This window comes from Robinsoniella peoriensis (assembly GCF_000797495.1).
GTDB classification, from domain to species: Bacteria; Bacillota; Clostridia; order Lachnospirales; family Lachnospiraceae; genus Robinsoniella; species Robinsoniella peoriensis.
In genome coordinates this window covers 288,357-505,957 of the sequence record NZ_JTGN01000006.1, presented here as the reverse complement: position 1 = coordinate 505,957, position 217,601 = coordinate 288,357, and the positions used below count along the sequence as shown (strand labels likewise).

151 protein-coding genes, 2 pseudogenes and 1 riboswitch (1 of these 154 only partly in view) are annotated in these 217,601 nt (G+C 41.0%); of the genes and pseudogenes, 127 read left to right on the top strand and 26 right to left on the bottom strand.

Going from position 1 to position 217,601, the window contains the following annotated elements; all coding sequences use genetic code 11:
- Positions 1-131 precede the first annotated feature (131 nt).
- Together QR40_RS14925 and QR40_RS14920 are read right to left on the bottom strand one after the other, a co-directional pair.
- Positions 132-551, bottom strand: a complete 420-nt coding sequence (locus QR40_RS14925) for an HTH domain-containing protein (RefSeq protein WP_027293389.1) — start codon at positions 549-551, stop codon at positions 132-134.
- Between the two features lie 902 nt (positions 552-1,453).
- Positions 1,454-2,296, bottom strand: coding sequence for an AraC family transcriptional regulator (locus QR40_RS14920; protein ID WP_044295784.1), 843 nt, complete (start codon positions 2,294-2,296; stop codon positions 1,454-1,456).
- A gap of 127 nt (positions 2,297-2,423) precedes the next feature.
- Here QR40_RS14920 and melA point away from each other — a divergent pair, with 127 nt between their 5' ends.
- The 3 genes from melA (at position 2,424) to QR40_RS14905 (ending at position 6,851) form a co-directional block, all read left to right on the top strand.
- Positions 2,424-3,908, top strand: a complete 1,485-nt coding sequence (gene melA, locus QR40_RS14915; protein ID WP_044295783.1) for an alpha-glucosidase/alpha-galactosidase — start codon at positions 2,424-2,426, stop codon at positions 3,906-3,908.
- Between the two features lie 499 nt (positions 3,909-4,407).
- Entirely contained in the window at positions 4,408-5,163 is a 756-nt protein-coding gene (locus tag QR40_RS14910) for an N-acetylmuramoyl-L-alanine amidase (protein ID WP_027294840.1), read from the top strand.
- A 260-nt stretch (positions 5,164-5,423) separates the two neighbouring features.
- On the top strand, positions 5,424-6,851 hold the full coding sequence (locus QR40_RS14905; RefSeq protein WP_044289479.1) for a L,D-transpeptidase family protein: 1,428 nt from the start codon (positions 5,424-5,426) through the stop codon (positions 6,849-6,851).
- Positions 6,852-7,070: 219 nt separating this feature from the next.
- On the opposite strand, the gene QR40_RS33750 is transcribed toward QR40_RS14905, so the two are convergent.
- Positions 7,071-7,196 (bottom strand): DUF6783 domain-containing protein, encoded by a 126-nt coding sequence (locus QR40_RS33750; protein WP_377147116.1) that lies wholly within the window; start codon positions 7,194-7,196, stop codon positions 7,071-7,073.
- Here QR40_RS33750 and QR40_RS33240 point away from each other — a divergent pair.
- The 5 genes from QR40_RS33240 to QR40_RS14885 are packed head-to-tail and all read left to right on the top strand — an operon-like array spanning position 7,137 to position 12,148.
- On the top strand, positions 7,137-7,313 hold the full coding sequence (locus tag QR40_RS33240) for a DUF6783 domain-containing protein (protein WP_334291788.1): 177 nt from the start codon (positions 7,137-7,139) through the stop codon (positions 7,311-7,313). The genes QR40_RS33750 and QR40_RS33240 overlap by 60 nt on opposite strands.
- Positions 7,314-7,315: 2 nt before the next feature.
- A complete protein-coding gene (locus QR40_RS14900) occupies positions 7,316-9,328 on the top strand; it encodes a L,D-transpeptidase family protein (RefSeq protein ID WP_052430873.1) in 2,013 nt (670 codons plus the stop codon).
- A 19-nt stretch (positions 9,329-9,347) separates the two neighbouring features.
- Positions 9,348-10,028, top strand: a complete 681-nt coding sequence (sfsA, locus tag QR40_RS14895) for a DNA/RNA nuclease SfsA (protein WP_044295782.1) — start codon at positions 9,348-9,350, stop codon at positions 10,026-10,028.
- Between the two features lie 18 nt (positions 10,029-10,046).
- Entirely contained in the window at positions 10,047-11,120 is a 1,074-nt protein-coding gene (mutY, locus tag QR40_RS14890) for an A/G-specific adenine glycosylase (protein ID WP_081998924.1), read from the top strand.
- Positions 11,121-11,131: 11 nt separating this feature from the next.
- On the top strand, positions 11,132-12,148 hold the full coding sequence (locus tag QR40_RS14885; protein WP_027294835.1) for a glycosyltransferase family 2 protein: 1,017 nt from the start codon (positions 11,132-11,134) through the stop codon (positions 12,146-12,148).
- A 42-nt stretch (positions 12,149-12,190) separates the two neighbouring features.
- On the opposite strand, the gene QR40_RS14880 is transcribed toward QR40_RS14885, so the two are convergent.
- The gene (locus tag QR40_RS14880; protein WP_044289476.1) at positions 12,191-13,108 is read right to left on the bottom strand and encodes a diacylglycerol/lipid kinase family protein; all 918 of its coding nucleotides are present in this window, start codon (positions 13,106-13,108) and stop codon (positions 12,191-12,193) included.
- 238 nt (positions 13,109-13,346) lie between these two features.
- On the opposite strand from QR40_RS14880, the gene QR40_RS14875 reads away from it, so the two are divergent.
- Both QR40_RS14875 and pdxR read left to right on the top strand, forming a co-directional pair.
- Positions 13,347-15,011 carry a glutamine--tRNA ligase/YqeY domain fusion protein gene (locus QR40_RS14875; protein ID WP_027294833.1) on the top strand — a complete coding sequence of 555 codons (1,665 nt, stop codon included), beginning with the start codon at positions 13,347-13,349 and terminating at the stop codon, positions 15,009-15,011.
- Between the two features lie 22 nt (positions 15,012-15,033).
- A complete protein-coding gene (gene pdxR, locus QR40_RS14870; protein WP_044295779.1) occupies positions 15,034-16,437 on the top strand; it encodes a MocR-like pyridoxine biosynthesis transcription factor PdxR in 1,404 nt (467 codons plus the stop codon).
- Between the two features lie 73 nt (positions 16,438-16,510).
- On the opposite strand, the gene QR40_RS29915 is transcribed toward pdxR, so the two are convergent.
- The 3 genes from QR40_RS29915 to QR40_RS14855 all read right to left on the bottom strand — a co-directional run bounded on the left by QR40_RS29915 (position 16,511) and on the right by QR40_RS14855 (position 19,884).
- Positions 16,511-16,816, bottom strand: coding sequence for a hypothetical protein (locus QR40_RS29915; RefSeq protein WP_052377859.1), 306 nt, complete (start codon positions 16,814-16,816; stop codon positions 16,511-16,513).
- Positions 16,817-16,903: 87 nt separating this feature from the next.
- Positions 16,904-17,260 carry an ArsR/SmtB family transcription factor gene (locus tag QR40_RS14860; protein WP_027294831.1) on the bottom strand — a complete coding sequence of 119 codons (357 nt, stop codon included), beginning with the start codon at positions 17,258-17,260 and terminating at the stop codon, positions 16,904-16,906.
- A gap of 242 nt (positions 17,261-17,502) precedes the next feature.
- Positions 17,503-19,884 (bottom strand): heavy metal translocating P-type ATPase, encoded by a 2,382-nt coding sequence (locus QR40_RS14855; RefSeq protein ID WP_044295875.1) that lies wholly within the window; start codon positions 19,882-19,884, stop codon positions 17,503-17,505.
- A gap of 839 nt (positions 19,885-20,723) precedes the next feature.
- On the opposite strand from QR40_RS14855, the gene QR40_RS29910 reads away from it, so the two are divergent.
- Positions 20,724-21,773 carry a LiaF transmembrane domain-containing protein gene (locus QR40_RS29910; protein ID WP_052430872.1) on the top strand — a complete coding sequence of 350 codons (1,050 nt, stop codon included), beginning with the start codon at positions 20,724-20,726 and terminating at the stop codon, positions 21,771-21,773.
- Between the two features lie 64 nt (positions 21,774-21,837).
- On the opposite strand, the gene QR40_RS14840 is transcribed toward QR40_RS29910, so the two are convergent.
- Together QR40_RS14840 and QR40_RS14835 are read right to left on the bottom strand one after the other, a co-directional pair.
- On the bottom strand, positions 21,838-22,173 hold the full coding sequence (locus QR40_RS14840) for a branched-chain amino acid transporter permease (protein WP_027294828.1): 336 nt from the start codon (positions 22,171-22,173) through the stop codon (positions 21,838-21,840).
- Complete coding sequence (locus QR40_RS14835; RefSeq protein ID WP_052430871.1) at positions 22,160-22,867, bottom strand: AzlC family ABC transporter permease; 708 nt, start codon at positions 22,865-22,867, stop codon at positions 22,160-22,162. Before QR40_RS14835 ends, QR40_RS14840 begins: the two co-directional genes overlap by 14 nt.
- A 488-nt stretch (positions 22,868-23,355) precedes the next feature.
- On the opposite strand from QR40_RS14835, the gene QR40_RS14830 reads away from it, so the two are divergent.
- Positions 23,356-23,955 (top strand): YdcF family protein, encoded by a 600-nt coding sequence (locus QR40_RS14830; RefSeq protein WP_044295773.1) that lies wholly within the window; start codon positions 23,356-23,358, stop codon positions 23,953-23,955.
- A 1,101-nt stretch (positions 23,956-25,056) separates the two neighbouring features.
- On the opposite strand, the gene QR40_RS14820 is transcribed toward QR40_RS14830, so the two are convergent.
- The gene (locus tag QR40_RS14820; protein WP_044294260.1) at positions 25,057-26,070 is read right to left on the bottom strand and encodes an IS3 family transposase; all 1,014 of its coding nucleotides are present in this window, start codon (positions 26,068-26,070) and stop codon (positions 25,057-25,059) included.
- An 11-nt stretch (positions 26,071-26,081) separates the two neighbouring features.
- Positions 26,082-26,501: an HTH domain-containing protein gene (locus QR40_RS14815; protein ID WP_027293389.1), complete on the bottom strand. Its 420-nt coding sequence runs from the start codon at positions 26,499-26,501 to the stop codon at positions 26,082-26,084.
- 296 nt (positions 26,502-26,797) lie between these two features.
- On the opposite strand from QR40_RS14815, the gene QR40_RS32615 reads away from it, so the two are divergent.
- The 7 genes from QR40_RS32615 (at position 26,798) to QR40_RS14790 (ending at position 32,581) form a co-directional block, all read left to right on the top strand.
- Positions 26,798-26,920 carry a hypothetical protein gene (locus tag QR40_RS32615; RefSeq protein WP_255348057.1) on the top strand — a complete coding sequence of 41 codons (123 nt, stop codon included), beginning with the start codon at positions 26,798-26,800 and terminating at the stop codon, positions 26,918-26,920.
- Positions 26,921-26,953: 33 nt separating this feature from the next.
- Positions 26,954-27,439: a hypothetical protein gene (locus tag QR40_RS14810; protein ID WP_044295769.1), complete on the top strand. Its 486-nt coding sequence runs from the start codon at positions 26,954-26,956 to the stop codon at positions 27,437-27,439.
- A 326-nt stretch (positions 27,440-27,765) separates the two neighbouring features.
- Entirely contained in the window at positions 27,766-27,921 is a 156-nt protein-coding gene (locus QR40_RS32085) for a hypothetical protein (RefSeq protein WP_176731056.1), read from the top strand.
- Positions 27,918-28,763, top strand: coding sequence for an ABC transporter ATP-binding protein (locus tag QR40_RS14805; RefSeq protein ID WP_027292383.1), 846 nt, complete (start codon positions 27,918-27,920; stop codon positions 28,761-28,763). Before QR40_RS32085 ends, QR40_RS14805 begins: the two co-directional genes overlap by 4 nt.
- A complete protein-coding gene (locus tag QR40_RS14800) occupies positions 28,763-29,755 on the top strand; it encodes an ABC transporter permease (protein ID WP_044295767.1) in 993 nt (330 codons plus the stop codon). Before QR40_RS14805 ends, QR40_RS14800 begins: the two co-directional genes overlap by 1 nt.
- Before the next feature lies 1 nt (position 29,756).
- The gene (locus QR40_RS14795; protein WP_044295765.1) at positions 29,757-30,788 is read left to right on the top strand and encodes an ABC transporter permease; all 1,032 of its coding nucleotides are present in this window, start codon (positions 29,757-29,759) and stop codon (positions 30,786-30,788) included.
- A gap of 125 nt (positions 30,789-30,913) precedes the next feature.
- Positions 30,914-32,581: a GGDEF domain-containing protein gene (locus tag QR40_RS14790; protein ID WP_027292386.1), complete on the top strand. Its 1,668-nt coding sequence runs from the start codon at positions 30,914-30,916 to the stop codon at positions 32,579-32,581.
- 16 nt (positions 32,582-32,597) lie between these two features.
- Here the strand turns inward: QR40_RS14790 and QR40_RS14785 are convergent, their stop codons facing one another.
- Positions 32,598-33,431, bottom strand: coding sequence for an AraC family transcriptional regulator (locus tag QR40_RS14785; protein WP_027292387.1), 834 nt, complete (start codon positions 33,429-33,431; stop codon positions 32,598-32,600).
- 318 nt (positions 33,432-33,749) lie between these two features.
- On the opposite strand from QR40_RS14785, the gene QR40_RS14780 reads away from it, so the two are divergent.
- From QR40_RS14780 to QR40_RS14760, 5 genes are all read left to right on the top strand, one after another.
- Complete coding sequence (locus tag QR40_RS14780; RefSeq protein ID WP_027292388.1) at positions 33,750-35,090, top strand: ABC transporter substrate-binding protein; 1,341 nt, start codon at positions 33,750-33,752, stop codon at positions 35,088-35,090.
- 144 nt (positions 35,091-35,234) lie between these two features.
- Positions 35,235-36,131 (top strand): carbohydrate ABC transporter permease, encoded by an 897-nt coding sequence (locus QR40_RS14775; RefSeq protein ID WP_027292389.1) that lies wholly within the window; start codon positions 35,235-35,237, stop codon positions 36,129-36,131.
- A 14-nt stretch (positions 36,132-36,145) separates the two neighbouring features.
- Positions 36,146-36,976: a carbohydrate ABC transporter permease gene (locus QR40_RS14770; RefSeq protein ID WP_027292390.1), complete on the top strand. Its 831-nt coding sequence runs from the start codon at positions 36,146-36,148 to the stop codon at positions 36,974-36,976.
- 33 nt (positions 36,977-37,009) lie between these two features.
- On the top strand, positions 37,010-39,202 hold the full coding sequence (locus QR40_RS14765; protein ID WP_027292391.1) for an alpha-galactosidase: 2,193 nt from the start codon (positions 37,010-37,012) through the stop codon (positions 39,200-39,202).
- A gap of 383 nt (positions 39,203-39,585) precedes the next feature.
- Positions 39,586-40,524, top strand: coding sequence for an Rpn family recombination-promoting nuclease/putative transposase (locus tag QR40_RS14760; RefSeq protein WP_052430870.1), 939 nt, complete (start codon positions 39,586-39,588; stop codon positions 40,522-40,524).
- 106 nt (positions 40,525-40,630) lie between these two features.
- On the opposite strand, the gene QR40_RS14755 is transcribed toward QR40_RS14760, so the two are convergent.
- Together QR40_RS14755 and QR40_RS14750 are read right to left on the bottom strand one after the other, a co-directional pair.
- A complete protein-coding gene (locus QR40_RS14755) occupies positions 40,631-41,368 on the bottom strand; it encodes a DeoR/GlpR family DNA-binding transcription regulator (RefSeq protein ID WP_027292392.1) in 738 nt (245 codons plus the stop codon).
- Between the two features lie 149 nt (positions 41,369-41,517).
- Positions 41,518-42,264 carry a DeoR/GlpR family DNA-binding transcription regulator gene (locus QR40_RS14750; protein WP_027292393.1) on the bottom strand — a complete coding sequence of 249 codons (747 nt, stop codon included), beginning with the start codon at positions 42,262-42,264 and terminating at the stop codon, positions 41,518-41,520.
- 372 nt (positions 42,265-42,636) lie between these two features.
- Between QR40_RS14750 and QR40_RS14745 the strand changes: the two genes are divergently transcribed.
- The 17 genes from QR40_RS14745 to QR40_RS14665 all read left to right on the top strand — a co-directional run bounded on the left by QR40_RS14745 (position 42,637) and on the right by QR40_RS14665 (position 67,498).
- Entirely contained in the window at positions 42,637-44,001 is a 1,365-nt protein-coding gene (locus QR40_RS14745; protein ID WP_242849027.1) for an ABC transporter substrate-binding protein, read from the top strand.
- Between the two features lie 80 nt (positions 44,002-44,081).
- The gene (locus QR40_RS14740; RefSeq protein ID WP_044295763.1) at positions 44,082-45,014 is read left to right on the top strand and encodes a carbohydrate ABC transporter permease; all 933 of its coding nucleotides are present in this window, start codon (positions 44,082-44,084) and stop codon (positions 45,012-45,014) included.
- Positions 45,004-45,879, top strand: coding sequence for a carbohydrate ABC transporter permease (locus QR40_RS14735; RefSeq protein ID WP_242849028.1), 876 nt, complete (start codon positions 45,004-45,006; stop codon positions 45,877-45,879). The genes QR40_RS14740 and QR40_RS14735 overlap by 11 nt, the downstream gene beginning before the upstream one ends.
- A 38-nt stretch (positions 45,880-45,917) precedes the next feature.
- Positions 45,918-46,613, top strand: a complete 696-nt coding sequence (locus QR40_RS14730; RefSeq protein ID WP_044295868.1) for an aspartate/glutamate racemase family protein — start codon at positions 45,918-45,920, stop codon at positions 46,611-46,613.
- Positions 46,610-48,118 (top strand): FGGY-family carbohydrate kinase, encoded by a 1,509-nt coding sequence (locus QR40_RS14725; protein WP_027292397.1) that lies wholly within the window; start codon positions 46,610-46,612, stop codon positions 48,116-48,118. Before QR40_RS14730 ends, QR40_RS14725 begins: the two co-directional genes overlap by 4 nt.
- Before the next feature lie 219 nt (positions 48,119-48,337).
- Positions 48,338-49,231, top strand: coding sequence for a class II fructose-bisphosphate aldolase (locus QR40_RS14720; protein WP_152614219.1), 894 nt, complete (start codon positions 48,338-48,340; stop codon positions 49,229-49,231).
- A gap of 137 nt (positions 49,232-49,368) precedes the next feature.
- Positions 49,369-51,801 (top strand): alpha-mannosidase, encoded by a 2,433-nt coding sequence (locus QR40_RS14715; RefSeq protein WP_044295761.1) that lies wholly within the window; start codon positions 49,369-49,371, stop codon positions 51,799-51,801.
- Between the two features lie 229 nt (positions 51,802-52,030).
- Positions 52,031-53,311: a four-carbon acid sugar kinase family protein gene (locus QR40_RS14710; RefSeq protein ID WP_044295759.1), complete on the top strand. Its 1,281-nt coding sequence runs from the start codon at positions 52,031-52,033 to the stop codon at positions 53,309-53,311.
- A gap of 170 nt (positions 53,312-53,481) precedes the next feature.
- Complete coding sequence (locus tag QR40_RS14705) at positions 53,482-54,120, top strand: D-sedoheptulose-7-phosphate isomerase (RefSeq protein ID WP_027292401.1); 639 nt, start codon at positions 53,482-53,484, stop codon at positions 54,118-54,120.
- On the top strand, positions 54,117-55,103 hold the full coding sequence (locus tag QR40_RS14700; RefSeq protein ID WP_044295758.1) for an ROK family protein: 987 nt from the start codon (positions 54,117-54,119) through the stop codon (positions 55,101-55,103). Before QR40_RS14705 ends, QR40_RS14700 begins: the two co-directional genes overlap by 4 nt.
- A 34-nt stretch (positions 55,104-55,137) precedes the next feature.
- Positions 55,138-58,431, top strand: coding sequence for an alpha-mannosidase (locus QR40_RS32305; protein ID WP_044295753.1), 3,294 nt, complete (start codon positions 55,138-55,140; stop codon positions 58,429-58,431).
- 30 nt (positions 58,432-58,461) lie between these two features.
- On the top strand, positions 58,462-59,604 hold the full coding sequence (locus QR40_RS14690; protein ID WP_044295752.1) for a uroporphyrinogen decarboxylase family protein: 1,143 nt from the start codon (positions 58,462-58,464) through the stop codon (positions 59,602-59,604).
- A 13-nt stretch (positions 59,605-59,617) separates the two neighbouring features.
- Positions 59,618-62,320, top strand: a complete 2,703-nt coding sequence (locus QR40_RS14685; protein ID WP_044295751.1) for a glycoside hydrolase family 2 protein — start codon at positions 59,618-59,620, stop codon at positions 62,318-62,320.
- Entirely contained in the window at positions 62,317-64,395 is a 2,079-nt protein-coding gene (locus QR40_RS14680) for a Sip1-related alpha-galactosidase (RefSeq protein ID WP_044295747.1), read from the top strand. The genes QR40_RS14685 and QR40_RS14680 overlap by 4 nt, the downstream gene beginning before the upstream one ends.
- Before the next feature lie 67 nt (positions 64,396-64,462).
- Positions 64,463-65,053, top strand: a complete 591-nt coding sequence (locus QR40_RS14675) for a class II aldolase/adducin family protein (protein WP_052430868.1) — start codon at positions 64,463-64,465, stop codon at positions 65,051-65,053.
- Positions 65,054-65,170: 117 nt separating this feature from the next.
- Complete coding sequence (gtfA, locus tag QR40_RS14670; RefSeq protein ID WP_200889756.1) at positions 65,171-66,604, top strand: sucrose phosphorylase; 1,434 nt, start codon at positions 65,171-65,173, stop codon at positions 66,602-66,604.
- Between the two features lie 171 nt (positions 66,605-66,775).
- Complete coding sequence (locus tag QR40_RS14665; RefSeq protein ID WP_044295745.1) at positions 66,776-67,498, top strand: MBL fold metallo-hydrolase; 723 nt, start codon at positions 66,776-66,778, stop codon at positions 67,496-67,498.
- A gap of 52 nt (positions 67,499-67,550) precedes the next feature.
- Here QR40_RS14665 and QR40_RS33745 read toward each other — a convergent pair.
- A pseudogene (locus QR40_RS33745) lies at positions 67,551-67,607 on the bottom strand (hypothetical protein); the annotation flags it as partial.
- A 243-nt stretch (positions 67,608-67,850) separates the two neighbouring features.
- On the opposite strand from QR40_RS33745, the gene QR40_RS14660 reads away from it, so the two are divergent.
- The 10 genes from QR40_RS14660 to QR40_RS14620 all read left to right on the top strand — a co-directional run bounded on the left by QR40_RS14660 (position 67,851) and on the right by QR40_RS14620 (position 78,795).
- On the top strand, positions 67,851-69,191 hold the full coding sequence (locus QR40_RS14660) for an MATE family efflux transporter (protein ID WP_044295744.1): 1,341 nt from the start codon (positions 67,851-67,853) through the stop codon (positions 69,189-69,191).
- Between the two features lie 507 nt (positions 69,192-69,698).
- Positions 69,699-69,854: a YezD family protein gene (locus QR40_RS30930; RefSeq protein WP_081820097.1), complete on the top strand. Its 156-nt coding sequence runs from the start codon at positions 69,699-69,701 to the stop codon at positions 69,852-69,854.
- Between the two features lie 102 nt (positions 69,855-69,956).
- Positions 69,957-71,045 (top strand): sulfate ABC transporter substrate-binding protein, encoded by a 1,089-nt coding sequence (locus QR40_RS14655; protein ID WP_081998921.1) that lies wholly within the window; start codon positions 69,957-69,959, stop codon positions 71,043-71,045.
- Between the two features lie 81 nt (positions 71,046-71,126).
- Positions 71,127-71,960 carry a sulfate ABC transporter permease subunit CysT gene (gene cysT / locus QR40_RS14650; RefSeq protein ID WP_044295742.1) on the top strand — a complete coding sequence of 278 codons (834 nt, stop codon included), beginning with the start codon at positions 71,127-71,129 and terminating at the stop codon, positions 71,958-71,960.
- Positions 71,961-71,973: 13 nt separating this feature from the next.
- A complete protein-coding gene (cysW, locus tag QR40_RS14645) occupies positions 71,974-72,798 on the top strand; it encodes a sulfate ABC transporter permease subunit CysW (protein WP_027292419.1) in 825 nt (274 codons plus the stop codon).
- Positions 72,798-73,859 (top strand): sulfate/molybdate ABC transporter ATP-binding protein, encoded by a 1,062-nt coding sequence (locus QR40_RS14640; RefSeq protein WP_027292420.1) that lies wholly within the window; start codon positions 72,798-72,800, stop codon positions 73,857-73,859. The genes cysW and QR40_RS14640 overlap by 1 nt, the downstream gene beginning before the upstream one ends.
- A 130-nt stretch (positions 73,860-73,989) precedes the next feature.
- Entirely contained in the window at positions 73,990-75,696 is a 1,707-nt protein-coding gene (locus tag QR40_RS14635) for an adenylyl-sulfate reductase subunit alpha (RefSeq protein WP_044295741.1), read from the top strand.
- Complete coding sequence (locus QR40_RS14630) at positions 75,680-75,994, top strand: 4Fe-4S dicluster domain-containing protein (RefSeq protein WP_044295740.1); 315 nt, start codon at positions 75,680-75,682, stop codon at positions 75,992-75,994. The genes QR40_RS14635 and QR40_RS14630 overlap by 17 nt, the downstream gene beginning before the upstream one ends.
- Positions 75,995-76,174: 180 nt before the next feature.
- Positions 76,175-77,086, top strand: coding sequence for a sulfate adenylyltransferase subunit CysD (cysD, locus tag QR40_RS14625; RefSeq protein ID WP_027292423.1), 912 nt, complete (start codon positions 76,175-76,177; stop codon positions 77,084-77,086).
- Positions 77,086-78,795, top strand: a complete 1,710-nt coding sequence (locus QR40_RS14620) for a sulfate adenylyltransferase subunit 1 (RefSeq protein WP_052430867.1) — start codon at positions 77,086-77,088, stop codon at positions 78,793-78,795. Before cysD ends, QR40_RS14620 begins: the two co-directional genes overlap by 1 nt.
- 207 nt (positions 78,796-79,002) lie before the next feature.
- Here the strand turns inward: QR40_RS14620 and QR40_RS14615 are convergent, their stop codons facing one another.
- A complete protein-coding gene (locus QR40_RS14615) occupies positions 79,003-79,461 on the bottom strand; it encodes a hypothetical protein (RefSeq protein WP_044295739.1) in 459 nt (152 codons plus the stop codon).
- Positions 79,462-79,685: 224 nt separating this feature from the next.
- Complete coding sequence (locus tag QR40_RS14610; protein ID WP_044295738.1) at positions 79,686-80,240, bottom strand: hypothetical protein; 555 nt, start codon at positions 80,238-80,240, stop codon at positions 79,686-79,688.
- 423 nt (positions 80,241-80,663) lie between these two features.
- Between QR40_RS14610 and QR40_RS33740 the strand changes: the two are divergent.
- Positions 80,664-80,729 (top strand): annotated as a pseudogene (locus tag QR40_RS33740) (hypothetical protein); the annotation flags it as partial.
- A 221-nt stretch (positions 80,730-80,950) separates the two neighbouring features.
- Here the strand turns inward: QR40_RS33740 and QR40_RS14605 are convergent.
- Both QR40_RS14605 and QR40_RS14600 read right to left on the bottom strand, forming a co-directional pair.
- Positions 80,951-81,808, bottom strand: coding sequence for a DUF6612 family protein (locus QR40_RS14605; RefSeq protein ID WP_027292426.1), 858 nt, complete (start codon positions 81,806-81,808; stop codon positions 80,951-80,953).
- Between the two features lie 198 nt (positions 81,809-82,006).
- Positions 82,007-82,897 carry a DUF6612 family protein gene (locus tag QR40_RS14600; RefSeq protein WP_044295737.1) on the bottom strand — a complete coding sequence of 297 codons (891 nt, stop codon included), beginning with the start codon at positions 82,895-82,897 and terminating at the stop codon, positions 82,007-82,009.
- Between the two features lie 430 nt (positions 82,898-83,327).
- Between QR40_RS14600 and QR40_RS14595 the strand changes: the two genes are divergently transcribed.
- From QR40_RS14595 to QR40_RS14585, 3 genes are all read left to right on the top strand, one after another.
- A complete protein-coding gene (locus QR40_RS14595) occupies positions 83,328-85,463 on the top strand; it encodes a penicillin-binding transpeptidase domain-containing protein (RefSeq protein WP_052430866.1) in 2,136 nt (711 codons plus the stop codon).
- Positions 85,464-85,502: 39 nt separating this feature from the next.
- Entirely contained in the window at positions 85,503-86,702 is a 1,200-nt protein-coding gene (locus tag QR40_RS14590) for a DUF6070 family protein (protein ID WP_044295735.1), read from the top strand.
- Between the two features lie 173 nt (positions 86,703-86,875).
- On the top strand, positions 86,876-88,903 hold the full coding sequence (locus tag QR40_RS14585) for a beta-galactosidase (protein WP_044295734.1): 2,028 nt from the start codon (positions 86,876-86,878) through the stop codon (positions 88,901-88,903).
- Between the two features lie 108 nt (positions 88,904-89,011).
- Here the strand turns inward: QR40_RS14585 and QR40_RS14580 are convergent, their stop codons facing one another.
- Positions 89,012-90,799, bottom strand: a complete 1,788-nt coding sequence (locus tag QR40_RS14580; RefSeq protein WP_044295732.1) for a cache domain-containing sensor histidine kinase — start codon at positions 90,797-90,799, stop codon at positions 89,012-89,014.
- A 37-nt stretch (positions 90,800-90,836) separates the two neighbouring features.
- Positions 90,837-91,907, bottom strand: a complete 1,071-nt coding sequence (locus QR40_RS14575) for a response regulator transcription factor (RefSeq protein ID WP_044295730.1) — start codon at positions 91,905-91,907, stop codon at positions 90,837-90,839.
- Between the two features lie 322 nt (positions 91,908-92,229).
- On the opposite strand from QR40_RS14575, the gene QR40_RS14570 reads away from it, so the two are divergent.
- From QR40_RS14570 to QR40_RS14430, 29 genes are all read left to right on the top strand, one after another.
- Entirely contained in the window at positions 92,230-93,630 is a 1,401-nt protein-coding gene (locus tag QR40_RS14570) for an ABC transporter substrate-binding protein (RefSeq protein WP_160295821.1), read from the top strand.
- Between the two features lie 91 nt (positions 93,631-93,721).
- Complete coding sequence (locus QR40_RS14565) at positions 93,722-94,609, top strand: carbohydrate ABC transporter permease (protein ID WP_044295726.1); 888 nt, start codon at positions 93,722-93,724, stop codon at positions 94,607-94,609.
- Positions 94,610-94,622: 13 nt separating this feature from the next.
- Positions 94,623-95,495: a carbohydrate ABC transporter permease gene (locus QR40_RS14560; protein WP_044295724.1), complete on the top strand. Its 873-nt coding sequence runs from the start codon at positions 94,623-94,625 to the stop codon at positions 95,493-95,495.
- Positions 95,492-98,362, top strand: coding sequence for a hypothetical protein (locus tag QR40_RS14555; RefSeq protein WP_044295723.1), 2,871 nt, complete (start codon positions 95,492-95,494; stop codon positions 98,360-98,362). The genes QR40_RS14560 and QR40_RS14555 overlap by 4 nt, the downstream gene beginning before the upstream one ends.
- 355 nt (positions 98,363-98,717) lie before the next feature.
- Entirely contained in the window at positions 98,718-99,932 is a 1,215-nt protein-coding gene (chvE, locus tag QR40_RS14550; RefSeq protein WP_052430865.1) for a multiple monosaccharide ABC transporter substrate-binding protein, read from the top strand.
- Between the two features lie 28 nt (positions 99,933-99,960).
- Positions 99,961-101,508, top strand: coding sequence for a multiple monosaccharide ABC transporter ATP-binding protein (mmsA, locus tag QR40_RS14545; RefSeq protein WP_044295722.1), 1,548 nt, complete (start codon positions 99,961-99,963; stop codon positions 101,506-101,508).
- Positions 101,501-102,664, top strand: coding sequence for a multiple monosaccharide ABC transporter permease (mmsB, locus tag QR40_RS14540; RefSeq protein ID WP_044295720.1), 1,164 nt, complete (start codon positions 101,501-101,503; stop codon positions 102,662-102,664). The genes mmsA and mmsB overlap by 8 nt, the downstream gene beginning before the upstream one ends.
- Positions 102,665-102,677: 13 nt before the next feature.
- Positions 102,678-103,934 (top strand): uroporphyrinogen decarboxylase family protein, encoded by a 1,257-nt coding sequence (locus QR40_RS14535; protein WP_044295718.1) that lies wholly within the window; start codon positions 102,678-102,680, stop codon positions 103,932-103,934.
- Between the two features lie 22 nt (positions 103,935-103,956).
- A complete protein-coding gene (locus QR40_RS14530; RefSeq protein ID WP_044295715.1) occupies positions 103,957-105,021 on the top strand; it encodes an aldose 1-epimerase family protein in 1,065 nt (354 codons plus the stop codon).
- A 59-nt stretch (positions 105,022-105,080) separates the two neighbouring features.
- Positions 105,081-107,294, top strand: coding sequence for an extracellular solute-binding protein (locus QR40_RS14525; RefSeq protein ID WP_044295713.1), 2,214 nt, complete (start codon positions 105,081-105,083; stop codon positions 107,292-107,294).
- A 190-nt stretch (positions 107,295-107,484) separates the two neighbouring features.
- Positions 107,485-109,263, top strand: a complete 1,779-nt coding sequence (locus QR40_RS14520) for an MATE family efflux transporter (protein ID WP_044295712.1) — start codon at positions 107,485-107,487, stop codon at positions 109,261-109,263.
- 66 nt (positions 109,264-109,329) lie between these two features.
- Complete coding sequence (locus QR40_RS14515; protein WP_044295710.1) at positions 109,330-110,436, top strand: hypothetical protein; 1,107 nt, start codon at positions 109,330-109,332, stop codon at positions 110,434-110,436.
- Complete coding sequence (locus tag QR40_RS32300) at positions 110,423-112,591, top strand: SpoIIE family protein phosphatase (RefSeq protein WP_242858536.1); 2,169 nt, start codon at positions 110,423-110,425, stop codon at positions 112,589-112,591. Before QR40_RS14515 ends, QR40_RS32300 begins: the two co-directional genes overlap by 14 nt.
- Before the next feature lies 1 nt (position 112,592).
- Positions 112,593-113,000 (top strand): ATP-binding protein, encoded by a 408-nt coding sequence (locus QR40_RS14505; protein ID WP_044295708.1) that lies wholly within the window; start codon positions 112,593-112,595, stop codon positions 112,998-113,000.
- 23 nt (positions 113,001-113,023) lie between these two features.
- Positions 113,024-113,524, top strand: coding sequence for an RNA polymerase sigma factor (locus QR40_RS14500; protein WP_044295706.1), 501 nt, complete (start codon positions 113,024-113,026; stop codon positions 113,522-113,524).
- A 98-nt stretch (positions 113,525-113,622) separates the two neighbouring features.
- Complete coding sequence (locus QR40_RS29900; protein ID WP_052430863.1) at positions 113,623-114,468, top strand: DUF7005 family protein; 846 nt, start codon at positions 113,623-113,625, stop codon at positions 114,466-114,468.
- Positions 114,469-114,527: 59 nt separating this feature from the next.
- Positions 114,528-114,821: a Nif11-like leader peptide family RiPP precursor gene (locus QR40_RS14490; protein ID WP_044295704.1), complete on the top strand. Its 294-nt coding sequence runs from the start codon at positions 114,528-114,530 to the stop codon at positions 114,819-114,821.
- A gap of 52 nt (positions 114,822-114,873) precedes the next feature.
- Positions 114,874-115,200 carry a hypothetical protein gene (locus QR40_RS14485; protein WP_044295702.1) on the top strand — a complete coding sequence of 109 codons (327 nt, stop codon included), beginning with the start codon at positions 114,874-114,876 and terminating at the stop codon, positions 115,198-115,200.
- Between the two features lie 47 nt (positions 115,201-115,247).
- Complete coding sequence (locus QR40_RS14480; protein ID WP_044295701.1) at positions 115,248-115,544, top strand: hypothetical protein; 297 nt, start codon at positions 115,248-115,250, stop codon at positions 115,542-115,544.
- Between the two features lie 26 nt (positions 115,545-115,570).
- A complete protein-coding gene (locus QR40_RS14475; protein ID WP_044295699.1) occupies positions 115,571-115,897 on the top strand; it encodes a Nif11-like leader peptide family natural product precursor in 327 nt (108 codons plus the stop codon).
- A gap of 20 nt (positions 115,898-115,917) precedes the next feature.
- Positions 115,918-116,211, top strand: coding sequence for a hypothetical protein (locus tag QR40_RS14470; RefSeq protein ID WP_044295698.1), 294 nt, complete (start codon positions 115,918-115,920; stop codon positions 116,209-116,211).
- Positions 116,212-116,382: 171 nt separating this feature from the next.
- Entirely contained in the window at positions 116,383-117,297 is a 915-nt protein-coding gene (locus tag QR40_RS29895; protein WP_052430862.1) for a class I SAM-dependent methyltransferase, read from the top strand.
- A 6-nt stretch (positions 117,298-117,303) separates the two neighbouring features.
- The gene (locus tag QR40_RS14460) at positions 117,304-119,145 is read left to right on the top strand and encodes a YcaO-like family protein (protein ID WP_044295696.1); all 1,842 of its coding nucleotides are present in this window, start codon (positions 117,304-117,306) and stop codon (positions 119,143-119,145) included.
- 16 nt (positions 119,146-119,161) lie between these two features.
- Positions 119,162-120,958 (top strand): YcaO-like family protein, encoded by a 1,797-nt coding sequence (locus QR40_RS14455; RefSeq protein WP_044295694.1) that lies wholly within the window; start codon positions 119,162-119,164, stop codon positions 120,956-120,958.
- Entirely contained in the window at positions 120,930-121,949 is a 1,020-nt protein-coding gene (locus QR40_RS14450) for a radical SAM/SPASM domain-containing protein (protein ID WP_044295692.1), read from the top strand. Before QR40_RS14455 ends, QR40_RS14450 begins: the two co-directional genes overlap by 29 nt.
- A 21-nt stretch (positions 121,950-121,970) precedes the next feature.
- Entirely contained in the window at positions 121,971-122,168 is a 198-nt protein-coding gene (locus tag QR40_RS14445) for a hypothetical protein (protein ID WP_044295690.1), read from the top strand.
- Positions 122,169-122,226: 58 nt separating this feature from the next.
- Positions 122,227-122,736 (top strand): hypothetical protein, encoded by a 510-nt coding sequence (locus QR40_RS14440; RefSeq protein ID WP_044295687.1) that lies wholly within the window; start codon positions 122,227-122,229, stop codon positions 122,734-122,736.
- An 11-nt stretch (positions 122,737-122,747) separates the two neighbouring features.
- A complete protein-coding gene (locus tag QR40_RS14435) occupies positions 122,748-124,907 on the top strand; it encodes an NHLP family bacteriocin export ABC transporter peptidase/permease/ATPase subunit (RefSeq protein WP_276325438.1) in 2,160 nt (719 codons plus the stop codon).
- A gap of 10 nt (positions 124,908-124,917) precedes the next feature.
- The gene (locus tag QR40_RS14430) at positions 124,918-127,107 is read left to right on the top strand and encodes an NHLP bacteriocin export ABC transporter permease/ATPase subunit (RefSeq protein WP_044295685.1); all 2,190 of its coding nucleotides are present in this window, start codon (positions 124,918-124,920) and stop codon (positions 127,105-127,107) included.
- Between the two features lie 6 nt (positions 127,108-127,113).
- On the opposite strand, the gene QR40_RS14425 is transcribed toward QR40_RS14430, so the two are convergent.
- A complete protein-coding gene (locus QR40_RS14425; protein ID WP_152614216.1) occupies positions 127,114-127,320 on the bottom strand; it encodes a hypothetical protein in 207 nt (68 codons plus the stop codon).
- A gap of 54 nt (positions 127,321-127,374) precedes the next feature.
- Here QR40_RS14425 and QR40_RS14420 point away from each other — a divergent pair, with 54 nt between their 5' ends.
- Positions 127,375-127,671, top strand: coding sequence for an STAS domain-containing protein (locus QR40_RS14420; protein WP_200889753.1), 297 nt, complete (start codon positions 127,375-127,377; stop codon positions 127,669-127,671).
- A 47-nt stretch (positions 127,672-127,718) separates the two neighbouring features.
- Here QR40_RS14420 and QR40_RS14415 read toward each other — a convergent pair whose 3' ends face one another.
- From QR40_RS14415 to QR40_RS14405, 3 genes are read right to left on the bottom strand one after another with little or no spacing between them, the layout of a single operon-like run.
- Entirely contained in the window at positions 127,719-129,641 is a 1,923-nt protein-coding gene (locus QR40_RS14415; RefSeq protein WP_044295681.1) for a sensor histidine kinase, read from the bottom strand.
- Between the two features lie 39 nt (positions 129,642-129,680).
- The gene (locus QR40_RS14410) at positions 129,681-131,672 is read right to left on the bottom strand and encodes a hypothetical protein (RefSeq protein WP_044295680.1); all 1,992 of its coding nucleotides are present in this window, start codon (positions 131,670-131,672) and stop codon (positions 129,681-129,683) included.
- Positions 131,673-132,395 (bottom strand): LytR/AlgR family response regulator transcription factor, encoded by a 723-nt coding sequence (locus QR40_RS14405; protein WP_044295679.1) that lies wholly within the window; start codon positions 132,393-132,395, stop codon positions 131,673-131,675.
- A 206-nt stretch (positions 132,396-132,601) separates the two neighbouring features.
- Here QR40_RS14405 and QR40_RS14400 point away from each other — a divergent pair, with 206 nt between their 5' ends.
- The 20 genes from QR40_RS14400 to QR40_RS14310 all read left to right on the top strand — a co-directional run bounded on the left by QR40_RS14400 (position 132,602) and on the right by QR40_RS14310 (position 156,664).
- Positions 132,602-133,297, top strand: coding sequence for a LytR/AlgR family response regulator transcription factor (locus QR40_RS14400; RefSeq protein WP_044295677.1), 696 nt, complete (start codon positions 132,602-132,604; stop codon positions 133,295-133,297).
- A 329-nt stretch (positions 133,298-133,626) separates the two neighbouring features.
- Positions 133,627-134,478, top strand: coding sequence for a MurR/RpiR family transcriptional regulator (locus QR40_RS14395; protein ID WP_044295675.1), 852 nt, complete (start codon positions 133,627-133,629; stop codon positions 134,476-134,478).
- A gap of 26 nt (positions 134,479-134,504) precedes the next feature.
- Complete coding sequence (murQ, locus tag QR40_RS14390; protein WP_044295846.1) at positions 134,505-135,443, top strand: N-acetylmuramic acid 6-phosphate etherase; 939 nt, start codon at positions 134,505-134,507, stop codon at positions 135,441-135,443.
- A 13-nt stretch (positions 135,444-135,456) separates the two neighbouring features.
- Positions 135,457-136,965 carry an ABC transporter substrate-binding protein gene (locus QR40_RS14385; RefSeq protein ID WP_044295673.1) on the top strand — a complete coding sequence of 503 codons (1,509 nt, stop codon included), beginning with the start codon at positions 135,457-135,459 and terminating at the stop codon, positions 136,963-136,965.
- A gap of 76 nt (positions 136,966-137,041) precedes the next feature.
- Positions 137,042-137,929, top strand: coding sequence for a carbohydrate ABC transporter permease (locus QR40_RS14380; RefSeq protein WP_044295672.1), 888 nt, complete (start codon positions 137,042-137,044; stop codon positions 137,927-137,929).
- A 67-nt stretch (positions 137,930-137,996) separates the two neighbouring features.
- Positions 137,997-138,905 (top strand): carbohydrate ABC transporter permease, encoded by a 909-nt coding sequence (locus QR40_RS14375; RefSeq protein ID WP_242858535.1) that lies wholly within the window; start codon positions 137,997-137,999, stop codon positions 138,903-138,905.
- A gap of 20 nt (positions 138,906-138,925) precedes the next feature.
- Entirely contained in the window at positions 138,926-139,870 is a 945-nt protein-coding gene (locus QR40_RS14370; RefSeq protein WP_052430861.1) for an N-acetylglucosamine kinase, read from the top strand.
- Positions 139,867-140,790 carry an ROK family protein gene (locus QR40_RS14365; RefSeq protein WP_044295670.1) on the top strand — a complete coding sequence of 308 codons (924 nt, stop codon included), beginning with the start codon at positions 139,867-139,869 and terminating at the stop codon, positions 140,788-140,790. Before QR40_RS14370 ends, QR40_RS14365 begins: the two co-directional genes overlap by 4 nt.
- Positions 140,774-142,192: a 6-phospho-beta-glucosidase gene (locus QR40_RS14360; protein ID WP_330373755.1), complete on the top strand. Its 1,419-nt coding sequence runs from the start codon at positions 140,774-140,776 to the stop codon at positions 142,190-142,192. The genes QR40_RS14365 and QR40_RS14360 overlap by 17 nt, the downstream gene beginning before the upstream one ends.
- Positions 142,189-143,211 carry a GNAT family N-acetyltransferase gene (locus tag QR40_RS14355; RefSeq protein ID WP_044295669.1) on the top strand — a complete coding sequence of 341 codons (1,023 nt, stop codon included), beginning with the start codon at positions 142,189-142,191 and terminating at the stop codon, positions 143,209-143,211. The genes QR40_RS14360 and QR40_RS14355 overlap by 4 nt, the downstream gene beginning before the upstream one ends.
- 86 nt (positions 143,212-143,297) lie before the next feature.
- Positions 143,298-144,008, top strand: coding sequence for a PIG-L deacetylase family protein (locus QR40_RS14350; RefSeq protein ID WP_044295667.1), 711 nt, complete (start codon positions 143,298-143,300; stop codon positions 144,006-144,008).
- 34 nt (positions 144,009-144,042) lie between these two features.
- A complete protein-coding gene (locus QR40_RS14345) occupies positions 144,043-145,182 on the top strand; it encodes a DUF1343 domain-containing protein (protein ID WP_044295666.1) in 1,140 nt (379 codons plus the stop codon).
- Between the two features lie 132 nt (positions 145,183-145,314).
- Positions 145,315-145,437, top strand: a complete 123-nt coding sequence (locus QR40_RS32610; RefSeq protein WP_255348111.1) for a hypothetical protein — start codon at positions 145,315-145,317, stop codon at positions 145,435-145,437.
- 998 nt (positions 145,438-146,435) lie between these two features.
- A complete protein-coding gene (locus tag QR40_RS29890; RefSeq protein ID WP_052430860.1) occupies positions 146,436-148,202 on the top strand; it encodes a glycoside hydrolase family 3 protein in 1,767 nt (588 codons plus the stop codon).
- 328 nt (positions 148,203-148,530) lie between these two features.
- Positions 148,531-149,235, top strand: coding sequence for an aspartate/glutamate racemase family protein (locus QR40_RS14330; protein ID WP_044295663.1), 705 nt, complete (start codon positions 148,531-148,533; stop codon positions 149,233-149,235).
- Between the two features lie 359 nt (positions 149,236-149,594).
- The gene (locus QR40_RS31805) at positions 149,595-149,765 is read left to right on the top strand and encodes a hypothetical protein (RefSeq protein WP_160295820.1); all 171 of its coding nucleotides are present in this window, start codon (positions 149,595-149,597) and stop codon (positions 149,763-149,765) included.
- Positions 149,766-149,953: 188 nt separating this feature from the next.
- A complete protein-coding gene (locus QR40_RS14325) occupies positions 149,954-152,140 on the top strand; it encodes a peptidase domain-containing ABC transporter (protein ID WP_044295661.1) in 2,187 nt (728 codons plus the stop codon).
- Between the two features lie 217 nt (positions 152,141-152,357).
- Entirely contained in the window at positions 152,358-153,284 is a 927-nt protein-coding gene (locus QR40_RS14320) for an AAA family ATPase (RefSeq protein WP_044295659.1), read from the top strand.
- 13 nt (positions 153,285-153,297) lie between these two features.
- Complete coding sequence (locus QR40_RS14315; RefSeq protein ID WP_044295657.1) at positions 153,298-154,491, top strand: DUF58 domain-containing protein; 1,194 nt, start codon at positions 153,298-153,300, stop codon at positions 154,489-154,491.
- 34 nt (positions 154,492-154,525) lie between these two features.
- Positions 154,526-156,664 (top strand): transglutaminase-like domain-containing protein, encoded by a 2,139-nt coding sequence (locus QR40_RS14310; protein WP_160295819.1) that lies wholly within the window; start codon positions 154,526-154,528, stop codon positions 156,662-156,664.
- A 201-nt stretch (positions 156,665-156,865) separates the two neighbouring features.
- Here the strand turns inward: QR40_RS14310 and QR40_RS14305 are convergent, their stop codons facing one another.
- Positions 156,866-157,981, bottom strand: coding sequence for a flotillin family protein (locus tag QR40_RS14305; protein ID WP_044295652.1), 1,116 nt, complete (start codon positions 157,979-157,981; stop codon positions 156,866-156,868).
- 377 nt (positions 157,982-158,358) lie between these two features.
- Here QR40_RS14305 and QR40_RS14300 point away from each other — a divergent pair, with 377 nt between their 5' ends.
- From QR40_RS14300 to QR40_RS29880, 22 genes are all read left to right on the top strand, one after another.
- Positions 158,359-159,129, top strand: a complete 771-nt coding sequence (locus QR40_RS14300) for a LytR/AlgR family response regulator transcription factor (protein WP_044295651.1) — start codon at positions 158,359-158,361, stop codon at positions 159,127-159,129.
- Positions 159,130-159,155: 26 nt separating this feature from the next.
- On the top strand, positions 159,156-159,788 hold the full coding sequence (locus tag QR40_RS14295; RefSeq protein WP_044295650.1) for a hypothetical protein: 633 nt from the start codon (positions 159,156-159,158) through the stop codon (positions 159,786-159,788).
- Positions 159,789-159,807: 19 nt separating this feature from the next.
- The gene (locus QR40_RS14290; RefSeq protein ID WP_044295648.1) at positions 159,808-160,266 is read left to right on the top strand and encodes a hypothetical protein; all 459 of its coding nucleotides are present in this window, start codon (positions 159,808-159,810) and stop codon (positions 160,264-160,266) included.
- Positions 160,267-160,310: 44 nt separating this feature from the next.
- Positions 160,311-160,988 carry a PilW family protein gene (locus QR40_RS14285; protein ID WP_160295818.1) on the top strand — a complete coding sequence of 226 codons (678 nt, stop codon included), beginning with the start codon at positions 160,311-160,313 and terminating at the stop codon, positions 160,986-160,988.
- A gap of 52 nt (positions 160,989-161,040) precedes the next feature.
- Positions 161,041-161,349: a hypothetical protein gene (locus QR40_RS14280; protein WP_044295645.1), complete on the top strand. Its 309-nt coding sequence runs from the start codon at positions 161,041-161,043 to the stop codon at positions 161,347-161,349.
- Positions 161,336-164,029: a polymer-forming cytoskeletal protein gene (locus QR40_RS14275; RefSeq protein WP_044295644.1), complete on the top strand. Its 2,694-nt coding sequence runs from the start codon at positions 161,336-161,338 to the stop codon at positions 164,027-164,029. Before QR40_RS14280 ends, QR40_RS14275 begins: the two co-directional genes overlap by 14 nt.
- Before the next feature lie 3 nt (positions 164,030-164,032).
- Positions 164,033-165,259 (top strand): type II secretion system F family protein, encoded by a 1,227-nt coding sequence (locus QR40_RS14270; RefSeq protein WP_044295642.1) that lies wholly within the window; start codon positions 164,033-164,035, stop codon positions 165,257-165,259.
- 11 nt (positions 165,260-165,270) lie between these two features.
- Positions 165,271-166,338 (top strand): type IV pilus biogenesis protein PilM, encoded by a 1,068-nt coding sequence (locus QR40_RS14265; protein ID WP_044295641.1) that lies wholly within the window; start codon positions 165,271-165,273, stop codon positions 166,336-166,338.
- 4 nt (positions 166,339-166,342) lie between these two features.
- Positions 166,343-167,032: a hypothetical protein gene (locus QR40_RS14260; protein ID WP_044295640.1), complete on the top strand. Its 690-nt coding sequence runs from the start codon at positions 166,343-166,345 to the stop codon at positions 167,030-167,032.
- An 18-nt stretch (positions 167,033-167,050) separates the two neighbouring features.
- On the top strand, positions 167,051-167,722 hold the full coding sequence (locus tag QR40_RS14255; RefSeq protein WP_044295639.1) for a hypothetical protein: 672 nt from the start codon (positions 167,051-167,053) through the stop codon (positions 167,720-167,722).
- Positions 167,719-168,477: a prepilin peptidase gene (locus QR40_RS32605; RefSeq protein WP_052430859.1), complete on the top strand. Its 759-nt coding sequence runs from the start codon at positions 167,719-167,721 to the stop codon at positions 168,475-168,477. The genes QR40_RS14255 and QR40_RS32605 overlap by 4 nt, the downstream gene beginning before the upstream one ends.
- Positions 168,478-168,490: 13 nt before the next feature.
- Positions 168,491-170,188, top strand: coding sequence for a GspE/PulE family protein (locus QR40_RS14245; protein WP_044295638.1), 1,698 nt, complete (start codon positions 168,491-168,493; stop codon positions 170,186-170,188).
- Between the two features lie 14 nt (positions 170,189-170,202).
- On the top strand, positions 170,203-171,285 hold the full coding sequence (locus tag QR40_RS14240) for a type IV pilus twitching motility protein PilT (protein WP_044295636.1): 1,083 nt from the start codon (positions 170,203-170,205) through the stop codon (positions 171,283-171,285).
- Positions 171,286-171,558: 273 nt separating this feature from the next.
- Positions 171,559-172,155 (top strand): competence type IV pilus major pilin ComGC, encoded by a 597-nt coding sequence (locus QR40_RS29885; protein WP_052430858.1) that lies wholly within the window; start codon positions 171,559-171,561, stop codon positions 172,153-172,155.
- A gap of 237 nt (positions 172,156-172,392) precedes the next feature.
- Entirely contained in the window at positions 172,393-195,381 is a 22,989-nt protein-coding gene (locus QR40_RS14230) for an NlpC/P60 family protein (RefSeq protein ID WP_044295635.1), read from the top strand.
- Positions 195,382-195,477: 96 nt separating this feature from the next.
- Positions 195,478-195,852 (top strand): hypothetical protein, encoded by a 375-nt coding sequence (locus QR40_RS14225; RefSeq protein WP_044295633.1) that lies wholly within the window; start codon positions 195,478-195,480, stop codon positions 195,850-195,852.
- Positions 195,853-196,124: 272 nt separating this feature from the next.
- Positions 196,125-203,816: a leucine-rich repeat domain-containing protein gene (locus tag QR40_RS14220; protein WP_044295631.1), complete on the top strand. Its 7,692-nt coding sequence runs from the start codon at positions 196,125-196,127 to the stop codon at positions 203,814-203,816.
- Positions 203,817-204,075: 259 nt separating this feature from the next.
- On the top strand, positions 204,076-205,308 hold the full coding sequence (locus tag QR40_RS14215) for a fibronectin type III domain-containing protein (protein ID WP_044295629.1): 1,233 nt from the start codon (positions 204,076-204,078) through the stop codon (positions 205,306-205,308).
- A gap of 29 nt (positions 205,309-205,337) precedes the next feature.
- Positions 205,338-205,481: a hypothetical protein gene (locus QR40_RS31800; protein WP_160295817.1), complete on the top strand. Its 144-nt coding sequence runs from the start codon at positions 205,338-205,340 to the stop codon at positions 205,479-205,481.
- A 146-nt stretch (positions 205,482-205,627) separates the two neighbouring features.
- A complete protein-coding gene (locus QR40_RS14210; RefSeq protein ID WP_044295627.1) occupies positions 205,628-206,245 on the top strand; it encodes a recombinase family protein in 618 nt (205 codons plus the stop codon).
- Between the two features lie 120 nt (positions 206,246-206,365).
- Positions 206,366-206,442: riboswitch (cyclic di-GMP riboswitch) on the bottom strand.
- Positions 206,443-206,602: 160 nt separating this feature from the next.
- The gene (locus tag QR40_RS14205) at positions 206,603-217,492 is read left to right on the top strand and encodes a hypothetical protein (RefSeq protein ID WP_044295625.1); all 10,890 of its coding nucleotides are present in this window, start codon (positions 206,603-206,605) and stop codon (positions 217,490-217,492) included.
- 17 nt (positions 217,493-217,509) lie between these two features.
- Positions 217,510-217,601, top strand: the 5' end (the start) of a protein-coding gene (locus tag QR40_RS29880; protein WP_052377646.1) for a hypothetical protein. 433 nt of this gene lie beyond the right edge of the window; the window shows 92 of its 525 coding nt (coding positions 1-92); it begins with the start codon at positions 217,510-217,512; its stop codon lies beyond the right edge, outside the window.

Here is a 217,601-nt window from a genome sequence, read left to right as displayed (position 1 = left end):
GGTATGGAGCATTGCCAGACACATTCGGGAACAGTACGATAAATATGGCGGGTTTCACCAAGGACATTCCCCTCACAGGATGCAAAGGATAATCTCAAATATACAGGAAGAGTCGTTCATAAGCAGAGCACCTACTTCCTTGTAGTCCTGAGTGAGGAAATTTTTTTTAAGAACTCAACTTCCTGTTTCAGATAATCAACCTCATGCCGAAGCTGTTTTAATTCATCCTTTTCGGATGGCGGCAGATCAGCAGCCGGGGAGACGGAGCTTTGCATCCTGTGAGGGGAATGTCCTTGGTGAAACCCGCCATATTTATCGTACTGTTCCCGAATGTGTCTGGCAATGCTCCATACCCTGCGGTCCCCAAGGACGGCAGGATCATAGCCATGATCTGCGAGGATCTGCCGCGGAATCTCCCCTAACTGGTATTCCGAGTAAAAGATCTCCTTGAACTCCCTGGTAAAGGTTAATTGGAATTTGGACACCTTGTAGGTGTAAGGATTTTGACGAAGCAGCAGCATTTGTTCATTGGTAAAAGGGTTTTTGGTCATGGTATTCCTCCTGTTCTTAGATAAGAATACCATAAGCCAAGAGAGGTGTCTAAGCCAAAAGAGGCCTCAGCAATCATCCAAGCCAGTTGTCCCAGAAACAGGGTATACCAGCAAGGCATGTCCACAATTGGGGTTCTGAAAGGTGAGGGGGTGTCCATTTATATGGAACTAATGGGAAGGGATGTCTAAAAAAATGGGAGCCCCGCTAAATGATGTGTCCACACTTATGGGTACATTATAAAATACTCAGCTCTGCTCTACGCTTCCTCCGCCCATACCAGTTTCCCACACCCATCTTTCCGAGATAGCATTCGTTGACACAAAGCTGGTTTTCTCAGCCTGGTGGAGACCCCTGGGTTGTGACGGTCTGTTCGTTTTTGGATGCAGCAGAGTGTGTTACGGCAGTTCAGAGTGATAAAATCCAGCTGGTTTATTGGTTTTTAAGTGTTCTATGCCAATAGCGTACAGCATGCCACAACCCCGGGGCCCAACCATGCTGAGAAAACCAGCTTTGTATCAACGAATGCTATCTCGGAAAGAGAAGGGGGCGAGCCAGGACATTGATTTGGAAGGCGTATAGCAGAGCTGAGTATTTACTTACCTTCCCAGAGTGCTTTTTGGCGGATACAATTCGACTAGTACTGCATTGCAAAATGCAGTACTTCTCCCATCGGATTGTAAGCGGGCAGTGAGCTGCGAAATGCATCAGGATTTCGGAGCGAATGCCCGCGTGCCGCCAAAAAGTGCTCTGGGAAGGTTAGAAAATGCCAGTTCTGCGGTACGCCTTCCAAACCAATGTCCTGGTCCGACCCCTTCTCTTTCCGTACACTACCTACATCTACAAAGCGTCTTTACTCACCTAAACCCCAATTTAAGCTGAAATTGTTCGCTCTAGTACAGCATTACTTCCACTCACGGCGGTATTCCTGAGGTGTAACATTCATATGCTTGTGGAAAATTTTCGTAAAATAATTTCCACAGGAAAATCCACAGGATACGGCGATCTGATGAATCGGAAGCGCGGTTTCAAGAAGAAGGGCTGCAGCCTGCTGTAAACGGATGTTTGTCAGGTATTTTATTGGAGGAACTCCGGTTTCTCTGGTAAATTCCCGAGTCAGATGATTTGGTGAAATATCAAGAAGTCCGGCAATTCTCTCTATGCCCTGAATAGAAGCATATTGTGTTTCCATAATTTTAATAGCTGCCTGGGTTCTGCTGGAGTAATCTGCCTCGTTGTGGATTACACTCTGACAGAGCCTGCACAAAAAGCGGTAGGCGAGTTCACTTGCTAAAAACGGATGAAACATTCTGCCGCTTTGGGTTTGGTTATATAAGTCGAAAAGAGTTTGGACTGCGCTGTTATGCAGCGGCAGTTCCAGAATCTTTCCGGCTTTTTTTGAAATTAGTTCATAGTATTTTGAAACGGCTTCTCCGCTTAACAGCAGAAAAATAAATTCCCAGGGCTGATCTTCATTGTCATCCGGCATGTAGTATTTTTCATCGTCCGGTATATGTATAAAAAATCCCTGTCCAGGCTTAATGGAGAAACGTTTTCCATGGGACTCATAGACACCTTCTCCTTTTAATGTGTATTGGAAAAGGTAGTTGTCGATATTCCGGTCCCGGTTATCGTAGTAATAGCTGGTATTGGATCTCTGTTCGATCCCCATGCAGTTCAGGGAAATGTAGGGATCCTGGAGTTCATCGGGAAATAAAAAGTTATAAAATCCAAATTGATATGCCATCAAAAAATTACCCCTTTTATCATATTAGTCAGATTGATTGTTTACTGAAAACCATATATTATAGAATTATGATAACACAGGGTATACGTAAAGTATATAGCAAAAAATTACCATATGGAGGGATATTATGAGCTTTAAAGTAGCATTTATCGGGGCAGGAAGTTTAGGTTTTACAAGAGGACTGTTAAAAGATATTTTATCAGTGAAAGAGTTTTCTAATATTGAAGTAGCATTCACCGATATGAATGAAGAAAATTTAAGAATGGTGACACAGCTCTGTCAGCGGGATATTGATGAAAATGGACTTAACATAAAGATTCATTCCACCCCGGACCGTAGAGAAGCATTTAGAGATGCGAAATATGTGATCAACTGCGTAAGAGTCGGAATGTTGGAAGCATTTGAAACGGATGTGGAAATTCCTTTAAAATACGGTGTGGACCAGTGTGTCGGCGATACGCTGTGCATTGGAGGAATTATGTACGGGCAGAGAGGGATTGCAACTCTTCTGGACTTCTGCAGGGATATCCGCGAGGTGGCAAAACCGGGATGTATCCTGTTAAATTATTCCAATCCAAACGCCATGCTGACCTGGGCATGTAATAAATATGGCAAAGTAAAGACTTATGGATTGTGCCATGGGGTTCAGCATGGACATGCGCAGATTGCGAAGGCATTCGGAGTGGAAGTTAAAGATGTAGATATTATCTGTGCAGGACTAAATCATCAGACCTGGTACATAAGTGCAAAGATAAAGGGTGAAGAAAGAGTACAGGAACTCTATGAATTGATGTTAAATCAGCAGGAAATGCTGGACAATGAAAATATCCGTCTGGATGTGATGAAAAATTTTGGCTATTATTCTACAGAATCCAATGGTCACCTGTCAGAATACCTTTCCTGGTACCGGAAACGGCCGGAAGATATGGAAAAATGGATTAATTACAGCAGTTGGATTCAAGGCGAGACAGCCGGATATCTGAGAGTCTGCAAAGAAGGCAGGAACTGGTTTGAAACGGATTTTCCAAATTGGCTGCAGGAACCGGCAAAGGAGTACAAATATGAAGACAGAAGCGCGGAACACGGAAGCTATATCATAGAAAGTCTGGAAACAGGCCGCCCGTACCGGGGACATTTTAATATTATGAACGAAGGGTGTATCTCCAATCTTCCGGATGATTGTGTGGTGGAAGTTCCGTGTTATGTAGACTTCAATGGAGTTTCGGTACCGAAAGTAGGGGATCTTCCTCTTGGATGTGCAGCGATTTGTTCTCAGAGCGTGTGGGTACAAAAGCTCTCTGTGGAAGCAGCGGTACAAGGGGATATCAGACTTTTGTATCAGGCGGCAATGATGGATCCGCTCACAGGCGCAGTATGTACCCCTGCTGAGATCAGGCAGATGGTGGATGAGATGTTAATCGCCGGGGAACAATGGCTCCCCCAGTATGCAGGTGAGATTGAACAGGCTAAAGAGCGTATGCAGGGTGAACTGCTTCCGTATCGCCCCGCAAAAGGATTCACCATGAAAGAAAAGACAGTGGAAGAAATGTCCAGGGATAAAGAAAAGGCAAGAGCTATGGCTGGAGCCGCAGCTAAAGAAAATGTAAAGTAATTTATAAAAGTGGGGTTTAGGTGAGCAAGGGGACGCTTTGTAGATATAGTAGTGTTCGGAAAGATGAGGGGGCGGACCATGGCAGGCGTTTGGAAGGCTTACCGCAGAACTGGCATTTTCTAACCTTCCCGGAGTGTTTTTTGGCGGCACGCGGGCATTCGCTGTGAAATCCTGATGCATTTCGCAGCTCACTGCCCGCTTAGTATCCGATGGGAGCCAGTCGAATACTATCCGCCAAAAAACACTCCAGCAAGGTAAGTAAATGCTCAGATCTGCTATACGCCTTCCAAACGCCTGCCATGGTCCGCCCCCTTCTCTTTCCGTACACTACCTACATCTACAAAGCGTCCTTCCTCAGCTAAACCCAAATTTAAGCTGAAATTGTACGCTCTGGAATCGGGCAAAAGAAAGAATGATGTATTAGTAATGAATTATATAAAGTAGCAAACCGACGCCTACGACATATCTTAATTATAAAGGTATGTCAGAGGAGATTTTTATGGCTAAAATTATTTTAGATGCCGGACATGGTGGTACGGACACCGGTGTGATTTACAATGGCCGTCAGGAAAAAGACGATGCATTAAAGCTTGCAAATGCAGTGGGAGCACTATTGGAAGAAAAGGGAATAGAGGTGGTATATACTCGTTCTGAAGATGTATACAGAACACCGATAGAAAGGGCATCTATTGCAAACGATGAACAGGCGGATTACTATATTTCCCTGCACCGAAACTCCAGTCCGGTGGAAAATCAGTACTCTGGTGTGGAATCCTTAATTTATGATGATTCCGGCACAAAAGCGGATATGGCAGATGATATCAATGGAGAACTGGAAGAGGTCGGATTCAAAAATCAGGGAGTAAAAGTCCGTCCGGGGCTGGTTGTGTTAAAAAGGACAAAGATGCCTGCTGTCTGGGTAGAAGTAGGTTTTATGAATAGTGACGAGGACAATCTGATATTTGACAGCCGGTTTGATGATATCGCTCAGGCGATCGTAAATGGAATTATGGAGTCTCTGGACGAAGCTTCGTCGCAGCCTACTTATTATCGTGTGCAGACCGGAACTTTTAGAAGAAAAGATAATGCGGAAAGACTGTTGGAACAGTTGCAAAGCCAGGGCTTCCCAGCATTTATTATTAATGAAGACGGTTATTATAAAGTTCAGGTTGGTGCATTTGAGTTACTGGATAATGCAATTCGCATGGAGGCTACACTTCGCAGGTATGGTTATCCGACTTTTTTAACTACGTAAGGAAATATGAATGGCAGCCGGGACTGATGAGAGGCATAAAATCATACAAATTAGAATAATTATGTTGAGGGGTATTTTCTCCGCTATGGTATTTACGGAACCATGGCGGAGATTTTTTCTGTAAAAAAAGATCATTTATAGTACATGATTTTCATTAGGAATCATATGTATTAACAATATAAGTTTCGAATTCTGCAAAAATGTATGTCTGATGGTTGTTGACGGCTGCAGAACTTAGAAATATAAGAAGGGGTGTATGCATGTATTTTTCACGGGATGCATTATACCAATTTATAGTTGAAAAGTCGAAAAACAAAGTAATGGCAGCCGGTATTCTGTCTGCCAGCGTCTGTATTGTAACTGGTATTTATCTGGGGATTGGTGCTTACTTTTCTTCTCACTTTATTTTCTGTTCATCGATTAATGGAATCGAATGCGGTAAAATGACGGTTGAAGAAGCAGAAAATGAAATGGCAGAAAATCTGCTGGATTATCGGCTGGAGTTGATTGAGCGGGGTGGAGTTATTGAGGTGATTACAGGAAGACAGCTTGGGCTTACATATATTCAGTCGGGGCAGGTTGGACAGATTTTAGAAAATCAAAATGCATTTTCCTGGGGAATATCTCTGGGGAAAAATAAAAATTACAGCGTTGTTCTTCCGGTTGAATATGAAGAAGGTGTGTTAAATGACCTTATAGATGGACTGGATTGTTTCGCACCGGGCAAAATCATAGAGCCCCGGGATGCAGTCATTGTTGAAAAAGATTACGGATTTGAGATACAGCAGGAAATCCTTGGAACTACTTTAAACCGGGAACGTTTTAGAAAAGCGGTTGAAAATGCAATAGCTACCGGAAAATCATCCATTGATCTGGATAAATCCGGGATATACGAATCACCTTCCGTACTTCACACAGACAGGAGTCTTCAGTCAGAAGTAGCACAGTTGAATGAACTGACCACTGCGGATATAACCTTTGATTTTACTGACCAGAAAAAAGAGGTGAACCGCAGTGTTATCCGTGAAATGCTTACTAAAGATACGGATGGCAACTATTTTCTAGATGAAAATAAGGTGGGGGAATGGGTTTGCCAGTTAGCATATGAAACGGATACCTTCGGGCTTTCCCGTCAGTTTAAAAAACACGATGGAAAAACTATAACACTTCCCAGAGGAGGGGATTATGGCTGGTGTATTGACCGGCCCGCAACAACCAAAAAATTATATGAGGCAGTTAAAAATGGTATTTCGGGAAATATGGAACCTGCCTATTTGTATACCGCAAAAGACAGATCCAAAAATGATATCGGGAATACCTATGTTGAAATCTGTATTTCTCAGCAAAGAATGTGGTTTTATAAGGACGGAAAAGAATTGGTCGATACGCCGGTTGTCACCGGTAACCCGAATAAAGGAAATGCAACCCCTTCAAATCATGTATGGGCAATTGACGGAGTCATTCACGGACAGATATTAAGAGGCGAAGACTATGCCCAACCTGTGACATACTGGATGCCTTTTAACGGAAATGTAGGGATTCATGATGCAGGTTCTTTTCGTTCGGCATTTGGGTATGATATCTATCTATGGAACGGATCTCACGGTTGTATAAATACACCGGATAAAGCGGCGGCTGTTATATTTAATAATGTAGAGCGGGGAACACCGGTAGTTGTGTATGATTAAGGAAATTGGGAATCATATTTCATATGGCACAATTGGAGACTATGCTGTAGTATCAGTCAACCTGGAAACAAAGAATAGTAATATGAATATCGTATATTTCAATCCAGATTGAGAAACCTATAGGAAGCGATAAAATTTAAAATTGTTTCTTAATATTATGCATGGGAATCGTTTTTGCAATAATTCAAAATATACCTAAAATTCTTATATTTCTTAAAATTATCGAAAAGTACTTTCTCTAATATGCATAAAATGATATGATAGTAGAAAGCATACTACTAGAGCGTGTATGAAATTCATTCCAGCCATCTGCACGCCCCGCTTTGCGGCATATTTGCCCCGAATTCAGGTTACGTAGTCCGCTACGCGCCTTTCATTCGGGACAAATCTCCAACAAACTGTGACGCGCAGCTGTCAGAAAGCAATTTTCAGACACGCTCTAGAGTGATTAATGAGGGATGAAAATGAAAGAAGAAAAAAGGGAAGAGCTTGAAAATGAGAAAGTCACTGGGGTTGGGAAAGATGCTGAAAACCATATAAATAAAGTGTCCCAGGATAAAACCCCGGATGTTCAGGAGAATAGTGCTGACATAAGTGACAAAGAAAAGCAAGAAGAGAATGCAGAAGAAAAGGCTAAAGAAAAGCAGGAAGAAAATGTTAATGGGCAGGTTAAAGAAAAGCAGGATATAAATGTTGAAGAAAAGCAAGAAATAAAGCAAAATGAAGAGGTAGTACAAGAAGTTAAATATGAAGTTGAACATGAAGAAAAAGGAGATACAGAAAATAAAGCAAAAGATGAGGCAAAAGTTGAAGAAAAAGATGAAGCAAAAGATGAAGCAAAAGATGAGGCAAAAGATGAAGTAAATCAAGAAGTAAAACAAGAGCAGAAGGATCAGTTAAATGGAGAACTAAAAGAAGAGCAAAAGGATCAGCCAAATGGAGAATCTTTAGAAAAACTTAATGAGACACAAGATCCAGAGCGAAATGAAGAGACAGGAAATGCCGAAGCACATAGTACCATTGAAAGTAATGAACATGATCCAATAGAAGAAAGTGAAGATGTATTCCGACAGGGAAAAAAAGGCCGGCTATGGAAAAAATTGCTGATTGGTTTCGGATGTTTTCTGCTATTGTGTGTCTTAGGTGTATATATCGGCGGTGCTGTTTACTTCCAGGATAAATTCTTTTTCAATACCAAAGTAAATGGTATTGATGTATCTAAACAGACTGTTGAAATGGTTGATAATTCTATTGCAAATAAAATCCATAAATATACCATTACACTTTCCGAAAGAGGGAAGGTAAAAGAGAAGATAACTGCAGATCAGATAGGATATCACTATGTGTCTAAAGGAGAAGTACAAGGTTTTAAAGACCAGCAAAACCCGTATACCTGGCCAAGAGCGTTATGGGAGAATTACCGCTATAAATTCGATTCCAGTACCACTTATGATGAAAAAAAACTTGCAAAAACTCTGAAATCACTGGAATGTATGAATGAAAAAAATATAGTGGCACCTAAAGATGCATTTATGAAATTTGGCGAAACCACTTATGAAATTGAACCGGAAGTAGAAGGCAACAAGGTTGATTACGATAAAATGGTTTCACTGGTGAAAAATTTGATTGAGCATGGAGAAAAGAAGGCGTCACTGGAAAAGAATGACTGTTATGTGCAGCCGGCAGTCCGATCTGATAATGAGCATTTGAATATGCTGATGAATAATCTTAATCAATACTGCAGAACAAGTATTACGTTTGCATTTGGTGAGAAGAGAGAAGTTCTGGATGGCAAAACCATCAAAGACTGGGTATCACATGATGAGGCGGGTACGGTCACCTTTGATGAAGAACAGGTACGTAATTATGTTGCTATGCTGGCTGATAAATACGACACCTATGACAGACCAAGGGAATTTAAAACCAATGACGGCTCAATGGTTACGGTTAAAGGCGGAAGCTATGGGTGGATGATTGATCAGGAGCAGGAGATCGTAGACTTAACCAAGTTAATCCAGCTTGGAGCCGTTCAGGAAAGAACACCTGCTTTTGCACGGACAGCGGTCAGTTTTGATAACAGTGATCTGGGGCAGGACTATGTGGAAATTGATTTGACAAGGCAGCATCTGTGGATGTATATTGGTGGTCAGGTGGCAGTTTCCAGTGACTTTGTATCAGGAAGCATGGTAAAGGCAGGATGTGCCACGCCTGGCGGTACCTATACGCTGTATTATAAGAAATCCCCGGATGTATTAAGAAGCGATAAACCCGGAGACAGCTATGCTACACCGGTGACTTATTGGATGCCATTTAACGGCGGTATCGGGCTTCATGATGCCAACTGGCGTGGAAGCTTCGGGGGAAATATCTATCAATACAATGGATCCCACGGCTGTATTAATCTGCCAACCGATGCTGCAAGACAGATTTATGAACAGATTTATAAGGGTTTTCCAATTATCTGTTACTATCGATAAAGAATAGGATGTAAAGAATATGCAATATGAAAATATGGAAAAGGGAATCTTTTTAGACAGACCGAACCGTTTTATTGCGAATGTAGAAATCAGGGGCGTTAAAGAAGTCTGCCATGTGAAGAACACAGGTCGGTGCAGGGAGCTTTTAACGCCCCATGCCAGTGTGTACGTTCAAAAAAGCAATAATCCGAACCGAAAAACGAAATATGATTTGATTGGAGTAATAAAAGGCGATATAATGATCAATATGGATTCTCAGGCGCCGAATAAAGTAGTTCAGGAATGGATACAGGAAAGTAATTATTTCAAGAATGTTACTTATATCAAACCGGAAATGAAATATGGTAAATCCAGATTTGACTTTTATGTGGAGGCAGATGGAAAGAAGATTTATATGGAAGTAAAAGGTGTCACGTTAGAAGAAAATGGCACAGCGAGATTTCCGGATGCACCTACTCAGCGTGGAGTGAAGCACATCATGGAGCTGATAGGCTGTTTAGAAGAAGGTTATGAGGCATATATCTTTTTTGTTATTCAGATGAAACAGATAAATGAATTCCGGCCTAACGATCTTACTCACCCGGAATTTGGTGATGCACTTCGGCTGGCGAAAAAAGCAGGTGTACATATACTGGCATACGACAGTATTGTAACAGAGGACAGCATAAAAATTGATAAAGAGATTACCGTTATTTTATAATAAATATTAGGAGAATATATGTTAAATGAAATCGTGGAGCCGCTGCTTATGTGGTTCCGGGCAAATGCCAGGGTACTTCCCTGGCGGGAAGATAAGGCAGCATATCGGATCTGGGTTTCAGAGATTATGCTGCAGCAAACCAGAGTTGAGGCCGTGAAGCCGTTTTTTGAACGATTTACAAAGGCATTGCCGGATGTACATGCATTAGCGGTTTGTGAGGAAGATAAACTGCTAAAATTATGGGAAGGCCTGGGGTATTATAACCGGGTAAGGAATATGCAGATTGCTGCAAAAACCATAGTAGAAGAGTTTGACGGACAGCTTCCGGCGGATTATGAAGCATTACTGTCCTTAAAAGGAATTGGAAACTATACAGCTGGTGCAGTTGCGTCCATTGCTTATAATATTCCGGTTCCGGCAGTAGACGGGAATGTATTGCGGGTGATCTCCCGGGTGTTGGCAAGTGAAGAAGATATTATGAAACAATCTGTGCGTAAGAAGATGGAAGAGGATATAAAAGCCATCATGCCAAAAGACTGCCCCGGTGATTTTAACCAGGCATTAATGGAACTTGGGGCCACTGTCTGTGTACCGAACGGTATGGCAAAATGCGATATCTGCCCCCTGGCATCAATTTGCAAAGCAAAAGCATTGGATATCGTCATGGAATTGCCGAAGAAAACAAAACAAAAGCCAAGGCGTATCGAAGAAAAAACGGTGCTGGTAATAAAAGACGGGGATAAAGCCGCGATTAGAAAAAGGCCTAAAAAGGGACTTTTGGCAGGCCTGTATGAATTGCCTAACCTGGAAGGGCATTTGACAGCAGATGAAGTGCTGGAGTATATTAAAGAGCGTCAGCTTGCACCTATACGGATCAGGCAGCTCAGAGAGTCTAAGCATATATTCAGTCATGTGGAATGGAGAATGACAGGATATGTAATTCAGGTTGAAGAACTGGAAAATGCTAAAGATACGGGAATGCTGTTTGTAGAGCCCTGGAAAACCCAGGAAGAATATCCAATACCGGCAGCTTTTGGCGCATATGCGGATTATCTGCAAATTAAACTAGGACAGGAAAAATACGAAGTATAGGGGAAAATAACATGAAATTATTATCAATTGCAATTCCATGCTACAATGCGCAGGAGTATATGAGAAAATGTATCGAATCTCTGCTGGTGGGTGGAGAAGATGTGGAAATTCTGGTAGTGGATGATGGTTCCAAAGATAATACTGCAGAGATTGCAGATGAATACGAAAGAGAATACCCTACCATAGTGAAAGCAATCCATCAGGAAAACGGCGGTCATGGAGAAGCTGTAAATGCCGGACTTAGAAATGCCACCGGTATCTATTTTAAAGTAGTAGACAGCGATGACTGGGTAGATCCCGATGCATATCTGACCATTCTTGGTAAAATAGCAGATATGATAGGTGGTCCCAATACCGTGGATATGTTTATCAGTAACTTTATTTACGATAAAGTCGGGGTACGCAGAAAAAAAGTAATGCAGTATCGTTCTGCATTTCCGCAAAATGAAATTTTTACCTGGGATGAAGTACACAAGCTCCGAAAGGGCCATTATATCCTGATGCATTCTGTAATCTACAGAACCCAGCTTCTGAAAGCCTGTGGACTGGAATTGCCGAAGCATACTTTTTACGTAGACAACCTGTTTGTATTTCAGCCTCTGCCTTATGTAAAAAATATGTATTATCTGGATGTAAATTTCTACCATTATTTTATTGGAAGAGATGATCAGTCTGTAAATGAAGAAGTTATGATCCGCAGGATTGACCAGCAGATCCGGGTAAATAAAATTATGATTGATACAATGGCTTCGGCTAAAGTTTCAAATAAGAAGCTTCGTAAATATATGCTGAATTATCTTGATATTATTATGACAGTGTCTTCGATTATGCTGATACGTTCAGAAACAGATGAAAACTTTGAAAAGAAGAAAGAACTTTGGTCATATTTAAAGAAAGTAGACCGGGGACTTTATATAAAGATACGTACAGGTCTGCTTGGACGTACGGTTAATCTACCGGGCAAAAGCGGAAGGAATGTATCTGTAGCCGCATATAAATTAACCAGAAAGTTTTTTGGATTTAATTAAAGAGAAAGCTCTCCCTTATCCCAAAATAGAGAAAGCTCCCCCTTATCCTCGGATAAAGGAGAGCTTTTTTGATTCAAAAGAGATTTCAAGATCAGATCGGAAATCAAAAGATTCTCCGTCAGCATGGACGGCGAGAGGTACTTCCGTCTGTATACGCGCCTGGTGGCAGTGGAAAATATGTACACCTTTTGCTCCGGTATGTTTTCCCAAAAACGCTGTAGGGAGCAGTAATAATACCTTTAGCTTGGACATTTTTTCTATAACGCAGATATCCAGGATATCATCCGATGCATCCGCTTTTGGACAGAACTTAAATCCGCCCCCTTCATACGGAGTGTTCATAGCTGTAATAAAATATGCATTTTTATAGAAATGTTTCCTTTTATCATCCATTGTCAGTGTCATGGAAGCCGGTTTTAAGAGGAACAGCTGCTTTAATGCAATCCCAACATAGGTCAGTTTACCAAGTTTAACTTTATTCAAAGCTTTTTTTAAGGTGGAGTGCAGGGCTTCGTGGCAGACTGCTGCATCGAAGCCAATACCGGTACTGACGATAAAGTTCCTGCATTCCTGTTTGCTTTGATTGACACCAATGCTGACCTTTTGAATTCTGGTTGGATGCAGAACTGCATTCAAGGCATCCAGGGGATTCGAAGGAAGACGCAGGCCTCTTGCAAGGTCGTTACTGGAACCGGTTGGAATATAACCAAACACGATGGAGTCCAGATTTTTAAGCCCGTTGATTACTTCATTTGCGGTTCCGTCTCCGCCCACAGCAGTAATCGTACAAGGATTTTTCGTAGTAGATATTAGTTCAGCCAGACGAAGGGCATGGTTTTTCTTTTTGGTAAAATAGACGGTGTATTTAATTTTACGCTCTCTCAATTCCTTCTCCAGCATATTCCAGATCTTTCGGCCTTTACCGGAACTGGATTTTGGATTTACAATAAAATAATACATAATAGTTCCCCCAAAGTTGATATGATAACATCATAATATAAGAGAAGGGAAAAGTAAATATTTTTATTCAGGAGGGCCTTACCCAGCGAACCCCCAATTTAATAATTTCCAACTTCAAAGTCTACCCTGTTCAGAAGATACCAGATGCATAATTAGTACTTTTCTAACGTTTACAGCGTTGTAATTTTGAGAAAATTATGGTATTATGAAAAACAGACTATATCCTAGGAGGAAAGACATGGAAAAAGAGACAGTTTCCAAAAATTTTATTGAGCAGATTATTGAAAAAGATTTAGCAGAAGGACATTGCGAGACAGTATGTACCAGATTCCCGCCAGAGCCAAACGGCTATCTTCATATAGGACATGCAAAGTCAATCTTGTTGAATTACGGATTGGCACAGGAGTATCATGGCAAGTTTAATATGCGATTTGATGATACCAATCCTACAAAAGAGAAAGTGGAATTTGTTGAGTCTATCAAAGAAGACATTAAATGGCTTGGTGCTGACTGGGAAGACCGCCTGTTTTTTGCATCCAATTATTTCGAGCAGATGTATGAGTGTGCAGTGAAGCTGATAAAAAAAGGAAAAGCCTATGTCTGTGATTTGAATGCGGAACAGATCAGAGAATATCGCGGAACCCTCAAGGAGCCGGGAAAGAACAGCCCATTCCGGGACAGAAGCGTTGAAGAAAACCTGGAATTATTTGAAAACATGAAAAATGGCAAATATGAAGACGGTGAACGGGTGTTAAGAGCAAAAATTGATATGGCATCTCCGAATATCAACATGCGTGATCCGATTATTTACCGTGTTGCACGTATGACACATCATAATACCGGGGACCAGTGGTGCATTTACCCGATGTATGATTTTGCCCATCCGATTGAGGATGCAATTGAAGGTATTACACATTCCATCTGTACTTTGGAATTTGAAGATCACAGACCGCTTTACGACTGGGTGGTTCGTGAACTGGAATATCCCCATCCGCCAAAACAGATTGAATTTGCAAAGTTATATCTGACCAATGTGGTTACCGGAAAGCGCTACATCCGTAAGCTGGTGGAAGATGGCATTGTGGATGGCTGGGATGATCCGAGACTGGTTTCCATTGCTGCCTTAAAACGCCGCGGATTTACACCAGAGTCTATTAAAATGTTTATGGATCTTTGCGGAGTGAGCAAAAGCCAGAGCTCTGTAGATTATGCCATGCTGGAATACTGTATCCGCGAGGACTTAAAACTGAAGAAACCACGTATGATGGCCGTTTTAGATCCGATTAAATTAGTGATAGACAATTATCCGGAAGGACAGATTGAGTATCTGGATGTTGATAATAATCTGGAAAATGAAAGCCTTGGCAAACGTAAAGTTCCATTCTGCAGGGAATTATATATTGACAGGGAAGATTTTATGGAAGAGCCTCCAAGGAAATATTTCCGCTTGTTCCCGGGTAATGAAGTACGTTTAATGAATGCGTATTTTGTGAAATGTGAAAGCTTCATAAAGGATGAAGATGGTAACGTAACAGAAATTCACTGTACCTATGATCCCGAGACAAAGTGCGGCACGGGCTTTACAGGACGTAAGGTAAAAGGTACCATTCACTGGGTAGCGGCACCGACAGCGTTAAAAGCAGAAGTACGTCTCTATGAAAATATTATCGATGAAGAAAAAGGTGTCTACAACGAAGACGGAAGCTTAAACCTGAACCCTAATTCGCTGGTTATTTTAAAAGAATGTTTTGTGGAGCCAAACCTTGCAGATGCGAAAGCATATGACAGCTTCCAGTTTGTGCGCCAGGGCTTTTTCTGTGTGGATGCAAAAGATTCCAAACCGGATGCACTGGTGTTTAACCGAATTGTATCTCTGAAGAGTTCTTTTAAACTGCCAAAATAGATTATGGCAGCGGGGGGAATATATGAACGAATTAACAATCAGCCTGGATGTTCAATCTTCCAGGCCCCTGTATGAGCAAATATATGATTATATCAAAAATGATATCCAAAATGGAGGGCTGCCTTGTAAAAAGAGGCTGCCCTCTACCCGCAATCTGGCAAAACATCTCCAGGTAAGCAGAAGTACGGTTGAATTGGCTTACGAACAGCTATTGTCAGAGGGATATATAGAGGCTGTTCCCTGTAAAGGCTATTTTGTAAGTGATCTGGATGGCTTGTACCATCTTTCTACGGCAGCTCAGGCGCCGAAAAAGGCAGTACAGGAAATAAAAGAGTATTTTGCTTATGACTTTTCACCCAGTGGTGTAGATTTAAACAGTTTTCCCCATAATGCCTGGAGAAAAATTTCAAAAAATATTCTGCTTGAAGATAATAAAGATTTTTTTCAGCTTGGTGAACCCAAAGGAGAGAGCGAACTTCGTGAGACGATTGCAGCATATCTGCACCAGGCACGAGGTGTAAACTGCAGTATGGAGCAGATTATTATTGGGGCAGGTAATGATTATCTGCTTATGCTTTTATGTAATCTTCTTGGAAGAGGCCATATCATAGCAATGGAAAACCCAACTTATAAAAAGGCTTATGATATTCTGAACGTACTTTCTAATGAGATGCTGGTAATTAATATGGATAAGAACGGAATGGATGTGGCAGAGCTTGAGAATTCCAGGGCGGATATCGCCTATGTTATGCCGTCCCATCAATTTCCCCTGGGGACCATTATGCCAATCAAACGGAGAATGCAGCTTTTAAAGTGGGCGTCAGAAGACGAGAAGCGCTATATTATCGAAGATGACTATGATAGTGAATTTAGGTACAAAGGGAAACCAATACCGGCGTTACAGGGCTATGACAGCCATGACAAGGTGATTTATATCGGAACGTTTTCCAAGTCAATTGCACCTGCGATCCGTGTGAGTTATCTGGTTCTGCCAAAAAGGCTGTTGGCGGTATATGATGTAATCGGTAAAATATTTTCTTCTACGGTGTCCAGAGTAGATCAGATGATTATTTCCAGATTTCTGAATGAGGGTTACTATGAGAGACATTTAAATAAAATGCGTGCAGTTTACAAAAGCAGGCATGATGTATTGCTGGAAAAGCTCAAAGGACTGGAAAGTATCTGTACCATATCGGGAGAAAATGCAGGTGTTCATATATTATTGAGCTTTGTAAATGGAATGTCGGAAGATGATGCCATAGAGAAGGCGCGCCTGAAAGGCGTTAAAGTCTATGGGCTGTCTGCTTACTATGTGGCAGCGCCCAGGAAGACTACGATGCCTACAGTAATTCTGGGATATGCAAATCTTTGTGAAGCAGATATCGCCGAGGCGGTGCACCGTCTGATTCATGCGTGGATAGTATAGAAATCTTGTATATATTATAAAAACACCAACGAATTCCGCTGGTGTTTTTTGAATGTTATTTTAACACAATTATTTATTCCGCTGTTTTGCTTACTTCGCCTTCATCATCAGTCTGTCCATCTGTTTCATCAGCAGAAGCGTCTTCCGGAGTTTTTTCAGGCGTATGAGATTCTTTTGGAATTGTGACGTATTCTCTTGCTACCGGAGTAACATCATCTTCTTCATCCAGATCATCCTCAAAGTCGTCTTCGAAGTCTTCGAAATCATCCTCCCATGTATCATCTTGTTGTTTGCATTTATTTAAGTAATAGATACCTCCTGCGATAGCAACACCTATTACAGCAGCACCAAGTAAGAATTTTCTATTTTTTTTAGCCATAATCCTGACTCCTTTCATAATTTATGACAACATAATTACGTTTATTGTAATACTTTTTTCTGAAAAAGGAAAGGGGTAATTACAAATTTATTCTTCCACATGTTCCAGCCCCTGATTCAGAATCGTAGATACATGGGTATCTGCCAGAGAATAATAGATCGTTTTTCCATCTCTGCGGAATTTTACCAGATGGCTTTGCTTTAGAACCCGCAATTGATGGGAGATGGCACTCTGGCTCATTCCAAGCAGGTCTGCAATGTCACAAACGCACAGTTCAGAAGCAGACAGTGCATAGAGAATCCGGATTCTGGTAGGATCCCCAAAGATTTTAAACAGGTCAGCAAGCCGGTAAAGATCTTCTTCTCCGGGAATAACCGTATTTTGAATTTCATGATGGATGTGGTTGCCATCACAACAGTTTTCTATCATATCCTCGTTGTTCATAATTTCCTCCATTCGTACGTCTGGATACGCACACACAGACAGATAGAAAAGATATTCTCTTCTTAATATGCCCGTATTACTTATTTTATTTCATGCAATTAAAGATTACATGACGTTATCTGAAACTGAAAATATAAAAACAGAATTTCCTCTAATACATAGTTTAAAGAAAATCCTGTTTTTTGTCAATGTAATTCTTTGTCGAGACATGCTGCCGGTGAATGCATTATTATTCCGTGATGCTATTTCTTCTTATAAAGAATTCTTACAGAGTTCAGAACACACAGCATAGCTACACCGCTGTCTGCGAATACAGCCATCCACATAGAAGCAAATCCCATGAGCCCAAGGATCATAACAAGTATTTTAATTACCAGGGCAAAAATAACGTTTTGTCTGGAAATCAGACCGGTGGAACGTGCAATTGCAATAGCATCCGGGATAGCAGTAACGCTGGAATTCATAAATACAACATCCGCTGCTTCAATAGCAGCGTCAGCGCCGCTTCCCATAGCCGCTCCAACATCAGCACCAGCCAGTACCGGTGCATCGTTAATGCCATCACCGACAAACATGACACGTCCGTGTGCATCTCTGATTTTCTGCAGCTCTGTTAGTTTTTCCTGAGGTAGAAGTTTTGCATGGACTTCATCGATACCGGTTTCTTTTGCAACAGCATTAGCGCTGTCTAAAGCATCACCTGTTAACATGGCTGTTGTGATACCCAGAGATTTTAATCTCTTAATTGCAGGTGCGGCATCTGCTTTTACCGTATCAGAAATTACAATATGGCCTGCATAGGTTCCGTTCACGGCAATGAGTACTTCTGTACCAAAGCTGTCTTTTTGGAAATTTTTCAGGGAAACCTTATAAGCGTCCATCAATTTCTGATTGCCGCAGAGGATATCTCTGCCATTGATTACGGCGTGGATTCCTTTACCGGCTAACTCTTCTACAGATGCGGGGCGGTTCAGTTCCATTTTTTTATTTCTGGCTTCGCTTACAATACTTGTTCCGATTGGATGTGTGGAATCCAGTTCACATATGGCAGCAAGTTTCAGGATTTCCTGTGAAGTAAATCCATTGGCAGGAACGGCATGCTGTACCTGGAAGTTTCCTTCTGTTATGGTTCCAGTTTTATCCATAATAACGGTAGTAACATCTTTTAATGCTTCCAGTGAAACGCCGCCTTTGAATAGGATACCTCGTTTGGAACCTGCGCCAATACCGGAGAAAAATGCCAATGGTACGCTGAGCACAAGAGCACAGGGGCAGCTGATTACCAGGAAGGTAAGTGCTGTGTAGATCCAGTGATTCCAGTCACCTGTAATCAGGGATGGAATAATAGCAGTGCAGACAGCAAGAGCCACAACAAATGGTGTATAAATTCGGGCAAAACGCGTGATAAAGCGATCGATCTTAGGCTTGCTTGCAGCGGCATTTTCTACGGAATCCAGAATTCTGGTTACCATGGAATCCTCCAGTACTTTTTCAACACGGATTTTTATCAGTCCTGAGGTATTCATACATCCGGATGTTACTTCATCTCCATAGCCTGCTTTTACAGGTACCGGTTCTCCGGTTACCGGTGAAGTATCAATACGGCTTTCCCCTTCTATAATAACCCCGTCCAATGGAATACGGTCACCGGGACGTACAACCAGAATGTCGCCAACCTGAGCATCACCGGCAGGAATAACCTGCACTTCATCTCCGATAGCAAGATTTACTACTTCCGGTCTCATATCTACGGCATCCATGATCTGACTGCGGCTTTTTTCTACGGCCCGGTCTTCAAAATATTCGCCTACCCGGTAGAAGAGCATAACGCCAATCGCTTCCGCATAGTCACTGATAACAAATGCGCCAATTGTTGCAATACTCATCAGGAAGTTTTCATCAAATACATGGCCTTTGGCAATGTTTTTTATCGCAGTCCACACAATTTTCCAGCCCAGAACGAGATAAGAAATGGCATAGACGATAAAAACGGGTGTTGGTCCAATATTTTTGGACTCCATTACTTTAGCAGCAATTAAGAGAAGTGCGCCAACAATAATTTCGATTATGGAGCGGTGCTCATGAAAGAAAACAGTTCTTTTAGGCAGATCAGTTACTTTCTTGGAAAGAATATCTCTGCCTTTCGGTGAGGTATCTCTTGCCTTAATTACAACGTCCGGCTCAATGGATTTTGCTATTTTTTGTATTTCCGGAATTAATTTATCCGGATCCTTTGCAGTTATACGAAGCTGCTTTGTCGCATAAGTAACGGTAGCGCTGGTTACCTCCGGAAGATTGTTGATCATACGTTCAATTTTGGCTGCACAGTTGGCACAGTCCAATTCTTCGATGGTATAAGTATTTGTCACCTGGATACCTGGAGTTTTGCCGCCTCTTGGGACGATTTTTACGTCCGGTTCGATAGAAGCACAGATTTCCTGCATCCTGGGAAGGAGAGCATCGGGGTTTGGTGCAGATACCCTTAATTGTTTTGTTGCAAAAGCAATTGCTGCATAAGACACATCCGGGAGATCTTTGATTTTACGTTCCATCTTTGCGGCACAATTAGCACAGCCCAGATTTTCCAGCAGATAAACCTTTTTAATATTATTTTCGTCCGGCATTCTGCAAGTACATTTAGAAAGGCTTTCTCCGCAGACATCACAATATTCTACATGTGGATTGCACAACTCACATGTACAGTCTTCAGGATGACCGGGAGTCTGAATATGCAGGCATTCAAAATGCGTATGGGACCCGGAAAATGATTCTGCATTTACTGTATCATCTTCATGACTATGGTCGCAGCCGCAGGCACATTCTGGGTGAGAACGATGATGTTCCTCATGATCCTGGTTGTCATGCACGTGATCGTCACATTCTGAGTGAGAATGATGTTTTTCCTCATGATTCTGGTCATTATGCTCGTGACCGTCATGCTCATGATCACAGCCGCAGGTACATTCTTCGTGAGAATGATGATGTTCCTCGTGGTTCTGGTTGTCATGCTCATGACCGCATCCACAGGAACATTCCTTGTGAATATGTGAGTGATCTTCGTGCTGTTGCGCATGATCCGCATGGGAATGACCGCATCCGCAATGCTCATCATGATGATGTTCCTGCACAGCACTGGAGTTTAAAGATTTATTGCTTCTTTGTTCTGTTTTATGATCTTTCATAACAGGTACCTCCTGATTTGATTTTTACTTGAAACACATGAACAACTATTCATATGTTAATATAATCATATCTTTAGGAAAATGTCAATACAAAATTATTATTATCATAAAAATTTATAAATGTGACAAAAGTCACTGGTGTTTTTTAGGAGAAACGTTTATACTATAAGGTAAGAAATAAAGTAGTCGTATTCATATAAGTAAAATGAAGTATAATGAAGTATGTTTCATTTTTATGATAAGCCGGATTAAAAGGCAGAGGGGAATTAAGGTGATGTATAATGCGTAAACGTATATCGAGTATATTGTGGGGAATTTTCTGGTTGGTTCTGGGGTTAGGGATTGCAGGAAATATGTTGGGAATTTTGAATTTTTCTCTGTTTTTTAACGGATGGTGGACAATGTTTATTATTATTCCTTCTTTTTTGAGTTTGATTGAACATAAACCCAGGTCATCAAATGTGATAGGGCTGTGTATTGGCATCTTCTTTTTGCTAAGTTCATGGAATCTGCTTAGCTGGGGCATGGCCGGGCGTCTAATCTGGCCAACGATTCTTGTGGTAGCCGGTGCAGGATATCTGGTAAAGCATCAGAGAATCGGTTATCAGGAACATAAGCGGGTAGGCAGCGGTTGTGATGGAGCAGCCTGGTACGGCGGTCATAACAGCGGCAATTATCGTAAATTTGAAAATGATGGAAGAAATTCGGGATTTGGAAATAGCAGTGGACAAGGATATCAGAACAATCAAAATGAGAACTGGCGTCAGGCGCCCGGCGGACAGAATGGATACCGGGAAAGAAATGACCAGAGAAATGAATATCAGGGACAGCAGGAATACCGTGGGCAGCAGACATATCAGAGTTATAACCAACAGAATTACCAAGAGGCTCCAAATCATCAGAGGAATCAGAATTATGCCGGTGGATTTCAGGGACAGCAGTCATATCAGGGACAAAGACAGGATCCATCAGAGATACACAGCGTAGAGAAGAGCGGTGCAGTTCAGAATATGCCAAGCTTCACAGCTTTATTTTCTTCTAGAAATATAAACTATAATGGTGATATATTCGATGGCGCTTTAGTGAATGCGGTTTTTGGAGGCGTGGAACTGGATTTGAGATATGCCATTTTTGAAACGGATGTCAGAATTGATGTAATGTCTCTGTTTGGGGGTATTGAAATTAAGGTGCCAGAGTATGTCAATGTAAAGGTTGATGATACGCCTATTCTTGGCGGGGTGTCTAACAAGGCCAGATTGATGCCAGTGCCAGGAGCACCTACCATTTATATCAGGGCAACTTGTATTTTAGGAGGATTAGAAATAAAATAAAAATAACTGTCGGCGGTTGAGGCTCAACTGTCCGGCAGTTTTCTATTTACTGGAGCAATTTGGTTTACTGGAAGAGTACCTGTACAAGAAACATATAAAGCAGCGTACCGCCTCCAATGCTGATCAGAGTATTCCTTTTCCAAACATGTAAGAAGACGATGACAACCAGTGCAATCAATTCCGGTATACCAAAAGGAGCTGATATAACGGAGACATTTTTAAAACAATATACAACCAGCATACCGATAATTGCAAAAGGAAGAACTTTACCTAAATACATGATATATGCAGGGGTCTTCTTATTTCCGGGAAATAGAAGGAAAGGAAGCCCACGGATGAAAAAGGTAACACCAGCCATAATCAGAATCATTATAAAAGCCTGTGAATCAGGAATTCTCATTGCTTAGGTCACCTCGCTTTTCCAATTGTTTACGAAATACAGTCAAAAGAACAGATATGGATATCATGGATGGAATGATAAAATTACCGCTTCCAAACAGGATCAGGCAAATGACAGAGCATACCAGACCAATCAGTGCCGGAATATGATCTTTGCTTGTGAGCCATTGTTCCGTAAAAATAACGATAAACAGTGCAGTCATGACAAAGTCTATGCCCTTTGTATTAAAATCAATCATAGAGCCCAAAACCGCGCCCAGAGTACAGCCGATAATCCAATAGCAGTGATCTAATACAGAGATGAATAAATAAAACCATTCTGCATTGACTCCTTTGGGGGGAACGGCGGAACAGATCAGAGAATAGGTTTCATCTGTAAGTTCATGGATCAATAACGGTTTTTTACGTCCGACAAAACGATACTTATCAATCAGTGACAGTCCATAAAACAGATGGCGTATCTGAATCATTACCGTCATAAATGCCGTATAAAGAAAAGTAACACCACCAGCAAGCAATTCAATAGCAACATATTGCATAGAACCGGCATAGATAATGATACTCATAAAAAAAGCCCAGATAAAGGAAAAACCTTTGCTTTCCAAAAGGATTCCAAATCCCAGACCTAGAAACAGGTAGCCAGCCATAATAGGCAATGTTAGTGGAAAGGCTGCCTTCAGCGCTTTGCGTCTCATTTGTATATCTCCTTCCAGCTTTTTATCTGGGATAGTATAGCACGTTAATGTGCGAATGTCAAAATAATGTTTATATTGTCAAAATAAGATTACTAATCGATATTCAAGAGTGCACAGGTTAGAAAGGGTTTACTATTAAGAAGGAGACACTTTGCAGCTGAGATAGTGTAAGGAAAGAGAAGGTGGTGGGCAATGACAGGAGCGTGGAAGACTTACCGCAGAACTGGCATTTTCTAACCTTCTCCAGCGCTTTTTAGCGTCCGGCAGTCATTCGCTGTGAAATACGGATGGCTTTTGCAGCGCTACATCTTATCGTACACAACCTTTATATAGAAAGCGTCTTTAATCTGCTAAACTCAAAACTTAAATGTTTCCCATCCGGAGAACTTAGTGCTACAATATTGGAAGAAAAGAAAGAAAATTAAGATAAGAAAGATAAGTAAGATAAGTAAGATAAGAAAGATAAGAAAGATAAGGAGGATTATGGCTTGAAGCATTTTTATGATGATATTACAGAGTTCATTTTTGTAGAAAACGATCCTGCTCCGTCTGATATGATTTTTATTCCCGGCGGGAGTTATGGACAAATTGCGTTACATGCAGCTGATTTATATAAAGGGGGTTATGCAGACCGCATTATGGTTTCCGGGAAATTCAGTGTTTTAAAGGGAAAGTTTGCAGGAGTTGATTCACCTCTAGACTACTGTGGAATGGATTTTCAAACGGAAAGCCAGTTTCTAAGCAAAGTTTTGCAGGATGCAGGCGTGCCGGCAGTGTCAATTTATATGGAAGAAGAGGCAACCTTTACTTATGAGAATGCAATCTACTGTAGAAAGCTGGCAGAGAAGCTGGGGCTTCAGATAAACAAAGCAATCATTTCCTGCCAGGCATATCATGCAAGAAGGTGTCTGATGTATTATCAGCTTCTGTTTCCGGAAACGGTATTTTATGTATGCCCTGCTGAAACCCGGGGAATTAACAGGAATAACTGGTTTATGGAAGAAAAAAAGATTGATCAGGTGTTGGAAGAAGTAGAGCGCTGTGGCAGGCAGTTCCATAAAATTATGCATGATTTGATTGACAAATAATTTTATTTTATCCCTCCGAATTTAGGGAAGGGCCAGGGGACCTGCAATTTACAGACTAACACAAACATAGAAGGACAGGAATATCGAATTAACAGTTTCGGTGTTCCTGTTTTTTGTGTAAGGCTGTACTAATACTACAGCAAACAGTTTGTAAGGGGCTTATGGCTCACTATTCCAAATAATCGTATGAGTCATTACTTGGAATAGAGACTTCCTGCAGGATTATTATATTGGGGTTTCGCTGAGGAAGGGGACGCTTTGTAGATGGAAGTAGTGCGCGAAAAGAGAAGGGGGCGGACCATGGCAGGCGTTTGGAAGGCTTACCGCAGAACTGGCATTTTCTAACTTTCCCAGAGCGCTTTTTGGCGGCACGCGGGCATTCGCTCCGAAATCCTGATGCATTTCGCAGCTCACTGCCCGCTTAGTATCCGATGGGAGCCAGTCGAATACTATCCGCCAAAAAACACTCCGGCAAGGTAAGTAAATGCTCAGATCTGCTATACGCCTTCCAAACGCCTGCCATGGTCCGCCCCCTTCTCTTTCCGGGATGAAGTTTATTGATACAAAGCTGGTTTTCTCAGCATGGTTGGGCCCCGGGGGTGTGGCATGCTGTACGCTATTGGCATAAAGCTACTGATGTAAAGCAACTGATCTTGAGAACGGAATTTGTTTTTCATTCCGCGATTAGAAAAAGAAGTAGACGTTATCTTCTTTTATGCATAAACAGCCAAAAATATACTGCAATCCATCCAATAAAGAACAACCAGCTTCAGCCCCAGGCGTTTATCATGCTGAAAACGAATAGCATAAAGCAACTGAACTTATCACCGTAATTTGTATCTTTATTCCAGAAAAGGTGTAAACTTTCATCTTCTTTTACGCATAAACAGCCGAAACATACTGCGCTACATACAATAAAGAACAGCCAGCCACCCCCCAGGGTTCCAACCTGCTGAGAAAACCAGCTTTGTATCAACGAATGAACTGTACCCTTTGTCAAGGACATTTTAAAAAGTGGGGCACTTTTTTCGCACCTTTACTTCCAAAGTATCCTGCATACAGGTACACCTCTTTAAATGTCATGGTATTCTATGAAATTTTTTAACTATCCGTATTTTTCTGATATAATTGGCATCCAAGTTCTTCCGGTTTTTTGGCTATGACCGGATGCGCAGGTATTTTGGGAACATCCAGTGGATATTCTCCAGTGATGACAAATTTATAAAACTCATTGGGTGCAAGCTTCGCCAGATGCCATTGGTACCGCTGATTATTATAATAAGCCATGTAGTCATCAATGACAGACTGTACCTCTGCAAAGCTTACGCATTCAGCCAGTTTTGCCTTGATATGGTCCTTCATATGCCCAAAGAAACTCTCCTGGGGCGCATTGTCCCAGCAGTTGCCACGCCGGGACATGGACTGGCGCAGCTTCTTGTTATAAAGTATATGAAGAAAACTTTGGCTGGTGTAATGGCACCCCTGATCACTGTGGATGATTGTTTCTGCTTGAAGTGAGATCCCATGATCGGCCACCAGTTTATTGACCGTTTCAAGAACAAAATCCACTTCCAGGGAGTCACTGAGCACATAAGAAAGTATCTGCCTGGTAAAGGCATCCAGGATGGTTGACAGGTAGGCAAAGGATCCGCTATAGGACAGATAAGTGATATCCGTCAACAAGACTATTCTTGGTCCATAACATTCGAACTCACGGTTTAGCAGGTTGTCCGCTACATTGCTGGTCCTTAGTGCCTTTGCCATTCTTTTATATGGATTTGGGCCTCGGTATGGACAGGAGAGGTGGAACTTTTCCATCAGCCTGCGGATTTTTTTCAGGTTCATGATCACCGGCGGGGTCATATGGAGCAGTTCCATATAGATGCCCCTGGCCCCTTTGGCATAACCATGCAGCCTGTAAGCGGCCAGAACCAGATCAAAATCCTCACGGTCCTTCTGTTCCTGAAGCGAACGGACAGGAGCTGCCTTTATCCAGGCGTAATAACCGCTTCTGGAAACACCGGCTATGGAACAGAGTTCTTTGGCAGAAAGGGAATTCTCGCTTTGCCGGATCGTTTGCTGGATAATCTCAAATATACAGGAAGAGTCGTTCATAAGCAGAGCACCTACTTCCTTGTAGTCCTGAGTGAGGAAATTTTTTTTAAGAACTCAACTTCCTGTTTCAGATAATCAACCTCATGCCGAAGCTGTTTTAATTCATCCTTTTCGGATGGCGGCAGATCAGCAGCCGGGGAGACGGAGCTTTGCATCCTGTGAGGGGAATGTCCTTGGTGAAACCCGCCATATTTATCGTACTGTTCCCGAATGTGTCTGGCAATGCTCCATACCCTGCGGTCCCCAAGGACGGCAGGATCATAGCCATGATCTGCGAGGATCTGCCGCGGAATCTCCCCTAACTGGTATTCCGAGTAAAAGATCTCCTTGAACTCCCTGGTAAAGGTTAATTGGAATTTGGACACCTTGTAGGTGTAAGGATTTTGACGAAGCAGCAGCATTTGTTCATTGGTAAAAGGGTTTTTGGTCATGGTATTCCTCCTGTTCTTAGATAAGAATACCATAAGCCAAGAGAGGTGTCTAAGCCAAAAGAGGCCTCAGCAATCATCCAAGCCAGTTGTCCCAGAAACAGGGTATACCAGCAAGGCATGTCCACAATTGGGGTTCTGAAAGGTGAGGGGGTGTCCATTTATATGGAACTAATGGGAAGGGATGTCTAAAAAAATGGGAGCCCCGCTAAATGATGTGTCCACACTTATGGGTACATTATATTTTTCTTGATAGTTTAGTATAATGCTTTTGTAGACAGTGTTTTGGGGGTGGGGCTATGGAAAAGGTAATTACTATTCATGATTATTGGGATGGGCCAATTGCAGATAATTGGGGAACTTACGAGGTTCCCTTAAAAGATATTGACGGAAACGAGATCGTGATAGCAGAGTTTGCGTAATTGTCAGATTGGAATTTGTGGAGGAAAAAGATAATGGCAAAAGAAAAGGCTTCGTTTAAGGAGTTTCTAATGGCAGTTACGCCAGAACATCAAGCGTTTGTAGAGAAACTTAATAATAAACTTATTGAACAAGGGTGTGACCTTGTCATCAAGGAAGTAAAGAGCGGTTATACTGCTTCATACCAGTTAAAAAAGAAAACAGTAATGAATTGGGTTTTTAGAAAGTCGGGTATTTTGGCGCGGATTTACGGTGACAACGCCGGCAAGTATGAGGACATACTTGCTTCTCTGCCTGCTGATATGCAAAAGGAAATGACTACTTCTCGTGATTGTAAGAGACTGATTGACCCCAATGCTTGTAGTGATACCTGCGTGAAGGGTTTTGTTTATGCCTTGAATGGCGAAACACATAAAAAGTGCCGTAATGACGGAATGTTCTTTTGGTTGACAAATGAAACGGCGGAGCATATAGCGGGGCTGGTCTGTGCAGAGGTCAATGTGCGTAAATCGGCTTTATAGTCGCAGAGTAGTTAAACCCGATGAATCCCAATTTTGAGGAACAAATTTAATTTACCTTATCAATATTTAACTCGTGGTAAGTGCGTCCTAAAGTAAGGTCACGGCAGCATTATCAACAGTTCCTGTTTGTCTCTACAAACATATGGGGATTAACAGGACTAATCCTGGCACAGCTTGCGGCCGGCCTTTGTGCCACCTTTGTTACAAAATAAGAATAGTCATTAAAATTATTTCACACCGATTTCACAGCAGCCACACTTCAACTTCAACCTCGTTTTCTAAAATGTGTTTGAGAATTGTCCCGCTTTAGAAAAGGAGGTTTTATAATGAAGTTTTTAGATATGGAATGGTACTGGTGGCTGTTAATTCTTGCAGGCGCAGCGGTGATTATCCCCGCCAAGGTGAAATTTATGAAGTGGTGGAGCAGAAAGCAAAAGGAACACAAGGACAGCAGAAGAAATCGGTGGGGGGATGAAGAATGATTGCGGTAAAAGAGCTGACGTTTTCTTACAGTAAAAATAAACAGGCACTCCACGGGCTTGATTTTAAGGTGAAAACAGGAGAAATATTTGGATTTCTGGGTCCAAACGGGTCAGGTAAATCTACGACACAAAAAATACTGACCGGGATTTTAAAAGGATATGGAGGGGAGATATCTCTATTTGGAAAGGATCCGTCACTGGATCCTACTGAATTTCATCAAAAGATTGGCGTGCTTTTTGAGTTCCCATACTTATATGCCAATTTAAGTGCATTGGATAATCTGAATTACTTTGCATCATTTTATCCCAGAGAGCAGCGGCGCGATATAGGTGAACTTCTGGAAAAACTGGAATTTAAGCCGGATTATCTGAAAAAGCAGGTGTCTACTTATTCCAAAGGTATGCGTCAGCGGGTGAGTATGGCGCGTGCCTTGCTTAGTAATCCCAGGCTTTTGTTCCTGGATGAGCCTACCAGTGGACTGGATCCGGCGGGAGCTGTTTTATTTCGTAATATTATAGAAGAGGAACGCAGGAAGGGAACGACGGTATTTCTCACCACCCACAATATGCACGATGCAGATCTGCTTTGTGACAGAGTCGCATTTATTTCCAATGGAACTATCGCAGCACTTGATACGCCTAAGAAATTAAAGGAGCGTAACAGCAGTAAGGAAATTGTTGTAGAGTATCTGTATCTTGGAAAACGGGAAAGCAAGATGATTCTGCCGCCGGAGTTAGAAACCGGAATTCCGTTTCCCCATGATGAGATCATCAGCATCCACTCCAAAGAACCCACATTGGAGGATATGTTTATCCAATATACGGGAAGGGGGCTGACCTGATGGTAAACAGTTTTCTGTCTTTGCTTAAAAAAGATTTCCGAATGATGTTTTCCAGCAGGTTTTTTCTGTTGGCACTGGGATCACTGATCCTGTATACCTGTTATATCAACTTCGTCTATGTGAAGACCGACCAGGATATTTATCCGGTTTACTTATTTGAACCTATGGGAAACCAGTTCAATGCATCAGCGGATGTAACCGTGGTAAATTCAAAAGAAGAGCTGCAGAAGGTCTGCTTGGATGGGTACTCTGTGGGGATTGATGCCAGTGGAGATTCACCGGAAATCATAATGGTCAGCTCCGGAAGCAGTAAGGCAGACCATTATCGGGCTGCTTATGCCCGGTCACTGATTTCAAATACCAGTGGTAATCGTGCCGTGGTAATCGGAACCAATAATAAAGAAATGAAAAACCGCCGTGAGATCACCAGTGAGTTCTTATTTTTCGAACTGGCTGCGGTAGGTTTCCTGGGTGTTGCATCAACCTTGTTTAAAGAAAAGCAGATGGGGGTGATCCGTGTTCATAGCATTCTGCCTATAAGTAAAGCTGCATTTATAGGTTCTAAGCTGTTATTATTTTTCCTGTCCGACCTGCTATTTGCAGTATTACTGACGATTTTCAATTTAGGGATTCCTTCTGCGCTGGCTGTAATGCCGGATGTGCTGCTTCAGGTGGGGATACTTTCTACCATTATGGCTTTGGCCGGTTTCCTCTGTGCCGTATGGATTCCTGATTTTAAGCAGTTTTCATTACTCTATCTGGTGTTAGCTATATTTGTTACTACCCCGGTTTTTCTTGCAGGGCAGACAAATGTATCCTGGGGATGGATAGACTTTCATCCAATGTACCATTTGTTTATGGCTATGAAGAATGCTTATTTTAATACTCCTAACGCAAATAGCATTTATTATCTTGTATGTATCGCTGCCATTGGATTGCTGTTTTATTTTGCCCGGAGAGTTTTAAGCCGGGAAATGACAAAGGAGGGATAGAATGAACGGATTAAAATATCAGCTGAAAAATATCAGTAAAGATAAAATGTGTATCCTCTCATTTTTACTGCCGATCATTGTTGGAATTGCCATTCATTTTATATCTGCAGCAAGTTTTACGGCTGTAAATGAAATATCTTTTGGTATCATCGGAAATGATTTGCCGAAAGAAACGGTAGACTGGCTTAAAGATAGCGGAATTGTAACACCGTTTGGAAGTATTCAGGAACTAAAAGCACAGATTCTGGAGCCCTCGTCTCAAATGATTGGGGTGATGCAGAATGGAGATGGCATTCAGACGATGCTGGCAGGAGATGAACTGAGTGTCAGTGTTAAAATCGCGGATTTCCTTCCGAATCTCTATGAAAACCGCGGTTCATTTCAAGACGGGAATGTGAAAATTCTTCCAAATGCCAGTGACAGCAATGTGTTAAAATCTTTGTTGATTGTCATTACAATGGTGACGGCTATGTTTATGGGATGTACTTTTAATGCCATGAGTATCATTGGGGAAAAAGAGGATGGGGTGGCATTGATTAATGAAATACTGCCTATGACACCGACGAATTATCTGCTGCAGAAAATCCTGCTGGGGTTTGCCGGAGGCGTGGTTTCCACAATTCTGACGGCATGGGTTTGCATGCGGCCGGAGTTATCCGGGATTCCCGGGATACTGCTTCTGATCATCTTTTCTGCCTTTATTTCAGCATTGGCGGGGGTATTTATCGGGCGGATAGCAGATGGACTTATGGTAGGCATTGTGTACTTGAAAATTGTTATGATAATATTTATCGCACCGCCGATCGTCTGCTATTTGGTGGCCCCGGAAGAGAGCATAGTACGGGGGTTATCGTATCTGCTGCCGTCCAGCGCAACATTTTACGGTCTTATGGATTTGCTTCACGGCAGGATGGAAGAGGCAGGCATGAATATTGTAATTCTGCTGGTTCACAGTGTGGTATGGATTCTGATTTATCTTATTATACAGAAGGGTAAAAGTCCAAAGTTTCGGTATGTGAAATTGGGGGACTAAATGATATAGTGTTTTGTTGTTGAGTGTGATAAAATATCTTAAAGAAGATACGTTCACAAAGTTGAGTCTTTACATTTGAATGAAGTATTGTTCAATGAGATTCAGGAATAACGGAGCAGGTATATATGAACAAAAAAAATAAAAATACATTTAGAAGAATATTAACATGTCTGTCCGGTATACTGTTGATTACTATGTTATTAAATGTAATTCATACATCAGCTCTGCCGGATGTCCGTCCGAAGGTGGAGAAATGCAGGCTATTTCAGGATGGCTGGCAGCTGGAAGGAAAAGAGGGAGAAGCGGTTCATTTTCCATTTAAACTGAAAAATGAATCAGGGTACATAAAGCTTAAAAATCAGCTTCCCCAGGTGAAAGATGGAGAAAAAATAATATTTAATAATGGATATCAAACGGTAAGGGTGAATATCGGACAGGATTGTGTCTATGAATATGGTTTTGATACAAAGCCTCCTGTGGGGAATATGCTGGGGTACATTTCCTGCCAGATACCGGTATCTGCAAAGGACAGCGGTAAGGATATTACCATAGAATTAGAGCGTCCCTATAAAAATTTATCGGGAGGAGTTGGTTCGGTTAAAATAGGAACGACAGGGGCATATGTTACAGAAGTATTATACAGCAATGTAGGAAAGATTGGCTGTATCTTATTTCTTTTGTTATTTGGTATTGTGCTGCTGGTCGTTTATTCCGGGCTGTATATCAAAAAGTTTAATTATAATTTTGATTCATTTTTATATCTGGGATTATTCATGGTGATATCTTCGGTGTGGATTTGGTCCGATTCGGAATTGTCACAGCTTATGATCGGGAACAGCGTGGCCTTATGTATCCTCTCTTTTATCAGTTTTATGGCAATGCCTGTCTATATTTTATCTTTTGTAAAGAATATATGTGAAAAAAAAGGTAAATATATTGAGCAGATACAAACTGTATTATGGGTAAATATGATTGTCCAGAGTCTTCTTTACATGGGTAATATAGCTGATTTCCCGCAGATGCTGATTATTACGCATACGATGATGTTTTTGGTGATTATCATTTTGGTGGCATTTTTAATATATGAAGCGGTGAAGATGAATTCCAGGAAAGCAAAAGGGATGTTATATGCAATTCTGTGTCTGACTGTTTTTTCAATTATTGCACTGATCCGTTTCTATACGAATCCAATGGAGGATAACAGCAAGTTTTTCATATATGGACTGATCGTCTTTCTTGTTATTCTGATTTATTTAAATTATGAAGAACTGTTTCTCTATCTGAAGGAGAAGACGCAGTTTGAACTCTATGAGAAAATGGCGTATTCGGATATGATGACACAGACTTTGAACCGCATTTCCTTTGATGAATTTATGGAAGAGGAAAAAGAGAAGGATAAAAACCAGGAGCACAAAGCCCCGCTTGCATTTGTTATGCTGGATTTAAATAACCTAAAGCAGACAAATGACTTATATGGGCATAAGTCCGGTGATGATGTAATTAAAGGGGCGGCAGAATGTATTAAGCTGGAATACGGCGGTGTAGGAGATGTCTATAGAATCGGAGGTGATGAATTCCTGGTTGCGATACAGAAAGAGGATGCTGACCTGGCTGAATTGGATAGAGCACTGAAGGAACGGATTAGAATTTATAATAAAGTGCACTGCCATGACATCTCTATTGCCAGTGGATCTGCAGTCAGAGGTACCAGCAATAAAGATGCGGAAACATTGTTCAGGGAAGCAGACGAACGAATGTATTCCGACAAGCAGCAATACAAAATAAAATTATAATATGTTCTAAACTTTGTTAATAACGGTTGCGTTTTCTCCATTCATTTGGAGATATATTCATTATATTTTTAAATGCACGTGTAAAATGAAATTGATTGGCATAGCCTACCAGAGGAGAGATCTGGGCTATGGTCATATCAGTGGAACGCAGAAACTCACAGGATTTATGAATGCGGTATGTGATTAAAAATTCCTGTGGGCTTTTTTGTGTCATTTTTTTGAAAAGCTTGCTGAAATAGCTGCGGTTCAGGCTCAGATTAGCTGCCATATCCTCCACGGAAATATCTTTCATGTAATAATTCTCAATAAAATCTACCGTAGACTGTATATAAAATTTCTTGATATCATTTTTGGGAAGTGCCCTTGCGGTTTTAGAACTTTCGATCAATGCGCTAAAAAACAGATAGGTATAGCCCATAATCTCAGGGGCAGGGGAATCCGGATGGTCAATGATATAACTTAAATATGCATATACTTTCTTTTTTCCTTCTTCATTTATGGAATTGTAAACCGGTGATTCATGTGACAGACCTGCATGATTTACATATTCTTTTGCTTTTAATCCGTCAAATTCAATCCACATATATTCCCAGGGATCTTTTTCATCAGCAGTATAATGAATGACTCTGTTTGGCTCGATCAAGAATGCCTGGCCTGCATGGAGATGGTATTCTGCTTCCGATTTTTCTGTGCCGGCACGGTAAACGCCCGTACCTGAAATGATATAGTGTATCAGGTAATGGTTTCTCATCGCTGGTCCAAAGGTATGAAATGGTTCACATTGCTGGTAGCCATATTGATAAATGGTAATATCGAAAAAATCATTGCTTAAAAAAAGATAGTCGCGCATCTTTTGGCTCCTTATTTTCAGATTTTATTCTTTGTATTATATACCATTATGTGTCCTAGCGTCAACGACAGAGTATAAATGACACATAAAGGTATAAATGAAATAATACCACCGCATGTACAAGGTTTGTGTAAAGTGTTAATATAAGTCACATAGAAAAAGGCGTATTAGTCAAATTGCTGGAAATATAAGGCTGCAGACTCTATAATTCCCATAATAAGTTTGATGATATGCTGAAAGACTTGATAATAGAAACAAAAACAGTATATTGAAATAAAAACATACAAAGTTATATTAAGGTAAAAGGAGATATAGAAAATGATAAAATGGAAAAAAACATGCGCACTTGTTATGGCAGGTATGATGGGATTATCCCTTACAGCCTGCGGCAGTACAGGAAATACAGGGGACGGAAATGCTGCAGACAACACCACGAAGGAATCTGCAGCAGGAGATAATGCATCAACCAATGAAAATGCTTCGGGAGATGCGCTTTCGGTTATGATCTGGGATACTTATCAGGAGCCGGGCTTAAAGAAGATTATGGATGATTTTACAAAGGAGACAGGAATTCCCACACAGATTCAGGTTGTTACCTGGAATGAATACTGGACACTGCTGGAAGCAGGAGCACAGGGCGGCTCTATGCCGGATGTTTTCTGGATGCATTCCAACGAAGCACAGAGATATATGGAAAATGATATGCTCCTTGATCTTACAGATAAAATCAAGGATAGTGATAAACTGGATATGAGTAAGTTCCCGGAAGATATTAAAGAACTTTATTCTTATAATGACCATGTTTATGCGGTACCAAAAGACATCGATACGATAGCACTGTGGTATAACAAAACTATGTTTGACGAAGCCGGTGTGGCATATCCGGATGATACATGGACATGGGATACCCTTGCTGAAGCAGCGAAGAAACTGACAAAAGCAGACGGATCACAGTATGGTCTGGGAATGAAGAGTGATACAAACCACGAAGGTTACTACAATATCATTTATGATATGGGCGGAAAAGTAATATCGGATGACAAGAAGACTTCAGGATATGATGATCCGAATACCATTAAGGCTATGCAGTATGTTGAGCAGCTGATCAAAGACGGTTCTATGCCAAGCAGCCAGACACTTTCTGAGAACGGACCGGATGTATTGCTGAGATCCGGACAGCTGGCGATGGCATTCCAGGGTTCCTGGATGATTTCCAGTTTCAAAGATGATGATTATGCCAAAGAGAATCTGGATGTGGCTATTATGCCAAAGGATGCGGAATCAGGAAGAAGATGTTCCGTATACAACGGACTTGGATGGGCAGCATCTGCAAATGGCAAAAATACCGACAATGCATGGAAGCTGATTGAATACCTTGGAACAGAAGCTGCTCAGAAGAAACAGGCTGAATTAGGTGTTACTATGTCTGCTTATGAAGGAACATCCGAAGATTGGGTTAAATCAGCGCCTGAGTTTAATTTACAGGCATATTTAGATGTACGAGATGACATGGTAATCCGGCCTTATTCCAGATCCACAGTAATCTGGGAAAACAAAACTAATGAGCTTTTAAAAGAAGTATGGGCAGGCAACGCAGACATGGCAGAAACCTGTAAGAAGATCGCAGAGGAAATGAATGCATCTTTAGCAGAGGAGTAAAGTGTGATCTAGAGCATGTTTGTAAACTGCTTGTTTGGGACTATCGTAAGCCAGTTTGGATATTTATAAAAATATGTGTGATTATGGCGGTATGGCAGGTCTGCTGTACCGCCATAGAATTAAAGACGAAAGGAGTTGGGACATATGTCTAAGAAAAAAGTAAAAGGCACTTCCCGCGCCCGCAACGAGTTCCTTTGGGGATGGGCGTTTATATTGCCTACGATGATCGGGCTAATTGTATTGAATATTATTCCAATCGTACAGACTATTTACCAGAGCTTTTTTAAAACCGGAGATTTTGGTAAGGGAAATATATTTGTTGGTGCAGATAACTATATGAAACTTTTTGGTGACGGACAGGTGTGGCAGGCGTTATTAAATACTTTTAAATACGCAATTGTGGAAGTTCCGTTTTCCATTGCCATTGCACTTGTACTGGCTGTTCTGCTCAATCGTAAGATGAAAGGGCGCAGTGTCTACAGAACAATTTTCTTCCTGCCGATGGTTGCCGCACCTGCTGCGATTGCTATGGTATGGAGATGGTTGTATAATTCCGACTTTGGATTGATTAATAATCTGACCGGAACAGATACTAATTGGATCTCTAACCCGAAGATTGCGGTGTTTGCCATCGCAGTTGTGGGTGTATGGTCCATTATCGGTTATAATATGGTGTTGTTTTTGTCCGGTCTGCAGGAAGTACCTCATGATTATTATGAGGCGGCAGAAATTGACGGAGCAACGGGAATCAAACAGTTTTTCCACATTACCATCCCGCTGATTTCGCCTACCATCTTCTTTGTATTGGTGACCAGGGTAATCGGGGCATTACAGGTATTTGATTTGATATTCATGGTGATGGATAAGTCTAATCCCGCATTGGAAAAAACACAGTCACTGGTTTATCTGTTCTACCGGTATTCATTTACGGAGAAAAATCTCGGCTATGGTTCCACTATCGTTGTGCTGCTCTTAGTAGTGATTATGATCATAACTGTTTTCCAGATGATCGCACAGAAAAAATGGGTTCATTATAATTAGAAGGAGGGAAAGTAATGGAATCGAAGAAAAAAGTAGTATCTGTATTGATTCATGTGATTTTAATTTTAATTTCTATAACCATGCTGGTACCTTTCCTCTGGATGATTTTAACCGCTTTTAAGTCGGTAACGGAAGCTACTCAGGTAGACCCTTTTGTTATATTTCCAAAGGTTTGGAGAACAGACGCTTTTAAAGCGGTGTGGAACAATATGAATTTCCTGCTGCTTTATAAAAATACATTATTGTTAATCATAGGAAGGGTATTATGTGCTGTGATTACAGCCACAATGGCAGGTTACGCATTTGGGCGGCTTCATTTTAAAGGCAAGAACCTGATGTTCTCTCTGGTTTTATTCCAGATGATGATTCCGGCACAGATCTTTATTATCCCTCAGTATCTGATGATCAGTAAAATGGGAATGATGAATACTATTTTTGCACTGGTCTTCCCGGGACTTGTAACGGCATTCGGTACTTTTCTCTTAAGACAGGGTTACATGGGACTTCCAAATGATCTGGAAGAGGCAGCCAGACTGGACGGGTGTAATATCGGACAGACATTTTTATTTATCATGGCACCGTTAACCAGATCTGCGATGGTAGCGCTGGGTATCTTTACTGCGGTATTTGCATTCAAAGATCTGATGTGGCCAATGATTGTAAACACAGATAAAAACATGCTGACACTGTCTGCGGCACTTGCCAAAATGCAGGGACAGTATGTAACGAAATTTCCGGAACTGATGGCAGCTTCTCTGATCGCCTGCCTTCCGATGATCGTTATTTATGTGATATTTCAAAAACAGTTTATTGAAGGAATTGCAACTTCAGGCGGTAAGCTGTAGAAAACACGAATTAAAAAGAAGGAGGCCAATGGAATGGCAGTTACATTTGACCAGGAAAAGAAAGTCTTTACTTTACAGACAAAAAATGCCACCTATCAGATGCTGGTGAGCAGCTATCAGCATTTAATACATGTGTATTACGGGGCTAAAATAGGAAGCATGGAATTATCCTACCTGATCCGCGGCATTAACAGAGGATTTTCCGGAAATCCATACGAAGGTGGAAATGACAGGGGGTATTCCCTGGACACCTATCCCCAGGAGTATTCTACTTTCGGAATGGGAGATTACCGTTCCAGCTGTCTTCAGGCAGAGAATCCGGACGGAAGCCAGGTAACGGAACTTCTATATGTATCCCACAAAATTTACGATGGCAAATATGCCCTGGAGGGACTGCCGGCAGTATGGGCAGAGGAATCCGAAGCCCAGACCCTGGAAATCGTTTTAAAGGACCAGGCAACCGATCTGGAAGTAACGCTGTTATACGGTGTCCTGGAAGACTACGATGTGATTACCAGGGCTTGCCGGATTAAAAATGGAAATCAGGATGCGGTGTACCTGAACAGAGCGCTGACGGCATGCCTTGATTTTACAACCGATCACTTTGATGTGATCTCTTTCTATGGAAAACATAACATGGAACGGATTATGCAGAGAAGAAATGTCTGCCATGGAAAAGTATTGATTGACAGTACCAGGGGTACCTCCAGTCATCATGAGAATCCATTTATGATTATCTGCGGCCGGGATGCAGGGGAAGAATATGGCGAATGTTACGGTGCTTCCTTTGTATACAGCGGTAATTTTATGGCGCAGGTGGAAGTAGACCAGGTAAATCAGACGCGGTTTACTATGGGAATCAATGCAGATGGGTTCCGGTATAAGCTGGAGCCGGGAGATGTGTTCACAACGCCGGAAGTAATCTTGTCGTTCAGTACAAATGGACTGGGCACATTGTCCGGAAATTTTCACAAACTATATATGGATCATCTGATCCGAAGCAAATTCAAAAAGCAGCGCAGACCGGTTCTGATCAATAACTGGGAAGCAACGGAATTTGAATTTGAGGAAGATACGCTGGTTTCTATTGCGGATAGTGCCAAGGATCTGGGTATTGAATTGTTTGTTATGGATGATGGCTGGTTCGGTACCAGAAACCATGATCTGAGCGGACTTGGTGACTGGTTTGTAAATAAAACAAAACTGCCTTCCGGTGTTACCGGACTTGCAAAAAAGATAAATAACCTGGGCATGAAATTTGGTATCTGGATTGAGCCGGAGATGGTAAATGAAGACAGTGACCTGTTTCGGAACCATCCGGAATGGTGTATGCGCATCCCGGGCAGAAAGCCCAATCTGGAGAGGTTCCAGCTGGTTCTGGATATATCCAGACAGGATGTCAGGGATTATCTGTTTGAAACCATTGGTAAGATTCTGGATGAAGCAAATGTAGAATATGTAAAATGGGATATGAACCGTAATTTTGCAGATGTCTGGTCCGCACTGCTGCCAAAGGACAGGCAGGGAGAAGTATGTCACCGATATGTTCTGGGGCTCTATGACATGATGGAGAAATTTGTTACAAAGTACCCGGATATCCTCTTTGAAGGGTGTTCTGGCGGCGGCGGAAGATTTGATGCGGGCATGCTCTATTATATGCCTCAGATCTGGTGCAGTGATGACACAGATGCTATCGAACGGATACGGATTCAGTATGGAACTTCTTTTGGATATCCGATCAGCACCGTTGGAGCGCATGTATCAGTCAGCCCCAATCAGCAGACAGGACGGAGCACACCGCTCGAGACAAGAGGTACTGTGGCGATGGCCGGGACCTTCGGCTATGAACTGGACGTAAGAACGTTGGATGAGGAAGAGCGGGAAGCGGTGCGGCAGCAGATTCAGTTCTTTAAAGAAAATTATGACCTTATTCAATACGGTACGTATTACCGGCTGAGCAATCCGGAGGAAAATCGCGATTATGCCGCATGGCAGTTTGTAAATGAAGATGGCAGCAAATCCCTGTTTAGTATTGTAGTGCTTCATTCGTATGCGAATCCTGCATTATTCAGAGTCAGAGTGAAAGGTTTAAAACCGGACAGCTTCTACAAAGTGAATGATGAAGACCGTATCTATGAGGGAAGTGCACTGATGAATGCGGGAATTAATATTCCTTTAGTAAATGGAGATTATCAGAGTTTTAATTTTGCGATAAAAGAAATTTAGAAATTTAGTCCGTTTTAGAAAAATTATTTTCTCAGAAAGTAATTTTAACAAAAATTGATATTGTGCTGATTATGATTAAACCCGTTTGTTTTCTATATGACAAACGGGTTTATTTTTGCAGGTAGCGGACCTTATGATAGTATACTTAATAACTAATAAGTAACTATGTGAAAAAATATGTTGCAATAAACAATTTATTGTGATAGTATAGTTGTATTAAAACATTCTAAGAACTGGCTGTTCTGCCAGGTGATTTCCAATTGACATTTAATTAAATATAAGGCATTGCTATGCTTGCCGTAAGTCGCTATAATATATCTGGAATCGAACGAACCCTTCTTACGCTGCAAAGGTTACTGCCTTTTAGTATGAGGAGGACTAACATGATAAATTCGCCCAAAACAAGTAATATTCAGACTGAAAAAGAGAAAACAGAACCATTTATTATGCTGCCTACGGTTGATTTTTGTTTTAAAGAACTGATGTGCAGTGAGAAAGCAAGGAAAGGATTAATTGCCGCATTTTTGAACATGGATCCAAAGGACATTCAGGAAACGGTACTGCTGAATACAAGCCTGCGAAAGGAAAAAGAAAATGAAAAGCTTGGAATTCTGGACGTAAGGGTACGAATGCATGACAACACCCAGATCGATCTGGAAATGCAGGTACTGCCTTTCCAATGCTGGGAAGAACGCACCCTGTTTTATGCCTGCAAGATGTACACAGACCAGATTGTAAGCGGGGATAATTATGATGTACTGGTGAAATGTATCCAAATCAGTATACTGGATTTTGCATTTTTACAGGATACAGATCAATGGTATTCCTGTTTTCATCTCCGGGAAGATCAGAGGGGGAGCTTATACTCCGATAAACTGGAATTGCATGTACTGGAGCTGCCCAAGCTGGGTAATTGGGAAGAACCGGAAAATGAATTATTACAATGGGCGAAATTCCTGAACGGAAAACGGGAGGAGGATTTCAAAGAAATGGCAGAGAAAAACGAATACATAAACGAAGCGTATCAGATCTTAAAAAACATCAGTGCAGATGACCAAAAAAGATACGAATACGAATCAAGGGAGAAAGCAATCAGGGATCATAACCATATCATATACATGGCGAAAAAAGAAGGCCGGGAAGAAGGCTGGAAAGTGGGCCGTGAAGAAGGGCGCGAACAAGGCCGTGAAGAAGGCATTAAAGTTTTTATACGGGATAATCTGGACGAGGGTATCATCCCCGAACGAATTGTTGCAAAGCTGCAGAAATGTTTCAACCTGGATTTTAATTCTGCTGAAAAATACTATGAGAAATATAAGTAACGCAGCTTATATGTTCGAAATAAGAATGAGATGTCGTTAACCGGATCGGTTATCTATCAGCGGCAGTTGCTGCAAAATTTGCAGCAACTGCTTTTCTGATTCAGTATTAATAAGCCAGTATTATATTTTTATAGTCTTTTAACTCTTCCGAAACTGACTCCGTAATTATCGGATAGGTATCAAGATCAGCTATTTTCACCATAGTAATACAACCGTATTTACTGGAATCTATGAGAAAGTAGGGGGTGGCCGAGTTCTGAAGTGCCAGAGTTTTGATTACTTTTTCATTAATATCATGATTGGTAATTCCGGCCTGGATTGTAAAGCCGTTGGCACCCAGGAAGCATTTATTAAAGTTAAGATCCTTCAGAGTTGATTCTGCGATGGGACCAATACATGAATTGGTGGTGGATTTAATATTTCCGCCCACCATGATGGATGGTACACCATAATGTATGAGCTGGTTGATATGTGATATGCTGTTGGTAATTACAGTTATATTTTTATCCGTTAGTAACGGGATCATATGATAGGTAGTGCTGGAGGGGTCTACGAAAATCACATCACCATCCTGAATCAGGGAAACGGCTTTTTTGGCAATCAGGTATTTCGCATCTCTGTTTAAATCCAGTTTTGTTGTAATGCTGAGTTCTGTTGGTTTTTGAGCAAGTTTTACACCACCGCCGTGCAGCAGAACTATTTTGCTTTCTTTTTCTAATTTAGATAAGTCGCGGCGGATGGTGGAGATGGAAATATTCAATACATCCATTAAATCTTCTACGGATACAATCTCATCATTCGAGAGAATATTCAGTATTTTTTCTTGGCGCATTGCAGGAATCATAAATCGTGAGCCTCCTTGATTAAATCTTTTTTCCATTATATCACATTTTGCAGTTATATGAATGAACTTTTTTAGAAACTTATTCGAAAAAATGTTTGATTTCGGTCAAATATTGATGTGTAGTTGATTATTTAATGCACAATTTTGAATTATAGATCAACATTTGTATAGATTATGTTATTATAGTTGCTCAGTTCCGGTATGAATTTTTCCGTTATGATTGGATATTCATTGATATTCGCCAGTTTGACCATAGCAATTACATTAAATTTGCTGGAATCCATTAAAAAATAAGGATGACAGCTTTGCCGGACTGCCAGAGTTTTGATCACATTTTCATTAATGTCATGATTGGTAATGCCGGAAGTGATGCTAAACCCATTGGCTCCAATGAAACATTTGTTAAAGTTAAAATCTCTTAGTATATTTTCCGCAATCAATCCGATACAGGAATTAGTGGATATCTTAATGGTACCGCCTACCATAATACAGGGTATCTTATGGTGAATTAATTCATCGATATGGGAAACGCTGTTTGTAATAACTGTTACCCTGCATTCCTTTAAATATGGAATCATCTGGTAGGTTGTACTGGATGGGTCCAGATAAATGACATCTCCATCTGCAATCAGGGAAGCCGCTTTTTTAGCAATTTGATCCTTTGCTTCTTTATGAAGCCCCATTTTAGCGTACATGCTCATTTCAGTATTTTTAGGCAGGATCCGTATGCCCCCTCCATGCATAAGCATAATTTTTTCTTGTTTTGAGAGTTTTATTAAATCTCTTCTGAGTGTAGAAGGAGAAATATCTAAAAGCTTTGTTAATTTTTCAGTTGATATAATATCGGATTCAGAAATTATATCAATAATTTTTTTCTGGCGCAATTCTGGAATCATATTGCTACGCCTCCTTTTGTTATTCTGACAAGTGTTTGGTTAAGACTTGTCTATCATATCATAATATGGAAAGAAAGTGAATATTTTTATTGTAAAAAGTGAAAATAAATGAAATAATATGATTATATTATGAAAAATAGCGGAAGAAACAGGATTGTTTATCATTGCACAGAAAAAAACATTGGTACTATCCGATGAAATTGAGCGCTGTAATAGGTGTTGTTCGTCAAATAGTCCACATATAATCACAAAAATATCATAAATATTCAAAATATGTTCAAATAGTTCTTGCAAATATGATATATATATGATAATATAATGAATGAAAAGAGATATAACTAATAAATAATAAAAATCAGGAGGAAGGTTCTTATGGCAATGAAAAAATTAATTGCAGCAGCATTAGCAGTAACACTTTTGGGGTCAACACTTGCAGGATGCAGTTCGGGGGACAAAAATACAGGAGGAACAGATAGTACCGGTGCAAAAACGGAGGCCGGAAGTGAAAATAAAGAAAGTGATGATAAAACAGCAGACAGCGGTGACAGGGAGAAATTAGAGTTTTGGGGCTGGTGGGGATCAGAAGCAAGAAAACCGGTTCTGGAAGAAGCCGTGAAAATGTTTAATGAATCACAGGAAAAATATGAAGTTACATATGTGAATCTTCCATGGGGAGATGTTTTTACGAAGAATATAGCACAGATTGCAGCTGGCAATCCTACCGATATTATGGCAAATACTTTGGAGGAAGTTCGATTCCGTGCAGAGCAGGGACAGGTTGAGAGCCTGGATGATTTTCTGAAAAAAGATGAGGGGACAGGAGCTGACAGTTTTATTGAACAAGACTTAGATGCCTGTACCGGAGAAGATGGAAGTGTTTATGCATTACCCTTCTCTGTTGATACCAGAGTGATCTATTATAATAAAGATCATTTTACGGAGGCGGGATTAGATCCTGAAAATCCACCTAAGACTTGGGACGAATTAAAAGAAGCTGCTTACAAACTGGAAAAGAAGAATGGAGATGCTTATGACAGGATAGGATTTCTTCCATTGCTTGGAAACGGCGGTTTGGATACCTGGGTATGTAATGCCAATAAGGGACAGATCTGGTATGACGAAAGTGGTAATCCGTCTGTAGACACCGATATTAATAAGGATGTTTTCAAATGGGTTGACGAGTTTACTCAGCATTATGGAAGTAGTACATATAATGAAATGAGCGCAGCATTTAAGTCTGGTATGCAGGATCCGTTTTCTTCCGGAAAACTTTCTATGCTGTTACAGACAAGCGCATATGTGTCCTCTCTAAAGCAGACAAATCCGGATTTGAATTACGGGGTTATGCAGATGCCGGAATACAAAGAAGGAAATGGGCACACGGTAAATGGCAGTGGATTTGTGCTGGAAATACCAAAAGGAGCAAAAAATCCGGAAGGCTCCTATGAATTTATTAAATTTATGACGAGTAAAGATATGCAGGAATTCTTATGTGAAAGACTGGGAGATTTTTCTGCCAGGACAGATTTTGATAAAGACAGTGCTTTTTTAAGTGATCCGATTACTGCAAAAATTTCTGAAGCATTATCAGATACAAAGGCAGCAGTTACACCAAACAATATGAAAGGTTATACAGATATCATCAATCCACTGATTGAAGAAGGAACCCTGGGAGTAAAGAGTACCGATGATGCTCTGGCAAATGCACAAAAGGCATTCCAGGATTTCCTGAAGTAATGATTGGAATATAGTGGATTGTTAAAATGGCTCTTTGATTTTTGAAGAGTCATTTTTAGAAAAAGAAAGAAGGTAGCTTTATGTTTGGTAAATTACTGAGTAGGCTGGGTATTAAGAATATGAAGGCAAGGGAGAGCGTTTATGGATATATTTTTATACTTCCCTGGCTGATTGGAATCCTTTGTTTTGTTATGGGACCGCTGATCTTTTCTTTTATCACCAGTTTTACCGATTATAATATGATGAAGATGGACTTTACCGGGTTGACGAATTATAAAAAAATGTTCTTCGAAGATCAGCTTTTTTGGAAAAGTCTGCAAAATACCGTAGTTTATGCGCTGATTAATATTCCCCTTGTCACAATCGGAGGGGTAGTGGTTGCATGTATATTAAACCGGTCTATATTCGGTCTTCGGACGTTTCGAACCATATATTATCTGCCATCTATTATGGTAGGGGTTGGTACATATTTTCTCTGGATGTTATTACTGGACCCGGCGAACGGTCTTGTAAATACAATATTAAAGTTTGTGGGAATTACCGGTCCGGGCTGGCTTACAGATCCTAATTGGACAAAACCGGCAATCATTCTGATGCACCTTTGGGGATTGGGTGGACAGATGCTTTTATATCTGGCAAGGCTGCAAAGTATCCCCACAGAGTATTACGAGGCAGCAAGTATTGATGGTGCCAGCGGTTTTAAGCGGTTTACAAAAATTACTGTACCCCTGTTATCCCCGATTATTTTTTACAATCTGACCATCGGTATTATCGGAGCATTTCAGATATTCCAGGAAGGTTATATCTTCTCCGGAGACGGAACCGGGAATCCCGCAGGTTCTCTTTTGTTTTATAATGTGCATCTGTGGAATCAGGCATTTAAGAATTTCAAAACAGGTTATGCCAATGCCATGTGCTGGTTCCTATTTGCGATTATCATGGTATTGACCATATTTAATCAGAAGGGTTCTAAAAAATGGGTTTATTACGAGGAAGGTGATAATGATGACTAGACAGAAAGAAAAAAATGGCAGTAGTTCAAAACAAAAATTTAAAAGAGACCGGGTAACCGATTTGTTTATGTTTTTTATTTTATGTCTGGGTGCAGTCATCATATTATTTCCTATCATCTGGATGGTCTGTACAGCGTTGAAATCCCCTCAGGAAGTGGCACAGTATCCGCCAACACTGATTCCCCAGGTACCAATGTTTGAAAACTTCGCCATAGCATGGACGAAGGCACCATTTACAAGGTATACATTAAATACGCTGGTAATTGTACTGTTTACCATCATCGGAAATGTATTAGTGAACTCCTTTGTTGCCTATGGATTTGCCAAAATTGAATTTAAGGGAAGAAAACCGCTATTTAAAATTGTATTGGCAACTATGATGATTCCGGGCTTTGTTACCCTGGTTCCTACCTATGTTATTTTTTCGAAGATTGGCTGGGTTGGCACGTATCTGCCACTGATCATTCCTGCTTTTACAGGTAATGCTTTTCACATTTTTATGATGCGGCAGTTTTACCGTACTATTCCAAATGAGCTGATGGAAGCTGCAAAAGTAGATGGGGCAGGACACTTCTATATCTGGGGGAAGCTCATGATGCCATTGATTAAACCTATACTGGCAACAATTGCACTGGTTTCTTTCAAAGGAGCATGGAGTGATTTCCAGGGACCTCTGCTGTATATAAATGACCAGAAACTGTATACTTTGCAGTTGGGGCTTCAGGTATTCAAGGGGCAGGGATACACAGAGTGGAATTATCTGATGGCAGTTTCTTTCCTTTCGATGATACCAATCTTAATTCTATTTTTCTGTTTCCAGAATTATTTTATTGAAGGTATGAATGTGGGCGGTGCAGTTAAATAGCCTTGCCATAAGAAAGTGAGGCAGAAATGGAGTTTACAATGAAAAAAATTGGTGTAATACATACAACAAAAGCTACCGTAGACAGTCTGACAGCACAGATCAAAAGTAAAATGGAAGATGCTGAAGTTTATAATATACTGGACGATTCTATTCTTAGGGATATGGCTGACGAAAGAGATACGGAGCTGGTACGCTGGCGCTGGCTGGAATATGCAAAGGTTCTTGAGAAAATGGATATGGATATTATTCTAAGCGCCTGCTCTACAGTTGGAGAATTTGCAGAGGAGGCAGATCGGGTTCTTGGAGTGCCGGTGCTTCGGATTGATGAGGCGATGGCAGAGAAAGCAGTATCAGAAGGTGAAAAAATAGGTGTATTTGCCACGCTAAATACCACGCTAAATCCTACCGTTAATTTAATTGAACGTAAAGCAAGAGAAGCGGGAAAGGCAGTCTGCGTCCGGTCGGTTCTGGTAGAAGGGGCATATGATGCACTGATGTCTCAAAATAAAGCGCTTCACGATAGAAAAATTGCTGATGCGGTGGAAGAGTATCTTGGTGAAGTGGATGTAATTGTGTTGGCGCAGGCATCTATGGCATCAGCAGTTACCGCAAAAGAAGACATGGATCAGAATCGGATTCTGACAAGTCCTGCACTTGGAGTTGATAAATTAAAAAGTATGATTTGCGATATACAAACAGTTAAAACGAACAGAAGCAAAAATAAAACAGAATGAAAGATAATGCTATGATAATAGGGATAGATATGGGAACGACCCATATTAAATCAGTGTTGTTTGACCACGCAGGCAGAATCATTGGAATAGAAAAAGAAGTGACACCTATGTCTAAAGACCAGTGGGGCGATGTATACAGGCCGGATGTGATCTGGGGAATAGTAAAGGAGCAGATGACGAGACTTTGTGCACCTGCAAAAGGGCAGGTGAAAGGGATCAGTATTACCGGTATGGCAGAAGCAGGACTGATCGTGAATCGCCGGACAGGTATAGAAGAAACAGATATATTACCCTGGTTTGATAAGCGGACCGTGGGACTTGCAAAACAGCCGGTCGATGAAGAAGAGCGTAATTTTACTTCCACTGGTTTGCGGGGGAGTTTTAAATATGGTATTTATAAATTCATATGGTTATTGCAGAGCAGGCATATCGATCAGAAGACGGCGGTCTGGCTGTCCATGTGTGATTTTATTGCATGGAAAATGACCGGCGAATTCGTTACCGATCCCAGCTTTGCAGCCAGAACTTATGTTTATGATATTAGAAATGGATGCTGGGATGAAGAACGGATACAGGGATATAAGCTAGAACTTTTTAATTTTCCGGAAGTATTACCAAGCGGAAATGCAATTCCTATACGCAGTCAGGAGATAAAGCGATTGCTTGGATGCAGGAAGCAGGACGAGATCCTGGCAGCGGTTGCAGGCCATGACCATGTGTGCGCGGCATTTGCGCTTTTGCAGAACCGGGAAGAGGACATATGCAACAGTTTGGGAACGGCTGAGACTTATATTGGTTTATTGAAACAGAAACCCAAGGATAATTACGGCTCACAGGCGGCGGCAGATGACGATTTCAAGCAGGGAAGTGGATTTATATATGGTCCTTTTGTAGACGGCGGGTATTTCTGGATGGGAAATATTCCTTCGGCAGGCCAGTCGGTAGAATGGTTTCGGAAAACAGCCCAGAAAGAAGAGATTAGCTATAAGGAAATGAATGATATGCTGGAATCTCTGCCCATGAACCCTACGCAGATATTATATTTTCCATATCTGACAGGGATGGGGACACCTGTTTTCAAACCGGATACGGGGGCAAATTTCATCGGGCTGAAGATGGAACATACATACGCACATATTTTAAAGGGTATCATGGAAGGTATTCAATATCAGGCCGCGTGGATTTTGGACCTTCTGTACCGGTGGCACGGAATAAGCCCCGGAATCGTCCGTTGTGCAGGCGGTGCGGTTAACAGCCGGGTCTGGATGCAGATCAAGGCAGATGTTTTGGGGAAGATTATACAAGTCCCTTCCGTTTCGGAGGCAACCGCACTGGGAGCTGCTGCTTTATATATAAAAAAGAATGAAGGAGCCGATGCCTGCCGTCTGTTTCTGGATGCTCCGCTGCAGACAAGAGACTGGTATTATCCGGATTTGGACAGGGGTATGGAATACGGCAGGATATGGAGTGAGAAATATATGCCTTTGGCACAAGAGCCTGTTTGAAAGTTCATTCCTGCTATCTGCACACCCTGCTTCGCGGTATATTAGCTCCAGATTTAGGTTATATAGCCCGCTATGCGCTTTTAATTGGAACGAATCGCCAACAAAGTGTGACGCACAGCTGTCAGAAAGCATTTTCAAACACGCTCCAGTAATTTTCAAACACGCTCCAGAAGGAGAGAAAGGGTATTGCAGATAATTCTGCAATATGCAATAGGTATAATGATGATAAAAAGAGTAGAGAATTTGACAGATATTTTAAAAGATGCAACAGAGAACCAGTATGCGGTGGGATCCTTTTCTGCACGTTATACGAAGCTGATCAGGCCGATTATTGAGGCAGCTATAAATCGGAAATCTCCTGTAATTGTACAGCTTTCGGAAAAGGAAATTATACGTCATAAGGTGGGAATTCCTGAATTTACAGAGGAATTTTACCGTGTTATGGAAGAATTGAAGCCGACAGTTCCGGTGGCACTGCATTTAGATCATACGAAGACCATAGCAGTGATTCAGGAAGCAATTGACTATGGATTTTCTTCGGTAATGATCGATGCTTCAGAACTGGAATTTGATGAGAATGTGGCTGTTACAAAGAAAGTTGCAGGGATTGCGCATCCGGTGGGTGTTACGGTAGAGGCGGAGCTTGGGAAAATAGGTACGACGGATTTTGTGGAAACAGATACCGATGAAGAGATGTTTACAGACCCAAAAGAAGCACAGGAATTCTGCAGACAGACCAAGACAGACTGCCTGGCAGTATCGGTTGGAACGGCACATGGTGTATATACCGTAAAACAGCCCAGTGTTGATTACATGAGAATCACAAGAATAAATAAACTTACGGATACTCCGCTGGTACTGCATGGAGGTTCAGGTGTGCCAAGTGATATGGTAGCAAAAGCAGCTCAGATGCCAACCGGTGGAGTCAGCAAGGTGAATATTGCAACAGATCTGGAGCTTGAGATGCTGGCAGTAGTGGGCCGGGAAGGCCATATGACCGAAGAGGAACTGAATAGTTACCCCGAAGATGTGATTGAAAAATCCAGAGAAGCGGTACGCCTGCTGGTGGAAGAAAAAATGGATCATTATCTTTTCAGCAGTGGGAAGGCATAAATTTTTATATAGAAGAGAGGCAGTATCGCAGACAAGCCTGCGATATGCAGAAGGGATAAGTGTGAAAGAAAAGCACTTTCAAACTACTTATTAAGGCAGTATCGCAGACAGGCCTGCGATATGCAGAAGGGATAACTATGGGAATAAAGGATAAAAAATTACATATGATTGGGAATGCTCATCTGGATCCGGTTTGGCTCTGGAAGTGGCAGGAAGGGTTTCAGGAGGTTAAAGCGACTTTTAAATCGGCGCTTGATCGTATGAAGGAAGATGAGAATTTTATTTTTACATGCAGTTCAGCAGCTTTTTATGAATGGGTAGAAAAGAATAATCCGGGGATGTTTGCGGAAATTAAAAAAAGGATAGAAGAAGGGCGCTGGGAAATTGTTGGCGGATGGTATATTCAGCCGGACTGTAATATTCCTTCCGGTGAATCATTTGTAAGACAGGGATTGTATGCACAAAGATATTTTAAAGAAAAATTTGGAAAGACAGCGGTCACTGGATATAATGTGGACAGTTTTGGACATAATGGAAATTTGCCTCAGATCCTTAAGAAAAGCGGTATGGACAATTATGTATTTATGAGGCCGATGCCTCTGGAAAAAGGGCTTCCGGGGCGCACTTTCTGGTGGGGGTCTGAGGATGGTTCTCAGGTACTGGCTTACCGGATTCCGTATGAGTACTGCACCTGGGGAAAAAATCTGGAGAAATATACAGAACGTTTAAAATGTGAGCTGGAAGATGGGGAAGATAACCTGATGATGTTCTATGGTGTAGGCAATCATGGAGGGGGACCCACGAAGGAAAATATAAAGAGTATCTATGAACTGAATGCCAGAGAAGATATGCCGGTTATGGAAATGGGGACAACGTCTGGGTTTTTTGAAACTATCCGCAGCAATGGGAAAAAATATCATCAGGTAACCGGTGATCTTCAGCATCATGCAAGTGGGTGTTACAGTGTGATGTCCAGAATCAAACGTGAAAACCGCAGGGCTGAAAATCTGCTGCTGGCGGCAGAGGCATGGAGTACGATTGCAAATAAGGTAGAAGGCCAGGCTTATCCGGATGATTTTGAGACGGCATGGAAAGGGGTTCTATTTAATCAGTTCCATGATATTCTGGCTGGAACCAGTATTCCGTCTGCCTATGAGGATGCGTCTTATCTCTATGGACAGGCAATGGCGATTGGGCAGAGGAATCTCAATTATGCAATTCAGGCGATATCATGGGATATTAATATTGAAGAAGATGTGACAATGAAGCCCATTGTAGTATTTAATACACATCCTTTCCAGGGGAGAATGGTGATTGACCTGGAGGTACGGGGACTTAATAATGACCAGTTTAAGCTTACGGACAGTGAGGGAAATGTAATTCGTGCACAGCGAATACAGTCAGAGGCTGCAGTTAATGGGCAGTCAAGACTTTTATTCACCGCAGAACTGAAAAGTATGGGCTATGAAGTATTTAAATTGTACCTGAATATAGAGGAAGCGCCGGCATTTGATCATGTGAAAGTAACGGAATATACCCTTGAAAATGACCGGTATTTTCTGGAATTCAATCCGGTAAGCGGATGTATGAAGCAGCTGTTTGATAAAAAATCTGACCTTGAGGTACTTAGACGAGAAGGTGGAAGGCTTGCTGTGATTGAGGATAAATCCGATACCTGGTCTCATAATAAGTTCAAATTTGACAAGGAAATCGGGGATATGAAGGCCGTATATCTCCATGTGCTGGAGGATGGACCTGTTCGTTCAGCACTGCGTATTAAGTATAAATACAATCAGTCCTATGTGATTTGTGATTTTCGGCTGTACAAAGACCTGGACTATGTGGAAGTAAAGACAGTGGCAGACTGGAGAGAGCCTCAGACGATGCTGAAAGTGAAGTATCCGGTAAGATTTAATTTCCGTAAGCCTACTTATGAGATTCCATATGGTTATATTGAAAAGAGTGCCAACGGAGAAGAAGAGCCGGGACAGACCTGGTTTGATTTTACGGGAGAGCATTTTGAAAAAGGTAAAATGTATGGGCTGGCAATTGCAAATGATGCGAAATACAGCTATTCTTTTGATGTTGATGAGATGTGTCTGACAATATTGAAAAATTCGGTATTTGCGCATCATGATCCCAAACAGCTGGAAGAAGGCATGGAGTATAAATTTGTAGATGAAGGTATTCAGGAATTTACTTATCTGCTGCTGCCTCATGAGGGCACCTGGAAAGATTCAAAGATTGTAGAGCATGCAGCAGCTCTGAACCAGAAACCGTTTACCGTTATAGAAACTTTTCATCAGGGCAGCCAGCCTCAGAAACAGTCGTTCATGGAACTTAAGAGTGACCATGTGGCAGCCGTAGTTATGAAGGAAGCTGAAGATCAGGACGGAATTATTATCCGGGCTTTTGAAACAAAGAAACAAAAAGGAATGGCCACGCTTATGGTTCCTTTTATGAACAGGGAAGTGGAACTGAATTTTACTCCATGTGAGATTAAAACGGTTAAGATCCCATACGATATTTCCGCGGAAATTACAGAAGTTAATATGCTGGAATATGAGTAGACAGGTGTTATAGTATGCCGTGATAGGAATAAATAGGTTTTATAATATGCCGTAATAGGAATAAATAGATTTTATAATGTGCCGTAATAGGAATAAATAGGTTTTATAATATGCCAGAACAGGAATAAATAGTGTTATAATAACCCGGGGTGTGGAAAAGGCTGTGTACAAGTTAGACCTGTCTGAAATACACCATGATAAATTATAACGAATGTCAGGAGATAAAAAAATGCCATATACAGTAGTAATTGCAGATGATGTTACAGGAGCAAATGATATTGGTATTATGTACGGGAAATCAGATCTGGAAACGATCGTGTACAGCTATGGAGATGGGAAGAAGTCCGGTTATGATGAGGGTGAAGTGGTCATCATTGATACCGATTCCAGATTTGATACTTATCAGGATGCTTACAAAAAGGTATATGATGCGGTCAGCCATGTAAAGAATCCCCAGGTAAAGCAGTATATTGACAAGCAGTGTTCCGTGTTTCGCGGAAATATAGGGGCAGAATTTGATGCTATGCTGGACGCTCTTGGGGAAGAATTCGCAGTAGTGGTTCTGGGATTCCCGGATAACGGAAGAACCACCATTCACAGTGAGCATTATGTGCATGGGGTACTCCTTGCCGATTCGCAGTTTAAGCAGGATCCGGTACATCCGATGACCAAATCAAGCCTGGTTGAAATTCTGCAGGAACAAACGAAAAGGAAAGTGGGCGCGGTTACTTATGAAGTGACAGAGCAGGGAAGTGAGGCTGTAAAAAAGGCAGTAGATGAATGCCGGAACCTTTATAATTATGTGATTATGGATGTGCGGAATAATGAAGATCTTGGGATTCTGGCTGAGGCACTTTTTGATGAGAAAATTATTTGTGGAAGTTCCGCTTTATCAAAATATCTTGCAAGAATATATGTCAAAGGACAGTCAAGAGTGCCTGTCTCAGAAACGAAAATAGAAGAGGTGGATAAAAGGATCTTGTGTATTGCAGGTAGTCTGACACCTCAGACCACGGCTCAGACTTTATATATGAAAAAACATGGATATCCGGTAATTGAATTAAACACAAAGCTTTTATTTGATGACAGGACAAAGCAGCAGGAATGTAACCGGGTATCAGAGGCGGTAAAAAAGGCATATGAAACAGAAACTTTTGTTATGCTTCATTCCATGAACTCTGTGGAAGACGTAGAGGAGACGAAGCGGATTGCGGCAGTGCAGGGGATAGATAACACGGCTGTTTCTACCCTGGTATCCGGTACGCTGGCGATGATATCGGAGCAGGTAATACAGAATTATGAAATTCGAAGGATTATCGTGTGCGGTGGAGATACCAGTGCGTCCTTATGCTCCAGTCTGAGTATCCGTGGAATGCGGATTTTAAAAGAAATTGAGCCAGGACTTCCTACATGCCAGAGCATAGATCGCCCATATTATAAAATGGTATTGAAATCAGGGAGCTTTGGTACGGAAGAATTTGTGGAAAAAGCAATGAATATGCTGATATAGCATAGTAACTTGGGCATATCGCAAGCAGGCTTGCGATATGCATATTTGAAAGGATGAAAGCAGTATACCAGGACTGCCTGCTGTACTGTAGTGGGTAAAATGCGAACTTGGTTCGCATTGCTTATTTGGGAATAGCACAAGCCTGCCTGCGCTATTCATGGGGGAAAAGGATGAATATTTATAATCATATTGCACAATTAATAAAACGTTATCCTGTATTACAGGCGTGTGAATCCGAAATATGGTCGGCATTTACTAATATACGGGATTCCTTTCGGACAGGCGGAATGCTTCTTGTCTGCGGCAACGGAGGAAGCGGGGCAGATTCAGAGCATATCGTGGGAGAGCTGATGAAAGAATTTGCAATCAAACGGCCATTGTCAGATGAAATGAAAGAAAAGTTAAAAAATGCATCCCTGGAAAATGGAGAATTATTGGCGGAGCATTTACAGGGGGGACTACCTGCAGTGACTCTTACCAGTAACATCGCCTTATCTACGGCGTTTGCCAATGATGCAGTACCAGAGTTGGTATTTGCACAACAGGTTTGCGGGTATGGGGATGATAAAAGTGTTCTGATGGGCATCAGCACCTCCGGAAATTCTAAAAATGTCATTTATGCAGTGGAAACTGCAAAGGCACTGGGAATGAAAACAGTTGGCATGACTGGGGAAAAAGGCGGCGGGCTGAAGGAATTGTGCGATGTATGTATCTGTGTCCCGGCGGTGGCAACACCAAATATTCAGGAACTTCATCTTCCTGTATACCATACAATCTGCATGATGCTGGAGGAGGAATTTTTTGGATGAGTTATTTGGCAGGAATTGATATTGGCGGTACTAAGTGTGCGGTTAGTATTGGAAAAACCACGGAAAAAGACGGGATAGAGATCTGTTATAAAGAAAAATTCCCTACTCCTGATACTCCTGAGTCGGCAGTACAGAAAATGGCAGATACCCTTGCTTTTATGATAGATGCCCAGAAAGAGATAGATCTAAAAGCCATTGGGATCAGCTGTGGAAGCCCACTGGATTCTAAAAAAGGAATTATTATGTGCCCTCCGAATCTGCCCAATTGGGATCATATAGACGTTGTTACTCCGTTTGCCAAACGTTTTGGCGTTCCGGTTCAGGTACAAAACGATGCAAATGCATGCGGGCTGGCGGAATGGCTGTGGGGAGCGGGAAGAGGCACAAGGAATATGATATTTCTGACATTTGGTACCGGTCTTGGAGCAGGGCTGATACTGGATGGAAAGTTATACTGCGGAACCTGTGATATGGCAGGCGAGGTTGGACATGTGCGCCTGTCAGAGGACGGACCGGAAGGATACGGCAAGAAGGGGTCCTTTGAGGGTTTTTGCAGCGGAGGCGGAATTGCAAGGTTTGCAGTACCCTATATTGAGGAGTGGATCAGGAACGGCAGACAGACGCAGATTTTACCCCCGGGTAAAATACCGCAGGAGATTACCACAGCGGACATCGGTACGGCAGCCGGCAAAGGAGATGAACTGGCACTTGATATTTTGAAAAAGGCGGGAGAAAATCTGGGAAAAGGTCTTTCTGTTCTAATTGATATTCTGAATCCGGAAAGAATTGTAATCGGAAGTATTTATCTGCGCCAGGAAGATATCCTCAGAGAACCCATGATGGAGGTAATCCGCAGGGAAACATTATTACAGAACCGGCAGGTATGTCAGGTAGTACCGGCAGGGCTGGGAGAACAACTGGGGGATTACGCCGCGTTATCTGTAGCAGGTAATCTTCTGAGGCTTGACAATTCATTCATTTAATTATGAACAGCGCAATAAGACAGGAGGTATTCGATTGAAAGTAAAAGATCCGCATTTTATATTAGAGAAGATCCGCAAATACATTGATGAAGATATCTGGCCCACCAGATACCGTGATGTTGTGGAACTGGACGAGTGGAAATATATAGAGCATCATATGGATAACCGTATCAATGATGCCTGTGATATTAATTATGATGACAGCGGCTGGCAGGATTTCCGTTTATGGGATACCTGGGGCGGATATGACAAGGTTGCCTGGTTCCGTACCAGTGTGAAAGTTCCGGAATCCTTTATGGACAGCCAGCTGTGTCTTAAGCTGTCGGTTGGCCCCCGGGATGGGGGAGAATCTACAGCGGAGGTTTTGCTGTATATCAATGGCAGGCCTGTTCAGGGAATTGATATCTGGCATGAGGAAGCCTTTCTGGATAAAGAAGTGTTTCAGGGCAGTGATACCCTGCATATTGCATTGAAAGCATGGAGCGGCGTTCTAGTACCTCCCAGGATGCGCACCTTTAAGATTGCGCAGCTGGTAAGGATGGACATGCATACAGACCGTTTTTACTATGTAATAGATACGCTGCTGCGATGTGTGAAGCTTTTAGATGAGGATGATTTGCGAAGAATAAAGTTGACCCAAGTATTAAATGATACATTTTCCAGAGTGAATTTTCTGGAATATAAATCAGAAGGGTACTATAAGTCCATTGGAGAAGCACTGGCATTTGTACTTGAACAGCTGGAAAGGTATGCAAAGGTGGAAGAAATAAAACCTACGGTATATGGAGTGGGACATTCCCATATTGACATGGCTTGGTTATGGAGGCTTTGCGCCACCAGGGAAAAAGCATCCAGGACATTTTCTACTGTACTAAATCTCATGAAACAATATCCTGAGTACCGGTTTATGCATACGTCTCCGCAGCTGTACAAGTTCCTGAAGGAAGACTATCCTGAAATTTATGCGATGGTAAAAGAAAAAATTGCAGAAGGTCAGTGGGAAATCACTGGGGGAATGTGGGTTGAACCAGACACCAATATTCCTTCCGGAGAATCACTGGTTCGGCAGTTTGTCTATGGAAAGCGTTTTATAAAAGAAGAGTTTGGACAGGATACGAATCTGGTATGGCTGCCGGATGTCTTTGGATACTCCGGTGCGCTGCCCCAGATTATGAAAAAAGCAGGAATGAAGTATTTCATGACGACTAAGATCAGCTGGAACCAGTACAATCATTTTCCGTATGATACTTTTAACTGGAAAGGAATTGACGGAACCAGTATCTTTACGCATTTTATTACAACACCGGAAGACGGCTCCTGGTTCTATACATATAACGGGCATATGGATCCGGAGGAAGTGACCGGGGTATGGAAGAACTATAAAGATAAGGATAAAAATGATGAGCTTTTAATTGCCTTTGGATGGGGGGATGGCGGCGGCGGACCAACAAGAGAAATGCTGGAGCAAAGCCGTGTTATGAAAAATATTCCCGGAATTCCAAGAGTAGAGATGGATTCGGCAGAGCACTATTTCCAACGCATTTACAGCCACGTGGATCATAACGGGCTGGGAACCTGGGATGGGGAACTATACTTTGAACTGCATCGGGGTACCTATACCTCGCAGGCTGCCAATAAAAAGTTCAACCGGCAGTCCGAGGTGCTGCTCCATAATATTGAATTCCTGTATAGTATGTCAGATATTCTCAGCGGAGGAGACTGCTATCCCCGGAAAGCGCTGGATGTGATCTGGGAGCGGGTTATGTTAAACCAGTTCCATGATATACTTCCCGGATCATCGATTCGCCAGGTGTATGAGGATACCACCAGGGATTATCTGGAAATAGCGCAAAAAGGCAGGGAGCTTAGCAGGCAGGTACAGACAGCGCTTATGGCGGAGATCAAGGTGAGCCCCGATTCCATCGTAGTGTATAATACTACCGGTTTTTCAAGAGATGATTTATTGTTCCTGCCCTATGAGGAACCAGAAACTGGCAGCAGAGTCCGCTACGCCGTCGATTCGGCGCTTTGCACTGATGCAAATATCAGGCACTCTATTCACCCAAACTTACGCAACGATGTATCAGGTAGTCAGGCAACAGAATTTTCATATGAATCTGAAAAGCTTGTAAGCCAGCAAACAGAAGAAGGTCTGCTGATATATATAAAGGATATTCCTGCTTATGGATATAAAATAATTAAATATTCTGCAAATCCAAAGATGGAGGCTCCTGCTTTACCATGTGTCAGGGTCACGGAAACATCTATGGAAAATGCCTTTTACCAGATAGAATTAAATGAAAATGGTGAAATTTCGTATTTGTATGATAAGGAAAACGGACGCAAGGTCAGCTGCGAAACTCCGATGAATCTGCTGCAGGCATACGAGGACAAGCCTCAGCGTTTTGATGCATGGGATATCGATGTATATTACAAAGAAAAACCATATGAACCATTTCAACTGGTAAAGACGGAAGTGGTGGATCAGGGTGAGATAAGAGGTGTCTTACGGCATGTTTGGATTTTCAACCGTTCGGTGATAACCCAGGATATGATTTTATATCACAACAGCAGAAGAATTGATTTTAAGACAACAGCAGACTGGAAAGAAGAACAGGTGCTCCTGAAGGTTTATTTTCCTGTGGATGTGCATTGCGAAGAAGCGGTGTATGAGATACAGTTTGGAAATATTAAGCGTCCAACCCATACGAATAATGAATGGGATTTTGCAAAATTTGAGGTATGCGGACACCGGTGGGCTGATTTGTCGGAAAGTAACTATGGTGTATCCATTCTGAATGACTGTAAATATGGTTATGATATCCACCAGAACACCCTGGGACTTTCCCTGATCAAATCTGCTGTGCGTCCGGATGAAACAGCAGACAGGAAAATTCATGAGTTTACCTATTCCCTGTATCCTCATGCCGGCTATGTAACTGAATGTGAGGTACAAAAGGAAGCAATGATGCTTAATATGCCGCTGTTATATTCTGCTGCAGCAAAAAATGAAGAAAAAGCAGGTGAATCTGTATCTGAGAAAGGAACTAACGTGACTTCTTTCTCATTGCTAGAGACAGACTGCGGTCATATTGTGATTGATACGGTTAAAAAGGCAGAAGCAGAAGAGGCTTATATAATCCGGCTTTATGAATTTAAAAATGCAAAAGAAACAGGTGTCCGGCTGAAATTCAATATTCCAGTGAAACGGGTGGTGGAAACTAATCTCTGCGAGGAAGAGATGCAGGAACTTAAAGTGAGAGGCAATGAGATCGAATTTGAGATTGGGTGTTTTGAAATTAAAACATTTAAGATTTATATTTTGTGATACTCAGAAGAAAGAAGAGGAATCGATAAAATGAAGAAAGAATATATGAGCAGCCGCCAAAGAGTGACAAATGCAATTGAACACAAACCGGTTGACCGGATGCCAATCGATCTGGGGGTACATTTTTCTACCGGAATTTCAGCGTATGCTTACTATGAACTTCGGAAATATCTTGGACTGTCTGCTGATAAGATCGAGATGATTGACTGCGGGCAAGGGCTTGCCAGGGTTGATCAGGATATTTTGGACAGATTTCACATAGATACCATGCTTCTAAATCCCCCCTGGGAGAAGACACGCAAATGGAATCCCCGGGGAGCGTATGAGTTTCTGGTGCCTGATAATTTCAATCCGGTTAAGCAGACAGACGGGGGATATCGCATGAATTCCCCGCAGGGAAAGATGTATATGCCTGCGGGTGGATATTTCTTTGATGGGATTTGTCCGGATTTTTATGGATTTTCAAGTGAAGAAGATAAATGGGAGTTGTTTGGCAGGAGAGCAGAGGAAATTTATAAAGAAACAGATAAGTTTACTATGGTCATGGGATATGGTGCTTTTTTCCATGGTTTGGAGTTTGCCTGCGAGATGTTATTAGACCCGGAGTCTTGTAAGTACCAGAATAAAACTCAATTGGGTAAAAATATAGCGAAATTTGACCGTATGAATCAGAGGTTTGGAAAATATATTCAGGCGATTGAGGTAAACAGTGATTTGGGAATGCAGAATGCACCTATGTGCTCACCGGATAGTTATGAGGAATGCTGCCTGCCGTATCTGAAAGCTTTTTGCAGACATGTACATGAAAACAGCGATATTAAGATTTTCCTTCATTCCTGCGGATCTATTGACGCACTGCTGCCGGATATTATTGAAGCTGGTGTTGATATCGTCAATCCGGTTCAGATCTCTGCGGATCATATGGAGCCCGGTCATTTAAAAGAGGCGTATGGAGATTCCATTTGTTTCTGGGGCGGAGGATGTGACACACAAAGTGTGCTGTGGCAGGGAACACCGGAGGAAGTATCTGCTCATGTGAAAAAGAATATAGAGATCTTTGCCAGAGGAAGCGGATTCGTATTTAATCAGGTACATAATATTATGGGAAATGTTCCGCCTGCAAATATAGCTGCCATGCTGGATACTGCATATTTGTGCGCGATAGAGGATTAAGAGGAGGAGTCAGATGGAGATTTCATTATCAAATCTTAACTGGCAGGTAAAAGGGTATTGGCCATATGTGCCGATCAAAGAAAAAAGCATGGAAACTGGTCAGACGCTGCATGGTGTTACACCATGGATAGATGCAAAAGTTCCGGGAGGTGTACATTATGACTTGTGGAAAGCAGGATATATTCAGAACCCTTACTATGCGAGAAACAGCCTGAATTGTGAGTGGGTGGAGAACCGCTGGTGGATGTACCGCACGGATTTTGACGGACAGTCTGGCTGTGAAGACCTTACTTCAGAACGGGTATTCCTGGTGTTTAAAGGTATGGATTATGAAGCAATGATCTATTTCAATGATGAACTGCTGGGTACCCACAAAGGAATGTATGAACACAAGCGCATTGATCTTACGGGCAAAATAAAGGAACATAATAAACTGGTAGTAATATTCAAAGGAATACCTTCTGAGATGGGCCAGATCGGATATACCTCAGCCACATCCACCCAGAAAAGCCGGTTTAATTATAAATGGGATTTTTCCACACATCTGGTTAATATCGGTTTCTGGCAGGATGTGGTTCTGGATATTGTGGAAGAAGCGCAAATAGAGGATTTGTTTATCCGTACCGATATGGAAGATGATCTGGGAATGATCCGGGTATCGGGAAAAGTCTGTACCAGTAGGAATAGAGAAGAAGCACAGAGGCTCTCTGTGAAAGTCTGTATAGGATCGCCAGGAGATAAAAGCAGCAGTGATGTAAGATGGATACGGGAACATGAAATGCTGGATGAGGATAGTGTGTCCGCAGATGTTTTGACGGAAGTGATGGAGGAAGATCCGCCGTTAAGAATAGAAGAAGTCAGTCTGAATGCAGATGGAAGTTTTGATAAGCCAATTGTAGTTATAAACCCTCAGTTATGGTATCCTAACGGTGAGGGAGAACAGCCCCTTTATCCGGTTACATGCAGTGTCCATGAGGGTGAAAACCAATTATATACCTGTACAAAACACGTGGGAATCCGCTCCTTTACATATGCACATAATGAAAGAGAACATGCCGGTGCATTGCCCTATACATTTGTTGTGAACGGTAAGAAAACATTTGTGAAAGGCGTCAATATTACCCCCCTGGATCATATTTACGGCAATGTAACCAGAGAGCAATACGCGTATTTGATTACAGCCATGGTAAATGCGGGAATAAATATGGTTCGTGTGTGGGGAGGAGGTCTGATAGAAAAGGAAATATTCTACGATCTCTGTGACGAAAACGGCATTCTGATCTGGCAGGAATTTATCCAGTCCAGTTCCGGGATTGACAATAAGCCCTGCGAGGAAGCAGCTTTTTTGCAGCTGTTGGAAGCAAATGCAAAAGCTGCGGTACTGGAGAAACGCAATCATACCGCACTTATGGTATACAGCGGCGGAAATGAGCTGATGGAAGAGGCAGACAGACCAGTTTCTGCTGCTAATAAAAATATAGCGCTGTTAAAATCCATTGTAGATACTTATGACGGTACCCGTCTGTTTCTGCCCACGTCTGCGTCCGGACCCCGGGAATTTATAACCAGAGAAAAAGGCGTCAGCCATGACGTACATGGAAACTGGAGATATGAAGGAAATCCGGAACACTATGAGTTATACGGACAGTCTGATAATTTGTTTCACAGTGAATTCGGCATGGATGGTACCAGCAGCGTGAAAAGCCTGGAAAAGTTCCTGCCCGAAGAGTCTGGGAAACCCACGCTTATGTCCGGGGATCTGAACTGGCAGCACCACGGTGAGTGGTGGGGAACTTATCTGCGTGATGTGGAGATGTTCGGAGAGATAGCAAAAACAAAGGAGAACCTGATGCTGTTTACGAAATGCAGCCAGTTTATGCAGTCTGAAGGACTTCGCTTTATGATTGAAGCGGACAGAAGGCGTGCGTTTCAAAACAGCGGTACGATTATCTGGCAGTTAAATGAGCCTTGGCCCAATGCCTCATGCACAAATCTGATTGACTATTACGGGGAAACGAAATCGGCGTATTATCAGGTTAAACGGGCATATGAAAGACAACATATTACTATGACGTATCGGAAATTAAACTATGCTCCTAACGAAGAAATCAAAGAAGATATCGTGGTGTCCAATTCCGGCGAAGGATTTCTGGCCGAGGCAGAAGTGCTGGTACGGGTAATCTCCGGTGAATTGATTTCAAGGTTCGCTTTGACCGGAAATATTCTGAAAAACGGTTCTTCTGTCTTAGGGAAAGCAGTTTTTCATGCACCGAAAGAGCAGGGTATCTTCTTTGTAACCGTCAGGCTGAGAAACGGCAGCAGGTTCTTATCAGAAAACACTTATATATTTAGCAGCCTGGAGAAAGAGATATTAAAGCCTCTTCGGGGAGGTGCGGGAAAAGTGGAAGTCCGGCATTCTGAAACGAAAAAGCTTCGAAATGGCAGATTGGAAAAAACACTCGTATTAAAAAATACCGGAAAAGAAGCAGCAGCAGAGGTTGGAATTGAATTGGTAAGAGATGACTATTACCTTTTAGGAACAGATAATTATGTTCTGCTGTTTCCGGGGGAAGAAATAAAAATGCAGTATTTATTGATTCCCAAATTTGCCGGAACCTTTTTGGAGGTGGAAAACCTGAAGGATACGGATGGTGGAAAGAACTGGGATATAAGAGTGACGGTGCTGCAGAGCGTGTTGGAAAGGTGTGGAAAATGAAACAGGACATAATAAAGATACTTTTAAAAATCAGATGTCAGAAATCCGGGGAACATGTGTGGGAGTGTTCCGGTAAGAGCGAGCGGGATGGAGAACAGATCTATTTATTTGAAGAAGATAAGGGAAGGGCAGAAATAACTATCAGAAAACACGGAGAAATCTTAGCGGGTTTTCTGAGCCTGAAATTAGGGAATCAGCCGTTTCGGGAAAATGATAATCTGGAGCTTATAGAGCCTGTTACATTGGAAATAGAATTAGCACAAAAACCCAGGGCGGTTACAGCCATGTATCTGCATCGTGATTGGTGGACCAGACCGGAATTTACAGATGATCTTGGAAAAATCCCGGACAGAACACAATCCGTTTTTATGGAATATGATGACGGAGCAGGTTATCTTCTCCCTTTATCCGGAAATCAATTCAAAGCTTACGCAAAGGGAGAAAAGAAGGGCATTCTTTCACTGACGATGACCTCCTATATGGCCGGAATGAATCAGCTGTGTGAACCCGTATTTTTAATGACAACGGGAAAAGAGCTGTATTCTGCGGTAAATAGCGCATTTGATGAAGCAGTTAAATTAAAAGGAATACCAGGAAAAGAAAAAAAGAATTATCCGGATATGTTCCAGTATCTAGGGTGGTGCAGCTGGGATGCTTTTTACACCGATATTACAGAAGAAAAAGTGCAGGAAAAGGCAAAAGAGTTAAAAGAAAAAAATGTTCCGGTAAGATGGATGCTTATGGATGACGGATGGTTGTCGGTGCATGACCAGCGGCTCTACAGTATGGCTCCGGAGACAGAAAAATTCCCCCGGGGATTTTTAGAAATGACGGCTGAGATTAAACGTAATACTGATATTAAATGGTTTGGGGTCTGGCATGCTTTTGGCGGTTACTGGGGCGGCATTGAGCCGGGCAGCCCTCTGGCTGAGGAAGAAAAGGATAATCTGTTTTCTACCACCAATGGAAAGCTGCTGCCTTATCCGGAAGCGGAGCGGGGATATGGCTTTTTCAGGGACTGGTATGAACAGCTTCGCAGGGACGGGATAGATTTTGTAAAAGTAGACGGCCAAAGTGCTGTGAAAAATTATTATGAGAATGACCGGCCTGTTCCATTGGCTGCAGCACAAACTCATATGGCACTGGAAGGTGCTGCCGCTGCTTATATGGGAGGCAGACTTATTAATTGTATGGGTATGGCTATGGAGAATATCTTAGGACGCCAGGGATCTGCGATTTCACGAAACAGCGATGATTTTGTCCCGGATCATGAGGATGGATTCAAAGAACATCTTCTGCAAAATGCATACAATGCTCTGTACCATGATGAATTATATTATCTGGATTGGGATATGTTCTGGACTTCACATAAAGATGCCGGGAAGCATGGTTTATTAAGAGCGATCAGCGGAGGCCCTGTATATTTCAGCGACCGGATTGGGGAAACGGATGGCGAAGCAGTGCGGCCACTTGTTTATCGGGATGGAAGAATATTGAAAATGGACCGGGGAGCCAAGCCATCTCCGGATTGTATTTTTACAGACCCGCAAAAAGAGGGGTTGTGTAAACTTACCAATGTCGGAGGATGCGGAGAAAATCGTAAGGCGGGGGTGATTGCTGCATTTAATATCAGCCCGGGATGCCAGAAAAGCACCATTTCTCCGGCAGATATTTATGATCTGAAAGGAGATCAGTTCCTGGTATATGATTACTTCAGACAAGAAACGATGGTTATCGACAGAGAAGAGAAGTTAGAAATAACTGTGGAGTCAGAAGGGACTGCATTTTTTTTGATTCTGCCTTATCAGGAGGATATCATCTTCTTTGGCCTGCTTGATAAATATATTAGTTTTCATTCCATAATGGAGGTAAAACACGACACCCATATGACAATGGCAGTTTTGAGACAGGGCGGAAAGGCAGCATTTTATTCCGAAAAGAATATATGCAGGGTATTAGTCAATGGAAAAGATCAAACAAACCAGCTGGATCACCAGGGATATATGTATCAGATTGATTGTATGCAGGAAGTGGGAACCGTGATTTTGATGATTGAAACAAAAGATGCGCTATAACGTGTCAGCTGGGAAATCCAGATCAGACCATAAGCATTATAGGTTCTATTGAAAGAGGAGGGATTTTGTGTATATAGATGAAAAACAAGCATTGGTGAATATCTGCCGTATGCTTTATGAGCGGCAATTAGTAACTGCATGTGATGGCAATATCAGTATGAAGGTGTCTAAAGATCATATTTTACTGACACCTTCGGGAATGAATAAAGGTCTGTTACTGCCGGAATATATCATGGTGCTGGATCTTTTGGGCAATACCCTGGAAGGAAACGGGCGAGCCTCAAAAGAATATCCGATGCATCAATTGATCTATCAGATGAGACCGGATGTAAATGCTGTGATTCATACTCATCCGGTCTGCGCAACAGCATTTGCACTGGCAGGAATAAATATTCCGGACAATTATCTGATTGAAACCAGAATGATGCTGCCGGATATTGCGCTTGCAGAGTATGCAACGCCAGGGACACGTGCGCTGGCAGATGCGATAGAACCCCATGTATCTGTTTCCAATGCAATTTTGCTTAAAAATCATGGTGCGTTAACGTATGGGAAAGATCTGATAGAGGCCTACAATAAAATGGAGGTTTTGGAAAGCATATCCAAAACAATCATTATGTCTAAGATTCTGGGGGAACCCCAGAGCATTCCGGAGTGAAGGGAAATAAGGTTGAAAAAATTATGAATGGAAAGGAAGCCACGGTATTGATTCTTTCAAACACGCTATATTGTGGAAGTATTGCAGGCAAGCCAGCAATATGCAACGGGTATAAAAATGAATAATAAAATAATGCTGATTACCTATGCTGACAGCTTTGGTAAGAACTTAAAAGAGTTAAAAGAAATGCTGGATTTGTATTTTTCGCAGGAAATAGGCGCGATTCATATTCTTCCGTTTTTCCCATCTACCGGAGACAGAGGATTCGCGCCTACTACCTATGAAGAAGTGGAACCGGCATTTGGCAATTGGGACGATATTCATGCGTTGTCTGAAAATTATGAGTTAATGTTTGATTTTATGATTAATCATCTTTCCAGACAATCTGCCCAGTTTCAGGATTTTATAGAAAAACATGATAAGTCAGAATATAAAGATATGTTTATCCGCTTTAAAGAATTTTGGCCGGAAGGAGAGCCTTCTACGGCAGACGTAGCAATGCTTAATAAGAGGAAAAACCATGCACCCTGTGAGGATATCACTTTTCGGGATGGTACGCATGAAAATATCTGGTGTACTTTCAGCGAAGAACAGATGGATTTAAATATGGAATCATCAATTACCTGGGAGTTTATAGAGCGTTCCCTCCGGTTTTTAATGGATAACGGTGGTGCGTTGATTCGTTTGGATGCATTTGCCTTTGCTACAAAGAAATATCAGACTTCCTGCTTTTTTATAGAGCCTGAGATGTGGGAACTTATGGAACGGGTACAAAAGATTCTGGATGAAAAGCATATTCCGATGCTTCCTGAAATTCACGACCATTATAAAGTACAGATGAAAATCGCGGATAAAGGATATGCGGTATATGATTTTGCCCTGCCGGTGCTGGTGCTGCATACACTATATACAGGCAGTGTCAAAAGGTTAAAACATTGGTTTGAAATCTGCCCGCGTAATCAATACACTACGCTGGATACTCATGATGGAATCGGAACAGTGGATGTGGAAGATTTACTGAGCAGTGAAGAGCTGGAACATGTAATAAAGGTAACAGAAAAGTGCGGTGCAAATTTTAAAATGGATTTTTCTGCAAAAGCAAATGAGAAACCGGTGGTATATCAGATCAACTGTACTTACTATTCGGCACTGGAATGTAAAGATAATGCTTATCTTCTGGCTAGAGCCATCCAGTTTTTCGCGCCTGGTATCCCGCAAGTATATTATATGGGGCTTCTGGCGGGAGAAAATGATTATGAATTAATGAAAAAGACAGACTTCCCAAGAGATATCAGCAGACATAACTATACAGTTGCGGAAGTCAAGCAGGAGGTGCAAAAGCCGGTGGTAAAAGAACTGTGCAGGCTTATGCGGATCCGGAATGAATACAGGGCATTTGATGATATTTTTTGTGCTGAAGAAACGGCAGATGATAAACTTAGGATAATAAGGGAAAGTAATGGATGCAGAGCGGTGCTGGATGCAGATTTGAAGACAATGAAATTTTGTATTATTTGCGATGATAGCAATTATAATTATGTGAGTCAGTAAGGAAATACGCCGAAGTTACGGCGCAATAATAAATCAGCGGCATACATGGCAATTTCTGAAAAATCCTGAACCATGAAAATGGAAGTAATCGTAGGATCAAAAGCTTGGAAAATCTGATCATCATCAAAAGAAGCGGCATATTTGTTACATTTATGCAAAAGAAGGGGAACTATGAAACTAATGAATCATCTTTACATGGTGGCAGGTGTATCTCTGTCCCATTCCTTTGATGCCACAGCATATCTGATCGAGGGGGATGCGGGACTTTACCTGTTGGACTGTGGCACGCCGGATGGCTTTTTCAGGATTACAGAGAATATCAGATTACTGGGATTTGCGCCTGATGATATCCGGTATATTTATGGAACCCACGGGCATTACGATCATGTTGGAGCGGCAGCGTTATTTCAGCAAAAATATAAATGCAGGGTGATGATTCATGAAGCAGATGCCTGGCAGGTGGAAACGGGCGATCCGATCCTGACCACAGGTGAATTGCTTTATGGCAATCCATTTCCTCCCTGTATAGTAAATGGGTACCTAAAGGATGGTCAGCAGATAAACTTTGGAAACCAGATAACAATGACAGTGGTACATACACCAGGGCATACAAGAGGAAGCGTCTGCTTTGCCTTGGATTGCGCCGGTTATCAATTTTTAGTTGCAGGGGATACGATCTGGGGCGGCTTTAGTGAACAGATTGGGTCTGATGCAAAGCTTTGGATGGAGAGCCTGGATAAGCTCACTGCAATGCATTTTGACGGATTTAGTTTCGGGCATGTTGGGGCAAATGTCATTACAGATGCCGATAGAAGGATTATGGATGCAAAGCGGCAGTTTGGTGTATATTATAATCCCTGGTTTAAGCCAATGAAGGAAGAGTTTCGGTACTAGAGCGTGTTTTAAAATTGCTTTCTGGCAGCTGTGCGTCACAGTTTGTGGGAGATTTGTCCCGGATGAAGGGCGCGTAGCGGGCTACGTAACCTGAATTCGGGGCAAATATGCCGCAAAGTGGGGCGTGCAGATGGCAGGAATGAATTTTCAAACACGCTCTAGTGTAAATATGCCACTATATAGCACCTGCTATCCGCGCCAGTTGACGGAGCCCAAACCAGTTTCCCGCACCCATTTTTCTGTACACTACCTATCATTTACAAAGCGTCTTAATCAGCTTAACCCAAATGCAGTTCACAGACATAATCATCAACAACGAATAAAGAATTCGTTAGAAAGACAGAGATTGAAAATGGGAAATAAAAAAGAAATATTTTCAAACAGGCAGTTGAAAGCATTGATTATTCCTTTGATTCTGGAACAGATACTTGGAGTCACGGTAGGAATGGCGGATACCGTTATGGTGTCCGGTGTGGGAGAAGCAGCGGTATCCGGAGTTTCGCTGGTAGATTCCATCAATATATTATTGATTAATATTTTTGTATGCCTGTCAACCGGTGGTGCAGTTGTGGCTGCGCACCGGCTGGGCGAGAAAAATACGCAAAGAGCCTGTAAGACTGCAGATCAGCTGCTGTTAGCCATAACGGGTATGGCATCTTTGATCATGGTGATATCACTGATTGGAAATCGATTCATTCTTGCATCCATTTTTGGAAATGTAGAAAAGGCGGTAATGGAAAATGCAGTAGTTTATTTTTACCTGACTGCATTGTCATTTCCTTTTTTGGGGATATACAGTGCAAGCACGGCATTGCTGCGGTCTATGGGGAATTCAAAAACAGCAATGTATACCTCTATATTGATGAATATCATGAATGTAACCGGAAATGCAATACTGATTTTTGTATTTCATATGGGTGTATTTGGGGTTGCATTTTCCACTTTATTGTCCAGGGCGGCAGGAGCTGTGATTATGCTGGTGATTCTTCATGACCAGAAGAAAGACATACATTATGAAAGGCATTTCCGACTGGGGTTTCAACCTGGAATTATTAAGGATATTTTGCGGATAGGGGTTCCTACCGGGCTTGATAACTGCATCTTTCAGATTGGAAAGATTCTGGTACAAAGCCTGATTGCCGGATTTGGCACCGCGGCGATTGCTGCCAATGCTATTGTAGGTGTAGTAGCCGGCTGTGCAGTTATTCCGGCATCTGCAGTAGGAACTGCGCTGATTACCGTGGTGGGACAGTCTGTGGGAGCAGGGGCCTATGACGAATCCAGGCGTTATACAGTTAAACTGATAAAGTATGCTTATCTATTCATGGCATTGCTGAATATAGGCATTATTCTCATGGCAGGTCCCATTGTGGGAATCTATCATGTGTCCTCGGAAGCTTCTGTGATGGCAAAACAAATCGTTATATTTCACAGCGTTTGTGCAGCACTTCTCTGGCCCCTGGCATTTTCCCTCCCCAATGTACTAAGGGCATCTTTTGACGCTCCTTATACAATGGTGGTATCCATTGGTTCTATGTGGATATTTCGGGTAGGGTTTAGTTATCTGCTGGGACTGCATTTTGAAATGGGGCTCCTGGGAGTATGGGCAGCTATGGCTATCGACTGGCTTTTCCGGTCAATATGCTTTGTGTATAGGGTGAGAACTGGGAAGTACTTGAAAAATGTGAAATAGATGTTTAGTTGAGTCGGGCATTCGCTGAAAATCCGGAAGGCTTTCGCAGCTCAATGCCCGTTTAGCAACCCATGGGAGCCAGTCGGATGCTGCTCTAAAGCGTCTTCAATCAGCAACCCCTAATCAGCAAAATGCCTATCAAAATTATAGAACTGATTAGTAAAATTGTGAATATATTTTCCAGAACCGATCATATGCTTATTGAGTATTATGTATTTCCTAATTTAAATTCCCGATTTGAAATCCAAATTTGAAATCAGATCTGATTTCCAGATTTAATTTCAAAAAACCACTTGACAAATGTAAAATTAAGGATATAATAGCTAATATCATACTAACTTGATATACTTAATAGGTTATATGGGATTAGAAAAGTATGAAAGGAGAATTCACATGAATATTCGAAGAAACCAAAATCAAATATACATAGAGGAGGCACGAATGTGCCGATGTTGTTCCTGTCAGGTGCACTGCTGTATTTGCATATGAAAGTTAAGAGGTGGATGAATGGAAAAAAAGAAAGTGGATTCTTACGGACAGAGAGATGATATAACAAAAGTTATACAGGCAATTGAGTCGGTGCAGTATGGTGCCGTTTCGGTTATCATCCAGGATGGACGAATCGTTCAGATTGAAAAAAATGTAAAAGAAAGATTAAGATAAACTGACCAGTCAACTGGAGGTTTCGGAAAAAATTATTTTCGAAATCTCCAGTTTTTTTGTACAGTACTGCAGTTTTCAATATAGAAAGAGAGGGGATAAATTATGAAAAATGAAAAGAAGAGTGACTTAGCAATAAAAGGAAGAAAGATCAGATTGACGATGCTATTAACAACTATTTTATTATCGGCAGCAGCACTAACGGGCTGCCAAAAAGAAGCTTCCAGTGCAGAGGCGAAAGAGGGATCGAATACGGAGAAGATAGAACTCACGAATGTTTCCTATGATCCAACCAGGGAATTGTATGAACGTTATAATGAGGCTTTTGCAAAATATTGGAAAGAAAAAACGGGTCAGGAGATCGAGATTACACAGTCGCATGGGGGTTCCGGAAAGCAGGCGAGGTCCGTTATTGAAGGTAATGAGGCAGATGTGGTTACACTTGCACTGGCAGCAGATATTACAGCAATTCAGGATGCAGGACTGATTAAGGAAGGCTGGCAGAGTAAGCTGCAGGATAACAGTGCTCCTTATACATCCACCATTGTTTTTCTCGTAAGAAAGGGAAATCCGGCACAGATCAGCGGATGGCAGGATCTGATCAAGCCAGATGTAAAGGTCATTACACCAAATCCCAAGACGTCAGGCGGAGCCAGGTGGAATTATCTTGCAGCATGGGCTTATGCAGAGAAAACTTATCAGGGAGATGAGGAAAATGTGAAATCGTTTATCAAAAAGTTATATGATAATGTGCTGGTTTTAGATTCGGGAGCCAGAGGCGCAACGACAACATTTGTGGAAAACGGGCAGGGGGATGTTCTTCTCGCCTGGGAGAATGAAGCATATCTGGCGATGAAGGAACATCCTGATGAATATGAATTAATTACACCGGATATCAGTATCAAAGCGGAGCCCCCTGTGGCAGTAGTGGATCAGACGGTAGATGAGAGAGGAACCAGAAAGGCAGCTCAGGCCTACCTGGAGTACCTCTATTCAGAGGAGGGACAGCGGATTGCCGCCGAAAATTACTATCGCCCTTCAGATGGGAAAGTTGCTTCTCAGTATGGGAAACAGTTTAATCTGAAAATGAATCTGGTTACCATAGATGATAAGATCTTTGGCGGTTGGGAAGAAGTACAGAAGAAACATTTTGATGACGGTGGTATCTTTGACCAGATCTATGAAGCAAATTAAAATGGGGATCTGAAACGGCAGAAGACCAGAGTGTGACTGAAATTTATGATATCAGGATTTGCGCCCTGAGAAAGGAAATATATGAAAAGAAAACAAAGATCAAAAAGAGTGATTCCGGGATTCGGTCTCACAATGGGTATTACACTGGCATTGCTTGGGCTGATCGTTATCATTCCCCTGGCGTCTATTGTGATCAGCGCATCAGGGCTGGGATTTGCCGAATTCGTAGGGATTGTTACGGACAGGAGAATTATGGACGGCTATAAGGTGAGTTTTCTATGTGCATTGATTGCGGCGCTGATCAACAGTTTTTTTGGGGTCATCTTAGCCTGGGTTCTGGTAAGGTATGATTTTCCATTGAAACGAATTGCAGATGGTTTGATTGAACTGCCATTTGCGATTCCCACAGCAGTAGCAGGTATTGCGCTAACGACGCTGTATTCCGATAATGGGTGGATTGGCGGACTGTTTGCAAAGGCAGGAATTAAAATTGCCTATACCCGTGTTGGAATTACCATAGCCATGATATTTATCGGGATACCATTTATCGTAAGGTCAGTTCAACCTGTTCTTGAAAAGTTAGACAGACAATATGAGGAGGCAGCAGCGATGCTTGGTGCCGGAAGAGTGGTTTCTTTTTTCTGCATTATACTGCCGGAGATTACACCGGCGCTGCTGACCGGATTTGGTTTGGCATTTGCCAGAGCCCTTGGGGAGTATGGCAGTGTGGTATTTATTGCAGGAAATATTCCATATAAAACAGAGATCGCCCCGTTGCTGATTATGGGAAAACTGGAACAATTCGATTATGAAGGAGCCACAGCAATTGCGTTGGTAATGCTTCTGATCTCATTTTTAATATTATTATTGATTAACTCGGTACAGATCTATGCGGGAAAGTTTGCAGGAGAATAGGAGGAAGGCGGATATGAAAGAAAAACAGGAAAACCGGGTTACAAAAATAGTACTGATCGGAATCAGTCTTATTTTTTTAACGGTACTGCTGATTCTGCCGTTACTTGTAATCGTAAGAGAGGCAATGCGGGGCGGCTGGGAAGCTTATACAAAGGCAATCACAGATGAATATACGCTGAAAGCCTTTTTTCTCACATTAAAAGCGACGGGGGCTGCGGTAGCGGTAAATACCCTGTTCGGAGTTTTTGCAGCCTGGGCAGTGACCAAGTACCATTTCCGGGGAAAGAAGTTTGTAACAACACTGATTGACATTCCATTTGCCATTTCCCCGGTTATAGCCGGTCTGGTGCTTTCTATGACCTTTGGCAGAATCGGGTGGGCATATCCTCTGCTGCAGACGGCGGATATTAAAATTGTATTTGCTATTCCCGGCATTATACTGGCAACGATTTTTGTTACATTTCCCTTTATTTCCAGGGAGCTGATACCGGTACTGAATGCCCAGGGAACCGATGAGGAAGAGGCGGCAGCACTTATGGGAGCGGGAGGCTTTACGATCTTTCGTAAGATTACATTTCCTCATATAAAGTGGGCTTTGCTATATGGAATTATTTTATGTACAGCCAGAGCAGTAGGAGAGTTTGGAGCAGTGTCCGTTATTTCCGGACATCTGAGAGGGAAAACCAACACATTGCCGCTTCATGTGGAGATTTTATACAATGAATTTAAGTTTTCACAGGCATTTGCAGTGTCTACGATTCTGGTGCTGCTGGCAGTTGTTATTCTTATTTTAAGAAATCTGGTTGAATATAAAGGGAAAAAAGGAGGTGGCCGCTAATGTATGTGGAGTTAAAAAATATTCGGAAAACCTTTGGCGATTATACGGCATCTGATCAGGTGAGCTTTGGTATCGAAAAGGGCAGAATGGCGGGGCTCCTTGGACCCAGCGGCAGCGGAAAGACAACGATTCTTCGTATGATAGCAGGGCTTGAGACGCCTGATGACGGGGATATATTCATTGACGGCATCAGGGTCAATGATCAGGAACCAAGTAAGCGGGGAATCGGATTTGTATTTCAAAGCTACGCGTTGTTCCGGTATATGACTGTATTTGAAAATATTGCATTTGGGCTTCGGATAAAAAAACAGAGTAAAGAAAAGATACATAGCCGGGTTATGGAGCTGGTGCATCTGATCGGCCTGGATGGACTGGAAAAGCGGTATCCCCATCAATTGTCGGGAGGCCAGAGGCAGCGTGTGGCATTTGCCAGGGCACTTGCACCGAATCCCCAGCTGCTGCTCCTGGATGAACCTTTTGCTGCTATTGATGCAAAGGTGCGAAAGGAACTGCGAAGCTGGTTAAAAGAAATGATTAATACAGTGGGAATAACCAGTATCTTTGTAACCCATGACCAGGATGAGGCGGTAGAGGTTGCAGATGATATTATAATTACCAACCGGGGAAGAGTAGAACAGATGGGGACTCCGGATAATATTTACAGACACCCTGCAACGCCATTTGTGGCACAATTTGTAGGAGAGTCTGCGGTTCTGGACAATTATGGACGATTAAAAGGATTTGATGCAGGAAAAGAATCCAGAAAAGCAGTAATCCGGCCTGAATTTATCAAAATTGCAAAGCGTGGCAAGATGAAACAGTTTGTTCATGCCTGTGAAGACGGGGTTGTGTGTGAAAGTTCATTTCGCGGCAGCTATCAGGAGGTCCGGGTTCTGGTAGGAGATCTTACTCTCACGGCAAACTGGCCTCTGGAGAAGGAATTGCTAAAGTCCGGTGATGAGGTGAGTGTATTGATCTATAAGCTGTATGAATTCGATGAACGCAGCGCAAGGCTGGTAGAAAATCAGAATCTTCAGGAAACTAATCTGATTTATCTTTAGATTCTGTTTGAAAATATGCAATGGATGAACGACAAACGTCCATTGGACGTTCAGCAACCCTCTCGGCAGCCGTCAAGGCCAGGCAAGCTTGACTTTGGCTCGTTGCCGGCGGGAATAAAAGGAGCCGATTATGAAAAAGTTACAGGTAAAAAGACTTAAAAGCGACATTTTGATTATTGGCGGCGGAACTGCCGGATGTTACGCTGCATTGACCATTCGCCGGGAAGGTGATGCATCTGTCTTAATTGCCGAAAAGGCAAATATTAAGAGAAGCGGGTGCCTTGCAGCAGGAGTGAATGCACTCAATGCTTATGTTACAAAAGGGATGATACCCGATGACTACGTTGATTATGCAAAGAAAGATGCAAATGAAATCGTAAGGGAAGACCTGCTGCTGACCATGTCTGAAAGGCTGAATGGTGTAACCGAACAGCTGGAAGCCCTGGGACTTGTGATTCTTAAAGATGAAAATGGGGAGTACGTCACCCGGGGAAAAAGGAATATTAAAATTAACGGAGAAAATATAAAACCGCTTCTGGCAGATGCGGTGCAGGGATTAAAGGATGTTCAGGTGATGAACCAGGTTCATATCATTGACTATATCATGAAAGATAATAAAATTCTGGGAGCCGTAGGAATTGGAGTGGAAGATCCGGTGATCTATGTGATAGAAGCAAAAGCCGTGCTTTGTGCTACAGGAGGCGCTGCAGGGCTGTACCGACCGAACAATCCCGGATTTTCAAGACATAAAATGTGGTATCCGCCCTTTAATACAGGCGGTGGATATGCTATGGGAATTCGTGCCGGGGCAGAGATGACGACTTTTGAGATGCGGTTTATTGCACTTCGCTGCAAAGATACAATCGCACCGACTGGTACCATAGCCCAGGGCGCGGGAGCAAAACAGATGAATGCCCGAGGAGAATTTTATGAGGAAAAGTACGGGATTTCTACCTCTCAGCGGGTTTATGGAACCGTAAAAGAAAATCTTGCCGGCCGGGGGCCCTGTTATCTTAAGACAACTGGAGTTTCCAAAGAACGGGATCTGGATCTAATGAAAGCTTATCTGAATATGGCGCCGTCCCAAACGCTGAAATGGATAGAGGAAGGCAAGCCGCCAAGTGCAGCAGATGTGGAGATTGAAGGAACGGAACCATATATTGTCGGGGGACACACAGCAAGTGGATATTGGGTCGATACCAAACGAAGAACTACCATAACAGGACTGTATGCAGCCGGAGATGTGGCTGGTGGATGTCCCCAGAAATATGTAACCGGAGCACTGGCGGAAGGCGAGATTGCGGCACAGGCAATACTGGAAGATTTAGAAAGGTGCAATGCTGCTGCTTTGACGGAAAATAATGATGGTTTATTTGAACAGGTGAGTATTGAAAAAGCGAAAGAAATTCAAGAAATACTGGAGAATAGACCAGGACTGTTTTCAACGGAACAGCTGGAAGAAGCGATGCAGAAGGTTATGGATACTTATGCAGGAGGGATTTCGAACCATTATCAGTACAATGGGATACAACTGAATCTGGCTGAAAGAAAGATAAAGGAACTAATGGCATTGGCGGAAAATCTGTCTGCAGCAGATATGCATGAAGTGATGTTTGTATATGAACTGAAAGAACGTCTGGTGGTCTGTCTGACTCTGATTGCGCACCTCAGGGCACGCAGGGAGACCCGGTGGAACAGCTTTAATGAAAATCTGGATTATCCGCGGAAAGATCCTGAATGGATGAAGTATGTTAATTCCCGCATGGAGGATGGCGAAATTAAAATCTTATACCGGAAACTGACGGGAAGGAGGGAGCAGTATGAGCATAACAATTAAAAGGGATGTATGCATCGGATGCGGAAAATGCCGTATGGTATGTCCGGGCAGTTTATTGAAGGCAGATCAGGATCGAAAAGCGTATATTGCTTATCCCAGAGACTGCTGGGGCTGTGCATCCTGCGTAAAAGAGTGTCCCGTAAATGCGATTTCCCTTTACCTGGGTTCGGATATGGGAGGAAAAGGAAGCCTGCTGTCTGTGGAGGAAAAAGGGGATCTGCTTTACTGGAAAGTAGAGAAAACAGATGGCACGACGGTAACAATCGAAGTTAATAAAAAGGATGCAAATCAATATTGAGGAGTGCAGATGGAGGGAATGAATTTAAGACACGCTCCAGACAGTGACCATACAGCAATTAGGAGGAATAAAGGTTGAAAGAAAATTATGATTTAGAAAGGAAGCCACAGTGTGATTCTTTCAACCTGTTTTATTGTGGCAGTATTGCAGGCAATCCTGCAATATGTAATGGGTATAAATATGAAGAAAATATCAAATGAATTATCTCATTTAGACGAATTGGAAGCGGAGGCAATTTATATAATACGGGAAGTGGCGGCAGAATGTGAGAAACCGGTTATGCTGTACTCCATTGGAAAGGATAGTTCCGTTATGCTGCATCTGGCATTAAAGGCATTCTATCCGCAGAAACCGCCATTCCCGTTTTTACATATAGATACCACATGGAAGTTTCATGAAATGATAGAGTTCCGAGACAGAAAAGCGGAGGAATTGGGGATTGAGATGCTGGTATACAGCAATGAAGAGGGAATACGCCAGGGAATCAACCCCTTTGACCATGGAGCTGCATATACGGATATTATGAAGACTCAGGCATTAAAACAGGCACTTACAAAGTATGGTTTTACGGCTGCATTTGGAGGCGGACGCCGTGATGAAGAAAAAGCAAGGGCAAAAGAGAGAATCTTTTCTTTTCGAAATGAAGCCCATGCCTGGGATCCCAAGAACCAGCGTCCGGAAATGTGGAAATTATATAATACGAAAATCCATAAGGGAGAAAGTATGCGGGTATTTCCAATTTCAAACTGGACCGAAAAAGATATCTGGCAGTATATTAAAAGAGAAAATATTGACATTGTACCGTTATATTTTGCTGCAGAACGTCCGGTTATTGAAAGGGATGGCAATCTGATTATGGTAGATGATGACAGATTAGAATTGCTGCCGGAGGAAAAAATTCAGCATAAAAGTGTAAGATTCCGTACCCTGGGATGTTACCCCCTCACAGGCGGATGTGAATCCAGGGCAGCAACGCTGGATGAAATTATCGAAGAAACGTTAAGTGCAGTTTCCTCTGAACGTACCACCCGGGTGATTGATAAAGAAGAGGCGGGCAGCATGGAGCGAAGAAAAAGGGAGGGATATTTCTAATGAAAGGATTATTAAAATTTATAACCTGCGGAAGCGTGGATGATGGAAAATCAACCCTGATCGGGCATATTTTATACGATGCGAAACTGCTTTATGCAGATCAGGAAAAAGCACTGGAGCTGGACAGCAAGGTTGGCAGCCGCGGAGGTGAGATTGATTATTCCCTACTTCTGGATGGTTTAATGGCTGAGCGGGAACAGGGAATTACGATAGATGCAGCATATCGCTACTTTACAACAGATCATAGAAGCTTTATTGTGGCAGATACTCCGGGACATGAGGAGTATACCAGAAATATGGCAGTGGGTGCATCATTTGCAGATCTGGCAGTAATACTTGTGGACGCAAAACAAGGTGTACTGGTGCAGACCAGGCGCCATGCCAGAATATGTTCGTTAATGGGTATCCGTTCTTTTATATTTGCAGTAAATAAAATGGATCTCATGGGATACGACCAGAATCGTTTTCTGGAAATTGAACGTGAATTGCAGGAATTGAAAGAAGAACTGTTGCTTGAAAATATCATTTGTATCCCGGTATCTGCTACGGAAGGAGATAATGTAACAAAAAAATCAGCAAACACACCCTGGTATGAAGGCCAGGATTTGCTTACCTGCCTGGAAAATATCGACGTTGCCGTAACTTCGGAACAGGGATTTGTACTTCCGGTACAAAGAGTGTGCCGACCGGATCATACTTTCCGGGGATTTCAGGGTCAGATTGAATCCGGTGTGATAGAGACAGGAGAAGAACTAATTACTTTGCCAAGTGCACAGCGGGCGGTTGTAAAGAGTATTTATGCGGGAGACCGGGAAACCTCCAAAGCATACGCAGGTCAGGCTGTGACCATTCAGCTGGACCGGGAAGTAGATGTTTCCAGAGGATGTGTGCTGACTAAAGATACCGATTTAAAACCAGTCAAACAATTTGTGACAAGTCTGTTGTGGATGGATGACTCCAGACTGGTTCCCGGAAAAGAATTTCTGGTTAAGACGGGAACAAAATTAATACCGGGAGTGGTAAAAGCGATCCGGTATAAAGTAGATGTGAATACAGGGGAACATTTAGCAGCAGAGAACCTGGTGAAGAATGAAATTGCACGTTGTGAAATTGCTTTGACAGAACCGGCTGTAATCGATCTGTTCCATAAGCATAAAACGCTGGGAGAATTGATTCTGATCGACAGGATAACAAATATGACTTCTGCCTGCGGTGTTATTGAAGAACTGTGTGGGTTAGACGAAGCAGGGGAGAAAGAGGGGAGAGACAGTACTTTTATCCATGGTGACCTCAGGGCAAGAGGCGATATTTTTGAAGAATATTATTACAATCTGGAAAGCCTGTCTGTTATGAAAAGCAGAGAAGTACAGCAGGTGTATACTATTGGAGATCAAATCCCGTTAGATGGGGAGAGTTTTTCATATCCCGAAGATTTTGATGTTTGTGTACTTCGCGATAAGACAGCGGTACGCATACGCAAAGGACAGATAGCGGAAATACAGTCATTAAAGGAATATCATTATAGTGGTGTACCGGTTTTAAATGGCAGAGGATTTGGAATTCAGGTAAATAGCGATGATGAAGTATCAGAACTTTTTAAAGAATGGGAGCTAAAAAAAGATAATCGGCAGGCAGAATTTTTAAACCGGTGGATGGATTTTGGGGCTTACCGCAGAATTATCTTTCATGATAATTTCTGGGTGATTTAATTTGAGAAAATAAATGATTCTGAAAATATAGCTGAAATACCCCGGAGGTTGGCTGGCTCCGGGGTATTTGAAAAGAGAGTTCTCTGTAAACAGAGTTAAAATGATAAAGAAGTTTATTACTCAATTATTATATATAATTACATCGGCTTTTTGTTCACGAATGTATTGAAATGCAGTTTTTGTGTTACCAGTTTCTTTGATGAACTATCAGTAGATAATAAAAGAAAGGCGGCTTTCGGTTTTTGATTTCTCCATCATGTCTACATATATTTGAAAGAATTCCGGGATCGATTCGGTTACGTCAGAAACCATTCTTTCTAACACTTTATCAAAGGGTGCAATACCGATAGCGTTTTGGGGTTCACCGGAAAGAAGTATGGGTAATTCTTTTATCTCCCACCACTTATATTTTCCGCCGAAAGAGCGTCTGGCTGTTTCCAGAATATAGCAGCCAAATAAAACCCTGGTATTTTGCCGGAACGCCGGATTAAATTTGGCATATGGCGGCATTGTTTTCAGGATATGATCCAGCTGGGAAAGGCTTTGGACCGAGTAGTCAAAATTTTCTTTAAAGGAATAATGTTTTATAAATGCGGAAGCAAAATATTCGATTTTATGATTGGAACAGTTTTCTTTTGTCAGTAGTCTGGGGGGATTAAATTTCACGGAAACCTCCTGGAGATTATAAACGGGTTTTGATCTTTACGATACACCGGCTCCTGATATAACCCCGGAGCCAGGCAAAATGGAGTTACTCCGCAGCGTTGGAGGAAGCTGCGGAGCTGACATTGTGAATAACGAAATTCAAGATTTATTATATACGATTGTCAGAGCGTTGTGGTAATGTTTGTATTAAAAGGTAAGTTTTCTGGCATAGAATGTTTTTGGAATTAAAATACTTTATTTATAGCGCTTATCAGCTGGGCAACATAAATAAATGTACAGACTAATCCGATTCCAGTTATAATTGCAAAGAATATCAGTATATTTTTTATGGTTCTTACATTATTATACTGGTCTTCCAGTTTTTTTTCTATATTAGCTAATTCGCGATGAAATGCTTTATATTCCAGACTGCAATCATGGGAATTATGTAATTCAGATTCCGGATTCCGATGGGAAGATTTTCGTGATACATTTTCTTCTTTGCAAGTACTTTCGTAACAAGTATCCAAAGGCATTTCCAGTGAAATATTTTTTTTCGCATTTTCGACATCAAATTCGGATATATCACTTTGATGTTCCCGGTATTTGAGTTCCAGAAAGCGTTTTGTATCTGGTCCTAATTCGTTAATTTCTGCCACTTTGTCAAAATAAGCTTTTGCAACAGCCGGATTATCGTAGGTATACATATTAAGGTGTTCGTTGCATCTGCTGCAGATGCTGCCGTCTAGACCAATTACTGAAAAAATACTTTTCTCGTTTCCACAGATTACACATTTCATAATTCACTTCTCCTTATAATAACTTATGCTTTTTTCCATTTAGCGGTTGTATGGAGCAATTGGATCACTTTTAAAGCTTAAGCTATTTTTCTCGTTGTAATAGTTTATGTACATTATTATAGGGGAATAAATGTAGATTTTCAAGTTGTTTTGGTTGGTAAGATAGCTTACTACTTTCCGAACACTACCCCCAGCTACAAAGCGTTTGCAAGGCGGGGAATGAGGCGCAGCGGATACGTCGATTGACCACATCGCGGCAGTTAGAAAATAGACAAGGATTAGCCCCGAATTTAAGCGTTATGGTCTGTTAGGTTAAAAATACGTTAAGAGATAAAGGGTTAAGGGAGAAGAGCTGGATGCTGTGAAGCTGGGATTTCAGATCAGATAAGATTCTGTTTTATCTATAAAATTATATAGGATTTAGAAAATATTATATTGTTGGGAGTACCCGCCGCAGCTTGTGGGAGCTGCGGGATGGGAATCATGTAATACTAAGCAATCACTATTATACACAAATTAAAAACAGTTAGAACATGTTTGTACTAAATGGCTGTTTTTCTGTAACAAAATAATAAAAGTGTGAAGATTACACCCTGTTTTATCTGCTGCGGTTACATTGATTACAGAAAATGAACATTTTAAAACAGATCATCCTGCGTCTTCCCGGTAAATGGAAAGTACAGCTTGTAAAATCTGTTTATAAATACGCTTTAAGCTGCGCTGTCTGCAGGTTTTTCTATGGCAGAGTTTTTGACATCATCCGGAAGCGTAATGGTTTCAACTTCGCCAAAAGACCCAAATTTAAGATCAAAAGTGCATGATTCACAGTTGAATTCTACATCTTCCTGTGCTCCCGCTGATTTCATGGCTTCTAACATCATAGTCTGCAAATCAAGCGTCATTTTTACCGGCATGGAATCTTTTTTTGCAATATAAAATTCTACCGGAATTTTAATAGCTGCCCAATCTGCATCCCCCATGATCTCCGCAGAATCGTTCATTGCACTTAATGCAGAGTCCAGAATTGTGCTCAATGCTTCGCCGTCCAGTACACCTTTTAATGCATAGCATTCAACACCTTCCAGATCAGTTGTATTCTTTTCCAATTCCAGACTTGCTGCCAGTTTTTCAAACTCTTTAAATTCATAAGCATTCAGGCTTTTATCCAGATTTTCTTGTACTTCTTTTGTCCAGCCCTCTTCCCCTGTTTTGGTGTACGAAATTGTGTTATCACCGTCCCGGACCGTATATACTTCTAGTGGAGATGTCTGATCCATACCAAGCATTCCCAAAGCCATACTCCCTTCGGCATGTATGATTTCGGGATCTGTGTTTACCTTCATTCCCATATCCATATTCATGGTAACATCGACCGAAATTCCCTGAACAGTGCCGCCGGCTTTCAAATCCATAAGCATGTCTATTTTATAGTTTTCTGCTTTCGACATATTTTCGGACATGGATTTTAGAAGTGATTCGGATGTTGCTTTACCGCATCCTGTCACGCTTAAAATCAAAATACTGCTTCCCAATACAGCACAGCTATACCTTACAAATTTCTTTTTCATACTTTTTTTCTCCTTTGTCTTTCCCTTTTCAATGGGTGATTGTATTCTTAAGACAGAAAGAACACATGATAGTCATTATATATGATTTATTTGTGATCGGATCGGGAGTGTATTGAAATGCACATTTTATAACATAAAATGTGCAAATAGAGATAGAAAAGCAGAAGAACATATTTGCCTTCTGCTATTTTCATAAATTTATATTGTTTTTGTTGTAATATTTTCTGTTTCTGAATTCATGGCTTCCGAAGTCTTTTCTGTCTGAATATCTTTAATTTCCTGTGGGAGGGAAATCGTACCAATTTCTCCGAAAGAACTATAAATAAAGTTTAATGTTAAATGATCACAGTTTATGCTTAGGTCTTTCTGGTCATCAAGAGATTTCATCAGTCCCATCAATAATGGTTTTAACTCCACACTTATTTTAACCGGCATTTTTTCTTTTTTGGAAACGTAGAATTCTATAGGTATTTCGATTTCCGCCCAGTTAACATCTTTATAAATATTGGCAGCTTCATCGAACTGATCATATAGTGAATCTGCCATTTTACGCAAGGCATTCGTATCCAAAAGACCTTTGAGTTTGTAACATTCTATGTCTTCCAGCTGGGATGTATGATCCTCCAGTTCTAAATTAACCGACAAATCTGTGAGTTCATTATATATATTTACGTCTGGGTCATTTTCCGGATTGGTAATGGTGTTCCTTTTCCATTCTGATTTTCCGATTTGAAAATAATTGATGATATCCGGATCTTCTTTCATAGAGTAAGACGCAACATCTATTTTCTGCTCCATACCCAGTGTTTTGAACCAAATATTACCATCAGCATACAGTATCTGTGGCTCCACATTTAGCTGAAGTGCTATATCCAGACCTGCCTGGACATCCAGCGTAACTCCGCTCATGGATCCGCTGGCGTTTAGATCTGCCGACATATCAATTTTATAATCATTTACTTTTGACATGTTTTCTGACATGGAGTTCATAAGTGATTCTGCAGTTACCTTTCCGCATCCTGTTATGTTTAGAATCAGGATACTGCCTGCTAATAGAGTACAGCCGTATTTCCATAAGTTCTTTTTCATATTCTCTCCTTTTGATGTTGTTTAGACTTTTAATCGGTTTTTCTATAGTTTTCCTTTTAGAAATAGAAACATAATTATCATTATATATGATTTTATAAAATACGGATCAGATTTGTATTGAAATGCAGATTTTGTATGTGTTTTAAACTCTTTATTGAAGAAAGTACGGACATTTCCGGCATAATTTAACGTGGCAGGTATGACATAAAAGACAAATCTGCTTTTAATCTGCTTGTGTATTGTAAAGTGGAAGACCCTGGGCGGACATGAAATCATGACAAAATTTAAAGATTTTATTTTGGGTTATGAATATCATGGTAAATGAGAAAAGTACTTGACTTTAAAATCCTACAGATGTAATATATAAATAAAAATTTTTGTAATTAAATATTACAAATGTAATAAATATGAATTGTTAGGAGGATGTGAAATGAAGAAAAAGAATATCGCTGTCATTGCGTTTTTGGCTGTTGTTGTGGCCGGAGTGATTATCACAACGGGATATATGTATCTGAGATCACAGGGATATAAGGGACCGGAATCTCTTTTGAAGCAATTAACCGGCAGGGGAGAAGAGCCTGATCAACTGCTTCAGAAATATATGTCCTATATAGAGAAATCAGAATATCAAACCATGTACAGCATGATAAGCGGGCAAAGCAAAGAGAGCTATTCCGAAAAATATTTTACGGAAAGGAATAAAAATATTTATCAGGGAATGGAAGCAGAGGATATCAGGGTCAGCATACTGGATACGGAGGAAGACCAGGGGCAGGTAACTGTGAGTTATCAACAGGCTATGAAGAGCTCTGCCGGAGAAGTGCAGTTTGAAAACCAGGCGGTATTTACCAAAGAGCAGGGGAGGGGATATGTACTGGAATGGAATGACAGCCTGATTTTCCCAGAGCTGATGGCGAAGGATAAGGTAAGGGTATCTGTAGTGGAAAGCAGGCGTGGAGAGATCACAGACAGAAATGGAAAAATGCTTGCCGGGGAAGGAACAGCGGTATCCATAGGACTGGTACCAGGAAAAATGAGTGAAGATGCCGGCAATGATCTGATCAGGCTGGCAAAACTTCTGGATACTACCGTGGAATCCATCAAGACAAAGCTGGATGCGACCTGGGTAAAAGGAGATTCACTGGTACCGGTTGCCGTATTGGATAAGGTGTTAGAGACGGATCTGATGTCTGCTTCCCCGCCGGATCAGGTTATGAAAAATAAAGAGGTTCAGGATGAACTGATTATGATACCCGGGGTTATGATATCGGATACGGTTGTGAGAAGTTATCCTCTTGGAAAGGGGGCATCCCATTTGACCGGATATATTCAGAATGTAACGGCTGAAGACCTGGAAGCACACCCGAATGAAGGATACAGTGAAAACAGTGTAATTGGAAAAAGCGGAATGGAAGGCTTGTATGAAAAAGAATTAAAGGGTCAGGACGGATATGAGATTGTAATTGAAAATGAAAACGGGAAGACGAAAGCGGTGATTGCATCCATACCAAAAAAAGACGGAGAAAATATTAGGCTGACGATTGATGCCGGGCTTCAGGAAAGTCTGTATGAGCAATTTAAAGATGACAAAAGCTGTTCTGTTGCAATGAATCCGTATACCGGGGAGGTGCTGGCCCTTGTCAGCACGCCGACTTTTGACAGTAATGATTTCATAAAAGGCATGTCGGATAAGAAGTGGAAGGAATTAAACGACGATAAAAGGAATCCTTTGTATAACCGGTTCCGTCAGGTACTTTGCCCGGGTTCATCCTTTAAGCCGGTAATCGCCGGAATAGGGCTGGAAACAGGGGCAATTAACCCGGATGAGGACTTTGGAAATGAAGGGCTTAGCTGGCAGAAAGACACAAGCTGGGGAGATTATCATGTAACTACTTTACATGCATATGAACCAGTCACATTAGAAAATGCAATGATCTATTCCGATAATATATATTTTGCAAAAGCAGCACTTAAAATTGGGGCAGATCAGTTGGAAAGCCAGCTGGACAAACTGGGATTTAACCAGGAAATGCCTTTTGAGATTACCATGGCACAATCCCAGTATTCCAATACAGAGAAAATAGAATCAGAGGTACTGCTTGCCGACAGCGGCTATGGCCAGGGACAGATTTTAATTAACCCGCTGCATCTTGCGGCATTGTATACGGCATTTTGTAATGATGGAAATGTCATAAAGCCTTATCTTCAGTACAAGGATTCACCAGAGCCTCAGGTGTGGCTTCCCCAGGCATTTTCAAAGGAAACGGCGGACAGGGTGGAAAACGCTATGGAAAAAGTAATATCCTCGCCGGAAGGCACAGGCAGGGCAGCAAAAATGGATTCCACTATTTTAGCAGGGAAAACAGGAACTGCGGAAATCAAGGCAGACGTATCTGATACGACAGGTACGGAACTGGGATGGTTTGGTGTATTGACTCCGGAGCCTGCTTCCAGTAAGCCCGTCCTGTTAATCAGCATGGTGGAAGATGTAAAAGAAACCGGTGGCAGCACCTATGTTGTGGAGAAGGATAAGATTGTTTTGGATTATTATTTTTCAGCAGAATAAAAAGAATATTAGGAATACCGATGGAAGGAGAAAGACCGGATGAAAAAGATAGTAATTGTAACCGGAATATTATGCTGTATGGTTATGATAGGTGTCTTTTATGCCGCACCAAATCAGAAGGGAGAGTATCTTCTGGCTCAGAATATGGAGGGAAGTATCTCTAAGGAAGTCTCAGACCGGGTGAAGGAAGAGTGTCTGGAGGTTGCCGGCATTTATAAAGAAACCTATCTTAATACGGATAAACAGCCGTCTGATATTGTTCAGGCAGATAAGCAGATTTCAGAAGAGGCTGTCGGTGAAATCGTAAAGAAGATTGGCAAAAGAGGAATTACTGTAAGCGATACTGCTGGCAGGTGCAGTCTGGAAAATACCCAAGCGTTTTATAGCTTCTGGGAAAAGATCCAAAAGGGAGAAGCTGCATCTGTTACCATTTACCGCATACGGCAGAATGGAGGGTTTTACCGCTATGAATTCTATATGGACCACACCGGAAAATATCTGTTATCTGCTTCTGTCAATCTGGATTTAGAAGGGAATCCTGACGTATATGAGATGAAAATAACACCTCTCTCGGAATGGAAATTTACGGAGAAAGAAAACTTTATTTTCCGGGATGATTATGCAGTCTGGGCGAGTGGAAATGGATACCGCATGATCCGTGTAAAACCAGTGGATGAAAATTGTCTGTCCTATCAGAAAAAATATGTGGAACCCATCAATTATGGAGGTAATAATCTGATGATCAGCAATTGGTCAGAGACGGATTATTCAAAGCTGAGCTTTAATGACCTGTTTGAAAACTTATATAATTTAAAAGAAGGCAAACGGCTGGAAAAAGACCAGTTTCCCATTGATCCATCAAATGAAAACAGGTACATTCCTGCTGATTTATTTGAAAACGTCATTCAGAGTTACTTTTCCATTACAAAGGAAGATCTGCGAAAAGCTGCGATGTTTGAACAAAAGAAAGATGCTTATCCCTGGCAGGAAATTCGCTCTAACAATAATTGTGTTGCAATGCCTTATATGGACCCGGATGTAACAGCGGTGAAAAAAAATTCAGATGGTACGGTAACGCTAACCATAGATGTGATCTGCCTGGAGAAAAGTAATGACCGGGCGTTTACCCATGAGCTGACGCTGCGGGAATTGGGCGGGGGAAAGGTGCAGTATGCAGCAAATGCAATTGTTCCTGATGAACACAATGTGATGCCCAATTATGTTTACCGGTTACAGTAATAATGGAATAACATAAAAATGGAATAATAAAAATGGATTAATAAAAATGGAATAATAAAAATGGAATAATAAAAATGTATAAACATGACGATAAAAAAATGTATTGACGCTTCCATGTATCTAAGGTTAATATTGTTTTAGACATTACATACAAAGGAAGGGGAATAAAATTGATGAATTTTAACATAGAAGGACTTTTGCATGGCGGGGACTACAACCCGGAACAGTGGCTGGACGATCCCGGGATTCTGGAAAAAGACATTGAGTATATGAAGGAAGCGAAGATAAATACCGTTACCCTGGGAGTATTTTCCTGGGCGGTACTGGAACCGGAAGAAGGCGTCTTCCATTTTCAGTGGATGGAGGATATCATTGACCGCTTGTATGAGAATGGAATCAGTGTTATTCTGGCAACTCCTTCCGGCGCAAGGCCCAAATGGATGGCAGACAAATATCCCGAGGTACTCAGGGTGGATGGGAACCGTCAGCGCAATCTGTTTGGCGGACGCCACAATCACTGCTACACGTCCCCGGTTTACCGTGAAAAAGTAAGTATCATGAATCAGGAACTGGGAAAACGCTTCGGTGCTCATCCCGGTGTGATACTGTGGCATTTATCAAATGAATATGGAGGGGACTGCCACTGTCCGCTCTGCCAGGAAGCATTTAGAAACTGGCTTCAGGAGAAATATAAGACAATCGATGAATTAAACCGCCGGTGGAGCACTACCTTTTGGAGCCATATTTATCAGGATTTTGACCAGATCGAAAGCCCTTCACCAAGGGGAGAGATGCAGCTTCATGGACTGAATCTGGACTGGAAGCGGTTCGTTACCCATCAGACTATCGATTTCATAAAAGCGGAGGCGGCGGCAATCCGTCAGACAGGTTCAAAGATTCCTACAACAGTTAATTGTATGTACTATTATAATGAACTGGATTATGCTAAGTTTAACGACGTGGTGGATGTCCTTTCCTGGGATTCTTATCCTACATGGCATAAGGCAGATGAATCTGTAACCGCTATGGATACTGCAATGATGCACGATCTGCTGCGCTGTGTGCAAAAGAAACCATTTTTATTGATGGAGTCCTGTCCCAGTGCAACCAACTGGCAGAAGGTGAGCAAACTGAAAAAACCAGGGATGCATCAGCTCTCGTCACTTCAGGCAGTTGCCCATGGTTCGGACAGCGTGCTTTATTTCCAGATCCGTCAGAGCCGCGGAGCATCCGAGAAATTTCATGGTGCCGTGATTGATCATTATGGCGGGAATGATACCAGAGTGTTCCGTGAGGTGACAGATGTGGGAAACACACTGGAAGAAATCAAGGAAACCTGCAGTACGGATACAGTTTCCGAAGCAGCGGTTATCTATGACTGGGAAAATAAATGGGCGATGGAAGATGCCCAGGGTCCCAGAAACCAGGGGCTTTATTATAAAGAAACCGTTCAGAAATATTACCGTGCATTTCGGGAACAGGGAGTAAATGTGGACGTAATCGGCAGCGGGCAGAATCTGGACGGTTATAAAGTGGTAGCAGCACCAATGCTCTATCTGTACAGGGAAGACTTTGCGGATAAAATCCGCAGATTTGTGGAAAATGGCGGTCATTTTATCATGACTTTCTGGTCAGGAATTGTAGATGAAACAGACCGGTGTTATCTTGGCGGCACACCTTATGGATTGATGGATGTACTGGGACTGCGCAGTATGGAAATTGACGGGTTGTATGATCATGAAACGAATCGGATTCAGATAACCGGGCAAAAAGAAACTCTGGGGGAAGGCACATATGAGTGCCGACATCTATGCGACCTGGTGAAAGTGTCAACGGCGGAAGTACTGGCTGTATATGAACAGGATTTCTATAAGGGATATCCGGCACTGACCTGCAACCAGTTCGGTAAAGGCAAAGCCTACTATGTGTGTACGGACGCTGAGCAGGATTTCTGCAGTGAATTATGCAGCCACATCGGGGAAGAAGTGAAGCTTACAAAGTTTATGAAGAAAGTGCCAAAAGGAATTGAGATTACTGCCCGCAGCTCGGATACGTCGGTATATCTGTTTGTGCAGAATTTTAATTCTGAGAGTGTGAAACTGGAACTGCCCGATGGGTTTGCGGTGTTAGCAGGTAGTTGGGAAGCGGATGGAGGGATTGGTCCGTTTGGTACGGTTGTGTTGAAGAATGATGTAAAATAGAAATAAAGTAATAAAGAAACTTAAATTTAATATGAGATGTTTGTAAATCCCGTATCATGAGACGTTCATGGTACGGGATTTTTTGCCGCCCGGGGCGGCAGCAGACAGTTACGGATTTGTAATAATGATATCTATCCGTATACCCCCTGTTTTTCGGTTTTGGATACAAAGATCAAATTGGTTTCCATAGTATATTTCCAGACGTTCCTTTACATTAACCAGTCCGATGCTGTTAAATCTGCTCTTTTTCCAGATATCATCAAAACGGTCCGGTTTTATCCCGGTACCATTGTCTTCTACAGTAATATGAAGGGTAGTTCGAGTATCTTCTGAATCCAGGAAAGCACAGATGCGGATCCAGCCAGAAGCACGTTCATACAGACCATGCAGAAGGCTATTCTCCACGAGGGGCTGCAGAATCAGTTTTGGTATCTCCAGGGAGAGGCTGTCAGGTGCAGCATCCAGACATAGGGAAACATCACATTGCAGCATTTGCTTCTGAAGGAAGAAGTAGTTTTGCACATTTTCTAATTCCTGTTCTACGCTAATCATATCAGCCTGCTTGGAAAGAGTTGCATTTAACAGGCGTACCAGCGCTGTAATTGTCTGGCGGATTTCATCATTACGGTTCATTCTTGCTAAAACCTTAATGGAATTTAGGACATTATATAGAAAGTGTGTGTTTATCTGCATCTGGAGAAAGTTGATTTCCGTCGCTCGCTTCTGCTCCTCGGAGGCGATAATCTGCCGTGTATATTTTTGCACCATCTGAATCATATCATTATAGCTACGGGTAAGATATGCAATTTCATCTTTACCCTCCACAATGAGAGGATTTTTGTATTCGGTTTCATAAGCACAGTCCATCTGACGCTTTAACATCAGGATGCGATTGGTAAAAAGTCTGGATATAAGATAAATAAGCAGAAGCCCGATGAATAAAAAGCCCGATGCAATTAACCAGTTATAGAGCAGAATGGGTGAGAGCTTACCTGTTATGGAGTTCCGTTCCATGGCATGGAACATCGTCCAGCCGGTCACCTCCAGGGGATATTGATTAATATAATATTCCCCGCTGTCTGTGGAGTGAGGTGTTGTCGTAAAACCCTTGCTGTCCATGGACGGTTTAGGCAAATTCTCTGTAATGCAGGAAGCTAAGGGATCCGTAGAAAGAATCAGGCTGCCATCCTGATTTAAAATGGAAAAAGTGCCACTCCCCTGGGCCTGCTGATAATTTCGGAATAATTCCACAAAAGCCTCAGCCTCAATTCCTACAATAATATACCCTATATCGGAACCGTTTTTTTTATCCAAAAGGCGTCCGGCCAGAAATAGGGAGTGGTGCAATTGATTTAAACCTGTGGTGCTTTTAAATGGGCCACTCCATGCAAGATTGCCTGTTATATTATCGAAAGTCTGGCGTATCTCATCCACAATCTCCGGAAAGTGCTCTACTTTTGCCGAAGAAGATGCGAGCGTATCACCGTTAGGGTCTATCAAATAGAGTGATACAGATTCATTCAGGTTAAGATTTGAGGATGTATGAATTTTGCGGTATACACTGTTGAAAAGTATATGGTTTTCGTAGGAACTGGTGGAAAAGTCCCATAGTGAACCGGAGAATTCGTTTTTTGCAATAAAAAAGGAGTTAATATCTTCATCAAAATAAAAATCTACGAAACTATCATGTATCTGTCTTGTGGCCATATCGATTTTATCTGCCACCTGTTCAAGGGCAATGGTGTCAGAATTCATATATTCTTTAATAAAGATCCGGTTTATATTGTAGGAAGTACAGGCTTGAATAGCAACCATACATAATAAAAACAAAAAGCCGTACGTTACTATCAGCTGTGTATTAAATCGGTAACACAGTAGTTTTTTAAATATTTTCATAATGATATCCTCCCAAAGTCTATTTAAAAATTCATTACTATTTTTCAAGCTGTGACTTTCTTTTTTTCTGAAATTCTTTTGGAGTACATCCGGTATATTCTTTGAATTTTTTTATAAAGTAACTGAGGTTCTGATAGCCGGTTTTCTCTGCAATAGTTTGAATATGGTCATCTGTATGCAGCAGATATTCCTGAGCCTGTTTCATTCTCTGCGCTGTCACATATTTACTAAAGCTTATGCCTTTTTCAGCAGCGAATAAGCGGGACAAGTAATAATAACTTACATTTACTGTTTTAGACGCTTTTTGGAGAGTAAGGTCAGGATCAGATAAATGAGAAAGTGCATAATCTGCCACTGCATCCAGCAGGGATTGTTTTTCACTGTATAATTTCCCAAATAATGTATCACAGCAGTTGGTAAAAAATTTATGAAAGTATTCTTTCAGGGAATTTATGTCTTTGCTGTCTTCAAGCGCAGTGCTGTATTGCTGCCGGTTAAATGGAAAACTGCCTATTTGCCGTGTACAGATTTCCCGAATCTGATCATACAAAAGCAGCAGCAGCCGGGTAATACTTTCCTTCGGCAGCTGGCTGCTTTGCACAAAAGTAAAGATCCTGGTGATAATCTCTTCGCACTTTTCAATATCAAAAATGGTAAAAGCTTCCCTGAACTGGAACAATAATTGATTCGTAAACGGGGAGTGTTCCGTATCAAGTGAATATTTCGTTTTCTCAAGGATTTGTGGCTTATACTGCTCCATTGAGGACAATATATCTTCAAATTCTATTTCTGCTTTCAACAGGTAATCATTTGCACCAAGCCGCAGAGCTTCACGGGCATAAGTAAAGTTATTATATGCAGAAACGATGATGACTACAAGTTCTTTATCCAGGCTGCGTAGCTCTTTCAGGAGATCAAGCCCGTTAAGCCCAGGCATATTTATATCTAAAATAACGATATCCGGGTTTAGTTCCTGATAAGTTTTCATAAATAATACGGGATTACGGATAGTTCCAGCGATTTCGTAACCGTAATGCTCCCAGTCGATAGAGAATTTGAAACCCTGAAGCATAAGAGCATCATCGTCAACTAATAATATTCGTATCATAGGCACCTCCTGATTATGTAATAATTAAAATGTTATGTTAAGGTTAGTTTTTATTATACCATAGGATCACCAACAAAATAAAAAATACGATGCATGATGACAAATATTTGTTATTGGAAAACAAAGAAATGTTATTCGTACGGTTAAAAAAGCAAAAATGTGTGATAACCGGGCAATCATGATATTAGATTTGTAAAATAAGGAATGCTATAATATAGTTATCAAGCAGATTCATTGGCCGATGTGCTTAAGTGGAAATAAACTAAACGTATAGGTGTTATGCGGGATGCTGCAGAACATCTTCAAAGAAAGGATGGAGATTATGAGGAAGAAGTTTTATAAAAAAGTGTGTGCATGCGTGATGGCATCTATTATGGTACTGGGACTCACTGCCTGCTCAGATAAAGGAGGAGCAAATACAGAACAAAAGGATGCAGAGCAAAAAGAAAGTGTACAAACAGAGGGCGGACAAATAGAGACTAAGGAACAGGACACAAAGCAGGCGACTGAGGAAAAGCATGAAGCTAAGTCTAACGGAGAGAAAATAACGATTACATTTCAGAGGCAATCTGCGGTTAAAGCAGGGATGCAGGAACGTATAGACGCCTATAATGCTTCTCAGGATGAGATAGAAGTAAAGCTGATCGCTACCACAGACCATGTTCAGAATATGCAGAAACTCCAGCTTTCTACAGCTTCCGGACAGGCTCCCAATATTGTTGCAGTCAATTATATCGATGTGGAAAATGCAGCAAAGCTTTATGATTATCTGGATTTTAATGAGCTGCTGCCTAAATACGGTGATTATACGGTAGGCAACTGGTTGGGTGAACTTCCGAAATATGGTAATATCGACGGCAGACAGATATCACTTCCCTATTTCTCCAATAACCTGTATCTTCATTACAATAAGAAATTATTCAGGGATGCTGGTCTGGATCCGGAGAAACCGCCACAGACCTGGGAGGAATTAAAAGAATATGCGCTTCAGATAAAGGATAAGACAGGAAAGGTAGGTTTCTCCTGGGGACAAAATGATCCATATTATGAAGTAAATACCTGGGCATATTTGAATTTTGTATATCAGAATAAAGGAGTAGTCTGGGATGATAAAGTTACGGAATGTAAACTGGGGAACCAGGAAGGAAAAGACGCATTGAAGTACCTGATGGAACTGCTGGATGACGGTGCTTCCACGATGGAACTTCCCGAGAATGGCTTTGAAAGCGGCTCAATAGGGATGATATTGTATGGAAGCTGGCAGTTGGATCCATATACAGAAGCGCTTGGTGATGATTATGGAAGTGCACTGATGTCGATACCTGACGGTGGAAAGAAAGCTACAATGGCAGGCGGTGAGCATCTGATGATCCTGGATTCCGGTGATGAGAAGATTAATGAGGCAGCCTATAAGGTATTTAAGTGGCTGGTGTCACCGGAGGAAATGGCACATGTCTGCAAAAAAGAAGGAGCAGTTCCGGTTACAGACTTCTGCCGGGATAGCGATGCTTTCAATGGGCTGAAAGAAAATGCATCTTATCAGACGTCTATGGACAATGTACAGTACTCTGTATTCTATCCGGCACCGGCATCCTATGCAGAGATGTCCACGGCCATATACAATAACCTGACAAAAGCTTATTTTAAAGAATCCAGTGTAGATGAAGCGATAGATAATATGGTTAAAGAGGTGAATGACATTATTGCAAAACAGAATAAGTGACATAAATAATGCAAGGAGAGCAATTTTCTAACACGCTCTAAGGCACAGCCCCGGAATATATATCTGCGGCTGTGCCAGGAAGGAGGATCATATGAGAAGAAAGCTTAGTGTACGCCAGAAGAAAGAGACGCGGGATGCTTATATATTTCTTGCGCCCTGCGTTATTTTTTTTGCCATTTTTGTCCTTTATCCTTTTGTATACAGCTTTTATCTGAGTCTCAGTCAATGGGATGGAGGAAAAATCACCAATATAACATTTTCCGGTATTGAGAATTACAAAAGAGTATTTACGGATAAAGAGTTCTATAATTCGCTGAAAGGTACTCTTATATATACCGTTGGGATCAATCTCATCTTGATTGTTGCAAGTACCTATCTGGCTATAGTTTTGAATAAAAAGCGGTTGTTTCAGAACTTTTTTAAAGCGGCTTTTTTTATACCGGTGGTTCTCCCTACTACTGTATGCGCCGCTATGTTTAAATGGATATTCAGCGCCGGAGACGGTTTGTTTAATCTGGCACTCAATGCGGTTGGACTGCCGGGGCAGGCATGGTTTCAGTCACCTGATCTGGCAATGCCGTCTATTTTAATCATGAGTACCTGGAAATGGCTGGGTTACAATATGGTTATTATCATTGCGGCTCTTCAGGGAATTGCGGAAGAATACTACGAGGTTGGAAGGCTTGAAGGGGTAAACTGGTTTACAAAATTTCGTTACATAACCCTTCCCTGTATTAAACCAACTCTTTGGTTTGTTGTTATTATCGGTATTATTAATTCTTTCCAGGTCTTTGACCAGGTTTATCTTCTGACCAGAGGAGGACCTCTGAACAGGACAATGGTACTGGTTTACTACATGTATGTCCATGCCTTTGAATACTACGATTTAAGCTATGCCTCCGCGATAGCATGGGTACTGTTTGTGATCTTGTTTATCCTGACAGCTTTCCAGATGAGGCTGTCAAAGGCAAAGGAATAAGGAGGGGGCAAATATGAAGGAAAGTGCAGAAATAAACACTATAAAATCTATCAAAACATATGCAAATAAAAAATATTTGGCAAATACGGTCAGCTTTGTACTTTTGGCGATGGGTTCCATTATTATGCTGATTCCGATTTTTTGGATGCTTTCTACCGCATTTAAAGAATCGGGACAGATCTGGAGTGTGCCACCGGTATGGATACCGATACCGGCTGTCCTGGATAATTTCCGGGATGTGTTTGAAATTCTTCCGGTGGATAAGCTGTTCTGCAATTCTGTGCTTGTGTCAGTTATCACCACTATCATTCAGCTGATTACATCATGCATGGGTGCATATGCCTTTGCCCGGCTGAATTTCAGGGGTAAAAACCTGATATTTTTATTCTTCATGGCTTCCATGATGATACCCAGGTACATTCTGACGATTCCCCTGTTTCTGATCTTTAATCAGCTGAAGCTGGGAAATACAATGCCGGCGTTAATTCTTCCGGGATGCGTCAGTGCATTTTCCATATTTCTATTGCGCCAGTTTATTGAAGAACTTCCGGCTGAATTTGATGAGGCGGCTACAATTGATGGGGCGAGCCGGTGGAAGATTCTCTTTCGCATAATTATACCACTGGCAAAACCTGGAATCATGACTCTGATTATTTTTGCATTTATGAATGTCTGGAATGATTTTTTCTGGCCGCTTGTTATCATAAATGATACGGAAAAAATGACTTTGCAGGTAGGAATGGCATTTTATATGGGGGCTAAAAAAGTAGAATGGGGACCAATTATGGCTCTAGCCAGCTGTTGTTCGGTACCGATAATGCTGTTATATTTATTTGCACAGAAAAGCTTTATGGCCGGGATAACGGCAGGAGGTGTAAAAGGATGAAAAGCGGATGGTTTCAGGATTATTATGAGAGGTCAGAGAAATCTTTATACTACAAGGCGAAATATGATGAGAATAGTGAGAACATCAATAAGGCATTAAGTGAGCGGTTATTATTTACCCAGTCTAATCTCCGAGCATTGATCGCCCAGGATACTTTGGGCAGGCTGTATTTCGTGTCTTGCCCCCATAAGCAGGATTATGCACTGCCTGCTTTGTGTATGAATCAGGACCAGTATATTACGGCATGCCCGGGTATGTTCTATCAGGTAAATGTGACCCTCCTTTTAGGGAAAATGTGCTATACGCTGACAGACGAGATGGGAAATTGTTATGAAGCGGCAAATTGTGAAAGCAATACGGAATATATAGATAATTTCCTTCCCTGTACAAAGACGGAGTACGAAAATATATCTATGCAAATGGTCAGTATTGCTCCGGTTTTGGAGGAAGGAGCGCGCAGTGCACTTTCGCCGCTGCCTCTTCCCGGGCCATCGGGCTGTCTCTATGCCATTACCATTAAGAATACGGGCAGCGGGGTATTCAGTGGAACGGTTGCTCTTAGCTTGGAAAACCGTTTTGCAGAACCCTATGAGCTTGCCGGCAGCCCAGTTGAAGAACGAACCTTTTCCATGGAACATCAGCGGGTGGATAAGGGGCTATTGATGCTGTATGGTGAAGACGGAGCTGCCGCGGTCCATATGGAGGAGGGGATCTGGAATCAGGAGATGGTTTCAGAGCGAAAAATCAAATTGGCGCCACAGGAAGAAATCACAATTACATCCAGGATTGCTGTAGCTGAAAAAAAAGATGATCTGAATGAGAGTTTATGTATTTTGTACAGAAAGAATGTGGATGAATGGATCAAAATTACTTCCCGTTTTTGGAAAAGCAGGCTTGGAAAGCTGCAGGTAAATGCACCGGAATGTTCAGCAATTCTGGAAATGCAGAGGGATGTGGTTATTAGAAGTATTCTGGATAATTTCAATTGCCTGCAGGCAGACAGAAACGGACAGTTGTGCGTTCACTGGCAGGGAGCACCTTCTCATAATATAGGGAGATTCTGGGGGATTGATTTTGAGCCGACGGCAGTCAGTGTCATGTACATAATGCCCGAATTGGGGAGGATGCTGCTGGAATACATAATTAGCAGAAATGAACCAGGTTATTCCAAATATCAGGATCATTCCACCCCTATTTTGTGTGCACCTCTAATCATAGCCAGGAAATATTATGAACTTACAGGGGACATTAAATGGATTAGAGAAAGGGCAGGCCTCTGGGAAAAACTAAAGGAAATCTACAGAAAGCTGATATTATTTAAGGCTTCGGATTCAAATCTGATTTCCTCACACTTTTCTAGCGATGGACTTGTCATGAACCGTTATGACAATGGAACAAATGTGAAGATCTGGTATGCGATTGAAGGATTTGCCAGCCTGGCAGCCATACTGGAAGATGAAACTGCGGGGGAGTCAAAAGAATTCTCAGATAAAATGAAGACAGACATACAGAACCTCCTGGAAACGGAGGGGCCTTTTGGACGGCAGATAAAGGGAGGTATTAACGGAGGTAAGAATTTGAAGGAAGATAACAGGGAATCTTTTTATTTAAATCCGGACCTTTGTTATTATGATGGCGAAGATTCTGCCAGCTGTATGGCGCCGGTATATGGCATATATCCTTTTGATTATGCACCATGGATAAATTATCACCGATTTGCCAGATCATTATTTGCCAGTAATTATAATCCTGAGATGAATACACTCCGCTGGTTCCCCTATGGGGGTGCAAATGATGGGACAGCATATGTTTCACAGCTGGGCGGAAGTGTGACCAGAGCTGAACAGAAGGCAGGTCTTGTAAATATGCTGGAATCCTGCGTGGATAACACCGGTTCCATCTACTGGTGGCCGCTGGGGAAAAATTTTGTTAGAAGAATAAGCAGATGCAGCCAGGGGCAGGGCTTCCTGGTGTGGCAGTATCTGCAGCAATGGATTGGAATTTTTGCGGATACGGGGAACAGGAGCATCAGAATATCACCACAGGGACTGCCACAGGAAATTATCTGGGAAAACGGACGGGTCGGGAGTTTTGTATTTGATTTCTATTACAGGGAAGAAGAAGAGACTACCATGGTCAGGCTGGTAAATAAAGGATCCTTAAAGTGGTCGGTGAAAATTGGATTTCGCGAACATGGTTCCGGAGCAGGAGCCGTGGCATATGAGGAGAAGAGATGGCTGGATCCCTATGGGACAATAGAAGTTAAAAGAAAAACTGGAAGTGCGGTGCATCAGACAGAAGCAGAGATAGAACGGACAGAATGTGCTGCTGCCTGCGGGGAGAAGGAGCATAGCCTGGACCACATCGGATATCACTTGCCTTTATACGAGATACAGGACAGGTCCATCATTACAATGCAATATGTTCTGTATACGAAAAAGGAAATGGAGGATGTCAGCATCACTGTTAAAGGCGCTTCCGGTTGGAAGTTTGCGGAGAAGAAAGAAGGCATATGGGATGAACTGGGGCAAATGAGCAACACAGAACTTCAGGTTAACCTTAGAAAATGCAAGCCCTGGAAACGCCATGTAATCCCATTCTGGGTAGAGCTAAATGAGGATGAGAATCACAGGGAAGTATGGTTCCAGCGCCATCCTCTGGCGATGTGGAAGCAGGAGGATGAAGATGTCTTATATGTTCAATCTTTGTGGCAGAAGCCGGAGGAGAGATTGGTTGTCAGGCTCAGATGGAAGGAAGATGGGATTCAACTGGAAGAAGAGAAGATAATTTCGATTCGTTATTTCACAGAAAATGATATGAAAATCAGGGTGAATAAAATTCTGGGCGGGCGGAATGTGTGTGACTAAACGTGTAATAAAAAGGATTTGTTTAGGCGGCTTGTAGCTTTGAAGTAAAAGGACTGCATTGCAGAAACAGGAAAGACTGACAAATAGAATAGCAGATAGCTACCAGCTATCTATACCCAGGCATATATGAGAACCATTTATCATACATGTCTGGGTTTTTAATATATCCGCAAGTATCTTAATACAAGGTACAGTTTTTGTTAAATACTACTAAAAAAAATGATAATTATAATGAATATTAACGAAAATAAATAAAGATATTGAAATATATATTGAGACGTGATATGATTTAAAAGTCATATGAAACGATTCATGAAAGTATTTATGAATCTATAAAATATTGGGAGGTATTCAGATGAACAAAAGAACAACGGCATTATTTATGGGAATGGTAGTAATGGCAAGTGCATCATTGGCAGGCTGCGCTAGTGAAACGTCATCAGTAGAAACAAAAACGACAACTGCTTCTGTGGGTAAAGAAGAAACTAAGGCGGCAGAAAGTGCACAGGCGGATGTGTCAGAAACAGCTGGTACAACAGGAACAGCAGATTCCTCAGATGCAGTAGATACAGCAGATGCGGGTGACGTATTAATTGGGGTGTCGATGCCGACACAATCTCTGCAAAGATGGAACCAGGACGGTGATAATCTTCAGAAGTTTCTAAGTGAAAAAGGATATAAAGTGGATCTGCAATATGCTGATAATGAAGTGCAGACACAGGTGTCCCAGATCGAAAATATGATTACAACAGGAGCAAAGGTATTAATTATTGCACCTGTGGATGGAGGGGCATTGTCAGCGGTACTTTCAGAGGCACATGAAAATGGAGTCAAGGTAATTGCTCATGACAGGTTCATTACAGGAACCGGTGACGTTGACTGTGTGGCTACATTTGACAATAGCAGAGTTGGTGAATTACAAGGTGAGTTTATTGTTGATAAACTGGATTTGAAAAATACAAAAGAAAGTTTTAATTTAGAAATTGTAGCCGGATCTTTAGATGATGACAATGCATCTTATTTTCTGAATGGCGCCATGGATGTATTAAATCCTTATATTGAAAGTGGACAGTTAACAGTACAGTCGGGACAGACTTCCAGGGAGCAATGTGCTACAGACGCATGGGAAACGAGTGTTGCACAGTCACGTATGGACAATATCCTTACTGCTTATTATACAGATAAAAAGGTAGATGCGGTACTATGTTCTAACGATTCTACCGCTTTAGGAGCAATCGGAGCTCTGAAAACCGCAGGCTATGGTACGCAGGAATATCCAATGCCGGTTATTACCGGTCAGGATTGTGATCTTTCTAATGTTAAAGCGATTGCAGCAGGAGAGCAGTCAATGTCAGTATTCAAAGATACCAGAGCCCTGGCTGAAGTGGTTGCAGGTATGGCGGATACTTTTGTGAAAGGCGGAACGCCGGAATACAATAATACGAACACTTATGATAACGGAGCTAAAGTTGTACCGGCATATTGTCTGGAGCCAATTGCTGTAACAAAAGATAATTATAAAGAAAAACTGATAGACTCAGGATATTATGCAGAGGCTGACCTTCAGTAAATAGCAGATACCGGTGAGGAGTGACAGGATGGAACATGTAATTTTAGAGATGCAGAATATCATAAAAGAATTTCCGGGTGTAAAAGCATTGGATCATGTGAATCTTAAAGTACGGACAAAGACAATTCATGCCTTAGTTGGTGAAAATGGTGCCGGAAAATCTACATTAATGAAGGTTTTAAGCGGGGTCTATGGATTTGGAACTTACAACGGGAAGATATTATATGAAGGAAATGAGTGCAGGTTTAAAAACGTAAAGGATAGTGAGTGTGAAGGTATCGTTATTATTCATCAGGAACTGGCACTGATTCCCCAGTTATCCATTATGGAAAATATTTTTATGGGTAATGAACAAAAAAGGCAAGGCAGAATTGACTGGTATAAGACCCGGTTTGAAGCATTAAAACTTATGGAAGTTGTTGGCCTCAAAGAGAATCCGGAACGCCTGGTTAATCAGATTGGGGTGGGAAAACAGCAGTTGGTAGAGATTGCGAAAGCGCTTTCCAAAAAAGTCAAGCTGCTGATTCTGGATGAACCCACAGCTGCATTAAACGAAGATGACAGTGAAAAACTTCTGCAGTTAATTATGAAACTTAAAGAAGAGCATGGAATGACCAGCATTATCATATCCCATAAGCTGCCGGAAGTGAGGAAAGTAGCGGATGATATTACAGTTTTAAGAGATGGCATGACAGTAGAAACTTTGTCAAAGGAATCCGGGGAAATTACAGAAGACCGTATTATAAGAGGGATGGTTGGCAGAGAATTGAAGGATTTATATCCGAAACGTTCTAATCCAATTGGAGGTGTCCGATTTGAAATAAAGGATTGGACTGTACACTCACCGGAATATAAAGACACAGTAGTGATCGATCACGTGAATATAAAAATCAGGGAAGGGGAGGTAGTCGGAATAGCCGGGCTAATGGGCGCAGGGCGGACTGAGTTCGCCATGAGCCTGTTTGGAAGAATGTATGGTTCCAATATATCCGGAACAGTAAGAAAAGATAATAAGGAAATTGAAATAAAAAATGTAACAGGAGCCATGCAAAATGGGATAGCTTATCTGACGGAAGACAGGAAAGCGCTGGGATTACTTTTGTATGATGACATACGCAAGAATATTTCCCTTCCCAGTCTGAAAAAATTATCCGCAAAAGGCGTGATAAACGAAAATGAAGAAGTGCGGGTTGCCGAAGAATATATGAAAAAGATGTCAATCAAGGCACCTGGCATTTCACAGCAGACTAATCATCTGTCCGGAGGCAATCAGCAAAAGGTATTACTCGCCCGGTTGATATATGCAAATCCGGAACTGCTGATATTAGATGAGCCTACCAGAGGAATTGATGTGGGGGCGAAGTATGAAATCTATACTATAATTAATGAACTTGCTGCACAGGGAAAATGTATCATTGTTATTTCTTCGGAACTGCCGGAGGTACTTGGCATTAGTGATCGGATCTATGTAATGAACGAGGGCCGGATTATTGGAGAATATGATAAGAATGATGCCAGCCAGGAAAAGATAATGAGAATTATTGTGCAGAGCGACAGGAGGACTGAAAATGAATAAGAAGAAAGCCTTTCATTTAGACTTTGCAAAATATGGAATGATTATTGCACTGGTTGTCATAACGATTATTTTTCAGATTCTGACAAAGGGAGTGTTGCTTGCTCCTATGAATATTGCAAAATTGATTATGCAGAATGGATATATTCTCATATTGGCAGTTGGAATGCTGCCGGTTATCCTGACCGGAGATATTGACCTTTCGGTAGGTGCTATTATGGCATTTGTGGGAGCAATTATGGGGAAGATGATGGTGGGAACCGGAACTTTTCCCGTAGGTGTGGCAATTATCTTTGGTCTGGTTATTGGTTTGCTGATCGGTGCCATTCAGGGATTCTGGATCGCATTTGTAAGGGTACCTGCTTTTATTGCAACACTTGCAGGAATGCTGATTTTCCGGGGATTAACTCTTGTTATTACAGCCGGAAAAACATTGGGTCCATTTCCGGATTCCTATCAGTATATTGCACAGGCATATCTCCCGGATATCGGGGGACCGGAAGGCTTACATACCACGACTCTGTTAATCGGAATTTTGCTGATCATTGTATATATCGCAATGAGCATTACGAAGAGAAAGCAACAGATTAAATATGGCTTCAAGACGAGTACAACACCGGCATTTATAGCCGTTACGATTATCATATCCCTTGTTATTGCTGTTGCAGCGTACTGGTTTATGCGTTTCAAGGGAGCGCCCTTTATCTTGGTTATATTAGGTGTGCTGGTCATTATCTATTCTTTTATCACTCAGAAAACCGTGATTGGACGGCATATTTATGCATTGGGTGGCAATGAAAGAGCATCTGAATTATCGGGGATCAAAATACGCTGGGTTAAATTTGGCGTATTTGCAAATATGGGATTGATGGCAGCAATAGCCGGCATTGTATATTCAGCCAGAATTAACTGCGCAAGCCCTACGGCAGGTGACGGATTTGAAATGGATGCGATTGCAGCCTGCTTTATTGGAGGTGCATCTTCTTCCGGTGGAATTGGAACTGTAACCGGGGCAATTATCGGTGGACTGGTAATGGGTGTCCTTAATAACGGAATGTCTATTGTAGGGGTCGGGACAGACTGGCAGAAGACAATTAAAGGATGTGTACTTTTACTGGCAGTTGTATTTGATATTGTCAATCAGTCTAAGAGAAAATAAGGAGTAGGGGAATATGACAGGTAAGGAAAAATTCATAAAAGCGATGAAGCATGAAGAAGGACCGCTATTGCTGGATATCGGGGGAATGCCTACAACCGGAATTCACTGCACGGTTGTGGAAGCTATGCGGGAATATTATGGACTTGAAAAGAGAATAATAAAAATTCTGGAACCGGTACAAATGCTGGGAGTACTGGATGAAGATTTAAAGGAAGCTATGGGGATACAGACGGTACCTTTATGGGGAGCAGGAACGATGTATGGGTTTCGGCAGACGGACAAATTCAAGGAGTGGAAGACTCCCTGGGGCCAGGAAGTGCTGGTAGCGGAAGCGTTTATGACATCTGAGGATAAGAGAGGTACATACATTTATGCTGGAGGAGATATGAACTACCCGCCCGCAGGGCATATGCCAAACGGCGGGTTTTACTTTGACAATATCAAAAGGACAAAGGAATTCGACGAGGATAATTATAACGTAGAAGATAACTTTGAAGAATTCGGACCAGTATCTGCCCAGGACCTGGAATGGTTAAAACACAAGAAGACAGAAATAGGTGATACAAACCAGATCGTGATGGGAAATCTCGGAGGAACTGCTTTTGGTGACATTGCGCTGGTACCCGGCCCGCAGCTGAAAGAGCCAAAAGGAATCCGGGATGTGGAAGAGTGGTATATTTCTACATCAATCAGACAAGAGGAACTTCATGAAATCTTTTCCTATCAATTAGAATATGCTCTTCAGAATTTAGAAAAAATGCATCAGGTTCTGGGAGAAACTATTCAGACAGCATATATATGCGGCACAGACTTTGGTACGCAGAACGGACCGTTTTGCTCCAACAAAGTATTCCGGGAACTGTATCTGCCTTATTACAGGGCAGTAAATGACTGGATACATTCCAATACAAAATGGAAGACATTTAAACATAGCTGCGGCAGCATTTTTGGACTTATGCCCGAATTGATTGATGCGGGGTTTGACATCATTAACCCTGTTCAGTGGACTGCCAGGGGAATGGAGAAACAAAAGTTAAAGGAGAATTACGGACAGGATATTGTATTCTGGGGAGGTGGCGTTGATACTCAGAAAACATTGCCTTTCGGAACACCGGGGCAGGTCTATGATGAAGTCATGGAATGCTGTAAAGTATTTGGAAAAAATGGCGGTTTTGTGTTTAATACGATTCATAATATCCAGCCTGGAGTACCCGCAGCAAACCTGGCAGCTTTGGTAGATGCGGTAAAGGACTATAATGGTGAATCGTAAACACGCAAAAGGAGGTCGGCTGATGAAACAACAAGATGAGATAAAATACGTAGGAAGCATGCAGCAGTTAGCATATGTCCGTCCGATTGCATGGCAGGAGGGGCGGGCCCATGGCATGAAAGGGTTCGACGTCCAAAATGGAGCGCTGCATTTTCAGGTAATGACAGACAAATGTCTGGATATCAGCTCATTATCCTATAAAGGAATTAATTTCTGTTTTCTTGCAAAACAGGGCTTGATAGGGCGGATGGATTATGATACCCATGGAGAAGAGGGCAGAAAAAATCTTATGGGCGGCATGATGTTTACCTGTGGATTGGAAAATACCTGTCTGCCCTGCCAGGATAAAGATGCATCCTATCCGATGCATGGCAGAATCCGTTCTGCTCCTGCTGAGCATGTAGGTGCCGATGCGGACTGGATCAACGGCAGCTATGTAATCAGCGTAAAAGGACAGATGCGGGAAGCTGAAATATTTGGGAAAAATCTCGTATTGCGAAGAGAAATAAAGACCATATACGGGCAAAAAAGTATTGAAATCAGCGATACGATAGAGAATCGTGGATATCAGAAGGAAGTTATGATGCTGCTTTATCATATAAATGCCGGATATCCGTTCCTTGACGAAAATGCACAGGTTATACTGCCCAGCAAAAAAATGATGCCAAGGGATGAGGCTGCAAAAACGAACATGGAAGCATGGATGAAGATGGAAAAACCCAGGGATAATGAACCGGAGCGGGTGTATCTGCATGAATTGTATGGAGATGAAAATGGCGATACATTTGCAGCTTTTGTCAATACCCGGCTGAAGCTGGGGCTTTTAATAGAATTTAATAAAACATATCTGCCAAATTTCGTACAGTGGAAATCCATTGCATCCGGAGACTATGTAATGGGGCTGGAGCCGACGAATGCCAATGTATATGGGAGAGTAAATGAAGGGGAACAGGCTCATAGTTTGATGCCGGGGGAAAAAGAGGTAATAAAATTAAAGTTAACGGTTTTGGAAGGAGAAGAGGAACTGGGTCGATTATATCGGAAAAAAGTAATGGAAAATAATGTTTTAAAGACAGTACTATTGTGAAAGACAGCTTATCTGTGATAAAATGTAATTATATGGAAAAGCAGCGCGGAGGAAGAAGTATGTCGACAATAAAGGATGTTGCAAAACTTGCACAGGTGTCTATCGGAACAGTATCGAATGTCATCAATGGGAAAACAATAAATGAGGATTTGATCCAACGGGTGGAACAGGCAATGGAACAACTGTCATACCGCCCGGATGCCAATGCAAGGAACTTAAAAATCACCAAAAGTAATATGATTGGCATCATTCTGCCCAATGTGGTGCAGCAGGAGTATGCAGTTTTTCTGGAAAAAGCAGAGAGTCTGTTGAAGAGTAATGGCTATGAAATTTTTTTAAAACTTGGTAAAAATAATAAAATGATAGAGAAAAGAGCTATAGAAAGCTGCTATAACCAGGGTGTGGCAGGAATTCTGATCTATTCAAATATCAAAAAGAAAAGAGAATTCTTTGAAAAAAACTCTGAGGCCCCTATGGTTGTCATTGGCAGAACGGTGATCCCGGACCTGGAAGTTGACCAGATTGTGATCGATTACCGGGAAGCATTTGAAAAGGCACTGCGCAAGCTTAAGGAACAGGGAATGCAAAAAGTAGGCATCATTATGGAGAAATGCCTGCTGGAAGGGGGCGGACTGTTAGAAATCTACTATAAATACTATAGTAATCAATCTATGGTGAAAACAGTAGATAGCAGCAGAGAACGGGGATTTCAGGCATTTTTTGAGTTATATTATGATTTTCCTGAACTGGAGGCGGTGATAGCGGGAAGCGACCTGACAGGCCAGGGAATAAAAAAGGCTCAGAAGATGCTTGAATTATCTGATGTACAGAATATTGTAATAAAAGAAAGCAACTGGATTGAAGACGAAGAAGAGTATGTGGCACAGTTATCCGTACCGTTTGAAGAACTGGCGAAAAATGCTGCACAGCGTTTGATTACGGCAATAGAAAATCCAGCCATTCATGAAGTTCTTACAGAGATAGTCTATGCTACTTATGACCAAATAGACTCGAACAGAGATGGCATTTCCAAATCAAAGGCAAAATTGCGCTTCGCCATGCTGGATGGGGTTTCCGCAAGAAGCCTTCAGATGCTGGCACCCGTTTATGAAAGAGAGAGCGGTGCTGCAGTTACTCTGGAATTATTTAAATACGATGAGCTGGAAACGCTGCTGTATGAACATGCAGAACGTAAAGACAGCAGTTATGATGGATTTATGCTGGATATATCATGGCTGGATGGTATGGTGGAGACTGGGTATGTGAAGAATCTGGATGAATTTTATCAAAAGAACAAGCCTTATTTTGAAGGATTTGTCAAAAATACATTAAGCAGTTATGCCATGTATGTAGAATCATTGTATGGCATACCATTTATGTCAGGTTTTCAGCTTTTATTTTACCAAAAAGATCTGTTCGAAGACCAGTCGCTCAAAATACGTTTTAAAAGAATGTATGGAGAAGAACTGGAACCGCCAAAAACATGGGCAAAATTTAATTCCGTAGCGGAATTTTTTACGAAGAAATATAATCCCCATTCACCCGTGGAATATGGTGTTTCTTTGAATCAGGGTGTGAATGTATATACGTCAATTAATTATTTGAACCATCTTTGGGCGTATGGAGGAGAGGTCATAGATGAAACAGGCAGGGTGGTAATTAACAGTAATCAGGCGATTGCAGCACTGCGGAATTTTAAAAAAAGTTTTCAATATACTTCCGGTGAGGAAAAATATTCATGGGTTGATATAGCAGATGAGTTTAAGAAAGGCAATAGCGCCATGGTGATTCTGTATAACTCTGATGCAGGTGATATTAACAATTATACGAAGTCTAAAGTGGCAGGTAATGTGGGTTATTCTTTAATACCGGGAGGAACTCCGGTACTTGGAGGCTGGAGTCTGTCACTGAACGCTTATGGCAGGCAGCGGGCTGAAGCAGGGAAATTTTTATTATGGGCTTGCAGTAATGCGAATGGGATACCTATGTGCCTGCTTGGTGGATCAACACTTAGAAAGGAATATTATGAACGGGCAGGACAGGACAGCCTTGAGCCATGGAAAAATCATGTGCTGAAGAGTTTTGAACAAAGCAGAAGCCGCAGGTTCCCGGAAATTAGTGATGACAGTAAGCATAAGAATAAAATCTATACTAAATTAATCCCCAGAGAAATACAAAGAGTAATTAATGAGGAAATTTCAGAACAGGAAGCAGTAGCAAATATGGAAGCATCCATTAAAAAGCTGGTATTTGATTCTGGCTGTGGAATTTAATCGCTGCGGACCGGCAGTTTAAGACCGGGCATGTATGATAAGCAATTATCATATATGCCCGGTTTTTTGTGTATGTCCTCCAGGCGTTTGATACGTGGTAAACAGCACACTTTCGTGGTAAATGGTAAATAGGCAGAAGGTCCTTTCTTGTATAATAGTTATTAGATATTTGATAAAAGGAAATATTAATATGGAAAAAAATAATGACTTTTTTATCCGCTCTACTTTCCGAACTTATCTGATTCCATCTATCCTGGCACTACTTGGAACCACGATTACGGTCTTAATAGACAGTGTTATTATTGGTAATTTCATAGGTGAAAAGGGATTGGCTGCGCTTAATCTGGTGAAGCCGGTATATTTTACATTTATGACATTGGGGTCCCTGATCAGTGTGGGGGCAGCGGCAAATGCATCGGTCTATATTGGCAAAGAGGATCGAAAGAGCTGTGATAATATGGCTTCTCTGGCACTCATTTTATCTCTTGTGGCAGGACTTCTGGTTACAATTCCCGGATTGGCTTTCCTGCCGGCTATTGTCCATGGGCTGGGGGCACAGGGGGAATTATATGAGATGGCGTATGACTATGCTTTCGTGATGATGGCGGGGGGATTGTCGGTTGTTTTGATGTACTATCCCTTTAATTTTTTAAGAGTAAGCGGGCGTCCCCGGATGGGTGTCGTGATGTTTATGCTTATGGCGGTTCTGAATGTGGTGTTGGATCTGGTTTTCCTGCTGGTGTTTCATATGGGGATGGGCGGGATGGCATTTGCTTCCATACTGAGTACGGCGATTGCGGACATTGCAGGCTTTTTGTTTTTAAGATTCCCAAGCCGCTGTTTTCCGTTGCAAAAGCCATTCCTGGTGTGGAAAAGCATGAAGGAAATTGTGGTTACAGGCAGTTCCATGGCATTGAATAATTTCTGCAATATTATCCGCACGATGGTTTTAAACTGGATTTTATTCCGGGCATTTGGAAATGATGCCATTACTGCTTTTGCTATGACGGCTACGGTGGGGAGCTTTATTACAGCGGTTATCTCAGGAGTATCCCAAACAATTACGCCCCTGATCGGAGTCTTTTACGGGGAAAAAGATAATACCAGTATCCGGACTACGATGAAAATGGCTTTTCAAAGCGGAATCGGCATCATCCTGGCTGTAACGGTGGTGATAATAATATTTCCACAGCAAATCAGCCAAATGTTTGGGATACAGGGAGGGGAAGTCCTTGCCTTATCTGTGGCGGCTCTCATTTGCTATGCGCTTAGCCTGGCTTTGTCGATGGTAAACAATATATTTATTTTTTTGTTTTTTACGACCGGCAGAAATCTGCTGGCAAATGTAATTACATTTTTCAGGGCATTCGGGTTTGTTACCCTTTTTGCAATGCTTTTTTCAGAAGCTGGTTTTTTAATGGGAGTGTGGTCTTGTTTTATCCTTGCGGAAGCAGCGGCTTTTCTTGTGATGCTCATGTGGGTGGGGCTCGTGCGTATCAGAAATAACAAATTTTCCGGGCTGTATTTACTGGACAGAACCTTTGAGGACAAAGGAAAATATCTTTCTTTTTCGGTACCCAATAGAGTAGAGGAAGCGGTGGATGCTTCCATAAAGATCAATACTTTTTGTAAAGAAAACCAGTTGGATGGGAAGACGGCAATGATGCTTAGTTTGTCTCTAGAAGAAATGCTGGTTATTATTTTTGACCATTGTTTTGAAGAAAAAGAGACACAGTTTGTGGATATCCGCATTTTTGTAATGCCGGGAACAGTAGTGCTCCGTATGCGAAATGGAGGAAAGATCTTTGATCCTGTTCTGTATTATGAGAAGAAAAAGGAGCAGGCAAAAGGCAAAGTGCTGGATGATGACAGCCTTGGAATACGGCTTATTATGAAAAAGGCGGAACAGGTATCGTTTAATCGGACATTTGGCGTCAATAATCTGACGATTGTAATTAAGACTGTATAGCTTTTAGATGACCTTAGACGTTATCGTGAAAGCCTTAAGTACACATGGAAAAGGAGCAGATAAAAGATGCAGGTACATCATAGAGAAACAGGTGAGCGTTTGGAAATTTCTTTTCGGACGTTAGCGGACAGGGATGCTGAGGGCGTTATTGAGTGTATCCGGGATGAGTATGGGGAAACTTATTTTAAAAGGGATTTTTATAATCCGGAGTTCATTCGGGAAGAACACAGGGAAGGAATCATTACGTTTCTCGTGGCGGTGACGGATATGGATGATGTAGCGGGCGTAATGATTTTGAAAAAGTTTTTTCCCTATGAGTGCATGATCGAAATTGCAACGCAGATATTCAAAAAGAAGTACCGGGGATATGGGCTGGCGGAGCATATGTTTGATTATGGCATGACTTTACTTCGGGAGATGCCCTGTTCAGCGGTCTATTCCCTTCCCGTTACTTTTCACGCGATATCCCAGCGGTTATTGCGGATGAGGGGGCTGATCGGCTGCGGCTTTATTTTTTCAGTTTTTGATATGGAGAAGATACAACAGTCCTATGGAAAGCGAAGGAATATCAAGCACTCACAGGGGATTCAGATTCTGGCAAAGGATAAAACCAATGCGGGAACACTGTATATACCATCGGAACAAAAGGGATTTACCGGATGGCTGTATAAAAAGCTGGGTGTAACCTTTCGTTTGGCGGATGTACCGGAGGATAGGGCGTGGAATGCAGGAGACTGCACTGGCATCTGTGGGAATAGAAGTGAGTCGAACCCACACGCTGCCTGCCAGGTAATGAAGACCATTGATCGGGTGCAGAGCAGTGCGGCAATCACGATCTATAGAACCGGAGGAGGACTGAAGGATTATGTGGACACGATATTAGAAGAGTATGGAGGCCTTGTGAATTTTACGATAAATGCATTTCTGAATGTAAACGATCCGGGGGCGGTTGACGCATATTTCCTGTTGAAAGAGAAAGGCTTCTTTTTTGCCGGATTTAAGCCTCTCTGCAGTGAAAATGAATTTATGGTTATGCATAATCCCCTGGAGGTTTCGATTAATTTTGAAGATTATGTATTAACGGAAGAATTCCGTGATCTGAGCCAATATGTGGAAGTGTTTTATGAGGAAAGGCAAAAGGGCGGTATGGGAGGCAGGAATGATGAAGCATAATATCAGGAAAAAGGTTACTGCGGCAACGATTTTAGTAGCAATGGCAGCAATTGTTATCATCAGTGGGGTAACGGTTTATGGAATGCTTTCTATGAAATCCCACACGGTACAGACAAGCAAAGAACTGGGACATCAGGCGGGGGATGATGCCAAGGCGGCATTGATCAGTCAGGCAAAACAAAAAATTGCAGACGTTGCCCGGGAAAAAGCCAAATATATCGAAACAAAATTTAATTTTACGAAGACATACGTAGAAACCATAGCGGATACTATGACATCTATTTACGATAATCCGGATGAATATCCGAACCGGTCTGTACAGGAGCCTGTAAAAGGAAATACAAACCTGACGGCCCAACTGATGTTTTCTTCCACCGTTAAGGATAAGAACGATCCGGATATACAGTCTGAAATACATAAAATAGCTAATATCAAGGATATTTTGGTGCAGATCAATGGCCATGACGAGGTAGTGGCATCCACTTATGTCGCTACGAAATCCGGAATTGTAATAATGGCGGATTATATTTCTTCGGCAAAGTTTGATGAAGGTTCAGATGTGCCGAATCCATATGAAGCATTTTTGCGTCCCTGGTATCAAAAGGCAGTGGATGAACAGAAGCTTATTTTCACCGATATCATTAAGGACATCCATGGAGGAGGCTCCGCAATTATCTGTGCAAAGCCTTTTTATAAAGGAGAGGAATTCATGGGAGTTGCCGGGGTAGGCTCCTATTTGACAGATATCAATGATGTGGTTATGAATACGGAGGTGGGCAAATCCGGCTATGCATTTCTCATCGACAGCGGCGGAAAGGTCAATATATCCTCAAAAGAAAGTGGTGAAGTAGGGGCTGACCCGGATCACGTAACAGATCTTCGCCAGAGTGATAATACAGAACTGGCTGACGCGGTCAGGAAGATGGTGGCTGGGGAAAACGGGATTGCAGAAGTAACCATAGATGGCAAAAAGGTATACCTGGCATATGAACCGCTGACAACTTTGGGCTGGAGCTTTGCAACTGTTATTGAACAGGAGGAAGTTATTGCTCCGGCGATTGAGAGCCAGGACGGAATTATGAAGCTGACGAATGGTGCAATCAGCAAGATTAACCAGAATATCGGGATGGTACTGATTATCTTAATCATCTTAATCCTGATTGTATTACTGGCGATCTTCTTTTTGAGTACTTCTGTTGCTAAAAAAATAACGGATCCCATCGTGAGAGTTACCCAGGCAGTACAGGGAGTGGGAGATGGTAATCTGGAATACAATCTGGAAATCCATACCGGAGATGAAACAGAAGAGCTTTCCAATGCGTTTCAGGAAATGACTTTAAAATTAAAAGAGTACATCAGGAACCTGACAGCGGTGACGGCAGAAAAGGAACGAATCGGAGCGGAGTTAAATGTGGCAACCCAGATTCAGGCAAGCATGCTTCCCTGCATTTTTCCAGCATTCCCGGAGCATAAAGAATTTAATGTATATGCAACGATGCAGCCGGCTAAAGAAGTTGGGGGTGACTTCTATGATTTCTTTCTGACGGATGAACAGCATCTGGCGGTAGTAATGGCAGACGTATCAGGTAAAGGCGTTCCGGCTGCGCTGTTTATGGTTATTGCAAAGACTTTGATTAAAAACCATACCCAAAATGGGGAAGAACCCTGTGAGGTTTTTACCAACGTGAATAAACAGTTGTGTGAAAATAATCAGGCGGGGATGTTTGTTACTGCATGGATGGGTATTCTGGAATTAGACAGCGGCTTGTTTACTTATGTTAACGCAGGGCATAACCCGCCTCTTCTGAAGCGGAAAGGGGAAAGCTTTGCCTACCTGAAAAGCAGACCGGGATTCGTACTGGCAGGTATGGAGGGAATCCGTTATCGGCAGAACCAGATTCAGCTGAATCAGGGAGATCTGCTGTATCTGTACACAGACGGCGTTACGGAAGCTACGGACATTTATAATGAACTATATGGAGAAGCGCGGCTGCAGGAAATCCTGGATAAAAATGCAGCTCTTCCTTTGGAAGAAATATTAAAAAATATCAAAAACAATATAGATCTGTTTGTAAAAGGCGCTCCCCAATTTGATGATATTACAATGCTTGCATTAAAGATCCATGAAAGAGATGAAAGAAAGCTGGAGGTGTGAGATGAAAGAATTGACCGTACCGGCAAAAACGGACCGGCTGGATCAGGTACTGGAATTTATTGAAGATGAATTAAACAAAACAGACTGCCCGGCAAAAGTGAAAATGCAGATTAAAGTTGCAGTGGAAGAAATCTACGTTAATATTGCAAATTATGCATATCCCTCCAGGGCGGGTATTGCAACAATCCGCTGTCAGATTACAGATGATCCGAAGCAAATGGTGATCCACTTTATTGATTTTGGAACGCCTTACAATCCTTTGCAAAAGGAGGACCCGGACATCACTCTGAGCGCTGAGCGAAGACAGATAGGTGGACTTGGGATACTCATGGTGAAGAAAATAATGGATCATTTATCCTATCGGTACGTGGGGAGAAAAAACATTCTGACCTTAAAGAAAAACATTTAAAAAAGCAAAAGAGAGGTGTAAAAATGATAGACTTGCGTAAGGAAAAGGCTTTTAAAATGGTGTATGAACATTATTATGACTATATATATAATTATTTTTACTATCACACTTTTCAGAGAGAAGTTACAGAAGACCTGACCAGTATCACCTTTATGAAAGTGTTGGAAAAAGGAAACCTCTATGATGAAGAAAAGGCCAAAGTTGTAACCTGGCTTTTAACGATTGCAAAAAATGTATGGGTGGATCATTTGCGGAAGAAGAGGAAAGGGATTATATCGATGGATGATTTGATTGATCGGGAAATGCAGGAAGATAAGGATAGATATAATCAGGTTGATGAGCAAGTTGACATACAAAGAATACTTTTTGAGTTGTCTGAGAGGGAACGACTGATTATTGTATTGCATTATTATATGAATTTATCTTATCGTGAAATTGCAATGCAATTAAATATTACGGAAAAGTGTGTTAGCGTTACTGCCAGTAGAACTCTAAAAAAAATACAGAAAAAATTAAATATTTGAAAATTAATGTAGGGATTCTTGAAACTGTTACGTATAAAAAAGCATAAGAAGAATTTACCAAATTGCATAGGTTACATACTAAAGGAAGGACATAACGCATGGATAGATTATTTCAAAACAGATTGACAGCTGAGGAACAGAGTTGTCTTCAGGAATATTGTAAAAATGTATTTCACTTTTCTAATTTGAGCCGTGATGATTGTGATGATGCATTACTTCTTTGGAAATGGGATCAAGTGTTTACAGAGGCTGAGAAAAAGGGAGTTGCCAGTGCAATAAATAATTACCTCATTCAGGATGGCCCGCATATTAAATTTTTAGCACCCGATCAGATCTCACTGGAAATATATCCTTCACCTGCAGGGTTGATACCAATTATTATGGCTCCAAATATCCATGATTTTGAAAATTTAGTTCGCTTTGTTGTATATCAGGGAAGAGAAGTTAGAAATTTAGATAAAATTGGAGCCATGTTTGCATTTGGAAAAACAAAGCGTTTTATTATTTTGTCTCAGAAACCCTATAGTGGAATTAGTGCGGATGAAATGAATTTATCGGATGTGGAATGGAAAAGGTATTCTCGGTTAATACGATGCGGACATGAATGTACGCATTATTATACGAAGCGATATTGGGGATCAGCCAGAAATAATCTGCATGACGAATTAATAGCAGATTTTATAGGAATCTTAGAAGCTTTTGGCATATACAAAGCGAAATGGTTTCAACAATTTTTAGGAATTGGAGGAAGGTCAGGTAAAGAAGGAAGACTTTGTGTCTACGTGCAGGATCTGCCTCAAAATGTGGCGGCACAAGTTGAAAAAATTGCGATAGAAGCTTCCGATTATTTAGAAAAATGGTCAGTAACAGATCAATGTAAGCAGATGACAAATTCAGAAAGAATTTCATTTTTGTGCAGCAAATGTATTCTAGACTGGAAATAATTGTTTCGAAAAAAATTTGCATAAGCGAATTTTTATATAAAATTAGAGGAGGTAATAAAATGAATGAGCAGTTAAAAAAATTTTTTGGAAAGGTTTCTGAGGACCAGTCGCTAAGAGAAAAATTGGTTGGCTGTAAATCTGCTGAAGAGGCATACCAGACAGCAATTGAAGCAGAAGGGGGATACACGCTGGAAGAATTCCAAAAAGCCATGGAAATGGTTCAAAAAGCAGCACAACAGGATAGTGAATTGTCAGATAATGATCTGGATGGTGTTGCCGGAGGTCTTGACACAACAACTTGGGTTGCTATAGGGGTAGGTATTGGTGCTCCGGCAGCGGCTGCAGCAATGTAACTATTTACAATCGTAACAGTGAATAAGCAATATTTATAAAGGAGAGTACGCAATGAATGAAAATTTAAAACCTCTATTTGAACAGATAGCAAAAGACAATGAATTAGTAGAAAAGTTTAAACAGTGCAAAACAGCAGAAGAAGGATATGAACTTGCATTAACAGTAGCACAGGGCTATACACTGGATGAGTTCAGAGAAATCATGAAGAAGATTGACCAGCAGGTAAAGTCAACAGAAGGCGAGCTTACAGAAGCTGATTTGGATGGAGTTGCAGGTGGATTGTCTACGGGAGACTGGCTGATTATCGGCGGCACTTCTGCAGCAGGCGTAGCTACAATTACAGGCGGTGTTATTGGAGCTGCAGCAGGAGGTGTCTGACAGTCAAATGTATCGGCCAAAAGCATACTACATATGGAGGAATTTAGATGGATAATAAAATAATCGAAGTACTAAAAAAAGTAGAAAATGATCAGGAACTTTCCAAAGCATTATCTGAATGCAGAGATCCTGAAAAAGCTTTTGAGTTAGTTGGCGGCAGTGACAGCGGAATTACGATAGATGAATTTAAATCCGCTATGCAGGAGTTACAGCAAAGCTGCGAATTAACAGAAAATGACTTAATGGGAGTAGCCGGTGGAATGAGTGAAAATGAAAAAATTATTGCCGGATCCGTAGGTATTGCAGTTGGAGTTACGGCTACAGCGGCAAGTGCAGCCATTTAATAGAAAGATCAAAGAGGATAATTAAAATGAACGAAAATTTAAAAAAACTTTTTGAAGTATTAAAAGCAGACGAGAATATTTCAGAAAAATTTTCTGCTTGTAAAACTCCGGAAGAAGCATACCAGACAGCACAGGAGATTGTGGACGGATATAGTTTTGAGGAATTTAAGCAGGCGATGACAGAAATTGATAAGCTTGCCAAAAAAGAAAGTGGTGAACTTTCTGAAGCAGATCTGGAAGGAGTTGCTGGTGGATCTGATTTGGAGTTGGGATTAACGATTGCCGGTAGTGTTATCGGAGGTGCCGGAACAATTGCAGGTGCAGCAGTGGCAGCTTCTGCAGCTTCTATGTAATATGGAGGAGATTGAAAAGAATGAAAGACGAATTATTACAATTGCTGAAATTATTAGAAGCTGATGAGGCATTTGCAAATCAAATGAAGGATTGCAGATCAGAAGATGAGGCATATTCTTTGGCAGCTAATAAAGTGGAAGGTTTTTCAAAAGAAGAATTTAAGGAATTAATGAAGAAAATACAAATATCCCAGAACGGGGAACTGTCAGAAGATGACCTGGCAGGAGTTGCAGGCGGATTGTCAAATGACGAATGGATGGCGTTAGGCAGCTTTGGTATTGCAACAGGAGCAGCTGCTGCATCAGCGGTATAAAGTAACTTTTGATATCTGAATGGGCTGCAAAGTCAGTGTAGTATTTGCAGTCCATAATGATTTCTAAATTTTGTGTGTATGTTTTTCAAACTAGAGCGTTGTATAGATAAAACTGTATCAAATTTTTGATACAGCTTTAGTCTTTATAGGGCACTGGAAACAAGAGAGGAAATGATTGTAATGTTATCATGGTCTAAATATTTTCAAAATCCAACTTACTTGGAGCTTACCAGAAAACATCTGATATCTGAAGAACTGCGCCCAGTGATATTGAATTACTGCGGTATTCATAATGAGGCAAAGGTGTTGGATGTGGGCTGTGGAACGGGATATTTCAGCCGTTTTATTGCAGAGGGAAATAAGACTGCCCATGTTGTCGGATTGGAATTTGAACAAAGTTTTATTGAATATGCCCAAAATGAGGCCAAAGAAAAGTTATTAGATATCGCCTTCATTCAAGGTGATGCATTGCATCTGCCATTTGAAGATGAGTCTTTTGATGCTGTAACAAGCCACACTTTTCTTACCAGTGTGTCAGATACCTCTAAGTCTTTGAAGGAGATGATGCGGGTTTGTAAAAAGGGAGGAACAATTTCTTCCATAACTGCAATGTCCTTCGTTCCATCAATTTTTCATAACGGTTATTATAACCGGGAATGTCTCTGGGTTGTGCCGCTGGCACGGCTTAGTGATAAGATGTGGAGAATGTATGAAGCGGTAAATCCTATTAAAAATTATATGAATTCTACTGCAAGTGCAGAGATCCCGCACTTATTTGCTATAAGCGGATTAAAAGAGATTTGTGCGTATCCTATTGGTAAGCTGTTTTCGCTTAGTAATGCCCTGATTTCTTATGAAGAACGAGTAGCATATTTGGATCAGACTTTCGAATCAGAGCGTCAGAAACTGGACACATATCTAGAATTAAAGGAGGCCCGGGAGTTTTTTTCAGAAGAAGATGCAAGAGAGTATCTTACCCTCTTAGAACAAAAGCACAATTATTATAAAACACATCCTATGGAAAATGAGATTTGGGAATGGACGGGTGGGGCAAATGTATTGATATCAGGAAAAAGAAAGGAATAATGAAGTATGGAGACATTTCAATATAAAAAATTTAAAGACAGCGCACCGGATGAAACATTGTATCATATCCAGTCTATTCTTCATAAAATCGGACTTTTAACGATACATGAATGGATTGAGAATGAATACGAGGGCTGTTATTCTAACCGGGTATCCATTTATCCCACACAGCTAGGAACAAATGGAAAGGGCACAGATCGTATTTTTGCATTGACCAGTGGATATGCAGAATTAATGGAACGCATACAGAACAATATTCTGTATATAGGGGAATTGGATTCTGAGGATAAAGCATTTAAAGGGTTTATACAATTTCCAGATCAGATATTATTATCTTTTGAAAAGATAATAGATGAGAAAAATATATTTATGGAGAATTTATTTGAGCATCTCAATTGTACCAATATGCAAGAAAAGAAGAATGTATTGAGGCGTTTTGCAAATATTAAAAACGGAACTGATACAGAGAGTTTTTGTATTCCTTTTGTGAACCTTAAAAAACAAAAGCTAGAATATTTACCTTTGGATATGCTATTTGCTGTTCATGGAAGTAATGGAATGTCTGCCGGAAATACTATGGAAGAGGCACTGGTGCAGGGAATCGCAGAAATTTTTGAACGATATGTAAATCGAAAAATTTCTATTGAGCATATCTGTCCACCATCGGTTCCGCGGGAATACCTAAAGGTTATCCCTTCCCTCAATGCACTGATTGAAAAGATTGAGCAAGATTCCAAATACCGGGTTGTTGTAAAGGATTGTTCTCTTGGTAAAGGATTTCCGGTTGTTGCAATTGTAATCATTAATCAGCAGACGGGCACATTTGGAGTAAAATTTGCTTCACATCCATCATTCTCAGTAGCATTGGAACGTACACTTACGGAAGCATTCCAGGGTAAACGGTTAGAACAATTTACTGCGGCAAATACAATAGGAAATGAAAAGCAGGTTGCACACAGGGATAATATATTAAATATGATGAAAATAGGTAATGGAGTATTTCCTAAAGAATTTTTATCAGGAACTCCTGATTATGAATTTTCTTCTTTTGATCAGAACAGGGGGAAAAGCAATGCTGAAATGCTAAAAAATATGCTAAATCTTATAGAAGCAGAAGGTTATCAGGTTTTAATACATGATTCTTCTTATTTAGGTTTTCATAGTTATTTTACCGTTATACCGGGAATGAGTGAAATGTATCCTATTGACTGGCTACGTATCAGGGAACAGCAGACTTACGCAAAGCTTGTAGATTCACTTAGTCATTTACACAGCTTGAATGAAGAAGAATTGGAGAGGGTAGTACGTTACATAAGCTTTAAAGAAAATTCTATGCTGGAAAATCAGATAGCCTGGATGTCAGGACGTCCCTTCACGAATCGGTTTCCTGGGAAGGATTGTGCCACTATTCTATTGAAGGCATTGTGTTTATATCAGCTTGAGAAATATCAGGAAGCGGTATCAGAGTTTAGCAGGGTGGTATCCTACTTTGAGCAGAATGGAAAAGAATCGGAAAAAATATTTTACCGCTGTTGCTATCATTTTATGTATTATCGTGCCCTTGGAACCAGTGCAGAGGTATGTTCAGCATTAGTAAAAGAATTGTTTGATGAAAATATGTCAGTAAAAGTTATAGATCTGCTGTATCATCCAAAAGAAACGATTAGCCGCTTTTATCCTACAATGAATTGTTTTGACTGTGAGCACTGCGGCATGGCAGAGCAAGGATGTTGTCAGTATCCAGAGATCTCTAAGGTCATAAGAAAGATAAAAAGTGCACTTGCAGAACATATTCCCGATCAGAAACAGCTTCTGGAGAAATTAAATAATTGTTTTCAGATAGGCTGAGAAAGGTGGAGTATCAATGTTGATTGACAGTAAATTCAAAGAAGATCATCCGTTAAGTACGGTTAACAAAATACGTAATATATTATTCAAAGCAGGAATATTTACTGTGGAACAGTGGACTGATTCAGGTATTAAAGGCTGTTATTCTGTGAGAATTGAGATTGCTGGTTCTCATATCGGACAAAATGGAAAGGGTGTAACAAGGGAATTTGCATTGGCAAGTGGATATGCTGAACTAATGGAGCGGATTCAGTCTAATTATTTTTATGTTGGCGCATTTGATAATGAACTGAGGGCGTATAATGGTTTCCAATATGCACCGGATGAAAAAGAATTTGTGATAGAAGAATTTATGAAGTCATATGAAAAGCCTTTGCGGCCTATGACTGACAGGCTGCAAAAAAAATCCGGGCTGCATGATGGAAAAGAGGTATATCAACAGTGCCGCTATGGAGATACGTTACAACATGAGATGGATTTTTCAACTCTTCCTTTTCAAAATCTACAGACTGAGGAGATAGTATACATTCCCGTTCCCATACTTCGGGATATATATGCTACAAATGGTACCTGTGCCGGCAATGTACGATGCGAAGCTATTGTACAGGGCTTATCTGAAATCATAGAGAGAAATCATAATATGCAGGTATTGACCAAACAAATCACTCCTCCTGTGGTACCAGAGGATTATTTAATGAAGTTCCCTGTGTATTCTGTAATCCAGAATATTCAGAAGGATACAAAATGTAAGTTGATTATAAAGGATTGTTCTCTTGGAACAGGTTTTCCTGTTATTGCTGCTGCACTTATCAGTAGAGAGAGTCATAAGTATATAGTGAAATTTGGGGCACATCCTGTTTTTGAAATTGCACTGGAAAGAACTTTGACCGAAATGTTTCAGGGGAGAAGTATTGCAGAGGCAACGAATGCATCTGATTGTTGCTATAGAGAAAAAGAAATCCAATCTTTTGATAATATGCATAATGTTTTAAAAAATGCATCAGGAAAATATCATTATTGTTTTTTCAAAGATGACTCTGATATTCCGTTTAATCCTTTTGAGGATCGTACTGGATTGAATAATTCAAACCTTTTAAAATACTGCACAGATTTTTTTGAAAAAAGGGGATACGAAATTTTTATACGTGATTGTGGTTATATGGGTTTTCCAACTTATCAGTTGATAGTTCCTGGGTTTAGTGAGATTTATAATTATGGTTTGACACGGTTAAAAGAAAAAAGTTCTCAAAAAGCGGCAGGAGAAACTCTGTGTCGGTTAGAGAATGCAACAAATTCAGATCTGGAAAGGGTATATCGTTATTTTAGGTTTAAAGAAAATTTTTCGATGGAAAACACACTAAGTTTTACTCTTCGTCAGCCGCTTTTATTAAAGCCTGCCCAGGATATAGCAGGTTTCTTCTACATCGAGCTTTGTATAGCGGTACATCTGGAAAAATGGAATGAGGCTGTATATTTAGCGCAAATATTAGAACATTTTTCGACAAGTGATAAAGTATTCTGTCAGGGAATGCAGGAATATGCCAGACGTATGGTTTGTAGAAATGATTCAGATGAGGCATTGGCGGGGATAGAGATTTTTTACCCTGTGGAAATCCTGGGTAAGATTCAAAGTATTATAAACTGGAAGAAATGTGCGCAGGATGTGGCAGAGTATTGTCGGAGCTTAACATTCAGCGATAATAAAAGCAGTGCTTATATAGTACTTCAGGATACTGTTAGAAAACTAAAAACTATGCAAACAGTTCATGCAAAGGAGGTATCCAATGAAGTCTGTAATTGCTCCGAAATATAACCGACAGGCAGGGGAAACACAGATAGCGTTAAAGGATATGCCGGATGTGGTTACCCTTTGGGCTACCGGAAGATGCAACTTTAAATGCCGGTATTGTATACAGTCGGCAGACGAAAAAGTAAAGCGTTTGGAGAGCTTTCCAATCGACCAGATGATGAGCTGGGATACTTTCCTAAAATGTGTCGGGCAGATTCAGGAGTTTGGAAAAAAAATGAAGGCTATTGTTTTCTGCGGAGTGGGAGAACCACTGTTAAATCCCAGACTTGAAGAAATGATAAGTTATATCAAACAGAATCATGTTGCTGGATATGCAGAAGTAGTGACAAATGCGGCACTTCTGACAGAAGAGCGGTCACTTGCATTAATTGATGCAGGACTAGACTTTCTGAGTGTTTCGATTCAAGGGGTATCAACAAAAAGTTATTTTGAAACCTGTGGGGTTTCTTTAAATATAGATACCTTAGTTAAACGACTGACATTTTTTGCTAACCACAAAACTAATTGTCATTTACATGTTAAAACCGTGGATATAGCATTGAAAAATAGACAGGAATATCAACAATTTGCGGATTTGTTTGGAGATATTGCAGATTCTATTTTTGTTGATCATGCGATCCCTCTATTCAAAAATATTGATTATACAAAAATACTGGTTCAGGAAAGGGATCAGTATACAGGGGAATTGCTTAAAAGACAGGAGAAGCATCCATGTGCACTCTTATTTAACGCTGTGTATGTACAGCCGGATGGAAGAGTTGTCCCATGCTGTACTACGCCGAATCCAGTAATTTATGGGTCGATTTATGAAGACTCCATAAAAAGTATATGGGAAGGCAATTTAAGAAAAAGATTTATGATACAGCATCTAAAAGGAAACCGTAAGACCTATTCAGCATGCCGTGATTGCGTGCAGCCGGAAATATTAAGCAGCCCTGAAGGGGTTGCCAATTTGTGTATAGAAAACATGATTCATGAATTATCAAAAAAATAGAAAATGTGCAGAGGAAACGTTATGGAGGATTTTGAGAAAATAATTGAACAATTATTAAGACAGCAAGATCCTGCCCGCATGACGGAAGATTTCAAAAATGAGTTATGGAAAAGACTGCAAGAAAAAATGAATCAGGAAATTTCAGATATGAATGAACTTGATCAGGTTGCAGGGGGAAGAGTCGAGCAGGAAGAAAAAAGGACACCTTGGGAATTTTGAAAAGGATGAGTGTAAGGCAATTTGTGCTGCGTTATAGCAGCACGGAATGGAGAAAATTATGAATCAAAAGAGTATTTTTAGACAGAAGAGCCTGGATACAGTTGAATCACCGGAGCAGTTAGATGAATATATCCGAGTGTCAAATCCTCGTATTTGGATTATTTTTGCAGCTCTTGTGATTTTAGCAGCGGCATTCGTGGTATGGAGTATTATTGGAACTTTACCTCAGACACTTAGCGCAAAAGGTATTACCGTATCTAATAATGTGGTCCAATGTTACGTTGATGTATCTGAATTTAGTATGGATTTAGAAGGATGTAAAGCAAATATTGTGATGCCCGATGGTTCCAGTGTGGAAGGGCAAGTAAAAGGGGTTAGCAGCAATCCATACTCCGCAGAGGAAATATCTGATTCTTTGAGAAGTGACTGGATGACTGAAAATGTAGTTACAGGCAATTATGCCTATCAGGTAGATGTGGAATTGCAGGAAGAGGTAAAACCGGAAGTATTGGCAAATGTAACGATAGTTACGGCGGAAGTGAAACCTATTGTATTCTTACTAAATTAGGAGGTGTACCTTTGTCTGACAATAGAAAAAGATGTGTAAAAGTGCCTGTTATTATGCAGATGGAAGCGTTGGAATGTGGGGCCGCCTGTCTGGATATGATTATGGCCTATCACAGAAAATGGGTACCGCTTGAACAGGTTCGTGTGGATTGTGGAGTATCCAGGGACGGAAGTAAAGCATCTAATATGGTAAAGGCTGCAAAGGCATATGGACTACAGGTAAAAGCCCATAGGTACGGGATGGATGCTGTTCAAAACAAAGTAAGTTATCCTGCAATTATTCATTGGAATTTTAATCACTTTGTTGTACTGAATGGGTTTAAAGGAAACAAGGCAATTCTTAATGATCCTGCACGTGGACAGGTAGAAATATCTTTGGAGGAATTTGATAAGTCTTTTACTGGGATCTGCCTGGAATTTGAGCCAAGTGATACTTTTGTACAGGATGGCAAGAAAGACAGTGTATTAAAATTTGCTGCAAAAAGATTGCACGGAAGTTCGTTATCCATTGTTTTTGTTATGTTAACAACCATTTTGACAGCATTTATCAGTCTTTTGACTCCGGTATTTTCAAGAGTATTTACCGATTATATTTTAACGGGACAGAGTTTGGGGTGGCTGTCTAATTTTCTTGCATTTATGGCTGCAGCTATCGTATATTTATTAATTGCGGGTATAATCAATGAAGTATATATCTATAAAATTAAAGGTAAAATGTCCATTGTCTCTAACACCTCATTTATGTGGCATACGCTTCATCTGCCTATGAATTTTTTTGCCCAGCGTATGGCAGGGGATATTGCAAGCAGGCAGCTATTAAATGATGAGATTGCCGAAACTTTGGTGGCAAGAATAGCTCCTGTTTTGATTAACATGGGCTTATTAGTATTTTATATGATTATTATGCTTCGTTATAACGTTGTTTTGTCATTGGTAGGATTTGCAACAATCGCCATAAATCTTTTATTAGCAACAATAATATCAAAAAAGAGAATACATATAACCAGAACGCAGATGAGGGATCAGGGGAAAATGGATGCTTCTACCGTCTCAGGAATTGAAATGATAGAAACCATTAAAGCTGCAGGTGCAGAAAATGGTTTTTTTGAAAGATGGTCTGGATTTCAAGCTTCTGTAAACAAAGCAAAAGTTGATTTTGCCCTTACAAACCAGTTTCTTGGAGGAATACCTGCAATGATTCAACAACTGTCCAGTATAATAATTCTTGCATTAGGGGTCTGGATGATTATAAAGGGTAATTTTACGGTAGGTATGTTGCTGGCATTTCAATCTTATATGACACAGTTCCTGACTCCGGTAAATGATTTGCTGGAAACAGGACAAAAATTGCAGGAAATGAGAACTTCCATGGAACGTGTGGATGATGTTATGAAATATAAGAAAGATGGGATTCTATTAACTATTCAAGATACCCAGGAGATATTTGAAAAATTAGATGGCAGCATGGAATTTTGCAATATAACATTTGGTTATTCAAAATTAGAAGAACCTCTCTTGAAAGATTTTAACCTGACGTTAAAAAGAGGGTCAAAGGTTGCATTGGTGGGTTCATCAGGGTGTGGCAAATCGACCATTGCTAAGCTAGCCTGTGGACTATATGAGCCATGGTCAGGAGAAATTACGTTTCAGGGGAGGCCGCTTGGCGAAATTCCTAAAGAAATATTCAATTCTTCTCTTGCTGTGGTGGACCAGGATATTACTATGTTTGAAGATAGTATTGCAGATAATATAAAGATGTGGGATAAGTCGATTGAAGATTTTGAAATGATTATTGCGGCAAGGGATGCACAGATTCACTCAGATATTATGACAAGAAAAGGCGGCTATAGCCACATGGTATCAGAAGGAGGAGCAAATTTCAGTGGAGGACAGCGTCAAAGATTCGAAATTGCCAGGGTACTTGCTCAGGATCCAACAATTGCAATACTGGACGAAGCAACCTCTGCATTGGATGCCAAAACAGAATATGAGGTCGTTAAAGCAATTCAAGACCGTGGAATAACCTGCATTATTGTGGCACATCGTTTATCAACTATCCGTGACTGTGATGAAATTATAGTGTTGGATCATGGAAGAGTAATGGAACGAGGTACACATGAACAATTATTGCAATTAAATGGATATTATACGCGGTTGATCACGACAGAATAGGAGGCATGTTATGGGTTGGTTTGACAGCCAGATAAAGGAACGGCTGCAATTTGATGCCGGCGAAATGAAAAAATCCTATGTAAATCTTGCCAATATCGTAGGAAAGAAAGAAAAGACAGATTATGGGCAACTGGAAAAAGAAGATCAGTCAAAAGATGCGGTTAGTAAGATCTGTAAATACTATGGTGTTGAAAAAACAGATGTCCCCGAAAAGATGGAGGGTATGAATGAGCAGATAAGATTTTTGTTTGAACCAGCAGGTATTATGTGGCGGCATATGTGTCTGAGAGGCAAATGGTGGAAAAACAGTATGGGAGCGATTCTGGGTGAAACACAGGATGGCAGGGCTGTAGCGCTTATACCAAAGGCATTTAGCGGATATAAATTTTTGGATTATAAGAGCGGAGAAGAGATAAAAGTAGACAGTAAAACCAATGAAATTTTGAAAAAAGATGCGGTTTGTTTTTATAAACCCTTACCCCAAAAAGAACTTAGCGGGAAAGATCTCATCCTCTTTTTGTATCAGAATATTGGACTTGACGAGAAAATACTTTTACTGGCAGCGGCACTATCCGTTACACTTCTGGGGTTGATTACGCCAGCTGCAAATACGTTGATCTTTAGCTATATTATTCCTTCCGGGCAGATATCAATGGTTCTGTCTATAGCATTTTTATTATTTGGTGCGGCTATTTCTACATTCTTAATGAATATTACTAAAACTCTTGTTCAGACAAAAATGGAAACAAAGATGAGTGTCATTTTGGAGAGTGCGGTAATGGGAAGGGTAATTAATTTGCCGGTTCAGTTTTTTAAAAACTATAATTCTGGTGATCTGGCAAACCGTGTAAGAGCTTTGGAAAATATCTGTACGATTATAGCAAATGGCGTGCTGGGAATGGGGTTAATGGCAATATTTTCACTAGCGTATGTTATCCAAATCATACAGATCTCACCTCAATTAGCAATGACAGCATTTTTAGTAATATTGATGCAGTTATTAATTGCATTTTTGGGAGCGTGGGGACAAGTAAAGATCATGAGAAAAAAAATACAGGCATCTTCAAAAGTAGAAGGAGTGGTATTCGCTCTTTACTCAGGTATCCAGAAAATAAAGATGTCTGGAAGTGAAAAAAGGGCATTTGCAAAATGGGCAAGTGTATATCAGAATAAAGCAGAAGCTGAGTATAATCCGTCTATAATTGTAAAAATACAAAAAGCGATATCACCGGCACTGGCGCTGTTTGGAACGATGATTATTTATTGGGTGTCAGTAGTAACTACTGTTTCAGTAGCCGAATATGTAGCATTTAATGTAGCTTATGGAATGGTAAGTGCTGCAATTTTATCCCTTGTTGATACAGTATCTGTTGTAGCCATGATTAAGCCTATCCTGGAACTGGCACAGCCAATTCTCAAAACCCCGCCGGAAATCAGCGAAAACAAAGAGATCGTAAAATCGGTCTCAGGAACTATTGAATTAAACCAGGTTTCTTTCCGCTACCAGGAAGACACACCGTTAATTATTGATGATCTGAGTCTGAAAATAAACCGGGGCCAGTATGTGGCAATTGTAGGGACCACAGGCTGTGGGAAGTCTACTCTGATGCGCCTGATGCTGGGATTTGAGAAACCGGATACCGGAGCGGTTTATTATGATGGCAGGGATATCCAGAAGGTGGATTTGAAATCTCTCAGGCGGCAGATCGGTGTGGTCATGCAGAACGGAAAACTTTTTAGCGGAGATATTTTTTCCAATATTACTATTTCAGCCCCGTGGCTGGCTTTGCAGGATGCATGGGACGCTGCGGAAAAGGCCGGAATAGCACAGGATATCCGTGAAATGCCCATGGGGATGTTCACAATGATTGGAGAAGGAGCAGGAGGGATTTCGGGGGGACAGCGCCAGCGGTTAATGATTGCCAGAGCCATTGCACCGAAACCAAAGATTCTGATGCTGGACGAGGCAACGTCTGCCCTTGACAATATTACCCAGAGACAGGTATCCGATGCGCTGGCAGAATTAAAAAGTACCAGGATCGTTATTGCACACAGGCTGTCTACCATTAAGGCCTGTGACCGGATCATTGTATTGGATAAAGGCCGGATTATTGAGGATGGAACCTATGAGGAATTAAATGCAAAGGGAGGATTTTTCTCCGAATTGGTAAAGAGACAGCAGATCAAATCGGAGGAATAGATCGGCTTATTTTATAAAAGATGTGGTAAGTGGCAGAGTTTCGTGGTAAATGGTAAGCCGGACAGCCGGAATATTATTTATAATTGAAAGTAACATGGAATTACACAGGTGCAGTGACAGGGCGGGAAGTTTCTCCTTTTCTGCCATTGCATTTGTATAATAGGGCTGGAAGAAAATAAAATGAGGAAAGGATGCCACCAGTGATTCTTTCAACCGGTCAGAGAGTGGCAGTATTGCATGCAGTTGCGATACATAATGAGGATAAAAATGAACATTATAAAGGTAAATGAAGGATGTAAGTTATTATTGGAATTAGAAGGGCGTCTGGACACAATGACAGCGCCACAGCTGGAAAAAGAGCTGGAGGATTCGCTTAAGAATGTTGCAGAACTGGTGCTGGATATGGGAAAGCTGGACTATATTTCTTCAGCCGGATTACGTGTCTTGTTAGGAGCACAGAAGCAAATGAACCGCCAGGGATCTATGGAACTGCATCATGTATGTGAAGAGGTACAGGATGTTTTTGATATGACAGGATTCAGCGATATCCTCACAATTGTGTAACGAAAAAGAACAGTGCCCCTTTTTAGGGGCGTTTTTTATAGTCCTTTTTATCCGGAATGTTCATGATTCATTGGTAACAGTATCGATGTCCGGAATTCGTTTTGCAAAGTCTCAAATTTTATTATGCCGTTGTATTGTTCAACAGCAGCTCGAATACTGAATATGCCCAGACCGGATTCTTTCCGGTCTCTTTTATCGGATAAGAAGCCACCTTTTGAGTCAGCCAGGGCGAGCGTATCACAGTTATTATCAATAGTGATAGAAAGCATAAAGCCTATAGGCTGAATACATATCTGAATGCGGGCTTCTCCTTTTGCCATGTGCTTTGATGCCTCCAATGCATTTTCCAGGCTGTTTCCTAATATGATACACAAATTGATTTCAGATATCCCGCCCAAATCATCCGGCAGATTGATCGCTGTTTTTGTGGGAATTTCATCCTGTTTAGCAAGTATCAGATAATGAACCAGAATAGAATTAACGGCATGATTCTGACATAATATTATGTTTGAAGCAGATTTAAAATGATTTTCGAATTGATCTAGATACCGTAAAAGGCTTTCCTGTTCATGGCTTTCAGCCAGGGAGCGGATCGTAAGTATGTGGTGCCGCAGGTCATGACGGTTTTTGGCAGCACTCTCGATGGATGAAATCAGACGCTGGTATTGTTCCTGCTGCACCTCTAACTGGCGCTTATCATATCGTTCCTGTTCTTTCAGAATCAGCATATTGCGGTATACAGATATGGTTTCTGAAAACAGAATGCTGAATAGTAAAAGGACTACGATAAATCCGGCTATTTCTAAAGGCCATCCCGCAACAATCGGTTCATAAAGAGGGAAGATGCGGTCGATCGCCAGAGCCGATCCCATAAGTCCAAAGCCGGCTAAAAGGCGCCTGGAATATCTGGTTTTATCTAAAATGGCAGTCATGGTGCTGAGTACGAGATAGCCAGCCGCAATCCATTTGTAGTACATTAATAATTTACTGTAGAGAAGCATGGCATTAATGCTGTCCGTCCAGTAAAGGGGCATCATGAGGACAATCACACATATAAGCAGGCTGGCGGCTGACATAGGATAGCGGTATTTTCCGGGTATCCGGCAGATATTACCCTGTTGTAAAATCAGTATAAATAACATGGCATACAAACTAAAAGATTCTAAGCGGTACCAGAAAGTACTGTCTAATCCCAAGGTATGAATCAATGGATAGCTGATATATCCCGCATAAAAGATGCAGAGTAAAAAGAACAGGACAGCATTTTTTACTTGCTTGCTTTTCAGCTGTGTGAGCAGATAAAAGCATCCAATGAGGAGTGTAACCGTAAATGCCATTGTATATATGAGCGGCCTTAGAATAAAAAGCTTTGTAACGATGGAGGGGTTACCAAAGGCCGGAGGATAAGTAAGGCCGCTGTACAGACTGTCCAAATCGGTTGCCTGTATCACGATTTCAATTTTATCGGATGCCGGAATCGTAATCAGGGTGTTGGCAATACCTCTCTGAAAGTTATCAGGTTCCACTGTACCAAATGAAGAGACTAACGCTCCATTTATCCAGATACGGCATGAAGAATAAATCTCCGGAAGCTCCAGCATCCTGGGGGAAGCAGTATCAGTGAGGATGGTAATGCGGTATGTTGCACTGCCATGGGGGCTTTTCCCTTTATCGCCCAGTTCAAAGCCTCCATGCTGTCCGATTGATACATAATCACTGCAAATGGGTTTCCGGGAATGGAATTCATCAGGTGAAAGAAGCTGGTATTGGTAAAATTCCCAGCCGCTGATAAGATATACAAAATCTTTACCCGTATTCCGGAGATCCAATACGCCGTTTTGTCCCTGTGGTGTTTCTAATGCATATTTATTATTGTAAATGGCATTGATTGAAAATAAAAGGATGCCGGCTATCAAGATAACGGCAAGCAATAAAGGATAGCTGTCTTTTTGTCTGGGGGATATCTGCAATGCAGGAAGCTCCTTTCCATGAGGATTTGATCATTTGTATTAAGATTTCCGTTTACCTCTCCAATATAGCGTAAGGCATGCCAAAATAACTGCAGAGCACAGGAGTAAGATTTTGGGCAGAACCTGACCAGATTTACCTACAGGCATTGGATCTGAGATATTACTTTTAACAGACGGGCTTTCTGCATTTCCGTTAGCTTTTAAAACAGGTGAGGTTTCCGCCATGAAAGTTCCTTTTTTCTCCGGTATTTCCGTATTAGCTGAAGCTATAGCTCCTGTCTCCGGAATTTCTGTAATCATGCCGTTTTCTGATTGCTGCGCCGTTTCATTTAGAGGGGAATTATCTGACTCTTCGCTACCGCCTTCACTGGAATTATGTTCAGCCTGACCAGGCAGGGGGCTATCCGTCGAACCGGCACCTTGCTGGGAATCTTGCGGTTTGGATGATGAATTATCCTTATGTTCAGAGGAGTGTGTAACTTCCTGCCGGGGCGGCTTTGTGGCAGGTGTTTCAGAGGAAGGCACTTTATCGGTCGCAGGCTCTGTTTCCGTATCCGGAGCAGAAGGCTTTGAATCTTCAGAAGGAATCTTCTCATCGGGAGATGGAGATGGCAGAGCTTCATCAGCTGGAGGTATGTTATTCGGTGGCTTAACTGTGTTGTTCGGCGGAGGCACTATCTGATCATCCCGATCGCTTCCATCCCTGTCACCATCGGAGATCTCAGGTGTGAGGCGTCCGGAGTCATCAAATTCAATCTTCAGGATATTAGTTCTGGTTGTCGTGCCGTTTGCTGTAATATCTGCCTGAAAAAGGTAACTTAAGCTTTTATCCAGAGCCGTTTCCAGATAGAGTTCTCCGGGGTATAGGAAAGAAAAACTTTCAAATGGATTCCAGGTAGAACCTTCATCTGTGGAAAAATATAGTTCGATCAGGGAATCCGCAGAAGGAGTCTGATAAAAATAAATCCGGATATTTTTATTTATGGAACCAGCACTGTGTAAATAGTAATTACCGGGCGTGGTTACTAAAACAGTCCCGTGTATCTGCGGGAAATCATAATCTAATCCCAAAACAGGAAAAGATTCCTGATAAGTTGTCAGCTTATAAATACCGGGAGTCTGCGTATCTATATTCCCGATATTCCAGGTGACAGGCAATAAAGCAATACGATCAGGCACAGACGGATCATCTGAATGAAAATTAAAACGTGCCGTAGAAGAAAGCCTGTTCAGCAGAGTGTCAACAGATCCTGGAGCTATAACATAATTGACGAAAAATTCATTTAATGTCACTGCCCGGTGAATGATTGTGGCGTTAGCCGGTACCACAGACATGCCGCAGCAGTCCAGTGTAACGGTTCCCGTAGTCTCCAAAGGTTTGCCACTGCCAGTTATACCAGTTAAAAACAAGGTTATATTACCCAGGGCTTTTATGCCCAGAGCTCCGTTAGAGAGGGTGATATTAAAAGAGTCAAGTGATACGTCTCCGGTGCATTTGATGCCAATACTGTCAGGTCCGGAAACAGACATATTGAAAAAACTGCTGGTTAGGAGGCTGCTGGGGCCATCCTGTAAGTCGGAATATACATCTCCCTTAAAATAAAGCCCGCAGCCATCAACCACCTTTATTTTTACTGTATTAGTAAAAAAGATACTGGCAGATGATGTTGTTTCTATTACCGGTTCGGGATTATCAATGCTGATCAGCGTGACTTCACCGTATATGTTTAAGGAACTTGATTGAGGGAGCTTAAACCCATATCCATTCATATGTATGGTAACTGATGCCGTAGTCTTCAGAATAAGATATTTGCCGGTGTCGATATTATTCCCCAGGGTAACTTCTCCTCCGCCTGGATGTCCGGCAAACCAATTCATAAGTTCTTCCCGGGAATATACCATATCGGCATTGCCGGTGTCTGCACGGGATGCACTGCCTGCCGATACTGGCAGGCACAGACTCGTGGAGAATAGAAACAAGGTGATCAGCAGGGTACCATAGTATATCATTCGTGTAAATCTATGTTCCATTTAGATTGATTCCTTTCTTGTACGTTTCCACAAATAGTCATAATAAGCCTGCTTTACCATTAGAGAACCACGCAGGCGGATAGGCGCTTTTTCTTTGTTTGTCATTAGAAAATCATGTTCCTGAACGGTTTCTATGTAATTCATATTTACGAGACAACCCCTGATGCTGTCCAGAAATGGCAATCCTGCAACCTGTTTTTTCAGCTCACGGTAGGAGAGATATGTTTCAATGACCTCATCTTCAAGATGCAGTACGGTGATACGCCCTCTGCTTTCAGTCCAGTAAATATCACATAATAATATGTTGCGAACCAGCCTCTTATCTTTAACCACCAGGTAATGAGCAGACTGGTTCAATAAATCCCGGCATTTTTTCATGGAGGTATCCAGTGCATCATAGGTAATTGGCTTAATCAGATAATCCGTAGCAGACACACCGAAGGCCTGTAAAGGGTGATCGAGACTGGTGGTAGTAAAAATCAGGTGAAAGCTGGTATCCTTTTTGCGCAGCAGTCTTGCTGCCTGCATACCGTCCAAAGATTGCATATAGATGTCCAGAAAAATAAGTGGGAATCTGTATTTATCAAAATCTGAAAGAAGCTCCCTGGAAGATGGATAGGTGTATAATTCAATAGGTATTTGCTGATTGCTACCGTAATCCTCCAAAAGTCTCGTCAAGTTGTCTAAATCATATGTATTATCATCACAGATAGCTATTTTCATGTTTCATTCTCCTGTTTTTCTTATCGGTAATATTATACCATGTTTTCATTTGATTTCGTGATTTTTATTACAAAAAACTGCGTTTTATTACAAGTGAATTGTTATTCTTACTGAAATCTGTTTTTATAACAGTAAAGCAGATATTTATTCTGTCAGACAGAGCGTGCTTCAACCACGCTCAAAGGTTACAAGGGAGGTGTTGAGGTATGCTGGCAGCTGTTTGTGATGCTTGTTTCAAAGACGCTGAGTTGCTGCAGTCTTATATTTACAGGTATGGACATGAAAATGCAATGGATATCAAGATACATTTGCATCATTCCATATTCTCTATGAAAAACGCACTGAAACGCTACTGTTATGATGTGGTTTTCCTGGATATCGGAATGGAAGAAGGTGAGGGTAAGGTACTTGCAGAGGAAATATGCGGAGAGTATCAGGGAAAATTAATTTTTATAACCGGATTACGTGATTATGCAGTAGAAGCATTTCGCCTATATGCAGTAAATTATTTGCTAAAGCCGGTGGGATATTTACAAATATGTGATTGCTTTGCCAGACTTAGTATTTCCTGTTCGGAGGCATGTATTCAGGTAAGGTGTGGGTACCGGAAGGTCTCGATTCCACTTAAGGCGATCGAGTATATTGAATCCTTTAATAACAAGGTAATTATACATACGGAAAATCAGGAGTTTACGACCTATGAGAACCTGAGTATGCTTTATCAGGAATTGAAATCGGCTTGTTTTATACAGCCATATCGCAGTTACATTGTAAATATGTCCTATATAAAGTTGTTGGATAAGGACATGATCCTGTTAAAAAACGGAAAAGAGCTTCAGGTATCCAGGAAGCGGAAGCAAGAGGTGATGGAGCGATATAGCAGATTTCTGTTTGAGAACTAAATTGCTGGATCGTATCCTATTGCTGAGTAGGTATAATTGTCTCTATTTTTTCAAAAAAGGTGTCGGCGCGCAGGGAAAAAGCGCGCCGGCGCCTTTTTTATTTTCTGGTGAAAGAGGTTGTATCGAAATTGCACAATTAAGGGTGTAAATTAGGGGAAAGTACCAATAGATGAAACAAAGTACCATAAGTAGACTGAATTATAGACAGATATGTTTCATGTATGTATAATGAACACAATAAATAAACAAAAAACACAAAAATATAGGTCGTATTGCATAATGAATTTTTTGCTATATGAGAGATATGTAGAAAGGATTGGTCAGAATGCATGGAAAGTGTTTTGGTGAGGCTGCGTGAGTATTATGATCAGGCAAGCAATACAGAAAAGAGTATCATTTCTTTTTTGCTGGAGAATCCGGAGGAAGCAGCAGAGATGAGTATCCATCAGCTGGCAGACAGAGTATATGCTTCTGCTTCCACAATTACAAGGCTTTGTCATAAGACGGGCTTTCCCCAGTATAAAAGGTTCCAGAAATCGCTGTTGTATGAGCTTGCTGTCCGCAAAGAAAATGTACTGGGATTGGATTATGAAATTCATCGTGATGATTCCCTTGAAAATCTGGTGGATAAAATCACCTATAAGAGTATTGCTTCGCTGGAAGATACCAGAAGTTTAATCGATATAGAAACGCTGGAGAAGTGCCTGGATTTACTTAAAAATGCCAGAATGGCTGCTTTTTTTGGGATTGGTGCTTCGCTTTTAGTGGCAAAAGATGCTTATCTGAAGTTTTTAAGAATCAATAAGCCGTGTCAGGTATGTGAAGATTACCACGCCCAACTGGTACAGGCAAAGATAATGGGACGGCAGGATGTGGCTATTATGATCAGCTACTCCGGGCAGACCAGGGAGATGATATCCTGTGCAAAAATATTGAAAAATGCCCAGGTACCCATGATTGCAATTACCTGTTTTAAAGAATCGCCCCTGTCGAAACTGACGGATTATAATCTTTATGTAACGGCAACGGAGTATGCATTTAAAACGGGTAAGCTGGCATCCCGGCTGGCACAGCTGAATGTAATTGACATTTTATATGTGGCTTATATTCAGAGAAATTATGAATCATGTATGGTTTCCCTAAAGAAAACTTACATATCAAAAACAGATACCCAGGAGTGAAAGAGAGGGATTGGATGCACAAAAAAATGGTAGATTTGAAGAAAATGTCAACAGAAATGCGCAATGCAGAAACCATGGCATTGGATGAAATGACGCCTCTTGAAATTATTTCGATTATGAATCATGAGGATGAAAGCGTGGCAAAGGTGGTGAAAAGGGAGCTTCCCAGGATAGCACAGGCGGTTGAATGGACAACAAAAAGCCTGCAGAGCGGAGGAAGGATCATTTACATAGGAGCGGGTACCAGCGGAAGGCTTGGTATTCTGGATGCCTCTGAGTGTCCCCCCACTTTTGGGGTATCATACGACTGCGTAGTGGGTATTATTGCCGGAGGGAAGGAGGCGTTTATAAAAGCAGCAGAGGGCGCAGAAGATAATCCATATCTTGGAAGAGATGATCTGATAAATATCAAATTGACAGACAGAGATACGGTAATTGGTATTGCAGCCAGCGGCAGAACGCCATATGTACTGGGAGCGCTGGAATATGCAAAAGAAACGGGATGCAGGACAGTTGCCATTGTCTGCAATGAAAATATGGAAATGGGCAGGACAGCAGATATTGGAATCGAACTTCTGACGGGCCCCGAGATTCTGACGGGCTCCACCAGGCTAAAGGCAGGAACAGCAGAAAAAATGGTACTGAATATGATCTCTACCGCAAGTATGGTAGGTATCGGAAAAGTATATGAGAACCTGATGGTAGATGTACAGCAGACAAATGAAAAGCTGGTATGCCGTGCTGAGAATATTGTTATGGAGGCTGTGAACTGCAGCAGGGAAGAAGCCAGGGAGGCATTAAGAGAGGCAGGCGGAGAAGCAAAACTGGCAATCACAAGAATGCTGGTGGATTGCAATATTGCAAGAGCCCGCAAACTGCTTAAGGATGCAAAAGGAAAGATTCGGTTAGCAGTCAAAAATGGAAAAAGGGAAACGGATCAACTTAACATTTCAAAACAGATGTAGATGGAGGACAAAAATGAAAGGTAAAAAATTATGGGGATTTGGGATGGCAGCAGTGATGGCAGCATCGGTTATAGCAGGTTGTGGCGCTTCCACAGCGAATGAGACAAAAAGCAGTGTAAAAGACAGTTCTCAGGAAACAGCAGATGCAGGAAACGCTGCAGATAGTTCAAAGGAGAGCAGTCCGGCAAATGAAAAAGAAATTGCTGCCCAGGAAAAGGATGTGGTCACGGCCCTGCTTCCACCCGTATCCGCTACCTATCAGGATAAAATCAATTCTTATGTGGAAGCTTTTAACAAGGATAATCCGGAGGTTGAGATTCAGGTAACAACGGCAAGCTGGGAAGATGTCACCCAGAAGTTAGATGTTCAGGTAAATGCAGGATCTCCGCCTGATATTGCATTTATCGGCTCAGATGGACTATCCAAATATGTAGATTCCGGCATGGCAGTGGATATATCCAGGTATGCGGATGAGGATATGATGCAAGATTTTGACCAGGATATCTTAAATTACTTTAAAAATGGAGATGGAATGTATGGTTTTCCGGCTTATTGTGAGGTTCAGTGTATCGGCGGCAACCGCCAGTTTCTGGAAGATTCAGGAATAGACTGGAAAAACATACAGGAAGAGGGCTGGAGTTATGATGAGTTTCGTGACGCAATCAAAAAAGGTGTTGTAAAAGATGGGGATACCATCAGCCGTTATGGATTTCTGTTTGCCTGCTCAGGTGTGGCGGCAAAGGATTATTTCAGTATCTTTGTGCGAAATGCGGGGATGCCGTCGGCATTTGATAAAGACTTAAAATATGCCTATACCAGTACTCAAATGTTAAGTTTTCTAAAGGATCTGAGGACATTGATCGATGACGGATCGATGCCGAAAGAACTGGGATCAATAGATGCCGGGAAACGTTGGAATATGTTCCTGACCGGTCAGACAATGATTACCGGAAAAGGACTGTCTTCTTTTGAAAAAAGTGCTGCTGATAATAATGAAAAACTGAAAAATAAGGATAACAGTGCAGTAGAGAACAGCATTGAATTAGATTACATTGTTCTTCCCGTTCCGGTATTTGAGGGCGGGGAACAGCAGTCATACGGTGCAGTGGACGGATATATCTGCCTTTCCGGAGAAAGAAATCCGGATGAAGCCCATCTCAAAAATGTAGCTAAGGCAGCGTATTATCTGGCAAGCGGTGAGCGGGCAGCACAGACCTGCCAGGAATTATATTTAAACCCAATCTGTGAAAGCGGACGTAAAGCATATGATACACTTCCTTCGATAGAAAACAAAAATGAAAATAATACAAAAGCAGTGCAGAAGCTTTTAACGCAGGTCGGAGAAGCACGACCGGATATCCCGGCGGATTTAAGTGCCAGTGCAATCAAAATTGAGGATGAAATTATAGTGCCGAAATTCCAGGGACTGCTGGCTGGGGAAGTATCACCGGAAGAGATGTATCAGGCAATCAAAGACGCAGCATATGAAAGGTTTGGCGAAGATGGTTGTGTAAATAATTAAGTATAAGGGGGTGGAGCGGAGATATTTCACATCTGTGAAGGCTGACTTCGCAGCACCCCCTGGAAAGTAGAAGACGATGACGAATAAAAAACATAAACTGAAAAAAGATGCGCTCTGGGGATATATTTTTATTCTTGTCCCCCTTACAACTTTTATTGTTTTCACCTTGTATCCGGTTATTTCTGCTGCGGTCACCAGCTTTCAGCACTACAAACCCCTGAAAACAACCTGGGTAGGATTTGACAATTATCTGTCTGCTTTTAAGAACGCTTTATTTTACAAAGCACTGAAAAACACGCTGGTATACACCATTTTTGCAGTACCCATATCCATGTTTTTATCCTTTTCTATTTCTTTATTCATTCTTCCCTTTAAGAAAAGGACGCAGACCGTTTTTAAGGCGGTATTTTATCTTCCGGCTATTGCGTCCGGGGTGGCTCTTTCCTTTGTATGGAAGTGGATTTATGATCCGCTGCCAACGGGGCTTTTAAACAGTGTGCTTCGTATATTTGGTATCAGCAGCCAGAACTGGCTGGGAAGTTCTAAGACGGCGATGGTATCCCTGATTATTATGGCTGTTTTTTCCGGTCTGGGTACCAGCATAATCATTTATATTGCGGCACTGCTTGGTATTGATTCCACATATTATGAGGCAGCAGACATTGATGGGGCATCCTTTTTTCAAAAAGTACGATATATAGTGTGGCCCATGGTAAAACCAACTACGGTATTTCTGGCAATCACCGGTGTCATCAACGGATTTCAGTCATTCCAGAATGCCTACCTGATGACCGGCGGCGGCCCGGATAATGCGACTACGATGGCGGGACTTTTGATTTTTAACCGGGCGTTTAAATACTTTGAGTATGGGGAAGCCTGCGCCCAGGCATTAATTCTGGCTGTAATCATTGCAGTATTTGCAGTATTCCAGTTCAAGCTAAGTGCCAATGATGTGGAATATTAGATCCTGATTGAAAGAAAATTATGATATAGAAAGGAAGCCACATTGTGATTCTTTCAATCTGTTTATTGTGGCAGTATTGCAGGTATGCCTGCAGTATGCAATGGGTATAAGGATGGGATTATATAAAAACTATGGAAAGAATCAAAGGTATCGAAAAAACCTCAGAAATCTGCTTTTGGCCCTCTTGCTTGTTACCATTGCGGTACTTACCATTTTCCCGATTTACTATATGGTAGTATCCTCCTTTGGAGCACCTACGGAAGCGGGAGGTGCCAGTTATTCTTTGATACCCAGGAATTTCTCTCTGGATTCCTATAAGTTTTTCTTTGGATACAGCAAATATTCGTTTCGCTGGATTTTGAATTCACTTCTTGTGGCATCAGCAGTGACTGTAAGTAACGTAATATTTGCAAGTCTGGCTGGATATGCATTTGCCAAACTGCGCTTTCCGGGATGTAAATTTTTCTTCTTTCTTTTATTAGTGGCGATGATGGTGCCTTATCAGGTGACTCAGGTTCCGCTTTATATCCTGGTTGTGAACGTGCTGAAAATTCAGGATACCTATGCGGCTCTGATAGCACCGACGCTGATTACCTGCTATAACGTCTTTCTGGCAAAACAGTTTTTTACCTCACTTCCCACTTCGATTATGGAATCAGCAAGGATAGAGGGATGCAGCCAGCCCATGATTGTATGGAAGATTGTGGTGCCGCTTTCTAAGACTATCCTTTCGGTTATGGCGATTATGACATTCTTAGGAGAATGGAATACTTTTTTCTGGCCGTTTCTGGTTTCAAACCAGGAATTTATGCAGACGATTCAAGTGGGACTAAAGAACTTCAGTTTTGCAAATACGACCTATTTTGCTCCTATGATGGCAGGTGCAACAGTTTCAGCTCTTCCGATGTTTATCCTGTTCTTTGCACTTCAAAGATATTTTCTGGAAGGGGTAACCGTGGGGGCTGTGAAAGGATGAGTGTGGCAGAGAGGTGAATCATGGATATTAATGAGAAGATCCGGTACGGAAGTTACATATTGGCAATTGACGGCGGTGGAACAAAAACTGTGATTTTAGCAGCTGACTGTGTTGGTACAATTATGGCCCGACTGGAAGCAGGCCCCTTGAACATGAACGGACAGAAGGAAGAAACAGTGCAGAAAATGCTGCTGGGCGCATTTGCCTGTCTGAAGCAGCAGGGATTTGCTATGGAAAATTGTATGCAGATTGGTATTGGAACGGCGGGGATCAGCAATCCTGTGGCGGCAGGTCTTTTAAAGAAAATCTGCAAGAGGGCAGGGTTTTTATGTGAACCAGAACTGTTCGGGGATCATGAGACGGCATTGGCGGCGGCTTTTCCTTCTTGTAAGGGATGTATATTAATCGCCGGTACAGGGTCTGTCTGCATGGGAACAGGGGAAAGTGGCATCTTGTACAGGGCTGGCGGCTACGGGCATCTGATCGATGACGGCGGAAGTGCTTATTTCATTGGAAGAGAAATACTGTCTGCTGTTGTACAAAGTGAGGACTGCCGAGCGAAGAAAACCCTGCTGGTGCAGATGGTATTTGAACACCTGCAGATCAAAACAACAGAAGAAATGATCCGCTGGATTTATCAGGAGAACAGGACCAAAAGCGATATAGCATCTCTGGCGGTTTTGTGCGGAGCGGCAGCTGAAAAAATGGATATAACAGCATGTGGGATACAAGACAGAAGCGCGGATGAACTTGTTAAACTTGCAAAGGCTGTACTGCATCGAATCCCGGAGGAACATAATCTGGTTTTTGCCGGAAGCGTCCTGCTGAAAAATAAGGAAATCTGCAGACGGACAAAGGAACAGATGCTGTTGGAATTCCCCCATCTTCATGTAAAACTTGCAGAGGCGGAATCGGCAGAAGGTACTCTGAGATTGTTGTTGAAAAAAAAGGGGGAGACAAAATGAGAAAAGTCTGGCTGTTGGAAAAAGACAGGGAAAAGATGAAGAAATATTTGGCAGTTGATATAGGCGGCACTTTTTTGAAGTACAGTCTGATGAACGATGAATATCAGGTCTTAGAGGAAGGTGAGGAGCCTACCGCTAAGAACCCGGAGCAATTTTTGGAACAGATAAAAATGACAGTGAAACGATATCAGCAGAAAATATGCGGCATAGCTGTGTGCATGGCCGGATTTATCAATCCGGTAACAGGAGAAAATACGGATTACAGCGTAGGGGAGAATTTTCGGAAGTACAATTTAAAAAAGGAACTGGCGGATACCTTTAATGTGCCTGTTTTGATTGAAAATGACAGCAATTGTGCCGCAGTTGGAGAATTAATAAAGGGTTCGGGCCAGGATATACAAAATTTTTGTATGCTGACCTTTGGAACCGGTATAGGCGGGGCAATGATTATAGACAGACACCTCTACAGAGGAAGCCATTATAAGGCCGCAGAAGCCGGATTGGTGAAACTGGAATATACATCGTCAGATGGGGTAAGTGCCAGCGCAACGTCCGTATTGGTACGTGCAGTATCCCGGGAGCTGGGAAGAGAAGTTGACGGGATCTATGTATTTGCACATTTGGATGATCCGAAAGTTTTTAACATTTACCGCGAGTGGCTGAATAAAGCGGCGATGGCTGCCGGAAACGCAGCTATGCTTCTGGATCCCGAAAAAATGCTGATTGGCGGTGCAGTTTCCCACCAGCCCCGTTTTCTGGTGGATCTGCAGGAGGAGGTCTATCGCCTTTATCCTCAGTTAAGAGCATATACAAAAATTGAGGCCTGCCGCCTGGGCAATCAGGCGGGAAGAATTGGAGCATTGCATTTGTACCGGATAACATTTGAAGAGGAGGATGAGGAGCTTGACAGAGAAGAATGAAAGCAAATGTGAAAGGAAATGTCAAAGGAGTAGTGAAGGGAGCAGAAAAGGGAATATTGAAAAGAAGAATGAACGGAATATTGAGAAGAAGAACAGCGGTGTAAAAGTGGTTACCATCGGCGGGGGTTCCAGCTATACGCCGGAGCTGGTAGACGGTTTCATAAAACGTTATGACGAACTTCCGGTAAAAGAACTATGGCTGGTTGATATCCGGGAGGGATTGGAAAAAATGAATACAGTTGCCGGCCTTGCAAGAAGGATGGTAAAGAGGGCACAAATACCAATGGAAATACATACAACCCTGGATCGGAGGGCGGCTTTGGAAGGAGCTGATTTTGTTACCACCCAGCTTCGGGTGGGACAGCTGGAAGCTCGGATAAAGGATGAAAGAATTCCCCTTTCACACGGCATTCTCGGGCAGGAAACCAACGGAGCCGGAGGGCTTTTTAAAGGATTGAGAACGATTCCTGTCATTGCTGATATCTGCCGTGACATCAAAGAAATATGTCCTGAGGCATGGCTGATAAATTTTACCAATCCTGTGGGTATGGTGATGGAAGGAATTCACAGATATACGGACTTTCATAAAATTATCGGTTTATGTAATGTTCCGATAGGTATGCACAAGGCAATTGCAGACCTGCTGGAACGGCCTATAGATGAGGTACGGGTTGATTTTGGAGGATTGAACCACATGGTATTTGGTACCAGAGTAGAAGTAGATGGAATTGATTTGACCAGAGAAGTGTTAAAGCTTTGGGGTGACCAGAGCGTTCAGAATATAACTTCCATATCGTGGGATCCGGATTTTGTGGAAGAACTGGGTGTAATACCCTGTTCTTATCACCGCTATTATTATATGACAAAAGAGTATCTGAAGGAGGCTCTGGAAAAATACGAAAAGCATGAAGTGAGGGCTGAATTCGTCAAAGCTGTTGAGGATGAATTGTTCGCACTGTATCAGGATCCGGCATTAAACGAGAAGCCAAAACAGCTAGAAAAGCGTGGTGGGGCTTATTACAGTAATGCAGCATGCAGTCTGATCAGTTCTATTTATAATGACACAGGGGATATTCAGGTGGTTAATACGGTGAACCATGGTGCCATCGATAATTTTGAAGAAGATGAAATTGTAGAAGTGAGCTGCCGGATTACCGCAAAAGGACCGGTACCGATTAAAATTGGCAGGCTTCCCCGCGCGGTAAATGGCCTCATTCAACAGATTAAATCATTTGAAATCGCAGGATGTGAGGCTGCATTTACAGGGGATAAGAAAAAAGTACTGCTGGCACTGATGATTAATCCGCTGGTCATGTCCCAGGAGACAGGGCGTGCAGTAATGGAAGAATTATTTCAGGCACACGGAGATTATCTGCCACAGTTTAAGGGAGGTATTTCGTGAAGATAACAGAAATAATAGCAGAGAGCAGGGAAGCGGAACAGGCATACTTGATGTTCAGCCAGTCTTGTAAAGAAAGGGAAATGCTTCATCTGATCCTTTCCAGGAAAGAATTTGAGGATAAGTTTTTGCAGCAGCAAGAGGGAATGGAGAAGATTACACTCCTTCTGGAGGATGGCTTTGCATTTGCATCAGGGGTTGTGGACCATCTCACAGGAAAGCTGTTTGTAACGATGGTAGTAACAGATAAATCCTTACGGAGAAAAGGCTTTGGCAGAATAGTATTGTCTGCATTAGAAAAGCAACTGATGGAACGGGGGCATAATACGGAGCTGGAAATATCTTTTTTCAATCCGGTGCCATTGCCCTGGAGCGCTCCGGGGCAAAAATCGGTAACTCATCCAAATACACCTGGCGTGGACATTCAATCAAATGCATACATTTTCCTGAAAAACTGTGGATATCGGGATTTTGCCATGCAGAACAGTTATTTTCTGAATCTGTCTGATTATAAGGTTCCGGCTGATATGGAGGAGAAAAGTATCCGTCTGTCCGGGGAAGGATATTCGTTTACATTTTTTGATCCCGGTGTTCACCGGGGTATAGAAAAGATGATGAGGGATTTTCAGAATCCATTGTGGGAGAAGGAGATACTTAGTATTAGCACAGAGCTGTCAGAAAGCAATTTTGTATCAAGTTCTTCCGGAAACATAGGAGAAAGGCCGATCTTAGTTCCAGTTTATCAGGGCCAGGTCTGTGGATTTGCAGGACCTCTGGATGTGGAGGAAAGTAAACGGGGCTATTTTGCAGGGATTGGTATTGATAAAACATTCCGTGGAAAAGGGCTGGCTAAGGTACTGTTTTGTTACTTATGCAGAGGGCTGAAGGAAAAAGGTGCAGAATATATGACGCTGTTCACGGGGGAAAATAATCCTGCAAGAAATATTTATGAAGATGTGGGCTTTTCCATTATACATACGTGGGCAGATATGAGAAAGAGATGTAACACAAATCTCCCTTAACTGTGACGCACAGCTGTCAGAAAGCAATTTTAGAATATTCTCTTGGGTTGAAAGAAAATTAAGATATAGAAAGGAAGCATATAGGCATGGAAACGAATGGAAAGCAAAAAACGATTATGGCAATAGGCGGTCATGTGGGTGACGGGGAATTAACTTGCGGAGGCGTGCTGGCGACCCTTTCCTTAAGGGGATACCGCATCGTTACGATTGCATTGACCGGCGGAGAAAGAGGTAATCCGCCGCATCTCACTCCCCGGGAATACAGAATACAGAAGGAACGCGAGGCTGTAGAATTTGCGCAGGCATTAAAAGGTGAGGCTCTGGTTTATCCTTATGTGGATGGAGAACTTCCGGATAACGAAGAGGTAAGGCTCAGGCTTTGTGATGATATTCGAAAATATAAGCCGGAAGCAATTATGACACATTGGAAATACAGTATGCACAAGGATCATGAACTGACTCATAAAATAGTTAAAGATGCATGGTTCTATGCAGGGCTTGCAGGTCTGGAAAGAGCAGAGGGCGCCTGGTTTGCAAAAGGTCCTTATTATGCCCAGAACTGGGAAGACGCAGCACATTATACGCCATATTTATATATGGAGGTATCAAAAGAAGGGTTTGATTTATGGAAAGAAGCCATTTCGAAACATTGGTTTGCAGTAAACAGTCCCAGTTTTCCATATATGGATTACTATGCGCATTTGATGAGATGCAATGGCTGCCTTGCAAGAAAAGAGTATGCCCAGGCATTTACCGTTGAAGAGGAAGCAAAGAAACTGGTTTTACAGGAGTTTTAGGGGAAGGGTTTATTTGATGGGAGGATGGTAGGAAATGATTCGAAATGGTATAGATTGTATTGATGATTACAAGTGGTGGTTTAACGGTAAAAAGCTTGGGCTGATTACTTCGGTTTCCGGTGTTGATAAAAGGCTGGTATCCACGATTGATATTTTACGTGACAAATTTATGCTGTCAGCGCTTTACAGCCCGGAACATGGCGTCCGTGGAAATGTGGATGCAGGAGGTGATGTGGATGCCTATGTGGATCCATATACAAAGATTCAGGTTTATAGTTTATATCGGAAAGATTCAAAGCGGTTCACCAGGGATATGCTGGAGCCGGTGGATACACTGGTCTATGATATTCAGGACCTGGGTGTGAGATATTATACTTTTATTTCAACGATGTATTATGCTATGCAGGAATGTGAGAGATACCAGAAGGAATTGATCATTCTGGACCGTATCAATCCCCTTGGTGACAAAGCGGAGGGGACTATGCTTCAGGATGGTTATGAGAGCTTTGTAGGTGCCTATTCACTTTGTATGCGGTATGGACTGACGATAGGAGAGCTGGCTGATATGATATATCACGAACAGGGGTATCATTTTCCACTGAAAGTACTCCCGGTACAAGGCTGGAAGAGGAACTGGATGTACCCGGATACAGACGGCGTATGGGTGATGCCAAGCCTTGGAATACCCAGGTTCGACACGGCACTTTTATATCCCGGGACCTGTTTATTTGAAGGGACTAATCTCTCAGAAGGCAGGGGGACATCTGCACCTTTTGAAATGATCGGAGCTCCTTTTGCCGACGGATATAAGATAGCGAAGTATATGAATATGAAAAAACTGCCGGGGACCATATTTTCGCCGGCGTATTTCACACCTTTTAGTTCAAAGCATCAGGGAACGGCATGTGAAGGAGTCCATATACACATTACAGATAGAAATGCATTCTGTCCTGTGGAAACCGGTCTGGAATTATTGTTTGCTTTCCGGGACAGCTATCCGGGGGAATTTACCTTTCTGCCACCTTATCAGGATGGAACAAGAAGCATGATAGAGTTACTCTTTGGCAATGGAAAAATACTGGAAGAGGGGCTGCGGGCAGAGGAACTGCTCTTGGGAATTGCCAGAGAAAGCAGTGCATTTTATAAGAGGAAATCTCAATTCCACAGGTATTGAATGATCAAAAGGGAAGCCTTAGAAAGCAATTTTCAGACAATTCTTTAGTACTACAGCGAACGTTTTGTAATGTTTTATTAAGTGCATTAGATTTGGGTTTTGCTGATTAAAGACGCTTTGTAGATGTAGGTAGTGTACGAAAAGATGGGTGTGGGAAACTGGCATGGGCTCCGTCAGCTGGCCGCAGAACTGGTATTTTCTAACCTTTCCGAAGCGCTTTTTGGCGGCACGCGGGTATTCACCGAGAAATCCTGATGCATTTCTCGGTTCAGTACCCGCTTAGTATCCGATGGGAGCCAGTCGAATACTATCCGCCAAAAAGCACTCCGGGAAGCTAAGTAAATACGCAGCTCTGCTCTACGCTTCCTCCGCCCATATCAGTTTCCCACACCCATCTTTCCGAGATTCATGTTACCGCCACAAAGCTGGATTTCTCAGCAGGTTGGAACCCCTTGGCTGTGGCTGGCTGTTCTTTATTGGATGCAGCGTAGTATGTTTCGGCTGTTTATGCGTAAAAAAGATGAAAGTTTGCTACTTTTTCTGGAATGAAGAAACTAATCACTGTGATAAGTTCAGTTGCTTTATGCTACTCGCTTTCGGCATGATAGATGCCCTGAGGCTAAAACTGTCTTATTCTTTATTGGATAGAACTCAGTATGTTTATGGCTGTTTATGCACAAAAGAAGATGAAAGTCTACTTCTTTTTCTGATCGCAGAAAGAAAACAAATCCCGTTCTCAAGATCAGTTGCTTGACATCATTAGCTTTACGCCAATAGCATCCAGCATGTCACAACCCCAGGGTTCCACCACGCTGAGAAAACCAGCTTTGTATCAACGAATGCTATCTCGGAAAGAGAAGGGGGTGGACCAGGATATTGGTTTGGAAGGCGTATAGCAGAGCTGAGCATTTACTTACCTTGCCGGAGTGTTTTTTGGCGGATAGTATTCGACTGGCTCCCATCGGATACTAAGCGGGCACTGAGCTGCGAAATGCATCAGGATTTAGGAGCGAATGCCCGCGTGCCGCCAAAAAGCGCTTCGGAAAGGTTAGAAAATGCCAGTTCTGCGGTAAGCCTTCCAAACCAATGTCCTGGTCCGCCCCCTTCTCTTTCCGTACACTACCTCCATCTACAAAGCGTAATTTACTCAGCGAAACCCAAATATAAGTCATTTAATCGAACCCCATAAAACGTTCACTCTATTTCATAAACTTTCTGGTTTATGGATTAATGGGAAATACAAGGAGACCAAGATGTATTTAGAAAAAATAAATAATTTAGATCAAAAAATAGGACAGTTAATCGTTACCGGGTTTCCTGGCAGTAAACCCGATAAAGGATTCCTGGATCTGGTAAAAAAGGATAAGGTGGGAAATGTTATTTTTTTCTCTTACAACATAAAGAGTAAGGAACAGGCTGCCAGTCTGTGCAGGCAGTTGCAGGAATTTATCCTGGAGGAAACCGGAGTTCTGCCCTTTCTTACCGTTGATGAAGAAGGAGGCGTGGTATCCAGGCTGCCTGTGGATATGGCTGTGCTTCCCTCTGCAATGGCACAGGGGAGGTTCGGAGAGCGCCTTAAATTTCATTCCAGGGAAGGGAACAGCATTTATGAGGGATCTAAAATTGTTGGAGCAGAATTAAAAGCACTTGGTATCAACTTCAATCTGGCTCCGGTACTGGATGTAAACAGCAATCCACGAAATCCAGTAATTGGAGTCAGAAGTTTTGGAAATGAGCCTGTTTTAGTCAGCAAATGTGCAGTACAGGCAGTACGTGGATATCTGGATGCCGGAATTCTATGCACCGGAAAGCATTTTCCGGGACATGGGGATACCGATGTAGATTCTCATCTGGGATTACCTTCTGTAGATAAGAGCAGGGAGCAGTTGGAGAGGGAAGAACTGTTGCCCTTTCAAAATGCTATCGCCGAAGGCATCCCTGCGATAACGATTGCACATATGCTTCTGCCGGCGTTTGAACCTGAAAAAATCCCATGTACCATGTCTAAAAAAGTCATAACAGGTTTGCTCCGGGATCAATTGCAGTTTAAAGGACTGGTCATTACCGATTGTATGGAAATGGACGCTATCAGGAAGTATTATGGGACACCGGCTGGCGTAGTAGAAGCCCTGCGGGCAGGAGCAGACTTAATCTTTATATCCCATACTGCATCAGTAGTCCATGAATCCATACAGGAAATCAAAAAAGCAATAGAAGATGGAAGAATTGAAATGAGCAGAATAGAAGAAGCGCTGCGGCGGGTTTTGAAATATAAGGCACTATATGCGGGAAAATTTTGTGAAAAAAAATATGATACCCAAATTAAAAATAATCATACTGCACAGGTTGATATTAACTCAGATCAGCCGAAGAAATCCAAATATGTTATTAGCGACTCAGATCAGCCGAAGAAATCCAAATATGTTCTTAGTGACTCAGGTCAGCCGAAGAAATCCAAACATGTTCTTAGTGACTCAGGTCAGCCAGTAGATTTAAATCTTGTGGGGACAGTTGAACAGAAAACATTTATGGACGGATTTTACAGAGAATGCATTGATCTCTATAAGCCAGAAGGAATGGATAAAATGGAAGTCGGACAGAGGCCATTGTGGATCGGACCATATCCGGCAAGGACATCACTGGTGCAAAATGATGAAGACAAGAGTTTCTCTTTTTCATCCTATCTTAAAGAAAAATTTGGTGGAGATGCAGTTTTTATGTCGTTGAATCCAAACATGGATGAAATTGACCTTATTTTAAACAAAACTAAATGGTGCAGTGCAATAGCAGTGGGCACTTTAAATGCGCATATGAATCCAGGACAGGTCGAATTGGTAACCAAACTGGCGGCTAATCTGGAAAAGATGGGAAAGCCTATGGCAGTGGCAGCCCTTAGAAATCCTTATGATCTGGAGCAAATGCCGAAAAGTATTTTTCGGGCAGCGCTATATGAGTATAGTGAAAGGGCTCTGCAGGCATTTAGCGAACTTCTTGTTCAGACAGGTAAAATTCTGATCTGACATGAGGGAGAAGAAGACGGGGTTGAAATTTGAAGTATATGACGCCGGTTTATTGTGTTCTATATTTAAAATAAATATGGTAGGAATTTATCAGACTGCAAGGAATATCTTTCTTCTATTAATGTTTTGTTTCTTTTGCGTAATTACAATTATTTATCCTGGTGTGCATTGACACAGGTTTCATAAAAAGTTATACTTTTTATTGTAAATTTGATGTAATATCGTATTTGCAAAAAGAAATGGAGATGTTTTCTTTATTTACAGTTCATCAATAAAGAGAACAGGAAAAGGGCTGCAAAAAGCCTGATTAATAGGAGGAATTTTAATAATGAAAACAATTGGTTTAATTGGAGGCATGAGTTGGGAGAGCACGGTTACTTATTATCAGATCCTAAATAGAGTGGTGAAAGATAAATTGGGAGGTCTTCATTCTGCCAAATGTTTATTATACAGTGTTGATTTTCAGGAAATTGAAGAATGCCAGGCTAACGGAGAATGGGAAAAAAGCGGTAATATCCTGGCAGAAGCAGCAAAAAACCTTGAAAAAGCAGGTGCTGATTTTATTATTATCTGTACGAATACAATGCATAAAGTGGTACCCCAGATAGAGAAGGAAATTGAAATACCGATTCTTCACATTGCAAAAGCTGCCGGGGTGGAATTGAGAAGGCAGGGAATTGACAAGGTAGGACTATTGGGAACAAAGTATACCATGCAGCAGGACTTTTACAAAGAGAATCTGAAATCAAAGCAGGTAGATGTAATCGTTCCCGATAAACAGGATATGGAAATAGTTAATTCCGTAATTTACCAGGAGTTATGCCAGGGCATTATTTCGGAGAAGTCCAAAAATGAATTTTTGAGAATTATTGACGGACTGATGAAAAAAGGTGCCCAGGGCATTATTCTTGGATGTACGGAGATCGGGTTGTTGGTAAACCAGGAAGACACGGAGATTCCCGTGTTTGATACCACTTATATACATGCGAAGCAGGCGGCGATGCTGGCGATGGAGGAGCGGGTTTTGATATAGGGGATTTGATAGGAGGAGGAGGCTGTAAAATAACACTAATGGGTTATTTTGTAGCCTCTCTTTTTATGCTACATTATAAATTCATTCATTAATACCTTTTTATTGAAATATGAATTAATGCGTGTTAGTTACTTTCAGGATTTCACCCAAAGCGGTTTATGTTGAAAAATAGTCTATTAATCATTTTATATTGAATTTGAATTAGGATTTGAGTATTTCATGACATTAATTACACCTTTTAATACAAATATGATAAATATTATATTTTCAATGTTATAATATTTTCAAATACAATTTACAAGTTTTTATGGTAAAAAAGTAAAGTGTGTTTAAAAATATAATGAATGGAGGTATAAGAAATGAGAAAACTGACAAAAGAAGAAAAAGATTTAGTGCAAGGTGGCACAGTAGTTTATCAATGTTTTGGAAGTGGCCATAAGTGGGGAATGGTATTGTATGATAGTAATGCACTTTTCACTCATTATAAGAAATTTCCAACACATAGCGCAGTTGGTATAGTAATTAATTAAAGAGCAAATAATAATAATTCAAATATGGTTCATTGATAGTGAATTTTTAGTAAGTCTGCTTTGTTTATAAGCAGGCTTACTGGTCTATAGTAAGAAATTTATAAGTTTAGTAAATATATTAAAATAAAAATAGTTACACACAGTTATAACAACTATTATTAATTGAGGGACTTAAAATAAGGAAAAGAATGAAAACAAAATTAATTAAGCAACATGATGAAAAAGATTGCGGCGCTGCGTGTTTAGCTATGATAAGTGCCTGTTACGGATGGAAGGCGCCTTTACTAAGATTTAGACAACTTACCATGACTGACAATCGTGGAACTTCTATAACGGATATTATATCTGGCGCTAATAAGATAAAGATAGATGCAGAAGCATTAAAAGGAAACTTTAATGAACTAAAAGAAGAAATAGAAACTGGTAATATTCATACACCATTTATTGCACATATGGTAATGGATAATGGTTTACAACATTTTGTTGTTGTAAATAAAATTTACGATAATAAAATAACAATATTTGATCCCGGAGAAGGAAAAAATTTTTATTCAATTAAAAAGTTTTGTGAACGCTGGTCTGGTAATGTTATTAATTTTTTTCCATCTTCAGATTTTGAAAAAAATAATGAAAAAAATTATATGTTGCAAATAGTTTTGAAAATTATATTTGAAAAAAAAGGTGTATTATTAAAACTATTTTTAGAATCATTGCTGATCTCATTTATTGGTATTGTTGGTACTTTTATCTTTTCTGTAATTGTTCGATATGTGACATCACCTTATGAGGGGTTAATCAAATTAGAGTATAAATCTTTCTCATTAACATTTCAAATTGAGACTATCATGTTGGCAATAATTGGATTATATATTATAGGATTTCTAGTTCAAATTATGAGAGGGAAGTTATTAGTAAAGTTTTCAAATAAGATAGATTATAGCTTGATGAACAAATACTATGAGCATACATTATATCTGCCGTTAAATTTTTTTGAAACCAGAAAGAAGGGGGAAATCCTATCCCGAGTCAATGATACAACTAATATTCGTAGAGCATTATCAGAAATGACAATAACAATAATGCTCGATGTGATGATGTTAGTTGGAGGAACAGTTGTACTATACAGTATATCTTCTAAACTCTTATTAATAACATGGTTGATGCTCGCAGTTTATGGAGTGGTTTTATTAGCATTTAAAGGAAAAATTAAAGATGTAAATAGAGATATTATGCAGAAAAATAGCAGTACGATATCTTACTTTAAAGAAATCCTAGAGGGTATTGAGACTATCAAATCATGTCAAATGGAAGAGAAGATTTCAAATAAATCAAATAAATTGTTAAAAAGAATGTTTCAAAGTATTCTAAATGGTGGATATTTATATACATATCAAGAAGCATTATCAGGATTTATTTCTTCAGTTGGCATAATTATTATATTATGGGCAGGAATACAAGAAGTAAAAATGGGAAAGTTATTTTTAGGTGATTTATTAACGTATAGTGTGCTTATGAATTATTTCTTATCTCCTGTGCAAAATCTATTAAATTTGCAGTCAGGCCTTCAATCAGCAGTTGTAGCAGCAGAACGGTTAGGCGATATCCTTATGTTAGAAAAGGAAAATCTGACAAAGGGTATACAAAAGGATAAAATTGATACGATAATCAAATTAGAAGAAGTATCTTTTGGTTACAGAACTAACAACCTTATATTGAATAGTATTAGTTTAGATATAAAAACTGGAGAAAAAGTAGCCTTGGTGGGTGAAAGTGGATCAGGAAAATCGACTTTGATTAAATTGCTTATGAAATTTCATTACTTAGAATCTGGTTTAATAACAATAGATGGCGAGGATTTGTCAAAAATTTCAACATTGAGTATACGAAAAAAAATATCATATATATCGCAAAACACATTTTTTTTTGCAGATTCTATTAGAAATAATCTTTTACCATCTGAAGGCAATGTGACAGAGGCAGAGTGGGATAATATATGTAAAATTTGTAGGTTAGAAGATTTTATTGATAATTTGCCTTTAAAATATGATACCTTAATGGATGAAAACGGTAGTAATTTTTCATCAGGACAAAGACAACGATTAGCAATAGCCCGAGCCTTACTTAGAAAACCTGAAGTTTTAGTTCTGGATGAAGCAACATGTAATTTGGATAGAATTACAGAACGACTGGTACAACAGTCTATATATAATTTTAAATCAATGACATGCATCATAATTTCACATAGGCTTACAACAATCGAAAAATGCAATAAGATATATGTGATGGATCAGGGGAAAATTATAGAATCTGGAGTACATAATCAACTGATTAAAAATCATGGAAGATATTATGAATTATGGAATGCGAATAGATAAATTATTTAGGCAAAATGATTTGAAGTAAATTTTAAAAGGTTGGGATATTGCAAAAATTTTTAAATGATTTTGCAGTATCTCTTTTTGGGATTAATAAAAAAAATATTAATTTTGTTTCTTGAAATATACGATAAATAAGATCAAATATGTTTAGACAAATATTATATTTATTAAATAAGTTTGAATATATTATATATTTTTGAAAAGAGGAAAACCAATGAATCAAAAAATTCTACAATTAGTCGGTAATATTGAGCAAGTAATCGTAGGAAAAAAACTGCCTGTCATAAAAGTAGTTCTCGCTATGTTATGCAATGGACATGTTTTAATAGAAGATGTGCCAGGTACCGGTAAAACTCAATTAATACTGGCTTTGTCACAGTCTGTATCCGGTGTATTCCACCGATTGCAGCTGACCCCTGATATAATGCCTTCAGACATTATCGGCTATACTATGATTGATCCAGAGACAAAGAAGATGGTGTATCGGGATGGTGTGGTCAATTGTAATTTCCTTCTGGCGGATGAGATCAACCGGGCTTCGCCAAAAGTACAATCAGGATTGTTGGAGGTTATGGAGGAAAATCAGATCAGTGTGGATGGAAAAACATATCCGCTTCCGGAACCGTTTATTACATTTGCGACTCAAAACCCCGTTGAAAACTTTGGTACCTATCATTTGCCGGAAGCTCAGATGGACCGTTTTTTCATGAGATTATCCATTGGTTATCCGAATCATGCAAGTGAAATGGAAATTCTAAATAAAAACAGTGCAAGAAGCTTAAAATCGCCATTGAATCCGGTATGGAACATTGAAGACGTAACAAGCATACAAAAGGAGGTTGAACAGGTTCGGGTCCAGGACGAGGTTAAAAAATATATTCTGGATCTGGTTCAGGCAACCAGGTCTAATGAGAATGTTTCCCTGGCTGTCAGCCCCAGAGGGAGTATCAGTCTCTTTAAAGCAGCAAAAGGTCTGGCTTATATGGATGACCGTGATTATGCAACACCTAACGATGTAAGAGCAATTGCCGTAGATATCCTGGCTCATCGTATTATCCTTTCCAGAAAAGGTAAGGTAAAATTTAAAGATTCCAGATCGTTTATTAACTATTTACTGGAAAATATTTCAGTGACATCGTAGAAAAGTAAAGATTATGAGAAAAATTAAAATATATAAATTAAAAGAATACGTACTTACCGGTCTTGGAATTATCTTAATAGGCTTGTTTATAAATATGGATTTTGCATTGGTATTCTTAGGAATGTATCTGGCGGCACCAATCTTGTCTATTTTCGGTGCTTTTGTAGTAGTAAGGAAGCTTGAAGTTTCCATTGACATTCATAAAACTATTCTTTTGAAAGGCGAGAAAGGGAAGGTATCGGTAACCGTAACGAATCACAGTCTGCCACCGGTTCTTGGGCTGGAAGTTATTTTAACCGGAGAAAAACATATCCAATATGTAGGAAAAGACCGGTATCATTTATCCATAGGCGGCAGACAAAGCCTGTCATACGATAAGGAATATCAGGCGGTTATGTGGGGAGAATGTTGCCTGAAAGCAGCATATGTAACAATTACAGATTTATTCGGATTTATCAGCTTTCAGGAAATAGTAGCGGATGATGAGAAGGTAAAAAAAACAATCAAGATTGTACCGGATATTCCCGACGTATTGATTGAAGATGAAAACATATGGAATTGCTTCAGGACTACAGATGATTCTAAGGATGAAAAAGTAACCAGAGAAACTATAGATCAGAGATCCTCCATGCCTGGATATGAATACCGTGAATATCAGCCTGGAGATCCGATCAAAAGGATTAATTGGAAATTATCTGAACGCAGAGGGAATTATATGCTGCGCCTGGATGACTATGCCATGTACGCACCTCCGGTTTTTATACTGGATGCTTATGTGGATGCGGATGCCTGGCCGGAGATTCAGAGAAGCCAGATCATTTATAAGGAACAGCGGGTTCTTGAAGGGATGCTGGGAATGATAAAGGAATTTATAGAAAATGGATCAGGCTGTGAATTGCAGTGCTGGCTGGATGGAGAAATACAGCAGCTTTCATTAAATACAATGGAAGATCTGGGGTCTTTGCAATGGAAGATGTCCAGATTTCAATTTGAGCATAACAGCCATCATAGTATAGATCTATATGTTAGGATTCCGGATAACAGGGATGGATGTATAATCTTTACGGCGGGCATGAATGAAAAGCTGAAATCCCGGATAAAAGGTCTGGGAGATCAGGTGATAACGGTAATTGGCGGAGAAAATCTTTTTACTGTACCGGATATGTTTCTGATTACCGAAGAATTTCAATTACAAAGAATTACCTGATGATAAAAGAAAGGGAACATTTATGCTGAACACAATGAAGAGGAACGGGGTACCCCTGGTATATGCTACCTTTGTCTGCGGAATTATATTGACTTTATATATACAGAATATCCTTGTTTGGAGTATAGCTGTTTTAATATTTCAGGCAGTGCTATTTTGTTTCTTTTACATTATTGAAGAAGATAATACCAGAAGAGGAACGCTATACTATTGTCTGGGATTAGCTTCCGTGTTTATCATCGTATGGGTGTGCTGTATGGCAGCAGGTAAAACGGTCAATGAATTCAAAGACATTATTTTTGGCGGCGTTTATACGACGAATATTTTTCTGCAGGCCGGAATCATGGTATTTATATGTTTTGTGATCGGATCGCTGGTTTATTACTGTTCCAATGTGATACAAAATAGTCTGCTTAATTTTTTGATTGTAATTATGCCTATGTTGCTTTTTCTTAAAACAGGCAGAATATTTTCCAGTGTATATATCATAACTCTATGCTTCATGTACTTTATGACAATCCTGCATTGCCGCCAGATGCGGGAAGAGAGCAATTATACATATATAATCACGAAAGAGTATAAATGGTATGCTTTTTTACTGCTTGGCATACTTATTCTTCCGGCTTCTTTGATGCCAAAAGGAAATCTGTCGCCCTTTGGAGAAGAATTCAGAAACCTGGTTATGTTTCAGATGGATGTAAATTCAAATGCAAATCTGGGACACCTGAATAAACAGTCAGGGAACAGCAGTGGAAATGAGGATTTAGATGATCAGATTTTACTATATGTATATGCGGATGAACCGCTTTACCTGGAACGCCAGTTTTATACTTTTTATAACTGGGACAACCATAGCTGGGAAATGAAAGAAAGCGATAGTTTTGAGGGGCTTGATATTCAGCAGAATCCTTTTAATATGGAAGAATTGTATGCTAAAATAGATGAAATTTTATTAAATAAAAAGGAGCTGAAGCAAAGTTTCCCAGGTGTGCAGCCGGAACTTTCTAAAGCAATAAACTCTGTTGAAAAAACGGTTTACCTGGAGCCACTGATGAACTTTACCATGCTGCCTCACCCGCCGTATTCTTATGCGGGTAAATTGGAGATGGAATTACAGCAGCCGGTGTTATGGGATGCGAACAAAATGATGGCAGTCAATGGAAGTACATCATACCCTTACACAGTGAAATATATGAAGAACGAACTGACAGATCCGGAAAAAATATTAAATTTTCTATCTGAACTGAATGAGGATGCATATAACAGATTAATAAAAGTATTTGATGATGAATATGTGGACTATTATGAAGCATTTTCTTTTGCCTATTCAGATCATATCAAAAGACAGTTTGACTATTATCCGGATTATTTAAAAGAAAAGGCATTGGAAATTACATCAACCGCCAAAACCGATTATGATAAAGCAAAAGCCCTGGAAAAATATTTTCATGAAGGAGATTATATCTATGATGCTGCCTATGTACCGCCGGATTACGGACCAGAGTATTTCATGGAGAACAGTAAACGTGGAGCCTGTACCCAATATGCAACGTCCATGGCGTTAATGGCTCAGACACTTGGCTTGAATGTCAGGTACATGGAAGGTTTTAAGGTCAGTGAATATGATGAGAAAAAAGGTGCATATGTTGTCAGGACAAAAAACTCCCATGCGTTTGTGGAAATATTTATTAAAGGTCTGGGCTGGATGGTTTTTGAACCCACAGTATCCTTAAGCCAGGAATATGAAGATAAACCGGCAGATACAGTATCAAAATGGTGGGAAAACATTACCTTTCAAAATATACTGGTTATCATAGCTTTTGTGTCAATAGGTCTCAGCCTTCTTATGATTATCCGGACATTAGGGAGTGAATTATGGTTTCGGTTCCATATATTATTTTGTACAAATGAGCAGTCTGTAAAAATGGTATATCATAGATTATGGAAGATTATTTTAAAGAAAATGAAGAAAAAAACAATACTGGGAAGTAACGATTTAATCCAGAGTGTTCAACGTGGATATGGATATGACTGCACTGTAATCGGACAGATATTTGACCGAAGCACGTATGGAAAAACGCTAGTCTCCGGAAAAGAAAAACGGGAAGTTATACAATGTTATAGACATTTGTACAGATTAATAAAAAAGAAGAAAAACCCAGATTTTGCATAAATAATTAGTAAAAAGACAGCATACAGCATGATTGGATTATACCCGGTTCTAATCTGATTCCATCATCATTTTTCTGGGGGATAAAGTTGAAGGCAGGGTGTGAACAGCATTGGTCACACCCTGCCTTCTTTGGAACTATCTATTTCCCGCCATCTGCACGTCCCACTTTGCGGCAAGCCATTCTCATTACAGGATAAAAAATTAATTCTCTTTTGTCTCTCCGCTGTCAGATTCTGAATCATCTTCATCAGGCTGTGAATTTATAGTTTCAGTAAAACTGTACAGATAGTCAAAATCAGACAAATCTTTACACAATTCAATATATTGAAGTGAACTTTTATCAATCAATGAACGGAGACCCTCATACTCAGTACGAGCACAGCTTACAATATGTTCAACCTGATCTTCGGCACGGCCGATAATCTGATCATGCTTTTTATTAGCCAGTTCCAGCTTCATGTTTGCTTCAGTTAATATATTTGCTGCATCTTCTTTTGCTTTAATTATAATCCGCTCTGCTTTTTCATTTGCCTGATTTTCGGAAGTCTCTATTTTAGCTTTTGCTTCGTTTAACTGAGCTTCAATAGAGGATTTATAACGCTCTGTCTCCTGCATCATAATTCCATTTTTCTTCTGTAGTTCCAGTGCTTGTTCAGAGGCTTTTTCCTGTATGTAAAGAGCTTTCTTTTCAGCTAAAGCTAAAACCTTCTGAGCTTTTTGGTTAGCGTTTGTTATAGTTTCTTCTGCAGTTTTTTTCGCTTTTGCCATTTCTGCATCTGCAAGATTCTTAATATTATCAAAATATTTTTCTGCATTTTCCTGAGCAGTAGAAAAAATATCAATCATTTTTTCAGTCTTCGGAACACGTGTATTATTTGCTGATAAATCTTTTCTTAACTGATTCACCTGGTCTTCTAAATTAGCAATCTTTTTTAAATGAGCCTTTTTTTCTTTAATTAAATTCTGTATATGGTTATTCATTCTTTCAGGATCATATTTAGGCGGTCTGGATGTAATGTCCTGGCCTGCAGTAAAAGGTTTCCTGGATTCTGAGTCCGGTGATTTTTCTTTGATGGATTCATTATTATTAATATTATTCTGTGATGCTTCGGGTTTCGTGGGGGAAGTGGGTTCAACCGGAAGTTTGTCATTTGAAGTAAGAAGATCTTTTTCCGATTTTTCTGAGCTTTCCTGTGTATTTTCAACTGTTTTTGTTTCGGAATTTGACTGGTCAGTTTTTTTTTGAGATAAATTATAATCTTTTACTTGCATACTTTTGTCTTCTTTTGATTCTTCTTTGAGGTTTTCTAGATTCATGAACTTTGTACTCCTTTGTGTTTTTTATATTATAATCGACAAATTAAATTATTAGAGAAACAGTATATACAATTTAAATTTTTTCCTGTATTTTAAATTCGCTATGCAATTGAATCATGAATTATGATCGCTTGGAATGAAAACAGAACTTTAAAATTGATAATACAAAAATACCATATTTATAAAATCAATGCATGGAATTGTATTAAAAAGCAGTTTTTATGTGTTAAAACAGAGTTGAGGAGGTTCTGATAGACTATTTTTGTTGTAAATTATAAAAATATGTCGATAAATTTTCTATTCAGTACATATAGAGCAATAAAAGTACTATTATTTGTTAAAATAATATCTTAATGAAATCGGGAAGAAATGAGGCTATGAAAGATAAAGAAAATGAGTTACAAGAGTTGTGCGACAAAAATATCAATATTTTAATGTGCAATGAAAATGAATGTCTGATGGAATCATATAAATATTTGATTAGTTATTATGCTGGTGTGCATGGGTATAGTGTTGATATTGCTGTTTATGAAAGTGGCAAAGAAGCACTTTTTTGTGAAGAGGATAGGGCAAAAACACTTGATTTGATTTTTATAGGGTGGGAATACCGATATATTAGAGGGATTAATATAGCCCGGACCTTTCGTAAAAATGATTGTGAGGCTGAAATTATTTTTTTAGGGGCAGAAATAGAAAATATCCTGGATTCTTTTCAAGTGAATCCCTTTTACTACTTTGTAGAAAAGGTTGTAACACATGAAAAGTTTGAAGAAATAATCATGAAATGTTTTAGCCGTATTATTGAAAAGAAAAGTAATTTACTTTGTTTTACTCAAAATGGAAAAGTAAATAGGATTAGTTTAAACCGAATTGTTTATTTAAAAGTAGAACATCGGGTAACACAGATTTATTGTCAGGATAAACAAGAATTCTCTTTTTACGAAAGCTTAAAAAATGTGGAACAAAATATAAAAAAAAATAATTTTGTAAGAATTCACAGAGGTTATATTGTTAATTTGAATTATGTTGATTGCGTAGACAAAGGAGAACTTTATATGATCACCGGTGAGAAATTACCTGTTGCAAGAAATTACAAGCAGGATCTTTTGGAGAGGATGATACAGCAGGAAAAAACAATACTGCTGTGAATTAAAAAATGGAAGGTAGGAGGAACATGCTAAACAAGAAAGGATTTACCATCCCAATGGCGCTGGCATTAATGCTGTTGTTAATGGCATTTGCAGGAAGTATTCTTTTGGTTGCCAGTTACAGATATCAGAGTACTTATGTTCGTCAAAAACAGGATCAGCTATATTTATATGCAACAGCCTTAGTTGATGATGCAACTAAGACTATAGAAGATGGAAAATTAAATCAACAGGTTGCTCAGACTATACAAAATATGATTAGAACAGACGTTACTGGTAAATTATCAAATTATGCAAAAGAGTATAATTTTCAATTTAATTTGGGAAAGGATATGAGCGGTAATGATCGATATCTGGATAATACATTTATTCAAAATGAACTTGGAAAAATTTATGTGGAAATGTCTGTTATATATGAGCCGCAGGGGCCAGGGCAGCTGCTTCCGGATGAACCAAAAAAATACATAAAAATTGGCGATCGGTTAAAAGTGGAATACCGTATTATGATTAAAAATATGGAATACCGCATTATAGCGGACTATTACTGTTCTGCAGATAAGAATAAAAATCCTGATGGTTCAGCTATTGATACACCTCAAGATTATGTAAATATGAAATGGAAGTTGAATAAATATATTGGAAAGATATATACAACATAATTATGGATGGAGGCCTATTATGTACAGAAAAATACAAAAGCTAATACTTAATAAAAAAGGTTCAATTTTAGTTGAGACTTTATGTGCGTTTGCAGTTCTGACATTAGTAATAATCTTTTTTTCTTTAAGTGTTACCAGTGCTACTATTCTGTTTCGTAAATCATCTGTAGTATCCAGTGAGTGGGAAAGAATATTTAGTAAAACAGTGGAAAAGGATTATTCAACATCTGTTACAAAAAGTCCATCTGCTTTTAATGTTGTTATGTATATGAATAATATAAATAGAGAAAATATAATACTTGCTGATAATACAGCTTTAGGTACTGGAATGATTGATGTAGCATCAATAAATGGAGGTAGCATACCAAGTGTTATTCTTATTAGTAATAAAGCTTTCTATAGATATGAAGAACTTGTAAAGACAGAAGCTGCCGTTTCAGGTGGAAATGCATATATTTATACAATTGGAGATAACTGAGATATGTGTATTAAATGGAGAAGGTGATGAATATAAAGTGTAGAATGATTCAAAAACATGGTTTTACTATAGTAGAATTTATTGTTGCCATGTCAATTATGTCAATATTTTTCTTGGGAGTTACGTTGATTTTATCCTCTGGAAGTAAAATATATCTTACAGAAACTGTGATTTGGAATAATGAAGAAGCAATTACAACAATTATGGATGATATTACAAATTATGTTATGTATGGAGAGGATGTGCGCGTATTCTATCGCTTATCAGAAGGAGAAACAAAGGTTGCCGGTAAAATTGTTGCGGGCGCAAATGCAGGTTGGTTTACAGAAGGAACAGAAGTATATCTTGATCCTAAGGATGATAACAGGCTCATTTTTGATGACATGAATGGAACAAAAAATGCAGTAGCCCTGCCAGGGTCCGGGACTAATGAACAATTAACGTCAGGCGCAGAATTTTATGGTAATGGAATAGACTTAGGGTATAAAAAGATCTATCTGGTTAGTAAAAAACTATCAGATGGAAGTTATATTGGAGAATCCGTTTATGGACTGTCATTTGGCAGTAAGTATTACAGAGGATTAAATCTGAAACTGCAGATCATTGATAAAGGAATTGTAGCGGGGGCTGCCAAAGGCGTTTATATGATTAAGCTGACGGGGGTAGGAAAAGTGGCAACAGCCACATCGGTAGTTTCGGTGAAAGCATTAAACACGAAATAAGTTTGCTGCAAGCTTTAATAATGGTTAATAGATGCAGGAAAGGAGACAAGCCATGTCTGATCAAAAACAGAATGAAATCGAGGCTAAGATTATCAGGCTGCGTGATTTGGAAGAAAAACAGAAACGAAATTTTAAAAGAGAAAAGCAAAGAAAAAAAGGATTCATAGGAATTGGAATCATTTTATTAATTGTTTTGATGATATTTGCAATTATTCAGGTTACTTATATAGCAGGACAATATTATACTTTGAAGCGTCAAATTAATATTATGGATGAGCAAATAAAACAATTGGCCTCAGATATGCGACTGCAGGAGGACAGAATAGAAGAAAGGAATATAAATAAGAATGGGGAAAAGTAAAATGAATAAAAATAAAATATTTACTTCTGCGAAAAAAGTTTTTAAATCCAGAGAGGGATTGGAACAGGAAGAAGTGCTGGATATTGAACAACAGGATATAGCGCAGGAAATCGAACAGTTAAGAGCGGAAATAAAAGCTTTTTACCTGGAACATCCGGATAAAGATCCTTCAATGCCGGACAAAATATATGTAAAAGATATGAATGAACTGGAAGAAAAAATAACAGAGCACATCCCCAAAAAAGTAGTGGAAGATGAAATTGTTATAAAAAATATAGTTGAACAGGATGGACCTGGGGGGGCAAGTCCTTTGGATTTCAGCCGAATGAAAGAATACGACTTGCCGGATGAATACAGAAGTCAGGTTTTTTCACCGAATATAGCAGATGATGAAACTAATCAAGAAAAGGACAGTGTAACAGATTACATAGATAAGAAATCAGATACGGATACAGTCAAAGAGTTATTTGGTGAAGAACTGTCCAGAGATATGCAAAGTACAGATGGGGAAAAAACTAGTGAGGTTGAAGATGTTGACATAAAAGAAGTTCAAGTTGATCTTAGTTTATTAAAAGAAAGTCTGGATCAAGATTTATTGCAACAATTACAGGAACAACGTATTGAAAACGAGCAGGATGAAGAGCTAAAAAATAAAATATTTACGCACCAGGGAATTGATAAGTCTAATAATTATTCAATAGCTGATGAAGCCAGTAGAGAAAATTCTAATCAGGAAGAAAACGTAAAATTGCAGAATCAGGACAATGATGATACGAAGAATATGAGCGATTTATTAAGTAAGCTTTTGTCAGAAGGAAAATTAGAAGCGGATCTGCATAACGAGGATAATCAGGAAGGAAGTGCAGATTTATATATACCTGGAATGAATGTAGAATATGAGGAGGAAAAAGATATTGAAGGTGATGGTATAGATATACCAAATCCTGATAAAGGAGAGAATTTATTAAAAAGAAATGAAGAAGAAACACGAGATAGTCATGATAGTAATCTTTCAGATTTATTAAGTGATCTGTTATCTAAAGACCAAGACAATGCCGATAAAGACCAGACGGTAGATAAGGGGCTGGATACAGAAGACTATCATAACAGGGTATTTATATCTTCAGTTAAAGCAGCTAAGAAATTACCAGGATTAGAAGAACAATCTATGGAGGCTAACCGAAAAGGGGAGATGAAAGAGGATTACAAGTCTGACGAAAAGGTTATCTTCCAGGAGTACGGGGGAGATGATGAGCAAGCTATAGAAATTAATCTTGATAATCTTATCAAAGATGACTCTGATATGAAGAATCAAAATATTGGTATGGTAGACGAAAAACAGGATAATAAATCTGCTGATATGAAGAATAACGATCTGATAGAGGACAGTTTAAAATCGCTTTTAAATTCGGACAATGAGAGTTTGAAAGATATTTTAACAGAAGAAAATTTAGAAGAGAAAGACTTGGATTTAGGAAAGGAAAAAGGAGACACTTCAACAGAGCAGCAGGATCAGGAATGTAATATAAAGAAACCATTACATCAGCAAGAGAACTCAGATGAAGATAAAGTATCAATTTTAGAAGGTACGGAAAATGAGCAAAATAAGAGTTTTGATTATGCTGGAAAAAGGATCATAGAAGCTGAGAAAAAAGAATTTGCAGAAAATGATAAAGGGAATGTAGAAAATAATATAGAGAATATTTTAAACTCATTATTAGATGATTCCGAAAATGATGTAGAAAAGGATACTGATAAAGATGAAAAGGATATATTGACAAGGGTTATGGAATCTACAGATGATCTTGAATATGTTAAAGAAACTGAATTAAAAGACGTGAAAGATCAGGAAGCAGTTGTACCAATAGAAAATAAAGGAATGCTATTAAATGAAGCACCTCTCGAAAAACAGGATAATATAGAAAACATACTTGATTCATTAATGCATGTTACAGGTTCTGATTCGACTGAAATACAGGAGAATGGAGCGTTGACTAAAGATAGTTTGAAACTGACAGAACAAGAGGATGAAACAATGATCCCAGGCATCCAGGATAGAATGCAAAAAAAGAAGGATGATCCCGTTGCTTCAGTTTTACCTGAGAAGAAAAAAACCAATGCTAATAAAATACCAGAAAATAAAAATGATGCAGATAATAAAAAAATAGCTGCAGAGTTAGTAAAATCGGATCATTCCATTCATGCTGTTAAAGTGTTGACAGAAGAAAAGAGGCAAAGTCTGTTAGCCAGGCTCTTGCAGAAAATCAAAAATATGTTCAGGAAAAAGCCCAAGATGGAAATCATTAGTCAGGAAGCTGCCATAGATGAAAGCAATGTTTACAAAAGCCAGGAAAAAGAGACATTTATTAATGGACTAATTACAGGTTCAGTTAGCGGAGATAACGTAACACTAAACCCTTTGGCTGTTGTTAAGAAAGATGTTATTGCTCAGGGAAAGGTTCTTTGTCTTTCGGGTGCAGCAATAATGGGAAAGGTGAATTGTGATTCCATCATTGTAGAAGGGACAGTATTTGGTGAGATTGAAGCTAGAGGAAAGGTAATAATTAAGAATGATGCTTTGGTGTTAGGAAATATTTATTCATCTGATGTACGTATAACTCAGGGTGCGATGGTTCAGGGAGACATCTTTTTTAAAAATCCGGAAAGAAAGGGGAAATAGTTTATGGCAAAATTTCGATATACAGCTAGGGATGTAGAAGGAAAAGTTATAAAGAAATATGTGGAAGCAACGAATTATGCAGATGTTTACGACAATATTGAAAAGAATGGATTACAGCCGGTTAAAATTATTCAACTCGACAAACAGGAAAAACAAACTAAATCGAAAAAACTTTCGCTGAAAACAGTAACTTTATTTTGCAAGCAGTTTGGATCCATGCTATCTGCTGGTATTCCTTTGGTTAAAGCATTTGATATATTGAAAGTGCAGGCAAAGCAAACGGGACAAAGGCAGTTGTACAGAATATATAAGAATATTTATCAGAATATTCAAAAGGGTATGTCTTTGAATGAATGTATGAGAGTAGAGGGGGATGTATTTCCCCCTATGTTAATTAATATGGTAAAAGCAGGAGAAGCCAGTGGTAATCTTGATATTGTTATTCAAAAATGTGGTGTATATTTTGAATCACAGCATAAGCTAAAAAACAAAATTAAATCAGGTTTATTATATCCTAAAATATTGCTGGTTTTATTAGTGTGCATTGTTGTAGGTTTGTTTACGTTTATTCTTCCTAAATTTTTTGATGTATTCACTCAATTGGATATGGAACTGCCTGCAGTTACACAAATCGTCGTGTCTATTAGTAATTTTTTTATTTCAAAATGGTTGTATATTGTAATAGTAATTGTGGCTATCTGGTTATTGTTTACCATATTAATGACAAATTATCAATTTGCTTTTTATATAGACCAGATAAAAACTCAATTACCAGCTATTAAAGTAGCCACTGAAAAAGTAGCAATTGCTAATTTTAGCAGCACTATGGCGGTACTTTATGGAAGTGGTGTATCTATGTTGGATTCTCTGGAAATAGCGTCTTCTATATTATCTAACAGATATTATGAAGATCGGTTTAAGTCCGTGATCAAGGCAGTAGAATCCGGAAAAATGCTTTCCGCGTCTCTGGATAAAGAAAATATATTTGAACCAATGTTTACATCATTGATGTATGTAGGTGAAGAAGCTGGTAATTTAGAACAAATTTTACAGGATATATCTGAATTTTATATGAGTGAGGCGGAAGAAGCTATTGCAAGAATGGTTACATTAATTGAACCTATAATTTTAGTGGTAATAGGTTTATTACTGCTTGTAGTTGTGGCTGCAGTTATATTACCATCCTTTTCTCTTGCTTCACAGGTTACTGAAATGGCACAAAATAATTAAGGAGGCATTTTATGATTGGAATTGAAATGACAGGCAATAGCATTCATATTGTATCCGGATTCCTGACAGGAAAAGGTGTCAGAATATCAGATGCATTCAGCATACCTACTCCATGGGGAGCTCTTAGAAATGGATATATAAAAAATACCAAAGGATTATCTTCGGAATTAAAGGGGGCATTGTTGGATCACAATCTTATTAAGGAAAAACAGGTTTGCTTTGTTGTAGATGGTACAGCGTTAAAGAGAAAAGAAGTAGAAGTACCTGTTGAAAAGCGAGAAATTATATTACAGATAATGCAACGGGAAATGGGAGAATTAATTGCTGATGAAGACCATATTATTGACTACATAGTAAAAGAAGTTTTTAAGAAAAACCATAAGAAGTATATGAGATGTATATTATATGCTATCCCTAAAATTTTTTTAAGAGATTATATGGGCCTTTGTGAAGAGAGCAATTTAAATCTAAAAAATATAGATACTTTGAACGAATCAATTATAAAACAATTGGATAAAAAAGATAAAGGTATTATAAAAGAACAAATTACGGTCTCAATGAAAACGAAGAAAATAAAAAAAACAAATAAAAAGAAAGCTAATTCAATTGAAAACTTTGAGGGAGAGTCAGAGATTGAATCAAATGAATATAAACGTGTTAGCATTCAGGGTAAAGTAAAATTATGGATAGGGCTATATTATGAAAAAATCAAGATAATGACAAATGGCATTGATGGGGATATTTTTACAAAGACAATCATGTTGGAAGGATTGAATACAAATCTTGGTGAAGACACTGAATATGAATCAGAAATTGAAGCTGAAAAAAACATGATGATTCTTTATATCAAAGAGATTAAACAGTTTATTGCATTTCAAAAAAGTGTTTTACCGGATCAGCCAGTAGAAAATATATATCTGTACGGGGAATTTTCTTTGCTTGCTAAAATGTGTGAGTTGACAGAGGCAATGGTGGATCTTCCAACTACTTTTATTAGCATTCCCAAAGCGGTTAAGGGAATATCTAGTACAGATTATCCTAAGTACGCAGGGGCAATTGGCTGCCTGTTAAGGAGTTAAAATTATGAGAATAAATCGAAGAGACAGGGATATTAATTTTTATATTAGCTTGCATGAAAGTGATAATCCCGAAAAATTAAAAGCACGTCGTTCAAGTAATGCAGTGTTTCTTGTATGTGCATTGATGTTGGGAGGCGTTATGATAATTTATGCGATGGCATGGAATCAAAACCTACAGGTTGAGCGGCAAATCGCTAGTACTAGAAATTATATACAGGATGAGAATAATTTAAAGCTGTATAATGAAAAACTGGCAATTAAGGCGAAGGCAAAGAAGATTGAAGATTACAACAATGCATCTGCACGATATTTAAAACAGTTAGAAAACAGTGCCCGTTTCTCAAATAAGTGGGTTGATTTTTTTACTACAGAAATGGCTGCAACAATTGGCAGCGAAAGTGAAATTAATAGTTATCGATATACAGGAAATATACTATCTTTAAAATGTACAACATATGATGAAAAAAATCCAAAATTGTTTGCTCAGCATTTAAGTGAAATGAAAAAGAAAGACGGTACAATAATGTTTTCAGATGTAGAATATACAGGTTTTGATTATCAAAAGGGTAATTTTGGTGAAATGACATATAATTTTGACCTAAAGATTACACTTTGGCAGGTAGAAACTGCTACCACAAAAGAGTCCCAACCTGAAGCAGCAGAAACATCAAATCAATCAGAGTCTGAACAGTAGATAAGGAGGGATTAAATAATGAATTTTTCTGTCACGGAAAGTCAAAAAAAGCTTATTATGCTTCTTTTTACAATTATGTTCAGCGTCTTGATCATTACCTTAGGGGTACAATCAGTCTATGACAAAATCAAAGTAAACAAGGAAGAACTGACAACATTAAAAGATCAGGAAGATGGGATTCGTGGAGTTATTGAAGATGTTACAATTGAGTCAAATTATGAAAAATTAAAAAAAGAAAGTAAAATGACTTTTGAACAAAATTACAAGAGTTTTAAAGCAAATGAAAAAATTGAAGAAATAGTTACCGGATTGGGATTAAAACTGAACGCAATTAATATTACACCTTATATAGGTGTGGATTCGGTTACTTATGAACAAAGTATTGTGCAACCTAAAAGTATGAAAGAATATACAGAAATGCAGACAGATATGTCAGGAGAATTAATGAATCTATTTTTGGTTTCGCAAATATCAATTCGGTTGGATGTTAATGATGACCAGTGCTTACAAGTAATTAATGCTATTAATAATATACCGCCGGAAGGTCTGGGGGAAAAAAATAAAGAACGGTATTGTCTTCAGATACCTTCTGTTGAATATCAACCACAGGGAGAGGTTGTGCGGGAAGTGACTTTACAGGTAAATATGTATGGTATGACACCGCCACCTATTGAGGAGGAAGCACAGTGATTGATTTAAGTTATATTATTTTATATGCAGTTATTGCTGGGATTATAGTTGGCAGTTTCTTAAACGTATGTATTTACAGAATACCCAGGAATATTTCTGTTAATGGAAATCATGGTAGGTCCATGTGTACGGATTGTAAGAAAACTTTGCGATGGTTCGATCTGATTCCAGTTATCAGTTATTGTATATTAGGAGGAAAATGCAGATTTTGTAAAAAGCATATATCTCTTCGTTATCCGGTCATCGAACTTTTAAATGGAATTCTATGGGGAACTGCCGCTTATATTTGGGGAAAGAGTTGGAATACAGTTTTATACTGTATTTTCTTTTCTGTTTTACTCATAGTTTGTATGATTGACTGGGATACAATGGAAATTCCTTATCGTTTTGAATTTATTATATTTGGACTTGGCGTGGCTTCTGTTTTAATGAATGGGACAGAAAGTATATTAGATAAGATTATTGGTATTTTTGCAATCAGTGTGCCTATGATTCTCATAACTTTATTATGTGGAGGGTTTGGAGGAGGAGATATTCAACTGATGGCTGTTTCAGGTTTTCTGCTGGGCTGGAAAGCTAATATTGTTGCAATGCTGGCAGCTGTGATTTTAGCAGGAATCTATGGGATTGTTATTATCATTCATAAGAAAAAAAGAAAATTGAAGATACCTTTTGGCCCATTTCTATCTTTTGGTCTTATATTTGCTTCTATCTGGGGAAATAAAATTTTTGAATGGTATATTAGTCTATATTAAAGGAGGCAAATTTATGGTTAATGAACAAAACAAAAGTTTGGAAATGATATTGGTTAAAATGGGGCTTTTGAATGAAGAGGGATTATTAAAAGCAGTAGAAGCAAAGAAAGCAAGTCCCCAAAAAACCTTGAGTACCATTCTATTAGAAAGAAGTATTATTTCGGAGTTTGATTATATCCGGGCTATGGGAGTTAAGTATAATTTGCCTCTGGTTAACCTTGCAGCACAGAAAATATCTCCGGCAATCCTGCGATATATATCAGAAGAAGATGCAAAAAAAAATGTAATTATACCTGTACATGAAACAGAATACTTACTACATGTTGCAACAGACAATCCTTTTAAACAGGTTCTATTTGAAAAACTCAGTCAACTTTGTGGTAAGCAGGTCTCAGTTTTGCTGGCAACTAAAAATGATATTGAAGAAGCAATCCGGCAAAACTATATTCAACAAAGTGTAAATAATATTATGGCACAGATTGAGGAAGAATTTGGAAAAGGAGAAGAGGTAGAGGAAGAGATTTTTACATTTGATGATGATAATCTGCAAAATGATTCAATTGTGAAAGCGGTAGGGGTAATTCTGGAACAGGGTTATCAGAGGAAGGCAAGTGATATTCATATTGAGCCTATTGAAAATTATGTAACTGTCAGACTTCGAATTGACGGCGAACTAATAGAAACTATGTCATTTGCGAAAACAGCATTTGGACATCTGTTAAGCCGCTTTAAGGTCCTTGGTGGGCTGGATATCGCAGAGAAACGTCTGCCTCAGGATGGAAGGATGAATGTTCTTTTAGATGGAGAAAAGGTGAATATGAGAATATCTACTCTCCCTACTATATTCGGAGAAAAGATTGTTATTCGTATTCTTGGAACGAGTAATCCCGAAGATATTCTGGGTATAGAAGATCTGCATATGGGACTGAACCAACCCAAATTTGAAAAAGGTTTAAATGCCCCAAATGGAATTGTCTTAATTACGGGACCTACTGGAAGCGGAAAAACAACTACAGTTTATGCTGCGCTAAAAATGTTGGCAAAATCCACAATAAATGTAATCACAGTAGAGGATCCTGTAGAGAAGATTTTGCCAAATATTAATCAGGTACAGGTAAATACAAAAAGCGGGCTTACTTTTGCTACGGGGCTTCGTTCTATTCTCAGACAGGATCCGGATATTGTAATGATAGGAGAAATCCGTGACGCGGAAACTGCCGAGATCGGAGCAAGGGCAGCAATAACCGGTCATCTGGTTATTGCAACTATGCATACAAATGATGCAGCATCAGCATTTATGCGGTTAATCGATATGGGGGTGGAACCGTATATGGTTGCATCCTCAATTGTCTGCGTGGTAGCACAGAGACTTGTAAAAAAAATCTGTAAATATTGTAAAGAAGAGTATACTCCAGAACAGGAGGAGTTGGTGGAGTGGGAAGGAGAACTACCTGAAAGATTACATCATGGAAGGGGATGCCCAATGTGCAATAATACTGGATATCTGGGCAGAATGGCAGTTTATGAGATTGTAGAGATGGATAATAAAGTTAAAAGATTTGTTGTACAAAAGGCTGAGAGTTATGTCATTAAAGAATACCTTAAGGAGGAAAAGGGATTTCTTGATTTGGGACTTCATATGCAGGAATTAGTGAAACAAGGCATTACGACTGCTCAGGAATTGAAAAAAATAAAAACATCATTAGATTAAAAGGGGTTGGAATCATGAATAACGAAATTGAGAAAAGGCAGATCATTGATATTCTTCTGGAAACTTGCAGGGATTGGAAAGTATCAGATCTACATTTTACAAAAGGGCTTCCACCTATTATGCGAATTCATGGAAGTTTAGAAAAAATGAAAGAAGTAGGTATTTTAAATGAAAACCAGATACGGGCATTGGCAGATTCTATGTTGGTGCAAGTGAAAAAGAGATATGTATTTGGGCAGGATGTGGATTTTTGTTATGTTTCTTCAGATGGAAACCGGAACCGTGTTAATATTTACACGCAATATGGCAGCCCTGGCATAGCAATACGTTTGCTAAATGATACCATACCTACAATGGATGAATTAAATCTGCCTGAATTATTTAAAAAACTTGCTATGTATCCAAGAGGGCTTTTACTTGTAACCGGACCAACAGGAAGTGGTAAATCGACAACATTGGCATCGATCATTAATTATATAAATATGAATAAACAATGCCATATTTTAACCTTTGAAGATCCTATAGAGTACAAGCATGAACACAAAAGATCTATGGTTAATCAAAGGGAAGTGGGAAGAGATGTAGATACATTTGCAGGTGCTTTAAAGAGTGCGCTTCGAGAAGATCCTGATGTGATTCAAGTTGGAGAAATGCGTGATCTGGAAACTACTTCTGCTGCAATTACAGCAGCAGAGACAGGACATTATGTTCTATCTACATTACATACGACAGGAGCAGCCAGCACTCTGGACCGTATTATTGACCAGTATCCGGCAAGCCAGCAGGATGAGGTTAGAATTCTTTTGGCACAGGTATTAAGAGGGGTAATTACCCAGACTTTAATTCCTAAAGCTGATGGGACTGGAAGAATAGCTGCATTTGAAATCTTATTGTGTAATGATGCCGTATCAAATATGATACGTGAAAATAAGTGTCATCAGATTGCATCCGTATTGCAGACAGGTCAGAAGGCAGGAATGCAGTCATTGGATTTTCATATAGCAAAATTAATACAGTCTAATATTATAACTTACGATGCAGGTATTGAACGGTGTGTTGACAAGCAGATGGTTAACAAATATCTGGTTAATAAGTAAAAAAATGTTCATATTTGCTTTTTGAGATATAAAATTGATGTTTTTATGTCGAAAAAACTACCTTTTAGTACATGGACAATAAAAGCATTACACTATATAAGCGATTGAATACAAAAATGGTAAAAAATCCGTTTTTTTTGTTATTTTATATGAGTAGCTGGCAGTAATAATTTACTGAAGCAAAAAATGTATCTGAAAGAAAATGGAGGGAGGAAAAAAGATAAAGATTAACAGATACAAACGATTATAAATTAAAAAGACGGAGGATAAGAAATGCAAAAATTAAGAGAAAAATTTAAGAACAAAAAAGGTTTCACATTGGTTGAAATGATCGTGGTATTAGCAATTATTGGTATCTTAATTGCTTTGGTTGCACCTAATGTTGCAAGAATTATTAAAGATGGTCAGGAAACTGCTGACTCTGCAAGAGCAAAGAACTTTATGACGTCAGCTCAGGCATTTGCTACACGTAATGTGGCAGCAGGTCGTGCTATTGATGTTACAGGTGGTACTCAGTATACAGGTACAACAGTTTATACAGTTAAGCTTGATAGTACCGATATGGATGATAACTTATTGACATTCTTTAGCGTAGTTCCTGTGCCACCGGCTACTACTGTTCCGGCAAAAGATCATTTTATTGCAGCTGGCGGAGATGCATATTTTACCCCAAATGATTTAAAAGGCACTGATGAGATCTACTTATATATTACAAGCGAAGGTGCTATTATGGGTGCAGTATATGCTAATGGTGGAGTTGTAAAAGGTGTTTCAGGTGTATCACCAGATACAACGGTAACAGAGTTTAATACAGCAACAATGAGAAATGGTGCTATTGCTGCTTCGGGTGAAATTACAGTTGCACCATAAGGAATAATACATAGACATTTATATCAAACAGCAGGAGACTTCTGGCGCAACACCCCAGAAGTCACTTGCTGGCTTTAAATGAATGTTTCGCAAATCTTCCCCTTTCTCCCTGTACAACGGGGAGGGCGGAGCATTCATTTAAAGCCAGCAACTCAAGTGTAACAAAATGGCATGTGACAGAAATTATCAGCATCTAAAAAATGCAGCGCTGACTGCTTTGAAAGGAGGTGACTGTATATGATGCCATTTATGCACAGGTACAAGAAAAGGGTTAAAAATAAAAAAGGCTTTACAATTACTGAATTAGCTGTAGTTTTAGGTGTGCTTAGTATATTGATTGGTATAGTTGCATTTAATGCAGTGAGAATCGCTAATCAGGCATACATGGCAAGGGCAGATGATACTTCTCAGGTAATTTATATGGCGATGCAGTCTTCGCTGACAGATCTGAAAGTTCAGGGCAAGTTTGATGAGGAGTTTTCGGATGCAAACCGGGGAACGGAATTCTTTGATGTTCCCGAGGAGGCGATTAAGGGAGGTACTGTGGATGGAGTTGATTATCCCGGCGTGACATTTCCTGGAGTCGCCGAAGGCAGTGCAGATGAAACTGCTAAAAAGCAAGAACTGATCGATTCAAAAAATTTAGTTTACATGGAATTGAGCAAAGATGACTCGGATGAATCTGCTTTGCTTTACCGTCTGTTAGAACCTTATATCAGTGATAAGAGTATTCTCGATTACAGCATTCTGGTAGAAGTTAATCTAAATAATAAAACGGTTCGTTGCGCATTTTATTCAGAACGTACAGATAGCTTATCTTATAATGAAACAAGTTTAAGCGAAAGTGTATTAAAGAGTAAAGAAAATGTGCTTCTGAGGGACCGGGGTGCCCTGGAAGATAAAAGACAGGGCTACTATGGCGCTCAGGGGATTGGAGAACCGGAAAATTTAGGACTTTTGGAGAATGCATATGTAAAAGTTAATAATGATGATATGCTTACTATTGAGTGGGGTGAAATCGGTCCGGAAAATGATGCAGGTGGAGTAACGGATGATAAGAGGAAAAAATTCACCAAAATGACTTATGATATATCCATTGTAAATGCTGTGGATACGTCGAAGGTCTATTATAAGATAAAAGACGTTACCGCATATAACAGCGGAGATGGTTATATAACGCCAGGAAGTACTGTGACAACAGGAGCATCCGGCGATGTCCGTGGTCCAATGCCGGTTTATGATCTGTATTCTTATGATAAAAATAAAGGCGTGAATAACGCTCTGAAAACGAATTTAATGGTTCCTTTTTATACGGAAGAACTCCAGGGTGATGGAACAATGAAGAGCTATGACGGCTCTGATGAGACCAGTACCTTTAAGCACCGGCTGTCATACTATGTACCTGCGGATAAAGCAGGGAAGAAACAATATGGAGTGTTCCGGCTTGTTCTCGACAGTATAACGGATGACAGTGATGATAAATTATCGGTCAATAAAAAATATCCCTCAATACCATGGAATGAAAACTTTAAAGTCATAGTAGAAGGAAAGTATAAAGGTGAAGGATTTACCGGATCCATGAGTGTTTCATCCGGAGAAGAAAATGCCTATACGGAAGCAAAGACGGTCAATCCCGCAGAAAACATCTATATCACAGGTGTACGCGGCGGTACGGTTTTTGAAGAAGCAATGGCATATCTGGAAAATCGTAACAAAACAGCGTTATCTAACATGTGGTACGGTTTAGGGTATGCACGACATCTGAGCAATCTTCGGTACATACTGAATTACAAATCAGATCCGACAGCCCCGGATTATAAACCAAATAAAGATGGCAATTTCCAGAACTTTATGCTAAATGATGACATTGACTGGAGTTTACAGAAGCTTGGAAGAGAAGAGGTTATACAGCCCGGAGGTGGTAACAAAGTATATCACCGGCTGGTAGTGTCAAATGCGTCAGGTAATGATCTGACTACAACAGATGTCTCAAAACTGCGGATTTTACAGCCGATATCGGCAAATGAACATGATGCGTTAGAGCCAGACAGAACAAGAGGGTTTGAAGGATCATTTACTTCCACGGTTAAAAAAGATACTGCCGGGAAAATTGAATACCAGAAAAAGGCGGATGGAAATTATCTTGAGATTGAAGTTTTGGATTCGCTGGGTGTGAAGAAAAAGGAAAAAATTCCTGTTTATCACAACTATAAATTATCAAACTTAAAAATAAGTAATACATATACAGATCCGGGTAATCCGGCTGATACAGCAAAGGAAAACAGAGTAGGTCTTTTTGAAATTGTTGGACAAAATGCATCTGTTAAGAATTTTACCATTGAAGGCATCACGGCTAAGGGAAATGATTATGTAGGCAGTGTTGCCGGCGAGTTTCAGGGATTTGGAAAGAATATTACACTCCTGAAAAACGAGAAAAATAATTATCACACGAAAATGGTAGAATCGGCAAGCGGAGAAAAAAGTGAAGAACGACTGAAGGATAGCAGTGGAAATGAAATTGTTCTAAAACCTTACGCATATGGAGCAGCGGATCCTGGATTTAACGGCAATACCATAAAAGCAGCAGGTAATTATGCCGGGGGAATTGCAGGTATACTTGCAATAGGAATTGAGGACACAGTTCCGGGTGATGCAAAATCAGGAATGCTGGTAGATACTGCAAACGGAACCCGTTTCATCAGTCTGTATGATGGTAAGATTAACGAAGAAAATCAAACCCAGAATCCTGCTCTTGGAAATGCCAGCCGAAAAGATTTGAATGGTATATCCGTAAAGGCAGATAACAATGCCGGAGGAATCGCCGGTGTTGCAGACAAAAAGACAGTCATAACGAAAGCGGTTAACACCGGAGAAGTTACAGCTAAGCAGTATAATGCCGGAGGAATCGCCGGAAGTATAGAAGAAGGAAGCACTTTTTCTGGACTTGATAAAGCAGCGGGTTCAACCAATGAGCAATATGTTATCCGGGATTACGAATATATTACGGGTGCCGGGACGACTGCGGTGAAGACTTACAAAAGTGAATATTCCAATTATGGAATTATTCAGGCTGAAATAAATGCCGGAGGAATTACAGGTTCTGCAGAAGGACCGTTGAATCCAAAACTGCATTATGATGTAGTAATCGAAAATACAGCAAATGCCGGTCCGGTGCTGGCAACAGACAGTTATGCCGGAGGAATTGCAGGACAGATACAAGGTTATCAGGTATCCCTGCAGAATGTGGTAAATAAGGCCGATGTGGCTGCTGTTGGTTTGACAGCGACTGGTGGAGCAGGAATAAAAGGTTATGCCGGAGGTATTACAGCAGCCGCAGGAAATGAGTTTTTAATAAGCGGAGCTGTAAATCTGAAAACGGAAACAGGAAAGATCATTGAAGATATTAAAATCGGAACAGTGCCTGTTATGAAGCCTGGTATTTCAGCGGTATCGTATGCCGGAGGAATTATAGGCTTGGCAGATGATCAGGTGGAAATATCAAACCTTTCATTACCTTATAATATTGGAAACCTGACGGCAAATGCCATAATTCAGGTCAGCAACAGTGCGAATGTAACCACTCAGGGCAGTTATGCCGGAGGGATCGCCGGTGCTTTGACAAAAAATGTAAAACTTAATGTGGGGACTACTCAGGTGCAGGAAAAACCGGTCTATAATGAAGGAACGGTTAGTGCCGGAGGCAGTTATGCCGGAGGAATCACAGGTGTGGCAGCCGGAAAAGTTGAGATTCAAAATGTGGAGAACCGTTATAATACGGTGACCACACCTAAGATTGAAGCTGCCGGCAGTTATGCCGGAGGAATCGCAGGCAGTGTCACTTCCGAAGCAGATGCAGGTTTGTTCCCGGGGGACACCGAATCAACAGATACCGAAGTAAAGATTCTAGTCTTAAAAAGTCTGCCAAGTATTACGGTGGATCCTATAACAGATGAAATAGATCCTGTTCTGGGGTATTACACAAATACAATGCCGGTTAGCACAACCGGTACAGTCGGCAATAATGCCGGAGGTATTGCGGGAAAACTAAATACCACAGAAGAAATCAGAAATGTATTTAATGCCGGAGTTGTATCCGCATCACAGGCAAATGCAGGTGGAATAGCCGGTTACATCAGTTCTGCAGTTACGATCACATATGATGAGAAATTAATTGAAGCCAGAATGAATCATACCAACTCCATGGCCACAAATGAAGGATCAGTAAATGCATACAGAAATGCCGGAGGAATCGCAGGAAATATTTCAGATGGGAATGCAGTTATTCATAATGCATTTAACCGTGGAAATATTACAGCGACTAATGAAGATGCCGGAGGAATTGCAGGGCTGATCCAGGTAAGGCAGCCAGGGGGTTCCACTGCACAGCAGGACAGATTTATCCTGACATACAGCCAGAATATCTTAGATGATGTTGTGATACCTGCAGACGCGGGCAAAAGAATTTTTTATACAAACAGCGGTTCAGTTCAGGCGGCAAATAACGCCGGAGGAATTATTGGAGACTCACATACAGATGTGAAGAATGTGTTTAACCGCGGAGCGGTAACATCACGAAATGGAGATAATGCCGGAGGAATAGTCGGCAATATGAACAAAGACTCTGATACTGATGCAATGGTTATTGCAAATGATGAAGGGATCGCGAAAAGAATTATTTCACATATAACTACCGGGGTTACGCCTATATATAATAATGCAGGTACGATTCAGTCTTTTGGGAAAAATGCTGGCGGAGTTGCCGGTCATGGTGAAAATACCGATATTATAAATATGTTCAACCAGGGGGCAGTAACTGCCAACAACAACAGTAACGCCGGTGGAATCGCGGGAAGTATTGCAAAAGGTAATATCAACCACGATAGATCCGTAGCCACGGAAGTATTTGCAGGTATGATCTACAGTAACCAGGGAAATGTCACAGCAGGTGTTAATAATGCCGGCGGTGTGATCGGAACTGGTGTAGATGTTAATATCAGTAATGTATTTAACAGGGGCAAGGTAACAGCGTCAACTGGCAGTAACGCTGGTGGAATTGCCGGAGATCTTCAGGGAAATGCGCAAACTGTTGTGATAAGTATAGATGGCAATATTGCATCCAATATGATCGCAAACAGTATGTATACAAATCTGGGAGATGTTAAGGCAAGGATCAGCAATGCCGGAGGTGTGATTGGAACCGGTGTAGATATTCATATAACAAATGTATTTAACAGAGGTGCTGTTACAGCCGAAATCGGAGATAATGCCGGAGGAATCGCCGGTAACTTACAGGCGAATACACAAGATGCTGCTGTCAGCAGTGATACAGCAATTGCATTAGACATGGTTGCTAACAAGATGTATACCAACCAGGGAAATGTAATAGCCGGTGGCAGTAATGCCGGTGGAATCACAGGCAGGGCTACAAATGTTGTTTCCATTACAGATACTTATAACAGTGGTACTGTGACAGCAACGAACAATAGCAATGCCGGAGGTATTGCAGGGCAGGTGATTGGAGAAATACATATCGAAAGCAGAGAAGCTACGGCTAAGAAATCTGTGGAAGAAAAAGTATGTACCAATCAGGGAATTGTAACTGCTTCTAGGGATAACGCCGGAGGAATTGCCGGAAGTGCCGAAGGAAATGTAACGATAAAGGATGTATTTAACCGTGGAACTGTAAATGCACGATACGGAAATAACGCCGGAGGCGTGGCAGGATTCTTGAGCGGAAAAGGTACCATTGAGCACAGTAAGAACGTCGTGATCGATGGAACTCATAATGTAATTAATGATTACTTCATGACCAACCAGGCAAGCGTCACCGCAGGCGGAGACAATGCCGGAGGAATTGCAGGTAAGGTAGTCGGCGTTGGTTCAGCAGATGCAGACAGAGCGATCATAAAAGATGTCTACAGTGGAATTTCAACAGCGGCTGGAGCATTGCCGCTGACAGTAAATGCCAGAAGCAATGCAGGCGGTATGGTAGGAAGACTGATCGATACTGATATTACAAACGATGTCAGTGTAGATACAGCAATCAGTAAAGGAATTTACACAAATAATTCTACTGTAACAGCAAGCCGCAGCAATGCCGGAGGAATTGTCGGCAATGCGGATGGCAGGGACAGAGCAGATGACAGATTTAATAATATGTCATACGCAGGAATAGACAGCATCAAGACAGGTTCAGGCCTGGAACAGAACAGCTTTAACATCTCTGATGTCTATAACGCAGGGAATGTTACTGCGGAAAGGATGAATGCCGGGGGGATCTTCGGTATAGGCGGTGACGGAAAATACAGTAATAAGGACAATCGTGTGGTAAACATGATTGCAAAGGGTATGAGTACGAATACGGGAAATGTATGGGCGAAAATTGCAAATGCCGGAGGAATCTTCGGTTATGCAAGTGAAAAGTTTGAGATTTCCACAACCGCAAAAGACTATCAGGGAAATGATATAGATGCAGATATCACCGATTTATTTAACAGAGGAAGCATCAGGGCACAGTACAATGCCGGAGGAGTAGCAGGAAAAGCGGTAAAGCTGGATCTGAAATATTCCAGGAAAGTACTGACAGATGCTATGAATGCGAATGATCCTGATAATTTCCTTTTTACGAATACAAATCGGGTAACCGCAGATTATGACAACGCCGGAGGAATCATTGGCGATGCGGACATCTGTATTTTACAGGATGTATTTAACAGCGGAATGACAGGAACCTATGAACAGGTTCAGAATAGTGGCGCCCAGGGAGTGATCAGTGCCGGTCAGGACAATGCCGGAGGTCTGGTGGGAAGAGCAGATGCAATGAGCATTTCCTATTCCAAATTAATATCAGATCAGATCATAAATAACCGTGCATATGTCTACACCAACCTGGCTAATATACGTGCAGGAAGGGACAATGCCGGAGGAATCATCGGTAACGGAAGAGGAAGTGTGCAGCTGCTGGATACCTATAATATGGGCCAGATCACCGCAGGAAGAAATAATGCCGGAGGAATTGCCGGACAATTATATGATAAGGGAACCGGAGATATTGTCAGCGACAAAAAAGACAGCGCCGACAAAGATGTGGCAGACTTAAGCGGAATTGATGTGAAATTAAATCAGACCGTGAAGGCAGAAGATACCAATATAGGAGGTACTGCTGTTAAGGATCTGAAAAAAGCCAAAAAAGTCAGCTATATTACCTATCAGACAATCACGACAGGTCCGGATACACCGGATGCACCTTATCAGAACCGTTATACCAATGCTCCGAAAGCTGCAACAGTAAAAGCATCGGCAGAGGATAATATAACGGCAGGCAACAATAATGCCGGAGGAATTGCAGGATTCGTTACTGGTAATCCGGGAAATATCCGCGTTGAGAACACCTTTAACACAGGTGCGGAGAAGAGCGGCAATGCAATCTGCGGTATTCGTGCGAGAAACAGCAATGCCGGAGGTTTGGTAGGAAATTCAGTTTATGCAGATATTACCTACACATTTGATATTAATCCCGGACCGTCAAATCTGAATACTACAGATAAAGGCGATCACAGTACATTTGCACCGGCGTTTAACGATGAAGCAGTACGTAAAGATCCGTATGCAATCCGTATTGGCGGTAGCATGACGGGACTTCACATGGTTGCCAACAATGCCCAGGTAAGGGCAAGTTCCATAGACAAGGGTGCCAGCCAGACAACTGCTCAGGGATTGGTTGATTTTAGTACAGGAGACCAGTATAACCTGACCAGTCAGAACGCAGGCGGTGCAGTCGGATATATGGAAGGCGGCAGAATTGAAAGAGTTTATTCGCTGAAAGGAGAAGTTGTTTCTCCGGAAAATGTAGGCGGAGTAGTAGGATTTGCAAAGAATGCACTTGTGAAACAGGTTACCAGAATGGATGGAGAAGACATTTCCCTTGGGACAAAAGTTGCAAAGGGAAGCGGAAACTTTATTCAGAGGGGAAGCCGGAATGTGGGCGGTATCATCGGTTATGCCTATGATGGAACTCAGGTACTGGATACCCGGAATTACAACAGCGTAACCGGAAGAACAAATGTAGGCGGTATCATTGGATATGCAGGAACAAGCGTAGAAGTAACGCTTGCCCAGAATCTGAAAGCTGTTACCGGTAAGGCGTATAGCGCCGAAGATTTAAAAACGGATACGGCATCCGTAACTTTACCGGGTTACGAATCTGCACAGCTTGATAAAAGTAATGTAGACGGAAGCTATATCGGTGGAATCGTGGGCCGGGGTGACAATAGTGTTATTGTTACCATGAGTAAAAATGACCCGCTCATAACCGAAGAATTTAAAGATTTACAGGAAGATGCAAAGTTTGCCGGAAAGTATACCCTTGGCGGCAACCAGTCTAACGCAGTCAGTGGAAAAAGCTATGTAGGCGGTATCACAGGAGCATACGGTATTATCAATTATACAGTCAATACCGGACAGATATCTGCGGTGCAGCGTGCAGGCGGTATCAGCGGAAGCGGTTACCGGATCACAAATACATACAACACGGGCGATGTGATTGGTGAAAACAGGGTGATTTACATTCATGATGTAGGACATGTTCCGGGAAATTCAACATTGACAGAATATACACAGGCAACACATATCGGCGGGATAGCCGGTGAGCTTGGTGAACGTACCGGCAACGGAATTGTTCAGAAGCCGGAGACGGGTGTCTATATCCAGAGTGTATTCAACAGTTCGCAGATTGTCAGAGGAGCCAGTTACACAGGCGGTATTGCAGGTTATGCAGTCGGTCCTGTGGATGTATCTTATAACAGTGCAACCATATCTGCAAAACAGACGGATACCGGACTGGATGACTTAGGAGTATCCGGTACAAAAGTAGGCGGGCTGGTAGGCGTAATGGCCCAGGACCGCAGCAAGACCATAAAAATAACAAACAGCTATAACACAGGAGAAATAATAGGTACCAACGACCGGGGAACCCTGATTGGATTCCTGGAAGGATATACCGATGAAGTAATTAAATCAGAACGTATTGAGAACAGCTATTATCTCAGTGACAACGAACTGAAGTATTGGAATAGTTCCACCTCACAGATCGACTCCACCTTCAACTATGGGTTAAAACCAATTTCACTGCCAAGCAGTACAGACTATGAAACATTTGTACAGAAAACACAGCAGTTGAAAAAGGATGGAGATCCGGCAGATAATACAACTCCGTTGGATGAAAAGAGAACGGACAGTGAATATGGTCTGCGAAATTACAGCAATATGGTACGCCAGTATGCAAAGGTAAATTCCAGCGTCAGCGTATCTATGGAATATCCGGCCAAAGGGGAAGAAAATTTGAAAACCCCTCTTAACAATAAAATTACGGGAACCGGTTCGGCAGATGTGGCAGCTTCTTCAGGCAGCCTTGCAGCCCAAAAGGCAAGATCGGCTAAATTTGTTTATCCATGGACAGAGGATGAATTAACGTTGGGAATGGATTATGAATTTCCACAGCTGGATCTGGCAGGTGCTTCTGCGGATGACAGCGGTATATCCGAAGTCAGTCTGGGCAGTTTTACAACAAACGGAGGACAGGCACTGCCGGGTAATAACCAGTCGTTTACGTCTCTTGATAATACGAAGGTTTCCTATTATTACAACTATTGGCCAACAAAAGTCGTTGATTATATGCAGTCATCCGTGGAATACCATGATGGAGGAAATAATGACAATTCAGCGTATACAGACGGTACCTGGACAGCAGATAACACCAACAATACCGGAGTAGAAATAAAATTCAGAGACAATGATAAGTATCCGGTAAAGAGAGTTACACAGGAAAATGTTGATTTATTAGCCAGGTTCAAACTGAGCAGCGGCGCATTGCCAAATTATATGAACTTCTCCGTTTATGACGGACACAGCAGAGGAACCTATAATTATAATAATACAGTTTTTACAAATACGATATTGCCAAAATCGCCGGTTAAAGTTTACACACTGGCTAAGGCATCCAGTTATGAGTATGACGTCCCCAATAAAAAACAGGATATTATGGTAAACGGGGAATTGTATTATTTCTATGCAAAAGATACGGCAGGAAATGATCCGGATAAATTTGATTCTGTAGATGATATTACGGTATCCGTAAATCTCACAGGAGCAACTAATATGACTATCCGGATAAATCTTCCTTGTGAAGAGATGGATTCTTATCTGCCGGCTTCCAGTGGTTATTTTACATTAGAGGCAACCAAGATTTATGATAAGGAATTAGGAATCAAGCCGGAAAATTTAGCGGCATATGACAGAACCAGCAGAATGTTCAGTATGCATTTTTCAAATACTGAAATAGATGATGTTCATAATGACAGTATACTGGATGAAATTCCGTCCATTGATTTTGATGATCTGGATGATCTGGAATATTATCCTCAGACGACAGCGGCATTGGGAAGTACACTGCTTGCAGAAGATGAGACAGCAGCCCAGCCGGATACATACCGGGTAGAGACAGAGAACAAGCTGCAGATCCGGAATGAACGTCATTTATATAACATGAACCTGGGTGAAAACATGGGTTATGCAGCAATCGGAAGTTCCTATCTGAAATATCTTACAAGAGATATAGAATTAATGAATAATATCCAGTTATCTACAAGTGATGGCGGATACAATGGATTTGTAATTGGTGCATCCAATAAACGTATGTACCGTATGACGGGATCTCTGGACGGAAATGGTTATACCATTGGAAGAATCAGGGTAAACCGTATACAAAATCCCGGTAATTTCGAGGCCGGGGCATCCATACCGAATACACATTATGCTCTGATTTATGATTTGAGCGGCGGTGTGGTGAAGAATTTAAATATCGGAAGTGACAGCAAGATTGTTGCCGATGAAGCAGCAGGGCTGGCATATTACGTAAGTAATGGCAGGACGGCCAGGAATCCGGATCCTTATCAGGATTACGACAATGCTTTATTTGAGAACTTAAGTCCGCAGCTGCCGATGGAAACCGGCGCAGATGCAAAAATCTATGATACAAGGGTATCTGCAAGGATAAGTGCCAGCAGGGCAGGAGGTTTTGCACTGTATACGGCAAGGCGTTTCAGCGGAAGCGGGGATGTTCCTACAACAGCATCCGGAAGAGAGGCAGTTAAGAAAGCGGTTACTTTTACAGATGATACTTTTGCCGGAAAGATTAACGGTATCTATGGAGGAAATGATCCATTTATGAATGCCGGAGATGCACTGGCAAGAAACTCATCCAGATCAGCAGGTATCTTAGTATTTGTTTCCGGTACCCGTAAGTCAGAAGATATTGACGAAACGAAGCCAGGTCTGAATCTGTATCAGAATTACAGAACCGAGGCGGAAGTAAATGGGTGCCAGGTAGACAAAGAAGGATATGTATTTGCAAATAATGTATCTGCCGGAATGATCTGCGAGGCATTATATCCCCAAAATCGGGTGGGACAGATTGGAACAATCCGTAAATCATCCAATAACGGGGCAGTTGTTGCCCATGAACAGGCTAACGGCATCACGCAGGGTATTGTCAGCTTTGGTACAGGTGACACGGTACAGCAGGCAGACTGCAGAAATGAAAGCAGGATACAGGTTACTTATTCTTATAATAACGGTATCGTACAGACGCCGGACGGCAACGGACTGGCAAGCGGAATCGGAAACTATGTAAGTGAAGCTTCTTATTGTACGAATAATGGAAGTGTATTTGGAAAAATTGCTTCCGGAATCAGTAACTATGGAGATAAACATACCGTTGTTGACCTCTGTGTAAATAATGGTTATGTACAGGGAACGCTGGCAGCAGCAGGTATTGTGGCAGTTCCTTCCGGGTATGGCGGAACAGCCGTACCGAATCAGGATGTCCAGCTGAAACTGAGTAATTGCTACAACACAGGAAATGTTGCAGTCACTACGAATACGGATAATAAAAAGGCAATAGAAAATTCTTACGCCGGAGGTATCGTAGCTTATGCATCCAGTCCAAGACCGGACAGCTACAGCTGGGATACGTTAAAACCAACAGATATTACGGATAACGATGACAGAAAGACCATTATCAGGAATTGTTATAATGTGGGAACCGTTCACTATATCAAAGATTACACTGCGGATTCTTATATTTCAGGTACTTTCTCAGATAATAACCGGAATATCGGCGGAATAGCCGGAGGAGGATTAAACCGGTTCGTAGATATACAAAACTGCTACAGTCTGTCTGATCCGGAACTGAGCATCAAACAGCTCCACCAGGCTTACAAGCTGGTAATAAACGGAGCAACGACGGATTTCACCTGGAATCAGGTAGTAGTAAACCAGGATCCTGACGCAAAAGGTTATAATTACAAACTGGATGCGGTTGGAAATACAACCTATGGAAATAACGTAACAACAATGACTTATATGGATATGATGTCCGGAGATAATTTCAAAGGCTTTGATCCTGATATCTGGACTCTGGATAATCAGACCAGGGACGATGACGGAGATGTCTTGTATCCATTCCCACAGTTTGTGAAGAGACAGCAGACAGCGGAATACGTCGGGGATCAATACCTGGCAGATAAACCGGACTTTGCATTCAACGCAGACTTTAATAGACGCAAGAACAATATTGATATAGAAACCCCGAAAACCACGATAGAAAACGCACAGGTTACGGTTAAAGATGCTGTATCCAGTACAATCAGCTATCAGAGTACACCTTCCAATTATTCCATTCAGATAGATGGATATGATCCGGCAGCCTCTTATCAGGTCACAATCTATGATGGTGATGCATATGAGAAGGCAGATTATGCCCCGATTACCATCCGGAAATTTGAAATAGCACCGGGAGGTGCGGTAACTTCAGGCGGCAAACTTCCGAATTATGAGTCAACCACCACAACGGCGGGAACGATGAAGTTCTTTAATCCGGCAAATGTTGTATTTAACGCAGGAACAGGGACACTTCAGATTCTCGATGAAGAGGAAACCGGCTGGTATATGCCAATTAAGGGATACTATACAGCAATTGTAACAAAATCCACAGGAAACGCCACGACAGCGGATATTGAATCTAAAGTCAGTGATTTCCAGGATAAAAACGGAACGGTAAATGGTATTGCAAAATCTGCAATAAAAGGAAACACCTCAGAGCGGTTCCAGGTACATTTTGGAGGGGATAATGCTGATGGAAGTAATATTGATTCCCAGACAACCTTCTTTGGTCTGCTGCCAACCGGATATTCATACGGTACACAGGCGAAGCCTTATTATGTAACAGACCAGTACAGCATAATCGGCATGACTACATCCGGTATTGCACAGGATGCCACAACAGGGCGTTATTACAGGCAGAGCCAAGATTTCAAAATCGATCAGCCGTTCTATGAAATGTTTGAGTTTAACGGCGATTACGATGGCGATGGCCATAAGATCACTCAGGACAACAAAGATATTGGATTTATATCCTATTTAAGAAGTAAGGATAAAGCATCGTTTACAGCCAGTGTACACAATTTACAGATGCAGGTAAAAGCAACGGATACGTCCGGTAAAAAGCTTAAGAACCTTGGAAAATACCAGGAAGCATCCAACTATACAGCAAACCTCGGACTGATTGCAGATTATGCGGACGATGCGTGTCTGGATAAGATTACGGTAAGCGGAGAGGTACGTGCTCAGGGATTTAACAGCCTTGCCAATGTAAAGAGATATTTAAATAACAGTTATACACTTGGCGGTGTGGCAGGATTTATCAGAGATTCAGAAGTAACCGATACAAGAAATAACGCGACTCTTGGAGTGAATTTAACCAGACCGGAAGCAGATGTTCCCCTTGGAAATGGGGACACGCTGAAAGTAAAATATGATCTCCCGGCAGCACTCAGTATCGAAACAGCCGGAATTGCAGCGTATGCAAAAGATACAAAATTCGTGAAAGTTTCCAATAATGGCGAAATTATTGCCAGTCAGGGAAATCATCACGCAGCAGGTCTGGTGCATACCATGGAAGGAAGTAAATCACAGATTTCACAGAGCATGAATGGCGGCTATATCAGAGCACACAACGGTACGGCGGCAGGACTTGTAAAGGATTTAAGAAGCGGCCAGATCAAACAGGCTTATAATACCGGTAAAGTAACAGCTCTGGCAGTTGCTTCAGCCGGAGGCAGCGGAACCGCAGTTGGTATTGCCGCAGATGTTACAGGCAGCGTAACGGAAGTTTATAACGCAGGATTTGTAAGCGGAAAATATCAGGGAAGCTTATCCAGGAACAAAGGGTCCAGAGGACGGTTTACAAATGCATACTATCTGAAGGACGAAAATTTCTACTGGGGAGATTCCACACAGCTGCCCGGATTGCCGGGATCCATGGTGGTGACAGACGATAAGGATCTGGAACTGTACCTGGGATTTGGCAGGGCACCGAATGAATATTGGGCTTTCGCAGACAATAAACACGAAGATTATGTGACAACACCGGCAGACCCAGACAATGGTATTGATGAAGTTTACCAGGATACCTACGCATTGACTTATGCAGAAATCACGGATGCAGCCGCTATGGCGGCAAAGGGATTCGATATGACAACAGGAGGTGCGGACAAAACCTGGAAGCTGGATCCGAATCCGGCAAATGATACCATTAACAGCAGTAACCTCTTATTGAGGGATTATGCTAAAGATCCATATCCACTGCCGCAGTTTACGCAGTATGAACATAAGACAAGAAAAAACCTGAACTTCCCGCTTCTGTTCGGAGCGGCACAGGAAACCGGGAAAACGCCGTATGGAAGCAGCGATAAGAAGCTGAAATACGAACCTTATGATCCGGTGGCTGACAAAGGGAAAACAGAGACATTTAAGGATACCATCAAGGTAGATCTGAATAATGTGAGTACCACAGCCAGATATAAAGTCCTGGTTTATGAAGGCGATGCAATAGCAGAGGATATAAAGAAACAGGAGAAACAAAAACTATTCGTTACCATAGAGAAGAAATATGTGGATCTTCGGAATCCGGGCAACCTGTCCAATATCAGTAATCTGAACAATATGCAGTACAGTAAGATTTATGTAGACGGGCAGAGCGGATATTATTATGAGGTCCTGGTAAGGGATGGATATGGAAATGAAGTACCGGCGATATTCGCCAATAAAGAATTTATCAATAACAAAAATGAGATTTTATTCAATAACAATGTATTAGACAGGCTGGAAGAGCCTCAGAAGGAGAAGCCATACTACAGTGCAACCGTGGTGGAATATCAGGTTCCGGGCAAAGAGGAGACAGATAAGAACAACTTCTACTCTAAGTTTAGTCCGCATTTTGCAAAAGCAACAGAAACGCAGAGTGCTGCATGGGAATTTGGAACTCCGGCAAAACCTTATGAGATCATGACTCAGAGAAACCTCTATAACATCAGTCTTGGGGGAATCAAACACGGGGACAGCCATTATCTGAAATCTCATTATGCACAGACACAGGATCTGGAATTAAAAGATAAGAAATTATCTGTGCCTGTACAAACGAACCAGGAAGGAATCATGCAGGAATTCTGGAAACGGGGCATTGGAACCCCGGCACAGGACTTCTCAGGAACCTATACTGGGGCGGCAGCGGGAGGAACGAATCACAAGATTCTGGATAACAGGTCGGCATCAGCAGCGAAACCGGTTGGATACAGCATTTTTAACGGAATGACTAAGAACGCTAAAGTATCAAATCTGGATTACATTATCAATAAAGCGGATTACCGTATCAGTGCAGATGCTATCCTTGTGAAGACAGGAGCAGGTACCATTTCCGGTATCAACCTCACTTCTGCCGCAGCGGACACCTTAGTAAAAGTAACAACCACAAGCCCAGACCGGTTTGGTCTGATTGCGGGTGAAATAAAAGCGGAACCAGGAGCAGCCGAGATACCGGTTGTAGAAAAGATTGATATCAGGAAAGAAATTTCAGTGGAAAATCAGGTTTCGAATAAAGAGGACATAGGCAGTACGATTGGCAAGATCACCGGTTCTGCAAATCTGGCAGATGTAACTTCGGCAGCATCTATAAACCATACCGGAGCAAGCAGCAGTCTGGCTTCTACAGGCGGAATTGCAGGACGTGTAACAGCACCTGCAGGTTCTACAGAGCAGGCAGCGTTAAGCTTGAAGAATGTACATTACCGCGGAGGAAAACTGGTTCTTACAAATGCAGGCAACCAGAGGACAGGCGGAATCGTGGGTCTGATTGAACAGGCTGATACCGTTATGGATAACGTTTCCTCATCTGCGGATATCATCTTGAACCGTACAAACGGACAGGGTGCTTACGGTGGATTAGCCGGAAAGCTAATTAAGTCCGGCATTGAACTGAAAAATGGCACTGCTTCGGGGAATATTGTTCAGAATAACACAACCCAGAGCAGCAACCTGGGCGGAAGCTTTGGTGGAATCATCGGAGAAGTTCAGGAAACACCGGATATTGCATTTACAAATGTAACGGCAGGCAGCTATGATGCTGCAGCCGGAAGCTCTGTTACTAAGATACAGGCTGTAAACAATGGCAGCAGTGAAGCAGTGGCAGGCGGGATCATTGGTAAAGCAGTTATGGCATCACCTGGAAGTGCAGATGCACCGAACAGTCTGGTTATGAAAAATGTGACAGGCAATAGCGCGCTGAACCTGAGCTATGTATCAGGAAGCAGCAGAATCGGCGGAATACTGGGATATGCAGTCAATTACGCGGTGGAGATGGAAGATATCACAAACCGTGGAGATATTGCAATCGACAGGAACCAAACCGGCGGATTGGGAACCTATGGAGGTCTGATCGGAAAATTAGAAAAATCAACGATCTCCCTTACAAATGGAACAGCATCCGGCAGTATGGCAGAGAACAGCAGTGACCAGAGTTATAATCATGGAGGTGTATTTGGAGGAATTATCGGAGAGGCATCAGAAGTACCGGATATTGCATTTACAAATGTAACGACGGGAAGCTTTGATACCACAGCAGGAAATTCTGTTACAAAGATACAATCAGTAAACAATGGGAATTATGAGACATTACTGGGTGGAATCATCGGAAAAGCCGTAATGGCGGCGCCGGGTAGTACAGGTGCACCAAACAGGCTGGTGATGAAAACAGTAACGAACAACAGCGGACTGAGCCTTACAAATGCAAAAGGAAACAGCAGAATCGGTGGAATACTGGGGTATGCGGTTAATTATACGGTGGAAATGGAAGATACAGCAAACCGTGGAAATATTGATATCAATAGAAATTATACCAATGGGCTGGGAACTTATGGAGGTATGATCGGTAAGTTAGAAAAATCAACGATCTCCCTTATAAATGGAACGGCATCCGGAAGTATAACAGAAAGCAGCAGCACCCAGAGTTATAACCGCGGAGGATCTTATGGAGGAATCATTGGTGAGACTTCGGCAGTACCGGATATTGCATTTAAAAATGTAAGAACAGGAAGCTTTGATGCAGGAATAGGTACGTCCATTTCACAGATACAGGTGGTGAACAGTGGAAGTTATGAAGCCATAATTGGCGGCATGATCGGAAAAGCCGTAATGGCAGCCCCGGGAAGCGCAGACGCACCGAACAAGCTGGTCATGGAAGATGTAATCAATAACAGCAGCCTTAATCTGAATTATGCGGTTAATAACAGCCGTATAGGAGGAATATTAGGATATGCCGTAAATTACTCGGTTGAAATGAAAGAAATGAAGAACCTGGGTAATATCAACATTATCCGTAATCAGACCAATGGTCTGGGAACTTATGGAGGCATAATCGGTAAGTTAGAAAAATCCGATATAAAGCTGACAGATGCAGCAGCATCTGCAAACATTACAGTAAGCGGAACGCAAAGCTATAATCAGGGCGGATCATTCGGTGGAATCATTGGTGAGACCGCAGGCGTTAGTTCAATTACAATGAAAGACGTGTCTGCAGGCAGCTATGATGATGCAACAGCAGCGGGCACTACACAGATTGTCATTCCGGACAGCGGTCAAAGAGTTATAAATGCAGGCGGAATCATTGGCAAGGCGGCAGCAGATACAACAGCTGCATCCAATACCATACAAATGGAAGGTATTGTAAATAACAGTACCATTCAGATAACGTCTTCTGCAAATGACAGCAAGATGGGCGGTATCATCGGTACAGAAAAGGGATTTGCGGTTGAGTTAAAAGATGTACAAAACCGTGGAAACCTAAATGCTTCTCTGGTAAGTGATACAAATTCACTTTACAGCGGCGGATTTATTGGAAAAGCCGAAGGCGGAAGCGTTGTAATCGAAGATACGGACAGCACTGGCAAGAGCAATGTGGTGAACCAGGGACATACATCAATTAAAAATGCCTTTGTAAATACTGGTGCAGATGTAACTACCGTATATGCAGCAGGAGCGATAGGAAATATTGTATCAGCACCTCTGTCAGTCAAAGGTTTTGAAAACATAGGAAATATAGAAATTTCAGGACAGGGTAAGACAGGTAAGATGGCAGGCGGTATCGTAGGCGTGTCAGATCAGTCAGAAGTTACAATACAGGGCAGTGTGTCAAGTGGTGACATCAGCTTAAAACAGATCAGCGGCAAAGGTTCTTTTGGAGGACTTGTTGGTAAAATCTCAAAAGCGGATATATCGGTTACAGACAGTACAGCCTCTGGAAATATTACACATAAGGATACTGCTTATGCTGTAAGCCAGGAAGGAACCTATGGAGGCATTATCGGCGAAACATCAGAAGTATCTGAAATTACGCTGAACGGTGTTACAGCCGGAAGCTACAATACGGCGGACATGAAACCGGCTACCCAGATCAATATCAGCAATAGTAATAAACATGCTGTATCTGTGGGAGGCATCATTGGTAAAGTATCAAATCCGTCAACGGAAGCAGATGCCAAGAATAAGGTGACGATGGATGGCGTTGTAAATAACAGTTCCATTCAACTGGCGAATCCTCAGACTGAAAGCAGGCTGGGAGGAATCCTTGGAGAAATGCAGAGTTATTCCGTGATTATGAAAAATACGCAGAACCGTGGGGATCTGAGCGTAACAGGACTGGGTGATGAATCCGTTCTTTACAGCGGTGGATTTATCGGAAAAGCGCAGAACGGCGATGTGGAAATCACAGACACCGATGACACGGATGTAAGCAATGTACTAAACGAGGGTAACATCTCTGTCGGAAAAACACCAAGGTCTGCGACAACAGCAGGTTATCTATATACCGGAGGTGCAGTCGGCTATGCGGACCATACTCCTCTTACGGTTCATGGATTCCAGAATACAGGAAGTATGGCTGTTACAGGATCATCAGCTGGCACATACTTCTATGGAAGTACAGCTACAGGTGGAATTCTGGGTAATGTGATACAATGTGACGTTGAAATGGATGAAAATATTTCTGCAGGAAATATTGCTGTCAGCAATACAAACGGACAGGGAAGCTATGGCGGACTTGTGGGCAGAAGTGAACAGGGTAAACTAAATATCAAGAATTCGGCAGCTACAGGCAGTATCGAACAAAACGGAAGTAATCCGGTTAACACACTGGGAACATCCGTTGGAGGAATCATTGGAGAACTGAATGAGGCAGCAGAAGTAAAACTGAAAAAAGTAACAGCCGGAAGCTACGATGATACGGATCCGGACAGCCAGACAAAACTGTATGTTAAGAATACAGATAGGCACATGATAAATCTGGGTGGTATTATTGGAAAAGCATCGGCATCAGATAACAGCGCGAATGTCATTACTTTGCAGGGAGTGACCAATAACAGCAATTTATTCCTGGAGAAACCTGCGACAGAAAGTAAACTTGGCGGAATCATGGGACATCTGCAGGGTTATACTGTGAACATGAAAAACACTGTGAATATCGGAAACCTTGAAGTATCCAAGCTGGGCGATGAATCTGTGCTTTACAGCGGCGGATTTATCGGAAAAGCAGAAAATGGAAATGTCCATATGGAAGACAGCGATGATACTGGAAACAGCAACATCAGAAATACCGGAAATACAGTAATTGATTTAGAAGTTCAGAATCCAAAGGCTGATACCTTTACGCCTGGTACTGTTTACGGTGCCGGAGCAGTGGGATATGCGGCTGAGACCATGCTTGAACTGTTTGGAGTGAGAAACGAAGGTAATGTAGAAGTAACAGGTAAAAATCAACATGCTAATTTCTACGGAGCAGGAATTGCAGCCTATGCGGCAGATAGCGCATATCCAACAGCGCCGCCAACCACACGTTTCATAGTCCGGAATGCACTGAATCAGGGAAATATCCAGGATAACCGGGATAAATCTGATCCGGATGAAGTGCCGGCAAGGGCAGACGGAATTGCAAAAGCGGGTGGAATCTCAGCAGAGATCCTCTATAAGAGCGGCGTGGATATACAGTATAATCACAATGCAGGAGGAATCAAAGCAGATATGGCGGCAGGTATAGTTCACACTTTGGATGAAGACAGCCTTCCGTTCAGTACGGTTAGGTATAACATCAACGTGGGAACCATCGATGCAGGAACGCATGAAAACGGAGCAGATATAACTGCAATGTGGCAGCTTCCGGTAAAAGTGGATGTAAACGGTGATGAGTATAACGGGCGGGGCGAGAAAATGACAACAGCTCCGCCGGATGAAGGGGAAGGGGATGCCGAAACCCCGGAAACTACATCTGTAAAAGCAAAAAAACAAAAAAATAAGGCAGATAAAAAAGCTGAGACAACAGCGCAGACAACAGAAAGCCCCGCTGAAAAGCAAACCGGGCAGGACACAGAAAGCGAAGAAGAAGCAAAACAACCGCTGTCGGGCGAAAGCGCAGCCGAAACAAAGAATATACCGGAAACCGAAGATGTAACTGATACAAAAAAAACATCAGAAACAGAAAGTATAAAGGAAACAAAGGCAACGCCGGAGGCGGAAAGCCAGAAAGCAACGAAGAAGGCACCGGAGACGGAAAGCCAGACAGCAACGAAGAAGGCGCCGGAAACGGAGAGCCAGACGAAAGCAAAGAAGGCACCGGAGACGGAAAGTCAGACAAAAGTAATAAAAGAACCGGAAACAGAAAAAGTGAAGAAGTCGAATGCGGCGTTGAGATCTGCTGCGGTAACGGAAATACAAACGGTACCGGAGACAGAAGAAGAATCCAATATGGATTCAACTTTGGAAGTGGAAAGTTCAGAGTACAGGAGATCCGGTTCCAAATCCGGAGAGGTATCTGTCATAGATATTCATCCGGAAACGGAAATAGAAGATTCCAAAGACAGTGCCGAAACATACCCTGAGATACAGGAAAATGAAACCAGATCCAAGAGCCGTACAGGTTCAGGCAGTGGCGCAGCTACTGAGGGAACTTCAGAAACAGAAAGCAGTTCGAAATCTGAAATGGAATCTGAAACCCTTAAGGAAACAGAGACGGAGACTGAAACAGTAACAGAATCCGAAAGTGTGTCTGAAACAGAAAGTGAATCGGAATCCGAAACTGGTTATGAAACGGAGAGCAACACAGAATCCGAAACAGAAACAGAAACTGAAACAGAGACAGAGACAGAACCACCTGAACCACCGAAACCGGCCATTGCCCAATATTATAACATTGGGCTGGAAGATATGGTTCGACCGGAGCAGACGGAAGAAACAGATACGACCAATACAGGTACTACCGATACAAGTACCACCGAAACGGATGAGTCTGAGGAAGAAGAACCGGAAGCAGAAAGTGCAATCTTGTTAAGTCTTGCACAGATGCAGGATCTAGATACCTTAAAAGATAAATCCGGCTGGGATGATACCCTGATAGAAGGAATTAACCCGGCAGATCCGGATGCACCGGCAAAATGGATGATGCATACCGCAGATGAGTCAGAAGGACAGTATACATTGCCTGTATTAAGAGGAAATGAATATGTACCGGACGATGATACCCATTATATGGTGCAGGCGGTCAATAATGTATCCATTACAAATGACCCGGCTTCCGGTGATTATGTAGTGAATTGGAGTTACACTGAACAGACGGATCCGTCTGTGGATGGATTTGCAATTATGCTATACGATGCTAATCAAAATCCAAAGAGGATACTTACTTTAAGGCCCGGACTGGCAAACCAGTCCGGAACACCAAAAGCAACTTCTTACAGTTACCATTTCAGTCCGGAGTACTGGGCTGACATCACAAACCGTTTGACGGAGGATACACCGTTTCTATTAGGTGTAGCTGCAGTGAGAGATGGAAATGACAGAAGAATGCGAGGGGAGTCAATAGATATCACTCTGGGTAAGACAGAGGGGCTGATAGAAGCAGGAGACTCTTTGGTAATGGAAGCGGATCCCCTAATCCTGAACAGCAGGAGAGGTAAAATGAGATTTTCCCGGGGATACAGCGGAACGATCGGAGATACGGTGGTTCAATATGCTTATACCCGTTTAGGGGATCCTTATTCCATGCCATTAGCAGGACAGGGAGACTACCTGGATTGCAGTTATCTTGTAATGACAGCTTATGATCTTGCAGGTGTATCAGTACCTCGTGTAGCAGCTTGGCAGGCACAGTTCTGTGCCGAACAGGGAAGCGTAGTTTCCAGAGAGGAACTGCAGCCCGGCGATTTAATTTTTTACAGTTATGAAGCTAATGGAGATTATATGAATATCAGTCATGTAGCAATCTATGTAGGTGACGGGATGATGATTCATGCGGCTAATTCCGCCAGAGGTACTGTATTAGATCCAATTGTTGAATCTAATATTAACTTTTACGGAAGACCATATACTGCTGATGCAAATATCAATGCGAATGCAGATATGATGCCAATTGGAACCAATGATTCTGAAATTTATCTGGTTGCACAAATTGTAGGTTTGGAAGCCGGTGGAACAGGAGTAGAAGGAATGACAGCTGTAGCAGAAGTTATTCGTAACAGAGTAATGTCACCGCTATTCCCGGATACAGCTACAGGAGTTGTAGCGGCACCAGGGCAGTTTACAACCTATGCCATGATTGACAGTTATGTACCAACAGCAGAACAGATTTCAATCGTCACCCAGGTGATGAGCGGAGAACTATCTGTATTAAATAATTCAGATTGTCTGTATTTCTGCAGCAAAGGTTTCTATGAATCACAGGGAATACATGATGGGTTCTGGGGAAACATGAGTTTGATAGCAGAATATGGAAATTGTTTCTTCGTACCTTAATGGTACAAGTACAAATCAGAGGCACTATGATTATATGATTATTATAATTATAGTGCCTTTTATAATAATACGGTTATACAAAGGAGAAAAGGTTATATGGAGAGCAGAATATTATTAAAAATTACCAGTATTCTCATGATTATTATGGGCGGGGTTACCCTGGTTTACCATCTTGTGCTGTTTGATGGGATTGGATTATTTGCAGAAGGATTGTTATCAAAAATTGTTTTAACAACGTTATTTATATACAGCGGCTATGCTATTTTTATGATTGTATCCGGTATTTTAGGATTAGTATTTAACAGGCGGGATGACAGAATGAATGTTATCAGAATACTGGGGACTATCATGTTTATCCTGCAGTTATTAGGGTTTGTCGGAGTGCTTTTGTCGGGAGATAATATTTTAATGAGTATACTGGGGCTATTATTACCCGGTCTGTATATTTTAGGAGCAAAAGACTATTATTAATTTTAAATTTGGAAATAACCGGTAAAATATCTGCCGGATTCTATAGATTTGAGTGGGTATGAAAATTGTGGGTGCCTTCCGTTGTATCAACACCGGGGGGCACTAAGGAAAATTTGAAGTGTGGGATCGGCGTATTGATAAACTCATCTGCTGCAGTCATTTTGCTGTGATCTATGCAGGTGATTTTATAAATTTTATTCAAAGGGGATGATTATATGAGTGTATTTACATGAAACCGTAAGTTGAGCATTACATAAGAAAAGGAGAGAAACATGGAAAACCGAAAGAGACAATTAATAGTGTTAATTTGTTTTCTGGCAGTTTTTGTATGCGGAATCTGTCTGATGAAAACGGATACACTTGCAGCTCCATCTCAAAAAAGCTTCTGGGATGTAGCGGATATCAATCCGGTATCCAATCCTGCAACAGAAAACTGGTTGACTACATTAATTGCAAAACAAATTGTGGGTTCGCCGAAGCCCACGCCTTCACAGCTTACCCAGGCACAATTTGATTCGATTGAGACACTTGTGATCAAAACGGTTCCCGGAAGTGGGAAAACCCCCTGGGAAGCGCCAAAAGAACTGGCTAATCTCAGGAATCTGAAAGAAATAGAATTTCAGGCGTTAACAACAGAAAGCGTATTTAATAATACACCAGATGAAATGTTTGAGATTCCATCCCTGAAAAAACTAAAGATCACCTATTACAAGGGGAATTTTCCGGCAAAATTATGTTTGGCTACTCAGATTGAAGAACTTGAGATACTGAATGGATCCGGTACTTTAGGAAGTAGTAAACAAACGGTAATACCACAGGAATTTGGTAATTTAGTAAATCTCAGGCGTTTAAATATTCAGGAGACGATGAGCAATATAACATTTCCGGAATCAATAGGAAACCTGGTAAATTTACAGTCTGTTGAACTTTCCGATGGAGAAGGGGTTATATTTCCGGAAGAACTGGGAAAACTGCAGCAACTGGAAATTTTCAATGCTGCAAATGTGGTAATGGATGAATTTCCGGCGGGACTCACTAACTGTAGAAGTTTAAAAGAATTGTCCCTGTATGGTAGAAATTATGCAGAAATACCGGTACAGATCTCTAACCTTACAAATCTGGAGAGACTGGAATTACTGTTTCTTCCGACCGGATGCAGGATCCCGGAAAGTATTGGACAGCTGTCAAAACTAAAATATTTATCCACGTACAGTGTATATTATAATGACCTGGATAAAGAAGTGGGGATAACACAGCTTCCGGAAAGTATTGGAAATTGTACCGAACTGGAAGAGTTAAATTTAACAGGGGCATCCATAACGTCTCTGCCAAAATCAATTACAAAGCTGAAAAAACTGACGAAGCTGGATTTGAGCCAATGCTTAAATCTGAAGAGCCTTCCGGCAGATATTGGCGCTTTGTCAGCACTGACACAATTGGATCTGGAAGTTGTCCTGCCAAATATCGGACAGATCAGTGTGTTGCCGGATTCTATTGTAAACCTGACGAACCTCACTGAATTAAAAGCAGGACAGCAGCAGCTGAAAACTCTGCCGGATAAAATCGGAGAAATGAGCGGTTTAACTGCAATTTATGTGGAAGGAAACCAGCTTACCCAGCTGCCGGATTCTATTGGACAGCTGAAAAATCTGGGTATTCTTCATGCACAGAGAAATAATTTAACAGAGATACCTGGATCAATCGGAAATTTGTCTCTGGGGCAGTTATTTCTACAGGGTAATCAGCTGACCTCGCTGCCGAAGGAAATTTCTGAGCTGGAAGGAAGCAGCTGGATGGGGCAGGTAGCAATCGATTTAAGCAACAATAAGTTCAAAACCGTTCCGGAAATTTCACTTTTTAAGAAAGCCACAGTGGCTTCTTTGGATTTATCAAATTGTGAAATTGAAGACTTAGGAGAATGGACGGGGGAGGATGGAAGCCCCGGAGCGCTCAACGGATTTTATGCTAATCAGAGAGTTGGCATATCCGTAAACTTATCCGGCAACCGTATTTTAAACATACCGGAGTCCTGGGAAGGCAAGGTGATTCCATCCAGTACAATACTAAAAGGACAGACAACTAAAGTAACAGCACAGTATAATTCAGGTACAAAAAAAGCAGTATTGACTAATCCACTGCAATATCATGGCGGAAAGCTGCCGATTGATAAATATACCATTTCCGGCGGTGGTAAATACGACTATAGTACCTATACATTTACCTGGGACAATGCAAAACCCGGAGATATGTATACCATCACTTTTGATGCAAAATCTATTTATAATTCCCAGGGAGAGAAGCTGTACCAATATTCCGGAACACTTTACGTCAGTGTAGGCGATGGAGTACAGACCGGACATACACTTAAACTGACAGCCAGAAATTCCCAGGGAGAGGATATAACCTGCCAATGGCCAAAGAGCTTCAAGAGCAGCTACGAAGTATTCCCGGATGAAACAATCCGATTTAAATTACCGGGTATCGCGGGATATACACTGGCATCTCCGATCGGTGATTTCTTACAGGGAAGCGGAGGAAGCATATCGGCAGCCGATGGATTCGTAACTATTTCCAAAATTACGCAGAATAGTGAAGTTGTATTCCATTATACAAAGGGATTGCATCGTATTCAGGTAGTACCATTAGAATATGGAACGGGTACAGATCTGACAGAACTGGCAGCAGATCCGAATTATCAATTTAATTATGAAGTAGAAGAAAACGGATCCATAACTATTCAAGCGCCTCTGATAAAAGGTTATACCATAAAAGGAGCTAGTCAAGTCACTCTGAATGAAGTAACTTCAGATCGTTCAGTGGAATTCACCTACACCAGAAATCCTGTAGAAGAAAAAGTGAATATAATAATTCAGGTAAAGGATGCAGATGGAAGAGACCTGAGTGCACTTGTAGACCAAGATGTTACACCTTTAAATAGAGAAGTTACAAAGGGAAGCAGCGTAAGAGTAGAGGCACCAGTGATAGGCGGATATAAAGTCCAGGGAGATAGTTTCCAGGAATTCAATCCAATCACGAAAGACGAGACAGTAACATTTACGTACAAGGAACAGCTGCAAGTCACAATTAAGGTAAAGGATAGCGCAGGAAAAGACTTGTCAAATCTGGTAAACCAGGAAACGACACCACTGGTAATTACGGCACTGAAAGGTGACAACGTAAGAGTACAAGCACCAGTGATAGACGGATATAAAGTCCAGGGAGATAATTTCCAGGAATTCAGTCCAATCACAAAAGATGAGATAGTAACATTTACGTACAAGGAACAGCTGAGCGTGACGATCAAGGTAAAAGATAGCGCAGGAAAAGACTTATCCAATCTGGTGAATCAGGAAACGACGCCACTGGTAATTCCGGCACTGAAAGGTGACAACGTAAGAGTACAAGCACCAGCGATAGATGGATATAAAGTTCAGGGAGAAAATTTCCAGGAATTCAATCCAATCACGAAAGACGAGACAGTAACATTTACGTACAAGGAACAGCTGAACGTGACGATCAAGGTAAAAGACAGCACAGGAAAAGACTTATCCAATCTGGTGAATCAGGAAACAACACCACTCGTGATACCAGTGCTGAAAGGTGACAATGTAAGAGTACAAGCACCAGTGATAGATGGATATAAGGTTCAGGGAGATAATTTCCAGGAATTCAATCCAATCACCCAAAATGAAACAGTAACATTTACGTACAAGGAACAGCTGCAAGTCACAATCAAGGTAAAAGATAGCGCAGGAAAAGACTTATCCAATCTGGTGAATCAGGAAACAACACCACTCGTGATACCAGTGCTGAAAGGTGACTACGTAAGAGTAGAGGCGCCAGTGATAGATGGATATAAAGTCCAGGGAGAAAACTTCCAGGTATTCAATCCAATCGCCCAAAATGAAACAGTAACATTTACGTACAAGGAACAGCTGCAAGTCACAATTAAGGTAAAGGATAGCGCCGGAAAAGACTTATCCAATCTGGTGAATCAGGAAACAACACCACTCGTGATACCAGTGCTGAAAGGTGACAATGTAAGAGTAGAGGCGCCAGTGATAGATGGATATAAAGTTCAGGGAGATAATTTCCAGGAATTCAATCCAATCACGAAAGACGAGATAGTAACATTTACGTACAAGGAACAGCTGAGCGTGACGATCAAAGTAAAAGATAGCGCAGGAAACGACTTATCCAATCTGGTGAATCAGGAAACAACACCACTCGTGATACCAGTGCTGAAAGGTGACAATGTAAGAGTACAAGCACCAGTGATAGATGGATTTAAAGTTCAGGGAGATAATTTCCAGGAATTCAATCCAATCACGAAAGACGAGATAGTAACATTTACGTACAAGGAACAGCTGCAAGTCACAATTAAGGTAAAGGATAGTGCAGGAAAAGACTTATCAAATCTGGTGAATCAGGAAACAACGCCACTCGTGATATCAGCCCTGAAAGGTGACAATGAAAGAGTACAAGCACCAGTGATAGACGGATATAAAGTCCAGGGAGAAAATTTCCAGGAATTCAATCCAATCACGAAAGACGAGATAGTAACATTTACTTACAAGGAACAGCTGAGCGTGACGATCAAGGTAAAAGATAGCGCAGGAAAAGACTTATCCAATCTGGTGAATCAGGAAACGACGCCRCTGGTAATTCCGGCACTGAAAGGTGACAACGTAAGAGTACAAGCACCAGTGATAGACGGATATAAAGTCCAGGGAGAAAATTTCCAGGAATTCAATCCAATCACGAAAGACGAGACAGTAACATTTACGTATAAGGAACAACTGCAAGTCACAATTAAGGTAAAGGACAGCGCAGGAAACGACTTATCAAATCTGGTAAATCAGGAAACGACACCACTGATAATTCCGGCACTGAAAGGTGACAATGTAAGGGTCGAAGCTCCAGTGATAGACGGATATAAAGTCCAGGGAGATAATTTCCAGGAATTCAGTCCAATCACGAAAGACGAGATAGTAACATTTACGTACAAGGAACAGCTGAACGTGACGATCAAGGTAAAAGATAGCGCAGGAAATGACTTATCAAATCTGGTAAATCAGGAAACGACACCACTGATAATTCCGGCACTGAAAGGTGACAACGTAAGAGTACAAGCACCAGTGATAGACGGATATAAAGTCCAGGGAGAAAATTTCCAGGAATTCAACCCAATCACGAAAGACGAGACGGTAGAGTTTATTTATCAGGAAGAAATAAAACCAATTGAAAAAGTAATGGTCACCATCCATGTAAATGATACTACCGGAAAAGATCTGAGTAATCTGGTAGATCAAAACGTAAATCCTTTATCCTTAGAAGTGGAGAAAGGGAGCGATATTACGGTTACGGCACCTGTAATTGAGGGATATAAACTACAGGGAAAGGGTAATATTAATTTCTTCCCGATTCAAAAGGATGAAATAGTAGAGTTCATTTATGAGGAAGAAGTGAGACCTGCAGAAAAAGTTACCGTGACCATTCTTCCTGTGGATACAGAGGGCAATGATTTAAGCAGCCTTGTGAACACGGAAGACAGACCATTAGTTTGGGAAGTGGAAAAAGGCAGCAATGTGAAAGTAGAAGCGCCTGAGATTGATGGGTATGTTCTTCAGGGAGAAAGTTCTAAAGATTTTTCACCAATTAAGCAGGGTGAGAACATTGTATTCACATATGCAAAAGAAGTAAAGCCGGTAGAAAAAGTAAATATAACCATTATACCGGTAGATGAACAGGGCAGGGATTTAAGCAGTCTTGTAAATCAGGAAGAAACACCGCTGCATCAGTCAGTGGAGAAAAATAGTAATGTGATTGTTTCTGCTCCTGTAATTGAAGGATACAAAATCCAGGGAGAAAGCTTTCAAGAATTTAAACCCATTTATCAGGATGAAACCGTGGTCTTTGAATATAAAGAAGCGGAGAAGCCTGTGGAAAAAGTAAACATTACAATTCTTTTAAAGGATGAGTCAGGAAATGATTTAAGCAGTCTTATAGACCAGGATATTTATCCATTGGCGAGGACAGCAGAAAAGGGAAGTAATGTGAGAATAGAGTATCCGGAAATGGAAGGGTATGAAATTCAGGGAGATAAAGTGAAAGACTTCTCACCGATTCTTCAGAATGAAGAGATCACATTTATTTACCGCAAAGAAGTAAAGCCGGTGGAAAAAGTTTCTGTCACCATACTTGTGAAGAATGAGCAGGGAAGAGACCTTAGCAGTCTGGTAGACCAGTCGGTTACACCATTAGTGGTGGAAGCGGAAAAAGGCAGTGAGGTCAGAATAGAAGCTCCATTCATAGATGGTTATGTAGTGACAGGCGAAGATGTGCAACTGTTTTATCCAATTGTCAGAGATGAAACGGTAGAATTTATTTACAAAGAAAAGGAAAAACCGGTTGAAAAAGTTAAAATTCACATTTTGGTAAAAGATGAGAATAACAAAGATTTATCCGGTCTGGTTGATCAGTCCGTATCACCGTTGGAAATTGAAGCGGTTAAGGGGGACAGCATAAAGATCTATGCACCTTCCATTGATGGTTACAACGTAAGCGGTCAGCCATATTATATGATTTCACCCATTACAGGAGATCAATCCGTAACTTTCTATTACAAACAAAAGGTAATACCCGTAGAGAAGGTAAAGATATATGTAAAAGTTTTTGATGAGTACGATAATAATATTAGTAATTTAGTTGATCAGTCCATCTATAAAATGGTGTATGAAATCGACAAAGGAAGCAGTATCGTCATCAATGCTCCATCTATTAAAGGATACGAGGTGATAAGCCAGTCTAAGATCCATTTACAGAATGTTAGGTATGAGCAGTCCGCAGCATTTTGTTATCGTAAAGTGCAGGAAAAACCAAAAAATCCTAAGCTTGTATTGAAACAGGATCGGGCAGAGATTTTTATGGGAGAAAATCTGCTATTAGGACAGATGGTATCAGTTGCCACCGACTCCACAAACCAGGATCTTAGATATAGTTTGAGGTATACGGTATTGCCATCGTTCCTGATTAATGGACAAATATTCTGCTCTCCTATTGCAGGGGAATTCAGAGTAGCCATAACATTGCCACATGCAGCAGGGAATGTAACAAAATATCTGCTGGTAAAGGTGAAAGATCGTCCGAAACCTGATTATGCAAAGCTTACTTTGAAAAAGAGTAAAGTAACAATCAAAGTTGGTAAGAAATTAGATTTAAGAACTCTAATCTCTGTGGCTCAGGATTCCAACGGAAAGAATATCAAAGATAAAGTAACATTCATTGCAGATAAAAAGAAAATGATCAAAAGGAATTACTTTGCAGCATCAAAAACAGGAACTTTCAAAGTTACCTTTAAAATGCCATATCAGAAAGGTACTATGAAAAAGCAGTTAAAAGTTGTAGTTAAACCTGCAAGTCCGGTTCTGCGCTTAAAGAAAACTGAGATTACGGTTAAATCCGGAGAAACAGTAAATCTGAATCAGTATATCAAAGAAGCATTGCAGTATAAGGGCGGTAAAAATGCTATGAAATTAGTAAAATGCAAAGTAGGCTCAGAAAATTTGTCAGAGAATATGAAGTTTAAAGCTGATAAGGCAGGTAAATATAAAGTAATGTATTCTTTGACAAATAAGTATGGTATCACCGTTAAGAAATCCATGTACATTATTGTAAAAGCGAAAAAGCAACTTCCTGTTCTTAAATTATCTACGGATAATTTAAGCATCACTCCTGGTAAACGCGTATATTTGAAAGATTTCATAAAAACAGCCAGTGATGAAAAAGACGGTCCGAACTTAAAGAGTAAAGTCATATGTACATTGAATGGTGAACGGCTTTTGGGCGATACATTCTATAGCTATAATACCGGAAGTTACACTATTTTATATCGGTTAACGAATCAGGCCGGACAGACCGCCATGGCAGAGTTAGTAATTAATGTAAAGCCCTGGAGAAGCTAAAATTTAGTATATTAATAACTTCTCCAAATGTTTAAAGGGATCCGCTGTACACAAATACAGCGGATCTTTTTGTCAAATATCCTCTGACTGGAAGGAAGTTTTTTTGCACTGAAATTCTATTTTTAAGGGTTAAAAGAATTAGAATATGTTGAAAAAAACAATTCATGCAGATAAATAGGCATTTCAGGACAAGTCTGGTATTTCAGAAATGAATCTATGATAAACTACCCTCAGAAAAGATTTAAGGAGGGAAATGAAAATGTATGATTACGATAAAATGAATCTGCACACAAAACGATATAAAAGAGCTGGAGCCATAATGGTGTTGGGATTTCTGCTTGCTTTGTTTTTTAGCATGTCAGCATTGGCTGCACCGGGCGCTCCCTCAGGATTGAGACAGACATATGCATCAGAAGGATCTGCCAAGGTCGTTTGGAATCAGGTTATGGGAAGCAGCATCCGATATGAGGTAGAATATTCACAAGACAACCGGAACTGGTATTCTGTTGGCTATACGATGACAAGTCTGGATTGCAGCAAGAGCGGACTTACCGCCGGAATGACATATTACTTTAGAGTCAGGGCTTATGAAAATCAATACCCCAATAAGATATATGGACCATGGTCAGCTGGAATAGCAGTTGCTACTACACCGGTTCAGATTCCATATCAGAAAGTAATACAGACAAATGCCGGTACATCAAGTGTAACACTGCAATGGGATAAATCAGCGGGAGCAACCGGATATAATGTATATCAGATTGAAAGCAATCAGGAGATCTATATAGGAAAGACGGCAGCCAATACTTATACCATTAATAATCTAAAGGCAGGCGGAACTTATAAGTATAAAGTATATCCGGAACGGAGCGCAGGCGGTTATACAGCGGTGGCCAGCTATGGTACAACAGTTTATGATGTAAAAACAGTACCGTCAAGTGTAAAGAATATTTTTACCGATTATGGATACGCAAATATCAAAAAAGCAAGTATTCAATGGGAAAGAGCAGAAAACGCAAATGGTTACGAAATTGCTTTATACTCTGCTAAAAACAAAAAAATAGGATCCACAAAAGTTATAAACTATAACACTAACAGCTATACATTTTCAAACATAAAAAAAGACTTTTATAAAGTAAAAGTTCGCGCCTATATTCAGTTAAAAACAGGTAAGAAGTATAGTTCCTGGTCAACCTCCTACATTGCAATTCAACCAAAGGTGGAAGGTAAAAAATCCGGAACGGGAATTAAGGCCTCCTGGGACAAGATAAATGGAGCAACAAACTATACTGTATACATTTCAAGCAAACGTAATTCCGGTTATAAAAAAGCCACAACAACAAAATCAACAAAAACTATAATTAAAAAATATGGTAGCAGCAGGCTGAAAAAAGGCAGAACATATTATATCTACGTAGTAGCAAATAAGAAAGTCGGAAGTAAGACTTACAGAAGCAGTGATAATTACACTTATCAAGTTCGATACAGATAAACCTGTTTTCTGATTGACAGGAGGAGAAAATGGCGGCAACATTTGGGATTATGATATTAAGTGGATTTATAATTATGCTATATGGATGTATTAAAATTAATACCCATTATGATATCATCATTGATGACTGGGAACAGGAAGCGTACTTAAAAATGATTAATAAAAAGTATTAGTTGATTCTATACTTTGAATAATAGCGGAAAGAATTGTAAAAATGCACAATTCTTTCCGCTTTTTTAATTAAAAAAAATATTCCAGTTCAAAATTATAAAAATTGTGGCATAATAATTCATGAATATTCACAAATGGAGGGAATGCAATGAAAAGCCAGAAATATGGATACGTACGCGTATCAACAAAAGATCAACACACAGACCGTCAACTGGCAGCTATGGAAAAAGCTGGTATATTATCAAGTCATATATTCGAAGACAAACAATCGGGTAAAGACTTTGATCGTCCGCAGTATAAAAAGCTAATAAAAAAATTAAAGGCTGGAGATGTATTATATGTAAAATCGATAGATCGCCTGGGAAGAGATTATGATGAAATAATATGCCAATGGCGCAGATTAACGAAAGTAATAAAAGCCGATATTGTCGTCATTGATTTTCCTCTGTTAGATACAAGAGTTAAAGAAAATGATATAACAGGTATCTTTATAGCAGACCTTGTCTTACAGATTTTGTCCTATGTTGCGCAGATAGAAAGAGAAAATATCCGGCAAAGGCAAAAGGAAGGAATTGAAGTTGCCAAGGTAAAAGGAGTACAGTTCGGTCGTCCCAGTAAAGAGCTACCGGCTAATTTTACAAACGTATATGAACAATGGTCTGAAAATAGAATCAGTGGCAGGGAAGCTGCCAGAAGATTAGAAGTAGATCATAAAACTTTTTTTAAATGGGCTTTACAAAGCAATCAATTGAATGAATCCCTATAATAAATTAATTGTAATATATTGTCGAAAATATATTGTTTTTGGAGAAAAAGGTAGACTTTTTTCCCCAGCTAAAAATACATAAAAATGACAGCCAGCATGCAGGCATAATCCAAGAAGGAAGTCGGCAGCTGGCTGTCATTTTACAGACCCTGATAGCTTTGCGTCACAGGCTTTCGCCTGTTTTGCTATTGTCATATATCACGTATTCTTTTGTTACAGTTTTCTTACTTGCCTTATTCTATCACATCTGAAGAAAAAAGTCTGATTTAATCACCAGTAATTTCCAGGAACCTATTAGAATGAATAAAAGAAAAGCCTTTGTTATAGGCAATATTTATAAAATCGGAGGGAGCACAAATGAATAAAAAAGTAAAAAAAATAGTGGCTGTTATGCTTTGCATCGGTATTATCATATGCAGTCCGGGAATAACAGAGGCTGCTGGAACAGCAACAGAAAAATACAATCTTATCGGAAAAGTAAATACGATAAGCGAGTATTCCGGTGAAACAAAAAAATCAGTTTCGGAAAATGAAACAAAACTAGAAAAGGCAACAGATTCAGAAAAGGGGACTGAATTACAGAGGAAGACGGATACAGAAAAATTCACCACAGAAATAAATAAGACCCCTTTGACAGAAAAAAATATATCGAATACAGAAAAAAAGGCAGAAGCAGCAGGGACAGATAAAAAAACTCAGGAATCAAAAGACAGCACAAAGGAAACTCAGTCGGAATCCAAAGAGAACCAAAGCCAGGAGTCACCGGTGCTCTATTGGGATCCATCCGCTGATGCAGACAAAAATACGGATGATAATAGTCGGGATGGTAAAAGTGCTCAGACTCCTTTGACAAATATAGAGGATATATTCAGTAAGGCAGCGGATTTGAAAAAGTTACCCGGAGATGAGGTTACAGTTTATGTTATGTCCTCAATGAAAATCAATTCTTCTGAAAAAGCAGAATTAGATGGAAGAGGCATACGGTTTGTTAATTGGGCAGAAAGAAAAGGGGAAGACCAGTCAATATTTCTTATCGAAGAAGGAGGGGCTGTACTTTCTAATATGACATTAGCCTCAGCCGCCGGCAGAGAAAACCAGACACTTATCAGGGTTACGGGCGGAAGCCTTGTGATAGGAGTTGGGCTCAACGTTCAGGGTAATCTGGAATTGGACTACAGAAACAGCCAGGGGAAGAAGCCTTCCATTCAGATTCTGAAAGAATTAGAAAAAGGCAGAACTTACACTATATCTGTACAGGCGGATGCAAATGTAAACGAGGAAATGGCGTTATCAGCACTCTATGAAAATGGGGAAAGCGGAGATAGCTTATTAAGTCATTTTACGTTGGAACAGAGCGCAAAAAATAATTGGAAACTTTGGGTTAAGGAGGACACAGCAAAAGAAATTTATTTAACGCTGCTGTCTAAAACAGATGATAAAGATACAACAAAAGATACAACAAAAGATACAACAAAAGATGAAACCAAAGATGTAGAAAAAGATGTTTCTAAAGTTTCTCCAAAAGATGAAGATAAGACAGACATAAAAGAGCCTGAAAACAATACGGAAAATAAAGTCCGTTCATCGGCTCGCGCAGTGGGCAGCCAGATCGTCTATTGGAATGTAAATAAGGATGCATCAAGTCCCGAAGGTGACCGACCTGCGATTCCGGGAGGCAATGATGGGAATTCGGGTATTGATGATCAGCATCCGGTTCAGAGCTGGGAAAAGGCGAAAGAATTGCTTGGCGGAGAAGGCGGAACTGTTATTGTAATGAGTCCGGTAGTCGTAGGTGATCCGGAGTTTACTCAGAATGGTGTGCCGATAACGGAGCTGGATGGTGAAAATAAGATTGCGTTGTCTCAATGGGAGAAATATCCTACGGAAGTTTTGATCATTCCTCCGGGTGAAACATTTAAAATGTCTAATATTGACGTAGCCTGTAAACAGGGTATCGGTATAAGAATTGCAGGAAGTTATGACGGCGCATCAGGTGATGTTCTTGGCAAGCTGGTGATCGGAGAAGGAATGACCATAACAGGAGGAAGCATCCAGACAGAATTGGATCCGGAATACAGGGACCGTCTGGCAGATTGTACGATAGAACTGGCCGCTGATCCGGGAAACCGTAAATTTAATGTTTATTTTTCGGGGTTAGACGACAATCAGGTATATCAGTATGCAGATGTAATTATGGGACCCGCCGGAAGCGACGCGTCAGATTACCTGGATGCATTTGTTCTCCACAGCCGTAATCAAAATGCCGGGTGGGGACTTCGTAAGGATACGTATGAGGATAGTGACGGTGTATTTGAAAATCATATTGAACTTTATCGTAAGTTTGTCTTTACCGGAGTCTATCTCAATGGACAGAAAGGAAACGATGCGTGGTTTGGAGGAAACTGTAACTGGCCAGTGAAAACCTTCGCCCAGGCAAAAAAGATATTATTAGAAAACTGGGATGAGATTGCGCCCCAAAACAGAGTGATCTATATCTGTGATACCGTTGACATTACCGGAACAGAGGTATGGAATTTCATCGATGATGCAGGGAAAGACAGAAGCAGTGAAGCGAAAATTACCTGCTGTAAGACAAATACTGATTACACGACACACCATAAAACGGTGCCGGGTACGCTGGTGTCAGTAAAAGACGGAGGAAACCTAACTACTTCCTCACTTCTGATGGAATATGACTATAAAAATAACAGTAATATCATGATAAATGTACTTCCCGGGGGAACCTATACCTCTGAGGATGGTACTGTTTTAAGAGGTTTTAACAGCTCTTATCTGGGGATCGGAGTTCAGGTTCAGGGAGCATCCGGCAAGGAAACAAGGTTTACAATGAACGGGGGGACGATAACCCGGAAATCACTGGGTGTATCTGTAATAGGTGTAAATAAAAATGATACGATTTTTACTTTAAATGGAGGTAGCATTACCGACAACAGCGGTGCGGACTCAGGCAGATACGGAGCCGGAGTTTATGTAAGCAATGCGCAGCTGGATATGACAGGGGGAACAATTAATTCCAATCTGTCGTTATCTGATTATTATAAAGGCTTTGGAGGCGGTATTTACGCTGCCGGTTCAAACAGTATCCTCAACATCAGTGGAGGAAGCATCACCAATAATGAGGCAAGAGGAACAGGTGCCTCATCTGGAAGCAGTTCTTCCTACAATAGTTATGGCGCCGGAATCTATATAACTGGTGGAGAACTAAATTTAAGTGGAACCGCAGTAATATCAGATAATACTGGTACAGGCTATTACGTTTACGGAGGCGGTGTATATCTGGGTTCCGGTGTGAAAATGGTAATGGATGGTGGAAAGATTTCCGGAAATAAAGCAATTGGAACAAGCAGCAGCAGTCGTTATGGCGGAGGAATCTACAGTACCGGAGGTAATTTAACTATCAAAGGGGGTATTATTGAAAATAATACTAATACATATTATGGGGGAGGGGTCTATTCTACCGCTGGCAGTTTTTCGATGTCAGGAGGAACAATCCAGGGAAATGAAAGTTATTATGGAGGTGGATTGTATCTCAATGGCGGATACTCAAGCAGTCGTTATTCCATTACAGGCAGCATCATACAAAAAAACTCCAGCCAGTATGGAGGCGGCATTTATACTTCCAGCAGTTATTTAGATATTCTGCAGGGGGTGGAGATAAAAGAAAATAATGCGGTATCCAGTGGCGGCGGATTATATATTAGTGGAAATACGATAAAAGTAACAGAGTCGTATTTAAAAGATAACACAGCTCAGTATGGCGGAGGTGTTTGTACAGTCGGTGGAGTGATATATTTGGAGGATACGGAAGTTTCCGGTAATCAAGCAACTGAAAACGGTGGTGGTTTTTTCAACAATGGAGGAACTTCTTATATTGGAACCGGCTCTTCCCTTACAAATAACACCGCGGTGAATCAGGGCAGCAGCTGCTATATATCCAGTGCTATGTGGTTTTTAGGCGGAACCTATGATTCGAAAAATACAGAGGCTGGCAAGTTCGGGATATATCTGGATATAAGTACTACTTCTTCCTACAGGATTTACATTGATCCGGAAGCGCTGGATATGAAAGATAAGATCTTTTTAAATACGGCAACAAGTAAATTATATTTGCTTGAAAAAGTGCCGGTAACCGGTTCAGAAGGAAAAATGCCGTTATACTTAAACAAAAATGCTTTTGAAGTGGGCAGTGTAGTCGTTACGCCGGCAAAATATGGCGCAGTTAATGTTACTGATAAAACATATACGTATTCAAATATTCAGGATGCAGAGCCTTATGTTTCCTATTTTACAGGAGGTGAGATACCGCCGAAGACCCAATTGGGAGGATTTAATAAAAATATTATTCTGGTTGGAGAAGGGGTTTATCTGGATGGAACCAATGGAAGTGATTCAAACGCAGGGACCTCTCCGTCTAATGCAGTGCTTACATTTGAGAAGGCAAAAGATATTTTGAAAGACAGGATTGCAGAGGCAAAAATAAATGCCCAAAAGGCTGCGGGAGATCCGGGCTATGATCCGGATGGATTTGAGCCTTACATTTACATATGCGGGGAGGTAAGGATACCTGCAGACGCCGGAGATCAGAAATGGGAGCTGGATTATGAAGCAGAAGAGTTTGTTCAGTCTGACACGACTAATTCCCAAGGGAATGTCATTAATACAAATCTGGCACAGGTAAAACGGTTTGCCAGTTACTATGGCGTTATGGCCAGATTGTTAAACAATGGTTCCGGCAAATTTACCGTGGGCAAGCTTCTGATGGACGGAAATGCAGGCGCTGTAGACGGGGCTAATAATACGATTCAGGCTATGATTTATCTAACCTCCAATACATCGCTGATATTGGAAAACACAATTTTGCAAAATAACTACAGTTATGGAGTTGAGAGCGCAGGAGGCAGCATTTTGATGAAGGGGCTTAATCCGGATCAATCGGACGGAGCGGTAATCCGTTGGCATGGGAACTGGGCAGTCAGGTTGTTAAGCGGCGGAACTCTAACGATGCAGGATCATTCGGGTATAGAAAATTACAGGTACCTGAATAATGACAGCAGTCAGGGGAACCTGCCAGGACTTAATAGCAGTACAGGCGGCATTGGCATACAAGGAGATAATTCCAAAGCTATTATGAATGATTCTTCATATATTCTGGCCCCGGGCAGGTATGGGGCAGGCCTGTTAGGAAGAACGACAGTATCGGATACGCCAATGCTGGAGATGAATCAGGATTCGTCCATTCTACAGTCTGATATAGGTATATACTTGTACGCAGCGAATAATGTTGCATCCTTACATGACAATGCCCGGATTCTGAAAAGCAGCAGAGGTGTTTATGCAACGTTGGTTTCAAAAAGCAGCCGTTTCAATATGGACGGAAACTCTGCCATTATAAATGAAAACAAAGATTATGGTATTTATTTATATAATATAACTGCTACAAATTCTGATGCTGATAATTTATCTGTTGTGTTGGATGGAAATGCAAAAATTGAAGGATCAAGCTACGGTGTGTATGGAAATTCTTCTTATGCGATCAATAACACCAGTATTATTTTGCGGGGTAAGTCCAGAATAGGTAAAAATAGCTATGGCATATACTTTGATTATTGTACCACTTCAACCAGTACCGCGGTACGTCCTAAAATTATACTGGAAGGCAATGCCGTTATTGGAGGGACTTCACGTTCGGAAGCAAATTCCAATTATGGAATCTGGTCCAAAAGATCATGTGCAGTGGAAATAAAAGACAGTGCCAAAGTTTCGAATAATGGATCATATGGGATTTATCTGGAGCGATATAAGACAACAAGTTCCAGTTATTATACCGGGCCCAGCAGTATTCTGATGTCAGGAGATGCATCGGTAAACGACAATGGTAATAACGGTATTTTTAATGATGATTATTTATATACAAGCAGTGGCATAACAACGATTTATCCAAATGAGATCGAGATGACTCTGGAAGGTACCGCTAAGGTTATCAATAATCAGGGGAAGGGGATTATCGTCGGTTCAAAGGGGACACTCACGCTTAAAGATGGTATTGAGATAAAGGGGAATCGCAGTACATCCATTGGAAATGCGGTGGACTGTGCCGGTAAGCTGAATCTGGGCGGTAAGGCTGAGGTATCAGGAGAGATCTATATACAGGATGTGAATAAGCCCGTTACGCTGTTAAGTGAACCGGATAATCAGAAGTTTAATATCGGGTGCAGCGATAACTTTATCGGACAGGTCTTAGTGGAACCGGATACAGCCCTTACTGCAGGTGCAGATCCTTTTATCGACAACTTTATAAAAACTGCTAATTTTCCAAAAGATAAATCTATTAAGGCACGGACACCGAATCTGATTGTTCAGGGTGAGAATAATGTATATCTGGCGGGACAGGGGGCGCTTACGCCCACTCTGGTACCGGGAAATGACAGTAATAACGGTGGGAGCCGGGGGGCGCCAGTGGCAACATTCGCCAAAGCAGCGGAAATATTAAAAACATTAGATGCCGGAGCCAGTATTATCATCTGCAATTATCCGGTAGATTTCTACTCGTCGTCTTCGGCTAAGCCCCAGGGGGATACCTGGAGCTTTGATGAGGGAGGATCCTTTACAAATGATAAAGGGGATACCTGGAAACCAAAAGTATTAAGGGATGAGCAATTTTTTGGACATATGATACAGCTTGGCGGAAGTGCGGTATTCACGGTAAAAAACATTACAATTGATGGAAATAAAGAAAATATCCCGTTGAATACAGCAATTTCCGGTTCCATTATCAATGTCAATAGCAGCAGCGCCGTAGTCAATTTAGAACAGGGGGCGTATTTACAGAATAACCGTAAGACAAATTCCAATGAAGGCGGAGCAGCAATTTTAAATTCTGGCAATGTGAATATTAAGGGTGGAAATATTGTTGGTAATGAATGCTATGGGCTGTCTTCTAGCTATGCATATGCTGCCGGCATCTATAATTACGGTAAGGTAATCATGACTTCCGGTCATATAGATGATAATGTAAACCGGTCTGCCAGCTATAGTTATGGAGTTGGTGTTTACAATTATAATGTCTATTCGACATTTGAATTTTCCGGTGGGACCATTTCCGGAAACAGAACTGAAAAAATAACATCAACGATCTCTGGAACGGCTTTTTATAATGCCGGAACACTGAATATGTCGGGAAGCGCAGCAATTACAGGGAACATCTCAGATTCGTCAAGCTATTCGGCAAACATAATGGGAACTGTATTTAACAATGGAACCATTACAGTCAACGGCGGAATAATTTCTGATAACGAATTGATCTACAATGGTACCAATACCTCACCTACTTATGGTGCGCAGGGCGGCGGAATATTCGTTAACAGCGGCCAGGTAACGATAAATGGTGCGGAGATACAGAATAATATATGCAGAGCACTTAGAACGGAAAGCACATCAACTTCCTATAGCAAAGGTGGTGCTATCTCCGTAGTAGGGGGAACGTTAAAATTCCTCAGCGGAAACATCAGGGGAAACAAAGCTAACAGAGGTGCAGGAATCTATTATTACGGAAGTTCCTCTAAGGTGGATGTGGCGGGTGGAGTAATCCGCGATAACATACCACTGAGCACTGCAATACCTGCAGAAAAAATAAATGCCGGTATTTATATTGAGGGACCATCCTTCAATCTGAAGGGCGGCGGAAGTGTGATTTCTGACAGAATTTATCTTTCCAGTACATCCTATCCGTTGGTTTTGGGTGGATCCATATATCAGAGAAACAGGAAATACATGATTGACTGTTCCGGCAGTTTTCAAAAAGGCAGCGTTGTGGTAAAAGCGGATAATGATGTTATTTTAGATGCTACCGGTTACCTTGCATATTTTACAACTCAGGTAGCAGGCTATGTTCTGGAAAAGCAGGCACCAAATCTTGTACTTAAGCAATGTGTTTATATAGACAGTGAAAAAGGTTCAGACAGCAATAACGGTGCTAATCCGGACAGGGCTGTTGAGACTATGGCTAAAGCAATATCTTTGGGGGGCGGAAATAATTATGTAATATATGCCAGCGGTCCGATTGAAGTGAATAAACAAGAGACCTGGGATCTGCCTGATACAGCCTGGATAAGCCGTTATACCGGATTTCCAATTTATGGAGCAGGCAAAGAATGGGCAGCATATACAGGACCGGTTGTCCGGGCAGCTGCGGGTGCAGACCTGAGGCTTGAAAATATCCGGATATTGGGAAGAAGGGAAATAGATGACGTTATAGAAGGAGATTCCTTAATTCGGATAGATCCGGGAGCATCTGTCAGCATGAACACAGATACTAAGTTAAGGCTAAACAATCTCCCAGCGGGTAAAACAGGAGGTGCAGTAAATAATAATGGAGGTACCCTTACCGTAAATGGTGGGACCATACAGGACGTAAGCGCATTAAAAGGAAGTGCAGTCTATCAGGGCGGATCTATGAGCATTGCAGGCTCCTCAACTATTAACGGGGAAGTATATCTGACAGGCAGCGGTGCTGACGAAGCAGCCAGCAGTTACATCAGCGCAGACGAAACTTATAAACCTGTCAACGGTACGGTATTAAAACTGAACATGGACAATCCATATGGAGGACGCCGTGTAATCGAATATCCTGCAGGAGCGGTGCCTGACAGCAACACAAAGAAATATTTCAGCCTGGATTCGTCGATTTTGGCAATTTATCATTTGGAGAACAGAAGCAGCGATAAGAATATCCTGGAACTTCAGCAAAAAGGGGTTGTTTATCTCAATGGTGAAAGCGGAGATGACAGTGAGGATGGAAAGACGCCAAAAAAGGCAGTCCGTACACTGGAAAGGGCATATGAAATTCTAAAGGCAGGTGCTGAAGGAGGCGTAATCACAATCGTCGGAAAAGTTACCGTAGATGATGAAATCAAAATGAATAATATAAATGATTCAACAGGAGCACACGGATATTATGAAAACGTCGTCAAAGTAATTGATGCAAAAGGTCCGGTCTACTTCCAGAGATACGCACAGCCGGATGCATGGGAAGAATGGGAGGAAGAGCGGCCTGAAAAAGATCAGTATAAAACACCTACCTATACCGGCGTAATGATAGAAATAGCTGCTTCCGGAAAATTAACTGTTGATAATGTTTATTTCGACGGCCACAGCCAGGAAGTAGTAGGGAATCCATTATTTGCAGCAGGTAAAGTAGAAGCTGGGGCGCCGATCTTCCAGGTGAAGGGAAGCCTCATTATACCGGCAGGCGCAACGATATACCGAAATAATAATACGGCTGCTGATGCAAAGAGTGCAGGTGTCTATGTTGATGGAGGTACCTTCCAGGCTGTCAGTGTTGAAATCTCGGATGTGAAAACGCCAAACGGCAAAGGCAGCGCTATTTACCAGGACGGAACCTGTATCTTAGACAGGGCACCCAAAATAGAAGGAACGGTGCACCTGACCGGTAGCGGAAGCATCGGCAATACAGCGTCCAGTAAATTTATCGAAATCTCTCTGCGTGGCTTCAAACCGGTGAATGGTGAATTGCAGATAACGATGGATGATCCGTATCTTGGCAGACCGCTGGTACAGTATCCGGGACGGACAAGTACCCAGGAGCCCTATGAGCCAACCCTGGAAGAGGCATCCATGTACCAGCTTGAAAGGTCCGTTACCGACATTTATTCCAAAGGAAGCCGTACAGGAGAAGTAAACATGCTGGAGCTGCAGTTCCGCCGCAGAGTATATATTGATGGTGTGAATGGAGATGATGATACAAATAGCGGAGGGCTGCCTAATGATGCGGTTCGGACACTGAAAAAAGCGTATGAGCTGCTGAAGAATATCGGCGGAGGTTATCTGTATGTAGTAGATACGGTAAGCGTTGACAAAGATATTTCGTTATCGTCAACCTCTTATTCGGAGGCAGGCAGTCCGGGCGAAATCAGCATTATCGGGGGTTCCGTAGACATTCGAAGATACGTGGTTCCCGATGCCATGAAGGTAAATCCTAACTTTAGCAGTCCGGGCAGCCATACAAAAGAATTGTTTAAAGTAAAAGAAGGCAGCAGTTTGAGCCTGCAGCAGATTCTTATTGATGGGCACCGCTTGCCGGTTGCCAGCGGAGATCCTATGGAAGATGTTGCGGAAGCAACAAAGTCTGAGGCACCTCTGATTATTACAGAAACAAGAAGTACCCTGAATCTTAATGAGGGAACAATCCTGGAACACAATGATAATACGTTGTCATCAAATGGAAAAGAAGAAGGAGGAGCAATAGCGAATCATGGAAATCTGAACTTAGACGGAGCTGTGATAAAGAATAACAGTGCAGGAAAAGGTGCCGGTATTTACCAGGATGGATATTTTACCATCGTATATGGTGCAGCCAGACTGGCAAATCAGGAGATCTATCTGACAACAGAGAATACTGGGACACAGGACAATCCGGTCTGGGGAGCTGACCGGGTGATACATATCCAGGAAAAGCTGAATGCAAGTGATTATCTGGACATCGGTGCCGACAATCCGGTAAATGGAAGAGATATCGCAGTGTATGACATCAAGGAAGCATATGAGGATGCCGTTGACGATGAGTATTACCACTATAAGCTTGGGACGTCCATTACCTCGGTGAACCCGGCGCTTTATCTGGTGGAATCAACCACGGAGAATGACACTTTGGAACTATACAATTATGAAATTATGGATATTTCAGTGCCATTAGAGGTCTGCCTGGCGGCAGTGGAAAACCCGCTTCAGGCAAGTGCAAAAAACAAAAATATTCGTAATGCTTCATTAGATGCACCGGATTATACCATTACAAACGGTGGTAAATATAAGACAAAAGTCACTGTAGTGGCATTTAGAAATGACAATCATACCGAGGGAATTACGTGGGATCAGATGATACTGGTAGGAGATGAAACGGAACTGACAGGATCAGATCTGGATAAAAAGCTCTATCTGGCAGTAGCGGGAGCAGACCAGGAAAGCAGCAACGGTTTTGCAGGACTTTCGGAATCTGCCCTTTCAAAAGCGAATACCACACCCATAGAATTCGGGGAATTAGAAGCAGGTGCATCGGGGAAATTTACGTTTAAAGGAACAGCTGATACGGCATTTTTTGAGAAATATAATGATACTTTATTTGGTACCTCTTATACGGAGCCGGATACTTATGTAAAAGAAAATGCCAGGGCGAAATACCAGATGGTTTATAAATTTGAATTAGTCCGCTGACAGTAAAGGAGCAATTTATGGAAAAGAAAAAGAGAAAGGTCAAAAAATGGGCCGTTCTGCTGCTGCTCCTTCTTCTGGCGGCAGCAGCTGTGGCAGGGTATTTCCTGCT

Bases quoted from the DNA above. Each gene is read 5' to 3' on its own strand.
- QR40_RS14925 (WP_027293389.1), bottom strand. From the start codon at position 551: ATGACCAAAAACCCTTTTACCAATGAACAAATGCTGCTGCTTCGTCAA.
- QR40_RS14920 (WP_044295784.1), bottom strand. From the start codon at position 2,296: ATGGCATATCAATTTGGATTTTATAACTTTTTATTTCCCGATGAACTC.
- melA (WP_044295783.1), top strand. From the start codon at position 2,424: ATGAGCTTTAAAGTAGCATTTATCGGGGCAGGAAGTTTAGGTTTTACA.
- QR40_RS14910 (WP_027294840.1), top strand. From the start codon at position 4,408: ATGGCTAAAATTATTTTAGATGCCGGACATGGTGGTACGGACACCGGT.
- QR40_RS14905 (WP_044289479.1), top strand. From the start codon at position 5,424: ATGTATTTTTCACGGGATGCATTATACCAATTTATAGTTGAAAAGTCG.
- QR40_RS14900 (WP_052430873.1), top strand. From the start codon at position 7,316: ATGAAAGAAGAAAAAAGGGAAGAGCTTGAAAATGAGAAAGTCACTGGG.
- sfsA (WP_044295782.1), top strand. From the start codon at position 9,348: ATGCAATATGAAAATATGGAAAAGGGAATCTTTTTAGACAGACCGAAC.
- mutY (WP_081998924.1), top strand. From the start codon at position 10,047: ATGTTAAATGAAATCGTGGAGCCGCTGCTTATGTGGTTCCGGGCAAAT.
- QR40_RS14885 (WP_027294835.1), top strand. From the start codon at position 11,132: ATGAAATTATTATCAATTGCAATTCCATGCTACAATGCGCAGGAGTAT.
- QR40_RS14880 (WP_044289476.1), bottom strand. From the start codon at position 13,108: ATGTATTATTTTATTGTAAATCCAAAATCCAGTTCCGGTAAAGGCCGA.
- QR40_RS14875 (WP_027294833.1), top strand. From the start codon at position 13,347: ATGGAAAAAGAGACAGTTTCCAAAAATTTTATTGAGCAGATTATTGAA.
- pdxR (WP_044295779.1), top strand. From the start codon at position 15,034: ATGAACGAATTAACAATCAGCCTGGATGTTCAATCTTCCAGGCCCCTG.
- QR40_RS29915 (WP_052377859.1), bottom strand. From the start codon at position 16,816: ATGGCTAAAAAAAATAGAAAATTCTTACTTGGTGCTGCTGTAATAGGT.
- QR40_RS14860 (WP_027294831.1), bottom strand. From the start codon at position 17,260: ATGAACAACGAGGATATGATAGAAAACTGTTGTGATGGCAACCACATC.
- QR40_RS14855 (WP_044295875.1), bottom strand. From the start codon at position 19,884: ATGCCGGACGAAAATAATATTAAAAAGGTTTATCTGCTGGAAAATCTG.
- QR40_RS29910 (WP_052430872.1), top strand. From the start codon at position 20,724: ATGCGTAAACGTATATCGAGTATATTGTGGGGAATTTTCTGGTTGGTT.
- QR40_RS14840 (WP_027294828.1), bottom strand. From the start codon at position 22,173: ATGAGAATTCCTGATTCACAGGCTTTTATAATGATTCTGATTATGGCT.
- QR40_RS14835 (WP_052430871.1), bottom strand. From the start codon at position 22,867: ATGAGACGCAAAGCGCTGAAGGCAGCCTTTCCACTAACATTGCCTATT.
- QR40_RS14820 (WP_044294260.1), bottom strand. From the start codon at position 26,070: ATGAACGACTCTTCCTGTATATTTGAGATTATCCAGCAAACGATCCGG.
- QR40_RS14815 (WP_027293389.1), bottom strand. From the start codon at position 26,501: ATGACCAAAAACCCTTTTACCAATGAACAAATGCTGCTGCTTCGTCAA.
- QR40_RS32615 (WP_255348057.1), top strand. From the start codon at position 26,798: ATGGAAAAGGTAATTACTATTCATGATTATTGGGATGGGCCAATTGCA.
- QR40_RS14810 (WP_044295769.1), top strand. From the start codon at position 26,954: ATGGCAAAAGAAAAGGCTTCGTTTAAGGAGTTTCTAATGGCAGTTACG.
- QR40_RS32085 (WP_176731056.1), top strand. From the start codon at position 27,766: ATGAAGTTTTTAGATATGGAATGGTACTGGTGGCTGTTAATTCTTGCA.
- QR40_RS14805 (WP_027292383.1), top strand. From the start codon at position 27,918: ATGATTGCGGTAAAAGAGCTGACGTTTTCTTACAGTAAAAATAAACAG.
- QR40_RS14800 (WP_044295767.1), top strand. From the start codon at position 28,763: ATGGTAAACAGTTTTCTGTCTTTGCTTAAAAAAGATTTCCGAATGATG.
- QR40_RS14795 (WP_044295765.1), top strand. From the start codon at position 29,757: ATGAACGGATTAAAATATCAGCTGAAAAATATCAGTAAAGATAAAATG.
- QR40_RS14790 (WP_027292386.1), top strand. From the start codon at position 30,914: ATGAACAAAAAAAATAAAAATACATTTAGAAGAATATTAACATGTCTG.
- QR40_RS14785 (WP_027292387.1), bottom strand. From the start codon at position 33,431: ATGCGCGACTATCTTTTTTTAAGCAATGATTTTTTCGATATTACCATT.
- QR40_RS14780 (WP_027292388.1), top strand. From the start codon at position 33,750: ATGATAAAATGGAAAAAAACATGCGCACTTGTTATGGCAGGTATGATG.
- QR40_RS14775 (WP_027292389.1), top strand. From the start codon at position 35,235: ATGTCTAAGAAAAAAGTAAAAGGCACTTCCCGCGCCCGCAACGAGTTC.
- QR40_RS14770 (WP_027292390.1), top strand. From the start codon at position 36,146: ATGGAATCGAAGAAAAAAGTAGTATCTGTATTGATTCATGTGATTTTA.
- QR40_RS14765 (WP_027292391.1), top strand. From the start codon at position 37,010: ATGGCAGTTACATTTGACCAGGAAAAGAAAGTCTTTACTTTACAGACA.
- QR40_RS14760 (WP_052430870.1), top strand. From the start codon at position 39,586: ATGATAAATTCGCCCAAAACAAGTAATATTCAGACTGAAAAAGAGAAA.
- QR40_RS14755 (WP_027292392.1), bottom strand. From the start codon at position 41,368: ATGATTCCTGCAATGCGCCAAGAAAAAATACTGAATATTCTCTCGAAT.
- QR40_RS14750 (WP_027292393.1), bottom strand. From the start codon at position 42,264: ATGATTCCAGAATTGCGCCAGAAAAAAATTATTGATATAATTTCTGAA.
- QR40_RS14745 (WP_242849027.1), top strand. From the start codon at position 42,637: ATGGCAATGAAAAAATTAATTGCAGCAGCATTAGCAGTAACACTTTTG.
- QR40_RS14740 (WP_044295763.1), top strand. From the start codon at position 44,082: ATGTTTGGTAAATTACTGAGTAGGCTGGGTATTAAGAATATGAAGGCA.
- QR40_RS14735 (WP_242849028.1), top strand. From the start codon at position 45,004: ATGATGACTAGACAGAAAGAAAAAAATGGCAGTAGTTCAAAACAAAAA.
- QR40_RS14730 (WP_044295868.1), top strand. From the start codon at position 45,918: ATGAAAAAAATTGGTGTAATACATACAACAAAAGCTACCGTAGACAGT.
- QR40_RS14725 (WP_027292397.1), top strand. From the start codon at position 46,610: ATGAAAGATAATGCTATGATAATAGGGATAGATATGGGAACGACCCAT.
- QR40_RS14720 (WP_152614219.1), top strand. From the start codon at position 48,338: ATGATGATAAAAAGAGTAGAGAATTTGACAGATATTTTAAAAGATGCA.
- QR40_RS14715 (WP_044295761.1), top strand. From the start codon at position 49,369: ATGGGAATAAAGGATAAAAAATTACATATGATTGGGAATGCTCATCTG.
- QR40_RS14710 (WP_044295759.1), top strand. From the start codon at position 52,031: ATGCCATATACAGTAGTAATTGCAGATGATGTTACAGGAGCAAATGAT.
- QR40_RS14705 (WP_027292401.1), top strand. From the start codon at position 53,482: ATGAATATTTATAATCATATTGCACAATTAATAAAACGTTATCCTGTA.
- QR40_RS14700 (WP_044295758.1), top strand. From the start codon at position 54,117: ATGAGTTATTTGGCAGGAATTGATATTGGCGGTACTAAGTGTGCGGTT.
- QR40_RS14690 (WP_044295752.1), top strand. From the start codon at position 58,462: ATGAAGAAAGAATATATGAGCAGCCGCCAAAGAGTGACAAATGCAATT.
- QR40_RS14685 (WP_044295751.1), top strand. From the start codon at position 59,618: ATGGAGATTTCATTATCAAATCTTAACTGGCAGGTAAAAGGGTATTGG.
- QR40_RS14680 (WP_044295747.1), top strand. From the start codon at position 62,317: ATGAAACAGGACATAATAAAGATACTTTTAAAAATCAGATGTCAGAAA.
- gtfA (WP_200889756.1), top strand. From the start codon at position 65,171: ATGAATAATAAAATAATGCTGATTACCTATGCTGACAGCTTTGGTAAG.
- QR40_RS14665 (WP_044295745.1), top strand. From the start codon at position 66,776: ATGAAACTAATGAATCATCTTTACATGGTGGCAGGTGTATCTCTGTCC.
- QR40_RS14660 (WP_044295744.1), top strand. From the start codon at position 67,851: ATGGGAAATAAAAAAGAAATATTTTCAAACAGGCAGTTGAAAGCATTG.
- QR40_RS30930 (WP_081820097.1), top strand. From the start codon at position 69,699: ATGGAAAAAAAGAAAGTGGATTCTTACGGACAGAGAGATGATATAACA.
- QR40_RS14655 (WP_081998921.1), top strand. From the start codon at position 69,957: ATGAAAAATGAAAAGAAGAGTGACTTAGCAATAAAAGGAAGAAAGATC.
- cysT (WP_044295742.1), top strand. From the start codon at position 71,127: ATGAAAAGAAAACAAAGATCAAAAAGAGTGATTCCGGGATTCGGTCTC.
- cysW (WP_027292419.1), top strand. From the start codon at position 71,974: ATGAAAGAAAAACAGGAAAACCGGGTTACAAAAATAGTACTGATCGGA.
- QR40_RS14640 (WP_027292420.1), top strand. From the start codon at position 72,798: ATGTATGTGGAGTTAAAAAATATTCGGAAAACCTTTGGCGATTATACG.
- QR40_RS14635 (WP_044295741.1), top strand. From the start codon at position 73,990: ATGAAAAAGTTACAGGTAAAAAGACTTAAAAGCGACATTTTGATTATT.
- QR40_RS14630 (WP_044295740.1), top strand. From the start codon at position 75,680: ATGAGCATAACAATTAAAAGGGATGTATGCATCGGATGCGGAAAATGC.
- cysD (WP_027292423.1), top strand. From the start codon at position 76,175: ATGAAGAAAATATCAAATGAATTATCTCATTTAGACGAATTGGAAGCG.
- QR40_RS14620 (WP_052430867.1), top strand. From the start codon at position 77,086: ATGAAAGGATTATTAAAATTTATAACCTGCGGAAGCGTGGATGATGGA.
- QR40_RS14610 (WP_044295738.1), bottom strand. From the start codon at position 80,240: ATGAAATGTGTAATCTGTGGAAACGAGAAAAGTATTTTTTCAGTAATT.
- QR40_RS14605 (WP_027292426.1), bottom strand. From the start codon at position 81,808: ATGAAAAAGAAATTTGTAAGGTATAGCTGTGCTGTATTGGGAAGCAGT.
- QR40_RS14600 (WP_044295737.1), bottom strand. From the start codon at position 82,897: ATGAAAAAGAACTTATGGAAATACGGCTGTACTCTATTAGCAGGCAGT.
- QR40_RS14595 (WP_052430866.1), top strand. From the start codon at position 83,328: ATGAAGAAAAAGAATATCGCTGTCATTGCGTTTTTGGCTGTTGTTGTG.
- QR40_RS14590 (WP_044295735.1), top strand. From the start codon at position 85,503: ATGAAAAAGATAGTAATTGTAACCGGAATATTATGCTGTATGGTTATG.
- QR40_RS14585 (WP_044295734.1), top strand. From the start codon at position 86,876: ATGAATTTTAACATAGAAGGACTTTTGCATGGCGGGGACTACAACCCG.
- QR40_RS14580 (WP_044295732.1), bottom strand. From the start codon at position 90,799: ATGAAAATATTTAAAAAACTACTGTGTTACCGATTTAATACACAGCTG.
- QR40_RS14575 (WP_044295730.1), bottom strand. From the start codon at position 91,907: ATGATACGAATATTATTAGTTGACGATGATGCTCTTATGCTTCAGGGT.
- QR40_RS14570 (WP_160295821.1), top strand. From the start codon at position 92,230: ATGAGGAAGAAGTTTTATAAAAAAGTGTGTGCATGCGTGATGGCATCT.
- QR40_RS14565 (WP_044295726.1), top strand. From the start codon at position 93,722: ATGAGAAGAAAGCTTAGTGTACGCCAGAAGAAAGAGACGCGGGATGCT.
- QR40_RS14560 (WP_044295724.1), top strand. From the start codon at position 94,623: ATGAAGGAAAGTGCAGAAATAAACACTATAAAATCTATCAAAACATAT.
- QR40_RS14555 (WP_044295723.1), top strand. From the start codon at position 95,492: ATGAAAAGCGGATGGTTTCAGGATTATTATGAGAGGTCAGAGAAATCT.
- chvE (WP_052430865.1), top strand. From the start codon at position 98,718: ATGAACAAAAGAACAACGGCATTATTTATGGGAATGGTAGTAATGGCA.
- mmsA (WP_044295722.1), top strand. From the start codon at position 99,961: ATGGAACATGTAATTTTAGAGATGCAGAATATCATAAAAGAATTTCCG.
- mmsB (WP_044295720.1), top strand. From the start codon at position 101,501: ATGAATAAGAAGAAAGCCTTTCATTTAGACTTTGCAAAATATGGAATG.
- QR40_RS14535 (WP_044295718.1), top strand. From the start codon at position 102,678: ATGACAGGTAAGGAAAAATTCATAAAAGCGATGAAGCATGAAGAAGGA.
- QR40_RS14530 (WP_044295715.1), top strand. From the start codon at position 103,957: ATGAAACAACAAGATGAGATAAAATACGTAGGAAGCATGCAGCAGTTA.
- QR40_RS14525 (WP_044295713.1), top strand. From the start codon at position 105,081: ATGTCGACAATAAAGGATGTTGCAAAACTTGCACAGGTGTCTATCGGA.
- QR40_RS14520 (WP_044295712.1), top strand. From the start codon at position 107,485: ATGGAAAAAAATAATGACTTTTTTATCCGCTCTACTTTCCGAACTTAT.
- QR40_RS14515 (WP_044295710.1), top strand. From the start codon at position 109,330: ATGCAGGTACATCATAGAGAAACAGGTGAGCGTTTGGAAATTTCTTTT.
- QR40_RS32300 (WP_242858536.1), top strand. From the start codon at position 110,423: ATGATGAAGCATAATATCAGGAAAAAGGTTACTGCGGCAACGATTTTA.
- QR40_RS14505 (WP_044295708.1), top strand. From the start codon at position 112,593: ATGAAAGAATTGACCGTACCGGCAAAAACGGACCGGCTGGATCAGGTA.
- QR40_RS14500 (WP_044295706.1), top strand. From the start codon at position 113,024: ATGATAGACTTGCGTAAGGAAAAGGCTTTTAAAATGGTGTATGAACAT.
- QR40_RS29900 (WP_052430863.1), top strand. From the start codon at position 113,623: ATGGATAGATTATTTCAAAACAGATTGACAGCTGAGGAACAGAGTTGT.
- QR40_RS14490 (WP_044295704.1), top strand. From the start codon at position 114,528: ATGAATGAGCAGTTAAAAAAATTTTTTGGAAAGGTTTCTGAGGACCAG.
- QR40_RS14485 (WP_044295702.1), top strand. From the start codon at position 114,874: ATGAATGAAAATTTAAAACCTCTATTTGAACAGATAGCAAAAGACAAT.
- QR40_RS14480 (WP_044295701.1), top strand. From the start codon at position 115,248: ATGGATAATAAAATAATCGAAGTACTAAAAAAAGTAGAAAATGATCAG.
- QR40_RS14475 (WP_044295699.1), top strand. From the start codon at position 115,571: ATGAACGAAAATTTAAAAAAACTTTTTGAAGTATTAAAAGCAGACGAG.
- QR40_RS14470 (WP_044295698.1), top strand. From the start codon at position 115,918: ATGAAAGACGAATTATTACAATTGCTGAAATTATTAGAAGCTGATGAG.
- QR40_RS29895 (WP_052430862.1), top strand. From the start codon at position 116,383: ATGATTGTAATGTTATCATGGTCTAAATATTTTCAAAATCCAACTTAC.
- QR40_RS14460 (WP_044295696.1), top strand. From the start codon at position 117,304: ATGGAGACATTTCAATATAAAAAATTTAAAGACAGCGCACCGGATGAA.
- QR40_RS14455 (WP_044295694.1), top strand. From the start codon at position 119,162: ATGTTGATTGACAGTAAATTCAAAGAAGATCATCCGTTAAGTACGGTT.
- QR40_RS14450 (WP_044295692.1), top strand. From the start codon at position 120,930: ATGAAGTCTGTAATTGCTCCGAAATATAACCGACAGGCAGGGGAAACA.
- QR40_RS14445 (WP_044295690.1), top strand. From the start codon at position 121,971: ATGGAGGATTTTGAGAAAATAATTGAACAATTATTAAGACAGCAAGAT.
- QR40_RS14440 (WP_044295687.1), top strand. From the start codon at position 122,227: ATGAATCAAAAGAGTATTTTTAGACAGAAGAGCCTGGATACAGTTGAA.
- QR40_RS14430 (WP_044295685.1), top strand. From the start codon at position 124,918: ATGGGTTGGTTTGACAGCCAGATAAAGGAACGGCTGCAATTTGATGCC.
- QR40_RS14420 (WP_200889753.1), top strand. From the start codon at position 127,375: ATGAACATTATAAAGGTAAATGAAGGATGTAAGTTATTATTGGAATTA.
- QR40_RS14410 (WP_044295680.1), bottom strand. From the start codon at position 131,672: ATGGAACATAGATTTACACGAATGATATACTATGGTACCCTGCTGATC.
- QR40_RS14405 (WP_044295679.1), bottom strand. From the start codon at position 132,395: ATGAAAATAGCTATCTGTGATGATAATACATATGATTTAGACAACTTG.
- QR40_RS14400 (WP_044295677.1), top strand. From the start codon at position 132,602: ATGCTGGCAGCTGTTTGTGATGCTTGTTTCAAAGACGCTGAGTTGCTG.
- QR40_RS14395 (WP_044295675.1), top strand. From the start codon at position 133,627: ATGGAAAGTGTTTTGGTGAGGCTGCGTGAGTATTATGATCAGGCAAGC.
- murQ (WP_044295846.1), top strand. From the start codon at position 134,505: ATGGTAGATTTGAAGAAAATGTCAACAGAAATGCGCAATGCAGAAACC.
- QR40_RS14385 (WP_044295673.1), top strand. From the start codon at position 135,457: ATGAAAGGTAAAAAATTATGGGGATTTGGGATGGCAGCAGTGATGGCA.
- QR40_RS14380 (WP_044295672.1), top strand. From the start codon at position 137,042: ATGACGAATAAAAAACATAAACTGAAAAAAGATGCGCTCTGGGGATAT.
- QR40_RS14370 (WP_052430861.1), top strand. From the start codon at position 138,926: ATGGATATTAATGAGAAGATCCGGTACGGAAGTTACATATTGGCAATT.
- QR40_RS14365 (WP_044295670.1), top strand. From the start codon at position 139,867: ATGAGAAAAGTCTGGCTGTTGGAAAAAGACAGGGAAAAGATGAAGAAA.
- QR40_RS14350 (WP_044295667.1), top strand. From the start codon at position 143,298: ATGGAAACGAATGGAAAGCAAAAAACGATTATGGCAATAGGCGGTCAT.
- QR40_RS14345 (WP_044295666.1), top strand. From the start codon at position 144,043: ATGATTCGAAATGGTATAGATTGTATTGATGATTACAAGTGGTGGTTT.
- QR40_RS29890 (WP_052430860.1), top strand. From the start codon at position 146,436: ATGTATTTAGAAAAAATAAATAATTTAGATCAAAAAATAGGACAGTTA.
- QR40_RS14330 (WP_044295663.1), top strand. From the start codon at position 148,531: ATGAAAACAATTGGTTTAATTGGAGGCATGAGTTGGGAGAGCACGGTT.
- QR40_RS31805 (WP_160295820.1), top strand. From the start codon at position 149,595: ATGAGAAAACTGACAAAAGAAGAAAAAGATTTAGTGCAAGGTGGCACA.
- QR40_RS14325 (WP_044295661.1), top strand. From the start codon at position 149,954: ATGAAAACAAAATTAATTAAGCAACATGATGAAAAAGATTGCGGCGCT.
- QR40_RS14320 (WP_044295659.1), top strand. From the start codon at position 152,358: ATGAATCAAAAAATTCTACAATTAGTCGGTAATATTGAGCAAGTAATC.
- QR40_RS14315 (WP_044295657.1), top strand. From the start codon at position 153,298: ATGAGAAAAATTAAAATATATAAATTAAAAGAATACGTACTTACCGGT.
- QR40_RS14310 (WP_160295819.1), top strand. From the start codon at position 154,526: ATGAAGAGGAACGGGGTACCCCTGGTATATGCTACCTTTGTCTGCGGA.
- QR40_RS14305 (WP_044295652.1), bottom strand. From the start codon at position 157,981: ATGAATCTAGAAAACCTCAAAGAAGAATCAAAAGAAGACAAAAGTATG.
- QR40_RS14300 (WP_044295651.1), top strand. From the start codon at position 158,359: ATGAAAGATAAAGAAAATGAGTTACAAGAGTTGTGCGACAAAAATATC.
- QR40_RS14295 (WP_044295650.1), top strand. From the start codon at position 159,156: ATGCTAAACAAGAAAGGATTTACCATCCCAATGGCGCTGGCATTAATG.
- QR40_RS14290 (WP_044295648.1), top strand. From the start codon at position 159,808: ATGTACAGAAAAATACAAAAGCTAATACTTAATAAAAAAGGTTCAATT.
- QR40_RS14285 (WP_160295818.1), top strand. From the start codon at position 160,311: ATGATTCAAAAACATGGTTTTACTATAGTAGAATTTATTGTTGCCATG.
- QR40_RS14280 (WP_044295645.1), top strand. From the start codon at position 161,041: ATGTCTGATCAAAAACAGAATGAAATCGAGGCTAAGATTATCAGGCTG.
- QR40_RS14275 (WP_044295644.1), top strand. From the start codon at position 161,336: ATGGGGAAAAGTAAAATGAATAAAAATAAAATATTTACTTCTGCGAAA.
- QR40_RS14270 (WP_044295642.1), top strand. From the start codon at position 164,033: ATGGCAAAATTTCGATATACAGCTAGGGATGTAGAAGGAAAAGTTATA.
- QR40_RS14265 (WP_044295641.1), top strand. From the start codon at position 165,271: ATGATTGGAATTGAAATGACAGGCAATAGCATTCATATTGTATCCGGA.
- QR40_RS14260 (WP_044295640.1), top strand. From the start codon at position 166,343: ATGAGAATAAATCGAAGAGACAGGGATATTAATTTTTATATTAGCTTG.
- QR40_RS14255 (WP_044295639.1), top strand. From the start codon at position 167,051: ATGAATTTTTCTGTCACGGAAAGTCAAAAAAAGCTTATTATGCTTCTT.
- QR40_RS14245 (WP_044295638.1), top strand. From the start codon at position 168,491: ATGGTTAATGAACAAAACAAAAGTTTGGAAATGATATTGGTTAAAATG.
- QR40_RS14240 (WP_044295636.1), top strand. From the start codon at position 170,203: ATGAATAACGAAATTGAGAAAAGGCAGATCATTGATATTCTTCTGGAA.
- QR40_RS29885 (WP_052430858.1), top strand. From the start codon at position 171,559: ATGCAAAAATTAAGAGAAAAATTTAAGAACAAAAAAGGTTTCACATTG.
- QR40_RS14230 (WP_044295635.1), top strand. From the start codon at position 172,393: ATGATGCCATTTATGCACAGGTACAAGAAAAGGGTTAAAAATAAAAAA.
- QR40_RS14225 (WP_044295633.1), top strand. From the start codon at position 195,478: ATGGAGAGCAGAATATTATTAAAAATTACCAGTATTCTCATGATTATT.
- QR40_RS14215 (WP_044295629.1), top strand. From the start codon at position 204,076: ATGTATGATTACGATAAAATGAATCTGCACACAAAACGATATAAAAGA.
- QR40_RS31800 (WP_160295817.1), top strand. From the start codon at position 205,338: ATGGCGGCAACATTTGGGATTATGATATTAAGTGGATTTATAATTATG.
- QR40_RS14210 (WP_044295627.1), top strand. From the start codon at position 205,628: ATGAAAAGCCAGAAATATGGATACGTACGCGTATCAACAAAAGATCAA.
- QR40_RS14205 (WP_044295625.1), top strand. From the start codon at position 206,603: ATGAATAAAAAAGTAAAAAAAATAGTGGCTGTTATGCTTTGCATCGGT.